Origin of the sequence: Bacillus sp. 17RED48 (assembly GCF_019837545.1) — a bacterium.
GTDB lineage: Bacteria > Bacillota > Bacilli > Bacillales > Bacillaceae_G > Bacillus_A > Bacillus_A wiedmannii.
On sequence record NZ_JADAXG010000005.1, the window covers coordinates 57,672 to 288,357 of the forward strand.

161 protein-coding genes, 31 pseudogenes and 1 riboswitch (2 of these 193 only partly in view) are annotated in these 230,686 nt (G+C 32.7%); of the genes and pseudogenes, 97 read left to right on the forward strand and 95 right to left on the reverse strand.

Features of this window, described 5'->3' with window-relative positions; translation table 11 throughout:
* The 3 genes from ILT06_RS20360 to ILT06_RS20370 all read left to right on the forward strand — a co-directional run.
* On the forward strand, positions 1–83 hold the 3' portion of the coding sequence (locus ILT06_RS20360) for a cold-shock protein (protein ID WP_000434817.1). Its footprint begins 118 nt before the window's first position; 83 of the gene's 201 nt are visible here — the last part of the coding sequence; its start codon lies off the left edge, out of view; the stop codon is at positions 81–83.
* 398 nt (positions 84–481) lie between these two features.
* Positions 482–661 (forward strand): gamma-type small acid-soluble spore protein, encoded by a 180-nt coding sequence (locus tag ILT06_RS20365; RefSeq protein ID WP_222655431.1) that lies wholly within the window; start codon positions 482–484, stop codon positions 659–661.
* Positions 662–1,310: 649 nt separating this feature from the next.
* The gene (locus ILT06_RS20370; RefSeq protein ID WP_222655432.1) at positions 1,311–1,964 is read left to right on the forward strand and encodes an exosporium leader peptide-containing protein; all 654 of its coding nucleotides are present in this window, start codon (positions 1,311–1,313) and stop codon (positions 1,962–1,964) included.
* A 70-nt stretch (positions 1,965–2,034) separates the two neighbouring features.
* Here the strand turns inward: ILT06_RS20370 and ILT06_RS20375 are convergent, their stop codons facing one another.
* The 7 genes from ILT06_RS20375 to ILT06_RS20405 all read right to left on the reverse strand — a co-directional run bounded on the left by ILT06_RS20375 (position 2,035) and on the right by ILT06_RS20405 (position 6,683).
* On the reverse strand, positions 2,035–2,544 hold the full coding sequence (locus tag ILT06_RS20375) for a hypothetical protein (RefSeq protein ID WP_222655433.1): 510 nt from the start codon (positions 2,542–2,544) through the stop codon (positions 2,035–2,037).
* A 146-nt stretch (positions 2,545–2,690) separates the two neighbouring features.
* Positions 2,691–3,209, reverse strand: a complete 519-nt coding sequence (locus tag ILT06_RS20380) for a hypothetical protein (RefSeq protein WP_000357144.1) — start codon at positions 3,207–3,209, stop codon at positions 2,691–2,693.
* Between the two features lie 9 nt (positions 3,210–3,218).
* On the reverse strand, positions 3,219–4,031 hold the full coding sequence (locus ILT06_RS20385) for an SAR2788 family putative toxin (protein WP_222655434.1): 813 nt from the start codon (positions 4,029–4,031) through the stop codon (positions 3,219–3,221).
* A gap of 101 nt (positions 4,032–4,132) precedes the next feature.
* Positions 4,133–4,933: a S8 family serine peptidase gene (locus ILT06_RS20390; RefSeq protein ID WP_308010597.1), complete on the reverse strand. Its 801-nt coding sequence runs from the start codon at positions 4,931–4,933 to the stop codon at positions 4,133–4,135.
* Between the two features lie 480 nt (positions 4,934–5,413).
* Positions 5,414–5,536 carry a hypothetical protein gene (locus tag ILT06_RS32580; RefSeq protein ID WP_255298663.1) on the reverse strand — a complete coding sequence of 41 codons (123 nt, stop codon included), beginning with the start codon at positions 5,534–5,536 and terminating at the stop codon, positions 5,414–5,416.
* A 157-nt stretch (positions 5,537–5,693) separates the two neighbouring features.
* The gene (locus ILT06_RS20400; protein WP_098102778.1) at positions 5,694–5,921 is read right to left on the reverse strand and encodes a hypothetical protein; all 228 of its coding nucleotides are present in this window, start codon (positions 5,919–5,921) and stop codon (positions 5,694–5,696) included.
* A 162-nt stretch (positions 5,922–6,083) separates the two neighbouring features.
* Positions 6,084–6,683, reverse strand: a complete 600-nt coding sequence (locus ILT06_RS20405; protein WP_179866088.1) for a hypothetical protein — start codon at positions 6,681–6,683, stop codon at positions 6,084–6,086.
* A 345-nt stretch (positions 6,684–7,028) separates the two neighbouring features.
* Here ILT06_RS20405 and tnpB (ILT06_RS20410) point away from each other — a divergent pair, with 345 nt between their 5' ends.
* Both tnpB (ILT06_RS20410) and ILT06_RS20415 read left to right on the forward strand, forming a co-directional pair.
* Positions 7,029–8,150: an IS200/IS605 family element RNA-guided endonuclease TnpB gene (gene tnpB / locus ILT06_RS20410; protein WP_222655435.1), complete on the forward strand. Its 1,122-nt coding sequence runs from the start codon at positions 7,029–7,031 to the stop codon at positions 8,148–8,150.
* A gap of 60 nt (positions 8,151–8,210) precedes the next feature.
* Positions 8,211–8,994, forward strand: a pseudogene (locus tag ILT06_RS20415) (MFS transporter); the annotation flags it as partial.
* A 234-nt stretch (positions 8,995–9,228) separates the two neighbouring features.
* Here the strand turns inward: ILT06_RS20415 and ILT06_RS20420 are convergent.
* Positions 9,229–9,618, reverse strand: a complete 390-nt coding sequence (locus ILT06_RS20420) for a hypothetical protein (protein ID WP_098102784.1) — start codon at positions 9,616–9,618, stop codon at positions 9,229–9,231.
* Positions 9,615–9,785, reverse strand: coding sequence for a hypothetical protein (locus tag ILT06_RS20425; protein WP_222655545.1), 171 nt, complete (start codon positions 9,783–9,785; stop codon positions 9,615–9,617). Before ILT06_RS20425 ends, ILT06_RS20420 begins: the two co-directional genes overlap by 4 nt.
* Before the next feature lie 196 nt (positions 9,786–9,981).
* Between ILT06_RS20425 and ILT06_RS20430 the strand changes: the two genes are divergently transcribed.
* Complete coding sequence (locus tag ILT06_RS20430; RefSeq protein ID WP_222655436.1) at positions 9,982–10,608, forward strand: hypothetical protein; 627 nt, start codon at positions 9,982–9,984, stop codon at positions 10,606–10,608.
* Between the two features lie 239 nt (positions 10,609–10,847).
* On the opposite strand, the gene ILT06_RS20435 is transcribed toward ILT06_RS20430, so the two are convergent.
* Entirely contained in the window at positions 10,848–18,446 is a 7,599-nt protein-coding gene (locus tag ILT06_RS20435) for a non-ribosomal peptide synthetase (protein ID WP_222655437.1), read from the reverse strand.
* Positions 18,447–18,812: 366 nt separating this feature from the next.
* On the opposite strand from ILT06_RS20435, the gene ILT06_RS20440 reads away from it, so the two are divergent.
* The 5 genes and pseudogenes from ILT06_RS20440 (at position 18,813) to ILT06_RS20465 (ending at position 23,802) form a co-directional block, all read left to right on the forward strand.
* Positions 18,813–19,739, forward strand: coding sequence for an aldo/keto reductase (locus ILT06_RS20440; RefSeq protein ID WP_222655438.1), 927 nt, complete (start codon positions 18,813–18,815; stop codon positions 19,737–19,739).
* Positions 19,740–20,074: 335 nt separating this feature from the next.
* The gene (locus tag ILT06_RS32585) at positions 20,075–20,341 is read left to right on the forward strand and encodes a hypothetical protein (protein ID WP_000404243.1); all 267 of its coding nucleotides are present in this window, start codon (positions 20,075–20,077) and stop codon (positions 20,339–20,341) included.
* Positions 20,342–22,141: 1,800 nt separating this feature from the next.
* A complete protein-coding gene (locus tag ILT06_RS20455; protein ID WP_098102788.1) occupies positions 22,142–22,375 on the forward strand; it encodes a CGEA protein in 234 nt (77 codons plus the stop codon).
* Positions 22,376–22,547: 172 nt separating this feature from the next.
* On the forward strand, positions 22,548–22,793 hold the full coding sequence (locus ILT06_RS20460) for a CGEA protein (protein WP_098102789.1): 246 nt from the start codon (positions 22,548–22,550) through the stop codon (positions 22,791–22,793).
* Positions 22,794–22,824: 31 nt separating this feature from the next.
* A pseudogene (locus tag ILT06_RS20465) lies at positions 22,825–23,802 on the forward strand (CgeB family protein).
* 240 nt (positions 23,803–24,042) lie between these two features.
* Here ILT06_RS20465 and pseI read toward each other — a convergent pair.
* Together pseI and ILT06_RS32590 are read right to left on the reverse strand one after the other, a co-directional pair.
* A complete protein-coding gene (gene pseI / locus ILT06_RS20470; protein WP_261784527.1) occupies positions 24,043–25,068 on the reverse strand; it encodes a pseudaminic acid synthase in 1,026 nt (341 codons plus the stop codon).
* Positions 25,069–25,738: 670 nt separating this feature from the next.
* Positions 25,739–25,873, reverse strand: a complete 135-nt coding sequence (locus tag ILT06_RS32590) for a hypothetical protein (RefSeq protein ID WP_261784528.1) — start codon at positions 25,871–25,873, stop codon at positions 25,739–25,741.
* A gap of 231 nt (positions 25,874–26,104) precedes the next feature.
* Between ILT06_RS32590 and ILT06_RS20475 the strand changes: the two genes are divergently transcribed.
* On the forward strand, positions 26,105–26,551 hold the full coding sequence (locus ILT06_RS20475; protein WP_098103659.1) for a hypothetical protein: 447 nt from the start codon (positions 26,105–26,107) through the stop codon (positions 26,549–26,551).
* A gap of 234 nt (positions 26,552–26,785) precedes the next feature.
* Here ILT06_RS20475 and satA read toward each other — a convergent pair whose 3' ends face one another.
* On the reverse strand, positions 26,786–27,340 hold the full coding sequence (gene satA / locus ILT06_RS20480) for a streptothricin N-acetyltransferase SatA (protein WP_222655440.1): 555 nt from the start codon (positions 27,338–27,340) through the stop codon (positions 26,786–26,788).
* A 216-nt stretch (positions 27,341–27,556) separates the two neighbouring features.
* On the reverse strand, positions 27,557–29,383 hold the full coding sequence (gene asnB / locus ILT06_RS20485) for an asparagine synthase (glutamine-hydrolyzing) (RefSeq protein ID WP_222655441.1): 1,827 nt from the start codon (positions 29,381–29,383) through the stop codon (positions 27,557–27,559).
* Between the two features lie 402 nt (positions 29,384–29,785).
* On the opposite strand from asnB, the gene ILT06_RS20490 reads away from it, so the two are divergent.
* Positions 29,786–30,355 (forward strand): TetR/AcrR family transcriptional regulator, encoded by a 570-nt coding sequence (locus ILT06_RS20490; protein ID WP_222655442.1) that lies wholly within the window; start codon positions 29,786–29,788, stop codon positions 30,353–30,355.
* Positions 30,356–31,327: 972 nt separating this feature from the next.
* Positions 31,328–31,514: pseudogene (locus ILT06_RS32595) on the forward strand (hypothetical protein).
* A gap of 314 nt (positions 31,515–31,828) precedes the next feature.
* Here ILT06_RS32595 and ILT06_RS20495 read toward each other — a convergent pair.
* Positions 31,829–32,245, reverse strand: a complete 417-nt coding sequence (locus tag ILT06_RS20495) for a hypothetical protein (protein WP_098058664.1) — start codon at positions 32,243–32,245, stop codon at positions 31,829–31,831.
* Between the two features lie 553 nt (positions 32,246–32,798).
* Here ILT06_RS20495 and ILT06_RS32600 point away from each other — a divergent pair.
* Both ILT06_RS32600 and ILT06_RS20500 read left to right on the forward strand, forming a co-directional pair.
* Positions 32,799–32,996 (forward strand): hypothetical protein, encoded by a 198-nt coding sequence (locus ILT06_RS32600; RefSeq protein WP_098102030.1) that lies wholly within the window; start codon positions 32,799–32,801, stop codon positions 32,994–32,996.
* Positions 32,997–33,014: 18 nt separating this feature from the next.
* Positions 33,015–33,230, forward strand: coding sequence for a hypothetical protein (locus ILT06_RS20500; protein ID WP_071716451.1), 216 nt, complete (start codon positions 33,015–33,017; stop codon positions 33,228–33,230).
* A 462-nt stretch (positions 33,231–33,692) separates the two neighbouring features.
* Here ILT06_RS20500 and ILT06_RS20505 read toward each other — a convergent pair.
* Positions 33,693–34,289: pseudogene (locus ILT06_RS20505) on the reverse strand (ABC transporter permease).
* Between the two features lie 732 nt (positions 34,290–35,021).
* Between ILT06_RS20505 and ILT06_RS20510 the strand changes: the two are divergent.
* From ILT06_RS20510 to ILT06_RS20520, 3 genes are all read left to right on the forward strand, one after another.
* Positions 35,022–35,228 carry a hypothetical protein gene (locus ILT06_RS20510; protein WP_098102025.1) on the forward strand — a complete coding sequence of 69 codons (207 nt, stop codon included), beginning with the start codon at positions 35,022–35,024 and terminating at the stop codon, positions 35,226–35,228.
* A 286-nt stretch (positions 35,229–35,514) separates the two neighbouring features.
* Entirely contained in the window at positions 35,515–36,123 is a 609-nt protein-coding gene (locus tag ILT06_RS20515) for a DUF998 domain-containing protein (protein ID WP_222655443.1), read from the forward strand.
* Between the two features lie 233 nt (positions 36,124–36,356).
* Positions 36,357–36,716, forward strand: a complete 360-nt coding sequence (locus ILT06_RS20520) for an FtsB family cell division protein (protein ID WP_098102022.1) — start codon at positions 36,357–36,359, stop codon at positions 36,714–36,716.
* 334 nt (positions 36,717–37,050) lie between these two features.
* Here the strand turns inward: ILT06_RS20520 and ILT06_RS20525 are convergent, their stop codons facing one another.
* The 4 genes from ILT06_RS20525 to ILT06_RS20540 all read right to left on the reverse strand — a co-directional run bounded on the left by ILT06_RS20525 (position 37,051) and on the right by ILT06_RS20540 (position 39,743).
* Positions 37,051–37,575 (reverse strand): nuclear transport factor 2 family protein, encoded by a 525-nt coding sequence (locus tag ILT06_RS20525; RefSeq protein ID WP_098102021.1) that lies wholly within the window; start codon positions 37,573–37,575, stop codon positions 37,051–37,053.
* Between the two features lie 155 nt (positions 37,576–37,730).
* Positions 37,731–38,123 carry a nuclear transport factor 2 family protein gene (locus ILT06_RS20530; protein WP_098102019.1) on the reverse strand — a complete coding sequence of 131 codons (393 nt, stop codon included), beginning with the start codon at positions 38,121–38,123 and terminating at the stop codon, positions 37,731–37,733.
* Positions 38,124–38,127: 4 nt separating this feature from the next.
* Positions 38,128–38,949 carry an MBL fold metallo-hydrolase gene (locus tag ILT06_RS20535; RefSeq protein ID WP_098102017.1) on the reverse strand — a complete coding sequence of 274 codons (822 nt, stop codon included), beginning with the start codon at positions 38,947–38,949 and terminating at the stop codon, positions 38,128–38,130.
* 173 nt (positions 38,950–39,122) lie between these two features.
* Positions 39,123–39,743, reverse strand: a complete 621-nt coding sequence (locus ILT06_RS20540; RefSeq protein WP_222655444.1) for a DsbA family protein — start codon at positions 39,741–39,743, stop codon at positions 39,123–39,125.
* Between the two features lie 760 nt (positions 39,744–40,503).
* Between ILT06_RS20540 and ILT06_RS20545 the strand changes: the two genes are divergently transcribed.
* Together ILT06_RS20545 and ILT06_RS20550 are read left to right on the forward strand one after the other, a co-directional pair.
* Positions 40,504–41,598: a response regulator aspartate phosphatase gene (locus ILT06_RS20545; RefSeq protein ID WP_222655445.1), complete on the forward strand. Its 1,095-nt coding sequence runs from the start codon at positions 40,504–40,506 to the stop codon at positions 41,596–41,598.
* The gene (locus ILT06_RS20550; protein ID WP_000721353.1) at positions 41,598–41,756 is read left to right on the forward strand and encodes a Phr family secreted Rap phosphatase inhibitor; all 159 of its coding nucleotides are present in this window, start codon (positions 41,598–41,600) and stop codon (positions 41,754–41,756) included. The genes ILT06_RS20545 and ILT06_RS20550 overlap by 1 nt, the downstream gene beginning before the upstream one ends.
* Before the next feature lie 517 nt (positions 41,757–42,273).
* Here the strand turns inward: ILT06_RS20550 and ILT06_RS20555 are convergent.
* Positions 42,274–42,567: pseudogene (locus ILT06_RS20555) on the reverse strand (ArsR/SmtB family transcription factor).
* Between the two features lie 795 nt (positions 42,568–43,362).
* Here ILT06_RS20555 and ILT06_RS20560 point away from each other — a divergent pair.
* Positions 43,363–43,764, forward strand: coding sequence for a DUF3221 domain-containing protein (locus tag ILT06_RS20560; protein WP_222655446.1), 402 nt, complete (start codon positions 43,363–43,365; stop codon positions 43,762–43,764).
* 106 nt (positions 43,765–43,870) lie between these two features.
* On the opposite strand, the gene ILT06_RS32605 is transcribed toward ILT06_RS20560, so the two are convergent.
* Positions 43,871–44,002, reverse strand: coding sequence for a hypothetical protein (locus ILT06_RS32605; protein WP_261784548.1), 132 nt, complete (start codon positions 44,000–44,002; stop codon positions 43,871–43,873).
* Positions 44,003–44,473: 471 nt separating this feature from the next.
* On the opposite strand from ILT06_RS32605, the gene ILT06_RS20565 reads away from it, so the two are divergent.
* On the forward strand, positions 44,474–44,887 hold the full coding sequence (locus tag ILT06_RS20565; protein WP_222655447.1) for a hypothetical protein: 414 nt from the start codon (positions 44,474–44,476) through the stop codon (positions 44,885–44,887).
* Between the two features lie 163 nt (positions 44,888–45,050).
* Here ILT06_RS20565 and hepT read toward each other — a convergent pair whose 3' ends face one another.
* The 3 genes from hepT to ILT06_RS20580 all read right to left on the reverse strand — a co-directional run bounded on the left by hepT (position 45,051) and on the right by ILT06_RS20580 (position 46,443).
* A complete protein-coding gene (hepT, locus tag ILT06_RS20570; protein WP_222655448.1) occupies positions 45,051–45,464 on the reverse strand; it encodes a type VII toxin-antitoxin system HepT family RNase toxin in 414 nt (137 codons plus the stop codon).
* Entirely contained in the window at positions 45,454–45,861 is a 408-nt protein-coding gene (mntA, locus tag ILT06_RS20575) for a type VII toxin-antitoxin system MntA family adenylyltransferase antitoxin (protein ID WP_199663597.1), read from the reverse strand. The genes hepT and mntA overlap by 11 nt, the downstream gene beginning before the upstream one ends.
* Before the next feature lie 234 nt (positions 45,862–46,095).
* On the reverse strand, positions 46,096–46,443 hold the full coding sequence (locus ILT06_RS20580) for a YxeA family protein (protein WP_002090450.1): 348 nt from the start codon (positions 46,441–46,443) through the stop codon (positions 46,096–46,098).
* Between the two features lie 121 nt (positions 46,444–46,564).
* Here ILT06_RS20580 and ILT06_RS20585 point away from each other — a divergent pair.
* Positions 46,565–46,756 (forward strand): annotated as a pseudogene (locus ILT06_RS20585) (TetR family transcriptional regulator C-terminal domain-containing protein); the annotation flags it as partial.
* 134 nt (positions 46,757–46,890) lie between these two features.
* Here the strand turns inward: ILT06_RS20585 and ILT06_RS20590 are convergent.
* Complete coding sequence (locus tag ILT06_RS20590; RefSeq protein ID WP_222655449.1) at positions 46,891–47,670, reverse strand: hypothetical protein; 780 nt, start codon at positions 47,668–47,670, stop codon at positions 46,891–46,893.
* Positions 47,671–47,806: 136 nt separating this feature from the next.
* Here ILT06_RS20590 and ILT06_RS20595 point away from each other — a divergent pair, with 136 nt between their 5' ends.
* The 3 genes and pseudogenes from ILT06_RS20595 to ILT06_RS32610 all read left to right on the forward strand — a co-directional run.
* On the forward strand, positions 47,807–48,334 hold the full coding sequence (locus tag ILT06_RS20595; RefSeq protein WP_222655450.1) for a matrixin family metalloprotease: 528 nt from the start codon (positions 47,807–47,809) through the stop codon (positions 48,332–48,334).
* Positions 48,335–48,357: 23 nt separating this feature from the next.
* A complete protein-coding gene (locus tag ILT06_RS20600; RefSeq protein ID WP_222655451.1) occupies positions 48,358–49,131 on the forward strand; it encodes a cardiolipin synthase in 774 nt (257 codons plus the stop codon).
* Positions 49,132–49,389: 258 nt separating this feature from the next.
* Positions 49,390–49,503: pseudogene (locus ILT06_RS32610) on the forward strand (DUF3221 domain-containing protein); the annotation flags it as partial.
* Positions 49,504–49,727: 224 nt separating this feature from the next.
* On the opposite strand, the gene ILT06_RS20605 reads toward ILT06_RS32610, so the two are convergent.
* Positions 49,728–51,377, reverse strand: a complete 1,650-nt coding sequence (locus ILT06_RS20605) for a S8 family peptidase (protein WP_222655452.1) — start codon at positions 51,375–51,377, stop codon at positions 49,728–49,730.
* A gap of 335 nt (positions 51,378–51,712) precedes the next feature.
* Between ILT06_RS20605 and ILT06_RS20610 the strand changes: the two genes are divergently transcribed.
* Positions 51,713–52,180 carry an RsfA family transcriptional regulator gene (locus ILT06_RS20610; RefSeq protein WP_222655453.1) on the forward strand — a complete coding sequence of 156 codons (468 nt, stop codon included), beginning with the start codon at positions 51,713–51,715 and terminating at the stop codon, positions 52,178–52,180.
* 171 nt (positions 52,181–52,351) lie between these two features.
* Here the strand turns inward: ILT06_RS20610 and ILT06_RS20615 are convergent, their stop codons facing one another.
* The 13 genes from ILT06_RS20615 to ILT06_RS20675 form a co-directional block, all read right to left on the reverse strand.
* Positions 52,352–53,626 (reverse strand): MDR family MFS transporter, encoded by a 1,275-nt coding sequence (locus ILT06_RS20615; RefSeq protein WP_222655454.1) that lies wholly within the window; start codon positions 53,624–53,626, stop codon positions 52,352–52,354.
* Between the two features lie 108 nt (positions 53,627–53,734).
* Positions 53,735–55,108, reverse strand: a complete 1,374-nt coding sequence (locus tag ILT06_RS20620; protein WP_222655455.1) for a M28 family peptidase — start codon at positions 55,106–55,108, stop codon at positions 53,735–53,737.
* A gap of 132 nt (positions 55,109–55,240) precedes the next feature.
* On the reverse strand, positions 55,241–56,176 hold the full coding sequence (locus tag ILT06_RS20625; protein WP_222655542.1) for a sugar phosphate isomerase/epimerase: 936 nt from the start codon (positions 56,174–56,176) through the stop codon (positions 55,241–55,243).
* An 11-nt stretch (positions 56,177–56,187) separates the two neighbouring features.
* Complete coding sequence (locus tag ILT06_RS20630) at positions 56,188–56,865, reverse strand: PIG-L deacetylase family protein (RefSeq protein WP_098103208.1); 678 nt, start codon at positions 56,863–56,865, stop codon at positions 56,188–56,190.
* A 6-nt stretch (positions 56,866–56,871) separates the two neighbouring features.
* Positions 56,872–57,561 carry a WbqC family protein gene (locus tag ILT06_RS20635; protein WP_098103207.1) on the reverse strand — a complete coding sequence of 230 codons (690 nt, stop codon included), beginning with the start codon at positions 57,559–57,561 and terminating at the stop codon, positions 56,872–56,874.
* 3 nt (positions 57,562–57,564) lie between these two features.
* The gene (locus tag ILT06_RS20640; RefSeq protein WP_222655456.1) at positions 57,565–58,446 is read right to left on the reverse strand and encodes a GNAT family N-acetyltransferase; all 882 of its coding nucleotides are present in this window, start codon (positions 58,444–58,446) and stop codon (positions 57,565–57,567) included.
* 11 nt (positions 58,447–58,457) lie between these two features.
* Positions 58,458–59,699 (reverse strand): aminotransferase class V-fold PLP-dependent enzyme, encoded by a 1,242-nt coding sequence (locus ILT06_RS20645; RefSeq protein ID WP_222655457.1) that lies wholly within the window; start codon positions 59,697–59,699, stop codon positions 58,458–58,460.
* Positions 59,674–60,597 carry an NAD-dependent epimerase/dehydratase family protein gene (locus tag ILT06_RS20650; RefSeq protein ID WP_222655458.1) on the reverse strand — a complete coding sequence of 308 codons (924 nt, stop codon included), beginning with the start codon at positions 60,595–60,597 and terminating at the stop codon, positions 59,674–59,676. Before ILT06_RS20650 ends, ILT06_RS20645 begins: the two co-directional genes overlap by 26 nt.
* A gap of 6 nt (positions 60,598–60,603) precedes the next feature.
* Positions 60,604–61,761: a DegT/DnrJ/EryC1/StrS family aminotransferase gene (locus ILT06_RS20655; RefSeq protein WP_222655459.1), complete on the reverse strand. Its 1,158-nt coding sequence runs from the start codon at positions 61,759–61,761 to the stop codon at positions 60,604–60,606.
* An 8-nt stretch (positions 61,762–61,769) separates the two neighbouring features.
* Positions 61,770–63,098, reverse strand: a complete 1,329-nt coding sequence (locus ILT06_RS20660) for a nucleotide sugar dehydrogenase (protein WP_222655460.1) — start codon at positions 63,096–63,098, stop codon at positions 61,770–61,772.
* 711 nt (positions 63,099–63,809) lie between these two features.
* Positions 63,810–64,286 carry a GNAT family N-acetyltransferase gene (locus tag ILT06_RS20665; protein ID WP_222655461.1) on the reverse strand — a complete coding sequence of 159 codons (477 nt, stop codon included), beginning with the start codon at positions 64,284–64,286 and terminating at the stop codon, positions 63,810–63,812.
* A gap of 219 nt (positions 64,287–64,505) precedes the next feature.
* Complete coding sequence (locus ILT06_RS20670; protein WP_222655462.1) at positions 64,506–65,012, reverse strand: GNAT family N-acetyltransferase; 507 nt, start codon at positions 65,010–65,012, stop codon at positions 64,506–64,508.
* Positions 65,013–65,316: 304 nt separating this feature from the next.
* Entirely contained in the window at positions 65,317–65,964 is a 648-nt protein-coding gene (locus ILT06_RS20675; protein ID WP_222655463.1) for a lysozyme family protein, read from the reverse strand.
* A gap of 207 nt (positions 65,965–66,171) precedes the next feature.
* Here ILT06_RS20675 and ILT06_RS32615 point away from each other — a divergent pair.
* Positions 66,172–66,291: pseudogene (locus ILT06_RS32615) on the forward strand (vancomycin resistance histidine kinase VanS); the annotation flags it as partial.
* Between the two features lie 78 nt (positions 66,292–66,369).
* Here ILT06_RS32615 and ILT06_RS20680 read toward each other — a convergent pair.
* Positions 66,370–66,645 carry a YxeA family protein gene (locus tag ILT06_RS20680; RefSeq protein ID WP_308010602.1) on the reverse strand — a complete coding sequence of 92 codons (276 nt, stop codon included), beginning with the start codon at positions 66,643–66,645 and terminating at the stop codon, positions 66,370–66,372.
* Here ILT06_RS20680 and ILT06_RS20685 point away from each other — a divergent pair.
* The 3 genes and pseudogenes from ILT06_RS20685 to tnpB (ILT06_RS20695) form a co-directional block, all read left to right on the forward strand.
* A pseudogene (locus tag ILT06_RS20685) lies at positions 66,597–66,770 on the forward strand (Y-family DNA polymerase); the annotation flags it as partial. The gene ILT06_RS20680 and the pseudogene ILT06_RS20685 sit on opposite strands and share 49 nt — an antisense overlap.
* Before the next feature lie 10 nt (positions 66,771–66,780).
* Positions 66,781–67,106: pseudogene (locus ILT06_RS20690) on the forward strand (YolD-like family protein).
* A 474-nt stretch (positions 67,107–67,580) separates the two neighbouring features.
* Entirely contained in the window at positions 67,581–68,702 is a 1,122-nt protein-coding gene (tnpB, locus tag ILT06_RS20695) for an IS200/IS605 family element RNA-guided endonuclease TnpB (protein ID WP_222655465.1), read from the forward strand.
* A gap of 562 nt (positions 68,703–69,264) precedes the next feature.
* Here tnpB (ILT06_RS20695) and ILT06_RS20700 read toward each other — a convergent pair.
* The gene (locus ILT06_RS20700) at positions 69,265–70,062 is read right to left on the reverse strand and encodes a LysM peptidoglycan-binding domain-containing protein (RefSeq protein ID WP_222655466.1); all 798 of its coding nucleotides are present in this window, start codon (positions 70,060–70,062) and stop codon (positions 69,265–69,267) included.
* Between the two features lie 309 nt (positions 70,063–70,371).
* Between ILT06_RS20700 and ILT06_RS20705 the strand changes: the two genes are divergently transcribed.
* Positions 70,372–70,845, forward strand: coding sequence for a CDI toxin immunity protein (locus tag ILT06_RS20705; protein ID WP_222655467.1), 474 nt, complete (start codon positions 70,372–70,374; stop codon positions 70,843–70,845).
* Positions 70,846–71,060: 215 nt separating this feature from the next.
* Here ILT06_RS20705 and ILT06_RS20710 read toward each other — a convergent pair.
* The 5 genes and pseudogenes from ILT06_RS20710 to ILT06_RS20730 all read right to left on the reverse strand — a co-directional run bounded on the left by ILT06_RS20710 (position 71,061) and on the right by ILT06_RS20730 (position 76,387).
* Positions 71,061–71,246 (reverse strand): annotated as a pseudogene (locus tag ILT06_RS20710) (hypothetical protein).
* 901 nt (positions 71,247–72,147) lie between these two features.
* Positions 72,148–73,032, reverse strand: coding sequence for an Rpn family recombination-promoting nuclease/putative transposase (locus ILT06_RS20715; RefSeq protein WP_098103478.1), 885 nt, complete (start codon positions 73,030–73,032; stop codon positions 72,148–72,150).
* Positions 73,033–73,364: 332 nt separating this feature from the next.
* On the reverse strand, positions 73,365–74,033 hold the full coding sequence (locus ILT06_RS20720) for a hypothetical protein (protein ID WP_222655468.1): 669 nt from the start codon (positions 74,031–74,033) through the stop codon (positions 73,365–73,367).
* Between the two features lie 513 nt (positions 74,034–74,546).
* A complete protein-coding gene (locus ILT06_RS20725; RefSeq protein ID WP_222655469.1) occupies positions 74,547–75,518 on the reverse strand; it encodes a hypothetical protein in 972 nt (323 codons plus the stop codon).
* Complete coding sequence (locus ILT06_RS20730; RefSeq protein WP_222655470.1) at positions 75,518–76,387, reverse strand: RNA-binding protein; 870 nt, start codon at positions 76,385–76,387, stop codon at positions 75,518–75,520. Before ILT06_RS20730 ends, ILT06_RS20725 begins: the two co-directional genes overlap by 1 nt.
* A 259-nt stretch (positions 76,388–76,646) precedes the next feature.
* Here ILT06_RS20730 and ILT06_RS20735 point away from each other — a divergent pair, with 259 nt between their 5' ends.
* Entirely contained in the window at positions 76,647–77,702 is a 1,056-nt protein-coding gene (locus ILT06_RS20735) for a hypothetical protein (RefSeq protein ID WP_222655471.1), read from the forward strand.
* Positions 77,703–77,902: 200 nt separating this feature from the next.
* Here ILT06_RS20735 and ILT06_RS20740 read toward each other — a convergent pair whose 3' ends face one another.
* The 15 genes from ILT06_RS20740 to gntR all read right to left on the reverse strand — a co-directional run bounded on the left by ILT06_RS20740 (position 77,903) and on the right by gntR (position 97,643).
* Positions 77,903–78,103 carry a helix-turn-helix transcriptional regulator gene (locus ILT06_RS20740; protein WP_062821607.1) on the reverse strand — a complete coding sequence of 67 codons (201 nt, stop codon included), beginning with the start codon at positions 78,101–78,103 and terminating at the stop codon, positions 77,903–77,905.
* Positions 78,093–78,452 carry a DUF3796 domain-containing protein gene (locus ILT06_RS20745; protein WP_000791545.1) on the reverse strand — a complete coding sequence of 120 codons (360 nt, stop codon included), beginning with the start codon at positions 78,450–78,452 and terminating at the stop codon, positions 78,093–78,095. Before ILT06_RS20745 ends, ILT06_RS20740 begins: the two co-directional genes overlap by 11 nt.
* Before the next feature lie 236 nt (positions 78,453–78,688).
* Positions 78,689–79,285: a hypothetical protein gene (locus ILT06_RS20750; protein ID WP_222655472.1), complete on the reverse strand. Its 597-nt coding sequence runs from the start codon at positions 79,283–79,285 to the stop codon at positions 78,689–78,691.
* Between the two features lie 10 nt (positions 79,286–79,295).
* The gene (locus ILT06_RS20755) at positions 79,296–80,507 is read right to left on the reverse strand and encodes a bifunctional lytic transglycosylase/C40 family peptidase (protein WP_222655473.1); all 1,212 of its coding nucleotides are present in this window, start codon (positions 80,505–80,507) and stop codon (positions 79,296–79,298) included.
* A gap of 27 nt (positions 80,508–80,534) precedes the next feature.
* On the reverse strand, positions 80,535–83,015 hold the full coding sequence (locus ILT06_RS20760) for a CD3337/EF1877 family mobilome membrane protein (RefSeq protein ID WP_222655474.1): 2,481 nt from the start codon (positions 83,013–83,015) through the stop codon (positions 80,535–80,537).
* A 32-nt stretch (positions 83,016–83,047) separates the two neighbouring features.
* Positions 83,048–83,530, reverse strand: coding sequence for a hypothetical protein (locus tag ILT06_RS20765; RefSeq protein ID WP_222655475.1), 483 nt, complete (start codon positions 83,528–83,530; stop codon positions 83,048–83,050).
* Position 83,531: 1 nt separating this feature from the next.
* A complete protein-coding gene (locus ILT06_RS20770) occupies positions 83,532–86,072 on the reverse strand; it encodes an ATP-binding protein (protein ID WP_222655476.1) in 2,541 nt (846 codons plus the stop codon).
* A gap of 59 nt (positions 86,073–86,131) precedes the next feature.
* The gene (locus ILT06_RS20775) at positions 86,132–86,536 is read right to left on the reverse strand and encodes a TcpE family conjugal transfer membrane protein (RefSeq protein WP_071717162.1); all 405 of its coding nucleotides are present in this window, start codon (positions 86,534–86,536) and stop codon (positions 86,132–86,134) included.
* A gap of 39 nt (positions 86,537–86,575) precedes the next feature.
* Positions 86,576–86,866 carry a hypothetical protein gene (locus ILT06_RS20780; protein ID WP_000421394.1) on the reverse strand — a complete coding sequence of 97 codons (291 nt, stop codon included), beginning with the start codon at positions 86,864–86,866 and terminating at the stop codon, positions 86,576–86,578.
* 2 nt (positions 86,867–86,868) lie between these two features.
* Positions 86,869–87,948, reverse strand: a complete 1,080-nt coding sequence (locus ILT06_RS20785) for a conjugal transfer protein (protein ID WP_222655477.1) — start codon at positions 87,946–87,948, stop codon at positions 86,869–86,871.
* 1,001 nt (positions 87,949–88,949) lie between these two features.
* Positions 88,950–90,659, reverse strand: a complete 1,710-nt coding sequence (locus tag ILT06_RS20790; protein ID WP_222655478.1) for a hypothetical protein — start codon at positions 90,657–90,659, stop codon at positions 88,950–88,952.
* Positions 90,660–92,268: 1,609 nt separating this feature from the next.
* Positions 92,269–93,678, reverse strand: coding sequence for an NADP-dependent phosphogluconate dehydrogenase (gndA, locus tag ILT06_RS20795; RefSeq protein ID WP_016514213.1), 1,410 nt, complete (start codon positions 93,676–93,678; stop codon positions 92,269–92,271).
* A 243-nt stretch (positions 93,679–93,921) separates the two neighbouring features.
* On the reverse strand, positions 93,922–95,268 hold the full coding sequence (gntP, locus tag ILT06_RS20800; protein ID WP_222655479.1) for a gluconate permease GntP: 1,347 nt from the start codon (positions 95,266–95,268) through the stop codon (positions 93,922–93,924).
* Positions 95,269–95,383: 115 nt separating this feature from the next.
* Positions 95,384–96,919 carry a gluconokinase gene (gntK, locus tag ILT06_RS20805; protein WP_098069353.1) on the reverse strand — a complete coding sequence of 512 codons (1,536 nt, stop codon included), beginning with the start codon at positions 96,917–96,919 and terminating at the stop codon, positions 95,384–95,386.
* Complete coding sequence (gene gntR / locus ILT06_RS20810; protein WP_222655480.1) at positions 96,912–97,643, reverse strand: gluconate operon transcriptional repressor GntR; 732 nt, start codon at positions 97,641–97,643, stop codon at positions 96,912–96,914. The genes gntK and gntR overlap by 8 nt, the downstream gene beginning before the upstream one ends.
* A 548-nt stretch (positions 97,644–98,191) precedes the next feature.
* Between gntR and ILT06_RS20815 the strand changes: the two genes are divergently transcribed.
* Positions 98,192–99,889 carry a helix-turn-helix domain-containing protein gene (locus ILT06_RS20815; protein WP_222655481.1) on the forward strand — a complete coding sequence of 566 codons (1,698 nt, stop codon included), beginning with the start codon at positions 98,192–98,194 and terminating at the stop codon, positions 99,887–99,889.
* 100 nt (positions 99,890–99,989) lie between these two features.
* Here the strand turns inward: ILT06_RS20815 and ILT06_RS20820 are convergent, their stop codons facing one another.
* Entirely contained in the window at positions 99,990–100,898 is a 909-nt protein-coding gene (locus ILT06_RS20820; protein WP_222655482.1) for an alpha/beta fold hydrolase, read from the reverse strand.
* Positions 100,899–101,322: 424 nt separating this feature from the next.
* On the opposite strand from ILT06_RS20820, the gene ILT06_RS20825 reads away from it, so the two are divergent.
* The gene (locus ILT06_RS20825) at positions 101,323–101,481 is read left to right on the forward strand and encodes a hypothetical protein (protein WP_179866052.1); all 159 of its coding nucleotides are present in this window, start codon (positions 101,323–101,325) and stop codon (positions 101,479–101,481) included.
* 472 nt (positions 101,482–101,953) lie between these two features.
* Here ILT06_RS20825 and ILT06_RS20830 read toward each other — a convergent pair whose 3' ends face one another.
* The 4 genes and pseudogenes from ILT06_RS20830 to ILT06_RS20845 form a co-directional block, all read right to left on the reverse strand.
* Entirely contained in the window at positions 101,954–102,370 is a 417-nt protein-coding gene (locus ILT06_RS20830) for a VOC family protein (protein WP_001285713.1), read from the reverse strand.
* Positions 102,371–102,619: 249 nt separating this feature from the next.
* Positions 102,620–103,210, reverse strand: a pseudogene (locus ILT06_RS20835) (hypothetical protein).
* Between the two features lie 171 nt (positions 103,211–103,381).
* Positions 103,382–106,456 (reverse strand): type IV secretory system conjugative DNA transfer family protein, encoded by a 3,075-nt coding sequence (locus ILT06_RS20840; protein ID WP_222655483.1) that lies wholly within the window; start codon positions 106,454–106,456, stop codon positions 103,382–103,384.
* Positions 106,428–107,978 carry a replication-relaxation family protein gene (locus ILT06_RS20845; RefSeq protein WP_098101872.1) on the reverse strand — a complete coding sequence of 517 codons (1,551 nt, stop codon included), beginning with the start codon at positions 107,976–107,978 and terminating at the stop codon, positions 106,428–106,430. The genes ILT06_RS20840 and ILT06_RS20845 overlap by 29 nt, the downstream gene beginning before the upstream one ends.
* A gap of 537 nt (positions 107,979–108,515) precedes the next feature.
* On the opposite strand from ILT06_RS20845, the gene ILT06_RS20850 reads away from it, so the two are divergent.
* From ILT06_RS20850 to ILT06_RS20860, 3 genes are all read left to right on the forward strand, one after another.
* A complete protein-coding gene (locus ILT06_RS20850; RefSeq protein ID WP_098101870.1) occupies positions 108,516–109,202 on the forward strand; it encodes a hypothetical protein in 687 nt (228 codons plus the stop codon).
* A gap of 576 nt (positions 109,203–109,778) precedes the next feature.
* The gene (locus ILT06_RS20855) at positions 109,779–110,213 is read left to right on the forward strand and encodes a hypothetical protein (protein WP_001006720.1); all 435 of its coding nucleotides are present in this window, start codon (positions 109,779–109,781) and stop codon (positions 110,211–110,213) included.
* Positions 110,213–111,661 carry an FtsZ/tubulin family protein gene (locus tag ILT06_RS20860; protein WP_222655484.1) on the forward strand — a complete coding sequence of 483 codons (1,449 nt, stop codon included), beginning with the start codon at positions 110,213–110,215 and terminating at the stop codon, positions 111,659–111,661. Before ILT06_RS20855 ends, ILT06_RS20860 begins: the two co-directional genes overlap by 1 nt.
* Before the next feature lie 25 nt (positions 111,662–111,686).
* On the opposite strand, the gene ILT06_RS20865 is transcribed toward ILT06_RS20860, so the two are convergent.
* Positions 111,687–112,436: a MerR family transcriptional regulator gene (locus ILT06_RS20865; protein WP_222655485.1), complete on the reverse strand. Its 750-nt coding sequence runs from the start codon at positions 112,434–112,436 to the stop codon at positions 111,687–111,689.
* Positions 112,437–115,414: 2,978 nt separating this feature from the next.
* On the opposite strand from ILT06_RS20865, the gene ILT06_RS20870 reads away from it, so the two are divergent.
* The 6 genes from ILT06_RS20870 (at position 115,415) to ILT06_RS20895 (ending at position 122,663) form a co-directional block, all read left to right on the forward strand.
* On the forward strand, positions 115,415–116,728 hold the full coding sequence (locus ILT06_RS20870; protein WP_222655486.1) for a DUF3854 domain-containing protein: 1,314 nt from the start codon (positions 115,415–115,417) through the stop codon (positions 116,726–116,728).
* 438 nt (positions 116,729–117,166) lie between these two features.
* On the forward strand, positions 117,167–117,397 hold the full coding sequence (locus ILT06_RS20875) for a hypothetical protein (protein ID WP_222655487.1): 231 nt from the start codon (positions 117,167–117,169) through the stop codon (positions 117,395–117,397).
* A gap of 22 nt (positions 117,398–117,419) precedes the next feature.
* Positions 117,420–118,391 (forward strand): sigma-70 family RNA polymerase sigma factor, encoded by a 972-nt coding sequence (locus ILT06_RS20880; protein WP_222655488.1) that lies wholly within the window; start codon positions 117,420–117,422, stop codon positions 118,389–118,391.
* 701 nt (positions 118,392–119,092) lie between these two features.
* Positions 119,093–120,616 carry a hypothetical protein gene (locus ILT06_RS20885; RefSeq protein ID WP_222655489.1) on the forward strand — a complete coding sequence of 508 codons (1,524 nt, stop codon included), beginning with the start codon at positions 119,093–119,095 and terminating at the stop codon, positions 120,614–120,616.
* Positions 120,617–120,636: 20 nt separating this feature from the next.
* Entirely contained in the window at positions 120,637–122,169 is a 1,533-nt protein-coding gene (locus ILT06_RS20890) for a DUF5011 domain-containing protein (RefSeq protein WP_222655490.1), read from the forward strand.
* The gene (locus ILT06_RS20895) at positions 122,160–122,663 is read left to right on the forward strand and encodes a thiamine biosynthesis protein ThiF (protein ID WP_222655491.1); all 504 of its coding nucleotides are present in this window, start codon (positions 122,160–122,162) and stop codon (positions 122,661–122,663) included. The genes ILT06_RS20890 and ILT06_RS20895 overlap by 10 nt, the downstream gene beginning before the upstream one ends.
* A 356-nt stretch (positions 122,664–123,019) precedes the next feature.
* Here ILT06_RS20895 and ILT06_RS20900 read toward each other — a convergent pair.
* Positions 123,020–123,949: pseudogene (locus ILT06_RS20900) on the reverse strand (hypothetical protein).
* A gap of 1,652 nt (positions 123,950–125,601) precedes the next feature.
* Between ILT06_RS20900 and ILT06_RS20905 the strand changes: the two are divergent.
* The 3 genes from ILT06_RS20905 to ILT06_RS20915 all read left to right on the forward strand — a co-directional run bounded on the left by ILT06_RS20905 (position 125,602) and on the right by ILT06_RS20915 (position 127,476).
* Positions 125,602–125,943, forward strand: a complete 342-nt coding sequence (locus ILT06_RS20905) for a DUF4257 domain-containing protein (RefSeq protein WP_000961794.1) — start codon at positions 125,602–125,604, stop codon at positions 125,941–125,943.
* Between the two features lie 93 nt (positions 125,944–126,036).
* Positions 126,037–126,231, forward strand: coding sequence for a hypothetical protein (locus tag ILT06_RS20910; RefSeq protein WP_000087398.1), 195 nt, complete (start codon positions 126,037–126,039; stop codon positions 126,229–126,231).
* Between the two features lie 819 nt (positions 126,232–127,050).
* On the forward strand, positions 127,051–127,476 hold the full coding sequence (locus tag ILT06_RS20915; protein WP_088047624.1) for a DUF4879 domain-containing protein: 426 nt from the start codon (positions 127,051–127,053) through the stop codon (positions 127,474–127,476).
* Between the two features lie 102 nt (positions 127,477–127,578).
* Here the strand turns inward: ILT06_RS20915 and ILT06_RS20920 are convergent, their stop codons facing one another.
* On the reverse strand, positions 127,579–127,689 hold the full coding sequence (locus tag ILT06_RS20920) for a YjcZ family sporulation protein (protein WP_222655492.1): 111 nt from the start codon (positions 127,687–127,689) through the stop codon (positions 127,579–127,581).
* A 293-nt stretch (positions 127,690–127,982) separates the two neighbouring features.
* Between ILT06_RS20920 and ILT06_RS20925 the strand changes: the two genes are divergently transcribed.
* Entirely contained in the window at positions 127,983–128,183 is a 201-nt protein-coding gene (locus ILT06_RS20925) for a hypothetical protein (RefSeq protein WP_222655493.1), read from the forward strand.
* A 1,027-nt stretch (positions 128,184–129,210) separates the two neighbouring features.
* On the opposite strand, the gene ILT06_RS20930 is transcribed toward ILT06_RS20925, so the two are convergent.
* The 6 genes from ILT06_RS20930 to ILT06_RS20955 all read right to left on the reverse strand — a co-directional run bounded on the left by ILT06_RS20930 (position 129,211) and on the right by ILT06_RS20955 (position 135,325).
* Complete coding sequence (locus tag ILT06_RS20930; RefSeq protein ID WP_222655494.1) at positions 129,211–129,780, reverse strand: PRK06770 family protein; 570 nt, start codon at positions 129,778–129,780, stop codon at positions 129,211–129,213.
* Positions 129,781–130,231: 451 nt separating this feature from the next.
* Positions 130,232–131,056, reverse strand: coding sequence for a sulfotransferase family 2 domain-containing protein (locus ILT06_RS20935; protein WP_222655495.1), 825 nt, complete (start codon positions 131,054–131,056; stop codon positions 130,232–130,234).
* Between the two features lie 550 nt (positions 131,057–131,606).
* Positions 131,607–132,392 carry a glycosyltransferase family protein gene (locus ILT06_RS20940; protein ID WP_222655543.1) on the reverse strand — a complete coding sequence of 262 codons (786 nt, stop codon included), beginning with the start codon at positions 132,390–132,392 and terminating at the stop codon, positions 131,607–131,609.
* 320 nt (positions 132,393–132,712) lie between these two features.
* The gene (locus ILT06_RS20945; RefSeq protein WP_261784533.1) at positions 132,713–133,102 is read right to left on the reverse strand and encodes a phosphoglycolate phosphatase; all 390 of its coding nucleotides are present in this window, start codon (positions 133,100–133,102) and stop codon (positions 132,713–132,715) included.
* 169 nt (positions 133,103–133,271) lie between these two features.
* Positions 133,272–133,520, reverse strand: a complete 249-nt coding sequence (locus tag ILT06_RS20950; protein WP_097872615.1) for a hypothetical protein — start codon at positions 133,518–133,520, stop codon at positions 133,272–133,274.
* A gap of 1,628 nt (positions 133,521–135,148) precedes the next feature.
* Positions 135,149–135,325, reverse strand: coding sequence for a hypothetical protein (locus ILT06_RS20955; RefSeq protein ID WP_179866093.1), 177 nt, complete (start codon positions 135,323–135,325; stop codon positions 135,149–135,151).
* A 315-nt stretch (positions 135,326–135,640) separates the two neighbouring features.
* Between ILT06_RS20955 and ILT06_RS20960 the strand changes: the two genes are divergently transcribed.
* From ILT06_RS20960 to ILT06_RS20980, 5 genes are all read left to right on the forward strand, one after another.
* A complete protein-coding gene (locus tag ILT06_RS20960) occupies positions 135,641–135,796 on the forward strand; it encodes a DUF7167 family protein (RefSeq protein ID WP_179866092.1) in 156 nt (51 codons plus the stop codon).
* Positions 135,797–135,798: 2 nt separating this feature from the next.
* Positions 135,799–136,428, forward strand: coding sequence for a Holliday junction resolvase RecU (locus ILT06_RS20965; protein ID WP_222655496.1), 630 nt, complete (start codon positions 135,799–135,801; stop codon positions 136,426–136,428).
* A gap of 137 nt (positions 136,429–136,565) precedes the next feature.
* Positions 136,566–136,937 carry an ArpU family phage packaging/lysis transcriptional regulator gene (locus ILT06_RS20970; protein ID WP_222655497.1) on the forward strand — a complete coding sequence of 124 codons (372 nt, stop codon included), beginning with the start codon at positions 136,566–136,568 and terminating at the stop codon, positions 136,935–136,937.
* Between the two features lie 818 nt (positions 136,938–137,755).
* Entirely contained in the window at positions 137,756–138,034 is a 279-nt protein-coding gene (locus ILT06_RS20975; RefSeq protein WP_098102970.1) for a hypothetical protein, read from the forward strand.
* Positions 138,035–138,668: 634 nt separating this feature from the next.
* Positions 138,669–138,818 carry a hypothetical protein gene (locus ILT06_RS20980; RefSeq protein WP_261784534.1) on the forward strand — a complete coding sequence of 50 codons (150 nt, stop codon included), beginning with the start codon at positions 138,669–138,671 and terminating at the stop codon, positions 138,816–138,818.
* Between the two features lie 146 nt (positions 138,819–138,964).
* On the opposite strand, the gene ILT06_RS20985 is transcribed toward ILT06_RS20980, so the two are convergent.
* Positions 138,965–139,102, reverse strand: coding sequence for a DUF3956 domain-containing protein (locus tag ILT06_RS20985; RefSeq protein ID WP_000376554.1), 138 nt, complete (start codon positions 139,100–139,102; stop codon positions 138,965–138,967).
* A gap of 285 nt (positions 139,103–139,387) precedes the next feature.
* On the opposite strand from ILT06_RS20985, the gene ILT06_RS20990 reads away from it, so the two are divergent.
* The 7 genes and pseudogenes from ILT06_RS20990 to ILT06_RS21020 all read left to right on the forward strand — a co-directional run bounded on the left by ILT06_RS20990 (position 139,388) and on the right by ILT06_RS21020 (position 145,011).
* Positions 139,388–139,711, forward strand: coding sequence for a hypothetical protein (locus ILT06_RS20990; protein ID WP_142315071.1), 324 nt, complete (start codon positions 139,388–139,390; stop codon positions 139,709–139,711).
* Positions 139,712–140,148: 437 nt separating this feature from the next.
* The gene (locus ILT06_RS20995; protein ID WP_098102969.1) at positions 140,149–140,748 is read left to right on the forward strand and encodes a hypothetical protein; all 600 of its coding nucleotides are present in this window, start codon (positions 140,149–140,151) and stop codon (positions 140,746–140,748) included.
* 310 nt (positions 140,749–141,058) lie between these two features.
* A pseudogene (locus ILT06_RS21000) lies at positions 141,059–141,253 on the forward strand (transposase); the annotation flags it as partial.
* Positions 141,251–141,634, forward strand: a pseudogene (locus ILT06_RS21005) (RNA-guided endonuclease TnpB family protein); the annotation flags it as partial. The pseudogenes ILT06_RS21000 and ILT06_RS21005, both read left to right, overlap by 3 nt.
* A gap of 500 nt (positions 141,635–142,134) precedes the next feature.
* Entirely contained in the window at positions 142,135–142,296 is a 162-nt protein-coding gene (locus tag ILT06_RS21010; RefSeq protein ID WP_025118349.1) for an aspartyl-phosphate phosphatase Spo0E family protein, read from the forward strand.
* Between the two features lie 80 nt (positions 142,297–142,376).
* Positions 142,377–143,801, forward strand: a pseudogene (locus tag ILT06_RS32930) (hypothetical protein).
* A gap of 451 nt (positions 143,802–144,252) precedes the next feature.
* Positions 144,253–145,011: a DUF975 family protein gene (locus ILT06_RS21020; RefSeq protein ID WP_222655498.1), complete on the forward strand. Its 759-nt coding sequence runs from the start codon at positions 144,253–144,255 to the stop codon at positions 145,009–145,011.
* Positions 145,012–145,815: 804 nt separating this feature from the next.
* Here the strand turns inward: ILT06_RS21020 and mmuM are convergent.
* Entirely contained in the window at positions 145,816–146,790 is a 975-nt protein-coding gene (gene mmuM / locus ILT06_RS21025) for a homocysteine S-methyltransferase (protein WP_222655499.1), read from the reverse strand.
* Positions 146,765–148,174, reverse strand: a complete 1,410-nt coding sequence (gene mmuP / locus ILT06_RS21030; RefSeq protein WP_088047588.1) for an S-methylmethionine permease — start codon at positions 148,172–148,174, stop codon at positions 146,765–146,767. Before mmuP ends, mmuM begins: the two co-directional genes overlap by 26 nt.
* An 83-nt stretch (positions 148,175–148,257) precedes the next feature.
* Positions 148,258–148,365: riboswitch (SAM riboswitch) on the reverse strand.
* A 344-nt stretch (positions 148,366–148,709) separates the two neighbouring features.
* Here mmuP and ILT06_RS21035 point away from each other — a divergent pair.
* Positions 148,710–149,231, forward strand: a pseudogene (locus ILT06_RS21035) (IS4 family transposase); the annotation flags it as partial.
* 371 nt (positions 149,232–149,602) lie between these two features.
* Here ILT06_RS21035 and ILT06_RS21040 read toward each other — a convergent pair.
* Entirely contained in the window at positions 149,603–150,835 is a 1,233-nt protein-coding gene (locus ILT06_RS21040) for a HAMP domain-containing sensor histidine kinase (RefSeq protein ID WP_222655500.1), read from the reverse strand.
* A 4-nt stretch (positions 150,836–150,839) separates the two neighbouring features.
* Entirely contained in the window at positions 150,840–151,532 is a 693-nt protein-coding gene (locus ILT06_RS21045) for a response regulator transcription factor (RefSeq protein ID WP_088047590.1), read from the reverse strand.
* 714 nt (positions 151,533–152,246) lie between these two features.
* Between ILT06_RS21045 and ILT06_RS21050 the strand changes: the two genes are divergently transcribed.
* The 3 genes from ILT06_RS21050 to ILT06_RS21060 are packed head-to-tail and all read left to right on the forward strand — an operon-like array spanning position 152,247 to position 156,247.
* Positions 152,247–153,047 (forward strand): lipoprotein BA_5634 family protein, encoded by an 801-nt coding sequence (locus tag ILT06_RS21050; RefSeq protein WP_222655501.1) that lies wholly within the window; start codon positions 152,247–152,249, stop codon positions 153,045–153,047.
* 21 nt (positions 153,048–153,068) lie between these two features.
* Positions 153,069–153,782, forward strand: a complete 714-nt coding sequence (locus tag ILT06_RS21055; protein ID WP_064474243.1) for an ABC transporter ATP-binding protein — start codon at positions 153,069–153,071, stop codon at positions 153,780–153,782.
* Positions 153,779–156,247: an ABC transporter permease gene (locus ILT06_RS21060; RefSeq protein ID WP_064474242.1), complete on the forward strand. Its 2,469-nt coding sequence runs from the start codon at positions 153,779–153,781 to the stop codon at positions 156,245–156,247. Before ILT06_RS21055 ends, ILT06_RS21060 begins: the two co-directional genes overlap by 4 nt.
* 451 nt (positions 156,248–156,698) lie before the next feature.
* Here ILT06_RS21060 and opuD read toward each other — a convergent pair whose 3' ends face one another.
* Entirely contained in the window at positions 156,699–158,249 is a 1,551-nt protein-coding gene (gene opuD, locus ILT06_RS21065; protein WP_222655502.1) for a glycine betaine transporter OpuD, read from the reverse strand.
* A gap of 412 nt (positions 158,250–158,661) precedes the next feature.
* On the opposite strand from opuD, the gene ILT06_RS21070 reads away from it, so the two are divergent.
* A complete protein-coding gene (locus ILT06_RS21070; RefSeq protein ID WP_064474240.1) occupies positions 158,662–158,940 on the forward strand; it encodes an AbrB/MazE/SpoVT family DNA-binding domain-containing protein in 279 nt (92 codons plus the stop codon).
* A gap of 569 nt (positions 158,941–159,509) precedes the next feature.
* On the opposite strand, the pseudogene ILT06_RS21075 reads toward ILT06_RS21070, so the two are convergent.
* A pseudogene (locus ILT06_RS21075) lies at positions 159,510–159,572 on the reverse strand (helix-turn-helix domain-containing protein); the annotation flags it as partial.
* Between the two features lie 699 nt (positions 159,573–160,271).
* On the opposite strand from ILT06_RS21075, the gene ILT06_RS21080 reads away from it, so the two are divergent.
* From ILT06_RS21080 to ILT06_RS21090, 3 genes are all read left to right on the forward strand, one after another.
* Positions 160,272–162,512, forward strand: a complete 2,241-nt coding sequence (locus ILT06_RS21080) for a M60 family metallopeptidase (protein ID WP_222655503.1) — start codon at positions 160,272–160,274, stop codon at positions 162,510–162,512.
* Positions 162,513–162,652: 140 nt separating this feature from the next.
* On the forward strand, positions 162,653–165,019 hold the full coding sequence (locus tag ILT06_RS21085) for a putative mucin/carbohydrate-binding domain-containing protein (RefSeq protein ID WP_222655504.1): 2,367 nt from the start codon (positions 162,653–162,655) through the stop codon (positions 165,017–165,019).
* A 104-nt stretch (positions 165,020–165,123) separates the two neighbouring features.
* Positions 165,124–167,862, forward strand: a complete 2,739-nt coding sequence (locus ILT06_RS21090; protein WP_222655505.1) for a putative mucin/carbohydrate-binding domain-containing protein — start codon at positions 165,124–165,126, stop codon at positions 167,860–167,862.
* Between the two features lie 173 nt (positions 167,863–168,035).
* On the opposite strand, the gene ILT06_RS21095 is transcribed toward ILT06_RS21090, so the two are convergent.
* Positions 168,036–168,476 carry a MarR family winged helix-turn-helix transcriptional regulator gene (locus ILT06_RS21095; RefSeq protein WP_064474305.1) on the reverse strand — a complete coding sequence of 147 codons (441 nt, stop codon included), beginning with the start codon at positions 168,474–168,476 and terminating at the stop codon, positions 168,036–168,038.
* A 143-nt stretch (positions 168,477–168,619) separates the two neighbouring features.
* Here ILT06_RS21095 and ILT06_RS21100 point away from each other — a divergent pair, with 143 nt between their 5' ends.
* Positions 168,620–169,093, forward strand: coding sequence for a GNAT family N-acetyltransferase (locus tag ILT06_RS21100; protein ID WP_088047596.1), 474 nt, complete (start codon positions 168,620–168,622; stop codon positions 169,091–169,093).
* Between the two features lie 354 nt (positions 169,094–169,447).
* Here ILT06_RS21100 and ILT06_RS21105 read toward each other — a convergent pair whose 3' ends face one another.
* Entirely contained in the window at positions 169,448–169,813 is a 366-nt protein-coding gene (locus ILT06_RS21105; RefSeq protein WP_222655506.1) for a DUF3221 domain-containing protein, read from the reverse strand.
* Positions 169,814–170,457: 644 nt separating this feature from the next.
* Between ILT06_RS21105 and ILT06_RS33290 the strand changes: the two are divergent.
* The 5 genes and pseudogenes from ILT06_RS33290 to ILT06_RS21130 form a co-directional block, all read left to right on the forward strand.
* A pseudogene (locus ILT06_RS33290) lies at positions 170,458–170,562 on the forward strand (IS6 family transposase); the annotation flags it as partial.
* Positions 170,563–171,363: 801 nt separating this feature from the next.
* A pseudogene (locus ILT06_RS21115) lies at positions 171,364–172,321 on the forward strand (putative mucin/carbohydrate-binding domain-containing protein); the annotation flags it as partial.
* 80 nt (positions 172,322–172,401) lie between these two features.
* Positions 172,402–174,648: a putative mucin/carbohydrate-binding domain-containing protein gene (locus ILT06_RS21120; protein WP_088047597.1), complete on the forward strand. Its 2,247-nt coding sequence runs from the start codon at positions 172,402–172,404 to the stop codon at positions 174,646–174,648.
* Positions 174,649–174,943: 295 nt separating this feature from the next.
* Positions 174,944–175,271, forward strand: a pseudogene (locus ILT06_RS21125) (DeoR family transcriptional regulator); the annotation flags it as partial.
* Positions 175,272–176,135: 864 nt separating this feature from the next.
* Positions 176,136–177,683 (forward strand): NPP1 family protein, encoded by a 1,548-nt coding sequence (locus ILT06_RS21130; protein ID WP_222655507.1) that lies wholly within the window; start codon positions 176,136–176,138, stop codon positions 177,681–177,683.
* Positions 177,684–178,220: 537 nt separating this feature from the next.
* Here ILT06_RS21130 and ILT06_RS21135 read toward each other — a convergent pair.
* Entirely contained in the window at positions 178,221–178,886 is a 666-nt protein-coding gene (locus ILT06_RS21135; RefSeq protein WP_261784537.1) for a helix-turn-helix domain-containing protein, read from the reverse strand.
* 424 nt (positions 178,887–179,310) lie between these two features.
* Between ILT06_RS21135 and ILT06_RS21140 the strand changes: the two genes are divergently transcribed.
* From ILT06_RS21140 to ILT06_RS32635, 17 genes and pseudogenes are all read left to right on the forward strand, one after another.
* Complete coding sequence (locus ILT06_RS21140) at positions 179,311–179,883, forward strand: tyrosine-type recombinase/integrase (RefSeq protein ID WP_222655508.1); 573 nt, start codon at positions 179,311–179,313, stop codon at positions 179,881–179,883.
* 477 nt (positions 179,884–180,360) lie between these two features.
* The gene (locus ILT06_RS21145) at positions 180,361–180,672 is read left to right on the forward strand and encodes an HNH/ENDO VII family nuclease (RefSeq protein WP_229135911.1); all 312 of its coding nucleotides are present in this window, start codon (positions 180,361–180,363) and stop codon (positions 180,670–180,672) included.
* A gap of 22 nt (positions 180,673–180,694) precedes the next feature.
* The gene (locus ILT06_RS21150) at positions 180,695–181,132 is read left to right on the forward strand and encodes an SMI1/KNR4 family protein (RefSeq protein WP_048563259.1); all 438 of its coding nucleotides are present in this window, start codon (positions 180,695–180,697) and stop codon (positions 181,130–181,132) included.
* A gap of 545 nt (positions 181,133–181,677) precedes the next feature.
* Positions 181,678–181,812: pseudogene (locus ILT06_RS21155) on the forward strand (ATP-binding protein); the annotation flags it as partial.
* A gap of 115 nt (positions 181,813–181,927) precedes the next feature.
* The gene (locus tag ILT06_RS21160) at positions 181,928–182,392 is read left to right on the forward strand and encodes a GNAT family N-acetyltransferase (protein ID WP_078205183.1); all 465 of its coding nucleotides are present in this window, start codon (positions 181,928–181,930) and stop codon (positions 182,390–182,392) included.
* A 31-nt stretch (positions 182,393–182,423) separates the two neighbouring features.
* Positions 182,424–182,507 (forward strand): annotated as a pseudogene (locus ILT06_RS33295) (ATP-binding protein); the annotation flags it as partial.
* A gap of 287 nt (positions 182,508–182,794) precedes the next feature.
* Positions 182,795–184,231, forward strand: coding sequence for an IS4 family transposase (locus ILT06_RS21165; protein ID WP_222655509.1), 1,437 nt, complete (start codon positions 182,795–182,797; stop codon positions 184,229–184,231).
* A gap of 142 nt (positions 184,232–184,373) precedes the next feature.
* Positions 184,374–184,463: pseudogene (locus tag ILT06_RS21170) on the forward strand (IS6 family transposase); the annotation flags it as partial.
* A 1,174-nt stretch (positions 184,464–185,637) separates the two neighbouring features.
* A complete protein-coding gene (locus ILT06_RS21175; protein WP_088047445.1) occupies positions 185,638–186,999 on the forward strand; it encodes a radical SAM protein in 1,362 nt (453 codons plus the stop codon).
* 19 nt (positions 187,000–187,018) lie between these two features.
* Positions 187,019–188,077: a glutathione S-transferase N-terminal domain-containing protein gene (locus tag ILT06_RS21180; RefSeq protein ID WP_154132227.1), complete on the forward strand. Its 1,059-nt coding sequence runs from the start codon at positions 187,019–187,021 to the stop codon at positions 188,075–188,077.
* Positions 188,077–189,318 (forward strand): MFS transporter, encoded by a 1,242-nt coding sequence (locus ILT06_RS21185; RefSeq protein WP_222655510.1) that lies wholly within the window; start codon positions 188,077–188,079, stop codon positions 189,316–189,318. Before ILT06_RS21180 ends, ILT06_RS21185 begins: the two co-directional genes overlap by 1 nt.
* A gap of 31 nt (positions 189,319–189,349) precedes the next feature.
* Positions 189,350–190,669 carry an LLM class flavin-dependent oxidoreductase gene (locus ILT06_RS21190; protein WP_088047448.1) on the forward strand — a complete coding sequence of 440 codons (1,320 nt, stop codon included), beginning with the start codon at positions 189,350–189,352 and terminating at the stop codon, positions 190,667–190,669.
* Between the two features lie 1,390 nt (positions 190,670–192,059).
* Positions 192,060–192,746, forward strand: coding sequence for a response regulator transcription factor (locus ILT06_RS21195; RefSeq protein WP_222655511.1), 687 nt, complete (start codon positions 192,060–192,062; stop codon positions 192,744–192,746).
* Positions 192,743–193,819 carry a HAMP domain-containing sensor histidine kinase gene (locus tag ILT06_RS21200; RefSeq protein ID WP_222655512.1) on the forward strand — a complete coding sequence of 359 codons (1,077 nt, stop codon included), beginning with the start codon at positions 192,743–192,745 and terminating at the stop codon, positions 193,817–193,819. Before ILT06_RS21195 ends, ILT06_RS21200 begins: the two co-directional genes overlap by 4 nt.
* A 284-nt stretch (positions 193,820–194,103) precedes the next feature.
* Positions 194,104–194,865, forward strand: coding sequence for an ABC transporter ATP-binding protein (locus ILT06_RS21205; RefSeq protein ID WP_098103163.1), 762 nt, complete (start codon positions 194,104–194,106; stop codon positions 194,863–194,865).
* Positions 194,866–194,881: 16 nt separating this feature from the next.
* Positions 194,882–196,744, forward strand: a pseudogene (locus ILT06_RS21210) (FtsX-like permease family protein).
* Positions 196,745–196,905: 161 nt separating this feature from the next.
* A pseudogene (locus tag ILT06_RS32635) lies at positions 196,906–196,995 on the forward strand (IS6 family transposase); the annotation flags it as partial.
* A gap of 263 nt (positions 196,996–197,258) precedes the next feature.
* Here ILT06_RS32635 and ILT06_RS32935 read toward each other — a convergent pair.
* The 8 genes and pseudogenes from ILT06_RS32935 to ILT06_RS32650 form a co-directional block, all read right to left on the reverse strand.
* The gene (locus ILT06_RS32935; protein WP_308010603.1) at positions 197,259–197,963 is read right to left on the reverse strand and encodes an RICIN domain-containing protein; all 705 of its coding nucleotides are present in this window, start codon (positions 197,961–197,963) and stop codon (positions 197,259–197,261) included.
* A 30-nt stretch (positions 197,964–197,993) separates the two neighbouring features.
* Positions 197,994–199,070, reverse strand: a pseudogene (gene nheC, locus ILT06_RS32645) (non-hemolytic enterotoxin subunit C); the annotation flags it as partial.
* 105 nt (positions 199,071–199,175) lie between these two features.
* Positions 199,176–200,378 (reverse strand): non-hemolytic enterotoxin subunit B, encoded by a 1,203-nt coding sequence (gene nheB, locus ILT06_RS21220; protein WP_050845448.1) that lies wholly within the window; start codon positions 200,376–200,378, stop codon positions 199,176–199,178.
* A gap of 54 nt (positions 200,379–200,432) precedes the next feature.
* Positions 200,433–201,593 (reverse strand): non-hemolytic enterotoxin subunit A, encoded by a 1,161-nt coding sequence (gene nheA / locus ILT06_RS21225; RefSeq protein WP_222655514.1) that lies wholly within the window; start codon positions 201,591–201,593, stop codon positions 200,433–200,435.
* Between the two features lie 1,630 nt (positions 201,594–203,223).
* Positions 203,224–203,851, reverse strand: a pseudogene (locus ILT06_RS21230) (IS6 family transposase).
* Positions 203,852–203,984: 133 nt separating this feature from the next.
* On the reverse strand, positions 203,985–205,028 hold the full coding sequence (locus ILT06_RS21235) for a Fic family protein (RefSeq protein ID WP_064474294.1): 1,044 nt from the start codon (positions 205,026–205,028) through the stop codon (positions 203,985–203,987).
* A 510-nt stretch (positions 205,029–205,538) separates the two neighbouring features.
* Positions 205,539–205,880, reverse strand: a pseudogene (locus tag ILT06_RS21240) (hypothetical protein).
* 137 nt (positions 205,881–206,017) lie between these two features.
* Positions 206,018–206,361: pseudogene (locus ILT06_RS32650) on the reverse strand (group II intron reverse transcriptase/maturase); the annotation flags it as partial.
* Positions 206,362–206,695: 334 nt separating this feature from the next.
* Between ILT06_RS32650 and ILT06_RS33145 the strand changes: the two are divergent.
* A pseudogene (locus tag ILT06_RS33145) lies at positions 206,696–206,893 on the forward strand (hypothetical protein); the annotation flags it as partial.
* Between the two features lie 396 nt (positions 206,894–207,289).
* Here the strand turns inward: ILT06_RS33145 and ILT06_RS21250 are convergent.
* Positions 207,290–207,466, reverse strand: coding sequence for a hypothetical protein (locus ILT06_RS21250; protein WP_261784538.1), 177 nt, complete (start codon positions 207,464–207,466; stop codon positions 207,290–207,292).
* Positions 207,467–208,456: 990 nt separating this feature from the next.
* On the opposite strand from ILT06_RS21250, the gene ILT06_RS21255 reads away from it, so the two are divergent.
* The 4 genes in view from ILT06_RS21255 to ILT06_RS21270 are tightly spaced (at most 14 nt apart) and all read left to right on the forward strand, a layout consistent with a single transcriptional unit that may run on beyond the window.
* Positions 208,457–209,710 carry an MFS transporter gene (locus ILT06_RS21255; protein WP_088047353.1) on the forward strand — a complete coding sequence of 418 codons (1,254 nt, stop codon included), beginning with the start codon at positions 208,457–208,459 and terminating at the stop codon, positions 209,708–209,710.
* A gap of 14 nt (positions 209,711–209,724) precedes the next feature.
* A complete protein-coding gene (locus tag ILT06_RS21260) occupies positions 209,725–214,281 on the forward strand; it encodes a non-ribosomal peptide synthetase (protein WP_222655515.1) in 4,557 nt (1,518 codons plus the stop codon).
* A 2-nt stretch (positions 214,282–214,283) separates the two neighbouring features.
* A complete protein-coding gene (locus tag ILT06_RS21265; RefSeq protein WP_222655516.1) occupies positions 214,284–220,754 on the forward strand; it encodes a non-ribosomal peptide synthetase in 6,471 nt (2,156 codons plus the stop codon).
* Positions 220,751–230,686, forward strand: partial view of a non-ribosomal peptide synthetase gene (locus ILT06_RS21270; protein ID WP_222655517.1) — the 5' portion only. It continues 4,947 nt past the right edge of the window; only the first 9,936 of its 14,883 coding nucleotides appear in the window; it begins with the start codon at positions 220,751–220,753; its stop codon lies off the right edge, out of view. The genes ILT06_RS21265 and ILT06_RS21270 overlap by 4 nt, the downstream gene beginning before the upstream one ends.

Here is a 230,686-nt window from a genome sequence, read left to right on the forward strand (position 1 = left end):
CTTTAGACGAAGGACAAAGTGTAACGTTTGAAGTAGAACAAGGACAACGTGGCCTACAAGCTACTAATGTTCAAAAAGCTTAATATTAGCTGATGAAAGACCCTCTTGTAGGGTCTTTTTTTGATTTTGTTACAATATTCCGAATACAACTTTTTTAAGGGGATTTGGGGTGCTTAACTTTTAAAAAAAGAAGATGTTAGAAATCATAATTTTAGCATTATGGGCTTTTTTTGAGTTATCTTGCAATTATATTAGGAATACCCAAAAACGGATTATATATAGTTGTAGGATTTCCAATCTTATTTGTTGGTAGACTTTTGATTGTGCATCTATTTCAAAATAAGAATGAAAATGGAAAATAACTTTGTTTGATTGTATATCTTATACACGTCTAGTTAACATAACGATCTATTATTAGCGATCTTATATTTGTTAAAAGCTTTTTGGGATAGTTACGATCCTATTGGGAACATTAATTTTTATGGAGGTGATTGTAATGAATAATAACAAACAACCAAACAAAACTTCTGTAAGAACAAATGGTGCATCTGCATCTAACAAATTTGGAACGGAATTTGCTAGTGAAACAGATGTACAAGCAGTAAAACAACAAAACGCTCAAGCAGAAGCTAAAAAGAACCAACAATCTAGCCAACAATAAACTTAACAAACAAAGGATATTTTCCATAATTGTGGGAAATATCCTTTGAGCAAACTATCCAAGGTGCGATAAGGAATTATTCATGAAACCCAATTACGTAATAGAAAAAGACTACTTCTTTTAACTGGGAAAAGGTAGTCTTTTTCTGTTTTTAAGATGTATATGGTATACAATTTTAGTCAACATAACGTCTTATTATCGGTAGCAAGGAAAAAGGCGGACCCTTACTCTCACAAGGAATCCGCCTTTTTCTTTTTCTATCATTCTATACATCTTTTTATACATTTCTATTGTGGCGCGGGTTTTCGGGTTCTCGTTTGTTACTAGATTAGCCGAAAAACTGTATAAAATCTTGTATGCTCTTAGCGTGATTTTTTTCCAAAATGCTGGCGGTACCCCATCGCTATCAAACTAACAAATGCAACAGATCCAGTGTATTTTAGCATACTTGTAACTATAGTAGTATTAATAAAATGTGGATATGAATATTGCATGTCTTTTTTTCAATTGAATATCGACAGTGAAATTATTCGCAACCATCTGCTGTATTGTTTAGAAAAAATAAAAAAGAGATCCGATAGGTTCTTTTGTCATAATTGATTCCACAATGCATATATTTAGTATGATAAGTGTTTTTTGGAGGTGACGTATGTCAGAAGAAAAAGATTTACAAGGTGCGGCAATAGACCCAAGCTTACTCGGTCCGACACTTCCACCTATTCCACCATTTACTTTGCCTACAGGACCAACGGGACCTACAGGAGTAGCCGGAATAACAGGCCCCACGGGACCAACGGGACCTACAGGAGTAACCGGAATAACAGGCCCCACAGGACCAACGGGTCCAACTGGATTAAACGTAATTGAATCTGCATTTAGAGCTTCTAAACAAGGACCACTAGAGGCACAAGCATATACCGCAGGGGATGAATTAGTTCTTACATTTAATAATGAACAATTTGATTTTGGAAATGAATTTGACGGTGTTTCAACATTCCAACCAAATCAAGACGGAGTATATTCATTAGCAGCAGGTGCAAGATTTAGCCCTAGTAGTACATTAGTTAGATATGGGTTTTCATTCAATATTTTTCTTAACAATGTTGAAGTTATAGTTGCAACTAATAATGTGGATTTTTTTGCCGACTTACTTGTGAATATTTCCACTATATATGGATTAAAAGCAGGAGACAGTGTGCAAGTTATATTTCGTGCTACTACAAATGGAAGTATTGTGGGCGATCAATTTAATCCAACATTCTTTGCGGCATCAAGATTTCCTTTTACAAGCCCGATTCCATAAACTTATTATTGTGTATGAAACAAGAGAGCCAAATTACTCTCTTGTCATATTTGGGGTATCACCACATCCATCAACTTAAGAAAAGTAAACACCTCAAAAACAAAACTTGATAATCCAGCCAAATAATAGATGGAATTTCTTTTGATAGTTGATGACCACATTGTTTCGTAGCACAAATTTTACTAATTGCATTTAAACATACAGTATCCCCAGGTTTATTTGCATCTGGTTTTCCAAATGGTGTAATTGTATGCATCCTAACAGGAGCTGTTGTTTCCTCTTTCTTGAATTCCTGATAAGCTCTAGTTTCCTCATTATTCATTTGTTTTGAATGCACTTCAACAATAAACGGGTTTCCATTAAAAGAACACTCAAATTCTGGCGTTCCAATTCCTTTTTGACATGGTACAGGTTTTACCTCTACGCCTGCCATTAATAAATAACCATATGCGCGTAATTCTCCCAATGCTGCTGAAGACGTTGTATAATCTTTAATCTCCATCATTCTACTTTTCAATGAAGATAACCATTGTTTATTAGTACCATTAAAATGACTTTCAATTAGTTGAGAACATTGCATATGTACGGATAAATAACAAGACTCAATGTAATTAAATACTTTATTATGGAAGAAAAATCAAAAAAGACCAAACCCTTATTTATTAAGGGGTTGGTCTTTTTGGAATTCTCTATAATCTGTTAATATATTCCTTTAAAATATATCAATTATTCGTAATATTTATCATATTCCACTGCATATTTAGTTTTTAATTGTTCTATTAACTTCTCATTAAATGAAATTATATCAAGTACATCCTGATTTATATACAATAAATAATTGTCATTATAAAATGAGATATATGCTGATGGATGCCCTTGAGATACATTTTGACAGTATTTATATACATCCTGATAATTTAAATTTTTTATAGATGCAAAAATTGTTGAACTTGTAAAATTATCGTTCTTTATTAATGTTTCTTTCCAATTTCTAATTTTAGTAAATTTACCTAAACCTGTTTTTTCATGAATTCTTTTACCATTTATAATATATCCACAGATAAAGGAAGAATTTATTTTTTCGTTTTGATTGAATAAATTATCCAAGATATTTTTTAATAATCGAGTGTTATTATTCACAAATAAATCCATATCGAATCTAATTCTATGATTCGAAGTTACTTGAAAAAAGGGAGTTTCTTCAGTATTTGTAAAATCTACTTTGAATTTTTTAAATTTATCCATAATTAGTTATTAATCTCCGATTCTTCTTAATTCTAAATCATAAGTTCCAGATCTAGTTTTCTTATTTCCAAGAGCTTTTACTGAATCAGCACCTTTAAAAGCTCCACCATTGTGGCCATCTTTGTCTCTAGTTATATATTTAGGTTTTCCTTTTTTGTTAAAATATACTCTTGCACCATGAGAGTAATAGTTAGTTTCTGCGTATCCTAATCTGCTTGCAACTGCTTTAGCAAGAGGTTCAGAGTTTTTCATTAGAGTTCTAATAGCAGTTGGTCCATATTTTTTTATAGCTGCTTTTAGACCGCTTTTAACTATGAATGCAACAAGAACAGGAACCAAAGGAAGAGCAGATGCAGTTATTTCTTGTGTATCAATAGAATATTGCTCACCAGTTTCTTGATCCACAAAAATGGCTTTTAAATCTTCACCTTCTACATCAGTCACAAGAATTGAAAAATTCTTCTCTATTTCATTTCCATTCTCATCATTTAGTATTGCTTTAGCACTCATTTCACTTGTTTCAATATTATATTCCAATGTACTTTCCATTTGTACTTGATCAGTATCTAATATTGATTCAAAAGTGTCTACATTATCAACAACATTTTCAGTTATTTCAATTTGTTCGGATGATTCTATCCCTAAATCTTCCTTTACATCAACTTTAACTTCGGTATCTATTTTACTAGTTTCATTGTTTTCGGTAACATTTACAATTTCTTTTAATGCAGAATCATTTTCTTGCGTTGCATATACAAACCCTGTAGGAACATATGTAATGAAAAGCGCTGTAATTATACTGAAGATAAAATATTTTTTCATTAAATTCTCCACCTTATTCTTTTATTTGTACTAATCCCATCCCAAATTTTTCTTTCGCACCTAATTTTATTGCTCCAAAGCGTAGATCCTTTTCTATGTCTTTACTCCCATTTTGAAGCAATATAGAAACAATCCCTGTTGTATATTGCATAAGAAGTCCCGCTTTGCATTTCAACCTCTCCATGTATGTTTAATACTGGTACATCTACGCCTGGTGCCACAAAATCAACCTTGCCTTGGCCGGCATAAGCATATAATTTCATATCCTTATCAATAGCAGAAATAGATAATACTTCAGGGTATTTAGCAGGGTAATCAGTAGACAAGCCAATGGTATTTCCCGTAGCAGCAATAATTATTATCCCTTTATTTGATGCATTTCTTATCGCTTCCCTTAACTTAGGGTCATCTTTAGAAAAGCCAAAACTTAAATTGATAATATCAACACCTTGTTCAACACTCCAGTTTATCCCTGATATTATATCCGCTATTTTTCCACTACCCTTTTCATTTAAAACTTGAACATCATACAATTCAACAGCAGGATTAATTCCCACCACATTATTTCTACTTTTTGTAGAAGCAATGATACTTGCAATCATAGTTCCATGATCTAATATAGCCTCTGTCTCAAAAGTATTATTAAGCGCATTATAACTTTTCTTTACCTGGCCTTTAAGTCCCTTTATGTCCTGATTAATCCCACTATCTAAAACAGCTACTTTCACAGTTTTAGAACCTGCAATTTTGATTACATGTTCAGGAAATAACGTACAAACTGCCCAATTTTTCTGGCAACTCCCCTCTGAGATAACATAATTATTAGATACTTTTTTAGTACATCCAAACATGATAAATAACACTAAAGCGCATACAAATAATAATATTTTCTTTATAAACACCACTCCTTTTTAACGATTCCTTCAAAAAACGTCCCCTTGTAATGAAGAGGATTAATCAACACAAACTTAAAGTTCATATGACCCTTTAAATATTAAAGTCAATTGAATTTAATAAAAATACTGTTTTTTACCAATATTTTCTGGTATATTCAATGGGAACAGATACCAATATTTAAATAAGTTTAATATTCGTATAATACGATAAATATATTTTATAAAGATAAAATTACTTACTAACAGAAGCAATAAGTAAAGTATAAATCAACATAAAAAAGCAATAATTTCCTGTCACGAAAATATGATAGGAGATTATTGCAGTTATTTAAAATAACTTTATTATACATAAAAAAGGTTTTTGGACAAAGGTTTATCAAAACTACAATAATTTCTCAAAACTCTCTTTCCATGCCACAAAAACCTTATCAAAATATAGTTTTTCAGCTTTTTATTACTTATCACTTCAGAAACAATAGCCTTTCCTTATTCATCTTTAATGATTTTAATGTATTCTACTTCTTGAATACCTCCTTCTTCATTAGGATTATCCAATAATATAAAACCAGATATGCCTTCTCTTATAAGGTCATCAATTGCTGCTTCCATAGAGTCTAAATAACTTGTTGTCCATTATCCCATTTTGCCCTTATAGTTAAAAAGGCTAGTTGTCCATAAGTATTTAACTTACCCCCACAAAAATCTTCCTTTTTGATTGTACTAAAACTTAATAACTATGTTTGAAACTGATGATCCTATTAAGAATTTATCTGTCACTTTTTATTTTATAAATACTGTTCTTTAGCTTAGGCTTCTTGTGTAATCGTACTTTAGTCCCATTAATATCTAAGTCAATTTTTTCTTCCTCTAAAGCCTCAATTTTCTCTTTATGTTCCTTTTCAATTCTATCTCTTTCTTCTTTTTTCTTAGTCGCCTTGGGACCAATTACGAACAGAATTAAGAATATACTCACCATGACAACAAAAGTAGTCACTAGTACCTCTCCCCCCTTTGCCAAAACTTCATACAACAGAATTCCTTTTAATGTCCAAGACTTAATTCAGAAAATTAGAGGAGAACAAGTGCTAGTATAATTACATAGAAAAATAATAGAAATTACCTGCACTATTCCCTTCTTCCCCTAGATAAACATAGATTATAAATGGCGCAGCAAGGCCGGTACTATCAATGTCATTACAAATATAAAAATTGAACTATATCTCAAACTCGAACTCCATTTCCCATATTTCGGATGTTCAAATTTCTTATAAAGCATACCTAGTGCTAGAGATATTAAAAACATTAATACAGCTGTCCCTAAAATTATTGAAGTGATTAAACCCACCATATTACTCATAAAAGTTTGAAAATCAAAAGAACTTGTTGTCAACATTAACACCGGTAGAATCCTTATTAATAGTATGAGAATGAATGACCCTACTCCAAAAGATATAGATCTTTTTTTCCACTTTATATGTTTAAACCATAAAGAAGCTCCAAAACCTAATAATGATATTAAGATTACTACAGAAAGAATAAGGAAAATAACATCAAAGAATGCAGGCACACTCGCATGGACTGCACCATCTATTTTATCTCCCCCATCTTTTATTACATCACTGCTGCCATTAAACAAAGAACCAAACCAATCTACAATCCAATCGGTCATCCAAGAAATATCAAATGGTAAATCTTCATTTTTTGTTTGTGCAGGAGCAGCTACGTTATAAACCTCCAAATTATCCTCCCCCTTAATTGAAATTAAGTCCTTTACTTTAAGTATATAAACTTAACGAACCAAAACTAAGAAAATATCAAATCCTATCTTATCTTATTAGATAGAAGAACCACACTTTCGAACTTCAATTCTGTACCTCTTTATTCACAACTAACATTTTTTTATCATTTTAGCCAAGAAGACTCCTTCCTCAAGGGACGTGAAGGGTCACAGCCCAGTGAGTAGGTGGGAGATGAATTGGCTTTGAACAAAGGATGGCAGGAAGCCATCTTAATTGTTCGACATACATAAAGTGTTACTCCATTATCTATCGAATGTACGTTCGGTAGATAATAGTCATATACCGAAATGGAGGTGAATGAAATGATGATTAATAAAGCCTATAAGTTTCGTATCTATCCAAATAAAGCACAAGCAATTCAAATCAACAAAACGATTGGTTGTTCTCGTTTTGTATTCAATCATTTCCTATCCTTATGGGATCACGCATACAAAGAGACTGAAAAAGGCTTGACCTATGGTACATGCTCTGCCAAACTACCTGCCATGAAGAAAGAGTTTATTTGGCTAAAAGAAGTGGATAGTATTGCGATTCAGTCGTCTGTTCGCAACCTTGCGGATGCCTATACACGCTTTTTCAAAAAACAAAACAGCGCCCCTCGCTTTAAATCTAAGAAAAACAACGTACAATCTTATACCACAAAACAAACAAATGAAAACATTGCTGTTATAGAAAACAAAATTAAATTGCCAAAACTAGGGCTTGTTCGATTTGCCAAAAGTCGTGAATTAAAGGGACGTATTGTAAATGCTACAGTTAGACGGAACCCTTCTGTTAGATATTTTGTGTCATTGTTAGTTGAAACAGAAGTACAAGAACTTCCGAAAACACATTCTTACATTGGAATAGATGTAGGACTAAAAGATTTCGCCATTTTGTCAGATGGAAGACCCTATAAAAATCCGAAGTTTTTCCGATCATTAGAAGCTAAGTTGGCGAAAGCACAGCGTGTTCTTTCTAGAAGAATGAAAGGATCTTCTCGCTGGAATAAGCAACGAGTAAAGGTAGCTAGAATTCATGAATACATTTCAAATGCTAGAAAAGATTACTTAGACAAAATCTCAACTGAAATCATCAAAAACCACGATGTTATCGGTATAGAGGATTTGCAAGTATCGAATATGTTAAAGAATCATAAGTTAGCAAAAGCAATTAGTGAAGTATCTTGGTCGCAATTTCGATACATGTTAGAATACAAAGCAAAATGGTACGGCAAACAAGTCATTGTCATATCGAAAACATTTGCTTCCAGCCAATTATGTTCTTGTTGTGGATATCAAAACAAAGACGTTAAAAATCTAAACCTACGTAAATGGGACTGCCCCTCTTGTCGTACACACCATGATAGGGATATTAACGCAAGTATCAATCTAAAGAATGAAGCGATAAGGCTTCTAACCGCAAGGACTGCGGGGTTAGCCTAATCAACTAGAGTTCGATAGAACTCTTTACTTAGGAATCCCCCTCTTCTAAACGAAGTGAAAGTGGGGGGAGTTCAATCTAGCTATATGGTTCCTAAAATCAGAGAAATCGCTACTTTATGAAGCGCCTTAACCTTTGTTTTCATCGGGGGATTATTCTCAATTGTTGTAAATAAAGACAGATTTAAAGCCCTAACCATAAGCACTAACAAATTAAGTGGATTACTAAAGGGCATTACCATCGCATTTGAAAATCCTAAAGTTGGTATAGGTGGTATTGTTATAATTATAAACTCGGCCGCTCAGTTTGGATTTGTTGTTTTCCTGCCCACTTATATGATGAAATATAATTTTACGATGACTGAACGGCTACAAATTTTGGGTACTCTATTCTTTGTAAATATGGTGTTTAATATTATTTTTGGTATTGTTGGAGACAAGTTTGGTTGGGTAAATACGATAAAATGGTTCCGAGGAGTCGGTTGCGGAATTGTAACTCTTGCACTCAATTATGTACCACAAATGGTAGGACATAATTATTGGGCTATATTATTTTGTTGCCTGTTGCTATGGAGCAACACTTGCTGGTTATGTACCTCTTACAGCATTAGTCCCATCTTTATCTCCTGAAAATAAAGGGGCTGCAATATCTGTCTTAAATCTAGGTTCAGGATTATCAGCTTTTGTTGGGCCATTAGTAGTAACTGCTTCCATCGGTCCATTAGGGGTAGGGGGCGTAATGTGGATCTTTGCTGGGTTGTACTTCTTTGGTGCATTTTTAACTCATTTCCTTACTATTCCAAAGGAAATGGTAACAATTTCACAGTTTATTCTCAAGTACCATTAAGCGCAAGTTTACGCTAGAGATGTTATTTGAAAAATAATGTTTTTGAAAAAAAGTAGTTGCACTTGCGACTACTTTTTTTATAGGGTCCATTGTAATAGATATTCGCGCCAATATAAATACCATCTTTCAACTTTTTCAAAAAATAAACTGTTTATTTAGATGTTATGTACAAAAAACATAGAAATATTTAATTCCTACGTTTTTTTATAGGTTAATCAATTTATTCATATACTATTACAATTCCTCAAATTCATCAATCTCAGCTTTACGCTTTAAAAATAGTTCCATATCTTTATTCTCTCTTTCAATTAAACCGAGAGCATGTGTATTATCCAAGGCCAACTCTTTATATCCCCATATATAATCTATAGTTGTATCTTTCACATGTCTGTGTTCTGAACAATACCCTTCTATAGGTTGTAACGCATCGGATATTTTAAATAATTCTGCTGGATACCAAGATGGCATATTTCCACGTTCTCCTAAAATTAAATATGTCAACTCACCACTTTGTAACTTACATATGCCATAAACAATATACTCCTTCTTAATAACTAAGTTAAATGTTTCCTCGGTTTCCTTTGTTAGATAATCTCCAATGTTGTACAAACAAGTTACTTTCATAATAAACGCCCCCTTATTAATTTTTTATCTCTAAATTTAAAATCATCAAATTCACCACTTTTTATATTTTTAAAATAATGTATTTCCACACCATTTACGCCTAGGATTTTTCTTTCCCCATTTCGCACGAAGGTTCCTTTTTGCTCTACGGTAACAATTTCATACATACACATCTTCATTTCCATTTGAATGATAAATTATTAAATCAAGATTTATTATTATGCAAAATTACATTTCAATCGTAGTTGATAATCATTCTTATTGTAACTATAATGATTACATGTTAGGTGATATACGAAAGTTATTTACGAATTAAACCTAACTGCGCATTTAACTACAACCGGAATGGAGATGTTATAAGGTATGAAAAAAATCATTTTAGCTGGTGCATTAGGAATTGCAGCTCTTGCAGGCACAAATCTACCAGGATTAGAAGTAACAAAAGCAAGTGCAGCTTCTATCGAGTCAAATTTATCAACAATTGAAGGGCGTGTAGTTGAGGTTACTGATAATGTTATCTCTGTTGAATCAAAAAAGTATTCTGAGCCTATTAGTATTTATTTAAACTCTACACCAAATGTAAAAGTTGGTGATCAAATAAAAGCTACTGGTGCAATGATGCGTAATTTTACGGACTATATGATTGCAGAGTCAATTGAAAAGGTTCAAGGTACTGATACATTACACCAGGGAAGTTATTTAAAACATGTTTTTGCATACGAATATGAAATAGGACATGTTACAAAAGTAGATAAGTTTAAATCTGGAATAGAAGAATATAATTATGTAATTGTTCAATATACTGGAAATGACGGAAGTAAACGTAATGTTACAGTTTATTTGACACACGGGCAGAAATTTAATGTAGGTGAAAAGGTTAAAGTTCATATGGCGAACGCTGAAAGAAGTAATGAGTGGTCGATAACAGATGAGATTGAAAAAGTTAATGATTCTCAAGCATTAACTGATGATCGATGGATTTGGTCTTAATATAAAATTGTATTTTTTCTCTTATTGAAAAGAATTATTTGTCTTGGTTAATTTTTTCTGTTAGTAATATGAAGAATTGAAATATTATCTAACCAACTAAATGTATAAACCTTTTAATCGAAAAGAACTTGTAGATAAAACTACAAGTTCTTTTTACTTTTCCAAATAATAAGCGAAAGTAAACAAATATTCAAAACTTCATATTTATAAACCAATCTGTTCAAAATCGATAGTATATTCTATAGCAATATTGGTTCTTTAATGGTTGGTAAAAACTCGATACTCATAGCATAATTTAATAACAAATTGATATACTCTTGATTTGGTTCTAAACAATGTACATTCTTTAAGTATCCTTGCGTGTATAAACAAGATGGTATAGCTACTGATAACTCTTCTACAGATTCTAATAAAGGCATTATGAGCTCTAAAGCTTTCTGTTCATCAGTAGTTAGATTCGTATCAAAAAACTTCTCTATATACTTTTCTTGTTTCATTAACATAATATCGTATCCAAAATCTTGTAAACTATTTATAAATTGGTCCCATTTAAGTTGATTGGGATTACAAATATGCATGGTTTTATTTACTGTATTGGCCTTATAGGATAATTCAGTAATAGCTAAACTTCCATAGTCTACAGGCGTTAAATCTACATACGTATTGATTTCAGGTGCTATGCTAGATAGGCATATCCCTTTTAATAATCTATAAAATGCATTTTCATTTATATTGTATTGAAATTTACCTGTTTTAGAATTACCCACTAAATTCCCCACACGATATATCGTGGCACGAACTCCTTTTTCCATTGCTTCTCTGACCATTTTCTCGCCTTGAAACTTACTTTCTAAGTACACATTATCTAAATTTTGCCCTCTATCAAAATTAGACTCAAAGAATTCAAATTCTTTTGGATCGCTTTCAGCCTGACCTACTACACTTAAAGTCGATATATAATGAAAACGTGCATTTGTATTCTTAGCTAATTCCAATAAGTATTTTGTAGACTGAACATTTACCTTTTGAAAATGCTCACGTTCCCCATAGTGTCTAACTTCTCCACCACAATGTATGATTGACTCTACCTTATTCTTTAAATAGTCCAATTGCTTTGAATCTAGACCTAGATTCATCAAAGATAAATCTCCTTCAATTAATTCTACTCTCTCCTCCAATTGTCGAAGAATTTCTTTACCGAAATAAAACACCATTCTTTCTTTCAACTTTGCATCAATTTCTTGATTCTCATTTTTTCTTACTAAGCAGTAAATAGTCGTAGATGGCAACTGTAATAACCGTTCTAAAATATGTGCTCCTAAATATCCTGTTACTCCTGTAAGGAAGACTACTTTTGGATAATTCACCATATCTAACTCACATTCTTCTATTTTAGTTCTTTTATAAACAGGAGTCGTTTTCGTTTCATTTCCCATACATGCTACATTCATATTTTTCTCTTTCTTGAACGACATTTCTTCCATTTCTTCAATATGAGAGGCTAATTTTTCTATTGTTTTATACTTAAAGAAATCTTGGATTTTCAAATTAGGGTATAACGGTTTTAATTTAACTAATGCCGGCATAACTTTTAAAGAATGTCCACCCAAATTAAAGAAATCATCTTTTAAACCTATAGATTTAATGTTTAGAACTTCGGACCATACTTTTGCAATGTTTTTTTGCACTTTAGTTTGAGGCTTAAGTATACACTCATCTTTTTGCTCATTATCAAACTCTATTTCTGGCAGTTTTTCGAAATCAATTTTCCCATTAGCCGTTATTGGTATTTCTAACACATGAGAGTAATATTTAGGGATCATATATTCTGGCAATACTTTTGATAAATGCAAAGCTAACTTATTTTTCTCTATTTCTAAACCGTCCACTGTTTTATAATAAGCTTGCAATAGCATTCCATCTTTCGTTTGTGTTACCACAGCCTGATTTATCCCCTTAAGTTGTAACATTGCATCTTCTATTTCCCCCAATTCAATTCTGTGTCCTCTAATTTTAACCTGCTTATCTTTTCTTCCCATAAATTCTATATTTCCATTTGGTAACCACCTTGCTAAATCACCGGTTCGATATAATCTTTTACTATTATCTGCTGAAAATAGATTCGAAATAAATGCCTGTTTTGTTTTCTCTTCCTGCTTCCAATACCCTTTGGCTAATCCTAAGCCCTCAATATATAATTCACCCATGCCACCTACCGGACAATGTTGCATATATGAATTCAATATATGAACCTTTGTGTTAGAAATTGGAATACCAATCGGTATGCTACCTAAAATGTTATTTTCGCATTCTAATTCTGGTATGAAATAGTACATCGCTGAAACAGTTGCTTCAGTAGGACCATACTCATTTACCAGTTGCACTTGGTTTTTAAAAGTATTTTGCCAACTCCTAATAGCATTTGTTGATGCAGCTTCCCCTCCCATTATCATAAATCTTAAAGAACGTATCTTCTCGCTATCCGGTTTAGTTAATGATGTCGATAATTCATTAAAAAATACTGTTGGTAAATCAGAAATAGTTGCTTGTATTTCTTGGACTGCTTGGGCATATTCGACAGTTGAATAGCGCTGTTCATCACTTAATACATACAGTTCCGCTCCATTTAACAAAGTAGAAAAAATTTCCGATACAGAAGAATCAAAACTATGAGAATAAAACTGTGTTACTTTATCATTTGGAGAAATCTGAAATACTTCATTTCTCCATTCAACTAAATTTAATACTCCTTTATGCGTTAATAATGTACCTTTTGGTTTGCCTGTTGATCCTGAAGTATAAATCACATATGCCAAATCATCTGGCTTATTAAAAATTTTCACATCATCATTTATAGTCGTACGATATATATCCTCTATTATTGAAACCGTATAATTGCTTAAATTCAAATGACTTTTGTATCTGTTACTCGTTATAATTCTACATGCCTCGCTATCACTAACTATATAATTTATTCTATCCTCAGGGTATTTTACATCGATTGGTATATAGGCAGCACCGGCTTTTAATATTCCAAGCATAGAAACGATACTATTCATACTTCTATCTAAAAATATGGCTACCTTATCACCTCTTTTTATACCTTTTCCGATTAAATGTTGAGCTACTTGATTAGAGCTTATATTTAATTGTCTATATGTTAAAGATTCCGTTTCAGTCGCTATAGCAATCCGATTTGATTGTCTTTCTACTTGCTTATAGAATTGCTCCTGTATATTTTGAAAATAAGGATATGGTCTTTCTGTCTGATTTACCTTTTTATATAGAGATTCTTCCTCCTGTGATAGGAATGAAAGATTTTCATATGCTACTGTTCGTTGATGAATAAATGCGTCCAGTATATTAAGTAAATTTTGAGTAAACCTATTAATTGACTCTTCCTTGAAAAGATTAATATTATACTCAAATGAAATCTCTACATAATCCAATCCTTCTTCAACAGCTAAAGAAATATCAAACTTACTAACATCTTGTTTATTAGGTAACAATTGAAGCTTGTACGCATCATGTTGTTGCAGAATATCTTTCTGATAACTAAACATAGTAGAAAAGATCGGGTTATTTCCAAAGCTTCTATCCGGATTTATTTGCTCAATTACTTTATCAAATGGGTATGATTGGTTTTGGAAAGAATTCAAACATTTTTCTCTCACTACTTGTAATAGCTGTTTTAAATTTTTCACATCATTTAATTGTGTTCTAATTGCTAAAGTATTTACAAAAAATCCTTGTATTTGTTCAAATTCTTGATAATTCCTTCCAACAACCGGTGTACCTACAATAATGTCTTTTTGATCCGTTAGATAATGTAACAATTGAATATATGCTGCCAAAAATAGCATATACATCGAAACATTCTCTTGTTCACATAATTGTTTCAAAGACTCTTTCATTTTATTATCTAACTTCATTTCAAATACTGTACCTCTATTTGTACTTTGACGATTCTTACTAAAATCTAAAGGAAGATTTAATATAGGAAGAGGCGCTGCAAGTTCGGCCATCCAATAAGATTTTTCGGTATCCCACCGACCTAATTTTAACTGCTCCTGTTCCCACTCAACATAATCTACATATCGATTAGAAATAGTTGGCAACTCAGGATTTCTTCGTTTAGCAAAGGCACTATATACCTTCATTAATTCATCTAATAAATTCCTTACACTCCACTCGTCAGTAATAATGTGATGTAAATTGATATATAAATAGGATTTTTTCTTATCAAAATTAAAAATTCTAATCCGGAAAAGCGGTCCATTTTCCAAATCAAATGGTGTATGATCCGTTTGCTTTATTGTTCTACGTATATATTCTTGTTGTTCCTTTTTAGCCATGTGTTCAATCTCATGGTGTATCAGGTCAATCGCTATTGATTTTAATATGACTTGTCTAGGCTCCCCACTTTTTTCAATAAACACTGTTCGGAGCATCTCGTGTCGTTCAACTAAAAATCTTATGGCGTCTTGTAAAATATCTTTTTTCAAACTCGGCTCTATATATATGTGTAGTGGTGTATCATATACTTTATTAATACCGTTAGATTTATTTAAAAACCAGATTCTTTTTTGAGCACTTGATAACTGATAACTTTCCTTATCTACAACTTTTAATATTTGCATCTTCTGTTCTTCCCTATCATGATTTACTTCCATTAATTTATCGATGTAAGCAGATAGACTAGCAATTGTTGTATGCTCAAAAATATCTCTAATTTCTATTTTCAAATGAAACTCTTTTTGAATTTGATTTAATACTTGCACAGCAATTAATGAATGTCCCCCAAGTTTAAAAAAGTCACCCTCTCTGCTGATTCTATATTTCCCTAAATTTAAAATCTCTGCCCATGTTTTTGCCAACCTTTTTTCTGTTTCATTTTTTGGTGGTACATATTGATTTTGCATGTTTTCAAGTAAAGATGGGATTTGTAATTCTAATTTTTTTCTATCAATCTTACCACTTGGTGATAATGGAAATGTTCTAAGATGAAATATATAATTTGGCATCATAAAATCTGGTAAACTTTCACTTAAGAATGTATTTAAGTCCTCTTGTTTTATCTCTGTATTGTCTTTTGATACATAAAAGCTAGCAATTTTGTCATTTTGATAAGTTACTACTACTGCATCTTTTACCTCTGGGTGTTTAAATAATGCTCTTTCTATTTCATCAAGCTCAATTCGATACCCACGTAGTTTTACTTGATTATCTTTCCTTCCGATAAATTCTAAGTTTCCATTTGGTAAAAGACGTACTAAGTCCCCAGTACGATATATTTTTTTATTGCAATTATATGATTTTCCGAAAGAATTAAATGCCTCTTCTGTTTTTTTCTTTTGATTTATATATCCTTTAGCAACCCCATCACCACCAATGAATAATTCACCTACTACTCCTGACGGACATAACGTTTTGAACGGACTGACCACGAAAACTTTACTATTAGCAATTGGTTTACCTATTGGGATATTAGAAGTTTCTTCTTTTATCTCATGATTTACTTCATAAATGGTTGTACATACAGTAGCTTCAGTAGGACCATATGCGTTAAGAATTGGAATCTTTAACCCTACTTTACTTTGCCATTTACGAACTGATTCAGCAGGTATGGTTTCCCCTCCTACAAATACACATTTTAAGGAATTTAATTTAAGCAACATTTCTTTTGACATATCAGCTATTAATTTAAAAAATGCAGTTGGTAAAAGAACAAATGTAATACCATTCTTGTTAATTACATTTATAAATTCTTCTGCAGAACGTTTTTCCATTTCAGAAATTAAATGCATTCTTCCTCCGCATAACAAAATCGGAAACATCTCCATAATGGAGGCATCAAAAATCATTGTTGCAAATTGTAAAAATACATCATTTTTGTCTAAATTAAATTGATTCATTAATGAATATGATAAATTAATTACTCCTCTATGTGGTACAACTACTCCTTTTGGTAAACCTGTTGAACCTGACGTGTAGATAATATACGCAGCATCTTCTATGGTATGTGTAGAAGCAATATTTTCTATAAAATCAGTGTAATGAAAATCCTCTAAATAAATTGTATGAATCGCAAAACTTTCAATTAATCCCCTGAATTCTTTCTTTGTAATAATCATTTGACTTTCACTATCTTTTAATATAAATTCTATTCTTTTTTCAGGAAACTTTGGATCGATTGGTACATAAACTCCACCTGATTTTAGTATACCTAGAATGCATACAATTGTATCAATCTCTCTCACCATAGTAATACTTACACGCTGTCCCTTTTTTATATCATTTTCACGTAAATAATTCGCAATTTGATTTGACCTTTGCTGCAAGTCATAATAGGTAATCGATTTATCCCCCATTGAAATCGCTATTTGATTTGGCGATTTTAATGCTTGTAGATCAATTAATTGATCTAATGTTTTTGAATTAGGATATGCAAGAGTATTTGAGTTTATATCTTTGTATAAACGATGATCCTTTTTTAAAAGTAAATCCAATGATTGAATAGGTTTGTTCACATTTTTCATTAGTTTTTGTAACAAATATATATATCTTTCAACTAAATCATTCATACTATCTGGTTTATATAATGCTGAATTATAGTCAACCTCAATTTTATTCTCTGTTTCCCCTTCATATCTCATTATTCTCCAGGTCATGTTAAAAGGATTTACTCTTTTACAATCTGTTAAAACTGTGGACTCAATATCCGGAATTTTCAATTGAGGTATCCTTACCGTATTAAATGCTGTTGAATATATCATATTATGATGTGTATTATTATTTAGATTTAAATATTTTACTATATGTGAATATGGATTATGTTTATACTTAATAGCCAAATGAACAGATTTATTCACCTTGTTAAGTATTCTCTTAAATGTATCCCCTTTTTCTATTGTTATACGTATAGGTAATGTATTAACAAAATAACCAAAAGCATTCCCTTCTTCCGTGTGTGGTCTAGTATTAATTGGAATACCTACAATAATTTCTTCAGCATTTGTCATTTGATGAAGCAAGGCACAATAAGTACTTAACATAACCCGATAGACACTTATGTTATTTCTTTTAGCAAAACATTGTATTTGATAAAATAGATCGGCATCAATATTCTTACTTATATTTTTGTTCGTATATATCGGTTCATTCATTTTATTAATAGTAGCAGGAAACTCTGTAGGAGGTAATTCACCTTGTAAATAATCTTTCCAATAGGATGATCCTTCTCTATATATTGCACTGTCAATAAAACATTCCTCAAATTCTACGAGGCTCTTATAAGGAGATTCTAATACTAAACCCGTATTTTCTTGAAGTAATTCACAATACGTATGAGACAATTGTTGGATAAAAATCCCTAAACTACATCCATCATAAATAATGTGATGAAAAATCATATGTAAAATAAATTCATCTTCACACAATTTAATGATGTGGAATTTAAACAAAGGCCCTTCTTCTAAATTAAATTTCTCATTCACTATAGAGTCTAAGAATTTTTTAAAAATAAATTTTTGTTCTGTGTTTTTAAAAGTAGTTAAATCCTTAATTGGTATATCAAAATCTATACTCTTTTGAATGAATTGTTTAATTTTTTCGTCCCTCTTAATAAATAGTGTACGTAGCGCCGGATGAGATTGCACCATTAAAGTAAGCGCTTTCTTCAAAATCTCTATTTGAAGATTTCCTTTTAGCTTTATTATGGTAGCTTCATTGTTCATTCCATTTTCTAATTCCATTTGATGAGCTATCCATAATGCTTCTTGCCCTACTGTTACATCCAATTCTTCTACAATTTCATATTGCTTTTGTATTTCCTTCATATGAATTTCTCCTTTTATAAATATTTTAAAACGGATAATATTTACAGTTACAACTATATGTACATATTCTACGATTTGTAAATGTATTTTTTTCGACTAAATCCAACATTTATTTTACTTATTGCATAGTTATTAAAATTATGAATAAAATTCATATTTATACCGTGAAAGTTCATACTTTTATTCAATTTAAGCATAAAAAATCATTTTATTAATAATTCCAATTACTTTTTATAAAGTAATCTCATATATATTTATTAAAGTATATACTCTAATTTATACCCCAAAAATAAATTCAAGAATATTCCAACTGGTCACTATATATATTTCTAATAACATAAACTGTAAAGGAGGAGTCCGTACATAATGGAATATAGATTATTAGGTAACACGGGATTAATAGTTTCAGAGATAGGATTCGGTTCTTGGGCAATTGGTGGAGATGAATGGGGCGCAGTAAAAGATAATGAATCCGTTTATGCAATTGAGAAAGCAATTGACCTAGGGGTTAATTTTATTGACACTGCTGATGTTTATGGATTAGGTCATAGTGAAACACTCGTTGCAAAAGCTATAAATAATCGCAGGCAGGATATCATTCTATCTACAAAAGGTGGATTAATTGGTCACCATTATGACCCAAATCAACCAGCCGTTTATGAAGATCCTCAAAAGATCATTGATGCATTTGATGCTAGTTTACTGCGGCTTAAAACGGATTATATAGATGTTTACTTTTGTCATATTTGGTGGGATAAACCTGAAGAAACAGAAGCCTTTTTACAAGCTTTCCAAACCTTAAAAAAATCTGGAAAAGTGAGAACAGTTGGCGTTTCTACTAATGATTTAGATTATATAAAACATTTTAATCAGAATGATGATTTAGATGTTGTACAATTCGATTATAGTATTCTGAATAAAGAACCTGAAAAAGACATCCTTCCTTATATTGAAAAACATAATTTAGGTGCTGTGATAAGAGGTCCACTTAAGATGGGGATTTTAACAGGGAAATTTAATCATGAAACCCAATTTCCAGACGATGATTTAAGAAAAGATTGGCCCAAAGAAAAATGGTTTAAAGATAGCTTAAACAAATTAGAGAAATTACGATTACTAGTACGATCAAATCGAAGTTTAGCGCAAATCGCCTTACGTTATGTTTTAAGCCATCCAGCCGTTTCAGTTGCTATTCCTGGTGCAAAAAATTCTACTCAGGTTGAAGAAAATTCTTCACACTTAACTCGTCCATTATTATTAGATAATGAAATTGAATTCATTAAAAAGCTTTAACTATACTATTATTGTTCCATAAAAATCAAATACCAATTCATCCCATATTCCCTATGTCTATCTACTCTTCATCAAAGAATCTAATATAAAATTTATAATAAAAGTAAATAACCGTTTCATATGAAGATTACTTAGGGAAAATGAGTGTAATTTACTGTATTCTCCTTTCTTCTCATTATCTTTAAGGAATTTTTTAAGTCTATTCTACTACTTTCCTATAAGATAGCATGCCACTAATAAATAACATGTTATATCACTATAGAAAAATTCTATAGAATCATTAAAGGAATCTCCTTTCCCCTATCGAATTATTGTAGAGGAAAGGAGAGGAATACATGGAAATTCTAGGATTAGACCCTCGTGCATTAGCGACTTTAGGTGCACTTGAATACACCAATCGTCGCAATAAATTAATTGAAGACTCGGAGAATAATATATACGAGTGTAAAGAAATAAAAGAAATACTTCAATCGCTACCTAAAGAGAAGCAGATTGAGGTTCTTGAGAATCAAGCTCACTTTGAAGCAGTGGCAAAGATGATTGAACAAAACAATTTAATTCTTTTAGAACAGATGAAAGCTCTACAGCTAATTCAGAAATAATAAACTTATGATTAATGAATTCTACATATGCTTCCATATATAATGTCTCTTTATCTATACTACCAGCCTCTGTTTTTACAGGGGCTTTTGTTATGCGTTAATTCATATTTTGTATTTGGATGGTTTCTTTCACATGTATGAATAGAACTTCTAGTAAACTTGGTGTAGATTCTAATTCCTGCTTTTCAATTCCCTCTGTTACAGCACTGATAAAATTCCCATAGTACTTTTGCACCTAATAGTTCTGCTAATCGTTTTTCACGCATTTCAAATGTTTTTTTATCCATATATAGTATTATTTTTCCATCTCTCCCGACTTATTTATTCTACAAAAATCATAATTAACCTCTTATATAAATAACACGAAAGCCATCACCGAAGTACAGCTTTAAAATAAAGTTTTTGTTTAGCTATCTTTCATTTCCGAATAATTTTTTAACCCTGTTGATACTATTTCTGTAACTTAAAGTTACAAATTATTTCTGTAAGCGTAGCGTTTCTTTTGTACAACGAGCACTTAATTTTATTAACTAGCTGCTTTGTTGTGCAAAATGAAGGTTTTGTCCAAGTTTTTCACCATTCGATAAAATAAACATAATAATAGTTAATGAACAGACATTTATAATCAATCTCCTAAGGAGCACTTTAATTAGGTGCTCCTTTCTACATATACAATTTAGATATCGTTGCGATAGGTAAAACTTTGAAGTTATCTCCATCTTTCCCCCCACCTAACGCCGTACATGTCGGCTTCCCATCTTATCCTTTTATTCTAAAGCAACTAGATTACAAACAATGTTGTACTCACCTATGCATTCATTCCCTTTTCTTACGAAAATCCCCATCATCTTACTCGATTCTGTGAATTACATATAGTTGATTTAGTTTTCAACGAACAAAATTAGGGACTATCCCTCCACATTTGTTACATGCTTCGTTGATACTGTGTTACCACGTTCCGATTGACTTAGCTATACATATATCCTTATGTGTTTGCTGTAAGCCTGTTATCTTTACATTCTCATCGTTAGATGTTCCGAATCTTATATCATTTACTCTTACTTTTCGGTAGATAACATTGTCATTAACGACATACACATTTCTAATGTATTAATCCTTTAGACCCGTACATTCGCAAATTCGTCAGTCCTTTATCGGACATTCTCACCATAAATATTTTGTAGCATCCCGACCTATCCATTACCATATGAGTTCTCACTTAGGTTTTGTTCAGCCAATTTCACCTAGCTTCATACAATTTGTGACTACTATCATGCCTTGCATGTAGGAGTATTAGTTAAGTAGTTTCAGCTCAACCTGACGGTTTTCATTCCTACTTTCAGTCGAACAGTTGTTATCATCAAATTGATAACCCTCCTATTTCGTGTTTGCACACTTATAAGAAAACGTGTCGCGCAAATAAGAATTTTATTTATTTTTCTAGTTACTCTGGATTTCCATAAATGCTACCAAAAACTTAAGCCTTCTATCTCATCCTAATCAAATACCGTGTAGCATAACTCCATGTACTCGTTACATCCTACCTTATAATTCCATTCATCATTTGGACCTTGGAATAGCTGATCACTAAATCACACAATATCTTCCTCATAAACCTCCTTACCATTTTTATTCTTTAAACTTGTGTATCGTAGTATTTCATAGTTATCATATTAATCATGAAGGGATAAAACCGGAAAGTGACTTCTAATAGTCCAAGCACTTCATACTACTACCCCATACAATATAAAATGTTTGGAATTTATTACATTATTAAAATTAGAGTTCGGAGGGTTTAATATGGCAGCATGTGAAGGTTTAGCTTGTGTTATATTCTCTGCATGGCCAGTGGGAACAGTTGTTACAGTTACTTCTAGATCAGGTCAAATTATTGGTCCTGCTACTTTTACACAGTTCATTCCGCAAAATTGTGCGGTGATTTTAGTTGAAGAAGATGTGCTAACCCCCTCTTCAACCAATACTATATTCATAAGTTGTGAAGATATAGAAAGCATTACATTAACCACCCCTTAAGATGATTCAAATGGTTTTAATTCGATCTATAATTTTGGCATTCATTAGAATGTCTTTTTATATTTCAATCATATTCTTTAATTTAAATTCCTCCCTTCTAAAGGTTACTTGTCTACACATCCTTCTACATACTTTCATATGATACAGTATATTGTTTAAAGGAGGGACAAATTTGTTCTTATGCAATTTATTTCGTTGTTCAGGTGGAATATGTAGTATTTTTAAAAATTTACAACCAGGCGAATTGGTTACTGTGACTGGTAAATCTGGAAATATTATTGGACCTGCTGTTTTTACAAATTTTAACCCTAATACTTGTATCGTCACATTAGAAGAGGAAAATTCGATTACTCCTCCTACTATAAGTATTACTAAGATCAGTTGTAAAGAAATAGAAAGTGTTACGTTTAGCTCATAATATATTTTATACCTAAAGCAGGGATTGAAATATGAAACTCTTATACATTACTTCTGGTTACTCAAAAATCTATCAATATCTAGATCAAAGCATACAGAAAACACTTATCAATCAAAATTTCGAATGGTTAGCAGTACAGCCGAGTGAATTAGTAGAGCAATTGGATTTCATTACTGCAACATTTCATCCTAATATTGTTTTCACCTTATTAGGTAATTATCTACCGCAAAAAGCAATTCAATATTTTTAAAAAAGGAATATTAAATTAGCTGTCTGGTTAACTGAGGACCCATTTTATATAGATATTTCTCTTCCTCTATTAAATAACTTTGATTTTATATTTACTATTGATAGCGAAGCACTTAAATATTACACAGCTTTAGGATATACCAATGTATATCATTTACCCCTAGCAACTAATATAGATGTATTTAAACCTGGTCTAAAAAATTCAAAATATAAAAGTGAAATATTGTTCATTGGATATCCTTATCCAACCCGAGTGAAATTGATACAGTTTCTTTTGGAAAAAACCCCTTATCACTTTACTGTTATTGGTCAACACTGGAGAAATAAGTTAATTAAAAAATGGAAAAATCACCGAAGAATTAAGATTATAGAAGAATGGATTCCACCTCAAGAAGTTGCATTCTATTATAATAACGCTAGTCTTATATTAAATCCTCATCGTAGTTATCTATTTCCACAGAATAAGAATAAAAATAGAGTAAAAAGTAATACCATTAATAATCGTACATTTGATATCGCAGCTTGCCAAGGCTTTCAAATTATAGAAGAAAAATCTGATCTTTCATCTTTCTTCAATAAAGATGAAATTATATCCTATAAAAGCTTTGAAGACTGTTTAAATAAATTATCTCTTCATTTAAATGATACGATTTCAAAAGGATTAATGGTCGAAAAAATTTACACAAAAGTTATTACACAACATACTTTTCATGAGAGAATCAATTTTATAACGACTATATTACAGTCACAACTTTATTGATTTATTAATTTAAAAATTTCTTTTCTTTTATAATCATTCTGAATAAATTAAAATGCCTTTTTAATTTTATGAAAAGGCATTTTAATTTATCTTTTTCCGCCAGAAGACTCCCTCCTTAATTTTCCTGAAGGTGTGATTGCACCAACAAATAAATAGGAGATGCATATCCGTTAGCACAAGCTATCTTGTTTGCTACTACATACTTGAAATGAATTCCTATTAGTATTTCAGTATACTCTATCAAAGTAAATCCCATGAAATAGGTGTTCCTTTCTCGATATCCTTACTCGCTTTCTTTCCGAGAATATTGGATAAGTGTTTTGGCAATAAACCATTACCTGGTCTAATAGCTTTAATATTTTCATTCGTGAATACTTCTCCCGCTTTTATGTCTTCTACAACATATAATGACCTTCTAAACTTTAAAGAATCTTTTTCTAAATTAGTTGGTCCATAATATACATTACCTAAAGATTCCCATGCTTTTTCAGTTTCACTTACTAATAATTTAAATTCAGCAGGCTCCATTGAAAATTCAGCGTCTACACCTCCGTCAGACCTCGAGAGGGTTAAATGTTTCTCAATTACTGTGGCCCCCAAAGCAACACTTGCTACAGATACCCCTACTCCAAGTGTATGATCAGATAAACCTATTTCACATTTAAATAACTCCTTCATATGAGGTATGGTAGCTATGTTTGTAGATTTTGGTGATGCAGGATACGTACTTGTACATTTTAATAGAATTAATTCTTTACATCCCTCTTCTCTCGCAGCCCTTACTGTTTCATCTAATTCAGCAATCGAAGCCATACCTGTCGAAATGATTATTGGTTTTCCTGTTGCAGCTACTTTACGTATGAGGGGAATATCAGTATTTTCAAAAGATGCGATTTTATAACAAGAAACATTTAATGACTCTAGAAAATCTACAGAAGTTTCATCAAATGGCGTACTAAATGGTATCATTCCTAATTCTGTACAGCGATCAAAAATTGGTTTATGCCACTCCCATGGTGTATATGCTTCTTTATATAAATGATAAAGTGATTTACCTTTCCATAAGCTGTTCGTATCCTGAATTAAAAAATCACCATTTTCTATATTTAAAGTCATTGTATCAGGTGTATATGTTTGAATTTTAAATCCTTGTGCTCCAGCCTCTGCAGCTGCTTCTACAATTTGCAATGCTCTACCTAATGATTGATTATGATTCCCTGACATTTCTGCAATAATAAATGGTGGCGAGTAAAACTCAATTGACATATGCCCCCGTATCATTACATTGCAAAGTCCACCCTAAAATAGTAACCTTTTGAATTCTTTGGCTTAGATAATACAATTCATTTAAATAATAAGATTTTACTGTATACTAGGATACCTAAAGCAATCTTGGTAATTCCTTTCAATATACTCTTATTGGATCTGCATCCAACATTCATATTACTAAAATTAAGTTGGTCCAAGTCAGAAAAAGTACACTTAAATGAATATCCTTTTTCAACAAAATTTAGGTTCAAATAACTTGTATAACTGCCCACCGCTTATAATTGCTTTTTTAATACTGCTTTTTTCCCCTTTAATATTTTTTATAATTTTCACCTTAAATGTATCACTTTTGATATCCTTTTAAATATTTGGGATTTGTAGAAATATTTATTTGATTTTTAGTAATATTTCGATTCTATTTTATCAAATAGAAATTAGAGGGTTTGGGGAAAGTATGTAATAATGCATAATAAATCAATCAGATATTATGATATACTTTCAAAGAGCTGATACAAAATTTCTTTTGATTGGAAAACTAAAGTTTTATCTACCTAATTGTGGGGACGCCTTATGGCGTCTTTTCTTTTTTATTTTAAGAAACCCCCCAAACATTCATATGCTTAAGGGTTTATCGATTGAAAGGTAGTGCCGTTTGGAATTCCTTAAATTAAGAACAAAGCGGTATTACTCCTAAACCAATTAATAAAGCTGCAGCAAACGCTGGAATTGACGCAGGAATCTCGATACCTTCTACAACTAAAAAATATTGTCCATTTACAACTTTAAAACAAACTAATTGCATGGCTAATCCTCCCTTCTGTTAGGATTAATAAATTTTATTAAATAATCTTATTATTTATATAATTAAATAGTCTGTTTTTTAGAAAATGTGTAATTTATGTATCCGAGTTTTGGTGTACTTTATATTAAATATGCATAATTACATAATTATTCTTTATATAACAATATTAAAATTTACATTTTTAACCTGTAAAATACAAGATGTTAAATAAATACCTAAGGAGTTGTTAATATGAAAAAATTTATGGGCATGTTAGCTATGTGTTTTGCACTTACACTAGCATTTTTACCAAATATTTCAAAGGCGGATTCTTCTCCATTACGAAGTGTTAGCATTAGTGCTGTAGGCGATAATGACAAAATGTATAGTGCAAGTTCTTACTTATCTATTCCTGTTCTTAAAGGCGATTATCTTTATGTGAAAGTTAGTGAAGTAGGTACACCGGATTCATATTCTGAGGCTTTAACCGTTAATGGTGTTAGATATGCAGGAAGTTCTTTAGACGAAGTCAGTTCTTATACTGGTCCATTCGGATCTGAAAAAACTTTTAGATTACGTATTAAGGATTCTTACATCTTCTCAAACACACCAAATTCAACAAACACTATAGCTTTTGAAGCTAGAGTTCCTTTCTCAATGCAAGTATTATCTAAAAGTATATCGGTTCATGTAGAATAATTTATAACATTATTATTAAATAAAAAATACATCCCTATAAAGATGTATTTTTTATTTAATTGAAGAAAAGACGATGCATACAATATCAAAATCTAATTCACATATCATTTGATTATCGGTAGCAAGATCAAAGATGCCCCCTACTCTCGGAAAGAAACCTCCTTTTTCTTTTAGTTATTTGCTTGTACCGAATGTAACAGCGAGGAATTTATATATTCAAGTTTTAGTTTACTTTCATTTGAAATGCAAATACCAATACATTGCAACTTCATCGCTTTCTTCATGTATCCCTTTATATACTAAAAAATCCAACCCACCTATTACAAACCCACATTTTTCATAGAACCTACATGCTGCTACATTATTATTTTGTGTTTCAAGCATTATACCTGGCATATTGCGTTCTTTTGCCCACTGCGTTGCTTGCTCAATTAACCTTCTACCAACTCCAAGTGAACGATATTTTTTATCCACCTTTATATCTTCTATGTAAGCATAGTGATTCCAATTCTTTTTCAATACCATTACTCCTATAATTTGATCATGTAAAATTGCTATGTAAATTACTTGTTCAGGCTTATTTATATATTCAGTGTATGCTAGTTCATCATCATATTGAACTTGTAAATAACTTTTCTCATAACTTGGAACGTCTTCTACTGTATATTCTATTTGCTTATTTACTTTTGAAAGAGAAAAAATTAACCGAGAGTTTACTATAAAACTATCATCAATCTCCGGTAAATTGTCTAAATCATCTACTTCTAATTCTCTAATTAAAAGGTTCATCGTATTCTCCTTTACGTGGGACCTCCAATTTATATTATTCCCCCTAGTTCTTTCCATGTCCCTTATTCAATTCTAATTTACTAACTGATTAGCGTTATTGCAAATCAAAATAATAAAACCGCACCTCCAATTATTAGATAACTATCTAATACATTGGAGGTGCGGTTCACTTAGGTCATTGATGTTTCAGCTATTCTCTTTATTTGAAAATTACATCTACCATACTAATTTAATATTATATTCCTGAAGCCAACTATTAACTTGAAGTAAATAATCTATTATACCTCGTGCATCATTACCTGAAATTACTTCGTCTTTTCCTTCTGCAATAGCACGAACTCTTTCTACATTAATTAATGGCAAAATAGGTGATTCAGGATTGTTTAACACATGTAGCATCCAATCACTAATACCTTGTAGATAAGAAGCATCCTTTGTGCTTGGATATGCACTTTTTTTGCGATAAAGTACATCCTCTGGAAGTACATTTTCAAAAGCTCGACGTAAAATACCTTTTTCAATATTGTCTATGCTTTTCATTTCGAATGGAACATTCCATAAGTATTCTACAAGCCGGTAATCGCAAAATGGAACTCGTACTTCAAAGCCATTCATCATACTTGTACGATCTTTTCGTTCTAGCATAAATGGCAAGAAACGTGTAATAAACATGTAAGACATTTGACGTTGCTTCATTTGCAGATCACTTTCACCCTCTAAAAAAGGAACCTCAGCAACCGCATCTTCAAATTTTTGTTTTTGATATTTTTCAGGGCTAATCTTATCTTTAAAATCCTCTGATAAAATTTCTGTACTATACCATAAATTAACACTCCAAGGGAATATTTCTGCATCTAAAAACTTCTCTTGGTGGAACCATGGATATCCTGAGAACACTTCATCTGCGGATTCGCCTGAAAGTGCAACTGTTGCGTCTTTTTTCATTTCCTTAAATAGCAAATAAAGTGATGTTTCTAGTTCTCCTACTCCAGGTAGATCACGCGCTCGCATTGGAATTAATAAATGCTCTATTAAACTATCTGATCCCAACTCTATAGAGTGATGCTTTGTTCCTACATATTCAGCCACACGTTTCACCCAAGGTTCATCACGATCAAAACGAAGGAAGTCTTGCTCAAAGTCTTTTTCATCATTGATGAAATTCAGGGAATATGTATGAAGGTGTTCCCCTTTATTCCCAAATTCGTTTCCCGCTAAACCTGTTAGACCACTTGAATCTAAACCTCCGGAAAGCATAGATACCACTGGTCTATCAGCAATTAACTGACGTTTAACCGTATCTTGTAAAATGGAGCGGATTGTCTCCACTGTCATATCAATATCATCTATATGGTTTTTACTTTCAAGTTTCCAATACTGTGTCGTATTCGAGCCATTAGAGGTAAACGTCATATAATGGCCAGCACGCACTTCGTGTATATCCTTGAAAATCGCATGACCTGGGGTACGTGTTGGTCCAAGACAAAATATCTCAGAAAGTCCTTCTTTATCTACTTCTGCATCTACAAGTGGATGCGAAAGTAAAACTTTTAACTCTGAACCAAAGAGAATTGCACTCCCTCTTCGAGCGAAAAACAAAGGCTTCACACCTAGATGATCACGACCAAGCATCAATTTTCCAAATCTTTCATCCCAAATACCAAAAGCAAAAATCCCATTTAAGTGTTGAACACAATCTTCTTGCCATTCTAAATAAGCATGTAGTAATACCTCTGTATCAGACTTTGTCTGAAATTCATGACCTTTCTCCTCAAGTTCTTTACGTAATTCTTGATAGTTATAAATTTCTCCATTGAACGTAAGACCAATCGTATCATTTCCATCTTTATACAGCATAGGTTGAAGGCCACCTTCAGGATCAATGACGATGAGACGTCGATGACCTAATGCCGCTCGTTTTGAAAACCAATGCCCCTCTGCATCAGGTCCTCTGTGAATGATAGCATCTGTCATTTTTTTTAACGTTTCTTGTTCATGAGACAGGTCTTTAGACCAGTCTATCCACCCTGCAATTCCACACATAGTGTCTACCTTCTCTCAAATAGTATAGAAACCGACTAAAATCAAATATCAGTCGGTTTTCCGTAAAAAAATCCGACTAAAACTATCTTTTAGTCATGTTTATATAATAAAATGAATTGAGTAAAAAATCAAATTATTAAATCGATGAGGAGATCGCCGTCTCCTTTCACTTGAATTCTCATCTTCCAATTAATAACCTATGATCTCATACTCTCATTTCTATTCTTAAGATGTAAAATCGTATTCTATTATGGTTATATACTAGATATAGGAATGATGTGTGTTATTCTATAAGAAGCAACTAGAGGACTTTCTATTAGGAGTTAATAAATGACAAATAGACTGATAGAGAGTGTAATGAAAGAAAACTTCGCTAAATATTTCAAGGATAGGGTGTAGACGATGATAAAACTAGAAAAAGAAAATAAAAAAATGAAAATCATTCAATCTGCCACAATACTGTTCTCTACGCGTGGTGTCCGTAACACAACGGTTGATGAAATTGCAAAGAAAGCTAAAGTTGGTAAAGGAACTATTTATTATTACTATACAGATAAAACTCAAATATTATGTGACTGCTATATGCGTCATATTCAACTTAAACGCTCACAATTATTTGATTTATATAAAGAGGAAAAGGATGTTTTACTACGAATACAAAAAATCCTTCATTATATCAGCCTAGAATATCATCAAGACCCATTTGTTTCTACACTCTTTCAAGAATATAAAGATTACCATTCACCTGAAATTATAGCTTGTTTAAAAAAATCTGAAGAAGAAGCAATTAAAATGATAAGTAATTTGCTTGAAAAAGGTTATCAGCAAGGGGCTTTTCGGAAGGTACCATTACCGCTAACAGCTTTTATGTTAGTGCGAATGATTTTTAACTATGAACAGGATTATATGAAAGATGATAAAAGTGATAAAGAATTTCTGCAGTTGCTAAAACATATGCTTCTTAAAAACTAGTTTTAATCAGATACAAAAGTAATTGTGGTACAAATATATAGAAAAGCACGAATAATGGTGTTTTTTTATGAGCTCTTTTCAGTCTGGACAAATATAAGAAATATCCAATGTTTATTTGGGAATAACTGATAAAATCCCAATCCGTATGATTGTCCATAGAGTAATAAATTTTGTAAAGGACCTTTTGATATATTATTAATTTGCTTACCTGAAGAAATTTCTTTAGTTAGGGATTTGCCAACCTTTCTTGTTTACTATCAATCAATTTAAAAAAATTCTTCGTTTAGGGGCTACTTTAAAGTCTTAAGTTGATGGGCATGTGGTGGACCCCTACTAATATTCTTGCTTTTAAATTATTTTTAGTATATTATATTCATATGTTAATATAGGAATTACGGTATACAGAAAGGGATCAAATCTATTTGTAAAATTTTATATCCTTTTCAAAGATAAAAAAATTCCACCAAAATGTCATATAACTTAGGCTTGTCTTTTTAAGATGTATCTAATAAACACACATTTTTTATCAATACAATTGTGTTTTCAATATAAATGAAAACTTTTAAATAGAGGTTTATTTACTTGCAATGATAGGAGTTAGTGTCTAAAACATAGAGAAATAAGGCACCATACATAGTACCTGACAACCTTGAGAGGTTTTGTATGTAGGTTGCTCATTACAGATAACAAAAGAGCCTTACCTATCTAGGCAAGACTCTACTAGTTTAGTTATATAATATTTACATAACAACTAAGAAACTAAAAACATATAGCACCAAGTAGCAGAACCCTAATATTCCTCCTACAGCTAATACCTGTTTAGCCCAACTTTTAATTTTCAGATTACTGTAAATCACTTGTACTCTTTCCATATTTCCTCCTATTAGGGCGAACCCTTAAAGACTCTCACCTCTGTATGGTACCATTAAAGAATAACTAATAGAGGTATAAGTTTTGTCTAAACGTATAAATATGCAATATTGCATACAAAAATGTTTTGTTATAAATGTAAGCGCTTGCTATAATGAGGTTATAAAGATTCAACACATCTTAATACAAAAACAGAGGAGAGAATCATATGGAAATCGCAATGGCAGTTTTAAAATTTATTGGTGGAGCAATCCCACTAATTCAAGAACTTCTAAAAGCATTTATGTAATTTCATTATTTAGCAATTCCTTATAAATATTATCATACAAATGATCTGTATATCAAAAATGAATTGATTTACAGATCATTTGCGTGAGTAAAGTCCCTTTAACATGATTGAGGGGATTTTTTAAATTTTTAAACACTTACGGTTACGTCACATCAAAATCAAGTTAGCAAAACAAAATAAAAATATGCCACCCATTCCTAGGAAGTAACTCGTTCATTTCTTCTTCGAATAGCTTTTTACATTGAAAAAAGACCTCGTAAATTACAAAGTCTTTTTTCTTCTATATAAATTTATAACTTTCATATTAGTATTAGTTAAATTCCCCCACCAAGCTCTGTATTAGCTGGTGCCCCTCCTGTATGCCCATCCGATCCTAACTTTGGTGCAGGGAAATGTCCATGAGTATAAGTTGGAGCTCCTCCATGATCCCCATCAGCTTCTAACTTAGGCGCTGGAGTGTCTCCTCCATTAAAAGAAGGTGTTGGATAGTCTCCATATCCATAAATTGGTGCTCCTCCTGTATGTCCATGTGCATAACTCGGAGACCATCCCTCTCCATGAGTATAAGTTGGTGCTCCGCCATGATTTCCATGTGCATATGCAGGCGCTCCTCCTCCGTCCCCTTCTGAAGCAGCTTGAACAATTCCTCCACCATTTCCATGAGTAAAACCAAAAAGTCCAAATCCTAAAACAGATAAACCTACGACTGCTGTACCGATTTTTCTTTTCATAATCGCTCTCCTCTATGTGTATTTCATGTTAATTGAAATGAACATATTATGGATATCAGTCATGATGAAAATTCGACTCATTGCATTACCATATATTTATACTTCTATGTATTTTTTTGTAAAACCTTCTTGAAATCTGAAAGAAATGGTATTTTTGTAATTTTTCAAATGTAGTAACAAATTATCCTCTTCACAATTTAGGCTTTGTCGTCTAGCCATATTCACCACTTCGCGGTAATCCCTAAATATTTATTGTTTATATTATTTTATTGTTATATAATATTACCTGTCTTTACTTATATGCGATTAAGATATATCGGAATTAGAAAAAGGGATCTTTCGGGATTCCTTTTTTCTATAAATATTGAAATTCTCTAAATCTCGATGTATTATAATTTTGTATTTTCTCATTTCCCAAACCAAGAATACATCATCACTTCTGAAAGGGCCCGAACTCCAGCGGGTTCTTTCTTTTATTCCTCTTCTTATAAATCTATTTATTTAAATGTAAAATTATAAATAAGTTCTAGCATTTTGAATCGAGGTGAAAATCATGAGAAGTTTTGGTTCATTAATAATCTCTACTGTCTGTTCAGTACTTCTTATAATTTGGAATGCCTATTCCTTCTATAACGGATTCACAATAGGGCGCACATACTACTGGATTAATGGTATCGCAGCTGTTATATTCCTTCTATTCTTTATCCTCAACATGCGCGATTTTAAAAAGAAAAACTACAGAACCTCATAACAATAGGAGTTGATACATATGTGGGAAAGATTTAAAAACTATAAATATTCCTCAAAAGAATTAAAGTTCATGCTTTGGTTATTTGGTATTACTTGTTTTGTACACTCGGTCGCTTTCTTTGGCGGACTATTTTCTTCTGAGTTTCTTTGGTTTAAAGGCCTTTGTGCGATTGCAGCATTACTAGCTTTTATGGATGTTAAGCGAAAAATCAATAAGTATAAGATAGCAATGTGAAAAGGAACCACTACAGGTTCTTTTTTTCTGTTCAAAATGAGAACGCTCTCCATATTTTCTCGTTATAAATAATGATATGATAATTCCATGTCACCAATCGACCCAGCAACATTGCCGATCTCAACAAATAACACAAAAGCCACGACACTCACGCACCATGGCTAAATATATAAATGTAATTAGCCTTTTCGTCCTTTTTGCGGATTCTTACCGTCCATGCCAGTTCTCCGGTAACGTTTTAATAAAAGGGTCTATGTTGACTGTTTATCAACGCATAGATACATTATCCCCACACTACTTTTCTTTCAAAGAACTGTATAGATATAGTGTAATATCGATTCTGTTTTGAGAAATCCCTGGAAACATCCCTTTTTTATCGAAAAAAAAGACCTGCATTTATGCAGGTCAAATATAAATTAGGGACTTTACTTAGATAAAATTACTGACAAGATTTCATACTACTTATACTTGTGGAGACGGGAATCTTGCAGCTTCAAAATGCGTACTATTTTCTACATTTGAAATAACTCCAGCTACGCTACTTTGTGCAAAAACCTCAACTATATCCCCTGCATTCAATTGAATTATCGATGAAACAGCTACAACATTAGCAAAGTTTATTGGGCCAAAAAAATCATTATCTATTGCAATTGCCGGATTTCCATTAACTCGAATTTCAACCCGCGCTCTATAATTTACGTTTAGATTATTGGGAATGAACGCAATTGTTCCAATAACAGAGTAAACACCTCTTGTCTTTGGTATAAAAATGGATGTTGCAGGGTTATATTCATTTGCTAAATCAAATTGTTCATTTTGGAATAAAACTTTAACAAATGTATTTGCTGGCAAGTTCTGATTAACTGTACTCACAGCTCTAAAAGCAGATGCTCTTACAAGATTATATCCGTTATCATCAGAACAACAATTCACTTTTACATTAAACCAAGGCTTTTCCTCATGTTTTTTATCACATTTGTCATAACTCTTACTGCTTTTATGACAATCATGATATTTCTTTTTGGAATCCTTACATTAATCATCGTAGTAATAAGACATACTAGATTCCTCCTTTAAATTTATTACTACATACTATGTAAGATAGATTAGATAAGTTTGGACGAGCTGTTACTATTTTTAATAGAATTACAAATCTCAGCATAATGGCAGAACACAACTAAAGTAAGCAACTTGAAAGCGATGCTCAGGAGTATAATAACAGTCTTTCTGACATTTTCATTATCTGTATTTTTAGCCATTATTTTGTTTGTGGGATGTGGATTAAGTTAAAAAGAAAGCCTTTAGGTACCCTTGAATAAAACTCAATATTCCGTCAATAATATAGACAACCCATTTCGAACCATATTCCATGATTGGAGCAGTTAGCTTTTACTAACTGCTCTTTTTTTGTAAAAAACGAAAACAATTAACTGCACGCACATATAATATTCAGTGTTCCTTTCTTTATAAAATAGTGTTTACAAAATGAATCTCGTCACGAGAGCACTTTATTAAGTGCTCTTTTTTGTTTTTAAACTAACACAAAATGAAATTTTTACCACATAGCTAATTGTTAAATATTTTACGCTTATACATTATAATGGAATAGTTATTGTATATTGGCATTAAGAGGAGCGTCCCGATTAAGCGCTTCTCTTTTTTATACAGTAGCGTTTTGGTTAACATTCACTTATCGCCCGTCAAATATCTACAGATTTGAAACTTTATAGAAAAAACCTTTACTTTAAATTTAATTATATTGATATATTGAATAAAGGGTGTGATAAATTAATGGAACAACTTGACTTTAGTGTTTTAGAACAACCACTATTTTTGTTAGCACTTCAATTAATTGCATTTGTATTGATCATTTGTATCGTATACGGAATCTTATACAACACCATATTAAAATTAAATATGCCTAAATGGACTGCCCATGCGGTAGCTACGGTATTTTCCCTCGGTAGTGCCTATCAATCTTTTATGAATTTCATTTAAAAACATTTTTCTTTATTTCTCTCTTTTGTAGAGGAATCTATCCTTTACCATGCAAAAACGTCAGGCAACTTAATTGGTTACCTGACGTTTTTGCCGTTATTTATTTTCAAATAACTATTTTATTAAGTTTTGCTCCATCCATTTTTTATACGTCTTTCCGCTAAGCATATTTGTCCAGAAAATCCTATATTATTGAACAGAATTATCGACTCTCAACTTACAATTTTTCACTTTCAATAATGTAACCATCTATAATAGAACTATACTTTTTCAAGGGAGGAATCTAATGTATATATCAAATAGGATTGGCTTATTAAGCTGGATTGCAACTTGCCTATACTTTTTAATTGAACCTTTCTTTATTTTCACTTCTACAGCACCTTATAACTATTTGCATCATGCAATGAGTGATCTAGGTGTAACAACCTGCGGAGAATTCACCTACGAAATAGCGCCTTATGAAATATGCTCCCCTAATCACTTTTGGATGAATTTACTCTTTATTCTTAATGGAATAACATTTTGTATTGGAGTACTATATATTTCACAACATCTAGAAAAAACAAAAATTAATAAAATAGCAACATTTTTTATACTTATAATAGGAGTCTCTACTATAGTTTCAGGATTAATTCCTGCAGATATAAACCTAATTGGACATTCTATTCTAGTTTGGATAGGTATGCTTACTGTATTTCCAGGATTATTTATTTTTGCTAAGAATCTTAAAAAAGCTGGAAAATGGACATATTTCTGTTTACTAAGCTTAATAGTAATAACAATCCTTATCTCACTTATTTTTCTTTTCCCCTTACCTGCAGGTCTACTACAAAGACTTTTTTACTTGGTTCTTTTTGTTTGGGGAGCTGTATCAACCTACAAATTAATAAAATAAAGTTTTTATACAAAAATGCACATTTATCAGGAACAAACGTAAAATAATCATGATCAACTCAAGAGGTAGTCATTGAGCGCCTTTTATGGTGCTTTTTATTTGCAACTAAATAAGGATTTTATTTAAATTTCATAAAACTTCTCTTTACACAAATAAGTTCAAAATTATCTATTTAGCATATATAATACTTTTAAGCAGTTTAAATTCTATACATAGGTAATGGAGGCATTAAAATGGGGAGTATCCCAAATTCACTACCACAACAATCAATCTCAAAAATACAAATTAATCCTAACAAGAATCCACAAACGAATAAAAAGCTAAGACGTCGTCTTTTATTAGCACTTGCTTTTATGCTACCTATGGTTATTTCCATTCAAATTTCCATTTATAAGCAAGAACAAATGATTCAAGAAAAACAAATTACACTAAATAAAGAAAAGAAAAGATTGTCTGAATTAGAAATCATAGGACGTTATTATGAAAACGATATTAAAACTTTAACAGAGAGCGAAGAAGGCATTTTAAAGTTCGCAAGGAAATTGTATGGATTCTCTAGACCTGATGAAACTATATTTCAAATAACTGAATAGCTTTTCAAGACATAAGCGATTGTCATTAATCATGAAGTGATTTAATGATAATCGCTTTTTATCATTTTAACCAATTCATCTCCCACATACTCACTGGGGTGTGACCCTTCACGCTCCTTGAGAAAGGAGTCTTCTTGGCTAAAATGATAAAAAATACATACAATAAGTACCCTATACATCATATTAGATTAAATCTTATTAAAACAAAAAGGGATGTCCTAGTAACATATCTAGGGCATCCCTTTATTTTTACTCATCTTAAAACATAACTTTTCTAAATTTCAAGATTCTATATATCTCTAACAATTAAACAATTATTAGAGATATCTTCTACCTAAAACATCGTATTATTATTAGCTGCCTCATTTGGAATCTCTTGAATTACATCCCAATGTTCAACAATCTTTCCATCCTTTATACGAAAAATATCGACTATAGCAACTCCCTTATCTTGAGAATTAGTACGAGAATGTACATGAAGGGCAACTGTATCTCCTTCAGCTACTACACGTTTAATCTCTGCAGAGGAATTTGGATTTTTTACAAAGTCCTCCTTAAAGAAATCCATGAAGGCTTTTCGTCCATCAGCAACAAAAGGGTTATGTTGCTTATACTCTTCACCTACATATTTAGGGATAATATCGATATTATGTTTGTTAAAAACTTCATTATAGAAATCAACTACCATCTTTTTATTCTTTTCATTTTCTTTTACTTCTTTTGATACAGAAACGACATTCTCGCTCTTGATTGAGTTACCTTTGTGATTACCGGTGGAAGCTTGATATACCAAAGTCGAAACTACTCCTAAAATAAATACAGAAATAATTGTTATGATTAAATTTTTCTCTAATTTCATATATACCTACCTCTTCTAAATTATATAAACTATCTTCCATAACACGTTTGAAAAAGGAGAAACCTTCCCAAAAATATGATCTGAGGGGTAATGTTAGTAAAACCTGTTTATCCTAACATTACTCCTTATACAAGATATGCTAGAAGCGATTAACTCTAACTCAATACCTCATTAACAGTTGCACTGTCCACAATTTGAATAAACTTCTTAACCTTATCGTTCTCATCAAACTCATAAAGGTGACAAAAATCTGCTATGAACGATTTCCCTGTTACTTTATATGTTCCACTATATTTTCCATACACGATAACAGTATTATTATTAAATGCATAAATTTCATCTTTAGCGCTATAGTTATCCCATTCCATGCCAAGACGTTCATGTACGTTTTTCACTACTTCATCTGGCCCTATATAAGTACCTGCATATGGAAACCCAGCAGCTTCTGTCCAAGATACATTTTCACTTAAATACGTTTTGAAAGCATCCAATTTTCCCTCGCCTGTTAACACATACGTTTCATGTAATAGTTTTTGATATTTGTTCATAGCATTAACCCCATGGCATTTCTTTTGTTACAACTTTTGCACTTAATTCTAATACACCTTTATTTGCATAGCCTGGATATGCTGCATCAAGTCTTGCTACAAAATCTTTTGAAGTTTTACTTTCCTCAGAAGCTTGAATCGCAGTTCTTAGATAATCCATCGTCGCAGTAAGTGATTGATTATTTAAGGATTTTTCAATTGATCCATGGCTAGGTACAATGATGTCAGCATGTAATGCTTGTAACACTTTCAAGTTCTCAATCCATGCCTCCATTGCCGCTTTTGAGCTAGTATCAGCTAAGAATACATGTATTTCATTAAAGACATCAATACCACCAATTAATAATTTTAGTTCTTTATTAAATAGACTAGTTCTGTAATAATCTAAGCCTACTAGTTCAAATGTTAACCCCTGAAAATCAATCGTTTTTTCTTTAAACACTTGAGGTAATACCACGTTACTTGGTGCATTTTCTCCAAGGGCGCCTTTCCAAACTTTTAATTTCCCTAAGACAGAATGAACGATATGTTCAACAGTAGACTCTGTTGCATACGCTATAGCTTCTGGGTAAGCAGCTTTAATACTTTCTAATCCAAAGTAGTAGTCTGGATCCCCATGAATAATAAAGATTTTATCTAAAGATAAGTCGTTTTTTTTCAAATACTCTACAATTTCTTTCGAATCAGACTGGGTAAATTTTGAGTTTATTAAAAATGCATGTCCCGCTTTCTCAACTAAGGTTGCAGTAACCATAAAGCTTTTTTCGTCCGAACTAAACACCGTTAATTTCACATCTTTTTGATTTATATCGATTGTTTTAAACATAGAATGTTATTCTCCTTTTGTTAAAGTTATTAACTAATTATCATATTTTTATCTTGTTCCGATAGAATCTCCCACTCCCATTCACCTGAAAGTGTAATAGCACCGGCAAATATCCCGGAGATGAATGTCAGGTGGAGTAAGATAACATGTTTGCTACTATATCCTAAATTTTCTTAGTATAAATTTTTAAAACGCGCTTCAATTTTATCTGGCGTCATTACGCCACCACCAATAGGAATAATTTGATTATCCTTTTGTAAAAGTAATGAAGGATAGCTATTAACACCAAGCTGTCGAACTTTATTGAAATCATTTTGGACATCTATTATTGTTTCTTGAGCGTTTAAACGTTCTAATACTTGTTCAGGGTCCAAACCATGCTCGATTGCAATCTTACGATATGTTTCAGGATCACTCAGACTTTGGCCCTCATAATAAAACGCTTTTTGCATAGCCGAAGTGAATTCTAACAAACGGTCTGGAGCTAATGAGCGTAAAGCTGAAAAGCCAATTGCAGCATCTTTCGAATTCATTTTAAAAGTACCTTCTTCCACCAATTTTTGATATGAAGGACCAAATTTTGCACCTGTAAGTTGATTAATTCTTTTATTTCCCTCTTCTATATATGAGAAATTTTTAATTGGTAAATTATCTAAAAATAACCCTCCACATAAAACTGTTAACGGCATTTCAGTGTGGTTTTTGTAAAACCCTTTAATACTTTCTGAAAAGCCATAGCACCATCCACAATAAGCGTCCCATACATAAATAAGGTTATCTTGTTTCGTCTCCATTTAAATCTCCTACCTTTATTTTTATTATCCAGCTCAGCTACCACTTAAAATTCTCAGCTAACTTTCTGGTTTATATAAGTACATCTTTTTTATATCTTGTTCTTTTTTGAGTTACCTTACTATATTTTTCAAAACTAACCCTTTCAAAAAAATCAGCTAAGAGTTTTAACAAAAGATAACGTTGCACATTTTCCCCCAAAAAACAGATATGAATTGTAACTAACTTGATTACACCTTTATGTAACCATAATAGTTACAACCTGTGTAGAAGTCAATTCTTTTTTTCAAAAATCATTTGAATTCTACCCTAACACTTCCAGAATTCTAGCATCAAATACTTTTCTTCTTGTTCTTAAAATTGTCATAGTCCTTAGTAAATTAACCCTAAAACTTATCATAGACCAACGCTCCCTTTTCAATATAAAAAGATATGGGTATACTTATATTTAATTTCGAGGAATTTCTTAAAACTTAATAAGTCCAATATTTTCTCAAAAAAATAGCTATATATGCTACCTCTTTTCTACCATAGTGCTACGCCACCTCTTATACGATATATTCAATAAAAAACATTTAAAAATCAAAGAATCCCTTAACGAAATTCTTACTATCTTGGCTATATTTTTTCGCATTAAAAGGAGTGGATATCTTTTTTGTTAAGAATATTCTGTCTATTAATGAAAAAAACTCATTGTTAAATTAAATGTGTCTAATTCCTGTTATTATCATAATAAGCCTTTACAGAGAAAAGGGGAATCTTATGACTGTTCAAGAAACAAGTAATAAGCAATTGATGGAATTATTACATGAATGGTATGAAGAAATTCGTTTATATCATGTAAAAGAAGCAAAACAAACATATCTAAAAGTAAAAGAAAGTTTAAAAGGACTAGAAGCAGACCAATATGTATCATTCTATTATTCCCTACTGAATTTTAGATATAAGGTCTTGGTCGATGGAATGAGTATTACAAAAGATTCTTTTAATCAAATAGAAAAACTCTCTACTATCAAAGATGAATTTTTAACTTACTATTATCATTTCTTTAAGGCAATTCATTCTACAATTTCAGCAAATTATACTGAAGCGAAAACACACTTTGAAAAAGCGGAAGAACTTTTAATTGAGATACCTGACGCAGTAGAAAAGGCCGAGTTTGAGTATAGATTTTCAACTTACTGTTATCAATCTTATCAACCATTTGAAGCGATTCAACATGTAGTACAGGCAAAAAAAATATACCAGAATCATGTAGGCTATGAAATCAATGTTGCCTTATGCGACAATGTATACGGTTTAGCTTGTATAGATTTAAGAGAGTTTGAAAGAGCTGAAGAATGTCTTAATACGGTTATTGATGTTTTTAAAAAGTATAATGAAGAACAATTATTATTAAGAGTACGTCATAATTTGGGCTGGTTATATAATATTCAAAATTTATTTCCATTGGCGATTAGACAGAGTTCTGAAATTATAAATACCCTACCGAATCATTTTAAAGCATTATTTGTCTTAGCGAGAGCATATTATAATTTAGAAGGCATTGAAACAGCTAAATCATATATCGAGCAAGGAATGCAGTATACAAATGAATCAGGAAATGAGGAATATAAGCATCGTTTCGCAGTTTTAAATGAACTAATCACAGAACTACCTAGAATTAAACTAGAAAAAGTAGTTACTGATGCAATTTCTTATTTTGAAAAAGAGGAAATGTGGGATTGTGTAAAAGAATATGCTGAGATTTTAGCAATCCAATTTTATGAGGCAGATAATCATGTTAAGGCAAGCAAATATTTCTATATTAGTAATAATGCTGATAAGAAACATTTGAGAAAAGGAGCGTTAAAATAATGAAAAAGATTAAAAAAATTGTATTAAGTATGGTAGTAGTAAGTGCATTAGCATGTAGCATAATTAGTTTAAATGTATCACAACACTCTTCATTTAATGGTGGAGATACGCCAGCACCAACAAAACTTATTGTCTCTGGTGGAGTATCTATTGATTGACGTAAAATATTTCTTTGATTAGAAATCAGAAAATTCAATTTATTAACCTTTATATAATCTTGAACCCCTAGTCCGAATCATACCTGTTTCGGACTATTCACTATTTTTTACATTCTCCCCTCCAAGCTTAGGAACACCGTATTAACTAAGAAACGACCTCTATTAAACAATTATTAAATCTCCTTTCATCCAAGTTAAAGTAACTACAAAGTTCATTTCATTCCTGCCTCATTCTCATAAATATATGCCTTTTCAACAACTATTAATTATTTTTTATTAAATACACTTATCATTTTCCATTGTTATATCTAATATTTAATATCATTTTCCGTTTAAACCCCTTTTTGTATTTTTTACTGATACATTGTGTTAAATTGTGTATGGCAAGATGAAACAAGCTAATAAATTAAATTATTGTTAGGTTAGGCAGTTTCTACGGTATGATATTATCGTGCAATTAGATACATATAAAAAGGCTTCCTGCCTTGTAACAGGAAGCTTTTTATGTATTATTAACCTACAAATCTAAAATTTCAACAATCTGACGGGCCTTAGCATTATCTATATAATAATGCATCTCTAACCCTCTTCTTTCTGATCGGAGTACGGTTCCCCTCAATTTTGATAAATGTTGTGAAACAGTGGATTATGGGAGTCTCAATATCTCCGTTAACTGTGTAACATTACATACTTTATGGTGCATTAATTCATTTACAATTTGTAATCGAACAGGATGTGCCATTACTTTTAATACATCTACGTCATCTTCGTGGATTTCAGCTAGATTTCTTTCAGATATTAATGTTATCATTTTGCATTCTCCTTTATTATTAATTTCTATTTTCCTTTTATCCTCATAATTAATACTTATAGCTAAATACCATTTGTCCTGTTGAGAAAATATATTCTCTTTTTAAAACAAAACGGACACCAATTCATTAAAACGTTTTTTTATCGCTTTAATGAATTGGTGTCCTCTAATTTTTTGACCGAAATATATCTTATTTTAAAGGATATTTTCAGTTCCTTTTTTCTCACGTCTAGTGAAATTTTGTATTTTCTTTAAAATTCATATTAAGAATATTCTTCAAACCCTGAAAGCATAAGTTTGCGGTAAACTTATGCTTTCTATCACATTCCACACCAATTAAGATAGTTAACACTATTAACATAGTGCCAACTATCTTAATTGAATATTAGTAATAGTGAATCTGCATATTATCAATTCACTTTATATTACATATATGTAAAAATAATAACATGATAAGCTTTTTCAAATTTTTCTTCTGATAAAGATTTGAAATTAGCATTTCAATACTCTCCTTACTGTTAATATGCCCAGAAAAAGAAGAGGGATATCTCCCCTCTTCACCAATAAAATCGAACATATTTGCAATTAAGGAAGGGCATACATTCATCAAGAGATGAAAGGAACAATAATAGTTCACCTAGTGAATTATAACACAAATCCAATTCTATTAATAGATAATATTAACATTTTGGGATTATTGTGACATATTTGTTAAATATCTTAATATTAAAAGGCTTTATATGTATGTAAATTGAAAGTGGATAGTGCAAGAATAAAATATAAGGAGGATATATCATGTTTAACAAAAAACAAATATTCGTAACAACGGTAACAGCTTTAACACTAGGATGTGGATTTACATTCGGATTAACACCGGCCTTTGCAGATTCTAACAAGATTTCCGCCAACAATATTCCTGTTCATTCTATTCAGAACCAAGAACAAGAACCTTTTACTGGATATGTCATTTCAGTAGAGAATAATTATTTAGTAGTTGCTGCTACGTCTACAAAAGATGAAGCCCTTGTTTATCAACATGATTGGTGGGATCTAGTTTCTCAAAATAAGATTTTAAGGGTCCCTGTTTCAGATGGCGCATATACATTAGGTGAGAAATTAAATGTATATGCAGCTGCATGGACTAAATCCCTACCACCAATAGCTGTTATGCCTACAATTGAAAAAGTATTTCAGTAGGTAATATTTTCAATAATTAAGCTATCTCATATAAAAAACGTATCCCCACCTACATTTACCTATACAAATTTAAGAAATAAATAGTTCAAAAAGAAAAATAAAAATACTACAACAAAGATGTCCATTTGTTTCTTTTTGTTGGTTTTCCAGCATGTTGTATATAAAAAAATAAGGCAATACCTGTCATGGTAATTAAAAAGATTTGATAGTAATCAATCATCTGTAATATCCCCTCCATACAAAAATAAGAAGTCTCTTTTTAAGAGACTTCTTATTTCTAATACAAACGACATACATAAGATAAATATACACAATATTATCAAGATGGTGTACTTTGTTGCTCCTTTAGCATAACACACAATATCTCATTTTTGTTTAATAATTCCAAATTATAAAACTTTATCAACATTAAAATATTTCATTTAAAGCAAACGAACAAAAATAAACTCAACGAAATATTCACTTATAAAACCAACATATGAAAAAAAATAGCTGAAATTCTATTCATAGTTTTAAAAATTTGTCCTCCTCTTCTTCTAAGAATATTCTAAATCTCAGATAGATTATCTTATATCGCCACCTTGCTTATGCAGAATTACATATCAAACCATATCGAAAACCATTCTCACTGTAACTATAATGGTTTCAAGGAGTGGTATTTTCACTTCCTTTTCAAATCTCAAAATATATTAAAGGAGGAACTAGCATTATGAAAAAAGCTATTTTAGCAGGGGCACTAGGAATTGCAGTACTATCAGGTATGAATTTACCAGGGGCATCAAAAGCGAGTGCAGCAACTACGAATTTAGAAATTCAAGAAGTTACAAAATATTACTCTATGAATTCCTATGAAGTTTCTCAAAAAGAATCATTTAATCTTAGTACAGGGGCAGAACTTACAGTTTTTGTACAAAATTCCGGCTTCCCAATTTCTTATACAGTCTTTGATACAGATAATCAAGTAATTGGCACATACAATGCTAATTCACCATATGGTCGCGTATTCAAAGCACAAAAAGACGGTAATATTTCTGTACAATTTCAAGCAGGAGTAAATTCTTCTTACATGAAGAAAATGAATTTCACAGCTAAATTTGCAGTTTCTAAACTTAAACAACAATAAAAATTTTAACGATTCTCTTTAAAAGCAAATTAAAAAGGTATATCCCTTCAATGGGATATACCTTTAACTTTAGTGAATTTTATATTGACCAGATAACTGCTCTTGCGCCATACGAACATTAGAAAAGAGCATATCAATCTCTCCTCACCTATATAGCGTCTCCCTATAATTCCAATATCCCCATAACTTCTTTTGTAAATATTTTAAAATCAGTTAAATGTTTTTCAATAATTTGCCGAACAATATCTAAATTTACACTTTGATAATCATGTACAGCGATATTTCGAAATCCAACCATCGCCTTTAACTTATTTGCCAGCTCCGCGCTAAGTAGTCCTGCTGTAACCAATAAATCAAAAACTTCTCGACTAGATTGAGGTAGTCCTAGTTTTTTTCCAGCAACAATATGCATTGCTAAATCAATACTCGCTTCACAAGCTCTTTGTATATTTAATATTATTGAATCTTGCTTTGTGTAATCCTCCAAATTTTCAGGGTCATTTCCATACACGTCTTGGATTCTTTTTAAACAACGCTCTATTGTGGAGATTTTATTTAAAATAACCTCATTCTTCATATATTGAGCCTCTTTTCTTTATATCATCGAATACTATCTTGCGTTCCTCATTCAATTTTGAATACATTTTTAAAGTTTTCATTTCAAAAATGATTTTCCGTTCTTCATTAGAACAAAATATTGTCTTTCCTGTATGTATAATCTGAGCTTGAAAAACTGTAGAAGCTTCGGATAAATCAACTAAATCAACATCTCTATGAACAACGTTAGCTAACTCCTGTGCTAATAAAAAACGTTCATAGTTCCCTAAAGTTGTGTCACTTAAATAAGCTATATCAATATCACTATCTTCCCGTTCTCTGTTCTCAGCCATTGATCCAAACACAATTATCCAATAGGGATTCACCGTCTCTTGTAATTTTTCTATAATAGCTGTTATCATGCTTTGAAAAATCATTTAATTAATCCCCCTTATTATACTTGAATTTTATTATATCATAACCATTACGAAATCCATTAAGCTACAAAAAATACATAAACAAAATTAAACCTTCTTAGTACTTAAAGCACCTCAAAATTATGTGCTTATCCCTGTAAAAGCAAAAGACTGACAATAACTGTCAGTCTTTTGCTTTTTGAAACTCTAAACAAATAGGGGCTATATTTCTCCAACAATGGCGTCTTTTATATGTTAATTCACCTTTAATTTTTCTTTTACTTTTGTAGGGAGTTCGTCTTTTTTAACCTCTTCCCAAGATTTCACACCTTTTTCCTCAGAATAGTATATAAGTAAAAATGCTTCTTTACGAAGATTTTTTAATGCTGTAAACTCCATTTCTTTTTCCTTACCGTCCTTATCAATTCCAGACAATTTATATTGGTAAGTCGTATCACCATTAACATTTTTCTCTTTTAATTGTTCGCCATCCTTAGTAATTTGAACATAATATTTATCTGTACCCAGTCGATTTAAGTTACACCCCGATAAAAACACAGTAAACATCACAAAAACACTAAACATAAGCATTATTCGTTTCATATCTTTCACCTCATATTTCTTCTCACAAAAATTATATCCTAATCTTCTTACTACCAAAATCCATTAACATTACACTAATATTATATTTTTTGTAATATAGGCTTTTCTATCAACTTGTAGCCTGGAATCTCTTATTAAAGAAGGAATCGAAAAAAATGAAATTAAAAATGATATAGATGTTATGTCACTTGCTTCTTTCTTTTCTTCTTCAATGAAAGAAGCTATTATGGCTAGTCGAGTATGAAAAAATAATATACACCATCATTATTTTATAGAACAAATAAAACATCTTCTTAATTTATATTCTGCATAAAGAATGCAAAAGAAAACTCAAAAAAAGATTAGACTCTTTTTTGAGCTCTTTTCTTTTCATAATGCAATTTATTATTTTAAATCTACGCAAATTCTATCCTTTAATGCAGGGTAGATTTATAGCCTGTGAAAATGTTATTTCATTTTTGAAGACCTCTTTACAAAATCCTTAATATCCTTTAATTTTTTCCCACTAATATTATCTTTGATGGTTGAATCTATTTCATTTTCAATATAAAAAGTTTTCTCTTTAACCTTTACCTCAAATTTATATTTATATTTATTTTTACCCCAATCTATTAAATTGCTTTTTAGTTGCGCAATATCCCTTAAATCAAACTGAATCATAAAAGGTTCTAAAGCTGGATAAAAATGTCCAAGTTTACTATTTTCCTTTAAAAAAACTATATATGTGTCACCAGATTTAGGTTTTATATACAATGGATCTTTATTTTTCACTTTTTTTGTAAACACTTTCGTAGCACCTTTCAGAATTATTCCATTGTCATCAATAACTTCATTACTTTCCTCTAATACGAGGCTTTCTGAGTATCTATGATTTATTAAAATTTTATCCTCTACAGAGTCCCCTTTTAAAATTTCTTTGACATGAAAATTAAACAGATGGCCTTCGACATCTTCACCTTGAATCTCATATGATGAATTGTTTGCCATATTCCATTTAGAGTGTAAATTGTCATATTTACCTAGTACAATTACATCTGCTTCTTCCACCATTTCACTTAAATGACTTGTAGTTTTGAATGTCTTACTTAATACTATAGTTTCAGAATTCGATGAAACATTGGACACTTCTGCTATGTCTGAATTTGACCAAATTGTTTTACCAATAATAATTAAAAAAGTAAATATTAATAAACATAGACTCCATTTTATTACTTTATATTTATACATTATAATAACGTCTCCTTAAAAGATATTTTATATCATTTTCTCAATATAAATATTCCGAATTTTTAAAAAATATTAATTCAAAACAAGATAATGATGCTATAATTCTCTTGTTAAAAATAATCTTTGGAGGGATAATATGAATTTTAGAAAAGGGATTACTGCATTTTTATTAGGTAGTGTGTTTGTCTTTTCCAGCGTTGGAGTTTCAGAAGCTTATGTAAAAGAAGGATGGAAGCTACCTTCAAAATCAGCTACATATAAGTGGGGAGACAGATTAGACGATGGCTCCAGTATCATTAAATCCGGTTGGCAAGCTGCAGATTCAGCCTGGTACACTGCTTCTCGTATTAACTTTACAGTCTCTTCTTCTTCTGTGAACAAATTAAACTCTTGGTTTGAAAGTTCCTCTACTTATTATGGAAGAATGAACACAACTTATAATACATCCACTAAAAAAGTAACGAAATTCGCTGGTGATATTAATGCAGGGAATACAAATATTACAAAATCTAATGTTGCTAAAAGTACAGGAGTACATGAGTTTGGTCATGCAATAGGAATAGGTCACAACAGTGGTACTTCAATTATGAACAGTAATCGTAATCGTACTACTATGCATGTTCCTCAAACTGACGATAAGAATGGTATAAATGCAATCTATTAACAGAAAAAGGAGATGATTTCTTAATGTTAAGTAAAAAAGCAAAAACTTTAGTAATTGCAATTCCTTTAGCTGCAGTGATTGGTTTTGGAGGTTATTCAGCATATCATAGTCATTTCTCCAATGTTGCTGGCGAAGATAAGAATGCTGAAACTGTCATTCTCAGTAAAGATTTCCCTGCTACAAGTGATTTAAATCAAATGATTAATGAAGCCGATCTAGTTGTAATTGGTGAATATGGAGGTCTTGACTCTAAGTGGAATATGGCACGTAATCCAAATAATCCATCGGAAGAGGATACAGAAAATTATGTTGAAGGACATCTATATAATTTCAATATTTCCGAAACAATTAAAGGTGTTAATGAAAATAAACAAATAAAAATCAATCATCGTTTTGCAGAAACTGTTAACCTTGAAGATTCTAATGCAGTTGTTGCACCAGACGGCACAGTTACAAAACAAGCTACTAAGGTAACTACTAAAGAAGTTCAAAATAAGGATCCTTTATATATCGAACCTAAAGTTAATAAAAAATATATGATGTTTTTAAAGAAAGATCAATTATTTGGAAACTACTACGGAGCAATTGAACCATTTGCAATTACTTTTGATGAAAATAACAAAGCTGACCTACAAACAAACATAGAAACTATTAATGAAAGTAAGATGTCTTCCAAGGCAGAAATTGCAGGTAAAACAATTGTATTGAAAAATGAAATACATGAAACTATTACTGACAATATTAGCGGTAAGACACTTAATGAATTAAAAGATCAAGTAAAACAAAATGTTAAGTAATAACCATAACTTATAATAATTTATCCTAATTCATACGATAGTAAAAATTAATTTATTAAAGTTGTCAAAAATTAAATATAAATTATCTTGAACTCCTCCTACTTCCACATCGTTTAGAATTTTGGGTTGAATGTCATGAAATAATAAAAAAGAAAGGGCTTATCTTTAAGTAATCCTTAACATAAGCCCCTCCTTCTATCTAATTATTTAAACACATTCATTTCCATCACTCTATACTGCAATTTCTATAACAATGGATTACCTATTTCAAATAGTGAAAACTACAAATTAGTTGAAAAATTAAACGTTTATGCAGTTGGTTGGACTTTACTATTACCACCAATTGCCGTTATGCATATAATTGAAAAATAGTTCATTTCTAAATTTATTATGAGTCTACACTGAATATTATATAAATGTAGATATAAGACACTTCACTACACTAAAAATATATCCAGAAGTACTTTCCTCCTCATATGATTAAAAGTACAACAGATAGGCTCTTATGCGATTACACATAAGAGCCTATCTGACTAGTATTATAAACAACTATTTATATAAAATTCTTTCATACTAAATAAAAGATATCTCTACAATTATTCTGGGAAAATGAAGCTAGCGTTCCCTTCACTATTAGCTGAATCCTCTTTTGGGAACGTAATAGTAGATCCTTCATTTCCCTTATTTCCATTATTTATTTCTTGTTCCTCAGGAAATACAATGAAAGAATCGTTATTTAAGTTTGGTGAAAAACCAAGTTTAGATAAAATGGCTTTTAAGTCAGGTAACACACCAATTTTATCGGAAGTTGGATCATTAGATTTCGTTCCAGTACTAGAATCACTTAAAATATCCCTTAGCTGGCTTGGTGTATATACTTTCCCCTGATTATTTTTTGCAATTCCTTGAATTGATGCAGCAGCACCCGCAATAATAGGTGATGCACTAGACGTTCCGCTAAAGCTAGATGTATATAGATTTGTCATAAATTCACTTGGTTTTGCATCTGTTGTGTCTACTGCATTTCCCCATCCATAAACATCTAGTCTACTACCGTAATTAGAGAAATATGAACGTTTATGAGGGACCCTTGCAGAAGCTGCCCCAACCATAATTGCCCCTGAATCTTTAAAATCAGGACTATTACGATTTAAAACTTGTTTACCATTACGGTCTCTAAATTGATCCAAATCATTTCCGCCGTTTGCACCTGCTTCAATGATAATAATCCCCTTATTTGCTCCTATACGAATTGCATCAAATATATCTGGTTTTACTTCTACAGGAAGATAGTTCTTATCTCCATATCCATCGTATGTTGCTTGGGCTTCTAATAAAAGGATATCTCCAGCTTGCATATTGTTAACTGCACTTAATATAGCATCCGCTGTATTATATCTACCGTTATCTCTAATCTGGGATACAACTTTCACCTTAGCTTTTGGTGCAATCCCAATTCCGCCTATGTTATTATCTTCTGCCGAAACAATCCCTAAGACTGAGGTACCATGATCATGATGTTCACTCTTATTCTGTCCTGATATCAATTCGATTTTCTGATTCACTAAATCTTCATGAGTAAATAACCAGCCATACTCCATATCTACAAAAGTGGTTCCTTTTCCATCTCCACCTTTTATACTCCAGGCATAAGGTGCATTGATTCCTAATGGTGCTGGTTCAAGGTAACCTTGCCTTGTAAGTCTAGGCTCATCATATGGATTAACAGATAAATTCGGTAAACGCTCTTCTGGTGGTGCTTCTTCTTCCTGTAGATATGCCGTTTCAACAAGAGATGATTTTTCAAATTTTACAAGTAATGCTTGTACATCAACATCAACTTGGGTTTCTACAATATAATAGTTTAGCAAATTAGAAGAAATATGATCAGAGTCTTTTATTTCTTCACCTAAATTTTTAATTTCTGTAGGGTTTAAAGAACTAAAAAGTCGATTTATAGTTATATTTGGGTATTCGGCTAAAATTTTAATTAATTCAGGGTCTTGTTTTTCTTCTTTAATGAAATTTTCTATCCCATCCTGATATGGTAAATTTGCTTCATTTTTAAATTTCAAAATTAATTGTTTAGTAACTTGCTTATGTACAGTAGAATTTAATTGCTTATTTGAATAATTGTAAGTAGCTGCGTAGGCAACTTCTGATTTTTCACTTGGAAGTATACCACCTACCCCATTAAATGCTGTTAACGCAATTGAAGAAACTATAATTCCCTTAAAAATTTTCAAAATGTGCACCTCTTTTAATTTATATATGATTATAAAATGCTTTATATGGCCTTAATTCTTTTTTTATATAAGCTTCTTATATTTCCAACTCCGTCCATTTTTTAATATTTGCTTGAACATCATTAATACAGCTACTTCATATCATTAACCCTATTAATTTAGCTGCATAGATGTAATCATTATAGTTACAACGATAACGAATAGTCAATCTAATTTTTTATGCAATTTCGCATTTTAAATAATACATACTCCTAATTATTTTAAGATAAGTTAAACTTCTATCATTTTAAGTAATTGCATATATGTAATATAAAGCATGTAAAGGAGGTCAAAACGTGGTAATCTCAAGGCAAGATTCCTGGACTAACGATAACGATTTACTTCTCGCATCAACAGTACTCCAGAATATTCGTAACGGTGGAACACAGTTAGCTGCATTCAAAGAAGTAGCAAAACTACTAAATAGGACACCTGCAGCTTGTGGATTTCGTTGGAATTCATACGTGAGAAAACAATACCAAGAGGAAATACAACAAGCAAAACAAAATCGAAAAGTGGGAAACACTATTTCTCTCTCTCAACAAAAAAAAGAAACAAATTCTTTATCTATGACATTAGATGATATTATTCTCTTTCTAAAAAATTATAAAAAAACAAATGAATTTACAAACTTACAAAACCAAATAAAAAATTTAGAGGCAGAAAATCAGTCCCTTCTACAACGTGTAACTATGTACGAAGAAGAGTATCGTATGTTACTTAATCATATTGATAGGTCAAGAAGTTTAGTTGTAATTGATTAAAAGAAGCAGTAAATTACTTTTATATACTTAGGTTGTAACCTAAAAGATTACTATATATGAATTAATTTTAAATACTAATAAATAAAGTGCACGTTTACTATTAATAAACATGCACTTTACTTAATTCTTAAAACATAAAATTTAATTTTCAACTCATTAACAATATTAAAATTAAGATGTTTGTTTTATAGGTATTTCCTTACTTCTATTCTCAATAAGTCTATCTAATAGTAGATAAACAAATCCAGAAATAATACAACCCACACCTAAGATTGTAAATAACATATGCCCTAAAAGCTGATCCAGTAATAAACCACCTAGAAGAGGTCCAAATACATTACCTGTAATCCATTGCAAATTAGCCGCTCCCATATAAGTCCCCCTCAAATGTTCTGGAGCTATATTAGCAACAAATGTCATTTGGACAGGTGACATAATCATTTCCCCTACTGTATAAACTGCATAAGCTATTAATAATGAGCTTAGGACCCCTAAATCATTTGCGTCTATTACATGAAACCACTTTGGTAACCACCCTATAGCTAAAAGACCAACACCAAAAAGAATGGCACCATATAGCATTGATTTACCAATTGATTTGTGAGTTAACCACTTTGAGATAGGAAATTGAAAACATACAACCAATAAGCCATTTAAAGTCATTAAATATGGAAATGGATTACTATTTCCAAAAATCATTGTATCCTCATTACTAAAATGAAGTGGTAACATACCTTCCGATTGTGAGAATCCCATAAATATAATGATTCCTGTCACTATATAGAATAGAAATATTCTATCTCTTATAACAACTCTTAACGTAAATCTTATTGACTGTTTATGTGTTTCCTCATGTATCATTATATTTTTAGGTTTTGTTTCCTTTAGAAACAATAACATTAATATTGTATAAAACAGCATGGTTCCAGAAGTAATCAAAAATATGACATCTTTTGATACAATCACAACTGCTGCACCAATTATAGGACCTATCGCTGCTCCTATATTATGAGCCATTCTAAGTAATCCATATGCCTCAGTTCTTTTTTCAGGTTCTGTTACATCGGTAACCATTGCAGATGCCGCTGGTTCAAAGAAAGAATTACATAGCCCTAAACCAATAGATAAAATGGCATACCCTATAAAACTATCAATAACCAAAAAAACAAGCATTAGTAGCCCATTACTGGCCATAGAGAGTACCATAGTTGGTTTCCGTCCATAAGTATCCGCTATATGCCCTCCAATTAATGAACCAAAACTTGCCGCAATTGGGGATAAAGCTATAATTATACCTACCTCAAGTAGAGAATCCACTTTATCCTTCAAATATAATGCAAAAAATGGCATTAACATCATCATTGCAATACCATTTAAGGCTTCTCCGATAAAGCGGATCCAGACATTAAGATCCATCCCCTTTAATTCTTTCCATGTACTCCTCATATAGTTACCTCGCCTATGCTCAAAGTATATTTTTATCCCAACAAAAGTTTTACTATATTATTATTAAAATCTAAATTTAGTCGGCTATGCTGAAACCTCCGAAAAAACCTATCTTTTGATAAAGTAATACAAACTTGTCCCTATAATTTCTAGCGCCTCCTGCATACGCTGAGGAGAAATATTTTTTAAAACGGTGTCTTGGGGGGTATGGAATACCTTTTCAACATGATAAATTAAGGGATTCCAACTTTCTACATCCATCCAAATAAATAGTGCCGAGGAAATTCCAGCTTCGTTAAATGGTACATGATCACTAGAATCAAACTTTCCAGTTAATACAACCGATTTCCCTAATGCTTTACTAGTAGCTACCGCAGTATTTGTTACTTCATTTTGAGAACCATCTAGTGTCATTGCATATAAATCCTTAGCCTGTTGGTAACTAGTCGCTATCATATCTGCATTAAAAACCCCTAGAATATGTTTCTTATCTGTTGTAGATAACTGATTAACATAATAGTAAGCACCTAAAGATTCATTTTCTTCTGCTCCAAAGGCTATGAACTGAATTTCTTTATTAGTCTCTATATCTTTAAAATTGTATGCTAACTCTAATAAAAGTCCTACGCCGGAAGCATTGTCATTTGCTCCAGGTGCTCCGATAACACTATCATAATGAGCACTCATTATTGCTACATCCTCATTGTCTGTCTTGTATTTGGGCTTTTTTTTCGCAATAACATTTAATGAACTCAAATTCATTTCGTGTTTTGCCTTTAAACTAACTATATTTTTATTATGCACTATCTTATCTTTCATTCTAATTCCCTGATTATAAGCAAGCCCAAATACAGGTATTGATTGTTTCTTTTTTAGAACTGGGTTAAAGGCTTCTCCATAGTTGCCTCTATCCCCAATCGTACTATATAACAATACAGCTTTTGCTCCCTTTTCTGCTGCATACTCAACTTGCTCATTATATTTCTCATACGTATCAGCTTGTTCTAATAATACTATTTTCCCATGAATTGGCTCAGGTGAATTTTTAATATCATTCTCTTTTCCAATAGAAACTACCTGTCCCACGACAGGATCTTTAGGTATAGATGCATTAGACGCTGCTCCAACTTGCCATTCTTTTTCTCCATACATACTAAAAGAGATACTCCCAATATATTGATCTGGTACAGGAAATGCCTGATACTCAACTTCATACCCTAATTTTTTCAATGTATCTCCAATGTATGTAGCTGCTTTATGTTCTTCCTTAGTCCCACTTGGACGTGGACCAATTTTCTCAGACAGAAAACGTATATGTTCAATAGCTCGACTAGCACGAACCTTATCTGACATGAGAGAATGCTGATCATTCTTAGTCATAGCATATACTGGTATTGCTTTTCCAGATAAATTACTAAAGAGGAAAAGCAATACAACCCCAAAAGTTACAATAAACTTCTTTGTCAGAATTAGTTTCTTCATTTGTCCTCCCTATAATTAAAAAAGTTTAATAGTAAAACCTTCCCTCCTAACACACTCACTTAGAAGAAAAGGTTCATTAAAATAATCTCTAACTCAAATTACATGTAAAAATAAATAAACCGATATTGTTTTTTATATCTCCAAAAAATTCATTTTTGTTTGCATACCAGCAATATTCTTTTGAAACCAATTAAGAGTTTCCCATGACCTCTTTCTATTCGTATAATCAGTTTCCTGAACCTCAAATACAATTCCTATCTTTTGATCCAAAGTATTGTTCTTCACTTTTAATAAAGTTTCATGTAATAAATTTTCATCAATAGATCCATTAACCGGATTCTCTCCCTCAAAGCAACGTACCTCACTATAAGGAATTGTTAAATGCTTAAAAGAACTAAAATGAAAATGTTTAATATGATCCATTAAGCTTAAATACTTATGAAAATCCTTATATTCAATTTCCTTTTGCCTTAATAATTTAGAAATACCTAAACGTGTAAGATAGGTTATAGACCAATGACATATATCCCATGTTATTCCAACGTTAGATAACTCCAAATTAACCAAATCAGTAAAATCTTCGGGATATATAAATATAGGATCAAAATCATCGCCCAAGTTTCCAATAATGGGTAGGTTTTCAACGCCAATCCATATATCAGTTCCTTTTATTTCTTCATCTAGCATGTTAAAGAACTCTATAATCCTTTTTCTATTATCAAGAAGATTATAGCTCTGAAATTCCGCGACATTCATGAATTGATTAGCATGCACCGTTATACCAGATGCATTATACTTTATAGCAAGATTAATAAATTCATATAGTTGTTTTTTAATAAATTCATCATTGAGGTAGTCTGTATTATCAGTAGGAAAATGCAACGTTAACAGGGATGGATTAAGAGTTTGAACAAAAGAAAGGACTTCTGAAAACCTTTTTATATATGAGTTATCAAATAAAGATTTCCCATCAAAAATATTTGCTTCTAATCCATAGCCTTTTTCAACCCATTTTAAGTCAATCTGTTTACTATCTAAACCAAAGAACGGGACCTGTGGTATTAACATATTCTCTTCACCTACCATGTCCCCCTTACTAACATAAATGCCTCAGCCGCTTGGTATCCAGATTTGGCACCCCATACCAATGCGTTATGTCTCATTGCTTCTATAGATCGTGGATGAGGAAATTCCCTTAACTCAGATTCATAATGTCTCATCGCACTTAATTTCTCCTCCAAATGATCTTCAATATTCACAAAATAATTAGGAAGGAACTTATCTTTTTCATTATAATTCCACTCTGTAGAAGATAAGGTTTCATATGCAAATACCCATTTGATATTAGTATCTGGCAGAGGGCGTGTCGCTGTCATTACTGCTCTGTAAACAACAGTATGATCAATATTTATATCTCCACCATATTGAGTATAAATAATTGTAGGATTTATTTTTTTAATGTGATGTTCAATCTCTTTGACTACATCAAGTAAAGGTAATGTATCAAGACGATTATCAGGGAAATCTAGTCTTGCAAAACTTTTTACACCAAGTGTAGTACATGCCCCCTCTGTTTCTTTATAAGATAAGTTCTTAATCTCTAAATCTAGCTCTTTATATTCTTTAGCTCTAGAAGATTTTCCCTCTGCAAGTATTACAACATGTACATCATCACCTTGTTTCACGTGTTTCGCTATTGTTCCACCAACACCAATTATTTCATCATCCGGATGAGCGGCAAATACAAGTACATTCATAGAATTTTAGACTCCTTTAATTAATTTTTCTGTTTCCTTTGGCCCACAATTTAGTAAAATATCTAAAATAGATAAATGTGGTATAAATTCCCCAAATAATTGCTTGTACGAATAATCTCTTATTCTTTGGTAGATAATTTCTATATTCTCATTCTCAAAGTCGTTTTCGTTTAAATAATCTTGCCCTAAACTTCCAGAATAATAAGTACTGGCATTAAATTTCTGACACAACTCTAATACAAAATCACTTTTCTTACCTGTAATCCCTTCTAACTCTGATACATAATATAGCTCCGTATCAATGTTTAATTCACGGATAATAAAATGAATAAAATTCATGTTCATATCATTTAAATTAAGCCAATCTTCTGAATAAAAACTTTCTAAATAATCCTTATATACATTAAAGTAAGGTGCATTAGAATAATTAATTCTTATCGCTTTCCAATGCTTCCGTTCCCAATCTTGAGTATTGTCTATCTTTAACTTATTAAATGGAATTTCTTTATAATTCTTCATTTGTATTGGAACCGTTAACCATGATGCCCCTTGTGAAGTTTTAATACGGTTCCTATTTAAAAAACCTTTTTTTTCAAATTGTGCTATATCATGAAATACAAACACATCTGATTTATGAATTTTTTCAAAAAAACCATACCAAGGTAAATAACTTGGTTGGTGGCCACTAATAATCATAGCTTAAGTCCTTTCTTTTAAACAAAAACATTTTTTCAAAGCTGCTCCCCAGTATATCTTAGGTCTAGCAATCCCTTTATTATGTGAATATCCTAAATCCGCATACTTTAATTTATTATGAATTGCTAATTCAAACGCATCATTTAGTAGTAAATATGAAGATTGTGAATTTTTCCCTTTGGTATTATTAATATTAATCCAATAATATAAAACCTGTTTATCCATTATAAAAATGCTGGAACTAATTAGTTCTTCTTCTAAGAATGCCCCTAAGAAAAGGATTTTTTCTTGTAAATTAAGAACTAAATGATAAAAAAACTCTCTACTAAATGAATAACTCGCTCCTATACTGTTATTATGTTCTTGATATAATTGGTAAAACTCATCTAATTCCGCTACAGTTATAGGACGAATTTCAACATTCTGTTTACGTGCATACCTAACACTTGTCCTAGCTTTCCCGGAACACGATGTCCATAAATCCTCAAAGCTATTTGGTAGATCTAACATATAAGTTTCTTTATAATCCCATTTTTCCTTACTATAACTTTGAAAAGGATTTATCGTTATAGGTAATAAAAGCTTTTGAATTTTATTTTCAAACTTCTTATTTATTATGGATTCATAAACTGAAAAATCTAATTTATCTTGGCCAATTATTATTGGGCCTCCATAACCAATTAAACTTCCCAATAGCCTACCATCCTGCACATACATAGGAGATAAAACTACTGTATCTCGTGTTTCTATTAGTACTGGGAAAAATTGAACACCAGGTAATAATTCCATTAATTTACCCCATTCGTAACTATGAAATACAGAACCATTGTATTCTTCCATACAGGCATCCCAATATTGGGCGTCAGTACATATTTCGATTTCCATATAATCACCTTTTAATTCTTATTCTCTAAATATTTTAGAATTTGACTACATATATACTTAAGGTCCTTGTTCTCTAAAGGATGTTTAAAAGGTATTGATAATACCCTTGGCCATAAATAATCTATATTTTCTGACTCAGTTGCGTACTTTGAAAAAATAGGGATCTCACTCAGGGGTAAATAATTCCAACAAGTTTGTATACCTTTTTCCGCTAAATGTACAGAACACTCATATCTATCAGATGGTTCTTTGAATATAATGGTAAAATAGTTCAAATAAACATTCTGAGCTGAAAATATAATCTTAACGCCATACTTTTCTTCAATTTCCTGCAGCATTGTATAACACAGACTAGCATTACATATATTTATGTCTAAAATCCTCTTTGTTTTCTGTAGGTGTTTATCAATTAACAATGAACGTACTATAGACATTCTTTTTGGATTTATAACGTCCGCTTTCTCCGGTAAAGAATCTAATTTACTATTATTATAGAAGGGCAGAATCTCTAATTCCCTCCAATAATTAGTAAATAAACTCAGTACTCTACTCTTTTTTATTCTTATAGCCAATTGTGTTTTTAAATGATTCTTATAATCTAAAATTACTTCTTCTTTCTTTTCTTCATCCATGTCACACAATTCACTTATTGTACGATTAAGAAGTAACGCCCCTCCCCCTATACTCGGGATTGGTTTAGTTCCCCCAAAACTTAAAATACCAATGTCGCCTAAACTACCAACTGGCTTTCCATTTTGATAAGAAAACATTGCTTGTGCAGCATCATCGATGATATAAATATTATTTTCTCTAGCCCAGTCAATAATTTCTAAATCGTCATGACATCCATACAAGTGTGTAAGAATAATTGCCTTTGTATTAGCATTCAAATGTTTTTTTATTTTATTAAGAGAAATTGAATGATTCGTGTTTAAATCAATTAATACAGGTTTTGCTCCCACTGTTAATATTGCTTCTATCACATTCGGACAATTAAAGTTTGATAGAATCACTTCATCTCCCTTTACTACTTTTAGGTACTTTAAACCAACAACTAATGCAGATGTACCACTATTAGTTAATATAATTTCTGCATCCGGATAAAAAGCTTGAAGGCTTTTTTTTAGGTTAGAATTATTAGGTCTATATACACTTTTCAAAAAAAACACATGATCAGATATACTCCAAAGAGAAGAATATATGGGATACTTAATTTTCTTTGGATTCTTAGGATATAGATACTGTGTTTCCATACTTCTCCCCTATTATTATCTCTAGTCCTTTATCTAATGAAATAATTGGTTGATAGTTTAAAAATAATTTAGCTTTCTCTATTGAAGGGATTCTTCTAAATATTTCAATACTAGAATTTCTGACTCCCTCTTCACCTAAATTAAGAAATTTAATTTTACTTTTATTTCCCATTAATTCATTAATTTTTATTGCTAGTTCTTCCATAGATATAGGTTTGTTATTGCCAATATTAAAATCTGCAAAGTTCTCTCCTTCATATTCAAAGGCTAGTATAGTTCCGTTAACAATGTCACTTATATAACTAAAACATCTAATTTGCTGTCCATCTCCATAAATAGTAATATCTTCGCCACTATGAGCTTGTTTTAAAAACTTAGAAATTACAAAGTTATCATTTTGTTGTGAACCGTATACATTAAAATAACGTACCACTCTGATTTTCAAACTATTACTAGCATATTCTTTCAAATAATCTTCGGACATTAATTTAGCTTTTCCATAAGCTGATTTTGGAATTTTAATATCATTTTCTTTAAACGGAACACTCAAGCCATCCCCATATACCTCTGAACTGGAAGAAAATAACAATTTTTCTATACCATTTTCGCTACAAACCTGTACAATATTTTTCGTACCTTCAAAGTTCACCATCACTACATCTTCTTCATTTAAACGGCAATTATCAACACCCACTAAGGCAGCTAAATGGATTATCCCATCGACATTAATAAAATTTTCTCTTAATGTTGCAATATCTAAAATATCAATTTCCTTAAAGGGAACATCAATACTTGGTTTAAATTTATCAAATATCACTACTTCATAACCCCTTGCTAATAACTCCTTTGTAACATGCTTACCGATAAATCCGCTGCCACCAATAACCCCGATTTTCATAAATATTTACCTCCCTATTTTTAATTGATATAGACTTTTTAAAGACGTTATAATATGTTCAACTTCATTGTCTGTAAGAGCACTATATAGTGGTAATGAAATAATTTGATTAAATATTTCTTCCGTTTTAGGTAAATATACGTTAAATCTCTCTTCATAATACGGATGCATATGAACAGGAATAAAGTGAACACTAAGCCCAATATTTTTCTTTTTCATTTCTTGAATTACCTGATCTCTACTAATAGGAGAATTAGAATTAATTTTTATAACAAATAAATGCCATGCGTGTTTTACACTTGGATCGTTAGTATAATTAGGTAACGTTATATACTCTTGAACCTCTTTTAATTCCTCTTGGTACCTTTCAGCTATTCTCTTGCGTTTTTCAATCATTTCATCAGCTCTTTTTAACTGACTAATACCCAAACTAGCTTGTAGATCCATCATGTTATATTTAAACCCAGGTAATAGAACATCATAACGCCAGCTTCCTTCTTCACCATAACGATTCCATGCATTTTTCGTGATACCATGCCAACCATATAATCTAGCTTTTTCAGCAATCGATTCATTTTTAGTGACTAACGCTCCCCCTTCACCTGTTGTTATATTTTTTGTGGCATAAAAACTGAAACAAGTAACATCTCCATGTGTACCAATTAAAGTATTATCATATTTTGTTCCTAATGCATGCGCTGCATCCTCTATCAAAAACAGTCCGTATTCTTTACATAATTTTTGAAGTTCTTTTAATTTAGCCGGGTATCCAGCAAAATGTACTGCAATAATTGCTTTCGTTTTTTTAGTGATTTTTCTTTTAACATCCTGAAGATCAAGACATAAATTCTCTTCATCTATGTCTACAAATACTGGTTTTGCACCTACATGCATAATAACGTTTACACTAGAACAAAAAGTAAAACTTGGAACTATTACCTCATCTTCTAATCCAACTCCCAGAGACAATAATGCTAAATGTAATGCGGCAGTCCCTGAATTACAACTTACTACATGTTCAGTATTCAGATATTCTTTTAAATTCTCTTCAAACTCTATCACTTTTGGCCCCTTTGAAAGCCATCCAGATTTAAGGGCAGAAACTACCCTATCTATATCTTCATCATTGATTTCCGGTCGATAAAAAGGAATAAACTCTACCATGTAATCACCTACAAACTTATAATATTTTTTTTATATACTGATTCATCTTTAAATATGTTTCTTGTGTCTAAAATTAAGCAATTTACCTCATTAAGCAATTTAAAATTAATGCAATCATGATCCGTATGAACAATAATTAAAGCGTATTTGTCTAATTGACTTAGGTTTAAATCTATAGATTTTTTCAATGTGTTATTGCCCACAATGAGTTCCTCTATAAACGGATCGTAATAATCCACGTTATAGTCTTCTATCATTAAATTATTCATAATATCCAAAGCTGGCGATTCCCTAGCATCATTAACATTCTTTTTATATGCTACCCCAACCATAAGAATATTCTTACCATCTTTATCATGTAGTAACTGTAGTGCTCTATTAAGAACATACTTAGGCATGTTTTCATTAATTTCTCTTGCCACATCAATCATTTTTGTTGCTAAATCCTTATTATTTGCAATCCACTTAAAATAAATAGGATCAATCGGAATACAGTGTCCTCCTACGCCAGGACCAGGATAGAATTTTTGAAATCCAAATGGCTTAGTTCCTGAGGCATCAATTACTTCCCAAATATTTATATTTAACTCATTACAAATTTGTGTCATTTCATTAATAAAAGCGATATTTATAAAACGATACGTATTTTCTAATAACTTAGCTGTCTCTGCTACTTCTGGACTGCTTACCTTATGAATATCCTTAATTAAATTACTATAGAAGGCTGCTGCACAATCGGTACAATTAGATGTAACTCCACCTACGATTTTTATAATATCTTGAATTGAAAACGATTGATTTGCAGGATCAATTCGCTCTGGAGAGTATGCTACAAATATATCTACTCCAATTTTAAAATTAGTTTTCTGTTCTAATTTGTATAAAACTTCTTCCCTTGTAGTACCTGGATAAGTAGTACTTTCTAAGATAATTAATGTACCTTTTTTAATGTATTTAACTATTTCATCAACTGCTGAATGAATATATGTTAAATCTGGTTGTTTACTAGTTCTTTCTAATGGTGTAGGAACACATATAACTACAACATCACATTCGTTTATATAATTCATTTCTGCACTAACAAAAAATCTATTTGTATGTAAAGCATCTTGGATTTCAGTATCTTGAATATCACTGATATAACTTATTCCACGTTCTAGTTTTCTTATTTTTGCTGAGTTTTTATCAAAACCTCTTACCGCATAACCTACTTCTAAACATTTAAGAGCCGATGGTAGTCCAACATAACCTAGGCCTACATATCCAATACACGCATTTTTATTTGCAATTTTTTCAAATAATAAACTTTTAGTTTCATTATTTAATACTGTGACCATTACTTATCACTTCCCCAAAAGATTTGATATTAAAATGCTTACTAGCAAATAATAACTGTGCGTTCTAAAATCCCATGGATGCATATAAAATACTGAATTAGCAACAAACTACATTTTTAGCACTATCAATCCTCCTAATTTAATAAACATCTAAATTTGTAGAAAACTCATCTGAAATATCAAGGTGTTATTTATATCTATAATATTCACACGTTATTTTTTGGAATTCAATTGATATTTTTCTAATTTTTTACTTTCTCAATATATAATAATATTTATAATTCAGAAAATTCTTTTTTGAATTATAAATATTATTATATTATTAAAACAACATAATAGTTGTTATATCTACATTTAGTACGATTTTCATCCATAAATAAAGAAAAAATTTCAATTATAATTATCCAATAAATTCCATTATTTAGTTGTTTAAATGAACATTTAATTATAACTAAAATGGATGAGTTTCATGTTTTTTACTTTTCATTAAAATTAATGGAAAAAGATCTATCTGAATTATAAAAAACAATTTGAAATATATTCAAATTGTTGACATAACAGATGAATTTATTAATACTTGTTGATTTTGTAATAATTCTCAAATACATATACTCCCTAATGCTACCCACAACTCATAATGCCGCATTACATCAAAAAAATCGCAACCCTCTACATTTAATGGATGTTGCGATTTTTATGTACAAATAATTTTTATAAATTTTGCGTTAACCTAATCATATCCATACATTGAATACCATTTTCATATATTTCTTCATTATAATTTCGTAAGAAAAAGTCCTTATCCACACTAGTTATTCTAAAACCACATTTTTGATAAAGGCCTAATTGCATTAAACTAGAATTTCCTGTGCCTATTTCTATAGTTTTATATTCTTCTTTTTTAGCATAGTCTATAGCGAATCCAAGCAAATATTTCCCATATCCTTTTCCTTGCTCTTTTTCAGAAACTGCTATATTTATAATCTCAATTGTTTCAGTTCGGGTAGGAATTAAAATCATAATACCTACAGTAACAGCATCTTTTTTTAATACAAAACAATCTCCCTTTTTAAGATACCCATTAACTACTTCTGTTGAGGGATCAGCAAGCAATAATAAATCCATTTCCTCCATGTTAATACTTGTACTTTTTTCTATACTAATTCTATCCCCATTATTTAATTCCATTTCTAACATCCTCCCAATTAATATTTTCAATTAATATCTTAAATGAATTCCTTCTTATAAGACAATATCAACAACAATAGTAATTTACATAATGCCAATTCCATCGTCTTACGCTATGATTGGCTGACCGTTTCCATCAAATTGTTTCCATTCATATTCTAGCTACTGCTTTTACAACTTCAGGAGGAACATTTTCTTTTAATGATGCGTTATGAGGCCTTACTCCTCTTCTAAAATAGCGTAATAATATTCGTCCCACCATTCATTCCCATGTGGTATACACTTCCTGAAATAGCCTTCTCTTCTCATTCCAATCTTCTCCATCACTCGATATGATGGTATATTCTGTGGCTGACATGTAGCTATAATTCTATGTAACTTCAATTCCTTAAACCCATATTCCAATGTAGCTTGTGCTGCTTCAGAAGCATATCCTTTATTGAAATACTTAGGATTGAACACCCAACCAATCTCATATGTATGCTCACCAAAATATTTATGAAAAACAATATGACCAATTAGGATATTTTCATCTATTAATACCACAGGAAAGTTCTTAGCGTTTTCACCAATGTTTTCATTCACAAAGTTTCTTGTATCTTCTTCAGTAAAAAAAACTTCAGGTATGTATTTCATAACATTGATATCTGATGTATACTCATGAACTGCTTGCCAATCTTTGAACTCAAATTTTCGTATTAATAATCTTTCTGTTTTTATAAACATTTACTTTTCCCCCTCAAAAAATTGCAACTATATTTTAAATCCACTTTTAACCCTTAAAACAAAAAGAACTTGTAGGAATCTCTACAAGTTCTTTTTGTTTTAAGGTGAAAATACGGGCCAAACAAACTATCTTACAGCTTGACTGTAGAAACTTTAGGGGTAATGCTTTGACAAATATATTATATAACAAATATTAACATCTAAGGGATTTATTTTTGAAAATTATGTGAATTAAGAAAGAAAGTAGTTTTTTTCTTAGATATTATTATTAATAACTGGGTATCATTATATTTCATTCTGCAACTTATTTAGAAGAGCTATGTACATTTCGAAGAAGTTCTTCAATATGTTTTGTTTTTTCATTTACCTTTGTGGCATATGTGAAATCACCATAACAATATGGATACCTAAAATTATTTTTATTTCCACCACAAGTATACATCGCTGGATTTTGATCAACTTTCATCTTAGAAAACTTTTTGGCTGAATCCTCCGAGTGTTGTTTAACTTCTTGACTAGCAATAAAATCAATATACCCTGGCCCCATATTATAGCTTTGAATAATTGTATCCATGCTGACATCCTTGTCCGTTCCATATTTGTACATTTTAGCAAAGTGCTTTACCCCTTGTTCAATGCTCAAGCTTGTCTCTTGAATTTCATTTGGCTTTAATCCAATTGATTCAGAAGACTGCATAGGATCGTTTCCCTCACCTCTACTCTCTTGATACATAATTCCTAATAAAACTGCTGTTTTTTCTCCTAAATTATATTTTTCTAATTCTTTTTTCAAGGTAGACTCATATTGCAATACACGCTTTTCTGTGGCTAGCGCTTTATTTTGTTGAATATTGGTTTTATGATTAAAATATAGCATTCCAAGTATTGTTCCTAAACCTAAAATACAAATAAGTAACACTTTTATAATTTGGTTTTTACTTATATCCTTCATAATATTACTCCTCGTATAAGAAATTCAATTTTCCAAAGATAATTGGTTATTTACAAACTATGTAATGAACATCTATCTCCCGCACTTTTTTAGACTCAAACATCAATACTTTAAGGTTTTAAGTTTAATATAAAAATTTAAAGATAAGGTAAAGATAAGATAAAGGGCATTTTTTAGCGTACTTTAAAAGATATTGGTACAAAGTGATATGTGGGACAACTTGTTGATATGAATGGATTTAGTGATAATTGAGAGGTTATCGTACAAGTTATTAATTTTGGAGATATCATTCCAGAAGATTTACCCTATCTTTTCAATATGCTTTATATAAAAAACTAAAACATAACATATAATAAAAAACGGCGAACCCTCTACGTAGGAGAATCCACCATCACAAATAACTGATTATTTCACACCTAGTATTTCTTTTGCTTTCTTAGGGAGCTCGTCTTCCTGCACTTCCTCCCAAGCTGTTACACCTTTTTTCTCTGAGTGATATACACGTAGGAATGCTTCTTTACGAAGTTTCTTTTGTGCCATAAATTCTAACTCTTTTTCTTTACCTTCCTTATCAAAACCCGATAATGTATATTCATACTCCTTTCCCATCACTTTACCATCCATAGATTTTGAAACTTCCTCTTTTTGACAATGTAATACAACGAGAAAAAGAAATGAAATTAACGAAGGTAATGGATGAAATACGCACTAAGTTTGGTAAGAACAGCATATTAAGAGGAATTTCTTATACAAATAGTGCTACAGCAAGATACAGAAACACATTGTTAGGAGGACACAAATCATGACAACGCTAATATGCCAAAGGGAAGAGGAATGGTGAAATGGACGCCATTTGCTGCAATGACAGAACAATTTGATGGTATACGTGAGATTATTAAGGAAAAGAATAAAGTAGCACGTCCAATCTTAACTTCTGAAAAAAAGAACTTATCGAGAACATGTTATTATGCTCATTACTATCTGAAGAAGAGGTGTTGATTACATATTACGAAGATGGCTATTTGCTTACTAACTATATGACCGTAACTGATATTGATCCATTGAATTGTTCTATACTATGTACAGATGCTTTTTATAACAGAATTAATCTTAAATTCATGGATATTATTGATGTAAAATAAAAGAATTCCATGCTAAGTATAAATGTTAAATGTGATGATTGCGCTCCCCCCTTGAAATAAATGAATTCGAAGCTAAGGATATGAAACTATATTTTAAAGATATAATAAATGAAACTTGAGTCAAAAATATCTTATAGTAAAAGAGACTCCATTATAGAGTCTCTTTTGCTAGTATACTCATATGGAAGTATCTACTGTAGAATAAAAATAAAGTTGTTTAATTTTTGATAAAAAATATTTCACCAAACGAAAAAATAACAATAAAGTCGTTTGAAAATCTAAGTTTTATCATTTTAGCCAAGAAGACTCCTTCCTCAAGGAACGCGAAGTGAGTAGGTGGGAGATGAATTGGCTTCGGACAAGAGATGGCAGGAAGCCATCTTAATTGTTCGACATACATAAACTGTTACTTTACCATCTATCGAATATATGTTTGTTGTATGATAGACATATGCAGAACTGGAGGTAAAATCAATGATGATTAATAAAGCATATAAATTTCGTATCTATCCAAATAAAACACAAGCAACCCTAATTAATAAAACAATTGGCTGTTCTCGTTTTGTATTCAATTATTTCCTATCTCTATGGGATAACGCATACAAAGAGACGGGGAAAGGTTTGACATATGGTACATGCTCTGCCAAACTTCCTGCCATGAAGAAAGAGTTTGTTTGGCTAAAAGAAGTGGATAGTATTGCGATTCAGTCGTCTGTTCGCAACCTTGCGGATGCTTATACACGCTTTTTCAAAAAACAAAACAGTGCCCCGCATTTCAAATCTAAGAAGAACAACGTACAATCTTATACCACAAAACAAACAAATGAAAACATTTCTGTTGTAGGAAACAAGATAAAGTTGCCGAAACTAGGCCTTGTTCGATTTGCCAAAAGTCGCGAAGTAGAGGGGCGTATTGTAAATGCTACAGTTAGACGGAACCCTTCTGGCAGATACTTTGTATCATTGTTAGTCGAAACAGAAGTGCAAGAACTTCCGAAAACACATTCTTACATTGGAATGGATGTGGGACTAAAAGATTTCGCCATTTTGTCAGATGGAACAACCTATAAAAATCCGAAGTTTTTTCGATCATTAGAAGAGAAGTTGGCAAAAGCACAGCGTATTCTTTCTAGAAGAATGAAAGGATCTTCTCGATGGAATAAACAACGAGTAAAAGTAGCTAGAATTCATGAATACATGACGAATGCTAGAAAAGATTACTTGGACAAAATCTCGACTGAAATCATCAAAAACCACGATGTTATCGGTATAGAGGATTTGCAAGTATCGGATATGTTAAAGAATCATAAGTTAGCAAAAGCAATTAGTGAGGTATCATGGTCACAGTTTCGAATCATGTTGGAATACAAAGCAAAATGGTACGGCAAACAAGTCATTGTCGTATCGAAAACATTTGCCTCCAGCCAATTATGTTCTTGTTGTGGATATCAAAACAAAGACGTTAAAAATCTAAACCTACGTAAATGGGACTGCCCCTTTTATCGTACACACCATGATAGGGATATTAACGCAAGTATCAATCTAAAGAATGAAGCGATAAGGCTTCTAACCGCAAGGACTGTGGAGATAGCCTAATAAATTAGAGTTAGATAGAACTCTTTACTTAGGAATCCCCCTCTTCTAAACGAAGTGAAAGTGGGGGAGTTCAAAGAAAACTAACTGTACAATACGCAAAAGAATCCAATCCAAACGCATTTAAAATTCTTTGATTAAAGAGATAAAACATCGCAACTTTGTTCAAAGCTTCGCGTCTTTCTTACAAACATCGTGGATTTATTTCAAACCCACAGAAAGAACATTATCAGAGCGGTTTTGATATAGATGTAAAACTACTATATTTCCAAAGAACGTGTATAAACTGTGACAAACAAAAGATATAGTGTTAATAGCAATAATATTAATACACAAGTAAAATACACGATAGAAATACGCTTTCTATTCTCTTTCCAATTACGTATGCTGGAAATTATAAAACTTACTATCACCATGCAACAAATTCCTACCAAAAACACCAATACATACTCGTGAATAATAACACCACAAATTAAAAATACAACTGCTAATATTGCTAATAGTGAATGTATTACACGCAAAAATAACCTCTCCTTATCTCATTGGAAACTCCGCTAATATATTATTATTTAGCAAACAGATGGTTTCCAATTTGTGCAACGGTTTGACGTGTTGTAATCCATTTGTCAGTCGATGTTTGAGGATTATAGAAATAAAGCCAATCAGAATTTGTTCCTTTTGAAGTGAGAGCCTCTTCTACTGCCATTCTTGCTTCCTGTGTAGCAGGCTGATTAATTCTACCGTCTGTAACAGGAGTAAATGCATAACCATTTTTAATCGGTTCGTAAATTACGCCTGTAATTGTATTTGAAAAACCATTTGCGTTAGCACGATTTAATACTACCTTTGCAACTGCAACCTTTCCTGCATGCGGCTCTCCCCCTGCTTCTGCATTTACTAATCGAGCCATTAAATCCACTTCTTGTAATGAAATACCAGTATCAATCTTTAAGTGCTGACCGACAAAAATATGGTTTTCGTCTACGTTATTGTTTTGTTTTATTGACTGTATTGAAACCTTATATTGTTGTGATATAGAACTTAATGTATCCCCACTTTTCACTTGGTAAATTGCTTGATATGTATTAGTTGAAACTGGTGAATTATTTTTTTGAACATATTTGTTTGCAGTTGACGATACCGGAATTGTTAAACGTTCTCCAATATAAATTTGATCATTTGCTTTATTATTTTCTTGTTTAAGTGATTGTACTGATACCTCATATTGTTTACTTATTGCTTCTAGGGTATCATTTTTTTGAACCGTATAAACCGTTGAAGCCGCAGTCCCTACTGGATTTGATACTACTGTAATCATTGCAGCAGATAATGGTAACCAGGTTTTCGCCTTACATAAATTCATTCAAAAAAGCCTCCTAAAAATTATTATGTACTCTTAATATGTTTAAGTTAAAAACAAATCAAGCTATTTATAGCGTAACAAAACATTGAATTCAAGTCATTGAATTTGTATTTCTATATAATAATTGGGTTGCTTATGATATTGAAATTGAATTATTATAGTTATGTTTCAAAAGAATCGGACAATCTAATTCTTAAACTAAATATGGTGAAAGTAGAGGCTTATTTCAATTGCCTAATAGTTTCTTTACTAAGAACTGTTACTATATGCTATACTGACTCCTAATTAATTGTAGAAGGAATGATAAAAATGAGTGATAGATCCTCAAGACGATGGAAAATGCAACAAAAGTTACGGGCACTGAAAACAAAAAATAGCAATGATACAAACCCTTTGTTTAATGAATGTATTGAATCTCTCGGAGAGGAAACTCTCATTTTCTCTCAAAATAAAAGCCAACAAATTGCAAATACTTTAATAAATTCATTTCCTATAACTGTCTCTGGAAGAATAGATTGGGAACAGATAGACAATCAATTAATAGCTTTAAATAAAGAGCAACTAATTTCCCTTATTAAAGAAAACAAACCAGGTTTTGATGAACAAATTTTTATACTATGGGATAACTATGAAATCCCTGTAATAAGCACAAATCTTGATAAAGTATTCCAATCACTAGTTGATATTGATGCAGTCAGTTTTTATTTCTGGTTATTGGATAAAGAATATAAATTTATAATTGAAATAAAAAATGAAGAAATGATTATGGTTGGATTTCGCTAATAATCCATTCCACTTTCCTCATTCTCTTTTTCTATAAATGAGCTTTTTCCTAGTAGGTTATAGCAAACGACAAGAATATTATTTTTTTCTTCTAATTTCGTGCTTATATTCGTTTATTTTGTTATATTTCCTTAACAACAAACAAGACGCCACCCAGATTACAGAAGCGCCTACAATACTTGCTATAAACTTAACAAAACTTATTTACCTTCACGTCATTTATTTCTTTGTTTCCATACCCCATTTTCTTTACGATAAGTATTCTTTCCATTCATGAATCCCGCTGTATTACCAGGAATTCAATATTTCTTATTCTTAGCTTTCTTCTTCATCCTCTTTTCTTCTTGAACAGTTTGCAGATCCACCTTCCATTGTTTCAGCAAATCCTCTTTACGTCGCATCGAATTTGTACCCCTTATATTGAAATATTAATTCAATAATCACATTATATACATTTAAATATTTTTTCAATAAAAAGATAGCACCCTCGCTACTGGTGCTATCAGTGTGAATTGGGGTTATCCTGAGCATTGAATAGGACACGAAGAACTCGTCCTATTACATAATATGCTTGTCCCTATTATAATGTGCATTAAAAAAGCAGCCTCGCACAGGTGCCAAATGATACATATAATTTGAGGTAACTAGCATGTTCGAAAAGACCCTTCCATGTATGATTCGATTATCTTTATACCTAAATGACTCCTTAAATATGTTTAATGTGTAATTTCTATATAACTAAAAAAAAGCAACCGCATCATATAACTTTCTATCTTTCTTTAGCTATTCGCTTTACGTTTAGTGGTTGAGAGAAGACTAAGAATCTTCTCATTTATACTCCATAAGTCCAATCATTACTTCTGTTGTCTCATCGCCTTCGCTAACCGATTATGGTTACACAACATGATACCCATAAAACATTTACATCTATATATATAGTTGTAAAAATAAATAGTTAAGCGTTAAAATAGCATAGGTTCTCTTTAGGGAGTTCTCATCTAAATTAGCAAGAGTTTAAAAATTCTCGAATCTTAGCCCCTTGGAGCGCCCTCCAAGGGGCTGAACTAATTAACATATAGATTTTATGTACCTTTATTATTTTTTAACAACCTTATTAATCGTGAATACATTTCACGTTCTTCTTTCAACTTTTCTATATAATTGTGAGCAGCATGAAAAACATCAAAAAATTGATTAAGAAAAAGCACTGCCAAAATCTTCAGCAATGCTTTCCCATTAAACATACTATGATAATGAACGTCTAATTTTTTCTACTCATGAGTTCTGTATACCCATATATATTTATTTTAGATTTAAGATACGTTCTATTTCCTTCACACTCAACTTACTTGCTTTTGCAATAGTTTCAAGTGGTACACCAATTTCATGCATTCCTCGAATCATCTGCATCTTACCTTGCTCAATGCCTTTTTCCATGCCTTCTTGTTCTGCATGAGCTAACTTAGCTTGTTCATCTAGAAGTAATTTCTCCCGAGCTTCGTATGCTGTTCGGAAAGAAGAATCATGGCTCATATTTTCCCATTTATTTATTGCCTTTTGTAAAATTGGATCTTGATTCATCGCAATCTCCTCCAATGTTTGAGTTAAATGTTCATCTTCATGTGCTGGTAATAGTAACATCCAACGAACAAATGTATTTTCCCACGGGTTTACTTTTTCTTCACGCCATTGTTTTACCAATTTCGGTATCTCTACAAAATGGATTTCAATGTCGTCACTTAATAGTTGCTGCATTTTAGTATTCCATAATTGTCCGGTGGTATGAAATGCATCATCCTGAGAAAATAAAATAAAGTCTAGTAAGTTAATGGTAATCGTTTTCCGAAGTGAACGATATGGCATTCCTTCTTGCATTTGGGATGTATAAAGTTTACTCCAGTAATATAAAGATCGCTTTACCATATCATGTGTATTTCGAAGCTGAATTTCGATATTTACTTGCGTTCCATTATCTAGTGTTGCTAATAGGTCTAAAATCGATAACTTATCATCTTCATAAGATTTATGGAGATGTGGATCATCTAATTGTAGCGATGTAATAGGTGCATCTAAAGATTCCTCTAAAATTGCATTTAAGAAACCCGTTAAAATTTCCTCATTTCCTTTCGTTCCAAATAACTGTTTAAAAGCAAAATCAATGCGTAAATTTACTAATTTAGTGGACATGGATTTCCTCTCCCTGCCTATATTATCTCTTATCCTTATTGTACATAAAAAAAGGTAGAACTTGCAAACAGGCTCTTATGTTATCAAGTTGTCTAAACCTATAAAAACTTGTGATTCCGACAAAATGGTATTTTTGATTCCACATGCACCTCTATTTCTATATCTAATTCCTCATTTTTAACAGCCTTATATAAATTCTTTAAATGCTCAATTTTTTCCAAGGCGCTTTGTTTTAAATATTCTTCGGCTCCTACTATTTTTAAATTAATATCCCCCTCATACAACACTTTATCTTTATAATATTTCCTATAATATTACACTTTAAAGAGAAACTAAAAACTCATTTCATCATTTTTCTTTTCTGAATTCCTACTTAATATTACTAGTTTTAGTTGTTCATAGATTTTCTGTGTATCTGGTGTACTTTCAGCTTGTCTACGCTTACGTTTTACCGTCGTACCATTTTCCACTATTACATCATCTTTAGTTTCTGCGACCATTTCCAGGTGTTCAAGTACCGCAATAAGTTCTAATCCTTCCATTCCTTCTGACTCTTTAACTTCATCTGCATCATCAATTATTTCTAGCTTTTCTGTTTTTATAATTTTCTCTTTTTCTATGTTAACTTCAGAAGCTTCAATGACCTCTAAAGGTTTATTTTTAACATTTACTTTTTTATTTGCTTTTGATATAGCATTTTTCACTTTCATCGCTCTTAAAGAAGAGGATATTTGATTTAGTATTCTTCCTAACCCATAGAAACGAATTGCTTCAACTATGACACCCATTACAATTCCAAAAATCCATGAATTCGAAAAATAACCAACTAAGCCAAACGTTATAACTCCTGGTAAATATAAGCTGGCATAGGCTATTAAGTTAGGTATAGCTTTTTCTACTGTTAATTTGAAGCTATATTTAATTATTATATATATAGTACTTAACCCCACTATTAAACCAGCCAGACCTATTAGCAAATTTTTAAAAGTTTCACCTACCATTATAATTTCCTCCCTTAATGCTTTAATTTTAATAACTCGTAGTGTTTTCACATTACAAATTAACAAATCATCGCACTTTCTTTATAGAAAACCTCTAAATAATGGGACCAGCTTAATTGTTTTTAAATATAAAAACCCTTTCAGGTATATGAATAATTGCAAGCAGTTTTGCTCTACAAAATCATAGCCCCAAAAGGGTTATATTAGTAATTGATTATGAAAAGTAAGAAAAAAAGAAAGTCTTATCTATATAATACCTTTAATTATCTTAATTTTCAATATATAATAGTTAGTTCTTCTAATCGATAAAAACAAAAAAATTAGCAAAAACAGGCCTTCTTTCTCGCAATGGTGTATTATAAATTATTAATCAATATATACATATAATTCATTCCCTGAAATCTATAAAAAATAAAAGTAGATATATTTCAAACAAAAGTTGAGTTGTGAATATCAATTCATCGTTAGAACAACAGAGAGCCGCTTCAGCATATTTACCTGAAGCAGCTCTTGTTATCTCAAAAATGGTAATGTTGCTTGTTGAATTCCGTTTTGTGTTGAGATATAAAAAGATTTTGCGAATCCCTCACTGTGAATACCTTCGTCTATTAAAAGCATTATAGGAATCTTTCGTAAGTCTAACATTAGCTCCTTTCTAACATGTTCTGCTAAAGCAAGATTAGATATAGATAATATAAAAATTCCTGGTAAACTCTTCGTGTTTTCGAAATTCAATAAATTATTTGGTCCATTTTGAATTTGATCTTCCCAAATTCTCAATCTCGATTTCAAATGTTGTGCATATCGCTGACCTTGTTGTACCCTTTCAAATATGAAGTTTTGATTTCCAATTGGAGTTTTAATTTCTCCAACAGCAATGGGATTATATCCATTACCAGTACCTTTTAGCTTCGGATACCAGCACCAGTTTGTTAATAACTGTTGGCCTATTGCAAACTCATATTTTATTTGATTCATAGTGACAAATCTTTGTACCCCCGCTACTCCAAGTTTTAACCACTGTTCTGGCTTCAAAGAATAGTTTGTATTACGGTTATGATAAGCCCACATCATCAAATAACCAGCAGTATTTAGAGTAATTGGAGCAGAGGTTTTAGGCTGATCCGGAAATAGCCCCGATTTTATCTCCCATCTACTAACAAATCCATACAGTGCCAGTTTTTTCAGCGATTCTGAAACCTGAGACCTACTAATTTTGGATTCCACAAAATTTTTAATTTGAGCTTCAGTAATCGCTAATGAATCCCAAATAAGCTTTAGTATTAAATTATCTTTTTCATTTATAAAACCTGAATTAATTCTGTCATAAATACTACGTAAATCTGTGAGTGGTTTGAATTTATCTGGAAGAATTGGTCCCCCCTGTAAAGAGGGGTCATCCCAAAGTGATAAAGATTGGTCCCTATTAAGCCAATATTGAACCGCCTTTCCATTCTCTTGTACGGAAACCTGCGGCGCACTCATTAGTTATATAAAAACGCCGTTGGATCGTTAACTTTTTTGCGTCCAAATGGAAACTTAAAGATAACCCCCGACCCTCTCTCTTTTTCCACATCCACACTTACAATTCTCATACTTACTAGGTCATCCAATACTGGCTGTTCGATTGTTTTAGGGACAATTCCTTTAATTGTGCAGCCTTGGTCCAATTCAACAAAAACTCCAAAACGCGGGTCAACATTTACAACCCTTCCTACAATTGTATCCCCTTCAGCTAATTCAGATAATAACTGATAAGGATTTTCCACGGCTGCTTTTCTAGAAACGTGGATTAGTCGCTGTTCTGGATTAAATTGTAGAACCTTAACTGGAATGCGTTCACCAATAGGCGCATAGCGATCCCCAGCGTTTTTATATACTCTTCCATAGTTTAGTTCATGTAATTTCATGAAGCATTCCGCACCATTAATGCGTAAAAATATAGTAGGAACCTGAGCATTCATGTTATACCCAGTTACCTCTGCTTCGTATGTTGGTTCTTGCAATTTTTCATCCTGCTCCAATTCTATTAATTCACGAATTAAAGCGTCTGCCGATCTCCTACTTGCTTCTTTTACTGATACCTGAACTTTATTTACATCCAGTTCATCAGACATTTGAGTAATTACTACATTAAAAATATTACCTGTGAATTGAGTAATACTTCTAAAAGAATAATCAGAGAAGTCTTCTTTTTTACAAATACCTATAATCTTACCGTTTTCAAGGGCAAACTCAGCGTATTCAGTATCTGGATCTTCTTTATCATGTCTTTTAACCGTTCTCAATACTGCTTGAATTGGCTCTTTATATCTACGTAGTGCCTGTAGCTTTTCATAAGTTTTTGAATCCATAAAAATATCTCCTCTCCCTCGCTCAATATTTATAAAATTCGAAAATAATACTTCTACTTGGATTATTGATACTTTTAACTGGGAAACTAAGTGTTTTAGAAATATTTTCTAAAATTTTTAAAACTAGCTCTGATCCTTATCTTATTTGTAAAAGTTAATGTTAAAATAGTTGTATATTTAATCAATTAAATTTTTATCAAAAACTAATCCAATATGAACTATTCTTTTATTTTCAATTTTGATTGCGAGGGGAAAAAGAATGCGTAAACTGTTTAATGAAAAAAGGATATTAGAAAAAGAAACCGAGGAAGGTTCGCTTTATTTCATATTACCTACAGAGGCATTTCAGAAATACGTAGGACTTTGGGGGTATCTAATACGACCTAGAGAATTTCATAAACCTGTGAAGTGGGTAAATACATATAAAATGCACTCTTTGGATTCCTACGTATTACTAAATGAATTTAACCCTAACGAATATGAATACATGATTTTTGAAGAGTTTGGTTTAGCCAAACAGCTAAATCAAATATTGACTTCTCATGGAATAAATATAAACAATAGCTTTGAAGAATTTTTGAATATAGCAGAAATACCAGCAGCTGCTGTAGAAGAAATAAGAGATTGTTTAATTAAAAATGAGTGTATGAACGTTTATCCAGAAGATTTCCCTATTGTAGATGGGTATGAATATGCATTTGCAGGAGAAAAGAAAAAATTCATTGTTGAAACTGAAGATCATTATGATAATGTTACTTTGTATGATCAAACCCATTACTTTTCCGATCATTACATTGTGGAATCATACAAAAAAACAATTAACGAGCAACATACATTCTTATACAAAACACATTACGATGAGTGGTATCAACTTTATTCTTTAGATACAAGTGATAAGTGCTGGGTTTTTAAAGAAGTCTTGGAAGATGAATTGGATAACCTACCACTCTCCTCATATGAAAAAATGATAACTGAAAAAAGAGAGATTCCACAAGAAGAGATAAATTATCAATTAAATTTAAAGAAATTACATGACCCTAATACTGAATGTGATTTTTATTATTCTGACAAGATGTTTGCTTTAGGCTTCTTAAATAATGGGGGAAGAATTAATGTAGTAAACATTGATGGAGAATTAAAAAGGTATAGCGAGATGGTTTTTAAAGGGGAACAGCCATTCTCAAAATGGGACGATTTAGTATATGTAGGTACAGCAGCGCAAAAGGAAATACAAGAAGATATTCTAACAGAGCAAGAAATGATGCAATTTGCTGTTTATATGAGAGAAAAAAAGGAAAAGTCTTCATTACATTAATTTGTTAGATGTTGGTTTGAAATAAAGTTTAATCAAAAAAACTCCACAAATCTATATTAGATGATAAATAAGAAGACTCCATTTTGAAAAAAGATTAATCAAAATGGAGTCTTTTGTTAGAAATCCAAATCTAGTTTTTATAAAAAAGATTAATCAAAACTCATAGACATATTTATTACAACAATTTACCTATACCTAACCTATTCTTCAAACCAAAACAGAACTTCAATAGGTGCGTTCAAAACCTTCGCAATATCATAAGTAAGCTTGAATGAAGGATTATATTTTCCATTTTCGAGATTGCCAATTGTTTCTCTTCTGACACCAACTTCATTGGCTAAATCTTCTTGAGACATACTTAGCTTTACCCTATATTCTTTCATTCGAGTTTTAAGTGGCATCTTGCATCCCTTTCTTTTCTCTACGCTCAAATATTTCTAAATTAATTATGAATGTACCTAAAGGTATGAAAAACGAAAATATAACAAAGAACCGAATTACATGTAGATTTTCAAAAATAAAAACACTTAAGAGTAGTATACTACCTAATACTAGTGCTATGAAAAAGGCTCTTGTAGCTGCGAGGCGAACATGTAGCATAAAAAGCTCATCTGGTACGACTTTTGCATATGCAAAGAAGAAAAAGAAACCGAAAAAATAAGATGCCCATGAAATATTACCTAAAAATGAGAACGGACCTAAAAAACCCAAAAAACCGAGAAATCCTAAATAAGCTAATTTATTTTTCATATAAACCTCCTGTGTGATATATTTCGCTCTTTATGATATAAATATATCACATTTACTTAGGGAAAAATAGGATTTAAAACAGTACGACTTTTTTATAAGCAGTTAATCTTTTTTCAAAACGGTTAAACTTTATTTCAAACCTACATTAGGTATCAAAAATAACTACTAAAAGCAAAAGGGCCCTCTCTACTCAAGAAAAATAGAAAAGGCCCTTTTATTATTAATATTTTCTTAGCTTATGGCATTTGATCTCGTAAATCTGCTAATGGGATAACCTTGTCAACGAGCCATAATTTCTTATTTCCATCATAAATTAAATTGATTTGCATTAATGACATGTTTTCTGATGATACACCATTGATAATCATTTTACTTTTAACTTTAGCAAGTACGTTTGCTTTGGTGGTATCCATGAAAGCATAGTACAATTCGCCACCAATGTACTCTGATTTAAAAGCTAACTTTTTCTTATCTTTTTCTTCTGCAGTACTTGAAGCTGGTGGGTTTGGTGCACCAGGAGGCGTCAATTCCTTCTTCGCATTTGGAGTTATATACGCTTCAACATTTATAAGATATGATTCTCCTTTGCCAGTATCATATGTTCGGAATGCCTTCAAAAACCTCTCAGCTGCTTCCTTTACCTGTTGTTGATTATTACTCTTTAAAGCTAGTAATTCCTTCTCAGTATCCTTATATCGTGATTCTATTTTTAGTATTTTCTTAGACAACTTTTCCTTTTCATCTTTGATTTGGGCATTATCTGCGTTTATTTTAAAATTTAATCCTATGCTAACTATAAGCAATACGATTAATAAAATTGTTGTTTTTTTCACTTCACCCCTCCTATCTTTCCACCCTACCATAACCCGCAAAATGCTGTTGCCAATACGGTGTATTTAAATCTGCATAACCTATTGGATCTCCTGCATGGAACATACGATTGTTACCAACATAAATTCCAATATGTGAAATGCCTGGTTTATACGTACCTTGGAAAAATATTAAATCCCCTGGTTGTGGATCATTGGTTCGCTGTGTCATTTTAAATTGTGTTTCTGCAGTACCAACTAAATTAATACCTGCTTGCCCATATACCCACTGAATGAGTCCACTACAATCAAATGATGATTGTGGTGTTCTTCCTCCCCAAACGTAAGGCCACCCCTGATATTTAATGGCTTCATCCATTACCTTTTTAAATAATTCATCTCCACCGGCTACTGGTCCACCACCACTACCACCTTGATAATATCTTAGTACATGCGGAACATAGTCTGGATCACCATAGCACCAATTATTAGCTACTGCCTCTGCACTTCGCCAAGAACCACATTTATAACCAGTTTTCGCTGTCTGTTCTGCAGAAAACGCTCTTGCATTCGCGTGAGAATATCCTCCATTAGAAAGTGCGTAGTTTGCATAACCAGTTCCATAGTTGTAGCACTGTAATGTAATATTTGGATCGCCGTTGGATTTTTCATGACAATCTGCAAAATGCATTAAACCATATTTAATACTTTCTTCTGGATCTGTAAAATAACCAGGAGGATGATTTTGTGATTCGGAACTTTGCATAACGTCCAACTGGGTTCCAGAACTTTCTTGCTGAATAAGAGCTAATATTAATGGGGTCATCGCTTCTATACCGTGTTGAGCTGCATATTTCCTTACTAACGGCTCCCATCTCATTACTTCAGGACTAACACTTGCAGTACCTGGTGTAAAAGGACCACCAATTCCTCCAGAACTGACTTCATCTTCACTCATATTAGCAGTTAATAAAAATATCACTATACCTAAACCTGCAACAACAGCCAAAATAACACCGGCTACTATTAATAATGGCTTTGCAACAGCTACTGTAGCTGCCTTCTGTGCTACTTTAACTGCTACTTTCTTACCTACTTGTGCAACTGCTTTACCCGCTACTTTTGTACCTTTACCAGCCGCCTTCCCTAAAGAATGGCCTGCCTTTTTCAAGGCAGGCTTAGCATTCCCTAGTTCAGCTTCAGGATGATGTTCATTTTCAAAGTCGCGATTTGGTTCCGCACTCAATGTATAAACCCTCCCTCACAAGCTGAATTATTTTGGTTTTATAGTTTCTTTCGCTTTTACATTTTTTAAAGCTTCTTGTTGTGTTTGTGCTTTCGTTTCAACTTTTTTAATTGCTGCCCCTTCTTTTACCTGTTGTTGATTATTTACTTTAGGAACATTTTTAGTTGGTTGTGAATTAACCGGTTTTACCTCTACTTGCTTTTGCGGTGTACTTACATGTGAAGTAGTGACTGGTTTACTCTCAATCGGGTTCGGTTTTGATGGTGTCATCCCCGACTGCGGTGCTGTAATTGGTTTACTCTCAATCGGATTCGATTGTAATGGTGTTGTTCCTGACTGTGGTGTTGTGATTGGTTTACTCTCAATCGGATTCGATTGCAATGGTGTTGTTCCTGACTGTGGTGTTGTGATTGGCTTACTTTCCATCGGATTCGATTGCAATGGTGTTGTTCCTAACTGTGGTGTTGTGATTGGCTTACTTTCCATCGGATTCGATTGTAATGGCGTTGTTCCTGACTGTGGTGTTGTGATTGGCTTACTTTCCATCGGATTCGATTGTAATGGTGTTGTTCCTGACTGTGGTGTTGTGATTGGCTTACTTTCCATCGGATTCGATTGTAATGGCGTTGTTCCTGACTGTGGTGTTGTGATTGGCTTTGTTTGACCTGTTGGTGTTTTAATTGTTGCTGCTGGTTTTGCTTCTGCTTTTACATCTTCTTCTTTATTATTTAGTTCCTCATTTGATTGCGCTACTGGTTTAACGTCCGCTTTTACATCCTCTTCTTTACCTTTTAGTTCTGCCTGTTGCATTTCAGGATCATTACCTTCATGATTCCCTCGTACTGCTAATTCTGGATTCTCTTTAGTTGCGGCTACTTCTTCCTTAACTCTTTCTTGCTCCTGATTTCCTTTTCTATCGCGAACACCTAAATTTTCTTCTTTTTTCATTTGATTTATATTTTTTTCTTTTTCTGCTTGCATTTGTTCTTTTTCCTTGCGTTTACCATCTGCTACCTTTTCTTTTCTATCTGCATAGTTTTCTTTCAACTGTTTAAACTTACTGTAGCCTGATTTACCCACTTTTCCTGCCACCGCAGCACTTGCAAGACCCGCGGCGCCAGCTACCGCTACACCTCTTCCAACTGTCTTAGATCCACGTCTAACATCACGATATTTCTGCCTAATATTACTCATAGCATCTGAAGCTCTTGCTGCTCCTGCACTTGCCGGTACTGTAGTAATTGCATCGAAAATTGTTTTACGGTATAACCAAACACCTAAGAATGAAAGTACTTGTAATGCAGCTACAACTAAATATCCATATTTATCAGTAGCGCTAAATAGGATTGACGATACCCAAAACATTAAAGTTACCAGAAAGCCAATTGCTACTTTCATTAAAAGTGTTCTAAATAATTCAGCTAAGAACCTTTTAGCTGTTCCAGTCCAGGCTGGAACTAATGCCATTAATAACATTACAGGTGACATTAAAGCTACAATAATAAACATTAATTGATAGAATAACATCGCCATACTGCATAATCCAAGAACAATCCATAAAGGTAGATTTATTGCTCCAAGTAATAATACAAGTGCTCCTCTTTCAAAAGTAGCATCTAACGAGAGTGTTTGGTTTTTCTGAACCTCAACTTCATCCTTTAAAAGAGCTTTTCTTTCATCAGGATCTGTCGTTGTTAACATTTTCTTAATTCTCTCATCACCAATTTTTTTCATATCTGTTGTACCAAACTGTAATAACGTATAAGGTTGTTTGATTAATAGAGTATGCGTTAAATCAGTGATAGAATCGACACCACTTGAATATCCTTCACTTGCTCCACTAATACTTTGAGTTGAATCAAGAACAGTTTTATTTACTTGTTCAGAGAAAGTGTTCAGTCCTTTGATAATATAGCTAGAATTTGCGAAAAAAGCTAAAGTGAAAACTAAAATACCTAATGCTTTTAACAATCCTCCTAGCATCTCTGACTGGCGTCGTTGTACAAAGCCTACCCAGATAACCCAGCAAGCTAATAAAGCTAACATGAGTCCAATTAATTCACTATATATTCCATTACCCCAAGAACCATTGAAGCCTGCCGCTTTAGAGATTACATCACCTAACTTATCTCCAACATCAGCTACTATATTTAAACTCATTGATTGGCCTACCATACTAGTCACAAAACTACTAATTGCAAGGTTTACTGACCATCCAATACTAATTAATATAAAAATAGTTGCTACAATTTGTTCTTTAATATTGTCTTTCCATTTCCAAAATTTAAGAGATTCTCCAAACCCACCTTCTGGGGTATAAACATCAATTCCATAACTACTTGGTGGGTATTCCTCATATTTTAATTTCTCTTTATTTTTAGGAATAATGTCGTCTATAAGTGAAGGCCTTGGCTCTTCATCTGCATAGACTGGTGCAGCTTTAAAAAGTAAATTAAAGGCTAAAAGAAATGTACAAACCAATAACAATAGGGTAATAAACTTTTTCATTACATGTTACTCCCCCTTTTATGGGAAAACCATTAGTCTTTGGAACTAAACTCATTTGTCGGTTTAGTATTTGCTAATTCATCAATTTCATTTCGTTCAGGGCCGGTATAACTTCGAACTTTGAACCCATCTTCTGTACGAACTACTCTTACCCATTTCACTGCTTTATCGATATTCTTAGGGGGCTTCTTTGAAATAAAGTTATACATAATTGTGTCCTTATCTACCACATATTCTTTTACTGTATAATCTTTGTAAGATAAATTATTTTGAGGTCCTTTATTAGGGTCCAATATTTTATTTTTCTCCCCATCGACAACTAATTTACGTATTGTTTTATAATCATGTTGTAAGTCGGCCTTTACAAAGTCCAACATCATTTCTCTAGGAGTGTGCCCCTGTTTATCTTTTTCTTCTCCTACATTTGTTTCACTATTTCCACATGCTGCGCTCAAAATTAGAGCGCCAGCACATAGGCTAGATAGCATTAATTTTTTTAGTTTAGTTTTTACCATGTTAACTCACTCCTACATTTATTTTTTCTCCCCCTTCTTCGACAAAGGTTGCATTAACTTCCTGCTTTTCATCATCATTTGACTTTCTATAATTCTTTCTTGCATTTGGTCTTGTATCGAATGCATCGTATAAATCCTTAAACACTACATCCATTGTGACAACACCTGTTCTTCCTTGGATATCTTGGAATAAACATTGTCCTGTTTCTAAATTAGTAATAATCGCATGATTTTCTTCATTATCAGGTAATCCAAAGAAATCTAAGATCGAAGAAATCTCTATACTGTCGGTATTACGGAATGAGAACTTCATACCGATATTATTCTTAAATGTCTCATCTCCAAGGTCACTCGCACTTTGAGTAGCAAAGTATACTGCTGAGTTTAAGGCACGACCTTCACGAACTAGCTTACGAGCTAACTCTCGCCCTTGAGAAGTTCCCATGATTGCCCATGCTTCATCTAATAGAACAATTTTGAATTTAGTAGGATCCTTTTGAAAGAATTTTCTTGCAAATGAAGATAGAGACATCAGCATACTAACTGATAAATTTTCTTGTAAGGTATAATCTTTCGGATCTTTTTGAATATCTGGCATGTCAAGATGTTGAATTTGTATGATATTTACTGCTGTATCAAGTTCAATATCTCTATTTGTTCCATCACCAAAGATTAAGTGTGCAAATGATAAATTCTCAAATGCTTGAATATGAGCGGCCAATTGCTGATCCACTTTATCGTCACTATCTTCAAGGTATTGAGACACAGCTGTTAAGCACGGCTCTTCCATTCCTGCTACGAATTCTACGGCTGAAGCTAAGCGTGGGAATTTCTCCGAGTTATCTGGTTTAATACCTGTAATGAAAGTAAGAATTGTCATCGCTAACTCAATTGCATCTTTTCGGCTATGTTTATGAATGATAAATGGGTCTAATTTTCCTTCATCTCGCCTATCAGTCCCCAGTGTAATTACGTTTACCTTACCTTCTAATCCGTGTAAATCTTCTGTCCAGTTTCCCCTCTCACCTTTCGGATCGACTATCAGTGTTTGAGCTCCTCCTAGCACCGCTAGGTAAACAATTAAGTTCGTTCCAAATGATTTACCAGAACCAGTACTTCCTGTTACTGCAACTGAAAGTGCGCTCGTTTTTTGATTTGCAACGGTATTTGTCGCTGCGAGAGAAGGTGTCATATAAACTGCTTTGTTTAAAATACCAGTTGTTCCTATATAAAACCCGATATTATCTCCTAAATCTTGTGTTGCACCAAACATTCCGGCCGCCAGAACTCCAGGCTCCATAAAGTGTATATAATCATTTACATATCTTCTAGAACCAGGGATAAATTCATTAAACAGCAGGAACTGATCTCCATATGGTCTTACTAGTTCAATCATCATCTCTCTATAAATAGAAATGAGTGAATTGGTATTTCGACGCATTGTATCCAAATCTTCAGCACATATACAGAAAGATACTGATGTCTTAACTAGTGGCATACGTGTCTTTTGTATAAGGGCTTGTAATTCAGTAGCTTCTTGAACACCCTCATACACGTTTAGTCCAACAGTTTGTGAATTTTCCCTTGCATGTGCCTCTTGATCTTCTAAATCTTTTTTCTTTTTATTTAGTTTAGATAGTGCTTTACGATGGTTAATATTTTCTGTGCGTACACTCAGTTCAATTGGAAAATCGATATTTTGAATCATGTACATCCACTCTTGGTCTGGAAACTCCATTGTATATGGAATCTTGGATGCTGATAAGAAACTCATATATGCTGGATAATCTAATCCATCAGAACCAATTTGGTTCATTTCTATATGTCTTCCTTTAACCTCTACTTCTGATTCCGTTAAACGTAGTAAACTCTCTTGATTCGGAAAGATTGCAGAATCGTCATCAACCACTGGAGGTGTCCATCCTGCTGTAACTGGTGCGTCTAATGTACGATAGAAGTTTCGTAATACAATCCATTGTGTTTCATTTGTTTCTAAACTTCTTACAGCTAAATGTTTTCTTATTTTGTTTCTAAATGCGCTAGCTTCTCGTTTAAACATCGCCAAATCAGTTTTTAGTATTTTGGTATCACCAAGCAATCCAAACTGCTCTGCAGTGTTTTTAAAGGTATGAAATGCAGTGTAAAGCATTTCCTTAAGTCCCTCTTGTACATGACGTACTTTTAATTTCACACCAATAAAGTAACGATACTCTACAGCGTTTTTACCAAATTTTCTTTCTAACTCATGGACAACGTCATCAGTATGATCGATTGCCAGTTCTTTTAATTCTCCACTGATTGTTTCTTTAAACTCATCGGCTTTCTCTTTAAAATTCTGATAAACAGGTATCATTAAGAGGTGTTTTTCTTCTTCATAATTCCAAAATAATCCGAGTTGGCGCATAAACAACGTATTTTTATCATCGTCTCCTTTAAATTCATAAGGAATCCCGTATGCCTCATAATACGCCCAGCAAGAACCGTCTTGGTTAAAAATCAAATTTTCATCAAAGTATTTGACTGGAAATTCAACCTGATTCATTTGTGCCTCCTTAGAGAAGAATATGAGACTAAACTAATTCTTCCGTATAGATTAATTAATTACTTTTTCTTAATTGAATCATCCTTAAATCGAACTACTGTTTTATATTGATAGCTTCCAATATTTCCAGTTGTATCTTTATAACGACCCAACTTCTTTTTTTCAAATGTAAATACAAAGAATCGATATATAAATTTGTGTGGGCTTTTTCCATCCAATTCTACATTTCCAAAGAAGTACGCTATACCACCAGGTAATATTAGATATTTAAAAAAGACGTTGTTTCCTAATGGTAAAATCTGTTCTAAGAATATTATTATTAATAGTGTTCCAACAAAAATCCCCAACTGTCTGTAAGGTACAGGGAAAGGGAGTGTTATATCCCTTATCCCATATAAACTCTTAGGAATATCCCATATAGAGTTGTAAGTCCTTACTTCTTTGCGAGTCGGTTTCTGAGTCACCTATACCAACTCCTTAAAATTTCTATTTTTTACAAATGATTATTTAAATAATAAATTATATAATTTTGTTCCAAGGTCTTTGAATACATCTGGAGTGAATACAAACACAGATACAATCGCACAAAGTACTAACCAACCAATTAGACCAGCCATTTGTCTTTTTACAAGTAAAACTATTACACCGATGATTGCTACAACTAAAAAAATGGGACCTAACTGAGCTACTAACCAGTTTTTTGCATTCACTCCAAAATTAATGTTGCCTAAGACCGCTGCATCCGTAATAGCAGGTAATTGCTGAGCAACCATATCTAATCCCAAAAGCTCCATAATTATTTACCCTCCACTTTCTCTAATGTGTTTTCAAATTTCTTCATAGAGCTAATTGAAAACTTGTTATCTTTATTTACAAGATTTAAGTCATATGTGTATGTGTACTCTAAGCTGCTATCATTGTCTTTTAACTTAGCATCAACTAAGACCCTGTATCCTTTATCCTTATCTTCATAAATTCGTAGGTTTTCTAATTTGCTAAATGTCATAATACCTTTTAATCCATTTGTTATATTACTTTTTTCAAAGTAGTAAGCTATTTCTTCTGGTGTTCCTTCTGTATACACTTTAAATACAGATTGTAAAAATTGTTCTACTTTTTTAATTTTTGCATTTGTATTAATTTCTCGTCCTTCTGATTTAAAAGTGGCTATTTTATAAGGTGCCTTTTCTCTCTCTCCATGAACGATTGTAGGATTGTTAGGGACTACCATCTTCCCTTTCTCCATTAAAATTGGTATAGAGAAGTACCTTGTAACTTCTTTTGGTTCCTTTGGTGTGTCTGGAGCTTGTGTCGTTCCAGGAGTAGGGTTATTTACAGGTTCTAGTTTCTGAATGATTTTCAATGTAACTTCTGCTTCATTTCCTTTTTGCCGGACTTCTACTGCTTCCGATTTAACTAAAGTGCTAGAAGCATTTTTTAAAGTATCTCTATTTAATCCGCCTTGCTCATCGGATCCTTCAACTAGAAATTTCTCTAATCGTTTTCTTCGTTCTTCAGCTACATTCATATCAACTTTCCAATTAAAATAATTTGCTGCAAAATTATTCGCATATGCAATTAATTCTGCTTCTGACATTTTAATTTTTACTGGTTCCTCTTTCTTTTCCTGAACAGCTACTGCTCTAGGAGGACCGGCAAGTTGGATAAATGAAAGGGAGCTTCCTGCAATCATGAATCCCATCACACACCAAAATGTAACCTTACCTACTTTTCTTCCTGTTATTGCTGGAACTTTCTCCCTTGTTTTACGTTTCTTCTTTTCTTTAAGTGCTTCTGAATTTTCTTGTTGCATATCTAATATTTCAGTTGTTTTATTCTTTGCTTTTTTAAAGAATGTAAATTTCTTTTTTACCATGTCTTCACCTCTCTTTTTAAATGGTTAGGAGATTACAAAGTTCATTGTAATTTCCACTAATCAACTATCTACTTTAAGTATGATTTACTTTTTTCGGAAATCTAAGAGAAATAAAAAAAATAATGTTTTATATCAAAATTTTTTTAGAATGATTAAAACTAAATATAATGTTTATTAAAGTACATAAAAAAACCAATTCCATTAAGAAATGAAATTGGTTTTACACAGGATATATTCTCTATAGTAAGTATTACACAATATAAAAACCTAATATAATATATATCTTTAATATATATAAAGAAAAAAGATAAAACTTTTATACAGAGAAAAAATCGTCTTAAAACATTGCTGTGCTAAGGGTTCATCATTAATCTAGCCGTAAAAAATCATAAAAAGTAAATACTGGGAATGTACTTAATGAGCTGGATGATGATTAAAAACTACAAAATATCGTAAAGTAGGTATATAAAAACTACATATAATCATCGTTAATTTGATGCGAGTGAATGAATAAATAATAAATGCAAATTTTGCTGATTTATGAACAAGCTTTCCACATTTCTTAAAAACTACACACAATTTATTAACAAATAGGTCAAAGTTAGGAACAGAATCCACTTTTTAAACATAACTAACAGAAGTTTTTCTGATTTTAAGTAGATTTAGAGATAGAACGTGATAAGAAAAGTACTTAAGGCTTTATGTTATACACATCAGGTTAAAATTATTAAGATATCAACAGAATTATAAAAAATATTTCTGCTTTTTTGTAGATGAAACGACACAAAATGATTAAAAATTCAGATTTAATAACTCGGAAATTGTGAATATCTCATTTTGTTTCACATGCACTGTATGTAATTGCATAAAAAATAGAGAGTTGTGATCATTAAATTTGAAAACTGACTCTCTACTTTGCTTGAAGTAATACACTCCACAAGTTATCTCCAACACGAATAGCCCTCCACTTTTGTTTTTTTCAAAAGTAGAGAGCTGTATCATTACATTGCTGGAAGCAGCTGATCAACCGTATGTGGTACTTCACTTGTTGAACGGAAATATGCTTCTAAGGACTGTAGAAACTGAATTAAATTAAAGTCTTCAGGGACCTCAATTACACGAATCTTTTCCTTCGGCAATTTATCAATTTTTTCAATGAACAGTTCACGAATTTCACTAGGGATTTGATTTCCCTTATGCCCACTAGACTTTAAGAGTTCGCGTATTTCAATTTCTAACGCTGTATATGCGTTAATATTTACTCCTTGCTCATAAGCATATTTTCTAAATAATGATTCCTCTTGATACTGCATATAATTACGATGGTAAGCATCTATAGTAACAGGTACAGCGTATTTCGTATGAAGCAGGTCATGCGAAATACGGAATAGCTTTTGAACATTGCGTAAAGAGTATATAGCAAAATGAGTACCAAATTTAAAAATGGCCTCTTCTTGTTCATGTTTAGGTACATTGTGTGTAATTAAAGGATAAATACCAGTTTTAGCAGCTGTATCTAATACACGGTATTGAGAAGATTGCTTTAATAATTTACTTAGTGTATAAACAAGCTTTTTCGGATACCCTTCTTGTCGATCAATCATTTCTCGTAAGCCACGAACTACTTGGCGAATTTGACGATGACAAGAGTGTTTTAAAACGTTAATGAATTGGTTCATATCCTTTGCAAATTCAGCAATATTCATTTCAACTAACAAGTTTTCTATGAATTTAGCTTTACGCTTATATGTATCTCGTGGTGTAAATGGATCACGGTATTCTGCTCCTTCTTCTTTCGCGCATAAGAAATCAGGATGTACTGATAAATGCAATGTTGTGTATTGCTTTTTGTTCTTCTTCCCTTTTTCTAACTTGCAAATTTTAAATAAAGGAGATCCGGTAGCAGATAGTTTTGTTTCTAGTTCCTCAAGTACAGCACGAATCTGATGTGGGTATTTCTTATGTAAGTAACGATACATACCACCAAAGTGTGTTGAGTTTCCTTGTTCGTCAACTTTGAATAAAGAACGTTTCAGGGTAGTTTCGCGTTTCTGCTGCATTGCTACATCCATGAATAGTTTCTTAGCTGCAATGGATAACTCAAAGAATTCTTTGGTAAATACTATCGGGCTAATAAATGTATATGCATTTGCTTTATTTGTTTCTTTATTCATGAAATCAGTTAAGGTGATTTTATATTTACCACTGTACTCATTTTCAATTGTAATGATGTTATGGAAACGTAACTTCTTCAAAGCCACATAAAATTGTGAGTGATGAATATGTGCAAATGCTTCTTTATAATTTTTATAATCTTCCCAAAGCATGTGGATCGATACATGTGAAAGCTCACCATATGTATTACATTTTTTATGAAGAAATAGAAATACTTCTAAATCAGCATTTGTAATTCCATATAGCTTATGTTTTCTGCCTTCGTTCTTATCAAATTCACTTACTTTATCTACAATCTTTTTCATTTTCAGTGAAAAAGATGGCTTTGCTTTAGCAACAAATCCCTCTTCATCTGCAATTCGTTCTTCATAGGACATTGACTTCACAATGTCTTCTAGATAAGTATCTTTAAAACTGTAATACTTACCTTCTAAAGCATCTACTAACCTTTGCCATGATTTAATTGTTACAATTACCGGTGTTGTTGTTTCACCATTCAAACTACGTTTGTTCTTTATAACGAAAGGTTTTGCCATCTTTTTCACCTCCTTTTATTTTAAGTTGCAGTTTTCTCCACAATTAGATATAGAATTTCATTTTTGATTATATCAAATCGAATACTGGTGAAATCTGTCCCTTTAAGAGGAAAAATAAAAAAATGAAACGTGCCTAAATCCCTTGGGAGACAAGGGATTTGACGTTTCATAAAAAAAAGTTTGTTGCCACCATAGGGCTATGAAGTTTTTTGAATATGAAACGTAGTATGCAGTGGGATAAATCTTTCTAAACCATTGATCTTATAGGGTTTTACGCTAACCTCGTTTTAAAGTTGTAGCCACCATATAGCTATAACGTTTCATGCTTTTGATTGACTGAGAAATTTCTGTAGATTCCGTATAAACACTGATATATAGGGAGTTATAACTGTTTTTAAATGAAAAGTTGTAGCCATCATACCGCTATAAACGTTTCATTTCGTTTCATGTTTCCTGCCGTCATATAGCTATAACGTTTCATGTTTTTAAAACAAGTTATATTTTAATGAAAACTGCTGTAACCCTTGGTATATATAGATTTGTTTGAATTTTTAAAGTGAAAGTTGTAGCCATCATATAGCTATAATGATTTTAGCGTGTTTTCTTTCATATTAAATGAAATGGCTTTATATCAACGTTTATTACTAAATTACATAGAATAAAAATTTTTTTAGTCGAATGATTTTCAGGATATTCTCGTTTCATTTTTTTAAAGTTGTAGCCATCATATAGCTATAACGTTTCATAAATTACGAAATTGTAACCACAATATAGCTATTCATTATTAAAAGTGAGCAGTAATAGCCACGATAAGGCTATATAGTTTCAAATAAGAGCTTATAGCCATGATAAAGCTATGCAGTTTCAAATAAGAGTTTATAGCCATGATTATGTAGTTCCAAATAGAAGTAATAGCCATGATAAGGCTATATAGTTTCAAATAAGAGCCTATAGCCATGATAAAGCTATATAGTTTCAAATAAGAGCCTATAGCCATGATAAAGCTATGCAGTTTCAAATAAGAAGTAATAGCCATGATAAGGCTATGTGGTTTCAAGTAAGAGTTTATAGCCATGATAAGGCTATGTGGTTTCAAGTAAGAGTTTATAGCCATGATAAGGCTATGTAGTTTCAAATAAGAAGTAATAGCCATGATAAGGCTATGTGGTTTCAAGTAAGAGTTTATAGCCATGATAAGGCTATGTAGTTTCAAATAAGAAGCAGCTGGGGTATTTAAGTTGTGACTTAAAGTAACAAGTTTTCTAGGCTTTAAGTAAAAAATTAGTGTGTTTAACTAATTTACTTTTTAAAATTGAAATTGTATTGTAAAGTAGTGATTTTACAAATAGAAGCAGTTTTATATAATTAAAGACAAGTAAAGAGGATTTAAATGATCCACAATAAAACGAATAAAAACCAACAATTGTGCGGATTATTCAGATAACATTTCAACTTAAAGGTTATGTGGTTTTTCATCTAAATGGGAAAAATAAACGCATTTTGATTCAGTCATTCGTTTAAAGTGAACTTCCATCAGTGGGAGTCTTATAGCCTGCGAATTGTGTTATGAAAAATGGACTAAGAATTTAATCTTAGTCCATTTCTTATTTTATATCCATTTTGTATGGAATGTACCTTCTTTATCTACTCGTTTATACGTATGCGCTCCAAAATAATCGCGCTGCGCTTGTAACAAGTTTGCAGGTAGTTTGGCAGTACGATAGCTGTCATAATAAGAAATTGCTGCTGAAAATGCAGGTATCGGAATGCCCTGTTGTACCGCCATTGAGATAATTTGGCGTAATCCGCCTTGATATGACTCTACAATTTCTTTAAAGTATGGATCAAGTAAAAGGTTCGGTAGGTCAGTGTTTGTCTCATAGGCCTCTTTAATGTTCTGTAAAAAGGCAGCACGGATAATGCATCCGCCTCTCCAAAGCATAGAAATGCTGCCAAAATCAAGGTTCCAATCATATTCCTCAGAAGCTGCCTTCAATTGCGTGAATCCTTGTGCATAAGAACAAATTTTACTCATATATAAAGCTTGGCGCACCGCTTCAATTAATTCAGCTTTTTCAACTCCAATCGCTGTTTTATCTTTAGGGCCAGATAAAACTTTGCTTGCGTTCACGCGCTCTTCTTTTAAAGCAGAAATGCAACGTGCAAATACAGATTCCGTGATAATAGGGAGAGAGATACCTAAATCAAGTGCGCTTTGGCTTGTCCATTTCCCTGTACCCTTTTGTCCTGCAGTATCAAGAATAACATCCACTAATGGCTTACCAGTTTCTTCATCTTTCTTCTTGAAGATATCGGCTGTAATCTCAATTAGATAGCTGTTCAGTTCACCTTTATTCCATTCAGCAAATATTTCATGGAACTCTTCTGCTGTCAAATCAAGTGTTTGTTTCAAGAAGAAATATGCTTCACAAATTAATTGCATATCTCCATACTCAATACCGTTGTGAACCATCTTTACATAGTGGCCTGCCCCATTAGGTCCGATATAAGAACAGCAAGGCTCGTTATTCACTTTTGCAGAGATGTTTTCAAGCATATCCTTTACTTTTTCGTATGCATCCTTCTGTCCGCCTGGCATAATAGATGGTCCCTTCAATGCCCCCTCTTCGCCGCCTGACACACCTGCACCTATGAAATTGATTCCTTCTTCGGCAAGACGTTTGTTTCGGCGAATTGTATCGACAAAGTATGTATTACCACCGTCAATTAAAATATCACCTTTATCGAGGTAAGGGACTAGAGAATCAATCGCCTTATCTGTAATTTCCCCTGCATTAACCATTAATAAAATCTTTCTAGGTGATTCAAGTGAGTTAACAAACTCTTCAACTATATGAGTACCTACTAAGTTTTTACCACGGTTTTCCTCAATGATTTCATCAACTTTTTCCTTTGAAATATCATATAGGGCAACAGAATACCCTTTGCTCTCAAAGTTAAGTGCGAGGCTTTTTCCCATAACGCCCACACCAACAACTCCAATTTGTAACTTTGCCATATTCCATCGTTCCTTTCCATGTATGTTACTCTGTATTATAGTATATATACCTAAAATAACACTTTAATCAAATAATCAATCTTTTTCATTTCAATAGGCTCCGCCAGTATTCGTGCGAAAGGTTATAGGGACACGGCACATCACTATCAAGTTAAAAAATAAAGAGAAATTTTCATCCTTATTAATCAATCATGAAAAATTACATTAAACAGCTTCCGTATCCCTTGTATTGTTTAGAAAGATCTATACAAATAAACTTAATAATAAAGTAAATCCTAATCCGGCTACAGAAACGATAGTCTCAAGTAAAGTCCATGTTGCAAATGTTTCTTTCATGCTTAAACCAAAGTACTCTTTAAACATCCAGAAACCAGCATCGTTTACGTGTGAAGCAATTAAACTACCAGCCCCTGTTGCAAGGACAACTAAAGCAAGGTTAACATCAGATTGACCTAACATCGGAATCACTAAACCGACAGTTGTTAATGCGGCAACCGTAGCAGACCCCAATGAAATACGTAAGATGGCAGCGATAATCCATGCGAGCAAGATCGGTGATAATGAAGTTCCTTTGAATAATTCGGCTACATAGTTACCAACGCCGCCATCAATTAATACTTGTTTGAAAGCTCCGCCTCCACCAATAATTAAGAGCATCATCCCAATATTTGAAATCGCTGTTGTACAAGATTCCATCACGCTTTTGATTGGAATATTTCTTGCCAATCCCATTGTATAGATCGCAACTAGTAAGGATATCAACATGGCTGTATCCGCATTCCCAATAAACTCGATTGCTGCTAGTAAACTATTATCTGTAAATCCCATTGTTTTTTGCAGCAAAATAATAATTGTAGCGATTGCCATTAAAAGAACAGGCAGTAAAGCGGTAAAAACGCTGATTCCAAAGCCAGGAGTTTCTTCAAGTTTAAATACTTTCTGCTCACCTAAAGATTTGATATTACCGGTTTTTGTGAATGCCTCAGGTACTAGTTTTTTTGCAAGTTTAGTAAATACAGGTCCAGCTAACACAACTGTTGGAACCGCTATCATAAAACCGTAAAGTAATACTTCACCGATGTTTGCATGCAATTCACCTGCGATAGCAGTTGGCCCTGGGTGTGGCGGTAAAAATCCGTGTGTTACAGATAAAGCTGCTGCCATCGAGATACCGAGATATAAGATAGAAACTTTTAATTCTCTTGAAATCGCAAATACAATCGGAATTAATAATACTAATCCTACTTCAAAAAATAATGCAATACCGATAATAAATGAGGCAGTCACAACAGCCCATTGAATGTTCTTTTCACCGAATTTTTTCACAAGGGTCATGGCAATGCGTTGTGCGCCCCCAGAATCTGAAAGCAACTTACCTAACATCGCACCAAGTCCAAAAACGAGTGCTAAATGCCCAAGTGTTCCGCCTAATCCTGCTTCAATGGTTTTAAAAATTTTTTCTGGTGGCATTCCAAGTGATAAAGCAACCCCGACCGATACAATGATTAATGAAATAAAGGTATTTAATTTAAAGCGCATAATCAGTAAAAGTAATGCTAAAATCCCAATTGCTACAATGACTAATGGCATCGTAGTTCCCCCCTAATCTTAGCTGTATTTGTATTTCTCCCGCTATTCGTGGGCAGTAAGGCCCCCACCTCGAGATTTAGATAGAATCGAGGCGTGGGGATCACTGATGAAAGTTTTACTTTATTAAATTTCTTTGATAATTTGCAATTCGTGTATAATCATCTTCTAGCGCCCTTGATAGGTTAATAAATATCGGCAGTAATTGTCTGTATTCTTTTGTTGCTTCTTCTTTCGGTGTATGTTTGTAGGTACTGCCAACCATTTCGGAAACGATTTCAAAAGAATCAATTTTTCCTGTGGCATAGAGACCTAAAATACATGCACCTAGACAAGAGCTTTCGTAACTCTTTGGAACAACGACTTCAGATGCGAAAATATCGGACATCATCTGTCGCCAAACGTCAGACCTTGCGAAGCCGCCTGTTGCTTGAATACGGGTTACAGGACCATCCATGCATTCGGTTAACGCTAAGAATACAGTGTACAAATTATATATAACGCCTTCTAAAGCTGCACGAATCATATGTTCCTTCTTATGTGACATCGTTAAACCGAAGAAGGAGCCACGTACATCTGGATTCCATAATGGTGCACGTTCACCTGCGAGGTATGGATGGAATAATAATCCGTCTGCACCAGGTCTCACGCGTTCAGCTATTTTAGTTAATACATCGTATGGATCAATTCCTAGTCTTTTCGCAGTTTCTACTTCTGATGAAGCAAGTTCATCACGAATCCAACGAAGGACCATTCCGCCATTGTTTACCGGTCCACCAATTACCCAATGCTTTTCAGTTAAGGCATAACAAAATATTCTTCCTTTTTTATCTGTTTGTGGCTTGTCAATGATGGTCCGAATAGCACCACTTGTCCCAATTGTGACAGCAATCTCACCTTTTCGAATTGCATTCACACCTAGATTAGAAAGCACCCCATCACTGGCACCAATGACAAACGGTGTTTGTGAATCGATACCAATCTTTTGGGCTAAATCTGGATTGCAGTTGCCAAATATTTGGGTGGTTGGTACGAGTTCAGATAATTGAGCTGGTGTTATACCAGCAATTTTTAAAGCTTCCTCATCCCAATCTAGTGTTTTTAAGTTCATCATACCCATGCACGAGGCGATGGAATGATCAACAACATATTGATCAAAGAATTGTTTGAAGATATATTCTTTGATTCCAATATATTTTTTCGTTCTAATAGCAATTTCCGGATGATCATTCACAATCCATGTAATTTTACTTAATGGTGACATTGGGTGAATAGGTGTTCCTGTTCGTCTATAAACTTCATGGCCATTCAGTTCATCTTTGATTTTATGTGCCCATGCCTCACTACGATTATCTGCCCAAGTGATACAAGGTGTCAGCGGATGATCATTTTCATCCATAGCAATGACACTATGCATAGCACTGCTAAATGAAATAAACGATGGTTTTTTATCTGAATGCTGTTTCGTTATATTTGATATCGCTTGTAAAACAGCTTGGAAAATCTCTTCTGGATCTTGTTCCGCTGTGGATATATCTGGTGTGCGAAGTGGGTAACCAATATTCTCGGTTTGGATGACTTCGCCTTTTTCAGTAAATAAAACTGCTTTCGTACTTGTTGTACCGATATCCATACCTAACATATAGCTACTCATGTCCTTGCTCTACTCCTTTAGATAACATTTGTTGTGACATCCAGAGATCTTCAACTTTCCCTTGAACATCATCAAAGTTTTGATGTAAGGCCTCAATCATGAGGGCCCGATCTTTTGATTCGATTGCTTTTATATAAAGCTCATGATTTTTAATAACCCGTTCAAAGTCTTCGTACTTTTCCTTGAAACGATTACGCATTGATAAAAGGATTAAGCTTTCCATAACAGGCTTTAAATTATTCCAAATCATCAGGATGTAGGAATGCTCAATGGTTCGAATAATCGTTTCATGGAATAAGAGATCTTGATAAGAAAACTCATCAGCATCATTATACTTAATGGCGATTTTCATCATTTCCATTATTTTATTTAGTTCTCTTACTAAATCATTTGTGTCCATCTTTACAAGTCGCTCAAAGATAAACGTTTCTATAAGTAAACGAACATCATATATTTCTTCGATTTCTTTCTCGGTTAAACCAATGACAACTGCGCCCATTCTTTCTAAGCGAATAATATTTTCAGAAGCTAGTACTTTTAATGCTTCACGAACGGGTGACCGACTTACAGAAAAATCGGCAGCTAATTTATTTTCCGATATGATGGTACCGCTTTCAATTTCACCTGCAATTATGCGCATTCTCAGTTCGCTCGCAACACGATCACCTGTAGAAGCTTTTGAAAGCCATTTTTCAGGATAAAGAAATTCCATTGATTTCGTCATAAATTCACCTCGTGTTAATAAAGTATACTTGTATACAAGTATTATAACTCGGATTTTTAATTATGCAAGCGCTTTTATTGTTTACTTTGGTTCTTTTAGAGGAAAGCCCCATAATTATCAAGCTAACAAATCGAGTCGCCCCAAAAACTACTATTGTTGATGAAGAAGATTTAGGGAATGGAAAACTGAAGAATACGATATCCAAGGACTTACATCAACATATTTAGCACTCGGGTTTACAACTTTTTGAATCAAAAATATAGATGTAAAAATGTAACAGTAACTGAATTTGAGCATTAAAAGCTTTTAAAAATTGAAATTGTATTGTAAAGTAATGATTTTACAAATAGAAGCAGTTTTATATAATTAAAGACAAGTAAAGAGAATTTAAATGATCCACAATAGAACGAGTAAAAATCAACAATTATGCGGATTATTCAGATAACATTTCAACTTAAAGGTTATGTAGCCATCTTATAGCTATGACGTTTCATAGTGTTAGGATTTAAATTATATTGGTTATTAACATTGTTAGGAGGTACTTAAATATGGAGAAAGTATTAGTATTGTTCAGTGACGCCCTCCTACTTGCTGCTCCAATCTATGAAGAAAATAAGCAGTTATGGGCCAAATGGAAAAAATATTATAACGAAGTACAAGAGAATCACGATAAATTAGTAACATCAGCTAATATATCCCCTTCATTCTCAAAACTTGTTTCTTGGTTGGGTCAGAAACAAGAACAAGGCATATCGTTGTTGAACATTTATGCGAATCTAGATAAATATAAAATTGAGATTCAAAATGTATTAGATAAAATCATTGAACAAGAGTTTGGAGAAAAGTTTGAAGCAGTTGAACCAACTCAAATTTCAAATCCTGAACATGTTCATATAAAAGAACATATAGCAGATATACCTGACGACTATTATCCTGTATCTAATGACGCAATGTACTATCAATTACGTGATGGAATAGCAAAAAATCAGTTTGAAGAAGATGAAGCAGTTGCAAAACATGTACTGCCATTAGAAACAAAGAATTCAAGCGGAGTTGCACAACTATCTTCACATAAGGATGAGGATTTGAGATTAGTGAATACAAACGAAGCAGAAAGATGGTCTATATTGGTTGATGGAGTAATAAGTAATATGGATGATCTTACAGCAGATTGCTTGGATACAATTACAATACAATGGTTGAATCAAGCTAAATCTCCAGATGAATTCATAGATTTTAGTTATGAGAATGTATTGGAATTATGTAATATGCCAAAAGCATCAGCAAACGGTGTAGAGTATTATCGTGCAGAAGATAAGATAAAGGTAGCACAACGTATTGCAGCGTTAGCAAGCATCTTTATTTATTTGAATGATGATAATGAAGTTGTAGTATTGAACGATCAAGCTGAAACTGGGGAACAATTTGAGGTAAAACGTGAAGTAATCAAAAGACTATTCGTACTGGACTCTGTAGTGTTATGGAGAGATAAGAATACTAATGAATATATGGGGATAGAATCCTGTAAGATTAAACCAGGTAGTTTCTTATCAGGCTATTTGTATGGATCTAATAGCACAACTGCTTTATTATCGAAAAAAGCATTAGAGTATAATAGCTATAGACACAAGTTTCATAAACGTTTAATACGTTATTTATCCTGGCAGTGGCGAATCCGTCAACAATACAGTACTTTAAAAAGACCATACTCCATTGGTGGAGAAAAAGGGCTACTATCTGTAATGGGTATTACAACCACAAAGGGTCGCCCAACTCGAATTCGTGAACAACTAGAAAGTGTTTTAATTGATTTAGAAAAAGAAAAAGTAATTTCACATTGGGCGTATGCAGAGGAATTGGATGAAACAAAGATAGGAGAACGTAATTGGTTTAAGAATTACTATTCCAAATTAGGAATCATTATCTTACCACCAAAAGAATTGATGAATAATATAGATAGTATGGTAAAGAAAAAAGTAATAGGTATGCAAGAGAAGCAGGAGGACCATTATATTGCAGAGACAGTAAAACAAACTCCTGAAGGATCAGAAGATGTGATACGAGAAAAAATTATGTATCAGCATATGCATCAAAATAAAACAATGCGTGAGATAGCAGATGAAATAGGCTTATCCCCTGCTACACTATCAAGATTCTGTAATAACAAAATGAAGCGTATTTCAAAAAGTGTTAATGAAAAGCTAAACAAGTGGTATGAAAGACAAATGATTATAGAGTCTATGTAAAAAGAAGCAGCTACCTTTAACTGGAGAGGTACCTGCTTCTTTTTAGTTTGTTCATATTCTGCTTTTGCTTTGAAATAAACTTTGTTCACAATATGTTTCACTAATTATTCTTAAGAACGTCGTGTAACCTCTCAGCAAACTCTTTATAATGCACTGTGTTGTATCCCGTATGGTGTCCGGGAAACTCAGCAAACTCTGTTCCGAGTTGTTTTGCTAAGTTGACTGCGCAATGGTAAGGAAAAAATTCTTGTGAAACACTTCCGCCGGCTGGAAGTACTTGTATCAATACAGATTTTAATGGAGTCTTTAATGCATCGATATTTAAAGTATAGTTGAGAATTCCTGGGATTTCATACTCAGTGAAATACGTCGAATTATCGAGTAGCCGCTTTGTTAGTACATCTTTCGATAATCTGAAATTGGTATCATCAATATTTGACAATAACTTCATAACCTCACTTCGATGATTTTTCTTAAGGTCTTCCATGAATTTTATAGCTTGATTCAACTCATTTTCAGTTAAAAGTTGTAATAAAACTGGTTCGTGTGAGATTAGTAACTGTATCTGCTCAGGATGGCGTATGCACAGATCAAGTCCGATGACAGCGCCAGAACTACTTCCGAATACATAAGCTGGTTTATCGGTCAGATTGGCTAGCAGTCGGTGAGCGTCTTCACTATGTGTGTTCACATGATAATCCTCAGTCTTATTCGCGAGATTGCTACGGGAATGACCACGACGATCGTAAGTAACAACTGTATACCAATTAGCAAGATGGTCGGCGATACTATGGAACTTGCCGGCATCACCACCCCCACCATGGATCAAAAGAAGGATTGGACCTGAGCCACGCACCTCATAGTAGATGCTCGCTCCATGTACTTGCAATTTTCCGGTTTTTACTATACCCATTTGTACATTCTTCCTTTCTTCTGTCATCTCCCTTAACATTACATGATTGGCGAATGACATAAAATGCAGGAAATGACTAAGAAACAAATTCGCCATATGAAAAAGTAATTAGCATCATTTCACCGATGCTTCCTTTTTATTTAAAGTAGACAATTTTTGGTCGTTTCAATGGAGAGGTGATTTCATCAGCTATTTAATTAATAGTTCTACAGTTTTTAGATTCTACTTTAATAGAAACGTTGCTTTCATCAATCAGCTTTCTTGTTCTAGAGCGTGTACCCGTCTCTGATGAAAGGTTTAGGAATACATATTGTTTATCCTTTTCGCTATAAAAACACCTATTTAGATAGAACCATATCCTATGGAATAATACGGTATAACTGTATTCAAAACGGTACGACTTTATTTTAATTCCATATCTGCCTGTATTAATTCATAAACGTGCTAGTTTGCTCGGTGGATATCATGTGTACTTTTGCACATAATAAGATTGGCAAATGTTAAAGTCAGGAGGGTTTGTATGCAACATAATAAAAAAGATATAGAAAAGTCTGATTCTATTATGAAACCAAATTTTGCAGAAACTGATCCGCAAAAAGTGAAACAAGAAATTCAAAATGATGTAAGAATAGGCCAAGGAGCAATGACTTCCCGAGAAGCAGGTGCGATGCGGGATTAAGAAACCACTCCTTACTGTTTTTTATTTAGTGAAAGTTTTAAACAGTAAGGAGATAATCCCTTATCTGCTTTTGTTTCTTAATAAATCGTTTTTACTTTCATATAAAGTGTAAAATGACAATAACGTTATTTAATTTTAATATCTAAAACACGTATAACCCCTTTCTGACTTTAAGAAGGGGTTAAAATAAAGTCTTTTAATTTTTGATGTGAAATACTTTACTACACTTAAAAATACAACAATAAAGTTGTTTAAATCTAAGTGTTATTGTACAAACGTGCTCTATTCTAAAATAGTCCTTTACTATTACCTCGTGAAACCCTTTTCACTTTTCTTGTTCTTTTCGTCTCCAGAGTAGTAGCAGAATTTCGAACAGTTGGGGTAAGCATAACATAATTCGAGATAGCTGCCACTGCATAAATAATCGCTATCCTCCACATTGCAACTTACCAAGCCTCGGTGAACTGTGAAGTTACGTTTTTCTAGTCGAACCCAGAACATCTAAATAATGCTGATTATACATAATCCCTAAGATGTTCCCAAAGGGATCGACCACGGAAGCAGTAATAAACCCCTCGCCGCGCTCTGTGGGTGCCTCGTATTCTTTCGCTCCCATAGACAGCAGATTCTTGAAAGTTGCTGTTACATTATCGACGTGCCAGTACACTACAGCACCGGCCGGTCCGGTCGCTGAACCATCGGGCGCATAGCGGCTATCAATCAGCCCCAGCTCGTGCTGGTAATCGCCAAGGCGAAACTCGGTATATCCTGGACGTTCGAAGTAAGGTTCGATGCCCAACAGCTCGGCGTACCACTTCTTTGCCGCTGCTAGGTCATCCGTCCAAAAACTGACTGTGGTTAATCCTCGTAATGTCTGTGTGTCACTCATAATCGATTTCCTCCTTAATGTTGAGTAGTACGTCCCGATGCTATACTACATAACAGCTTTTGAATTAACTTCGATTTACTTATGAATAGTCCTTTCTATTATTCAAGAAAATGACCCTTTAACCGAATAAAATGACTGACATTTTTGAACACCTTTATTGTAGATGTAACAATTTTATTTGTAATTAAACAATTGTATTATTATTTAACATAAAGTTTATTTCACGTAAGTATCCCCATTAGAAATAATCTATATTTTGTTTGACTTTTTTAAAAAGAAGTTTAACTTGCCGTGATATAAGGAATTCCAAGATTGTCTATTGTAGTTATCATTATTAATTAATATGTTATTATCAAGCTCCACTAATTTGTTCTTCAAATCATGAAAAGTGTTTATTAGATCACAATATTTGTAGTACTCCTGCTCTATTAGTTGAACCAAATACTTTTTAAAATAATTGAAGCAGCAATACATTTTCTCTATAGAAGAATTGACAAAATATCTTTCTACTCTTTCCGTAATTTCATGTTCTAGCTCATATATTTCTCCTGTAGGCTGTTAGATAGTAATTAGATTACCTGAGTCCATATTGCTACCAATAACAAGGTATCGTTTAAACTTCTTTAAACTTGCTAAAAACGCTTCTGTATATTCTTTATCCAATATCGATAAAGAAAAATCATTTTGTTTTGTCCATTCCACTACATCTAAAAGAAAACCATTTGAATATGTGTAAAATTCTACATTGAAACATTCGAATTCATTTCCTTTAATTTGATGATTAAGTAAAAAGTCCATACTATCCATGGGCAAATTTAATTTGGCTATTTCCAATGTCATTCCTCCAACCCTTAATATTTAATCCATTTTCTGCTTCTACACAAACTCAATTAAATTCTAGCATAAAGAAATGGTCTCCTTGGGGAAAGTTACATATGAAATAATAAAAAGGTATGAGTTTACGACCCACACCTTTTTACCAGTAGAAATATTCGTTATATGCTTAATGTATCAATCATGATCAATGTCACCCTCTATATATTGACTGAGTTTATTCTTAATTGCCGCACTTTCTGGAGTTACTTCTGCTACTTTACGATTGTGAAGACGAGAGCCACCTTCCATTTCATCTAAAGGTAATGTATTTTCATCATCTTGAGGAACAGTAGCAGCCATTTGTTGTAACCATTGCATTGTTAAGTTAGATGTTGTATTTTTACCATTGATTTCTGCAGTTCGTTGAATTTCCTGTTCCTGCTGATTATGGGTTACAGTCGATGTGTAAGCAGGTTCTCTATATTGTGGTGTATGCTTCGCCCTTGGCACTTCTATTGGAGTTTCAGTAATAACTGGTGCTTTGTTGTTAAGTTCAATAGGTTCTCTATGTTTACTTGTATCTGGTACATTTTCTTTTTGAACATTGATTACTTCATTAATTTTTGCGGATTTTGTTGTATTAGAAGTAGCAATTGATACTGTAGTGCTTTCCTTTTCTAGCTTAGGAACAGAATTTCTTGAGTAATCTTGTACAGATTGACTATTTGTTAACTCACCTTCATTGTCAGTATCATCTTCATTAGTATAAAAATCGTAAGTATCAGGATTTAACGTTTGTAACCAGCCTTCTATTGCAGTAGGTGCTGTTTTAGGTATACTCAATTCCTCAATTACAGTTTCTTCACTATCAACATCTGTATCTGTGACATAATCATCATATTTAATTTCCGTATTCAATGACTCTTCACGAATTTTTAACCAATAAGCAGCTGCTTCTGCATCAACTTGAATCTTAGCTGTTTTAAACTCAGAGGCAGGAACAAAGTTAGCATTTACTTGTATTCCTCCTTGAGGAGCATTATCTTTTACGATTTTAGCAGCGCACTGGAAGGCTTTTTGAATTAAGATATCATTTTCAGAAAGGATGGGTACCTCTAGTTTCGAATAAGAGTAGGATGTTCTACGTGTACTTTGTGTTTTCGTTTCAGCTGTTACCATATCAATTTCTTGATCACCTTCACGTGCTTCATAAATTGTTTTCGTACCCATTAGCTTACTAAACAATTTAGCATCTTCATTAGTAACATCACCATAAACAAGCTTATTACGAAATGTCCCTAATAGGATATCCATAAACCTTGGTCCATGTTCAATTGCTAATTGGCTAATTGTTTGTGCAATAACAATTAAAGGTGCTTTATATTTACGTGATTGAGCAGGAAAACTTTTAAATGCTTTATAAATGTAATCCGCAAACTCATCGACTAAAACCGGATGGTAAGGAGATACGTTAGGCTTACGACGGAAAACAGCGTTCTGTACGGCATATAAACACAATTTACCGAATACATCAGATAGATCAGAAAGTTCCCCTTTCGCTGTATTGACTAACAGAATACCTCCAAATTCCAAATGCTTCTCAAAATCGAAATCCGATGGACCACATAAAACACGACGGAGCAGAGGTTGAGCAGAAATATCATTTAATGTGTTTCGTAAACCGCGAACAAAGGTTTCTTGTTTATCAATAATCTTTGGTTGACCATAGTATTTCCCTTCAGTATGATAAACAACTTCCCCTCCCCCACGGCCACCAGAAATTTCAGGAACATAATTTAAATCAAACCATTCATCTACTTGTTTCATTATGCGGAAATGGTTTCGTTCATCCCTATCTGGAATAGATTCAATATCATTCGGAAGTCGTTCTTTTAATTTGAGATGCATCTCAAACACGAGATTAGCATCATTATACATATCAATTAAATGCTCAAATCTAGCTTCAAAGTTAGAATCATGGAGTTTTAACAAATAAATATGTTGTTTAAGATGAGAACGCTCAGATTGAATAAAGAACGGATTCCCTGCTCCATTATCAGAGAGACCCGTTAATACTGAACATAACATCTCAGCAACTTTATCGACTGGACCACGTACAAAATTTATTGAAGGGGTATCAGGATTTGTTGGGTCTAAATAGAAAATAACACTTTCGGGAATCTTGTGTGCCAATACCAAGTTATATACCTTTTCACAGAAGTCATTAGATGGCTCGATAACTGTAAGACCATTTATCTGTGTTCCTTTTACATCCTCTGAATGATAATCTTTTCTTGCATATAAGGTTTTAAAGTTATTAATCATTGAAGCCATATAGTCAAGAATTTGATTAGCAATTGGTAAACCAAGGGCAGCCGATTTACCTGTACCAATGTTACCGATGATCATTATATTAAGTGTTAAAGACTTGCCCTGTATTACTGCCATTTCCCGTGTAGCACTGTTAGGACCAAGAAAGATATCGGGTTCTGGCAATTTTGATGGATTTTTTTCAGTGAAAAATTTGTGTAATGAAGTAGCAAGTTTTCGTTGACGATCATCATTCAAAAAGGAAAGCATCCAACCAGGTATTTTAAATACGTATTCCCATTTTCCGAATTCATCTAAAAGCTCTTTTTTATGTTCATAAAAAATCTTAAAGAGCCATAAGAGTACGAGAGTAATAATAATTACAGGTATAGCAAATACAAGGTGCATGATATTACTAAAATTTGAAAGTATAGTATCCTCTAATCCTTTGTCATTTAGTGAAACTTCTCCAGCTTTCGAATGTAAGAATGGAATAAATATCTTAGCTAATGGAACACTAAACGCCCATAAGTACTGGGCAACTATACCAATTAACATCATCGAAAAAATAAACCATCTACGCTTTATCTCCTGATAGGTCTTAACCTTGGTTGATAGTTGCCAAGTATAAATTAAAATCCAAAAGCTAAAAAAGGTTTCAATGTAATAATTAGTTTCAAACGGATTACCGAAGATACTCAAAGTAGGTAATGGAGCCCCCATTTGTATTGACCAGAAAGAAGCGTATTTATAAATTCCTCTAAAAGCAAAATACCAAGCTAGCAGAAGTAGTAATGTCACAACATAGTAAGATGAGCGGGCTGCTAAACGATATTTCCAGCTTTTTGTAATGTCGATTGTAACTGTATATGAATTTTTTATGCTCTTTCCGGTTTTTGGATCCTCCCCATTACCTGGTGCATTATTGAGTTCAGCATTCTTTTGAACTGCATTCTCCAAATTCTTGTTTCACCCTCTCTTTTAACGAATAAAAAGCAGCGGTGAAATTAAGCAATTCAGCAGAAGTAGCCAATAATATATTCTCTGGCGCTATGGAATTGTGATACAGATCAGTAAAAATGGCTTGCTGCCCATGCTCTAATTCATCCGCTTCATATATCCCCAAAATTTTAATTGGGTTTAGTGTTCGGTGTTGATTTTGCATGGCCAACAATCCTGATAATTGCTGTAATTTTAAGTGTGTGTTAACCTCCCCTACCTTAAGTATTGTTAATATACACAATATTTCTAAGTAATCTAAAGATTTTTTTTCTTCATTAGGTGCTTTTTTTCGTAATACCAAAATGTCTTCTGTTAGCTCAAGTAGTTTAGAATGCTGAATCCCTTTCGTTTGCATTTCGTTTTTATTAGATATCCACTCTACCGAATAAGGGAAAGAAGAATTTATGTTCAAACGTTCAGTGATTTTTTTGAACAGATGACTTTTGCTTAAACTATTAATTTCGCGAATTTCTTGAAGAATATTGTTTATTACAAGTTCTGATCCACCCATATTGCATACGTAAACATGTAGGTTATTCACTACCCTTAAACGTGGTATATTGCTGAAAGCCTTTTTTAAATTTGTTACACGTGTAGTTCTTTTTTTGTAAGTAGAAATTGTGTGATAGGAATCATCGATTACTGAAAATAACACGTAAAACCGTTTAGACGGATTAGAAGCAGCGATATCAAGATATTTTTTTAGTTTGTTTTCTAGAAATGGAATGTTTTCTGTTCCTGTATCAACTTCAATATTGATAATAAAATCGTTACATGTAAGAACCCAATCAGGAATGATTAATGGGTTGCCCTTTGAGTCTGGATAAAACTCTTTAGATGGACGAAATGAATAAACGAGTTGAGGTAAATCTTGTTGGAAGGAAACGAGTTGAAGTTCTGGCTGAAACATTTCGCGAAACTCTTCATCTTCGTATAAGAAGTAAACATCATTTGAATCGGAATACATTAGGTTGGGTAAATGTAAGTTTTGCTTCACAATTGAGTTTAATGGAAAAAGATAATCGCCATTACCACCTACAATTGCACCGGTATGTTCATTTTGGGATTCTGCCTCAAGTAGATTTAGCACAAATTGTGTAATAGCTATATTGTGTTCATATTGCCTTTTGGTAACAAACGAGGTATTGCAATCAGTAATTAATTTTAAACGATGTAATATTTCCGCTCCCTTTGAAGCTATAGAAACGAAATCCAATGTAAAACCGCGCTTTTTTCTCACACTTATATTTTCTTTTTTTATTAATTTCATTTTTGCCCACTTTGTTAACTTGGATGAAAATGTAGTTCGACTTATAGGCTCTCCACTTATCAATTCATAAAATTTTCGTAATTGAATTTGAGATACTGTTCGTTGTTCATATAAAAATAAGACTGTAAAAATGTCAGAACGATTAAAATAAACTCCACGATCATTCTCTCCGACGATATATTTAACGGCATGATCAAATGATTTTTTCAATTTTAAACACTCCCTTGATATGGAAATAATATACGTAAATCTGCATAAAATCGGGTGTAATTGTCATGAAATGAAAGTATTTATGTTGGATAAATTAAGCAGTTCAGTACATAAAAATGATTAGTGTATATTTTAACTGAAATTTGCAAAAAAGTAACCCGTTATCCCCTATGAACTCTTGGTTTAAAAATACGTATTATTTCGTCAGGTGTGAGTAATAAAATACAATGTTATCAAGTGAGAATTTGCTATCAGAGTTCGTCATATGTATTTCGACAGTAATAAGAGGACATATGACGAACTCTAATGATAAAAAATGGGTTCGTCATATGTATTCCGTCATATATGTTTAGAGTATCAAAAATAGATAAAATGTACAGTGAATATACTTTTGCATAGATGAAACTATGTATTAAATAGACTTGCATTTATTTCTGTAGAGGTATTTGTTTATCAGAAGGGAAATTTACATCATAAAAGAAATAAGTAAATAAACATAATAAAGTAAATGAAAATTGTGTATATTTCATATTTTGCATGTTAAAATCTGATTTAAGGGGTGAAAAAATGCGGAATTGGAACACAGAATATGGGTTAATAACAAAGATAATACAAAGTGAATTTGAAACAGACTTTCTTTATACTAAAGTAATCAACACATTAAATAACGAGTATGAGATAATTCCATTACAGTTTGCTGCTCTAGATCCTTATAAAATCTACAATACCTCACAAGTTAGTAGAATATTGAGACTAAAACCTAATAAATTAAGGTATTTAATTAACAGATACGGTGAATACATCCAATTAATAAAAAAAGGAACTAAATATATTATTTCATTTAAAGCTGTATACAAGATTTATTTAGTACATCTATGTTTAACAAAGAAATTAATTAGTTTATCTGAGTTTAATCGCTTTATGGCTTTACATGTGAGTTATAGTGATTATATTGATATGAAATTGACAAGTTATACTGACAAGTTTGTAGAACTTAATTTCAGAGAAAAAGAAATGAATGAAAATGAATCACAATTTTATGCGTTATTTCTGCAAATCTCAGAAATAACTACGGAATTAATAAAAGAAATAACGAAATATAACATGACATTGACATCCCCTTTCCTTTCTGTAGACAAACAACAGAAAAATGAGTTATTAAAAAAGAAGCAGGATCATAAAAATTTGTTTAATAAACTAAGTGTTTTATATAAAACTATATAGTTAAAAGAGTAATACTTAAGAAGTATTACTCTTTTTTTATAGGGTTATATACACGTTTTATTTATAAGTCTTTCATATAAGACTTATAAATAAAACGTGTAATAATTCATGGTAATATTCTATTGACATGAAATTAATATAAAAGCATATAAACCTTTAATAATAAGTATTTGTCCATACGTCTTGCATGTAGTTCATATATATAAGACGTATAAATCGAAGGATTATGATAATAGTACGTTATTTTAGGAGTATTATATATTGGAATTATAATTCTAGATAAAAATATACATAAATACTGCACTCATATTTATTGTTTAATAGTTATTGTTAGTTATATGAAACCTGATATTAACATGTTTTATTTACTGCTTATATGAACGACTTTCATGTACGTCTTATATATTTGACGTTGATATATGGGACGTTGTTTCGATTTTACATTTTGTAAATGTTATATAAGTCTTGTATATAACAACTTAATATAAGACTTATATATAATGACTTGATATACGTCTTACAATGATGTAATATGTTTTTAGGAATAATTAACCAACGTTTTAAGGGGGGGACAACTTGAACGAGGTATTAAGTGAAAAATATAAACAAAACAAATTCACTGAAGAAGTTGTGGAAATGTTTGCAGACATTATTGAAGAAGACGAAATACTCTACAATGTATTTCATTACATAGGATCTCAAGTAAACAAACAATACCAAGAGACAAAGTATATGAGAGGAATCTCAATAAATGAAATAGTAGAAAGTGTTGTTATTGATAGGAGAGTAAAGAAACCTAAGGGTAAATCCTATTCATTAGAACTTGAAAGAACTAACATTTCAAGAAGATCGGCAGAAGGTAGTGTTGCTACTTTAGCTTCAATGTCATTAATAACAGAAAAAATTATGCATCCGTATAAGTTTTTAATTTCAACTATTAGGGGACAACAAGTATTAGTTGAATTAGGAAAACGTAAAAAAAGTAATGAGAATAAGGGAGAGATAAAATAATGGCAAAAAAATTTCTGAAAAACGAAGTAGCTGTGAAAATGACTATGGTTGGTTTTGGTCAAGCTGGAACTAGAATGGTAGATAAGTTTGCTGAGTATAAGCATACAGACGGTACAGCAGTTTATAATTGCCTAGCATTGAATAGTAATGATGGGGATTTAGCTGAACTGAAAAATGTGCCGAAAAGTAACCAAGTTTCACTAAAATTAGGTGGTTTAGGTAAGAATCCTGAGCGTGCTGTAAAGGTTTTAGAATCTAATGAAGAAGCTAAAGATAAATTAAAAGAATTTATAACGGAACGTGTTAGACCAACTGATGAATTAGTACTATTTTTTGCAGGTTTAGGCGGTGGTACAGGTACATCTACAATTATTCAAGCAATTGAAGAATTCTCCGCTTTTCATAATAAACCTGTAATTGCTGAAGAACTTAAAAGTATGGCAATGAAAATTCCTAGAGAAGAATTAATAAAAAATCAACAAAAGTATGCAAGAATTGCTTTCAATAATGCTATTGAGCGTAAAGATTTCATTAAAATGGGTATTGTAGTTACACTTCCAGTTAGAGCTGATGGGCCTGATGTACTAAGACAGGTGAATAAATTTTCACAAGAAATTTGGAAGTTAGCTAATGATCCAGCGAAAGGCGTTGCATTTGTTGTATTTGCAGATAACCAACACTTCTATGATGAGTTTAAGGGATTAAACGAAAATGAGAAAAAAGGCATTGGAAACTCACGAGACTATGCAAACCAACGCATTGGAGATATTATTCATGAGTTAAATACAGCTGCAAATGGTTCAGGAACATCAGTAATTCTAGATTCTCAGGACTTTAAACGAATTTTACTAGAAAGAACAGGCTGTTTAGTAATTAATAAGGTTTCACGTAATATGAATCAAATTGAAAACAGTGAAGAAATTGTAGATATGTTCTCAGAATCATTGAAAGGAAGCTCATTCCATCACCCTATTGACCTGATGAAGACAAATGAAAATGGAGATTTAGAGGCATCGAAGGTACATCATTTTGGTATGTTAGCAATTTTAGATGAACAGAAGAACATTGATGATTCATTTATGGATGATGCAAAAGTAGAAGTGACAAATAAACTACCAATCAATGGAACTGTTTTTAATGGTTATTTAGTGAGTAAAAATGACTTTATGGGCAGCGTGTATACTTTCTATAAGACAGATGCACTACCATCACGTTTATCTAAAGGATTAGTTGAAGAATATAACGAATTTAAGGAAAAACAGAGTCAAATTCAATATACAAAGTCACAAATTAATACTATTGAAGCGCAAGACTCGGACGATGACTTCAATATTAACTTTGGTGATTACTTTGAATTAGAACCAGTTAAAGATGAAGAACCACAAACGCAAAATGATGAAGAATTAGCTGCATTTATGGATCCCGATAAGATGTTCGGAACAAAATAAAAAATAAGCCTGGAATTTTCCAGGCTTATTTTTCTGTTTTCATTACATTTTTCATGTATTCAATCATGTTCTCATCAATATAGTTTTCTATGAAAAGTTGTTTTCTCGCAAGATCTTCCTCTTTTTTAAACCAACCAACTTTTTTTATACGAGTTTCTTCCGGCTGTGTATTCCACTCGTTTTCAGCTTGTTTTCTTAACTCTGTACGCGCTCTGTGTTGAATAATTATATTATCTAGTCTTTCTTGTCTTTGGCGCTCTTTTAACTTTTCAGGGTCTTCTGGTTCAGGTAGCACTGTACGTATAGCCTCTTCAAACTTTCCTTGATACTCTAATTCAATGTTTTGTAAATGCATTTGAATCTTTTGTTCTACTATTTTTTCAATAGTCGCTGCAGCTTCCTGCATGTTTAATTGGGTTGAGACTTCACTGGTTTGATTTTCTGGAGAAACTGGTCTTAGTTCAAATTGATGTGGTAAAAGCTCAATAATTGCATCTAGCGACCACTTTTCATCCCTCTTTAGCTTGATAAATAAAGCTATGTCTAAATCCAGTGTATTATATAGCTTTTCATTTGTATTATTGGTTCTTAATGTTCCGTGTAACCCCTTTTCCTCTAGGATATTGAACCAATTGTATACAGTGTTATGATGTCGGCCTACTAGTTTTGAAAACTCTGTTATTCGCCAAGCTTTTTCAAAAGTATCTTCATGACTAGAGTTTGTATTGTTGGACTCCATATGTTCATTTGTATTTTTGTTATCTTGTTCAATCATCGTTATACCTCCTTGAAATATAATGGCTATAGCAAAATGTAATTAACATATAAAGTGAGATTAACATGTTAAGTGTCTTTCGACGATATAAACCCCAATACCTTTATCGATTGACATTCACATGAAATGTGTCATTGATATATAAAGTATCACTTGTTAACATGAAGTTGATAAATCAGGCTTTTGAATTAACTATTGTTAATGTCCTATTAATAATCCGTTAGTTATTAATGATTATTGTTGTTATGAAATTAACAAATTAGTCTACAATATACTAATGATAAGAAAATATTAGTGATTTGTAAATAAATTATGAGGATATAACATTAAACTTAAAGACTTAAAAGCTAAAAAGTATGTATAAATCTAATGAGAAAAGCCCATACTAATAGTAAATAAAGGCCTATATTTATTATAATTTATGATACCCGATAGTAGAAAACCAAGAACTGTATAGCTAATTGGTTTCAGTAGGTCTTTAGAATGTACGTAAAGGCTATTATAGGTTATTGAAGTACGTTTATGTGGTTTAATATAAACCTACTTTTTTAAGGGGTATCACCCATTACAAGTGATCTCTATATAATCAAAATTGATTTATACAATTGCTATTTTTAAATCAAAAGTAATAAAAAGCGATTCATTATTTTTTATTACTATTAAAATGTTTTCAAGAATGATATCTTTCGCAGTTTATGCAGTGAATTTTACTATAGAAAAAAGTTCTTTAATAGATGTAGAATCTAAAACTCTATCTGTATGTATATTCTCAACTTTAGAATCAACAATTGTTAATGTTATGTCAATATTAATTGACGATAGTTGATATGAAACTACCATTAATTAATAACTAGCCCTATTAACATGTTAATCTCAGGTTATATATCAATGATAAATAAAGAGAAAACTGTTAATTTCCGTGTGTTATTAATAAGAAACGATCAATTGTAGGGATCTCTTGTTAATGTCTATCCACAATTATAGTTCTTTTAGGGTGTTTTCCTTTTTGTTTTTCAATATAAATCTGTTGTAGTAGATAAAATTTTTAACTAATGTGGATTTTAAAATACCGAAAGCTGCTTCTATGTGCATTTCTACTATTTAATTGTCAATGTCATATTAAATAGTAGAAATGCCAATTTTTGATATAACATTAATAATTAAATAGCATGTCTCTTTACGTTTTGCTTTTAGACTATATGTCATTGCGATTAAATTTTAACTATGTTTTGATAGTGTGAAAACATCTTTTAGGATAGATCATCACTAAATTTGCTTCGAGTAAACCTCCACAGAAGAAAATTTTCACCGATATAGATTTTGAAATCTCGAAATCCATAAACGCTTTCGCTTTTTGACACCTTATTGTTAATGTCTTATCAACATCAATTATAATAATATCGACAACAAAAGAAAATGAGTACTTAACATGTTAACCTCAAGTTACATATCAATGATAAATGAAAAGAAAACTGTTATTTTTTTGATGTCACTAATAAGAAACCATCAATTGTATGGATTTCTTGTTAACTTCTAACCACAATTATAGTTCTTTTAAAGTGTTTTTGGTTTTTCGATAGAAATCTGTTGTGGTAGATAAATTTATAACTAATACAAATCTCGAAGACCTAAGATCTGTATTTATGCGTATTTTAACTACTCAATTGTTAATGTCATATTAATGTTAAACGCAAATTGTTGATATGAGATTAACAATATAAACAGTATTCCTTTCTATGTGTTGTTTTTAGACTATATGTCAATGATAAATAAAGGGTAAAATGCTGTCATCATTTATTATCCCGATTAAATTTTCAACTATGTTTTAATGGTGTCGAGACATTTTCTAGGATAGATCGTCACTAGATTCACTTCAAGAAAAATGCCGCAGAAGAAAAAATTCAACTGATATAGATTTTGAAATCTTGAAATCTATAAACGATTCTTCTTTTTTGAAACCTTATTGTCAATGTTATGTCAATCTTATTCAAAATGATATTGATAACAAAAGAAAATAATCAATTAACATGTTAATCTCAGTTAACATGTTAATAACAAATAAGAGATTGAAAACCAGTTATCTTTTCATCGGTATCAACATGAGATTGATAGTTTCATGGTGTTTCTTTTTTAGGTCGTACTAGCATTGAGACATTTCCAAAGGTAGTTTATTAATTAACTTATTACCGTACAATCAGTTGGAATGGACTAATGTTCAACTAATATAGATCTTAAAGTTTAGATAGGTACAAACGTTTTTGATAAGTAGCTGCTTGTTAATGTTATGTTAATATTAACCGGTGGATATTAGTGATGAAGTTAGTGCGCTTCTTTTGACATGTTAATCTCAGCTGATATGTCAATGTCAAATGCAGGTGAGATGTGTTGATTTTCTGTTGGTATCAACATGAGATTAATAATTATATTACTGTTTTATAGTCCTTATTCTAAAGTGTCTTTGAGTAGGATTAATTAATTTTGAACAAAATATAATCTTATGATGATTATTTACAATAAATGAATTATGGTCAACAATGATGCGCTTAATAGCGCAATTAATTGGTTAGTAGAGAGTATACTGTACCAAAAAAAGTTAGCAGAAAAACATTAGTGGACGGTTAATAAGGAGGATCCTTATAGCTTAGTAAATATAGATTGCTAAAATAGTATCTAATTCCGAAGAAGTTCTCGCTTCAAAAGGTCCAAAAGGGGTTAAGCAGTAAGATGCCCATGTATAATTATAGTGTGGAGTTTAATAATATTATAAGATTATTTGATTAAATAAAGAATATTATAATTAACCTCTAGATTAAATAAAGAATTTTTAGTATATTCTTATTATAACTTATTAATTTTTTTATTTTCTAATGATTACATAAAGCCCTTCGGGTTACGGATTAAATTACACATTTGTGTGGCATTTAACCTCCGTATTCCAAAGGGCTTTTTTATTTGATCAAGGGAAAAGGAGATATGTGATGTCAATTGAAAAGTTAGCAGCAAGTAGAATATTAAGGCCAGTGAGAAGCATGAATAAGGGGAGTAATGAGAGGTGGTTTGAATATTATAGAACAACGTGCCCTATATGTGGCAAGCAAGGATGGTGCATGGTTAATGATTCTGAAACTAAAATAATATGTGGACGAATTTCATCTGAAACAGTATTCGGGGAAGCAGGCTATTTACATATAATAGCTGAAGATCAAAAAAGGGGATATGACTTTTCTCAAAATCAGATGATTAAGGAACATAGGAAGAAAAATGATTACAACCTTGATATTATTTACACTTTATTCCTAGAATTTTTAGACGTGCGAGATGAACATATTAAAATGTTAATGGGATCAAAACGTAGGATTACAAGAGAAGTAATAAATGTTAGAAATTACAAAAGTTTTCCTATTAAACCTTGGGATACTACGAAAGAGCTAATAAAAAAAGTAGGGGGGAAAACAAGCTATATTGTTGGAATTCCAGGATTTTATGCAAAAGAAACAAAGGATGGAAGATATTTTACGTTTGCAGGAAGGAGAGATTCTTTATTAATACCACAGAGAAATATATATAATCAGATATGCGGTTTTCAATGTAGAATTGATAATCCTGAATATATGACAGTTGTAAAAAATCATAAACCAAGCTTTAATGCAGAAGTTATTGAGCAACCCAATGTTATAGAGGTGACCTATAAAATCAATGGGAAGATAGAGTCTATATTTAAAGGTAAAATCGATGCTAAAGAATGGTATGAAATTAATTATGAAGGTGAAAAATTAGGTGAAGTACAATTAAAGTTAGAAAGTAAATATATTTGGATCAGCTCAGGTGGGAAATTCCATGGAACAGGAGCTGGGAACCCATTGCCAATACATGTAGCAGTACCTAGTCGAGAGTTGAAAAGTTTGGAACGTGGAGAACTAATAAAAAAGGATAATGTATGGATTTCAGAAGGGAGTCTAAAGTCTGATATTTCTGCTGAAAACTTAGAGGAGCTTCTAACAAATGAGGAAAAAGTAATGCATGGTACCACAGTTGTATCAATACCTGGGGTTAAAGTATGGAGAATATTAATTGAACCATTAAAAAGAATGGGAGTTAAACAGGCGACGTTCGCTTTAGATATGGATATGATTACAAATTCAGATGTTCAGCGGTCGTTATTAGAATGTGCGCAAGCGCTTTATCAAGAAGGGATAAGTATTAATTATGCAAGTTGGGATATTAATCTTGGAAAGGGTCTAGATGATTTACTGTTAAACGATTATATTCCAGCAATAGAGAAAGTGAGATAAACGCTATTTTAATTGAAATAAATTAAGAGATATATTAATAAGGGGTAGAAATGATTAAGTACTTTTCTATACCATAACTAGAATGAGTGGGTTTTATAAAATCGAAGGATGTATTGTATAGAAGAATACAATACATCCATTGTTTTATACGTGTTTTTGATAGTCATCAGGGTTTAAATTGTATATATAAACCTCGATGATTATCAAGATTTATATAAATATAATTAGTTTAATCATAAGGAAATGATGGATATTTTAATATCCCAGTAATTTTTTAAATTTTTAGAATAATTTATTTTACATTTTGTTATAATCCTATATCATATACATACAGGAGAAATTTGGAAGAGTTTTGAAGGCGAAGTTTCGTATCTATGTAATACCGATAGTAGTTTTTAATTACTAAATAATACTATTCATGTATACGAGGTGAAACAAATGGGGAGACGAGTAAGGGAGAAGAAAACAAAAGAGCAGTTTTTATATGAAAGAAGAAGACAATTAGAAATAATGGAAGGTATTAGTAGCATCTGCAAAGGATGCGATATTTATATAGAATTGAGAAAAACGAAAGCGCATAAAGAAGTTGCCAATACATGCGCAAGGAACTGTAAGTTGATTAGTAACGTACAAAAGGAGACAAAAATGTTTTTAGAAACAATTCGTTAAAAATGAGAAGGGAGGAATAGGTATGAACGAATCATATAGCAGCTTGAATCGCGATGAGTCATTAAATAAAACTATAACACAAGGTTCTACTGCAAGAAGTATTAAGCCAATGGCAAATCTAGAAGAGAACACTTTTGAAATTAAGGAAATTGGGAATTTTAAGGTACTATCAAAACAAGAAAGTTTAAAATTATTTCAGCGGTACAAACATGGTGAAAAGGATCTACGTGATTATTTGTTTCATGTGAATGTAGGACTAGTATTATCTATTGCAAGAAAGTACAAAAACAAGCACCCTGATATAGAGTTTGATGATCTGATTCAAGAGGGTAATGAAGGAATGTTACGGGCAATGGAAGACTTTAATCCGGCTTTAGGTTATTGCTTTTCCACGTACGCTTTTTGGTGGATACAAAAAAGTATGTTAGGAATTATATGTAAAAAAAAGTCTGGACCTTTTAAAATCCCTAATTATGTGAATCAATTTAATTTAAGATATGTCGAGTTAGAAGATAAATATCTACAAATGTACAACAGAACCCCTTCAGTGGAAGAAGTAGCAAAAGAGTTAAATGTAACTAGCGAAACAGTCATTAAGCACAACGTATATTATAAGCGAGCTACTACTATGACTTTGGATGTAGATACAATAAATGAAGATATAGGTATACTAAATCCATTCTATGATGATAGTTCAGCAATTCCGTCAACAAATGAAATGGTAATTGAGGACTTAAATTACGAGATATGGTTAATATTTAATGAAGTATTAAACCCAAAGCAAAAGATGGTACTAAATCTATGTTTTGGTCTTCTAGATGGTAAAGTGTATTTGCATAAAGAAATTGCAAAAGCACTTATGATAACAACGGAAAGAGTGTCACAAATAAAGGATGAAGCAATTAAAAAATTGAAGAAATGTGACTATAAAGATGAAATTTTTAATCTACTACATGAAAAGTTGAAAGTAATGGATGAACTTAATATGGCGTAAAAATATATATTTGTATTTATCGTAATATACAGTATAAAGAGCGTATTGTATCTTTTTCTATCTAAAAGTTGGAAACAAATTGATGTATAAAGGGTATAACATGTACTTCGAACTACTCACCACTTAACGTCCTTACGGACTGTTTGAAGTGGGAGGTTCATGCGAACACCGATGTATCCACCGGTTATCTTAGCATGCTCTGCCCGTAGTCCTACGGTGAAAACATAAGTATCTTGTACGTTGACTCACCACGCTTCCTACTTTAGCTTGGTTTTCGCTACTTCGGCAAACGTGGGGTGCAAGAACGTTGAAGATATAAGGTTGGTTGCAACATTTTTTCGCAACCAACCTTATATCTTCAGTTTTCAAAGAGTAATCTGTACAAGTATATGGTAGTAAACATGTTGGCTTATGCCAAGCGACATTCATCTCCCGCCTAAAATTGGTGTTTCATACTTTCACATTTTAAGGAAGGAGTTTTCTGTTGGAAAACGATAAACTCAATAGATGATAAATAAAAAAAAGGATAAATGGGTGCTACCTATTTATCCTTTTTTTATTTATCATGCTTAAAAAAATAATATTATCTCTAATTTTCCTTAGTTTTTCTGTAGAAATATCTCATGATTAATTATGAAGGATAAATAATTTAATTACTCTCATTAATGAGGTACTGATAGAAAGGAGGCCATTGTTGTTATATGCAAAATAATAGAAAAAGAAACGTAATTAAGGAAAGGATTAGACAAGAAAAAGAACGACGAGAACGATTGTTAGCTGAGGAAGAAGAACAATATGGGGATACCCATGAGAATCAAGTAAGTGAGAAATTCCAACAAGAGCATTCAGATCAAACGTTGAAACAAAGTGAAAATAGAGAAAAAAGTGTAGTTTTAAATACACCTAAAAATGAAGCTTCAAATAGTAATCCGGCTCTTGATTGGATTACAACAATTCAAAAACAGTCAAGCACTTCTGAAAGCGATTTTAATATAGAACAACCAGAAGCACGTAGAGAAGCAGAGGAAGAAGCAAGAGAACGTGAAGAAGCAAGGAAACGTAAAGAAGCGGAAGCGCGTAGAAAGGCGGAAGAAGCACGTAGAGAAGCGGAGGAAGAAGCAAGAGAACGTAAAGAAGGGGAAGCGCGTAGAAAAGCAGAGGAAGAAGCGAGGAAACGTGAAGAAGCGGAAGCACGTAGAAAAGCAGAGGAAGAAGCGAGGAAACGTAAAGAAGGGGAAGCGCGTAGAAAGGCGGAAGAAGAAGCAAGAGAACGTAAAGAAGGGGAAGCACGTAGAAAGGCAGAGGAAGAAGCGAGGAAACGTGAAGAAGCGGAAGCACGTAGAAAAGTAGAGGAAGAAGCAAGGGAACAGGTAAAAGAACGACGGAAAGAAGAAGAGAAAAAACTTGAAGAAGTAAGAAAAAGAAGGTTAGAGGAAGAAAAGAAAATAGAAGAAGCTCAAAAGAGACAAAAAATAGTTGTGGCTAAAAGGGAACCAGAAAGGGATGAAATTAATTTAAATAAGGAAAGAAATCTACCAAATGAAACTAAATTTGAACAAGAAGAGAAAGTAGTAATCAATAAAAAAGGAATCTTAAATAATATGAAAAAATATAAGTACGCTATTATAGGAGTCGCATTAATTGTTTTATTAGTAGTAGCAGGTTTTGCATTTAGCAATATGAAAAATTCACAGGCTGCATCTGCAAATAATATAAATAGTTTAGAAGTTAATGCAAATTTAATAAATGGATTAAGGTTATCTGCAGTTCAAAAATATCAAGATGCTGCCTTGGAATTTGATAAAGTCGATTATAAAAAGTTAGGAAAAGAAGATAAAAAGGCAGTTTTATTTACGTATCTATTAAGTGGTAAAGGACAAAAGGCAATTGACTTAGAACAAGATTTTGCAGAATCAGTAGTTTCATATTATATAGCTGTAGATAATTTGAAAAAAGTAAAAGAATTAAAAACAAAAAATCCACTAATTAATTTCGAAATTGCAGCATTAGATAACAAACATGAAGAAGTTATCAAATTAAGAGATCAAGTGCCGCTAGATGGGAGAAGAGAAGGAATTATTGTTAATAGTTATTTGAAATTAAATAAATCTGAGGAAGCTAAAAAGTTTGCTCAAAAGGTTGGAAATAAAGATTTACTCGAAAAAATTAATAATTCTACACCTAATAGTTCTGCTACTTCTGTAGCAACTATAAGTGCAGATTAGGTAATAGGGAGGAATTGATTGTGCCTTTAGATTATTCGAAAATTTTAAAGAAAGTGTTACTTACGACTACTGTAACTACCTTAAGTGTTGGGTTAGTTACAGGCTGCTCACTGTTTTCTTCTGAAAAAAAGAGCACTAAAACAGCATCAGTATCTAAAAAGAAAAAAGATAGTGAAAAAGAAAAGAAAAAAGATGATAGTAAGAAAGAACCGAATGAAAATCTAAATACTAATGATTTTGATGAAATCATTGATAATGCAAAACGTAGCTCTGATCAAAATTTAGCCGGTATCATTGAAAATAACAAAACCAAAAAGAAATTTGATGACTTAACAGATTCAATTGCAACCGCAGCTATAAACTCAGATCGAAACTTAGCATCAGTTATTGACGGTGATAAATCAAATAATCGTTTTTCTGATTTAAATACTTCAATAGCATCAGCAACAAACAATCCCTCTGTCTCGGATAATAAGGATTGTAAGAACTTTGTATTTGGTGGCGATCTAAATATTAATGATGGTGTGGCTATTGCAGATAACTCAATACCTCCAATTAATAATGATAAAAAGCCACCAACTTCTGGTGACACAAGTGGCGGGGAAGTGAAAACGCCAACAGGTGGTGAAGGTAATAATGGAGGCGGTATAAAACCACCAACAGGCGGAGATGGTAACGATGGTGGAGGTGGCGCAAAACCACCAACGGGCGGAGATGGTAATGATGGTGGTACAACAAAACCAGAAAAGGATACAGTGGCACCAGTAATTACAGCAAAGCAAGGCGTAACTGTACATATAGGAGATAGTTTAAACGCAGGTGATTTAGTAGAAGTAAAAGATAATAAAGATCCAAACCCAGTAGTAACAGTGAGAGGGTACGATACAAGTAAGGTAGGGGAAATTCAAGTAACAGTAACGGCAACAGATGCATCAGGAAATAGCTCAAGTACAACAGTAACCGTTAAAGTAGTAGAAAAAGAAGAGGAAAAGGATACAGAAGCACCAGTAATTACAGTAAAACAAGATGTAACCGTACATGTAGGAGATAAATTAAGTCCAGAAAGTTTAGTGAGTGTAAAAGACAATAGAGATTCAAATCCAGTAGTAACAGTGGGAGCATATGATACAAGTAGACCAGGTACTTTATCAGTTCAAGTAACGGCAACAGATAATGCGGGTAACAGCTCAACTGCAACGGTAACAGTAAAAGTAGTAGAAAAGGAAGAAGAGAAGGATACGGAAGCACCAGTAATAACAGCGAAACAAGGTGTAACCGTACATGTGGGAGATAAATTGAGTCCTGGAAGTTTAGTGAGTGTAAAAGATAATAAAGATTCAAATCCAGTAGTAACAGTAGGAGCATATGATACAAGTAAGCCAGGTGCAATATCAGTTCAAGTAACGGCAACCGATAAGGCAGGAAACAGCTCAACTGCAACAGTAAATGTGGTAGTTCTTGAGAAAGAAAAGCCAGAGGAGAAACCAGAACAAAAGCTAGAACAGAAAACAGCAGAAACAAAATCTAAAGAGCAGGGGAAAAGATGGAGATAATTTCAAAGTTTTACCTATCGCTATTTTCAAGACAACAATTCCATCAATTTTTCAATGAACAAGAAAATATTATTTATATAGACACAGGTAATGATGCAGTGGATTTAATAAAAGGAAATCCAAGTGAGGAAATAATTAAACAACAAGAAGAGAGCGGTTATACAGGGCAAACAGTAACAGGGTTAAGAGTGAAAGGTGAAACAATTTTAGCACCTGTTGCTAAATTGTATCCAGATGTTTTAACAGATGAGGATACAATTGCACCTAGCGATATTTCTTGTGATCGAGTAGTAGAATCACAGCCGCAAAGACGTATTACAAATCAATATTCTGCTTTGGCAGTTAATAATATGTTAAATTTTATTATCAATCAATATTTAATTGTAAATCATTATATAGTATTTCATGCGAAAAAAGGATATAGTAGGGCATTTCCTGTAACTGAGGAACAAAGGCAGCTGTTTAATCTAAAAAATAAGAGTGGTAAAGAATAATTGTTTGAAATATGTAATTGGATTTTGAATCTTAATAAAAGGGGAATGAAAAATGAATAAATGTACATTTTGCGGAAGAGAATCAGATTTTCATGATACTAAAATTGTAGGCAGTTATTAAATATTAACATGTTGCACAGATTGTGAAGAAGAAATACCTCAAGATCAAAAGGATTTTTAGAAGGAATTTAATTTCGAGAGAGATAACACAAATGTAGAAGTGAATGGACCACCTGGTTCATTCACTTCTACATTTGTGTACCCATATACTACTTAGAGTTAGTGTTTCTAATTGAGCTTATAGATGTTGCTAACTAGGTTAATAATATGAAAGGTCTTCTACGGTACTAATTTTATCATTTCAATCTTTCCTCAATTTTAAGTACTGGGAAGTAATCACCAACCTCATTTGTTTCCTTTTCGTTACGAGTCATACTAATACTTCCTATGTTAGCATATGTAACAGTTAGTGTTTACCAACCTTCATGTTTTAGTAATTCATCTGCTAATTGACTGTAACTATTAACTGCCATATCCTTAGCTGGAAATAGATTGTTAGATGCTAATACAATATTTGCTTTTATTTCCCCATTTTCAACAGTTAGGTTATTTAATTTGTCATTTTCTCCAATAGAATAATACTCAATTATTTCTTTTACTTTATCAACTTTAAGTTGCTGTGGTGATTGTTCTACCGCTGATTCCGTGTCCTCAGTGGATAATTCCGGTTCGGCTTTTTGTTCTATCGGCTGTGTTTGAGTATCTTTAGTAGCTAAGTCTACATCATGATTAGACGGCTGCGTTTGGGTAGTTTCAGTTTCTACTTCTGTATCTTCATCTTGAGGTATTTGTCCAATACTTTTTTCTGTGGTACCTTCTTTATTTCCGTATTGTATATCCACAATATTCCCAGCTGCAATAACATACATATTTGTCGCTTTATTGAACTGATTAATACCAACTTTCCACTCGGTACCTTCTGTATCAGACATTCCTGTTAATAGTTTTGATGTAGACAATTCATATTCTTCCATTGCTTTTATTAGGTTCTTGTGTTGAGTTTCATACTTTTTGTCAGGAACCAAGTCTTTAAATTCTTTAGTTACGTTTCTAAATTCCATAACCGCTTCTTTATACTCTTCTTGTGACGAAGATAGCGAATGGTCTCTCTCTTGTATTTCAGTCATTTTATTGGATGCCTTCCTCATAGCTCCAGTTCCTTTTAAAAACCCCTTTTCATAATTTGTCTCATCTTCCATGTTTCCGCAACCTCCAACAAATAGCATAAGTGGAAGTAAAAAATATACGAGCCTAAGCCTTAACCTTAACATGTTGTAAACACCTTACTTTCTAATTTTTGTTTTTAATCGTTATATATTAAACCACTACACTCTTTTTAGGGCTTCTAAAATTAAAGTGTAGTAAACTCAGATTTTAAAATGTATGTATGTGATACAAATCTTAATATAACACTTTAATAATATTATGTTTGAATAATATTGTAATTGTAACATCTAAAGTGAAAGCAGGACTATAAAAATTAAAGAAATCATTTCTTGTTTGGAAATACAATTTAATAAAAAACACACCATAAACCAACAATATACAATATAATTTAGACTTTTGTATTATTTCTAGTTTAAGAATTGGATATTATTGGTTATAGATATGGTATAATAAGTATATAATCTTTTTTCTTTTTCCTTTCTGTAATTAAAGCAACCTATCGGGTTGAAGAGTACGCATTTTTAATGTGTTATGTCTTCTCCTTTTAGGTTGCTTTTTTATTTTGCTTAAAAAAGGAGTGATAATTCGAATCATTTATTGAGACTTTCAGAAACAATACATCCTGTTACCTTAAATGCTTATCGATGGAAAATAACTAAAGGGAAACTAATTAACAAAAGATTAATTAGAATTGAAAATATCGATTTAAGAATTGATACAGAACTCGAAGGTGTCAGAGTAGGTGATACGGTTTATATTCATATAGGTGATGTTATCTCGTAAATCACAGCCGCTGAATGGGATCAGTATCAAAAAGAATAACATGTAATTGAAGATAGTTACAATAAGATGGTAACTAGTAACATTCGTAATAGATCTATATTTTAATAAAAACGATAAAAAGAGGAGTGTATATTGATGAATATGTCTATTTATAATCGCGAAAATAAAGAATGGAAAGAGAGAAAAGAAACAAAAAACAACAGTTTTAAAGAAGTACTGAAGACATTGTAAATTCTTGAAAAAATTTAAGAGGGAATACCTGTATTGCACCGTCAGAAATAGATTTGGGAATTTATCCAGAGTTGATAAAGATGGAAAATATAATACGAAATAAGTTAATAGGATATCAAGAAGACTTTTATTTCTTTGATAAATATTATTATTTCTTATTTAAGCGAAAGGTATTGTGGTTAGTACGAGAGACAGGAACGAGAATAATAAATTTATGCAATTATGAAAACGTTGAAGAAAAACAGGTAGTATTTGAAATACTGGAATTCTATATTTATCAAAATTGTTGTGTAATCTATAGCATAATCGATGGGAGATTGAAAAAATTAAATAACAATCAGGCTTTAGAATTATTAGAAAGTGTAAAGATATCAAAGAATTTGATTTGTTAACTTGAGAAAGTTAAATAACGAAAAATTTTCTGAATTTAAAGATAAAACAAATTTCAATGTGATATAATTTAGTTGCATTTTTTTCTTTTTCTTTTTTATATCACTAATTACTTATAACCTTTCGGGTTAATGAAATTACACAAAAAGGAACTTTATGTTACTTTATTTCATTGTGTAAACAATTCATTTTCCTGGAAGGTTATTTGTTTTTGCCTGAAAGGGGTGATGCTATGTCATAGCAACTAATTATTAAATAGGAACTGCTGCTGCAATGTCAAAAGTTTTTTCGAAAAGGGGTGTATATTATGTTGGTTACAGTAATTGTTTCAGTTGTGGCTGGTATGGTCTCAGGATTGGCTAGTCATTACATCACAAACAAAAAGTTTTTGTTGCCTCGTAAGAGCAAGCTTGCATTTCACCCGGGTTTCTTGGGAGAGATGTTTGTAGGAAGTATTGCTTCACTCGTTGGTGTTGCAATGTTTAACCCTGAAACAATGATGGATATTCTTAAAGTGAGTATTCTTGCTGGGATTTCAGGGCAAGCTTTCCTGCTGCACAATCGCTTGGCAACGGAACAAGTAAAAACCGACGAGATTCAGTCGATTTCAAAGAAATTGAACGAACTCGAAAAAAAGAATAAGGAATAATAGAGGAGTAATCTGGTATAAATAGAAATAGAGAGATGAGGAGATTTGGTTATGTAACGGCCAAATAAAGTGAGTTGAGTTGAGGTGAGCCCGATGTCTCGAAAGGAAGTTTTTGATTATCTAGATGATCAAGAAAAGGAAGATTTAGCAGAATGGACAGAAGAGCTTAAGAATGCTCAATCTACGAAAGCAGTTAAACTTTATTCAGATAAGATAAAGGAACTGCTAGGAAAGATTGAACAGCGAATGATTAGTTCAGGAGAGGAAGCAGCGACGGTTAGCTTCTAATTGAATAGCAAGATAAAAAGAGGCTGGTGGAGAATTAATCCATCAACCTCTTTTTATCTTATAAATATAAAAACATCTTCTCTTTATAAAACGAAAGGTTAAATAAGTGAGATTGCTGATGAATTTTCATTATTAATATCTATAGCAGGTTGTCCAAAGGGGTAAAAGGCAATGCGTATACCTTCATTTTGAAAGAATATTATAAATGTCTTTGATTCTGTTTTATTGTGTTGTTATCATATAAAAAAGAAGACATCTTAATCGATGTCTTCTTTTCCTTGTACAATTGGTGTTAAGAAGGTATTTTATTACTTAAAAACCATAACAAAATATAACAATCATCGAGTAAGCTTATTATAGCTTCAATAAATAGGGTTTTTATATGTAATATTACATATATATAGATTTATTTATGTTTTATCTATATAGTTTAATTGTCTGTTATTTGTTTTAATTCATTTACTTATATTATTTTTTGAGCGCTCCAGCAATGGAGCCTTTTTTTATGCAATAAAACATTTTCTTTACATTATTTAGTCGATCTATATTAGCTTTTCCTTCTTAAAAGATACTTATATGTTACCAAACTATTGTATAGACGACCAGTCTTTTAATGAGAATTTAGTGAGTTAATAGTATTAAATTTGAAAAAAGTTTTTATAAGGAAAGTAGTGGATGGATTATTTTGTATGTCAATCGATATGCTAAATTGCATATCGAAAAAAGTAGAATTTGTTAACGTTTTCAATATAAGGAATATTCTTATAAATTTCTGTTAATATCAAACTTGTACTTATTATAAAACAAGGGGATGTTTATATGTTTAAAAAAGTTACATTAGGGATATCATCATTAGCGGTGGCAGCGGTAGTTGGGTTAGGAATGGCATCGGAGGCATCAGCAGGACCAGCAGCACCTCTAACTTCTTTAAGTGTAGTAAAAGTGGAATCACAATTGGGTGGAGTTGAATACATTACTCCTAATAGTTTTAGTACAACTAAAGATCATGGAGGAAGTTACTTATATGTTTACACAAAAGAAATAGGATATGGCCAGTTTCCTTTTGCCAAAATGAATGGATTTGATGTAAAAAGTATTGGCTCACAAATAATTGGTGGTAATCCTATTGTAGGTTGGGAATATAAATGGGACGCATCAAAGCATCAAGAAGGGACTTTTGAATATCAAAAGACTTCAATAAATTATCCAAGAGATACGTGGCGGACGTCGTTATATATTAAATAATCAGTTTTATATATTCGTAGCATGAAAATCCCTGCACTTTGTGTAGGGATTTTTCCATAAGGAAAAGACACCCATATAAGAGCGTCTTTTCCGATAGTTTTTTTAGCAGAAGCAAGCAGCTCCAACGATGATTAATAATATAAACAATACAACTAATAAAGCAAATCCTCCAGCAAAGCCACAGTCGCCGCCGCAATTACCACCAAATCCCATAATGGTTCCTCCTTTAAATCGGAGGTTAAAACAAGGGTTCACTCATGTATTTTAACGGATTCAATTTACTGTATGTTTTTAGGCATTAATTGAGCAGGTCCTTTTGAAAATAAAAAAAAGACACCCAAAGGCGCCTTCCTCCGTCTTAGACTATCCTGTATTAATGTCGTACCGATTAATAAATTAAATTATAAAAATAATTTGTTATATTTCCATGTAACCTAGTTGATATAATGTATAAGGAAATTATTGGTTAATTAATGGTTCACATATATTAGGGAGGTACATAAGTCATGGAGTTAATAATTTCTTCATTTGTATTAGTGGTAATATTCTTTATTCTTTCGATATCTTTAAGTGGTAGAGGTCAGCGAATAGCAAAAGAAGTTTTAAAAGAGCTTATTAATGGTCCTGAGGGGAAAATGTTGGTAGGTGCTGCTATGGGACTTGTAATTTCTGTGATAATTTTTGGTTGTTTTTTTATGAATCTATAGATGTTCAATCAAGAAGAAAGTATTAGAGAAAACAAGATACTGAATAATATACATAAGAACCTCATCATTGGATGGTTGTTTTTTTAATACATAAAGAAAAGACACCCTAAGGTGCCTTCCTCCGACATGAACCACTTTAATTTTATATAAATATACACGTATTGCCCCTTTGTTATACGTGTAAACACATCCTATAAAACAGAATCGTCTATATACACCAGATTGTTAGTTCACAAAATATCAAGAGATTTGAGATCAATATGTTACGCCTTTCAAAAGAATCTGCTTTATAGAATATATCCACAATTTATATCTTACTACATGTAATATTTATTTAGTGTAATTTTTACAAATATGTATAATTACATAAAGTTTATGAGAAAAAGAGAGTATACTTTGATATTGTGTAATAAAGATAAGGCCCATCTACGGAAATAGGTGGTTTTTTTGGGGCAATACTATCTCATTGCATAAAAGGGAATTTGTATTAAAATAATAGCATATTCTTAGAGTTCTTATATTGAGAAATAAAGAAAAGACACCCTAAGGTGACGCCAAAGTTTTTAAGCTAATTCTAGAGTATCTCCATGTAGAGTACAGATTAAGTTTGTATAATACATATGTATTATATAGAAAAAACAGATACATGTTGTTAACAACTTACATGAACTATTCAATGTTTATATTTTCTTTTACTTACAAGTAGACCTATTGAGCAATGGGGGGATTTTTAGTGTTAAATATGGTATGTATATGCTTAATTATAGCAGCTCCTATAGCTGGGATATGTATTGGGGTTACATCGATGATTTTTCCACAAATAGAGAAAAGGGTTCCTAAAGATTAGTTATAATTACTCTTGTAGTAGCAATAATCCATCTTAAAACAAGTGGATTGTTTTTGCCCATAAAGAAAAGACACCCAAAGGTGCCTTCCTCCGACTTGAGAATCACATCTATGTATTGAAGAAATTTAGAAAAGGTAAATATTAAAAGGAAAGCTTCTAACTATAATTTATAGATGTTTATTATTCCCCAACGTACTGAAAATCTCCTGATTTATGTAATGCGGCTGTTACTTCATCACCGAAATTATTTAAAGAGAATGTTTGCTCTTCTATTGGATCCATTTCTGTAGCTTCACCTATCTTGCCGTCTTGAAGTTCCCAGAAATAGTTATGTTCTTCTACGATTTTACTAAAATCTCTATTTACCCATCTTTCAGTGATTGCTAATAGCTCTTCTTTGTTCTTAAAATCATTTTGGTTTAGAATGCTTCTTACTTTTTCTGCATTTTTTTTAGACATAGGAGTTGCTCCCCGTCCGTCATTTACTTTTACTTTTTGATGAGTCATGCTATGCATTGCTGAAATAACTTCTTCTTCAGTAGAACTTTTAGTGATGTGAAGTTGTGCATTTGAACCTTCAATTTCTGCTTCATTCGATGGTGGTGCTTCTTTATAATCAGACTCTGCAAAAGCATGCTTCTCACTATCCATTGGTACTTCAGCAAACTGTAACATGCCATAAGTCATACCAGCTGCAAGTACTATTATCCCTATAATAGATCCTAGCCAATACGTTAGCTTCTTGTCCATATTCACTTCCCCTATCTATATTTTAACATTTCATATAAATAATATTATATCAAATTACCTCTTTATGGATATATTATTTTACCATGTTAAGTTATATTGTTCATTAAGAAATACAAGCATAAAAAAGACACCCAAAGGTGCCTTCTTCCGACTTGAACCACGTTCATTTAGTATAAACCTATCCGTATTATCCCCTTGTTATACGTGTAAACACATCCTATAAAACAGAATCGTCTATATACACCAGATTGTTAGTTCGCAAAATTCAAGAGATTTGAGATCAATATGTTACGTCTTTCAAAAGAATCTGCTTTATAGAACGTGTCCACGGTTTATATTTTACTACATGTAATATTTATTTAGTGTAATTTTTACAAATATGTATAATTACATAAAGTTTATGAGAAAAAGAGAGTATACTTTGATATTGTGTAATAAAGATAAAGCCCACCTACGGAAATAGGTGGGCTTTTTTATTGGGTATTACTACCTCAGTGCACAAAAGGGAATTTAAGGGGTATTTGTACGTACTGAAATCTTTATTAAAAATATCTTGTACTAATTGGATAGTTTCTTGATCATAAAAACTATCGTATGTTGGGAGGCGTGGGAATAAAGGATCGGTAATATCAGCATCTGCAAAAGCACCTTTAAAAATCGCCCTGCCCTTCTGATGATGCCATGATTTGGTTAGTATGTGTAAAGGAGAAGTTTTTAATTGATATGTTTGTTCTAGACGTACAATTTCGGTAGAGAAATTTTCAAGGTAGATATAATTTGTAACAAATGCTTCCTCACCGGGCACATACTGCGGTGTAAAATGTGGATCTACTTGTTCTAAATCTGTCATTTGTGATTTTAAGTAATAGAGAAAGATTTTAAATGAAATAGGTTTACTACAAATGCTGTTGCCATAATAAAAACCCCGAATGGGCTCCCATGCTGGGTTTTCTATATATGGAGGAGCGATTAATGAGAAGAATGAACTTACAGCTCTTGTATACGGGTTTCTTACTATCTTATAGGTATCTTTTTCTTTTGAATATAAAGTTGCAGCTAATTCAATAAAGTAGTCTGAGGAGTTTTTGTATATTTCATTTTCGTAATTATGGATGAAAGAATTGTATTTTATCGCTTGCTTAAATAAATTAATTTGATAAAAAAACCAATGTGCAAGAGAAGTACAACCACTTTTCTGGCTCCAAAATAAAATTAAAGGGAAGTTAGGATTGGAGTGGGGAACGCGCCTGTACTTAATAATATTTACAAAAGACATAGTTAGCCTCCGTTCAGTTATGTCAATTTTGTTTAGTGTATGAATAAAGAACTTGGCATATGAACAAGAGAAGGGAAGTAGAATAGATAATTTAAAACAATATAATTTTGAAATAAAATCGTTAATTGAAAACAAAAAAAAGGGCGTACAGATGAGTAGGCCCTTAGAAAGATAGGTTTTATAAGTATTGAACTGTCATATACTTTATGTTTCTTTTGCGTAATCATGTAATTAAAATTGACTAAAAAGAGCACATGTTTAAATGTGCTCCTTAAAAAGGTGATAGCTCACAAGGCCTAATTTGTAAGCTGAATACTTGTGCAGCCGATATTAATATATGTATTTTCTCATGAAGGGTGAAAAGAGAGCACCTTTTCAAGGTGCTCTTTGTAAGGAGATTCCTATAAGTGAAAAGCTTCCTTATAAATAATAAATGCTTATCCAATTAAAAGGTGAAAAGTTTTTAACAAAAACGCTATTTTAATAATGAATGGCTCTTACTTAAAAGTAAAGAACGTATGGAAAGTTTCAAAATGTTTTTGATGGATTACTAGTTAGGAAAACATAAATCTGGAAATATAGCTTGATATTCTGGGAGTAATCGAAGATCGATAGTTGAGGTTGCAAAGGATATATAATTTCTTTCTAATTCTTCTAGTGTTACTAGGTGATGAGTACCTAAACCATGCTGGATGCTATGTTTAGAAAGAGTAGGCCCAATTTGTAATTTTCGATTTTTCATGGCTGTATTCCATGGGCTGTAAAAGAATTTTAAAATGAAAGCAGGATACATGTAAACCATAAATGGATGATTTGACCAATGCCTTCCGGCTGTATAGTTACCATGCAAATAATTGTGGATCAATCTACCTCCGTAATAAGGTGCAGGAGGAGTATGTGGGTGCATCATTCCATGAAAACGCTGTTTGACAAGGGGAATACTGTATCTCGGATTGGTATAACTGTGAGTAGGTTCATCCACCATCAGAATAGTTCTAATGGAATACATGTTTTTCCCTAAAGTAGCAAGAGAAGAGAAAAAGGCTTCCGTATCAAAACAGCAAAGAAATTCAGTGGTATTTAAAACCATTTTCCACCCCTTAGTTTCTTTTTCTATTTCCATTACTTCTTGATCAACTAATAAGGCATCAAACTCTAATACTTTTGAATCTCGGATTTCCCAATGAGGTGCAAGTATTCTACATAGTTCTACTGAACGATCAGTAGAACCTCGATTAATAAGAATACCATGATCAAATAGTTTCGTGTGATGTATTAACCACCATGGTAGTAAATACTCTTCATTGTAAAAATGTGAAATTAAAGTTGTACTAATTAGAAACACCTCTGTTTAATAATGGATAAAATCTTTTTTGTTTTATTATAATATGGTGCTTATCCTAATAATTCTTAGGTATTAAATTAAATGAGTTTAAAACCCAAAAGATATGTAAAAAAATTGTGTAAACACATTTTAATAGAAATTTCATTTTGTATGTATTTGAAATACGAAAAGAGCACTTAATAAAGTGCTCTCGTGACGAGATCATCCGCTTGTAAAGACTAACTTATTTTATATAGAAAGGAACACAGAATATTATATGTGTTTCTTGTTAATTGAGTGCATTTTTACAAACCAAGAGCAGCTAGCGAAAGCTAACTGCTCTTGGATTTCAATTCGTATTCAGAAATGACTTCAACCGAATAGTACTTACTAAAATTTACAACAGCATAAACTTTTTGTAGTTCGTTATCAGTGACATGTCCGTATAGGAAGATTTCATGCGTTCTATATTCTTCTGATGGACTAATTTTATCAATTACAATTTCAAGATTTTTTTCTTTTTTAAAGTAAACGATAGTTACTAGTTCAGCTGTTCTTTTAACTTCTGGCCATTCTTTACCGTATTCTTTGGGAATGGATTGAGACGATACCAAAAGTATAAATATCATTGGGATAGTGAGAAAAGCTATACTCATTATTCCGTAGCGTAATAATTTTCTTTCCATCAAGTGGCACCTTTCATTGATGTTTTGTTTAGTCATTCTGTATGTTAAGCCAAGATTAACCAATTAACTATCCATTTTGGTGACAGTAATATTACAAATTTGTAAGGTTTATAAGAAAAATAGAACAATGAAATTTAATAAAATAGTTATTTGAAACTATTCATGAAAAAAGAGCACTAACGAAAGTGCTCTTAGAAAATACATTTTATATTCTGTTTTGAGCTACGATTTTAATATTCTCTGGTGGAATGATATCTTGAATCTTTTCTTTTAAATCTACTTGGACCATTTCTTCAAGATGTTCAAGTGAAACTTCAAAGTTTATACACTCCGCAGTTGCGATGTTTAATAAAGAATAATTTTCATTCTTTTTAACAACAAGATATTGCGATTGATCTGTAATTACAATACATCCTTGTTGAATTCCTAATTGACGATTATCTTCAAAGGTCATAAATAAATCTCCTAACATTTTTCTGATAGGAATTGTACTACATAAAAATGTTAGTGTCTAGTCGGTCTTAAGTAAGAACTGGAGTCACACAAAATCCTTATTTAAAAACAAAAAGCCCTAGAGTTAGGGCTCTAGGGCTTCTTGTTTTGGTATTCTCACATGGTTCTTCAAAAAGAATAGAACATACTGAAGATAACATACGAATGTTTCATAAATGTATCGAAAAAGTGAACAAAATTGCTATTGCAGAAGATGCAGAAATGAAGTTTCTAATACGTAAGTACGTGAAAGGTATTATTTCCAATGGATAAAATGCGCATGGGACACTTAATCATTATTTTATTGGAGGAAAAGAATATGTTATGAACTCGGTTGAATGAAAAAATGAAAATTTTACTTTAAGCGAAGTTAATGAAATATATTTTGGGGGTTAAATCAATGATTGTTATCTCGATGGACACTTTAACTTTATAAAAGTCCTAGAAGAAAAACACAACTATGAGGAATAGTAAGCTATAAAAGTGAACAAAATTGTTATTTAAATAAAAGAAACCCCGATTGTCTGCGGGGCTTCTAAGGGTAATCGTCAAGTAATGACGTACTCGACTAAATAACCATATCATGAATTTTTTGGTAAAAATACTGGTAAATGTGTCCAAATTAGAAAGGGCATCATTTTGAAAAAAACGCTATTTAAATAAAAAAAGAGCTTGCAAGGAAACAAGCTCTAACGTAATTGAGATGCCTATATATTACCATTCATTTCATTATAATTCCATACGTTGTGGTTGAGAAATAAAGTATAAGCAATTTAATAAAAATTTCATTTTGTAGAAATAAAAAAGACGATCGTCGTCGAATCGCCTTTTAATAAAACAGAGCACTTTCAAACATAATTTATTCGATGTTTAATGTTATGTGCAAATAAAAGAGCAGCTAGCAAAAGCTAACTGCTCAATACAAGGAGATACAGAGAAAATTAAATGGATTTTGGCATACAGCCTATTAACATTATGGACATAATATTGATTTATATTCGAAGGATTTCATGGTTTATAAATCAGATTATGATAGTCGATATTCTCCATATTGACCAGAAAAGAACCAAGAATTCTAGGGAAATTCCAATTGTTCTTTTCCTCGTTTTTTGAAATTCTTTTACTAGATATCCAACAGCACAAATTGCTAGAAGAATGAAAAGAATAAGTTCTAGTGTAACTGGCATTTGATCTACTCCTAATACATTGATTAATTTAATATATAACAATTATAAGATGTTTTTGTGGTTAATGGTGAAAAATTAAACAAAACTATCTCTATATGAAAAAAGGCCCCGTTGTCTCCAACAGGACCTTTCCTAAAATGGCAAAGAGTAACTCTTACCTTACTCTTTGTTTATATACTACAAGATTGTTAACGAAAATCCAAGGCTCTTTATATTGAGAAATAAAGAAGAATCACTATAAAGAGTTTTATCTTTTTTTCATAAATAAAAGAGCAGCTAGCAAAAACTAACTGCTCGGCTGGTTCTCCAAGGGGGAAAGGAGAAAGGCTAGGGACTTCATTAAATGAGTTCTGGCTATCGCCTATCTATATTATTGACGGAATATTGAGTTTTATTCAGGCGATTAGGTTAAATGTTTGACGATATAGTCTTTTATTAGTAAAAAAGCTGCAAGGAGAAACATTACGTCAATTGAGAACCAAAACATATCTTTTTGAGGTTTCCTAAACTCTGATATTATGGAAAACATTAAAAATAAGGCAACGGCTATTACAATACAAAGTTTAATTAAATCAGACATTTATAATACTCCTAACATTTAATCTTTTTTATTATATAGCTATTTCCAATGTTGAGGGATTTAAAAAGTGTGTTATGAGAATTTAAACAAAATAATCCTTTTACGAGAAAAGGCCCCGTTGTCTCCAACAGGACCTTTCCTAAAATGACAAAGAGTAACTCTTACCTTACTCTTCCGCTATATAATACACCATATTTGACTATTTGTGTAGAAAGATGTCGAAATATGCAACATTTCATGTCGACTATAAGCACATGAAGAAGTGAGACCGATAATTAAATAAAAACGCTATTGTAATTGAAAGGGAGATTACAAATGGCTAAATTTATGTTTTCAGTTAGTACAGGTTATGTAAAGAGCGTTATTGAGGAAGAAATCGAAATAGATGATAGCGTTTTTAATGGAGTGAAGGAAAACTCTTTGGAATACTACAAAATAATTGATAAGTATTATATAGAAAGTGAGGAATAACAATGGGACAAGGTAATCGCGGAATGGCTTTTGAAAAGCTTATTAATCTATCGAATGAAATGTATCAAAGAGAAGGAGTGGCGCTTATAAACAAGCGCCCGACTCCTGTGAAGGTGTTAAAAAGTGCAGGTGGACGAGTATTAAATGGATTCTATGAATCTAAAAGTATAGTAGACTATGACGGCGTGTATAAAGGACGAGCTATAGCATTTGAAGCGAAATCTACAGAGAATCCTGGAAGATTTGATTTAAAGAACATTGCGCAGCACCAATTAGATTACCTGGAGAAAGCGGAGCAGATGGGAGCAATTTGTTTCTTCCTTATTGAATTTAGCAAGGACAAGTCAGTGTTCGTAGTACCTCTATTAGTGATTCAATCTTACGTGAGGATGTCACAACAGCCAAAAGGTAAGAAGTCGATACCAAGAGCAGACTTTGATATTTATGGGTACTTAGTAGAACAGACAGAACGAGCGCCAGTGGATTACTTACAATATGTAGATGAAGCAGTAGCTCCAGTTATGTTTGATGGAATGATTCAATTTGATAAGGATCATAAAAAGGTAGCAAATAACATTGAAGCAGCGAAAGAGAAGATGGCCAACAAGAAACGTAAATTATTAAAGGCTTAATGAATAACGGAACCATGCAGAGTGGATGGTGGGGGCTACTCGCTATGCATGTTTCCCTTATTCAACAAAGAGATAGTAAAATTTCACGTACCTGATGTGAATATAAAAACCAAAATTCGAAATAGGGGGATTCCTTCATGGAGAGACAATTAACTTTATTACCTGCTATTGATGATAAGAAAGTGCAAAAGGAAGTAGTAAGCATTTTAAAAGAATACAGAGCACTTAAGATGCGATTCAGTAATGATGTGGAGCAGGAAGGAATCAGTTTATTCCCTGAGTTACGTGATTCAAGGAATACGAGTAAATGGAAGGTGCAGCAGGTAGAGAAGGCACTTAATAATTTATTAGATGAGGATGAGCGTAAAATCGTTGAGCGTAAGTTCCTGACAAACGAGAGAGTAAAAGATTCAGATGTTTATAATGATCTACTACTCAAGAAGACCTATTTCTATGAGAAGAAGCAAAGTGCGGTTAAATTGATTGCTACAGCACTTGGAATCATCTAAAAATAGCGAACAAAACGCGGTCAAAATGCTAACTTTTGGGGGGACTAAATAAAATGACAAAAATTATAAATTATATGTACAAGCTCTTTGAAAACCGCATATCGAAGAGGGTTAGTACTCCTTAACGTATACCGCGGCAGGGCGGGTATGGGGGGAAAGAATCTCGCCGTAAGGGTGGTAAGATTCCCTTAAATGATTAATCATGACATATTCCAGTGTGGCGGGTGTGATATAACTCGCATTCGTCATACTGTTTCTAATTTGTATTTATCAATTAGCTCGGAACGCTGATAATAAATATAAGTCTATTACTCTCTAATATGTCGGTTCTTGAAAATGGAGTGGGGGTGGTTGCTTATGATTGAGTGACACTTGCATTCTAAAAATCTAAAACAGTATACGTGATCTCGTACATTAGTAATTACTCACAATTCTTATTAATGACCAAAACGAAGGCAAAGAGTTCCACTCTTTATTTGAGCCAATACAGCGGAAACATTGCCCTTCCGTCCCCTTAGTGTATTGGTTCAAACAAGGCGCCGGAAGAAACATATACGTCTTGGAGATAATCACGTTATCAAACAATATTGGCCAGCTAAGGCGAAAATGATATTAATTAGCCTAAGTATTGAGTCAGCTCTACGGAGTATAAACGAGAAGAGGTACTTCTTCTTTTGTTTTTATTTCTCTCTATTAAGTTAGGTTAAATATGGTCGAATTTATAAAACATATTTTTTGAATTATTTAATAAAAATATATATAATTATATCGATATTAACATATTAACATATTAACTAGTTAAAAATGGGGAAAGAAAAATGAAGATTAAATTTGATGTGGTTAAAGATGAAAATTTTGATTTTACTTTATTAGAAACAAAATTGCTGAAAACTTTTAAAGAAGTGGATAATGTAGCAATAGTTGAAAAGGTTGAAGAAAAAATTTTTGAAAAAGGTGATGTACCAACCCATTTGGCGGAGATTACTATTAATGTTACAGGAAACAATATAGGATATAGATCAGTTTCAGCTAGTATATTTATTGTTCTAGAAAGTTTATCAATGAAGTTATTCAATATTAGTATTAGTATACATTAAGCTTCCACCACGGCTTTTTTCTTTGGTATATAGAAATTACACATTAAATATTAGGGAGACATAGAAATGATATGATACAACCCTAGGTATTTGTTGCGTTTTAGTTTTACCCCTGTGTTCATAAAAGACTTGTATAAGGTGTCTTTTTTATGATGAACCATTTTAATATAGAAATCATATAGTGTAGTGTAGGATAAGCGAACGGCTTATATCCTATTCAATGCTCATTGGGGAATTTCCCTTCGCATATTTTAGCATCTACTGACGTGGATGCTCTTCTTTATTGAACAAGATGGGCACATTTGTTTAATTTCCATTACACTGTAAAGAATAACGCTAGAGCAATGAATCCATATAAAAACAAAAAGAATCCTAAGATGAGTAGTATTGTACGAAAGTTGAACATGATAGACCTCCTAAGGGTATATAAGGAATTTTAATATATTGTTGGTCTATTTAGAAGGATAACCACAAATTGGTAAAGGTTAAACGAAAATGTGAATAAAACGGATATTTGGATTAAAGGATATCTATATAAATAGGTAGAATCTAATTAGTTGGTTCACATTTTAATCCAAGGGGTACAAATTCGATGCGGCGTGAAAAGGATTTGTTGAAATAATCGAAGGCGGATTTGCAAGCTATTCAAGAAGAGAAAAAGCTGAAGAAGAAGGCTAAGAAAAAGAATAAGAAATACAGCATTCCTGGTAAGATAGCTGACTTCATGGATGGCAAGAATACTTATCGTAAAAAGAATGGTGTATGGAAGCAAAGAAATCAATAATGTGAGGATAAATAAGTTTGATTAAATCAATAGCGATTATCGTAGGCGCTGCCGTGATTTGGGCGGTGTCTTTTTTGTTGTTAAGGAAAGATAAGGGGGAAATAAAAAAAGAGAGCTAGTGCCCTCTTTTTCTTTTGATAAGGTAATTAATCGCAGATTGGTATTCCAAGCACTCTTAGAGCTAATGCTACTTGAAGAGAAATCTCCAATCTAGCAATTTCAATACCAGCTACTGAAAGAACTAAAAAAGGTTGTCCATTTACAAACACAACGCAACTATCCATGGTTACGCCTCCTTTCTAGCAATCTACTATAGTATATGAATGAAACGATAATATGTAATAGTTGAATTAATGGATTTGATAGAATTGATAGATTAACCTATTAATGAATTGATTAAATTAATAGATCAATTGGAGTATTCTCATGAAGGCGCTTTGAAAATGAAGAAGGCAAGAGAAAAAAATTTAAAGTAGCGAATCCGCTGCTTTTTTATTTTATAAAATAAATTATTTTGAGTAGAAAAGAAAATAGGTGTTTGCCGTAACCACTTAATTATAATCGAGAATATGAGTATAGAAATAGGTCGGATTTTTGTAATGACGGAGGGGATTATTGTGGACATAACTCAAAGTGTGGCAAGAATAGCAGTTAATGGGAAAGACCTTCCGTTTACTTCAGTTCAAACCTCTGCATGGAATCATGGACCTGTAAATGATTTAATTGTTTCAACGAATCAGAGGGTGAATGAGTTTTATCAATTCATGTGGTCACAGGTACCAGTTACGCTCCAAATGTATTTTCTTCAGGGAATGGACTTAATGAGATTCGCTAGGATTGCTGGAATTAATGAAAGTATAACGGGAGAATATATATATCATTTTATTTGGTGATAAGAAAAACTTTAAGTAGCGTAACCGCTGCTTTTTTATTTTGCATAGAAAAAAGGAAACCTTAAAACTCATTCATTCTCTCCTTTCTAGACAATACAAAAAGCCCTTCAAGGACACTGGATAGTAAGAACCAATGCATTTAGCATTACATTCTTCTTTCAAGTAACCCGAAGGGCTTATGTGTATTGAGATTGATTTAAAAAATAAAAAAGGTGTATATAATAAATAATATCTCAAATTTCTGAAAATGTAAATTGATTATAAAGAATTCGTTTTAGAGTTTGATAAATATAATTTATAAGAAGTAAATATGAAAAAGTTAAAGAATTATCTTAGTTATTAAATAGATTCTGCCTATACTTTAAGTAGAGGCCAATTTATTAAATTTAAATAGTTAATATGTTCATATATAGAATTTTGAAGGGGGTATATTGTAAATGATTCCAACGTCAACATACGTGGCTAAATGGGTATTAGATGACTTAACACTTGCATCAAGACCAAATCAGGGGATCAAACTAAGTACATTTAAAAAATTAGAGAAACTTTATGTAGAATACAGAGAAATGATTGAGGGGGATACTAGCTTTGAAATCACACATTATTTGCTAGAGTTTATCAATCCGCATAATCTCTTTGTAGTAAGAGAGGGTTACTATATATTTGATAATAAAACGATGAAATTTATTAAAGTATCGGATGACATCCATTTTTCAAATCAAAGCTTAGCGTACTGTAATAATGGAGTTGCAGTGGATTTAATAAACGGAAAAATGCATTTTTTAGAAGGCCATTATTATAAAGTTAAGACCTCATATGTTGATTTATTAAAAGGAGAAACTATACCTGTAATGGTATTAAGTCATCTAGATAATAATGTTGGAGTATCAGTTCCTTTGACAATGTTTAATGAGGAGAGAACTTTTAAAATTTCAGAGAGTTATATAGTAGATCTTACCGCCAAAAATTGTAACAATGTGAGTGAATTTAGTGAAAAGGGAAACGTAGTACGATTTCTAAAACCATCTATTGTGTAGTTAAGTATATATGTTAATTAAATTCATAATGAATTTAAGAAGGTGATAAATTTGTCTTTTGAAATGTATACAGCCTTTCGAGGTAAAGTAATTATAAAGGATGAATATAAGAATTGGTGGAATTAATAAATACAGGAAGCTGGGAAGAAGAGAATGACTACTATACAAATTTGAAAGGTAATGAATGGTCATTTATAGCTAATCTAAAGAATTGCAGCCCTTCCTGAACGAGAAAGCGGCATGGGATGAAAGTGAGGTTGGATAAGGAGTGCTACTAAAAACCGCAAAGTTGGTGGCACTCTAAGTATCCAAAATGTTGGTTCAAGAAATATGCGGAGAATTGGATGTTTCTATAGTTGCGATGGAATTCGACAAAGACCATGTTCAATTGTTCTTAAATACACCAACACTTAGTCCTGCTGATACAATGGCAAAAATTAAAGGAGTGACATCAAAACGTTTGAGAGAAGAGTTTCCACATCTTCAACACTTGCTGATCCTATGGATGCAAGACCAAGACCACAAAGTAAGTCGTGTAATCGTTGATTTTGCAACGGATAATAATATTTCTGTCATTCGATTAGAGCAACTAACGAACATTAGACAGACGGCACGAACAAGCCGTAAAAACGGAAAAAATCTACACACTTGGTCATTCCATCGTTTAGCACAATTCATCGAGTACAAAGCGACATTAGTTGGCATAAAGATCGAATATGTGAACCCTTCTTATACAAGTCAAACATGTCCGAAATGTTCTGAAAAGAACAAGGCGCAAGACAGAAAATACAAGTGCCAATGTGGATTTGAGAAACATCGTGATATCGTTGGGGCGATGAATATTCGCTACGCAACTGTGGTTGGTGGTAATAGTCAATCAGCCTAAGAACCTATATGGTCTGTCTTAGGAGGGGTGATGGCACACCCTCATCTTGAAGGCTGTTCAAAACAGAAATGGACTGCGAATGCTTAGTCATTCAAGAATCCCATCCGTTACACCGTAAGGTTTAGGACTTGCGGCTTTAGCCGTGGGAGTGTCAAAGAGATACAGAATATAATGTGAACCCTATTTTATTATTTATGAATTTGATATTAAAAGAAGTAGCAGAACATATTAAAAAGCTGGAAGCTTGATATGGTGAAGCTGATGAACCAAAAGAATATGTTTTTATAAATAATGGATTTATAAAGAAGTTGTAGCAGTAATGAATTATTGTTGCTTTTTTATTTCTAAATACACTAAATTTATTGTTGTTGGTTTTATGTATATTCATTTATAATAAAATATGGAAAATTTTACATCGAAATAATAAAGATTTTTATTATACAAGCGCTGGGAGCAGCTCTTTTTATTTTGCTTAGGAGGAGTGTGAAAGAAAAAAGTTTATGTTAGTGGCGAAGTTAAATGACCTAATAGAAAATAAAAAGTTACAATTAGTAGAACTGGTAAATAAACATGGTTTTAGTCATACGAAAGTCCTCCATTTAAGTCAGGAAATTGATAAATTAATTAATAAATATATGATTATAAAAAAAGGAACCCTATAATAGTAGGGTTCAAAAGGAACAGATACATAAAATAAATAAAGAGAATAATTTAATTATATAAGAAATTTGATACTGTAATATTGAGAAAGTGTAAAACCTTAATTAAATATTTTCGTTTAAAAAGTGATGTGATTACTATTTTAAAATTAAGAACAGATTTAATAGAGAAAGCAGTAAACTAACTCATATCAAAGAAGACACCAATGTTAGTAAAGAGGAAGTCAATATTGCATTAAATTTTTATGAAAAATTACAAAAAATAGATGAACCTAAGAAATTTAAATTATATCCTTATAATGAAAAGTAAGCCAGTGAATTCTCAATATCTGATTTCTCGAAAGACGCTAAAAAAATTACCCGTTTAAGAAACTGGGTTTTAGAAGTGCTGCCTATTATTGAATTATATAAGAAGGCGGGAAAGTTACCCCTTACTAGGGAGAATGATGACTTTATAGAGTATCTTGAAGATTGTTTTATTACTTATATCTCAGGGGTAGAGAGCATTTGTAGTACAACATTAGAAACAGTGATTACCAAAAAGGATTTGGAGCTTGTAAAGGATTTGTGTAATGGGATTATTAATTCTTTAAAAGAATATTATAAAGGTTATCCGTCAAAGGCTTTTAAAGAATTTCATAAAGTTTTAATAAATAACGTGTCTATACCAAATCATTTCAATGATATAAAAACACTTCAAAACTTTGACAATGAATTCCTCTATAAAATTTGAGTCGGTACCGATCATGTATTTACAGGTGAAGAAATATTTCATATTCCGTTAGAACTTCGGGGAATAGTCAGCACAAATTGATACAGTATTCATGGGTTACTATGTATCTATTTAGGAAGCTCACCTTTAACCAGCTGGTAAGAACTTAATAAACCTGACTTAAATACGGTTCAGACTTCAGTATTTAAATCAGATGATATAAGTTATATGGATTTATCTACACCACCTGTTGTTTTTATAGATAAGATAATTAAGAAATTCTACGATATCGGTACAATTATGAAAAAACGTTTTGGCGGATAGATTAAATGAACCAAATGAAGTAATTTCTTATCTAATTATTTGGCCTTTAATGGCAGCATGTTCTGTACGTGTAAAAATACGAATGACACATTCAAACCAGAATATATTATCCCACAACTATTATTGCAGTTTATAAGATATGATGGATTTTTTGATGGCGTAAGCTACTTCTCAACTAAAGTGGATAACTACTCTGCAGCAACAGCCGTACTTTATATAAACTTCGCTTTTCCTGTTCAGGATGGAGCAACTAAAGGTCTTTGTCCAAAACTACTAAGTAAATTTAAGGTTTCCGATGCAGTACCGTGGAATATGTTTCAGTTATATAAAGATTCACAACATTGTCTCCCCCATGAGGGAGAGAAACGAGTTGAACATGAATTTATTATTTTCTTCTACAGATTTTAGTAAGCTTGAAACTTTTTTACAGAATAAATCTTTATTAAAAAGTTCTAATGGACGTTTGTCTTAAATATGGTGTTTCGACCTAGTTATAGATTCAAATGTTTAGGAGACTAGATAAATTTATGATATATTTTTAAAGTAGTGCACAAGTGCAAAATCACAAAAAAGATCACCTATGAAATTTTGTAGGTGGTCTTTTCATGTTCGTTAAATAAACTTTTGTTCCAATTAGTCCAGATGTTTTTTTACGTATTTTCAATAGATAAAACTACATGAAAAAATAAGTAAAAAAGTGGAGGATTATTTGTCTAAATATATAGAATTTTTAACAAAAATTCATAATTATGTTATATAATGATGTTAACAAACCATATTTTAGGCATTACCCCCGATTGTGCAGAATAAATATTTATTTGATGAGCTAAAGTATTTGGCTAAAAGAACTTGTAGCGGGGCCTGCTACAAGTTCTTTTATTTTTTCAGTATAGGAAAATAAGAAAAAAGGAGGGAATACAAGTATGACAAGAAATTTAAAGAAAGCAGCTCTTAATTCGTTAGATGGTAAATGGGGGGGAGGTATAGGAGTATCAGCGTTAAACTATTTTGTACCTACTCTTAGTGCATCAGCAATCGCGACATTCATGTATTTAATAGTTGGCCTGTTTATTGGGGTAATTGGTTTGGATGTAATTTTTGTTTATTCAATTAGTGGGCAACCCCAAGTAGACCCTACTGCACTAGTTTTAATTATTCTAAGTTATATATTTTTAGGACTTATTTGTTTCTTAATTTACAGTTCCATACAAGGTATCTTTAACTATGGATATTCTGCTTTCACCTTACATTTAGGGAAAAATGAAGACGCTAAAGTGGACGATGTATTTCTAGGATTTAAAAAAAGAAATTTGTTTAGATCAATAAAATTGGGCCTGTTGCAAGCTATTTTTCTTTTTTTATGGAGTCTCTTATTAATTGTTCCAGGTATTATTAAATATTTTTCTTATTCCATGTCGTATTACATATTAGTAGAGAATCCTGATTATACAGCAAGTGAAGCATTGAGAGAAAGTAAAAGAATAATGAAAGGACAAAAGCTAAAGTTATTTGTTCTTTGGTTATCATTTATTGGTTGGTTTTTATTAGCCGCATTTATCGGAATGTTTACATTTAATCTATTATTTATTTTCATTTCTCCTTATTACAACACAACTGTCACACATTTTTACTTAGATTTAATTAAAAAACAGGATGTTGGAGAAGCGAAGGTAAGTATATAAATAGGAAGAAAGTATGTATAAGGGAAGTGTATACTATCTTGATAGTGGATATGCAATTAAGCATATCCATTTTTAAGTATTATATTAAAAGAGTTAAGCTGCTAGATATATGATATTTATTATGATTTGAGCAAGGATACCGCAAACATGTTGCGAGTTGGAGGAAATAGCAATGTGGCGACACCCCATACCCATCAACTTAAGAATGGAAACAAAGTGTACTTTCATTTTATGGAGTAAAGCATTCCTAAAATAGAAGCATACTTTTAATAATACGCATACCAAATAAACCCTTTCGTTTTATTAAAAGTCAAGGCAATAGTAATGAAATCCTATATTTATACGATTGAATATAATATCACACATTTTATAAGGTAAAAAGGAAAGGATAGATGAACAGGGGAGTATACCTGTTTACATCTATCCTTTTTTACAACAATATGACCACATTTACTACTACAACAAATTTTCATATAGTTATTGAACTATTTTTTGAATAACTAAATTAACCTCTTCGTTAACTTTAATTACGAATAAATGGTCCCCTTCACCTTCAATTGGATCAATTATATCTTCATTAAAAGATTTAGCATGTTGTCTACCATATCTATTAAACTAGCGGTTTTTATTTTCCCTGATTCCTTTCCATACCTAAGGTACCCAAAAGTCCACTGGATTCCCGAGGCTACCATCCATATTTGTGTCTCTGAAAAGACATTTTGTACCACTAGACGTAACTGTAGATTCCTGAACAAGCCAAATCATGAAAATACACACAAAGATAGATTATCATCCATTACATTACTATTTTGCTTCGTTCGAATAGAAAAACTTGGAAGAACGCCACTTGTTCGATATCTCCTCAATGTGATAAGGGGTCGTTTTGCAGCATCCACCTATTAAACGTGCACCTGCTTGGTACCATTTTTCAGATTGAATATCCAACGCGTTACATTGTTCATGACCATGCCATGTTTTTGTTTCTGGATTATAAGTTTCACCAGAGTTTGGATAAATAATAATCGGTTTTTTGGTGTTTTCCCTCAACGCTTGGATTGCACCAGTCACAACGGTTACTGGCGCACAATTGATGCCTATCGCTACAATTTGTTCACTTTTCTCAAAAGCTCGTGCACACTCCACGAGTTTCATACCTTCACTAATCTCTTTCTCATTTTTTACCGAAAAGGAAAGCCACGCATATGTTTCTGGAAACTCACGCAATAATCTATCTAATACTCTTGCTTCTTGCAGGGAAGGGATTGTTTCAAATGCCAATAGATCTGCACCTGCTTCGATTAACGCTGACATTCTCGAACGGTGAAAGTCTGCTAATGTTTTATCTGTCACACCATAGTTGCCTACATACTCTGAACCATCTGCAAGGTAAGCCCCGTACGGCCCAACTGATGCAACAACCAATGGTTTAGGCCTATTCGTTTGCGTATTTTCCTTCCAAAAATCATCTCTTGCCCTTCTTGCAAGTAACACCGTTTTCTTAATTAATTCCAAAGCTTCCTGTTCTTGTATTCCACGCGCGGAAAAACCACTAATAGTAGCTTGATAGCTTGCTGTTATGGCACAGTCCGCTCCAGCACGAAAATAGTCCGAATGAACCTGATAAATTAGTTCCGGATTTTCTAGTAACACACGTGCCGACCAAAGGGGATCGTCCAAATTACATCCATGCGCCTCCAATTCTGTAGCTAATGCTCCGTCAAGAAGCATAATGGAATGTTGGGATAAAATAGCATCAATTGGGTTGATTTTGTTCGACATAATTTACGTCCCTCTTTTTTAGATTTTTTGTTAGATAATAACTTCCATAGCAAAACAAAATAAACGGTATGCCGCAATATAAGGCAATTCTCTGTGTTGGATCGAATGCAATTCCAATACACGATGCCAGACAAAGGATAAAAGAAGCAATTGGTACTAATGGATATAGTGGTGTGCGATAAATCAAGTCCTTTTCAGAATTTCCTTCTTTCAAAAATTGTCTGCGAAATAGGAACTGGGAAGCACTAATACTCATCCAAACTACAACTACTGCTAGACCAGAAATGGAAACAAGTACGATATAGACAGTATCTGGTGCCACAATACTTGAGAGCAAAGCCAAAGCTCCACCCACCATGCTGAAAATGACGGCGTTGATTGGAACACCTTGCTTTGTCATTTTTCCAAAAATCGGGGATATCGTATTCTTATTAGCAAGCGACCAAAGCATTCTAGAAGAGGCATAAAGGCCTGAGTTTGCTGCAGATAAAATGGCTGTTAAGATAACGAAATTCATTATGTCAGCTGAATATGGCACCCCAATTCGTTCTAGAACTGCAACAAAAGGGCTCTCTAATACCCCTGCATCGGAAATAGGCAATAACGCAGATAAAACAACAATCGTTCCTACAAAAAAGATGATCAATCTCCACAGAGTAATTCGAATGGCCTTCGGTATCATTTTTTCCGGGTTCGCTGTTTCTCCAGCTGCAATGCCTATTAATTCTGTTCCCGAAAAAGCAAAATTAACCGCAAGCATGGTCATTATAATGGCGGTAGCACCATGAGGAAATAAACCTCCACTTGTAAAATTAGAAAAGAATGGTGCTGCTTTTGAATGAGTCATCGGAAGAAAACCTAGCATTGCCGCTACTCCTAAAACAATAAAAATCACAATAGCTATAACCTTTATCGATGAAAACCAAAATTCGGATTCGGCGAAAAATTTAACAGTCAGGACATTTAATACAAAGATCAAAATGGCAAAAAGAGCACTCCATACCCAAACATTAACCGATGGAAACCATCGCTTCATAAGTAATCCTGCGGCTGTAAATTCAGAACCTAAAGCAACAGTCCAAGTTAGCCAATACAACCAGGCTACTGTATACCCTGTACCTGGTCCAATGTATTTAACTGCATAACTATGAAATGCGCCCGTTTCAGGCATATGTACGGATAGCTCTCCTAAACATAGCATAACTAGATAAACCACTAGCGCACCAATCAGATAGGATAGAATTGTTCCAAACGGGCCAGCTTGTTGAATAGTGTAACCCGAGCTTAAGAATAAGCCCGTTCCAATCACCCCACCAAGTGATAGCATGACTAAATGACGTGCTTGCATTTTCCTTTGAAATTCTTGTCCATTTTTGTTCTCCATTTCTACTCTCCTTTAGTTACTATCCAGAAAAAACAAAAACGCACTCTAAAAAAGAGGGCGCTACTGACAAATAAAAACGGAAGCTCTCATCTATCAGGATTATCACCCGCTGGAATTAGCACAGTGTCTACTTAAGCAGACCTGTTGCTGAGGTTTCATAAGGCCAGTCCCTCCACCTCTCTGGATAAGAAATATTTTTTTATAACCTTATCAATCCATTCAATAATTGTCAAGATAATTCTGTTTTTTTAAAAAAATTATCTATTATAAAAATACAAAAAATAGAGTATTACTATAACTGCAACCCACTCCTTCTTGGGTATTATTTAAAAATAGAACATATAAAACCTTATTTATTTATGATACGGTTCACAAGCACTTCCTCAAAATTTGATGCACTTCTAAATATCTTCTTATTTCTTTGGCTATGGGGTCACCATATATAACCAGCAACTCAGGAGATTTTAATACCCTCAAATATTAAAAAACGTTATCTTTTCTAAACAAGCTAAATTAGTAAGGATGATGTTTTCTTATGAATCTCTCGATTCAAGATGAATTATTACCATTTGCAGAAGAATTACAACGATATGTTAAACCTGTATTCTTAGAAGAACTTGCAAGAGAAATAGGGTTTATAAAGCGAAAACGTAAGTTTTCTGGATCAGACTTAGCTGCTATTTGCATTTGGATTAGTCAACGGGTGGCAGTGATTCCTTGGTTCGATTATGTAGTAGGCTTCATGCAGCGACAGGCACTTTACTTAGCCCTGAGGGCTTAAATATACGTTTAAATGCTAAAGCAGTTTTGTTTTTAAAACATATTTTTTTTACTGTTAGAACAAAAGATATGTGAACAAACACAAATTTCTAACCACCTTTTCTCTTATTTTCAACGAGTCCGTATCCTAGATGCCACCGTATTTCAAGTGCCAAATGCTTTAGAGAATGTATATCTAGGCTCAGGAGGGTGTGCCCAAACAGCTGGAACCAAAATACAATTAGAATATGATCTGCACAGTGGAGAATTTCTTAATTTTCAAGTTGGACCAGGGAAAAAAATAAAAGAGCCTACATCTCCAATTACTTAGTAATTGGAGATGTAGGCTTTATTTTTCAATGTCTATTTATAGTTATTTATATTTAACGTTCCGGGTAAAGTTATGGTTTAAATTGTGGCAGATGTATGCTACAAATCACATTTATAGAAAGACGTGAAAATAGTAATTAATTTTATAGTGTTAGGGGTCTTGTCACACATCCTTAAGTTGATGGATATGTGACAAGACCCCATGACCATCAAGATAAGTTCCTATAATACCCTAAAAACGAAAAACTTATCTCTCCACAGTCATTCTTCTTTTTTCAACGCTAATTAATTTTTGAAAATTATACTTAAAAGTGTGGATGTTAAAAAATTTAATGACTATTAATACTTCATAAAAGTAATTGTAAATTTTGTAAATGAATGTTTTTGGCTTTCTACTTTAATAAATCCGTGATGAGCTTCGATAATTGATTTTGCTAGTGCTAAGCCAATTCCAATAGATCCTTCTTTTTTAGAATTTTTTGCTTTGTAAAATCTATCGAATATATATGGCAAATCTTCTGATGCAATACCTTCACCAAAATCTTGAATTATAATTTCAGTATGAATAGGAGAGTTTGTGACTTCAATATAAATAGAACTATTATCATTTGAATGTTCAATGGAATTCTTTAAAATATTTAATAAAGCTTCTTGCATCCAAATACTGTCATGGAAAAGTGATATTTTTTCATTGGTTTTTAAATGTATGTTCATATTTTTTTTATTTAATTTACTGTGCAAACTAGCAATGACCTCATAAATTGTATCAATAATATCAGAATTTTCTTTTTCAAATAGTATTGCCCTAGCATCTATTTTTGAAACTTTTAATAAATTATGTATTAAAAAGCTGATTCTTGAAATTTGAACTTCATTATTGTGTAAAAAATGATATTGCTGTTCATTTAATTTACCTTGTAATAAGATATCGTTGTTCACTGTTAGTGTTGAGAGTGGTGTTTTTAGTTGATGAGAAATATCTTGTAAAGTTTGAATTAAAAATTGTTTCTCTTCCAATAAATTATGCATACTTTTTCTAATAATATTTTTCAGTTTATGAAAAGAATTAGCGAGTTTTGCTAGATCTCCTTCTCTATTTTCCTTTATATCAATGGTGTAATCACCTTCAATAATTTTATTCGCTGCAGCTGTTACATTTCTAATTTTTAAGAAAAAAGATTTATATTGTAAGTAATTTAGAAAAATTAGGATTAAACTGAACCCTATTGCTCCAAGGAACATGTATATATTGTTTTGGGATATATGTTTATTTAAATAAGGAAAAAGTCTTGAATCCAATTCAGCAGATAGACCATATTGATTTAATAGCATTTCTCCATCACTGGAATAATCTTTTTTATTCGCTGTATCATTTGTAAGTGCTTGTATTATTTCGTATTCATTTTCTGGGTTTTGTGTAATTAGTTTTCCGGTAATTTCACTCCAAATAGTAATATAATCATTTTTTAAATGGTCATATAGAATATGAACTGTGATAACTTGATATATAATAAATAAAAAAGAGATTAATGCTAATGTAAGTATATTAATTTTTATTTCTCTATTTATCATTAAATTACTCCTTACTGACGTCTTTATTCCAGAAATATCCGACACCTCTTTTTGTAATTATACAGTTAGGATTTTGTGGAGTATCCTCAATTTTACTTCTTAATCTTTTTACATAAACAGAAAGAGTATTTTCATCGAAAAACACTTCACTTTCATCTACTATTTTTTTCAATATCTCATTTCTTTGTAACACTTTATGAGGATTTAGCATTAGCGTTAATAAAAGTTTGTATTCTAAATGTGTTAAATTTATACTTTTCTCATGCTTAAAAGCTCTGGCCGCCTCAACTTCAAGCTGTATATTTCCAGACCTCAATATAGTATTAGAAGCTGTTTTAATTTTTTTTCTTAATTGTACCTTTACTCTAGATAATAGCTCTTTTACCCTGAAGGGTTTTGTTATATAATCATCTCCACCAATTTCAAGGCCCATTACTACATTTGCCTCCTCATCTAGTGCTGTGAGAAAAATAATAGGTATATCACCTTTTCTTTTAAGATAGGTACATAAATCATACCCATTTCCATCTGGGAGTCCAACATCTAATATGGCTAAGTCAAATTTATTATTTTCGTATTGGTCTTTTGCATCTTGTACAGTAGAAACTCTTATAACCTCAAGTCCTTCTCCTTTTAGAGTAAACTCAATAGCCATTCCTAGATCGTTATCGTCTTCAACGAATAATACTCTATCCACAGTATCTCTCCTCATTTGTCTTTGATTATGGCAGTATTTTAGATTATGACAGTTATTTTACACGTTGATTGGCTAATTTAAAATAGTTTAGTATGGAAATGGACTTTTAGAGGCTTTTCTGAGTATAAGCATAATACCCAAATCGCCTTTCAGCTTTTCAACACATAATGAGATACAACAATTATTTAAAGCAGAATATTCACGTAATTCATACGTGTTCTTGCTTATATTTTGAAAAACCTTGTAATAGAATCTTGTTGAAATTGTCCGTTTTTATAAAATCAGTAATGTTTTATTTAAGTTAACTTAACTTATACAAAAATGTTAAATGAAAATTGGATTCGCATTAATTATGTAAATGAATTAAAAAAACAGCTCATTGAGAATAAGAGCTGAATGGGAGCGGATTTTCGAGAATTTGAAAAGTATGTGTGTACTTAAATAAGTGTATAAAAGCCATTTAAGTGTACAATTTTAAAATATATCTTGAGCAGAGTTACGAGTATATAAAAAGTTAGATTTAGTAATCTTACTAAACTGTAAGATTAAAGTATATATAGTAAGACAAGAGTTATTCAATTAGCAATTAAAGACGTCTATACTGGAGGTAATCATTCTTTATTAAGACTTGTAGCATTTTAGTCACTGTTTTATTTAAAGAAGAAAACCACTGTTCTAATCCCAGATTAAACATAGTATATGAGGAGGAAGAAAATGAAAAAGGTAATAGGATTTCTAGCAGTAACAGCAATTTTTATAGGTATAGGGTTTGCTGTAAATCGTTATATAAATGGTCCCTCACAACCGGTAAACGGTATCATGGTATCTGGAACGAAAGAAAATATATCTGCTGTTAAAAATCTGTATAAAGATCAAAACGTACGAACAGCAGATTATAGTTATAAATTGGTCAAAGAAATAATAAAACAAGAACTCACTACCGAACAGAAAGAAGATATTAAGAAAGAATGGAAAGAAAAAGGGGAAAATATGACTGAAGAAGAGATGGACAAAGAACTTGATAAATCATCTGTTAGAAAGAAACAATACGCGGTTATTACAAAATCTACAGCAGAAAAATTCTTGAAAAAAGGAATTGTAAGAACACCCTTATCTAAAGAAGATAGTTCAATAACTTCAACCCCGGTAAAAGAAATAAAAGAATTAGCGAGTGAAAAAAATTTATTTTATAGAAAAAAAGCGGAAGATGAGGAAGTTAAGGATGGAAATTTAAATTTAAATGGACAAATGATACCTGTTCAACATATTGAACAAAATAATTGGATTGGCTATTTTTCATCACCGATAGTAATTGTTAATGAGGACACATATAAACAATTAAAAGAAAAAGAAGTAAACCTTTCGTTAATTCAGTTTGCAAAAGAAAATTTTGATTATAAAAATAAAAACAAGGTAAATAAGGTGATCGAAAACATTTCAAAAGTGTATGAAGTGAAAGACAAGAATAGTGAATACGATAGGGATAAAATCTATTTTGTAGAGATTCAAAATTAATCTGTGAAAAGGATGAGTTGTATGGAGGTTGTTAGATTAGAAAATGTAGAAAAAACATATGGAGAGGGAGAAACGCGAGTACAGGCGTTAATAGGAATTAATCTTTCCATTCATAGGGGAGAATTCGTAACCATAGTTGGAGCGTCAGGTTCTGGTAAAAGTACATTATTACATATTTTAGGAGGGTTGGATCGTCCGAGTTCAGGAAATGTGTTTATAGGTGGTGAAAATATCTATAATTATAAAGATAATGAACTTTCTATTTTTCGCCGAAGAAAAGTTGGCTTTATATTTCAGTTTTTTAATTTGATACCTGTCTTGAATGTACAAGAAAATATTGCTTTGCCAGCTCTACTGGACGAGGAACAGGTAGATGATCATTACCTGGATGAAATTATACGAACTCTAGGGTTAAATGAAAGACGAGATCATTTGCCTTCTGAATTATCGGGTGGTCAACAACAAAGGGTATCTATTGGTAGATCTCTTATAAATAAACCCGATATCATCTTAGCAGATGAACCAACCGGAAATCTAGATACAAAAAATACAAAAGAAGTTCTGAATTTATTAAAAGTAACAGCTAAAAAATATAATCAGACGGTGATTTTAATTACCCATGACCCTGCTATCGCATCAAACTCTGATCGAATTATAACCATTGCAGATGGCATGATTATTTCAGATGAACAATTATTGCAAAATCAAGCAAAATGTGGAGGGGAGGAGTATTGATTCGTAGTTACAAACAGTTAAGTCAAAAATATCTCAGAAGTAATATAAAACGTACTCTGCTAACATTAACAGGCATTATTTTAGCATTGGCGCTAATAACAACGATTGGATTGTTTTTTAATAGCGGATACACTTCGGGAATTGAAAATGCCAAAAAAGGTTCTATGGGTTCCGCAAATATTTCAGTTGAAAATTATAATCAAAAGCTTTTCAATATGATAAAAAGTAATCCGAATATATCTTCTTATGGCATCATAACTCCAGGAGAGACGCTCAATGTTGATGAAATAGCTGTCTCTTATATGTATGCAGACCAACAAGCATTAAAGCTGTTAAATTCTAGTATGCCAGTACAAGGTAAGCTACCTTCAAATGAAAACGAGGCTGTTTTGGAAAAATGGATGCTACCTTACTTCGGGCCCAATCTTAAATTAGGCGGTATGTTTACTATTCATGATAAAAAATATAAACTTGTTGGTTTGCTAAATAAGTCTAATAGTACTCAGGAAAATAAAACAGGTCAATTATTGACATATAAAAATAAGTTTAAAGTTGGAGAAGGTAGCGTATTGATTGAATTGCATAAGTACGCAAACTTTGATGAAGTTGAAAATCAATTTAAATTATTAACGAATAAAGAAAATATAAGAGTGAATGACGGATTAAAGAGAGCCTTAAAGCCTAGTGTTGAGATAATGATGGCAGCCGCTATTAGTATTGGGATTGTTGTGATTTCTACGATTGTTATTATTTACAATGCATTTCAAATTAGTATAGTAGAGCGAATGAAACAGTTTGGGCTATTGAGGAGTATAGGAGCTACAAAAAAACAAATCAGAAAAATTGTGATAAGGGAAGCAACAATTCTTTCAATTATTGCTATCTTTTTTGGGATTATGTGCAGTATATTAGTAGTCTTTTTACTTAATCAAGTACTGATAAACGTACTTAAAAACTCTATGGGATATACAATTAAATTAGATTGGTTAATTATATGTGTAAGTTCTCTAATTACATTGATAACTGTCTATATTTCAAGCTATTTTCCTGCTTTTTTTGCAGGTAGAATTTCACCGTTACTGGCCGTAAGTAGCCGATTAGCTATAAAAAAAGAAAAAATAAAGAAAAAAAAGAGAACAAAGTTAAAGAAACCACTATCTTTTCCCTTAAGTATGGCATTAAAAAATATCCAAAGGAATCCCAATAGATATACAGTTACAATCTTGTCTATTATTATAAGTAGTGTACTGTATATTACGTTTACGTTTCTCATAGATACTGTCATTCAGCGTAAACAACCGGAAATTCAAGCTCTAAAATCGGACATATCAGTTACGCTTAATTCAAATTTAGACAAGCCTAGCATAGATCGTATGAGTCGAAATATTTATAAAGTCAATAATGTAGAGAAGCTGTACAAGCAATATCAGGCAAATGATTTTTATACGAAAGTACCAAAAAATAAACAAATTAAAGAATTACAAGGAAATGAATCGCTGTATCAAAAAGTAAAATATAATAATCAAACTGTAGAAATTATGAAAACACAAATAAAAGCATACGATGAGAATAGTTTAAAGAAACTAGCTGAAAATGTAACTAGTGGAAGAATTGATATTTCAAAATTAAATCGTGAAAAAGAGGTTATTTTAGTAAAACAAGCTGCAACGAATGATATGAATACAAGTAAAAAATATATAGGTTCTCTAAGCACTTTTCAGGTAGGGGATGAAATCCAAATAACAAGTCAGCAGGAAAGAAAATCTACAGAGGAAATCTCCTACAATGAAGAAAAACTGGAAACTTTAAAAATAGCTGCAATTGTAGAATTGGATATTTTTAATATGAGCAGAGTGATGGATACCATAACTTTTATTACTAGTGAACAAATAGCTGAATATATTACACCATCTCCACAAAAATTATCAGGTTTTGAAATTGATTTAGAGAATCAATCTCAGGCTGATGCTACAATTTTAGATATACAAAAGAAACTGGGTGGAGATGCATCTATAGATGTACAAAATAATATTGTTCAAAGTAATTTTCATACAGACAATGTACTTTATATAAAAATATTAGGGTACGGATTTATAGCTGTTATTACACTGATTGGTTGTGTGAATATTTTAAATACCATTACAGTCAGCATCATTATGAGAAGAAAAGAACTAGCTGCTTTAAAATCGATTGGTATGTCGCAAAAGAATTTAAAAAAGATGATTACTTATGAAGGGCTCCTGTACGGTCTCTTTGGAAGTATACAAGGAATCTTTTTCGGCTGTATGCTTTCATATATTCTTTATATAGCGCTTTCGAATATGGTGTCTTTTGAATTGATTATTCCTTATCAATCTATCTTTACCACATTTATAACTGCACTGTTGATTAGTTATGTAGCGGTACTAATACCACTTCGGAAAATTCAAAAGGATAATGTTATAGATGTAATTAGAGAAGAATAACAGTAGTCATAACAATATATTTTTCGTGAAATACAATGCCTGTAATTTTTAGAGTGGAATATAAAGGGTTTGTAAAAGAAGGTTAGACAAAGTTAAAGCTTTATCAAGGGAAGGTAATTTCTTCTCTTGGTAAGCTTTTTTGAGATAAGGGATAGTTTTAAAATGTATAAAATAGAAAAAGCTTCAGAAAAAGATAAAGAATAGTTAAATGAAATCAAAAGAATTAGAACTAAATGAAAGGTGAAAGTGGACACATTGTTAATGTTAGTTCATAAAAGGGTATCACCACATGTTTATCAAGCAAATATTTTAAAGAGTCTCCGAAATAAAAAATTTCTTCGTTTTGAGGAACTATCAAATTCTTAAGTTGATAGATGTGTGGCGGTACCCCCATACAGTAAGGTTAAATAATAGAAAAGCACCTCTCTAGCAAAGAAGAGGTGCTTTTCTATTATATAACTTTTTTAATTTTTTGCGGTGATTGTTTCGTTTGAGTAATGATATTCTCTTGTCGTAATTCTTTAAAGAGCGACGTGACCATAAGAACGACTACAATAGAGAATGGTAAAGCTGCTATGATCGCTGCAATTTGCAGTGCATTTAACCCACCTGCTTGCAAGAGAATGGCTGCAATAGCTGCAATTGTTAAACCCCAAATAAGCTTCAAACTGTTTTTCGGTGATAAGTTACCATTGCTTGTTTGCATAGCAACAACAAATGTTGCGGAGTCAGCAGAGGTAACGAAGAATGTTGCGACTAAAGTTAGTCCAATAATGGTCAAAAATGTTGAGAATGGTAAATGCGAAATGACAGTGAATAAACCAATTTCGGTACCATTTTTCGCAATTTCATCAGCAATTCCAAGTGATTGGAACATTTCCATATGAATAGCTGTACCACCAAAAACAGCGAACCAAAATGTACAAATGAATGTTGGGATTAATACGACGCCGATAATAAATTCACGAATTGTACGCCCGCGAGAAACACGGGCAATGAATGTACCGACGAATGGAGACCAAGAAATCCACCAACCCCAGTAAAAAATAGTCCAATTTTCAATCCAAGAAGAAGATTCTTTGCTAAAAGCACCTAAATTTAATCCCATGCTTGGTAATGCTCCAATATAAGAGCCCAGTGTGGAAGTAAAATACTTCATGATAAAGACAGTTGGCCCTAAAATTAAAAAGGAAACGAGTAATATTCCAGCGAGTGAGAAGTTTAAGTTACTCAAATATTTAATCCCACGATCTAAGCCAGTTTGTGCACTTGTTAAATAGAGTACAGTGAAAATGGCAATAAGTACGAGTTGTGTACCAATTGTGTTATTAATAGAAGGGAATAAATAGCTTAATCCTCCAGCGATTTGTTGTGCACCGATGCCTACGGATGGTACGATTCCAAATACAGTTGCTAAAACAGCCAAAATATCTACTGTTTTTCCAATAGGAGAATGTTTCGATCGATTAAATAATGGAGTAACTGTAGCGCCAATTGTGCTACCTTTTTGTTTTCGGAATGTAAAATATGCAATTGTTAGAGCGACCATTGCATAAAGTGACCAAGGGAAAAGACCCCAGTGGAAAAATGAATATTGCATAGCAAGTTTTGCGCTTTCCTCAGATCCAGGTTCACCGGTAAGCGGTGCTCCAAAGTGTGAAATGGGTTCAGTAATTCCATAAAAGAGAAGTCCGATGCCCATTCCTGCTCCAAATAACATGGAAAGCCAAGAGAGGTAACTATATTGCGGTTTTTCATCATCTTTACCAAGACGAATGGAGCCATACTTTGAAGATGCTAAATAACCAGCTAAAATAATCATTGTGGTCATAAGTAGAGAGTAAAACCATCCAAATTTATTGAGAATAAATGCGTTTAAAGAAGAGGTAACACTTTGTAAATCATAGCTTTGTATCCAACTTGCTGGAATTATACCCCATATAATAAATAAGGTTGTAAGCAAGATGGAGATATAGAATACACTGTTTTCTTTTTTTATCATAGAATCCCACCTTTTATTTAATAAAGTTAAAAATTATATTAATAATAACAATGATAGGATTAATTGTCAAAAAATTCTTTTTTTATAGGTGATATAGGGTACAGCCAACGTACTAACATAAAACCCGCATTAAGAATTGTTTGCACCGTAAAAATACTGTACATTTTTGTAATAATGCTTTGCTTGAATCGCCTACTGCGATAGCACCACATGCCCATTAAGCTAATATTTTAAGGTACACTCTAAATAGAAAAAATTTTTATAGCACAAAATTTCATTTTTGGCTTTTTTGGGGTAACCTGTTCTGTTAGGTTTATAGTAATGTGGTAATACCTCTTTATGGCGAAAGCCTGTTACAATAGTTAATAATAACTTAGGTACAAATTGATAATGAAATGGGGAAAGAGACTAGATGAAAGCAACCGGAGTAACTAGAAAAGTAGATGAATTAGGGCGTGTAGTAATTCCAAAGGAACTTAGAAATACGCTTGGTATTAAAGAAAAATCACCATTAGAGATTTTTGTAGAAGGGGAAGACATTGTTTTACAGAAGTATCAGCCTGGTGGTGTTTGTGCATTAACAGGAGAAGTGTTAAATCATAACATAGCATTAGCAAATGGTAAGATAACATTAAGTCCAGAAGGTGCAGAATTATTACTAAAAGAAATAGAACAGTATCTTGTAAAATAAATGCTCCTTTCAAGGGGCTTTTTTTTTATAGGGGAAATATAAAATTTCACGTATCATAATGTTTAATAAAAAACTAAATACCTAATTAATAGTCTACATATAATCTTATGTTGAATTAATCCGCTAAATAGATACTGTATTGTTTGTTTTGAGAAGATTAGCAAATAATTTAGTACGAGATACTGAATTATAGGGTAAAAAAGAAAAAGGACGCTTAGCTTTAAAGGTCTAAACGCCAAAATGAATAGATAAAATATAAGTACATAGAGGGGAGAGTGATTCCCCGACTCATTATGAGTATATCATGGAATCAGGTTATAAAGAAAAACAAATAATAATTAGGCTTGTTAAGTGGTGGGGGAATTTTGAAGAAACTTACAAATGAAAAAATTTTACTGTTAAAGGTAAATATAGGGGTACTGCCAAGATACATGTAATTTTGAGTTATAGGCTTACTTTTATTTTGAAACATAATCAAATCGGGGTTTTTTCTATAATTTTTAAACTTATTATCATACACCCTAATCATACAATTGAAACAAAGTATTTTCAGTAGCTAACTAATGAATGATTAAGGTTGCTTGTGCTTTATTTGGATAGATACGAAATTTATATGCTTTATTGATCATCATTCCTTTCACACCCATTTTGATATGTACCTATTATACAACAAACGTACATTCGAATGATATTGAAGTAACAATGTAAGTATGTCGAACAATTAAGATGACTTCCTGCCATCCCTTGTCCGAAGCCAATTCATCTCCCACCTACTCATTTCACGTTCCTTGAGGAAGGAGTCTTCTTGGCTAAAATGATAAAAACTACGATACCTTTTCTGTGGAATCCTAGGAAAAGATGACGCTTTTATCTCCCAATAACTTAAAAACTTAAGCTATAAGAGAAAAAAGAATGAAGTATTCTGATGGTAGTAACTGACTTAGCGGTGTCAATGTATATATGACAAATCCGCCTATAGCTATTTACTTTCTTGAATTTTACATAATATTAATTTTTTGTGAATTATTACTCTTTAATTAATTAGATTTAATGTATTATTCACACGAAATGACTACCTTTGTGTAATTTATTTGATTTGTAAGACAGTTAGGAATACTAGATTAAAACATAAATACACGTTTTTGATAGATATTTTATAAAGTTGTATTTATATGTGTCATAAAATAACATCTAAATATAATTATAAACAGAGTAAAGGGAGGGCTATGTAAAAAGTAATAAATACAAGTTCATGAACTGTTTTTGCACGTAAACACATGCTAAAGAAATGAAAACTTTTAAATTTATCAAGGAAATGAGAGGGAGATACTATGGGGAATAAATCAAAGCATAAAACCAAAAGAATACTTGTAGCTACTGCAACATTAACTATACTTGCTTCTGGAATGGCTTCTTCACCAGATGTCTTTGCAGAGGAAATGCAGCAACCAAAAAAATTATCAGCATCACTGCAAGGCGAGAATTCAGTTAAATCAGAAAATAGAGCGTATACAGTCCCAGGGAAAGGTGATGTCGAGGTACTAAAACAACAGGAAAGAAAAAGTATGGCATTTAGCCCATATGAACCCACTGGTTTATATGCAAAACCAAATGAACAAATAACGATTAATGTAGAAGGTAATCAAGATATTCAGGTATATATTGGAACGTATTCGTATGATGCTTCTTGGAGAGAAGATTCTAAAATAAAATCATTTACATTAAAACCTGGTATAAACACAATTCAATCTCCAAATGGGGGGATGATTTATTTTTATAATAAACAACAAGGTGGCACCATTCGAACAACAGTCACAACAGGTGGAACGACTACGCCTTTCTTTGAATTAGGAAAGCATACGAAACAAGATCTAATAAACATGCTGGACCAATATCCTAATGCACATGCAGTGGAGTTAAAAGGAGAACGTGTATTAATTACAGCCAGCCCTGCACGTGTTAAGAAATATTTGTTGGGTTCTAATACAGATCCTGTACAACTCTTAAAAAAGATGGATGAAGCTACTCGAATTCAAGACAAAGTAGCTGGATTATCCGAAGAACAAGTAGATAAACATTATGTTCATTACGTAGAGGAAAATCATTCTCCTGATTATTATATGTATGCAACTTCTTATCGAACTGCATATGTAGGAGATGCAATTCAATACGTGTTAGATATTGATAAATTTGTAAAAGATGGCTGGGGGCCATGGCACGAGGCAGGACATTTGAGACAACAATCGCCCTGGAAGTTTTATAATATGACAGAAGTACAAAATAATATATACAGCCTTTCTGTAGAAAAAGCATTTAATCAACCATCCAATTTAGAGAAAAGTGGAATTTATCCAAAAGCGTTTCAATATCTAGAACAAACGAATAAAAATTATGATGAAATTAGTGATGTTTTTGTTAAGCTTGTTATGCTTTGGCAACTACAGTTAGCATATGGAGAGGATTTCTATCCTAAATTGCATCAATTGTATAGAGACATGCCTTCAAATGAAATTCCACAAACTGATGAAAATAAAAAACAATTATTTATGATTTCAGCATCAAAAGTAGCCAAACAAAATTTGATTCCTTTCTTTGAGAAGTGGGGATTACGTCCAAATAACGATACCATCCAAAAAGTGGCTGCATTAGGATATCCAATTTTAACAACAGAAATTTGGAAGGGTACGGATTCTAATCCAATTAAACCAGATATGCCTAATGGAAATAATATTTTAGAAGGAAAACAGTTTGCATGGTCACTAAAAGGAATTAGCGATTTTGAGTTTGCTAAAGTCAATTTCAATAAGTCGACAGAAGAAATGCAAATCGACTTAAAAGAAGGCATACCGCATCATTATTTTAATGAAACATATGCGAGTATTAAAGTACAAAATGCATCAGGAAAAGTAGTATATAAGAAAGACATTTATGGAAACAAACAACAAAATGCTGAACTGCAAAAAGTTCCAGTCAAAGTAGGAGATTATATTGAGTTAACACATCTAGAAGGTGTGCATAGAGCAACTTTCATGAATGTCGATAATAGTAAACAAGAGAGCTTTGGAAAAAAAGCCATATACGAAGTTACAAAGGATGGCCTGAAAACAGTAAATCAAATTGTTAATCCGAAACCAGATACAGAAGCTCCCACACAGCCACAAGGATTATATGCAAGCAACCTTACTTCTAACAGTATAGAGCTAAAATGGAATCCTTCTACAGATAATGTAGGTGTAAAAGAATATCAGGTATTACGTGATGGACAATTGATTCAAACGGTAAAAGGAACGACGTTTACTGATCAAAACTTAACAGTTAATAAGGAATATAAATATGCAGTGAAGGCCGTAGATGCAGCTGGAAATACATCAATTCAAAGTAACATTCTTCCGGTAAAAACAAAAGATCAAAATACATCTTATGAGAAATGGGATCCAAAGAAGGCGTATACAAAGGGAGATAAAGTAGAACATCAAGGGAAAGTGTATGAAGCTGTTCAAAATCATCAAGGAAATGGTGACCCGAATTGGATATTTGCAGTATCGTTATGGAAACCACTTACAATCAAGTAATATGTAAGAATCAGATGTGAAGATAGAAAAACATAAATTGGGGCAGTATTTTAAAGAATTACTGGATGTTGCTTGAATTTTGATAGATTTCTCTATTAAGTTATTATTCAAAAATTAAAATTAGAAAAGGAAGAAGATTAGTGATTATTCAGAAAGAAAAGAAAAGATTTAATAAAGTTATTATAATTACCGCAGCATGTAGCATGTTTTCTATGTTTGGAACGTCTATTTCGCACACTAAAGCTGCAACACATTCAGCTGCTCCAGCAGTTTATGTCAGTCCCCAAAATATACCTGCCTCAGATATTATTAGTATAGACTGGTCACCAGTTCAGACTCCGCCTTATACGTACTGGGCTGTACACAACTGGAATGCAGGTGGTGAAGCTGGAGGATATGCTGGTTTTCAACAACAAAGTGGGTTTGATGAAAATGGAAAACGTACTTTACATTTTGCTTTATGGGATCCAATTTCCTCTAAAGAAGCAATAAAGGCCGAATACTTATCTCCGAATTCGCAAGCTGGACCCTTTGGAGGAGAAGGAACAGGAATGAAGGTTCAAACAACTTATGGTTGGAAAGACTACAATTGGTACAGAATGACAATGCGTTCATGGCAAGAAAATGGTCATACTAAATTTGGACAATGGCTGAAAGATGTAACAAATAATAAATGGCATCAAATTGCAATTATGGATTTTCCTGTTGCTAATGTTGCATTTAATCATGGATTAGGAATGTTTCAAGAAGACTGGGCTGATAGTGGACAGAATGTTCGAGAAGCGCGCCTGAAAAATGGTTATAGCCGAAAGTTAGTAGATAAACAATGGAATTCATGGAATAATCAAAATATTTCAGGGACGCATGATAATGCTTATCAATATGATGGAGGAGCCACTTCAGAATATGTATGGGTCAAAGCAGGAGGTAATACGCAGTCTACCATTGGATCAGGAAAAATATTCACGCTAAATCAACCTACTCAACCTGAAATAGGAAAACTAGATTTTGATATCCAATCTATATATTATGAAAATGAAAAATTAAATGTATCTTGGAAACTAAAAGAAAATAGTACACCGCAATTTAAGGGGAAAATTGAAATTTATAACAATGAAAATATGACGGGCCAACCTATTAACGTAATTGATGATATTAAATCTTATCAAAATGGGATCAGTCAATCTATATCATTATCAACAAATGCTTATGCAAAAATTGTATTAACGGATTTATTTGATCAAACTGTTGAGAAAAAGGTACAAATCAAAAATGAATCTCCAAACATTTTTGAAGGTAACGAATTTGCATGGTCGCTGAAAGGGATTGGAGACTTTGAATTTGCGAAAGTAAATTTAAATAAATCAACAGAAGAAATGCAAATTGATCTAAAAGCAGGTGTACCACATGACTACTTTAATAGTACATATGCAAGTATTAAAGTGCAAAATACATCAGGTAAAGTGATCTATAACAAAGAGATTTATGGAAACAAACAGCAAAATGCTGAATCACAAAAGGTACCAGTCAAAGTAGGAGATTATATCGAGTTAACACATTTAGAAGGTGTGCATAGAGCTACTTTCACAAATGTCGATAATAGTAAGCAAGAGAGCTTTGGAAAAAAAGCCATATACGAAGTTACAAAAGAAGGTCTCAAGAAAGTAGAAAAAATGCCAGAAGCAACAATTTTAGATGGAAATCAATTTGCATGGTCATTAAAAGGATATAGTGATAGAGAAATTGCAAAAGTAGATTACGATAAAACGGCAGAAGAGATGAAGATAAAACTAGAAGCAGGTGTACCACATTCCTACTTTGCTAGTACGTATGCGAGTATTAAGGTCCAGAATTCTTCTGGAAATGTTCTGTACAATAAAGAAATCGTGGGAAATAAACAACAAAATGCTGAAAGCCAAACTGTGCCCGTCAAGGTAGGGGATTACATTGAATTTACCCATATAGAAGGAGAAGCAACAAAGGAGAAAACGCGAGCAACTTTAACTAACCTTAAAAATAAAAAAAATGAAACCATTGGAAAGACAGCAAGGTATCAAGTTACAAAAGAAGGCCTGAAGAAAGTAGAGAAAATGCCAGAAACAACAGTTTTAGATGGAAATCAATTTGCATGGTCTTTAAAGGGATATAATGATCGAGAAATCGCAAAAGTAGATTATAACAAAGCAACAGAAAAAATGCAGATTAAATTAGAAGCGGGAGTACCCCATTCCTATTTTACTGATACGTATGCAAGCATTAAAGTTCAAAACTCATCGGGCAATATTTTGTACAATAAAGCAATTGAAGGAAATAGACAACAAGCTGCTGAAAGCCAAACCGTTCCAGTCAAAGTAGGGGATTATATTGAGTTTACTCATATAGAGGGAGAAGCACAAAAGGAAAAGACACGCGCCACACTTACTAATCTTGAGAATAGTAAACAGGAATATATAGGAAAGAAAAGAATATATCAGGTTACCTCTATGGGATTATTAATAAAGTCATAGATTTCACTACAAAACTTAAATTATTGATTTATATAATATATATAAATCTTAACTATTATACGCATTAAAAAATGCTCAAGAGAAAATAGATTGGCGGGTATAGTATGAACATATTTAAAGGGTTTCTAATTTCATCAATTGCAATGACAACATTTGTAGGAACAGATCTAATACTACAAAATGATAGAATTCATAATAAAGTTTACGCGGAATCTTATAATGTCACATACAAAGAAACAGATTCTAATAAAAGAGATTCACAGGAAGAACAATTAATTGTAAAGTTTAAAAATGAAATTGACTTACCTTATGAAGATGGTATTGAGAAACGAATAAAAAATGGGAATTATGATAACAATTTAAAGAAGTTATTTTCCGAAAATACGGAACTTACTTTAAATCGCCTGTTCTCATCTGTAAATCCGATAGAGATTGAAAAGTTATCATTACACTCTAAATCATTTGCTAATCAATCAGCTAACAATCTATTAAATTATTATATTGTACAAGCTCCTAATAACATAGAAATAGAATTATTACTGAAAAAATTTGAAACATCACCTCTTGTAGAGGAAGCTTATATACAAGAAAAACAAATTTTGACACCCCCTGAAATACAACAGTTACCAGATTTATCTGTTAATCCGTACGATGATCCTAGATTTAAAAATCAAGGATATCTTGAAGCAGCACCAAAGGGAATTAATGCCTCGCATGCTTGGAGCATTAAAGGTGGTGACGGAAAGGGTACTACTTTTGTGGATATGGAATATGGATGGTTATTGAACCATGAGGATTTAGTCAATAAAAATATAAAGCTTATGTCTGGACAAAATATAAGTCAGCATAGAGCTCATGGTACTTCTGTATTAGGAATTGTTTCATCCGAAGATAATCAAATTGGAAATATTGGAATTGCACCAAGAGCAAATGTAAAAGTAATATCCCAAATCAGGGATAATGGAATTTATAATACAGCGGATGCCATTTTAAGTGCTGTACATAATTTACAAGCAGGGGATATTCTTTTATTAGAGGCACAAGCTTCGTATGATGGGTATGGGGAGAAATATTTACCTGTAGAAGTACATCCAGATATTTTTGATGCGATTCGTGTTGGTACAGATAAAGGGATTATTATTATAGAAGCTGGCGCAAATGGTTCAAACGACTTAGATAATTTTAAAGATCGTAATGGAAAAAAAATCTTAAATCGAAATAGTCCAGACTTTAAGGATTCAGGTGCTATTATGGTTGGGGCGGGATCATCAACTGTTCCACATAAACGTTTATGGTTTTCAAATTATGGAAGCCGATTAGATGTATATGGATGGGGAGAAAATGTTGATACAACATCTGCAAATCCAAGTCAAAATAATACAAATTTATATACATCAACATTTAGTGGAACATCAAGTGCTTCACCAATTATTGCTGGGGCAGCAACTTCGATTCAAGGTATTGCTAAAGAACACCGAGGTTCTCCTTATACACCAGCCGAATTAAGAAATATCTTAAGTAATCCAAATACAGGAACAAAATCTCAAGATCCATGGAATGATAGAATAGGTGTTTTACCTGATCTAAAATCTATATTAGATAACTTAGGTTTTAATCCAGATATACCGAACTCTTCTAATATTTTAGAAGGAAAGCAGTTTGTATGGTCACTAAAAGGAATTAGCGATTTCGAGTTTGCTAAAATCAATCTCAATAAGTCGACAGAAGAAGTGCAAGTTGATTTAAAGGCAGGCATACCACATCATTATTTTAATGAAACATACGCGAGTATTAAAGTACAAAATGCATCAGGGAAAGTAGTATACAATAAAGACATTTATGGAAACAAACAACAAAATGCTGAATCGCAAAAGGTTCCAGTCAAAGTAGGAGATTATATCGAGTTAACACATCTAGAAGGTGTGCATAGAGCTACTCTCACAAATGTTGATAATAGTAAACAAGAGAGCTTTGGAAAAAAAGCCATATACGAAATTACAAAAGAAGGTTTGAAGAAAGTAGAAAAAATGCCAGAAGCAACAATTTTGGATGGAAATCAATTTGCATGGTCGCTAAAAGGAATCAGTGATTTCGAGTTTGCTAAAATCAATTTCAATAAGTCCAAAGAAGAAATGCAAATCGACTTAAAAGCAGGCATACCGCATCATTATTTTAATGAAACATACGCGAGTATTAAAGTACAAAATGCATCGGGGAAAGTAGTATACAATAAAGACATTTATGGAAACAAACAGCAAAATGCTGAATCACAAAAGGTACCAGTCAAAGTAGGAGATTATATCGAGTTAACACATTTAGAAGGTGTGCATAGAGCTACTTTCACAAATGTCGATAATAGTAAGCAAGAGAGCTTTGGAAAAAAAGCCATATACGAAGTTACAAAAGAAGGTCTGAAGAAAGTAGAAAAAATGCCAGAAGCAACAGTTTTAGATGGAAATCAATTTGCATGGTCTTTAAAGGGATATAATGATCGAGAAATCGCAAAAGTAGAGTATAACAAAGCAACAGAAAAAATGCAGATCAAATTAGAAGCCGGTATACCACACTCCTATTTTACTAGTACGTATGCAAGCATTAAAGTTCAAAACTCATCGGGCAATATTTTGTACAATAAAGAAATTGTAGGAAATAGACAACAAGCCGCTGAAATTCAAACTGTTCCAGTAAAAATAGGAGACTATATAGAATTTACCCATATAGAAGGAGAAGCACAAAAGGAAAAGACAAGAGCTTTACTAATTAATCTTGAGAATAGTAAACAGGAATTTATGGGTAAGAAAAGAACATATCAAGTTACTTCTACGGGATTATTAATAAAATAGATTAAAAAGATGTCTAAAAAATATAATTTTTTTTGGACATCTTTTTTATTATTAAAAAAGAGTTAACTATTGATAATGATGTATGATGAATTCTATAGGCACATTAGATATTTTATATATTTATACCTATTCAAAAAAACAAGTTATAGCTAATGTTCTAAGGATTGACACATCTATTTTTGTTTAATATTTTTATCCAATTTTTCTTTTATTATCATCATGGAAATACGAATTTCATTAATCTCACTATCACTTAGTCCGTTAAACAATTGATTTATTTGTTCATCTGACTGAATATGAATTATATCTAGTAGTTCCTCTCCTTTTTTTGTCAAAAAGAGAAAGTTTTTTCTGCTGTCTTTTATTGAGCTTCTTTTCTCTATTAATCCTTCCTTCTCAAATCTACGTAAAATTCTGCTCATATAGCTTCTATCAATATTAAGTTCTTGCACAAGATTATTCGCAATACACTCTGTTCTTTCGCTTATTTCAAATAGTATTCGTGTTTCGGTTAATGAATAATCTGTATCTAGAATCTGGTTATTAAATAGACCAAGTACCTTTGTATAAAAACGGTTGAATTGTCTGATGTCATAAGTAATTTTTTTATCCATAGATCCTCCTTTAGTTGACTAAGTCCACGTTTAATATTAATATAACTGTACCCTTAAAATGTGGATTTAGTCAATGTTTTAAGGATGCCATTTTCAAAAATCTGTCGCAATCTTTATTAAAACCTAATTGAAGGAGATCGTATATGATTATTCGAAAAATGAAAAAAGAAGACAATGCAAAAGTAAAAGAAATTATACAAGACTCATTAAAATCACTTGGATTAGCGCTTCCTGGAACAGCTTATTTTGACCCTCAACTTAATGACCTACATCAATATTATAATAATCTAAAACATGCGAACTATTGGGTAGTAGAAATGGAAGGAGAAGTTGTTGGTGGAATTGGTATAGCACCGTTTAACGAATATGATAAAGTTTGCGAATTACAAAAGCTATACTTAAGTCCAAAAGCACAAGGTCTAGGGTTTTCCAAGAAACTAATGGAAACAGCTTTGTCATTTGCCTCTAAACATTATGAAAAGTGCTATTTAGAAACAATGCATGAATTAAAAACTGCATGTCTATTATATGAAAAATTTGGATTTATACTTTTAAATGCCCCCCTACCAGGTTCTGAACACTCCACTATGAATGCATGGTATATAAAATCTTTTTAAAATTAGGTGTATTAAACGCATCTATAAAAAGGAAGTATTGAAGGAGCTTTATTTTGACACAAATACAAACATGAATTTCAACTAAGCAATCAATTGCCTCTCTTAAACTGGCTATTTAAAAGTGATGAAAAAAACTCAAATGTAGCGATAAAAGTTTTGATAAATCTACAAAATGTAGTGATAAAACGAAGGAAAAACCATGAAAAATAGGCGTATCATGCAAAGTGTTGATACGCCTTAAAACTACATTGTTAAACAACATGTGTCGTCGTGTAGTAATAATGATGTTTATTTAATTATCTTAGTTTCAGTATTACAAATAATGGCTATCTTCTTTTATAAAAAATATATAATTTATTCAATTATTTTTTCGATAACAGGCATAGCAGCAATTGGTGGAATAGAGTGAGTCCATCCTACGGAAAATATGTTTAGTTTTTCACCTACGCTGTAGTTATCTTTGCTAGTAATAGGGACACGTAAGATTTTATTTTGAGAGGCTAATTCCCACCAATTATTTTGATAAGAGAGTGCCTCCACTTTTGTGTTAGTGTCAGCTACAACTAAATAATTATCATCTGCTGAAATAACATATCCAGTGAAAGGTATCTGTATTCGTATTTGTTCTTCGTTAATAGGAGTAGGGTTACTTATAGAATCTGCCGAAATAGGAGTTAATCCAAAAGCTAATCCACATCCTAGTGTTAAAGTGGCTACCATTGTTACTAAATTTTGTTTTTTGAAAACATAATATAAATCCCCCTTATATTTTATCCGTACACGATCACCTTTCTATTTATATATAGAATGTATTCTGATATTCCTAAATCTAACAATTATGTCACAATTGATCCATTGTTTTTTCAACTGGGTATTATTTAAAGATAATATATGTTATAATTCACCAAATTAACTATTAATTGTACCTTCAAAAATAATATATTTCTTCTCATAAACTACGTAAAATCGAGTTAAAATTAATAAATATATACCATTTTTGTAAGTTGGGAATTAACGGTAAATCATAAGTAATATAAATGTACACAAAAGTGTCGATTCTAATAATCTAGTTTGGCTAAAAAACTTATATCTTAAATAGAAGACTAGATACATTTTGACTAAATATAGATAATTTTTTGTATTTTTTAGTAGTATAATGAGATTATTTAAAAATGTAATATTATGTATATATGGAAATATTTATCTATTTTTGGGTTATTAGGGATTTATTTTATCTATAAAAGAAAATTAAATATTGATGTATAATTAAAAGTTCTGGTGCGAAAAATTTTATGGGAATTGCAAAAAATCTCTACATCTTGGACATACTGATGCTATTACTCTAAAAAAAGTATGTGATCGGTATGAAAAAGGAAAAAATTTTCATATGCAAGCACTATCAACCTACTATTATCTTATTAACGGTAAGATGGTACCCACGGTACAACCTAAATTTTCGTTATTTGTTGATGCGGATATTCTAGAAAAAGATGGGACAATCCATGACCAAAAAAAATAGAATATTTAAAATCACATATTATAAATTTTTAGAGGAAGCATCCGTAGCGGATGCTTTTTTCTTTGCTATATAAGATTTATATAATAAATGAGAAATTAACTAAGCAGACAATTGAACCCCGCAACTCAAACAACCATACTCATATCTCACAAATTGATCCATAACTAAAATAATTAAACAAACATTTGTTTAATTTTACATAAATGATTTCTTCATTTATAAATTTCTTAGCGTACAAATTCATCAAAATGATATGGTGATCCCAATTAGGATGACGTTCTTTTTAAAGTACTGTTATATCTGAGTTTAGGTGATTAGTTATAACTGTCTAGAAGTTTTTTTATGAGAACATAGTGTGTTAATATTTCGACATTTTTATATATTTTATGTTTTTTTAAAAATAAATGTATTAAAATCTGTTTTTTCTCATACATTCATTTGATTATTCTTCTTTTTAATTGAATTGAAATGTATCCATTTTCTTATATAAATGAGTATATTTATGTTAAATTGTGTAAATATGTGTAAATAGATAATATGAATATGTAAGTAATATTTATTACTTATATATTCATATTTTAAGTATCTAGAAATATAGCGGAGGGATATTATGAAAAGGTGACAGAAACGAAAAATACAAAATTTAGTGATGGTAACCGCCACATTATCTATGTTTACTATTGGAATAACGCCCTCATTAGAAATCTTTGCGGAAGAACAAGCGCAGCAACAAAAAGTATCCGTGTTAAAAAATGATACAATCCAAAAAATAGCGGCACTAGGGTATCCAAATTTAATGGCTGAAATTTGAAAAAGTACAGATTCTAATCCGATTAAACCAGATACACCGAATTCTTCGAATATTTTAGAAGGAAGCCAGTTTGCATGGTCGCTGAAAGGGATTGGAGATTTTGAATTTGCGAAAGTAAATTTAAATAAATCAACAGAAGAAATGCAAATTGATTTAAAAGCAGGTGTACCACATAACTACTTTGATAGTACATATGCAAGTATTAAAGTGCAAAATACATCAGGTAAAGTGGTATATAACAAAGAAATTTATGGAAATAAGCAACATAATGCTGAGCAAGCAAAAATTCCGGTAAAAGTAGGCGATTTTATTGAGTTCACACATTTTGAAGGTGCGAATAGAGCCACTATTACAAATATGAAAAAAAAACATTCATGAAAGTTTTGGGAATAAAGCGGTGTATGAGATTACAAAAGAGGGATTGAAGAAAGTAAATCAAATTGTTAATCCGAAACTAGATACAGAAGCTCCCACACAGCCACAAGGACTATATGCAAGCAACGTTACTTCTAACAGTGTAGAGCTAAAATGGAATCCTCCTACAGATAATGTAGGTATAAAAGAATATCAGGTATTACGTGATGGACAATGGATTCAAACGGTACAAGGAACAACATTTACTGATCAGAACTTAACAGCTAGTAAGGAATATAAATATACAGTGAAGGCTGTAGATGCAGCTGGAAATACATCAATTCAAAGTAACATTCTTCCGGTAAAAACAAAAGATCAAAATGTATCTTATAAAAAATGGGATCCGAAGAAGGCATATACAAAGGGAGATAAAGTAGAACATCAAGGGAAAGTGTATGAAGCTGTTCAAAATCATCAAGGAAATGGTGACCCAAATTGGATATTTGCTTTATCGTTATGGAGCCCGCTTATTTTGAATTTTTAAGTTGATGGCATGGGAATTATTTTATATAAATGAGAATCATGCAACAGTCAAAAGTCAAAAACAAAAAAGGAGAAATTATTTTGAAAAGGATTTCATCTTTATTATTAACTATGCCTATTATTTTAGGAAGTATTGCTACGATTCCGCATACAAAGGTTTCAGCTGAAACAATGTCATTCAATCAAGAAACATTCACTTTAGAAACATTGAATCAACAGACAGATCAAGCCATTGCAAATGGTAATTTTGAAGCCCATTTGAAAAATCTCACAGCATATTTAAATGGAAATGTTGGGGGTATGACTGAAGAAAACTTGAAAAAGAAGCTTGCAGACCCAGTATTTGCAGCAGCTTTGGCTCAGTGGCAATTCATATCACAAACAGGTGGTGCAACAATGGATGCATTTGCCAAAAAAGATGCTGACCATCAGAAATTTCTTAGCTGGGCTATGAAAAATACAAGCGTGATGAATACCTATCTTGAAGGTGGTAGTCCAACGGGAAAAAATCCTGTAAATGCACTTGAGATATGGAATACAATCTGGAATGCGGATGCAGATTCTCACGAAGGGTTGTATTTGAAATTAGCGGTAGCTACATCGTTAGCTCATGCTGAACCTATAAAATATTGGACAAACAATCAACCTATTAATCCATTAACAAGGTACCAACATTATAAATCAGCAGATCAAAATAATGAGTTACTTCCTTGCTTTAGAACATATGATGTTTGGCATTTAAGATTAGTAGTGAATACTTGGTCACCAGAAGAAGATTTAACTTGGGCAAGAAATATGATTAATACGGAACATCCAGAACTTAAAAACCAAGATAAGGTAGGGGAAAGTGCATATTTGATTGATTATGTAACCCATAACAAAGATGGAGTTAGTATTCAAGCTGGAAATGATGCATTCTACGGTTTAGGTTGGAATCTTTCTTCCATTTATAGATTTGGCGGGGTATGCGGTAATATTTCGAAGTTTGGTACGCAAGTAAGCCAAGCATTTGGAGTGGCAGCTATGCCTGTTGGACAACCTGGACATTGTGCACTTATATGGAATAACAAGCCATCTTCTTGGAATTTAGGATATGATATATCTGGATGGGGTCAGTCGAGCCGTCATGATGCAACTGTTATTCCTTGGTCAGATAATAGCCCGACAAATCAAGTGCCGTATATGCTACTATTTGAAAATGCTGAACGTGACCCAGTAAAACTAGATCAATCAGAGCGATTACGCTGGTTAGCGAAAGCGATGACTTCAACAGATAATAAAATTGCAATTTATAAAATATCCACCAATATTTTACCAATCAATTTTTTAGTATGGAATGATTACGTTTCCCTTATGTTACAAAATCCAAATGTAACAGATGCTGAGTGGAAAGAATTAAATAACAGTATCATTTCCGTCTTTGCGAATGAACCGCGACCGATGATGGATCTTATTACTCAAATAAAAGACCATGTACCAATTAGAGATGGTATCTTAGAAGGAGACCAATTTGCATGGTCACTGAAAGGGATTGGCGATTTTGAATTTGCGAAAGTAAATTTAAATAAATCAACAGAAGAAATGCAAATTGATCTAAAAGCAGGTGTACCACATAACTACTTTGATAGTACATATGCAAGTATTAAAGTGCAAAACACATCAGGTAAAGTGGTATATAACAAAGAGGTTTATGGGAATAAACAGCAAAATGCTGAAACACAAAAAGTTCCAGTAAAGATCGGCGATTTTATTGAACTTACACATCTAGAAGGCAGAGAGAGGGCAACATTAATAAATTTAGAGAATAATAAACGTGAAAACTTTGATAAAAAAGCAATTTATGAAGTTACAAAGGATGGATTGAAGAAAGTAAATCAAATTGTTAATCCGAAACCAGATACGGAAGCTCCCACACAGCCACAAGGATTATATGCAAGCAACCTTACTTCTAACAGTATAGAGCTAAAATGGAATCCTTCTACAGATAATGTAGGTGTAAAAGAATATCAGGTATTACGTGATGGACAATTGATTCAAACGGTAAAAGGAACGACGTTTACTGATCAAAACTTAACAGTTAATAAGGAATATAAATATGCAGTGAAGGCCGTAGATGCAGCTGGAAATACATCAATTCAAAGTAACATTCTTCCGGTAAAAACAAAAGATCAAAATACATCTTATGAGAAATGGGATCCAAAGAAGGCGTATACAAAGGGAGATAAAGTAGAACATCAAGGGAAAGTGTATGAAGCTATTCAAAATCATCAAGGAAATGGTGACCCAAATTGGATATTCGCTTTGGCATTATGGAATCCACTGACATAGGGGGCTGATGGCATTCCCCAAAACTTAAGAATGGAGACAATATAAATTGATGGACATGTATGGCAACCCAACTTAGCGTATTTAATGAATCGATGGTTTTTTAAAAATGTATTATTGTAACAATTACACCATCTAAAATTAAAATACAAGTTTATGCCATAATTCACGAATAAACAAATTTCAGATGCCTAAGAAATTACATTTTCTCAATACCTATTTTTTCTATTAGTTAAATATTTTAGTTAGGTTACGGTAGTAATCTAACTAAAATATATTAAGCAAAGGGGACTGTAATATGGAAACAAAAGCACAACAATTAGTAGCAACTGTATTATCTCAACCCAAGCCTTTAGATGGACAAAAAAAACCGCTCAAGTGGGAACTTTAGTACGGAGAGCTTTCCTTCAGGTACAAAATATTTAAAGTGGGAAATTGAGGGTGGAGGAGATCCAGATTTTATTAGTTTTAATGTTATGAAAGATGTATCTGCTGGTACAGATCACATTGTTTTTCACGATGTATTAAGCGGTAATAGAACAAGTGTAATATCCGCGAGATCATTGTATATTGCGAATCCTAAAAATGCATCTGAACCATTTAAGGCAAGTGTATACGCCATTTTTTTATGCAAAAAGGAAGAGGCTCTTTATCAATCTCTTTCCTTTTTATTTATCGCGAGGGGGTTATTTTCAACTGAAAATAACTGATAGACATAAAATATGGCCTTTGACCCATTTTTGCATGTATCTTGTTTCTAGCGGGCATACCAATCTCTTCAAGGCCTGACACGATTAAAAAAAGAAAATTGTACGGTAAGATAGAAAGCCTTATGTCAATAGGATTAACTTTATTAGTACTTTACTTTAAATAAGAATTGTAAATGTAGCAAAATATTTTTCGGTGTAAATCCGCATTTTCGGAGGATGGGCAAAAGCACCCTATTAATAATCATTGAAAGAAGGGCTGAAAAATGGAAGACAAATTACAAATTGTTGAGAGCCTGTTACAATAGAATGAAGTCAAAAGTCTAAATACCCTTAGGTAGCTCTCATAGGTGTAAGATCTAGGGGGGCTTTTTTAATAAGGGAAATACAAAATTTCACGTACCGTAATGTTTAATAAAAAATAAAATACTTAAACAATAGTCTACATTTAATTTTTTGCCTAAATAATCCGCTTAATGGATACTGCATTGTTTGGGATGTTGCAGAATCCTTATAATAAGGATTCTTTTTTATTATATATAAGCAAAAGAGAACTCTTAAATAAAAATTAGAATAATAGAAGGCCTTCGAAATAGTGCTTTATCTATTTCTGAATATAACACTGATTTGAATTGTATTTCTCAATAAAAAAGAAATGCAAATGGGATAAAATAAACTTTATGATATATATTTAGGGGTCACCACGCTATTTTGAGGATTTTTACGTTTAGACACAGGTTGACCTTTACGATGTATGTTATTTATATAACTAGGAGGGGGAACATGAAATTAATATCAAAAATAGTAATGACTGCGTTAATAGTATTGAGTACATTTGCATTCAACTTAGGTGGAGAATTTGATAAGAGTTTTCTTTCTACCCCAAAAGCATATGGGGATGTAATCAAGGCACTTCCACAAAATGCGTCAAAGATAGAGTTAGATTATGCTCCTGTGTATGACTACGACACAGACGGGTGTTATGCGACTGCAGCAATTTCTCCAGATGGCACGACTAACCCTGGCCTAAGTTTGGGCGGTTCCCCGGAAAGTGTCTGTAGAGATGTTAACCGACTGGAAAATTCAAACACTTATTCTCGGGCCAAATCAAATAATGGTTGGACTGCCATTATGTATGCGAGTTACTTTGAGAAAGATCAATCAACTTCGGGCCCTGGTGCGCTTGGACATCGACATGACTGGGAACACACAATAGTTTGGGTTAAAGATAGTCAGGTTCAATATGTAACTTATTCAGCACATGGTAATTGGTACACTAACCCTCGCTCAAACGTTAGATTCGATGGAAACCACCCGAAAATTGTATACCATAAGGACGGCGGCTCGACACATGCTTTTCGCCTGGCTAATAGCAATGACGAGCCGCCAGAAAACTATTATCACCAGTGGCTCCAACTACCAATGGTTGGTTGGAATGGCTATCCAAGCCCAAATATTCGTGAAAAACTAATGACTACGAACTTTGGAGATGCAACACTTGAGATCAAAGGTGGAAGATTTGAAAAAGCCCTTGCTAACGCAAAGCCACCCATTAACTTTGACCCTTATGCACCGGAACTGGAAGATGGTGGTACTTATCAAATAGTTTCTATTTTAAATAATAGTAGTGTCGTTGACTTAAATCAAGCAGATGGAAATGTTCAATTGTGGCAAAATGGCAACGCTAATAATCAAAAATGGAAGCTAGTATATGATTCAAATAAATCAGCATACCAAATTAAAAATATAGCAAATCAAAATTTAGTATTAGCTTGGAATGATCTTAATGGTTCTAATAATGTAGTTGCTACATCTAATCAAAATAAGGAAGAGCAATATTGGATACCAACAGAAGCAGGAAATGGATATTATTATGTAAGGAATAAGAAGGATCAAAACAAAGTGTTAGATGTAAGTGGTTATGGTACTGCAAATGGAACAAATGTTACAGTATATAATTTCCATGGTGGTAATAATCAAACATTCCAATTGTCTAATGTAACAGGGACTTTAACAAGAGAAGTGGAGTCACTCTATAAGGCACAGCCTGGTCAAAGCAGTAGATCAAGTAATAATTTTTCACTTGAACATCTCGCGGCAGGTACCAAAGTACGAGTTGTTTTAGAAGGAGCAGGTGCTACCTCTTTGTCATTTAAAATCTCAAGAGATAAATCAGGTACAGACCCTATAATTTGGTCAAATGTTAGAGATGGTTCTATTCTAACGATCCCTTCAGGAGATGATAGAAAGAATTTGTATATCTCAGGTCCTCCTAGTGGATATACTTCTAACGGTACATTTAAAGTAAAATTCTACGCTCTTTCAAACTAAAAAATATTATAACGTTTCTATTCCTTTTATATTAATCTAATTAGAAAATGAGTATGCATACTTCAAAATTTTTTTTCGGCTTGCTCGATTGGATTAACTATATTAATAGGAAATATAGTGTTTTGTTGCAAAGTTCTTTAAATGAAGCGTATAAAATGGGGTCGAAAGTCTAAATACCCTTAGGTAGCTCTCATAGGTGTAAAATATATGGGGGCTTTTTAATACAGCTTATAATAATTTCACGTACCGTAATTAAAAACAAAACAAAGAAATCCTCAACAAGTGGATTTCTTTGTTTTGATAGTATTGTTATAAGAAATTGTTGTTTATATAAATGCATGGAGAACAACAACTGATTTACAAAACAGCTATAACCACAATTGCTATATGAAAAATAGTCATTTTATGAAAATTGTAACTGAACATTTTTATGAGATGATATGATATTTAAACTTTTAACTATCCTTATACAAGAGATGCCTTTTTGGTAATATAAACAAGCTTTTTCAAATTGATTTTCCTTTTGATAACAGGTTGCTAAGTCAATATAAGATATGGATAATTGTTTAGTATCTTTTTCATTTTTGAAAAAAGGAATGGCTTTTTTTTAAGAAAATTTTTAAAATTCGTTTGGTCAAAATATAAATGATTTTGATAGGAAAATAAACAATATAGTTTAGGGTATTTATTTTTTGTAGTTCGTAACCCTCGATTTAACATCTTTTTAGCATCATTCATTTTTTCCTTATCAAAAAATGAAATCATAGTATCATATAACTTTTCTAATTCAAGTATTTCTAAATCTACTGTTAATGTATTGTTTTTGATTTCTTCTAATCTCTTATATAACAATTTTTTGATATTCCAACTTGGAACAAGTTTCTTATTTTCAATTTTACTTAAATAAGATACCGTACATATGCCATAACACAAAGTTTCTTGTTTTATTCCATGTTTTAATCGTTCATTAAAAAAGAAATTTCCTATATTTTCATTCGAAACCGTATCATTCTTAATTTCAGGATTAGACTTAAATTCCTCTATTCGCTCTAAAAGTAATTGTTTTACTTCGGGTTTTGCTTCTACTTTATTATTTTCTATAAAACTTAAATGGGATACTGGGCATATTCCTTTACATAGCTCTTTTCGAGTTAGGTTATATGTCTTTCTAAATTCACGAATTTCTTTACCGATTGTATTCATTATTATGCCCTCCCTAGAATCTCTTATAATGAAGGATATTCCTTTTTTTAGAAAAATTCAAATAAAAAAACAAAATCAAACTTCAGTCCAGTTGGAATTTATAAATAAAAAAGATAAGATCGGGGAATACGATCTTATCTTTAGCGTAAGGGAAAAACAAATAACAGAAACCATCTTAATTTTTATAATATTATATTTTTTGTTGATTTTCTATATAAGAACCATATATAACAAATATATCTATATTGAGAAATTTATTACAAAACGAACTATAAATGATGAAAAAACCGAAAGTAAACTTTTACTCAAAAGTTTACTTTCGTTTCCGCTTAAACATTGACTTCCATCTAATTTCATTGATATTATAAAAATAGACAAAAAAGTATACATTCAAATCATTGAAAATAAAGGGATTGAAAAACAGATGGATAAAAAGCAACATTTAATTGATGTACAACCAATTCGAAGCAAAGAACAGCTCGAAGATATGAAATGGTCTCTTAAACGTCATTGTTCAGATCGTGATTACTTATTATTTCTAATTGGTATTAATACAGGGTTACGTGTAAGTGATTTACTTAAAATGGAAACAAGTGAAATTTTAAAACTAAAGCGAAAAAAACGGAAAGAATTTAAAGTGAAAGAGGGAAAGACAAAAAAGGAGCGTATCATAAATATTACATCCATTTTTGAGGAAGTATTGCCATACGCTGAGGATCTAAAAAGTACCTGGTTATTTCCTTCTCGAAAAGGTGATAAACCTATTAGTAAAATACAAGCCTATCGACAGTTACAAAAAGCCGGTGATTTTGCCGGAGTCGAATCTTTAGGTACCCATACCATGCGTAAAACATTCGGATATTGGTTTTACAAGCAAACAAAAGATATTGCTATGTTACAAGAAATATTGAATCAAAGTACACCACAAATTACGCTAAGATACATTGGCATTAATAAAGAAGAAAAAGATAATGTACTTGATACATTTCGCATCTAATTTATTGTTCAGTATTAATAAATAGTTCCTCCAATAACATATGAATAGGTTTTGTTTTTATTTAAGTACTATAATTAAAAGAGGGGAAACTTATTTTCCCTCTATATGGGGTAGCATCCCGAAAATGCGGATTTACAACGTTAAGCTGTTTGCAGCGTTAAAAACGAAAAATTTAACAACGATAAGACTTTTGAGACAAGTCATACGAGACACTAGAAAGCTTTATTTGACGTGAAATCAATTAAGTCTCAATAGATTAAACTCTATTGAGACAAGGTTTTCTACCTTAACGTTGTAAATCCGCAAAATCCTGACGCTACCCCTATAAGTAAAGTTACTAAGCGCCAAAAACTAACTACCACAAAGGTAGATCTATCATGGCTAGAAAGATTTGGTGATAAATACCAAGCGGTTGAAGTTACTGGAACAGCAAAGGTACTGAAACAAACTAGTATTTTAGATAGACGTGTATATCAGATGAAAGATATTGATTGGAATTATGTATCATCAAACCCGCAAGCGAAAGGTTTATCAAATTTAGAACTGGCGAAAAAAGGGAGGAACCCTTTTTACAAGGATGATACACAAATTCAACTGCACCATACGACCCAGCGAGAACCAGGAAGCATGGTTGAATTACCGGCTAGTAAACATCGGAAATACACAAAACAGCTTCATGGCACAATTGAGGATGGAGAGAGTTTTAGAAATGATCCAGTTTTAACAGCTCAGTATGAGAGATTTCGTGATTATTACTGGAAACAAAGAGCACAAGATTATCAAAAATAAAATGAAAGAAGGAGTAATATAAATGAAGGAATGGATTGCTAACATTTTTTCCGAACGGGAGGAAAAAGGAGATTTTTTTGGAGGAGTTGAAGATGAATTTATTAACCAACTTGAAAAAAGCTTAGATTGTAAATTTCCAGATAGCTATCGCTGGTTTTTAAAGCATTACGGTGGCGGAGGTATACTCGGAATAGATTTAACATGTGCAGGTTACAGAGATAATTCACCAATACTTTCAGAAACTGGAGTGTATCGTGAAATGGGACTTCCTAACAGCTATGTTGTGATATGGGATGTAGGTGAATACGTATATTGCCTAGATACATCAAGTCTTGTAAATAGTGAATGTCCAGTGGTAACGTGGGATTTTGTAAGTAAGAAGACCGTGCTTGAAGCTAAAGATTTCTATGAGTTCTTATCTAGGAAATTGAAAAGCGCACTTGAAGATTATGAGGATTAATAGGTCATAGCTATTAAAGAATTTATCATAGCATTAATGATATTGAATATTAAAGTATAAAGTACATTTTTAAAATCGAATAAAATACAAGTTATCCAAAAGAGATTGGAGTAGAAAATTTTTTCTACTCCTTTTATATTTTAATAAAATTCAAGACTTTTCTTCATTACCCTACTTACTTAGAGTGGATTTCCTTAAAGATTATTGACCAAATTAATATGAGCTGATTTAAATTATCTGGATATGTTTTCTACCTACAATACTATATAACTCTTACACGTCTAGAAAACTGACTTTTTTTTTATGAAATTTTGCTTAGCGTACGAAATTCGCGTTTTGTTGGTGCTACCCCATGCCCATCAACTTAAGGGGGAAATAAACGAACCTTCATTCAGCCAGGTTAAAACATTCTTAAAATCTTCTACTTTAATAATTATTAATTCTTAATAACCTACATTCTAGCTCTATATTTACCTTTAACAGTGCAATTTTTTTGTTTGGGGGATACTTCAAAATGTTAAGTTGATGGGCATGTATGGTGATCCCTATTTGGTGATAACCGGCTTACTTCTGCATTGGTGGACCGTTTGGTCCATCATGCTCATATCATTGCATTCACAGGTGAAAATTATCGTTTGCGAAATGCTTTATCTTCTGGAAATACCAAAATTAACATTTAAAAAAATAGCTGCGCGCCTCTAGAATTTTTTCTGCATTTTTCAGGGATTGTTGCTTGCACGCCTCAGATTAAAAATTTAAAATAAAGAATAATTAACATAGCGGGAGGGGAAATACGTGATTACACTAAAGCCTATGGCCGAAGAGGCGTTTCAGCGTTATTATGAGAATGAGATTGAAGATTATGCGAAAGAGAAGGTTGCTGCTGGAAATTGGAGTGAAGATGAAGCTGTTAACTTGTCCAAAATAGAATTTGATCAGCTGTTACCAAAAGGTGAAAAAACGGAGTACAATTATTTATACTCTATCTTTCATGATCAAAATCTAGTTGGAATGATTTGGATTGCGCAAAAATCGCCTACAAGTAATGAGGAAGGTTTTATTTATGACTTTATTATTTTTGAGCAATATCAAGGGTTAGGATATGGTAAAAAGGCAATGAAAGAAATTGAAGTGATTGCTAAAGAATTAGGAATGAAAAAAATTGGACTTCATGTTTTTGGTCATAACAAAGTTGCTCGTGGATTATATGAAAAGTTAGGCTATGAAATTACAAATATAGATATGATGAAATCCATTTAAGAAAGCTATTTATAAGTATTAAAAGGGGACCTATGCTCATATCATTGCATTCACAGGTGAAAGTTATCATTTGCGAAATGCTTTATCTTCTGGAAATACCAAAATTAACATTTAAAAAAATAGCTGCGCGCCTCTGGAATTTTTTCTGCATTTTTCAGGGATTGTTGCTTGCACAAAACAGCGGTACCCGATCACTATCAAGCTAAGATGAATTTTTATCCATATGATGGGTGTTTTTATCAAATGGAAAAAAAGTAAGAGTAGAAATGATGAGGAACCAGGATTATCCTACCATTATGCTAGAAATATATATGTTATATTTTCTTTTCCACTACCTTTGCACCAAAATCAAAAAATACGCTATTCTTTCTATAGAATCATAGGAAAGGATGGCGTTTTTGTATGTATCTATCAATTTCTGACGAATTACAATTATTTGCTGAAGAATTATATGAACATCTTACCCCTTCATTTTTGGAAAATCTCGCTAGAGAGCTAGGTTTTGTAAAACGAAAACGTAAATTTTCAGGGTATGATTTAGCTACTATATGTGTCTGGATTAGTCAACGAGTAGCGAGTGATTCATTAGTCCGATTGTGTAGTCAGCTACATGCATCAACAGGAACTCTTATGAGTCCTGAAGGACTAAATAAGCGCTTTAATAAAAAGGCAGTGTTCTTTTTGAAACATATTTTCTCCACATTATTAAAAAATAAAGTTTGTGGAAAGTCAGCAATTCCAAGTGCTTCACTTACCTATTTTCAGCGAATTCGTATTTTAGATGCAACCATTTTTCACGTACCAAAACACTTGGCCAATGTATATCCTGGATCAGGTGGTTATGCACAAACAGCGGGTATAAAAATCCAGTTAGAATATGATTTACATAGTGGTCAGTTTTTAAATTTCCAAGTGGAACCAGGGAAAAATAATGATAAAACCTTTGGAACAGAGTGTTTATCAACATTACGCCCTGGTGACCTATGTATTCGGGATTTAGGCTATTATTCACTGGATGATTTAGATCAAATGGATCAACGTGGTGTGTACTATATATCGCGACTCAAATTAAACAATAGGGTATATGTCAAAAATGAATTTCCTGAATACTTTCGAAACGGAACAATAAAAAAACAATCTCAGTACATCAAAGTTGATTTAGAGCACATCATGGATACCTTAAAACCAGGACAGTCCTATGAAATAAAAGAAGCTTATATTGGAAAGGATAAAAAACTATTTACTCGGGTGTTTATGTATCGATTAACAGAAAAACAACTTCGTGAGCGTATGAAAAAACAAGTGTACACAGAAAGTAAAAAAGGGATTACATATTCGGAAAAAAGCAAACGATTAGCTGGCATGAACCTATATGTTACCAATACACCTTGGGAGATTGCTCCGATGGAACAAATCCATAATTTTTACTCTCTCCGCTGGCAAATTGAAATCATTTTTAAAACTTGGAAATCCTTATTTCAAATTCATCATTGGCAACATATTAAACAAGAGCGATTAGAATGCCATGTTTATGGAAAACTCATTGCCATTTTTCTATGTTCTTCTACTATGTTTAAGATGCGACAATTAATTTTACAAAAGAAGAAACAAGAATTAAGTGAATATAAAGCAATTGGAATGATTCAAGATCACTTATCGAGTTTGTATCAAGCCATACAACAAAACATCCAAGAAATAACAAAGATCCTAATCAGCCTGTTCCACCTCCTACAGAAGAACGGAAGAAAATCTCATCGATATGAGAAGAAGACTGTTTTTGATATTATGGGTGTTGTTTATGAGTATAATGGGTTGAAAAAACAAAAGAAAGTTGCATAATTTAAAAAAGGAAACCCGTTAGGGTTTATTTGGTATGCATATTATTAAGAGTATGCTTCTATTTTAGGAATGCTTTACCTCCACAAAATGAAAGTACACTTTGTTTTCATTTTTAAGTTGATGGGCATGTATGGTGACCCCTATGATAAAAAAAGAACAGATTGCTTTACGGAACCAGTCTGTCCAAAATCAAAAAGAATTCATCCATCAATTGTTTGGACTTGTAATATAAGATACGATCCCGTTAGGAATATATGTGCTTTATTCTCTTTTGTTTTATTTTTGCACCAGAACCTTATGCAAAAGTAATCAATGGCTAACCAGCTGATACCAAAGATTCTCTACAGAAAAGAGGTTGGTTATTATCTTTTTTATACAGATATGATAGTCTACTTTGGAAAAGATGGGATTATTGGTTTGATATTATTCACGGTGAATTATATCCTCTGATAATAAATAATTAAAATGAGAAATATTATCATTTATATATGAATATAATACTTTCAAGACTTTTTAATGTAATTTTTTTCAAAAACACTTTACTTAGTTAAAGATAAAGTGTATATTAATTACTGTGAATTATCAGTCTATTTAGATTTGACAGTTTTTTGTTCGTGGTGAATTATATTCTCTGATTATAAATGATTCGGATGAGAAATATTATCATTTATATATGAATATAATACTTTCAAGACTTTTTAATGTAATTTTTTTCAAAAACACTTTACTTAGTTAAAGATAAGGTGTATATTAATCACTGTAAATTGTCAGCCTATTTAGATTTAACAGTTTTTTATGGTGAATTATATTCTCTGATTATAAATGATCAGAGTGAGAAATATTATCATTTGTATATGGATATAATATTTTCAAAACTTTTTAATGTAATTTTTTTCAAAAACACTTTACTTAGTTAAAGATAAAGTGTATATTAATTACTGTAAATTGTCAGTCTATTTAGATTTAATAGTTTTTTATCCGTAGTGAATTATATTCTCTGATTATAAATAACTAACCTGAGAATTATTATCATTTATATATGGATATAATACTTTTAAGACTATTAATGTAATTTTTTATCTTTAAAGTAATTTTTTTCAAAAACACTTTACTTAGTTAAAGATAAGATGTATATTAACCACAGATTAATTTTCAGTCTATTTAGACTTCACAGTTTTTTATCTTTTTACTTTCTGTTTATAAATGATGCGGATGAAAATCCTTATCATTTATATATATACATAAAATGAAAAAAGGAGGGGAAAATAATGGCTAAAAAAGAATACAAACGTCCAACTGTAAAATCTGGTAAAGCACCATCTTTACAATGTAACTAATTAAAAACAAAAGGAGGGCAGGGGAACTTGCTCTCTTTTTAATGAATACAAATTTGAGGGGGAACCATTATGAATATAAGTTCCAATGAATTAAATTCATTTATAGATAAAATTAAAAATTTAAAATTCAGAGAAGATGTAGGTATGTTATTTGATAGTAAAACTGGTGTTATACATAGGATTGATAATGATCTAGGGATTTTAGTCGTATCTCTAATAAAGCAAAATCACGATATTAACTACATTAAAAATTATATTTTACAAGAATATGACGTCACTGAAAATGAATTAATAAATGATTTAAAAGAATTTTTATATAGTATTAATACAAATCAAGAAAATATTTGGGAATGGGACATTGAAAAAAAACATGAACAGTTACTTGAATTTCCTTTGCGTATAGAAATAGAAGTAACATCTCTATGTAATTGGAACTGTGGTTTCTGCTATAACGTATGGAAAATTGATCCTAATCTGACTGATGATGATGTCCGAAAACAAATTAAATCATTACAACAAAAACATCTTCCAAAGGAAAAGATTTTTAAAATTTTAGATGAATGCCATGATAATGGATGTTTTACAGTTCGATATAGTGGTGGTGAAACATTATTACATCCTGATATTGAAGAAATTCTAGCATATGGGGGAAAACTTGGTCTATATCAAGCTGTCTTTACCAATGGTCATTTTTTAGATATTAAACTAGCTAAACGCTTTAAAGAATATAACGTAGGAACAGTTTTAATTTCTCTACATGGTGATAAAACTGTTCATAATGCATTAACAGGCCACAAAATGGCTTATCAAAAAGCAATCACAGCTATCGAAACACTAGCAAAGGAAAATATCGAAGTTGTAGTTGAATTAACTTTAGTAAAAAGTAATTTTAATGGGGCAATTGAGGTAATGAAAGATGCATATAAAAATGGAGCAAAACATTTTAGTGTAATGAGATATGTCCCGACTGGAAAAAATGATGACGCCTACGGTGTTCCAATAGAAAATATGCTTCCATTAATGCAAAAAATTGATGATTTACAAAAACAATATTTAGATTTAATTGTTGCATGGCCATGTGGTCAAAAGATGTGTACTTCAAATGAAGATATGCCGCTAAACATTGATGATCCTACATTACCATTAAGAAAAAGACAACTATCTGGCCATTGTGAAGCCGGATTAACTTGGGGGAGTGTATCCTTTACTGGTCAATTAAGACATTGTCCACATAGTAATGTCTTCTTTGGTGATGCTGTTACCGATGGTATTAAAAACATATGGGGTGCAATGACTAAAAAAGTATCAGATGTTCTTAATCCACGACAAACATGTATTGGCTGTAGCCAATTAGAAAGTTGTCGAGGTGGATGTCATTTACCACACTTTTTTGAATCTAAACCAGAAAAAACATCAGGATGTTCCGCATAAAATATAGAGGAGGATAAACATGTTAACATTAATTATTGGAGATAAACAATTTTCATCATGGTCAATGCGTGCTTCAATTATTTTAAAAGAAAAAAAAGTACCTTATCAAGAAATTATAGCGGGATTAGATTGGCCTATTAAATTCACTGATAGTGGATTAATACCCATAAACGCTAAAGACGATTACGATTTACCAAAAGAACCAGCATCAGGTTGTGGATGCCAGCTTACCCAGTTATTAAAAATTGATAACACACAACTATTAAAAGGAAGTATAGTGGAACATTTGCCAAGGGTTCCTATTTTAATAGATGATGAAACAAATGTAGTAATATGTGACAGTCTTGCTATATCAGAATATTTAGAGGAAAACTTTAATGAATTTCCTACTTTATTAAGTGATGATATAGTAAAAAGAAATGACATACGTGTGTTTAGTAATCACATTCATGCAGACTTATTACCATTAATGAGTGGAATGTCCTATTCAAATTCATTTAGAGGTGTTGATAAACAAGAAATACCAGAAGATGCATTAGAACAATTAGAAGAAACTTTACAATTACTTAAACAGACTTTAGAACGTAAAAAGAAAAAAAATTGGCTTGGACAATTCTTATTCGGAGATTTTTCTTTAGCTGATGCAATGTTTTCCCCAATAGCACAACAGATTAAAGGCTGGAATATAGAAATACAAAATAAAGAAGTAGCAGATTATATAAACTCATTACTTAATAGAGAAACAATAAAATCATATTTAAATCAAGCTAAAGAACCTTATGAGTTATTAAAACAAGCTGAAAAGAATTCTCCTGCATGGATTGCGCGACATTATAGATTTTGGGGAGAAATTAACATGCTCCACAATTCAAAAAAAGATGTATATCATATTTTAGATGATATAGGAGTACTCTTCTTCACTCTTGCATTTAAGGGGCATTCAAAAGAGGAGATAGTAAATACTACTTTGAAAAAATTCAATATTGAAAAAGATATAGCTTTAAAAGATATTGAAGATTTCTTTTCTAAAATACATCCTGAAAATATTATAGAAAATAATTTGGAATTAGCATTCTAATGCAAAATAAAATTAAAAACATTCAAATTGGAACCGAAGAAACAATAAGATATATTTCTACTGAAATATTAATGATTTTAATTCCTATAATTGGAATTAAGGTATTAGCATTAAATAATTCTTCTATAGCAATTGCTGCTTCATTAGCATCAATGGGTTATTTATTATTCGGTTATATTTCTGGATTAATTGCAGATAAATGGAATAGACAGTATATAATTACTACTACCCTACTAATCAATTCACTAGTATTTGGGTTATTTTCATATTTAACTTTATCTGCAAACTTAACAAAAGAAAGCTACTTTATAATAATACTATTACTTAGTTTATGTTTAGTAGTAATTGAAACTACAATGACAACATGGATACCAGATATATATACAAATAAAGAATTATCAAGCATAAATGGATTAATACAATTTGCTAGATCAAGTGCAAACTTAATTGGACCAGCATTAGGTGGAATTTGTATAGGGATATTAGGAGAGACATATACACTTCTCTGCATTTCCATATGCCTAATTGTCTCTTCTATAACCATAATAACTATAAAAAGTCCTAAAGAAAAACAAAACAAAAATATCCAAGAGAAGAAAGTTGTAAATAAAAAAAGTACACGTATAGAAAATTTAAAATATATTTTTAAAAATACTATTCTCAGAACATTAGTATTTACAACTGGGACTATAAATTTTGCTATCTCTATGTATACAGCAATTGTAGTAATTTTCTTAGTAAAAGATCTAAATCTCAGTACATCCCTAACAGGAATATTAATGTCACTAAGTGGTATTGGTGCAATAATTGGATCTTTTCTCGCACCAAAGTTAATTAATAAATTGGGTGTAATAAAAGTTATGGTCTTCGCTCCAATAATACCAAGTTGCGGATTACTTTTAGCAAGTTTTGCTAAAGGGGAACCTGGAATTATCATATTTGTAATGGGAACTATTTTATTCTTCATCTCAAGAAGTATCGGAAGTATTGCACGTGTTACAATTCAGCAAATAGTCTTACCTTCACACATAAGAGGAGAAATTAGTGGCAGCATGATGATGATGACTTGGGGAACAATTCCATTAGGAGCTTTATTTTCTGGTATATTGAGTGATATCATTGGTGTTCAAAGTGTATTAACAGTAGCTGGTATTTTATTAATAGTCTCAAATCTTTGGATGTTAAATAAAAAAATTATAAGTTTAAAAGATGAACAACTTGAAAACAAAATAGTTTCTTAAATAGAATTTTCACATCAAGGGGATTATTAAAATGAAGAAAAAAATCTATTTGAATGCATTTGAAATGAATTGTGTAGGACATATTTCTCACGGGCTTTGGGCTCATCCAGATAACCAAAGACATCGTTACACTGATTTAAAATATTGGACAGAACTCGCTCAATTACTAGAAAAAGGGATGTTTGATTCTCTTTTTCTAGCTGATGTAGTTGGTGTATATGATACATATCGACAGAATAAAGATACTGCAGTTCGTGAAGCTGTTCAAATTCCAGCTAACGATCCATTGATGATTATATCAGCTATGGCAAATGTAACAAAACATTTAGGGTTCGCTGTAACTTTTTCAACTTCTTACGAGCATCCATATGGATATGCTAGGCGCATGTCAACACTAGATCACTTAACAAAAGGTCGAATGGCTTGGAACATTGTTACTTCACATTTATCTAGTGCAGAAAAAAACTTTGGCATAGAAACTAAACTTAATCACGATGAAAAATATGATTTAGCTGATGAGTTTCTAGAAGTTTGTTATAAATTATGGGAAATTAGTTGGGAAGATGATGCAGTTATTCGTGATAGAGAAAATAAAATATATACAGATCCCAATAAAGTGCATCAAATTAATCATATTGGGAAATATTTCAATGTACCTGGACCACATTTAAGCGAACCTTCTCCACAACGTACACCTGTTCTTTATCAAGCTGGAATGTCAGAAAGGGGAAGAGAATTTGCTTCTAAGCATGCAGAAGGCATATTTTTAGGCGGAAAAGATGTGGAAACATTAAAATATGTTGTAAAAGACATTAGGGAAAAAGCTGAAAAATACGGTCGAAATCCTAACAATATTAAACTTTTCGCAGGAATATGTGTAATTGTTGGAAAAACATATGAAGAAGCAATCAGAAAATTCAATTCTTTCCAAGAAAATTGGAGCCTAGAAGGAAATATGGCTCACTATGCTGGTGGAAGTGGATATGATTTATCTCAATACAATATTAATGATCACATAGGTACATTAAGTGTCAAAGAAATTATTGGGAATTTGAGTAAAATAGATGGGAAATGGTTTAAGTTACTTATAGGTACACCCAAAGAAATAGCTAATGAAATGCAATATCTAATTGAAGAAACAGACATTGATGGTTTTAATTTGGTACAATATATATCCCCAGGTACCTTTCAAGATTTTATTGACTTAGTAGTTCCTGAATTACAAAAACGCGGTCTCTATAAAACACACTATACAGAAGGTACCTATCGAGAAAAACTATTTGGCAAAGGTAGTAGTAAATTGCCCAATGATCATTTTATTAATGAATATCGTAATACATTTGTAAAATAATAAAAAACGTTTCTTCTTTTGAAGGACGTTTTTTATTATTCAAAAATATCCTTAGCATTTTAATCAAAACTTACATTATGTTATAAAGTATCAATTCTCTAAAATGATATCCTCCTCAGATAATTTCCCCTTTTGAAATCCTTCTTAACTGGAGTAGCACCACATGAAGAAAAAAGCGTTAAGAAGAAATTGTATTAATAAATGAGAAATTAACTACGCGGACAATTGAATACTGTAAATCATCCTACCTCAAACATTGATTCACAGCTGAAATATTATAAACAAACATTTGTTTAATTTTCCTATACCTAATTTCTTCAGCACATAAATAAAAAAGATAAGAAAACCCCATTTACATATATTTAAGAATCATATTTAGTTACAATATGAAAGTCATTTTCTTATAGTTAATTATTCCTAAATATAAATATATTCCTTTCTGGAAGAATGCGCCATTCTTCTCTATTTACCTATACCTATATTTTTTATAACTTATTATGGGATAGATATTGATTTAAAGCGTTTTGTACGAAATGAACAATTGGTGTTTTTAGGAATTGACAGCCAATTGCAATATCTTATTTCCTTAATTCACATAATTTTCAAATATAAAAAGTGCATATGTTAATATTTGGTATACAATAAAATTAACCCGTGGTTATAGTGTTTACTCCGATTCAAATTATGAGATAGTTTGTTTTAACTTTTTTACATTATCTAAAAAAGAACTTGTAGGAATTCCTACAAGTTCTTTTTGTTCTTCGGATTGACGAATAGTAAGTGTTATTGGGGATACCGCTAACATTTCAAGAGTCGTCATATATTCTTATGAAAAAATGCTGTAGAAAGCTTAAGAATTCTTAAGAACTTTTGCCCCTTTTTCTTAAGGTTTGGACTCTAGAGTATGATTATGAGTTCAAACCTGTGGGATGATTAGGTATGAAAACAATTCGCTTTCTTATTTCTGTATATAATGCACTAAAAATCAATTGGTGCAGCCATTCCAAGTTCAAGGTTTCTTGGAGACAAAATAATTGAAGGAATTGATTTGAAGAAAGTAAATTACATTGTCAAATATGGACTGAGTACAGGTGTATTCACAGAAAAATTAATTAAAAACAGAAATCTCAAGACAATTATTTTATTAGTGGAAAATAATAAGGCATTCTATTTTTTTACTAAAAGCAAAATTTAAAGAAAAAGGGAACTTATTAATTATATATGGTTCAGCAGTAAATATTGAACAATATATTAGGGGAACGATATTACTTATATCTATTATGTTATTTCTTTTCTCCAGTTTGCAAGTTTACAATAAAGAGAAGATAAAAATGTCTCACCTGCTTATGTCTTTAGCTGTTTAATACGAGACAAAATATGGAGGAATCATATGGAGTCAAAAATTCTTATTGTCGATGATGATAAAGAGATTAGAAATCTTATCTCTGTTTATTTGGAAAATGAAGGTCTGAAAACTCAAAAGGCAGAAGATGCTATGGAAGCTTTAAAACTGTTAGCAGAAAAGGAGTTTGATTTGATTATTTTAGATATTATGATGCCAAATATAGATGGTATTGAAGCGTGTATGAAGATTAGGGAAGACCGCAATATACCTATCATCATGCTATCTGCAAAATCTGAGGATATAGACAAAATTCAGGGTCTAGCCTCTGGTGCAGACGATTATTTATCAAAACCGTTTAACCCATTGGAATTAATCGCTAGGGTAAAATCGCAATTAAGAAGGTTTAAAAAATACAATACGTCAATAGATCATAATAAAAGCATCCTAGAAATTGGTGATTTAACCGTGAATACAGATACACGTCAAGTATGGGTAAGGGGAAAGGAAACAAGGCTAACTCCAAAAGAGTTTGATATCCTCGAACTACTTGCCCGTAACAAAGGGATTGTCTTGAGTGTAGCAAAAATATATGAATCAGTTTGGAAAGAGTTTTTTTATAAATCAGATAATACCGTCATGGTGCATATTACAAAAATAAGAGACAAAATTGAAGAAGATTCTAAACATCCCATTTATATTAAAACTGTTTGGGGAATTGGGTATAAAATATGAAGAATGTTAGTTTCAGAAATAAGATCATTATAAAACTTCTTGGTGCTGTTGCAGTTAGTTTTTTTATTTCATTTGGTTTAACAATCCTCATTTTGGTATACGTCATAGATCCATTTTTTGTAAAACACGAAGAATTTGGTATGTTTGAATTCAATTTGGCATTGTTGTTCTTATTCGCGTTCGCAATCTTTAACTTTATAATAATTTTTTTGATATTGGTTCGAAAGAAAATAGTATATTTGAAGCTCATTTCGGATAATGTAAATGATATTGCAAATGGAAAACTGGGTTTGACAATTGGGATTAAGGGGAAGGACGAATTGACCCAACTTGCTCAAAATATCAACTATATGTCCAAGGAATTGGAAAATACATTTGAACAAGAAAGACGATTAGAACGTACAAAAAATGAACTTATAACCAATGTATCTCATGACTTACGCACACCGTTAACATCTATTATTGGCTATATAGATTTATTAAAAAGAGGGCAATACAACAGTAAAACACAATTACAGGAATACCTTGAAACCACTTATTCAAAGTCACAGAGACTGAAATATTTAATTGATGAGCTGTTTGAATATACTCGTTTATCAGGCATAGATGCTAAGTTAAATCTTAATGAAGTTGATTTATCAGGTTTGTTGGAGCAAATAGTTGGAGAATACATTCCTATATTTGAAAAGGAAAGTTTAAGTGTTCAAAAATCAATAACGGAAGAAACAATACCTATTTTCATGGATGTAGAAAAAATGGTACGTGTATATGAAAATCTGTTTATGAATGCGATAAAGTACAGCATGAAACCTTCCGAATTATCCGTATGTCTTGAATTAATGGATAACAAAGCAATTTTGAAAGTATCAAATAAAGTCGAGAAGCCGCCTGTTAGCGACCCTAATAAATTTTTCGAAAGATTTTTCAGGGGTGATAAGGCAAGAAAAAATGATCAAGGAAATGGACTGGGACTTGCTATCTCAAAAAGAATTGTTGAACTTCATCATGGTAATATACATGCAGAATATAAAGAAGGTTGGATATCCTTTATTGTTGAACATCCAATCAAATAGATTAGCTTATGGAATTACAGGTTCCATAAGCTTTTTTTTATAAAACTTAAGAATTCTTAAGGATTTTACAGGGTGTTTCCTAATTTTCATAGTTTATCATGTATGTATTCAAAGTAATGAGGTGAGTGGAGAAATTAAAAATAAAATTTTTTTTACAGCTTTCAATTGGATACATCGTGACAGCCTTATGGAAAAGGTAGATGCAACATGACTATTTTGTTAGTAGCAAATATGAATAGCAACTTATTTTAAAGAAATGAAAAAACAAACGTAGGAGGATATATATGACGAAACCAGTTGTAGACGTGAAAAACGTCCAAAAAGTGTACGGTAAAAAAGGTGAGAACCAATCACACGCGTTAAAAGGTGTTTCATTCTCAATTCAAGAGGGTGAGTTTGTCGGAATTATGGGACCATCTGGTTCTGGTAAAACGACATTATTAAATGTAATTTCAACGTTAGATAAAGCAACGGGCGGCGTTGTTGAAATTGCAGGAACAGATATTACGAAAATGAAACAAGGTGAACTTTCTGATTTCCGTTCACAAAAGTTAGGATTCATTTTCCAAGACTTTAACTTATTGGAGAACTTATCTATTTACGAAAACATCGCTCTTCCACTTTCCCTTCAAGGTGTTTCATCACGAAATATTGGACAGAAAGTAGAAAAAGTAGCTGATATGTTAGGCATTTCAGCAATACTTCAAAAGTATCCATCTGAAGTATCTGGTGGACAGAAGCAACGTTCAGCAGCAGCGCGCGCGTTAGTTCATGAACCAGCAATTATTTTAGGGGACGAGCCAACAGGAGCTCTTGATTCTAAAAATGCAACGAGTTTACTTGATGCCATGACAAGCTTAAACAAAGTGCAAGGTGTATCAATTATGATGGTTACGCATGATCCTTACAGCGCAAGTTACTGTCAGCGTATTTTATTCATTCAAGATGGTGAGTTATATAAAGAAATTCATCGTGGTGGTACCCGTGAAGAATTCTATAAAGAAATTTTAGACGTGCTTGCAAACTTAGGCACACAAAAAGCGTAAGGAAGGAAGTTCAATCATGTTATTTAAGCTTTCTATGTCAGGCCTAAAAAGTAAGTTGCAAGATTACATTGTTTTACTTGTTGGTCTTATTGTCTCTATTTCAACTTTTTAAATGTTTCAAACGTTATCACTAAATAAAGCGTTCCTTGAATCCAATCCACATGCTGATACGGTTGCAAGTGCATTCCAAATCGGTTCCTTTTTATTAGCGATTGTAACGTTTTTCTATATTTTATATGCAAATTCTTTCTTATTATCTCTTCGCCAAAAAGAATTTGGTATGTACATGATGTTAGGGGCAAAAAAGCATAAAGTTACCTCACTTATGTTTATCGAAACAATCGTAATAGGTGCCGCATCTCTTGCAATCGGAATCGCAGTTGGTGTAGGGCTTGCAGAAGGTATTGGTCAGTTATTAATGAAGCAGTTGGAATTCTCTGGTGAAGATTATAAAGCATTTTATATTCCATCTATGACTGTTACTTGCCTCTTTTTCTTTGCACTATTTATAGTATCAGCAATCATGAATAGTATGAAATTATCTCGTATTTCTGTATTACAACTTGTACATGCAGATGCAAAAACAGAGCGTATCGCTGTAAAAGGAAAAATGACAGGTGTAGTTGCATTCCTTGGTCTGATTTTGCTAGGTATTGGGTATGCATCACTGATCCATATAGCACATTTACAGGAAAAAGAGCTATTAACCGTACCTAAATTCATGGGTATTGGATTAATCACAGCAACAGTCGGTACTTACATGTTATTTGGATCACTTCTCCCAGTTATGCTTAACAAGATAAAGAGTAATAAAAAATGTCGTGAAAAAGGGCTGAATGCTTTTACTTTTGCACAATTGAATTTCCGAATTAATAGCCTAACACGGGTGCTTGCAACGGTAGCAATCCTAGTGGCTCTTGGCGCTGGTGGAATTGCGTGTGGTATGGCATTTAAAAATAACGTTCTAAAGACGACTGATAAAGAAAAAGTTTACGATTCAGTCGTTCATAATCCAACAGCGGAAGAAAAGAAAATTTTGAGTGGCATCTTATTTCAAGAGAAGTTTGAATATCGCTACAAAGTAGATGATCAGTATGTGTATTATATAAAAGAAGATGTAGAGAAAAATCGTCCTTTAGCACAAGATAGTGAAAATAGGAAGAAGATGAAAGTTTCAGAGGAATTTCCTAAGGATGCATTTACATTGCCAAAACAACTGTATAAACTGTATAACGATGATACGAAAACAAAACAATGGAAAGAAGCTTTCTTCACAATCCAGCCAACTTATATGTATCCTGATCATGAAATAAAAATTATAGACCCAAACATATACGATAGTATGAAGGATAAAGAAAATACTGTGTTTATTGGGAAAACAGATGATTTTGGAGCGCATTTAAAAGAATGGAAAAAACTTGATGAACTACAGGTAGCGAAATATAAAAATGTGAAAGCAGAAAAATTAGGTAGTACGTATCAAATGTATAATCAGAGTCATGGTATGGCCAGTGGATTCATGTTTATGGGCTTCTTCGTTGGAATTGCGTTCTTAGCAATGATGGCAAGTTGCCTAATGTTTAAAATTCTATCTGGCGCATCGAAAGACAGAAAACGTTATCAAATGCTTCGTAAAATCGGTGTCCGCCGGGGGTTATTAACACAATCGATTTATAAAGAGTTATTCTTCATATTCTTAGTACCGGCAATTGTGGGTATTGCTCATATATTAGTTGGTATGAACATGTTCGGTCCGCTTTTGATTGATCCGTATTTCCGAATTTGGTTGCCACTTGTCATTTTCGTAGTGATTTACTTAATTTACTACTTGATTACAGTTCAATTGTATAAAAGAATTGTACTTCCAAAAGAAAAATAGTTTTACAAAACATACAAAATGTTAAACTGGGGTACAGAAACGATTCAAAGAATAACCCGCCACATCTGAAAATTTCCAATTTGGGCGGGTATTTTTTATTATGTTTTGTCTTGTAGTATTCTATATAAAGCAGATCTTGAAACATTGGTAATTTCACAAATATGGTCAAAAAAGGACAAACTCTCCAAGGGGAGAAGTCTGTCCAAAGGCAGATATATCTTATCAATGAACTTTTTGGTTTAACAGCATAACGTTCAATACCGCTAGGAATCTTTTACCCTTCTTTCATATCCCACTATTTTTGCAACAGAACCTAAAAAACGACACCCTTTCTCATTTATATTATTAAGAAAGAATAACGCCTTTTTTAAAAATTCTTAAGTTGATGGGCATGCGGCTGTACCCCAACATTCGTTAGAATAGAAAAGAGGCATCTTTCCGAAGCGGGAGAGATGCCCGATTTTACAACAATTGAAATTCAAGATGAAATTTTTTTCTACCAGAATCTTATAATTTAATTTAGTCTCTGTAATTTAAATTTTTGATTATTACTAGCTGTAAATGGATATACTATAACATTTGTTCCATCTCTAGTACCAGAACCAGTTACATCTAAATACCTAGAGTTTTTCTTATTTTTTAAATAAAAATATCCATTTCCTGCATCTTCAACTATCCAATAATGCTCTTCATAGTATTGGTTAGGTGTAGCAAAAACATTGCTAGAACCTTGATAGTCATTCCAAGCTAATATTAAATTTCCATTTGTTACACTTTTAATTTGATAGGCCTTTTTATTTGAATCATATACTAACTTCCATTTTTGATGATTACCGCCGTTATTGCTCCATAAGGTAACATTATTCGTTGATCGATCCATATCTATAACGCTACTATTATTTAACGCAGAAAATAGTTGATAGGTACCATTCAAATTAGCTCCAGGAATGTTTTCTCCTACTTCTTTATATATGACATAATCCATTCCATTGACCGTTGCTATTACTGCATATTGGTCTTTTAAGTTTAATGGAAGCTGGTCAATCCACATGCTTGCATTTGGTCCTCCGCTCCACATATTATGAGTAGTCCGTTTTGTTAAATTCATAACTTTATAGGACGCATTTGGTGCATTTGCTCCCGTTTTTATTTCAAATGTATAGGCATTGTGTATCGGTTTGTAGAAATATTGAACACTTGACGGACGAAGTCGATCCATAAGATCCTGCTCTTCTTTCTCCGCAATTTTCACCGATTCATATAATTTATCAGCATAATTCTTAAGATCTTGCCAGCTATCTTTTGCTGTATTAAGATCTGCTTTTATAAAAGCAAATTCTTCTGGGGTAATGAATGTGATATTTTTTACTAAATTATTATATTTTGCTGCTACAGTATCCCAACTATTAGACATTTTCTGTATAGAAGTAATAGCTGTGTCAATTGTTTCCGCCATATTCGTAGTCTTATTTTTTGCATCAGTTATAATAGCTATTTCTGCTTGTGCCCCAGAAATTTGTGCTTTTAAAATTTCTATTTCTCGCTCAGCAGATGCAATATTACTTTTTGCTGTTGCGATCAGCGGTCCACCAATGATACACGTTATTAACGTCGCGCAAAGTACTGAACCTGCAATAATTTGATCATTGCTTTTTTTGATAGACTCATTATACCCATTAATTCGCTGTTCTAAATACGGAATACCTGCAGTTGTACTAGCTAAAATAGTCGTTAATTGATTTGTATCTTGTTTAAAGTTTTGCGTATCTGCTGTCATTTTATTTCGGAATGTTTTCAGCTGTTCCAATAGCTCGTTAACTTCACTTTTATTAGTCAATATACTTTGATACAATTTTTCGAGCTCAGTTTTCAATTTTTCAGTATCTTTTTGATCTATTGCATCTAGTAAAATACTATAGTGTGTTTGAAATGTATCATTATAATTTACAATGTTTTGATTCGTATTCATAATACGTGGTTTAAGATTATCTAACCAATAGGTCGCGTTTTTTTTTGCATCGTCCTGGTGCTTCAACATGTTTGCTCGTAAATAACTATTAAGAGAACTTATACCACTAAGGTCTGTCTCTTGTTGATTGCGTATTGTTTTGGCATATGAATCCATAACAAGTACATTAGACATTGCTGGTGCTAGTACATCTTGAAAGCCCTCAGGACCAAGTGAATAATTATGAATGGTTTCTTGCGATATAGTTGTATGGACTTTTTGTTCTGCCGCGAAAGTATGAAGTGGTACTATATTACTTGTTACCATTCCAGCAATCATCATTGATAATAGGAATTTCTTGTACAATTTCTTATTCATATTATCCCACCTACGCTTTTTAAGAATTCGTATCTTTTAGTGAGCAGTGAGGAAGTTCCCTGCTCAAGTTTGAACAGGAAACCCTTATCACATAAAATCAATTGATTATTTTGTATCTACTAATTTAATATCGGTTTCATAAAGATTTGCAGCAGTATCTCTAACTTCTTTCCAACTATCTTTAGCCACATCGAGATCCTCTTTTATGAAAAATAGATCGTTAGGGTCCATAACTGCAATATTTTTAAGTAAAGATTTATATTTTGATCCAACTACATCCCATTTGGTTGAAAGATTTTGTAGTGCAGTAATTGCTATATCAATAGTCTCTGTTAAGGATTCAGTTTGCTCTTTTAGATTGGTTAAACCAGCTACTTCTAATTGAGCCTGGGTTATTTGTCCTGTTATATTCTTAATCTCTTCCTGAGCCTTATCCATCTCTTGCTTTGCTATAACAATTCCCGCTATACCACCTGCTGTTGCTCCTAAACCACCTACAATGAACACCACTCCTAGTTTAGCTCCTAAACCAGTACCAATTAGAACTGCTCCGCCTATAATAGCAAGTGGGCCTAAAGCCGTTGCAACTGCTGAGGCAATAAGCAGTTTATTATATTCAGCAATTGTAGCATGATACGTTGTGAGTTGATTTTGCAACAGCGGAATTCCAGCATCTTGACTTGCTAAAATAGACGTTATTTGAGTTGCATCTTGTTTAAAGTTTTGCGTATCTGTTGCCATTTTCTTTCGGAATTCTCGCAGTTCTCCTAATAATTCGTCCACTTCCGCCTTATTTGCTACAACATCATTATTTAGCCTTGTAAGTCCATTTGATAATGTTTCCTTGTCCTTATTGTTTACAGCTGTTATTAACGTATCATAGTAATTTTGAAATTTAGTATTATAATTAATAATATTTTGATTCGTTGAAATCATTTGCGGTTTAAGTTTATCTAACCATTGCCCTGCATTTATTCTGGCAATATTTTGATCATTAATTATTTTCGTTCGTAAAGATGTATCAATTGAATTGAGCCCATTGAAATCAGCATTTGCTTGTTTAATGATTGTTAAAGCATAAAGGTCCATTACTAAAGCATTTGACCCTGTATTTGTTATTGCCTCTTTAAGACCCTCTGGTCCTAATGAATAATCCGGGTAATCGCCCGTTGTACCTGTTTTAGCGTGAATAGGAGTTGATTTTGCCGTGCTTTCCGCTGCAGAAGCATATGTTGGCATGATACTACCTGCTGCCATTACCGTTATTAATGCGGATAAAGCCATTACTTTATAAGGCTTTTTTGTCATTTTTTTCTTCTCCTTTAACTTTCAGTATAATCATATTTCACTCTTTGCTTAAACTTAATTTATTGTTACATTTGAAATGAAATTTTCAAACTTTTTTGTTTGCAAATACAGTTCATCACTGAATTCTTTGAGCTGAATTAATTGATTTTGCAATCCAAGACTATCCATGTGTGCCCCTGCACTCAGATTGAGTTGGATTTGGATCATTGTATCATTTAGCGCTTTCCAATCATTCATCAAATATTCAAAAGTAGTAATTTGCCTCTTAATCATCTCAGTAAACCCATTCATTTGATCCTCAATAAAAGTCATTTCAGTCACTTGAATTTGGGTTTCTGCTAACTGCTGAATTAGTGGTAGTAATTCTTTTTGTTTCTGCTCAATAATCCTAGCAGAAGCAGCTGTTTGGCTGTCGAAAAGATCTAAAATTCCACCACCAAGAGATGAAATAGAGATAAAATCTATAGTTTGAGTCTGAGCTGCTCCGCCCGCAATCGTAAAGACTTGCTTCCCAATATTTATAACGCCGTTACGAATTTCATTTGGTCTATTTAAAATTTTTGCGAGTTCTACCAGTATCTCTTCTTGAAGTCTTTTAATATCAGCTCTTAGCTGTGTAACAGTTCCATCTGACCCCTCTAAGGATTGAATTGCTATTTTTGCTTTTTCAGAAAACCCTTTGTTATCTTGAAGCAATAAATCATTAAAACGATTTAGCTGCAATAAGGTTTGGTTCATACTATCTTGGATAGTTTGTACGTCCTGTTGTAGTCTATTAAAAGCATTTACAAAACTCACTTTTGTTTCCGCATCTGTATTTACCGTTCCCGCTAAATCATATAATGTACCATAATAACCATTGAATCTTGTACTAAAACGCTGCATATCTTGATTTAAATCAACTAACTTAGGATTATATTCATCTAACCATTCGCGAACATGATTTTTTACAAATTCTTGGTGATTCGTTAAACTGCTCATACCAGTCCCTTTAATGGTTGGTTGCTGTAAAATAATTAATCCATATGCTTGTGCTAAAGGTGATTGTGAACCTAACGTTCTAATCGAATGTGATAATGTATTCGCATTTTTGACATTTTGTACATATGTTGACTCTGATTTAGACTGCACCTTCTCCGCGTAAACACTTACATAGTTGGAAGGACTTGCTAATATTGCTGTAACCATTAATCCTGTAACTAAAGTTTTTTTCACTTGAACTCCTCCTTTTCTTATTTTTTAAAGAGAGATTCTAGATTAAGTCTGTTACAATTACTATTTTTATAAAGGAAATAGCAATAGATATTGACTAGATTCTTTCTTATTCTCCTTTATCGGGGGATGGAAAAAGATACCCCCTATTAGAATATATAAACGTCAGAAAATACGCAATTTTATGATTAATCACCCACTATAAGATAATAGTGACTAGTTTTTTTATGTTTTGTTATATATATGCCATTTGAAATATATATTTTTTTTTTGGTAATGTCATATTTATAATAAAAAGATATATATGAATTAAGAAATCCATCGTTAATTGTCATAAATTCTATAATGATTTTGAATGTGCTTATCTTTCCAAAATGTAAAAATAAATACTCTTAAATTATGTTGGGGAATAAAATTTAACCTTTGACCGATTTTTACTCGTATCTAAGCTTGTACCCCATGCCATATTGGGAAAATTGTACACTTGGACACATTTTAAGCGTTTTCTGTACATTAAGAGATATCTGTCCAGAAAATCCATGTTTATGGACAGGCGATAAAACTCAATAATATCAACGTTTTTTAGCTATAATCGTGTTCATAAAGTATGTATATAAATCAGTGTTCAATTAAACTTAGTATTTTATCTTTATGAACATATACTCATCTAAAAAAAACACTGTAATGATAAAGGTTTGTAATCCTTAGCGTACAATTTTCCCGAAATGGTATGGTGAGGTCTAAAAGTAAAATAAAATTGTCAAAAGATGATACCAATTTGATACTATCTAATATTGATATCGAGAATGAAAATAATTTAAGAAGCTAAAAAAACAATACGCAGAAATTTTTATCAATTTGTAAATAAACAACAAAAATAATAGAGAATAAGGCGTATATAATCCTAATGGAATTGTTGCATTAGAAATGGATAAAACCGTTTCTTCATCATCTTTACCAAATTGTGAGAATTGGGATTGTATCGTTAACAAAATATTATCAGCTGATAATGCATATATTTGAATGCGCGTTTCTTTTCCAGACCAATCAAATATCTTTTTTTGAGTAATAGTGTCAGTATGTTGAAGTTTTAGAGATTACTTACACATCTATTAAAATTTTTGCACCAGAACCATACAATGTAATTGAAGCAATCCAGGAAACGAAAGATGGGGGATAAAATAGTCAATATTCAGTAAATGGTCTGCTTTTGTATGGAAGAAGAACCTAAATTGGATTCTTCTTTTTTATCGTTTTCCGACAGAAGACTCCTTCCTCAAAAATGTGAAGGTGTGAAACACCAATTTTAGGTGGGAGATGAATGTCGGTTGGCATAAGCCAACATGTTTGCTATCATTTACTTGTACAGATTGCTCTTCGAAAACTGAAGATATGAGGTTGATTGCAGAAAAACGTTGCAACCGTAAAATCTTCAACGTTCTATCGCCCCATGCTTGCCGAAGTTGCGAAAACCAAGCTAAAGTAGGGAGTGTGGTGCGTTAACGTACAAGATACTTATGTTCTCACCGTAGGGACTACGGGTAGAGCCTGCTAAGATAACCGGTGGATACATCGGTGTTCGCAGGAATCTCCCACTTCAAAAAGTCCGTAAGGACGTTAAGTGGTGAGTAGTTCAAACAATCGTTAGTAATTGATATAGTTCATTATACGTCGAAAAAAACGAAGTTTGGTTGTTGCAAACTTCGTTTTCGTGTATATAGAGTATGAACGGTTTCAACGTCTTTTTACATGTCTATAGTCTTGTTCGGCGAGATTGTTCAAATGTTTGACTGTACAATGAGTTGTTTATAAAAACCTTGTACTTTTAATTTGTTAAATGCGCAAAGTAGTGCTGGGGCCTTGTCTGTTTTGAGAACCGTTGACTCTCCAAAAGCCTTCACCAATCTTTTCATAAAGGCATAGGCTGTCTGATGATCTCTAGTTTTTTGAAGTTGAATATCCAATGTACATCCATTATTAAAGATTTTACGATATAAATAACAACATTTTCCTTTCACTTTTATATAAATCGCATCTAATTTCTAGAATGATTGAACCTTTCTATTTTTCTTCTTCCAGATTTGATAGATCAAATTACCATATTCATGGACCCAACGTATAATCGTTTTTGGATGAATATGAAATCTTCAGATTCTTTGAGGACCTCAGATACACCTCGATAACTAAAAAAACAAAAGTAATAGCCAACGGCTATCACAAAATTATCTTTCTTGAATTGTATTACCTTTCAAATATCCTATCTGTGATTTTTCTCATTTTCTTTTCTGAAAGTGATCTATTACTCAGGATTTAAGCCTCCTTTGACCTATATGGTCATAAATGAATTACATTTTTCTTTGGCCGATAAATTTTTGATAATCGTAAAAAAAGGAATTAAACCCGTGTCCATTGAGCATTTCTTCCTCGTGAAGCTAGCTTTATAAGACCAAGAGACTGGAAGGAAGCTAATGCTTTACTGATTGTACTTTCGGCAATATCTGGATAAACGTCACGAATATTTTCTTTAGTAAAAGGTTTTTTTTGCCTAATTATATAATTTTTAATTCGCTCAATTTTAGTATCCCTACATATAGAATCCTGAACTGTTAGATGCAAATCCTGATATGCTTCTAATATAATTGTTAAGAATATTTTTATCCAAAAACTGATATTGTGCCCACGACAGTACCAATTAACTGAAGATTTAAAGATTGAATCATAGTATTTTGATTCATGTTTCTTTATATATTTATCTAAACATACATACTTTATAAATGTATGTTCAGTCTTCATTAATAGTAATTGTATCAATATGAATGCGAGTCTTCGATTTCCCTGGTCAAAAGGGAGAATACAATAAAAATTCAATATAAATTGAGCTATTAATATAAGTGAATGAAAATCCTTATTCTTCACTAATGTATTATATTGCTCACATAATTGTTTTACAGATTGGGGGATAAGTTCCCGAGCTACTGGACGATAGCTACTGGAATGCATCCCATATTCAGGAACACCTGGGACAATAAATTGTTTTTTACGCCACATTGCACAGTCAGAAGTAATATAATGGATTAATTGAAAATGTAATTCTTGTATTGTCTCTGAGTTAACGGGTAGATTATGGAACTTTTTTTGCACAAGAGACATTGCTTGATAATAACAATATACGGCATCTTCTTCTATTGTTTTGGGTAACATTTCGTTCAAAATCAGTTCTTTTAACCTTTTATTCGGAACGTTTACATCCATAAAAACAGTATTAAAGTTTTTTATGTAATGAAGGGGGATAGTTTTCTCCAAATTATTGAATATATCAGGGTTTCTGTCTTGATAAGCGGATATTTTTCCTTTGTATTCACTAATTTCACTTATTAAACTTACCAGTTCTCTTTGTAGCTCTATATCTAAGTATTTATCCTCAAAAAAATCTCTCATTTAATACCTCCATTGATCATTAAGTGTTGCTACATAAATTAATCTACTCTAAAAATATTTTACAATAATTTTTTACGATATTACTACTGAGGGTGTTGCAAAACTCATAAATATCCAATCTTTTTATATAGATAGGCTCTCATACAAGAAAAGCATGCGAGCCTATCTATAATCGGGAACTACCTTTCATTATTATAAAGAAAAAATCCATATAAAACCAATAAGTTTTTCTATATTAAAACGCTACATTTTCTATATTTTATGGTAAAATTAGTGATTGAGGGTATAATTTTTCAAGAGAAAAAGGCAAACAATATAAATACTTTCTGAAAGTGATCAATTCAAGTTCAACAAAAAGCATTTGTTATTCTATAGCAAATGCTTTTTGACAAATTACACACTTTTTTATAACATAAAAAAGGAATTGAGTGGCTAGACTCAATTCCTTTGGTGAAGCTATTTGTCAACGAACACCAGGTAAAAGAATCCTTCGTTAAACGTTGGATTCTTTTACTTTGTCTGTAACATGAATTTTAATACTGGATATGCCATTTTTCTTGTTGAACATCCTCGTTTGAGCGCTAATTGTTGTAAGAGTTTTTGTTGAAATGGTGATATTTCAATTTTTACAAAATGCTGAAAAGCATGAGATTACATTACAGGTATACCCTCTTTATAGATATAGTCTAAGCCCTCTATTACTAACTCCGATGCGGTTTGATTTAGATTTTCGTTATACAATGCGAACTCTTCCAGTCTTTCAAAAAAATGTGGTTCTAATGAAATAAATAACTTTTTATATTCTTTTCGAAACTTCTGTTTTTGACCTTTCCAGTAATTTTGCTCTTGCATAACTGCATGATTGTCGATAGGTAAGTCTTTGAGATTATTTCTAACTTTTCCCCCGATCCGCACAGTACGTGCCACTTTCATAGCATACCGCGCTTCATCTATATTGTAGTTTTCTTCTCACCCAATAATGATAAGTTCTAAGTAAACAACACTAGTTTTTTGTTATTTGTTTCCACTTCAGTTTGTGATTTCATACAGATTTCCTCGTTTTTAACTAGTTTTCGCAATTTGTTGAGTTTGTTTAACTGTTCCTCGTTAAGTTGTAGCTCAAAGAGTAGTTGGTTAATGATTTCAACTTTGGTTGCCTGAATTAGTCTGTAAATACTCGATTTAACAATTGTAAGGTTTTTGTAGCTATTGTCCTTTGTTTCATTCCATAATTGCTTGTGACAACAATGGATGTCCCACAGGGTAGAAGTTTCTCCCCAGTTACACTACATCTGCCTTTTTGAGCGACGTATAGGGAGATTCGAGGTACATTTAATTTCTTAAGTTGATAACGATGTGGTGGAATCCCCATTATGGTCTTAACTTAAAAAAGATTTTAATAATATGTCCTTGCCTAAGCACCGAGAAACCACTTATTTTTCTCTACATAATCTCCAGATACAGTCCATATCAACTATAGATTCTTGTTTTATGCTAAATGCATACTCAAACAAAACAAGGAGGTAATGAAAAAAACATTATTAGCAGCAACACTTTTAAGTACAGGATTATTTGCGGGTGGTGTAGTAGGTACAGAAGATGTAAAAACGGATGAAAAAATAAAAGTTACTGTTGCAGATAAAGATGGAAATATAACGTATAAAGAAATTGATGGAAGTGAAATTTCAAAAAACGCAGTACCAGCAACTCCTAAAGGTGATGTAAAAGAAGATGCAAGAATGGATAACCTAAAGTCAAATGAAGGTAATTCAATTTCAATGAGTGCAGATGGAACAACTTCTTTCTCACAAGACTTTAATGCACCTAAAGATGCAGTACCAGCAACCTCTAAAGAGGATGTAAAATAAGATAATTAAATTGAGAAATCAAAATCAAAAAGAACTGGGCATAAATAGCCCGGTTCTTTTTGATTCCTACAGTTTTTTTAAAAGAGAGCTTTGCCCACATGTCCATCAAGCTAGTAAAAATAAATACCCCAAAAATAGTAAAATTGACATCCCCAGAGTAAAAATGTAAAAAATTATTGATTAGGGGGCAGCATAAAACCTTAGCTTGATAAAGATGTGGTGCTACTCCATTAGTAAAACAAAGAATTTAATTAGCTCACTAAAAAAGTGACTTTAAGTAAGAGGTATATATACGGAATACCATTAGCATTTCTCTCATTTTCCACTTTAATGTATAGAATGAATTATTTGACGCAAATAACTTCTTCTAACTAAACCTGTAAATGAATGGAATTATAAGAAAATAATTGTAAATATAAATAATACAACTCCTACTAGTACACTAAGAATAGATAGTATCGCATTCACTTGTTTACTTTCTAACCATTTTAATAACGGGGAATCAAATATAAAAGGTCGATATGCGTTTGTATAATCATTTGGAATTATCTTTGTAAGTTTTTTAGCCACATTTTTATAAGCACAACGAGTTAGCGGCCCGTTAGCGTATGAACAGAGTGTAGCAAGCGGCGAGTCATAGTCGATAGTGAACTTCTGTCATATTTATAAAGAATAATAAAATTTGAGTGGGATCCTGCTGGATTAATAGCTATGTCATAAAAATCATGACATTTTGACACTACCGTATGTGACAGAAAAACACTTAGTATCAAAGAGCAGTTTTTAACACATTAACAATAAATGAGGAGGGGGAGATTTTCATTGCGTATGATAAAAAATTTAAAGAGGCATGGAAGGAGAAATAGGTATGACCTATTTATGAAAAATAAACCAGTAACGAGAGTTTTTTAAGGAAAAGAAGCAATTTCTATGATTAACATACATGTGGAAAAAGAGGAATTTACCATTTGTTAGAACTCAATAGCTTTTGTGAAAATAATATTGAGTAAGATAATTGCAAATTTACCTTGTTTTTATCTGAATTTTCCAATTTGATTATTTCAACTTTATGAAGATAGTAGCTAGAAAATTTGTGTGATAGTATTTTAAATAGAAAAAAAAGACAATTCTGAAAAGAGGGTGTAATTTGGATGGTTTAACTATTGTTAATTTTAGGGTTAGATAGCTATTAATGGATTATTTTCATTGAGTAGAGTTTTAGCTTGTAGAATATGAAAATCAAAGAAAGTTTTTCAGATAAATTAATGAAATATTATCTTTTTTTACTGTGGTTGTAATGACGATATAACTAGAAATCATTTAATTTGTCCACGTTTATAGGTGAAAAAGATTATTTAGAGTCAGAAGTGAATGTATAAAAACTGAAAATAAATATATTTGAATGCATAAATTATACCAAAGATATTGAATTTTATAGTTATTGAAGTTTGAATACTATTAAATTTCGGATGGATATATGTAGAGTTATAAATTATATGCAAAAAAGAGGTATTGTGTACACGAAAACATCCGTTTTAGTAAATTTAAGGAGCACATTTTATGAAAACTACCGATTCACAAGGCCTATTAGGAAATAGGGTTTATTTACAAGTTTTTTCTGCCTATTCATTGCTTATGCTTGGTGTTTTTATTGATATGTTAGCGATTATGACTATAGTTGGGTTTGAATGGGAAGTAGATCCTACTATGATTGGATTGATCCCTGTTGCATATGCACTTCCTGGAATTATTTTTGGCTCATGGGCAGGTGTTATTGCGGATCGTTTTCGAAAAATTCCAATTATGATGTTCTGTAATTTGATGGTTGGTTTAATAACAATTGCTCTTTTATTTGTACAAAATATCCACTGGCTCTTAGTGGCATTAATGATTCGTTCCATTTTTATTGTTTTCTATTATCCTGCACAACAAACACTAACAAGACAAATTGTATCCCCAGATTTGCTTACTAAAGCAGTAAGTATCAACGGAATAGTAGAGCAGGGTACCAAGATAGTAGGCCCACTTATAGGGGGCATGTTGCTGAGCTGGTTTCAGCCAGAGTTCTGCCTAATTATAAGAGCTATAAGTTGTTTATTAGCTACTTTAGTTCTGATACCCACAATAAAATTCAAAGAAACTATATCAAAAGAACTTGTTGAAAAGCAAAAGCAAAGCACTTGGGCTGCTTGGGTACAAGGGTGGGGCTATGTGTTATCTAATCGGATAATATTATCAACTATGATTTTCGTTACAATAGCCATGGCAGTATTACAATTAGTAGACTCACAATTCCCGACTTTATTTAAGAGCTTATTCCCACATGATAAAAGTAAAATGGGATATATCATTTCTATTATTGGTCTTGGCGGAATACTTGGTGCATTACTAACTCAGAAATTAAAACAATTTCAATATGGTTGGGTAGTATGTGGAGGCATGGTTTTAATGGGAATTGGTTTTGGAGGGATTGGTTTGATAACGCCCGGTACGGTCTTCGTTTTGGCCTATCTGATTAGTTTTATCGCTGGTATTGGAAGTGGGCTGATGCTTGTATCTAATCAAGTCATTTTACAAATAGAATCTGATCAAGATCAAGTAGGAAGAGTATTTGGTATTCAAAGCAGTTTAACAAACGCAGTTCTAATTATTTCTCCTGCTATGAGTGGCCCATTAGTGCATTTGTTTGGAGTAACTCAACTCTATGTTTATGGCGGGATTGGGCTTGTTGTCATTGGAGTAATTGGAGTTTCACTGCAGAAATATTTATGGGCTAAACATAAACACGAACCTATAAGAGCAAATAATTTTTGAAGGGAAGATTTTTTATGACCAATGAGGAAAGTTATCCATTAAGTCACCCGCAGCGAAGAATATGGTATACAGAAGTTATTCATTCTGATAAAGGGATATGTAATTTAAGATTTTTATTTAAACTTCATCGAAAAATGAATTATTCAAAATTAAACCAAGTTGTGAATCGTGTTATCAGTGAAAATGACGGTCTGTGCATTAGATTAAAAGAAAATGGGCATCAGGAACCTAAACAATATTTTATTAAACATGAAGAACAAGAATTTGAGTTTTTCGATTTCAGTAATGTGGAGAATTCAGATTTACTTGAGGAATGGATTGAGCAGAAAACAAAAGAAACGTTTACATTATTTAATTCGAATTTATACTATTTCGCCTTAATAAAATTAAACGATAATGAATGTGCAGTCTTTGGAAATGTTCATCATATTATCATGGATGGTTTATCAATTCAAATATTTACTGAGCAGATTGCAAAATATTATTATGAAATGCATAACGAGACTGAGGAAGGCGAAATTAAAAATTCATATATTCAATTTCTGGCTAATGAACAAACATACTTGAATAGTAGTCGCTTTCAAAAAGATCAAAAATTCTGGTTAGAGGAATTTAAAACACTTCCATCTGTGACCGGATTGAAGACCTATAATACGTACCAAGTTAGTACCAAAGCATCACGCGAAACGTTTATATTATCGGAGCATTTGAAGAGAAAAATAGGATTATTTTCCGAAAATTACAAATTTAGTTTATATACTCTTTTTGTCGCTGCTTTCTCGTTGTCCATGTATCGGTGGACTTCATCGTTTGATATTGCATTAGGAATGGCTTACGGCAACCGTATGACTAAAATGGAACGAAAATTGATTGGAATGATGGTGAGTACAGTTCCTTTAAGAATGAATATTGATCCAGAAGAAGAAGTGCTTTCATTTATTGGTAGGGTGTCCAGAAAACAAAGTAAATCATTAAGACATCAGAAATATCCATTTGATTTATTATTAAAGCAGATTAATAAAGAGAATAACAGCAATGTGAGACTTTTCGGAACTACGATTGATTATAGGGATCGTGATGAAAGTGGTGACTCACTATGGATTGCAAACCGTGAAGAAGTACAAGATTTTGCAGTGCATATTGAAAATCTAATTGATATAGACTCTTTGCATGTACATATTGATTATCGTGAGGAGCTATTTTCTAAGGAAGAGATAAAACGCTTTTTTAACGTTATGTTAGCGATAATGGAAAACACTTTTGAAAACCCAAAGCAGAAGGTAGCTGAAATCGAAATTATTTCTGATGAAGATAAAAGAAAAAGTTTAGTTGAGTTCAACAATCCTAAGCTGGATTTCCCACCTCGGGAAACTCTTCATGAATTGTTCGAACGACAAGCAATGATTTATCCAAACGCTATTGCAGTTACGTATGAAAAAGAAAAAGTTACTTATAGGCAACTTAATGAACGTGCAAATCAGTTAGCTCATTATCTGCAGAAAAAGGGAATAGGACCTGATACTTTAGTTGGACTGTGTGTTGAACGTTCTCTCGAAATGATTGTAGGTATTTTAGGGATTTTGAAGGCTGGTGGGGCTTATGTTCCACTTGATCCAACATATCCTGAGCAGCGACTTCAATATATTTTAGAGGATGCTAGCATTCAGATATTCGTAACGCAAGAAAGTTTAAAAGAATTGAAATGGTTACCAGAAAATGTTGAATCGATTTGCCTGAATCGTGATCAAGAAGAGATTGGGAAAGAAAGTAAGACCTTGCCGGTTTCTGATGTGAATTCCCAAAATCTAGCTTACGTAATCTATACTTCGGGATCAACAGGGAATCCAAAGGGCGTTATGATAGAGCATCACAATGTCATTCGGTTATTTAAATCGACGGATTGTTGGTATCAGTTTAATGAAAAAGATACTTGGACGCTTTTTCATTCTTATGCATTTGATTTCTCAGTATGGGAAATTTGGGGAGCATTATTATATGGTGGAAAATTAGTTGTTGTTCCGTACTGGATTAGTCGATCGCCAAAAGATTTTTATCAATTATTGGTGGAGGAAGAAGTCACAGTTCTAAATCAGACACCTTCCGCATTTCGACAATTAATACGAGTGTGTGAACACGAAGATAAGAATAAAAACTTGCAGCTGCGTTATGTGATATTTGGCGGAGAAGCGTTAGAACCCATCAGCTTGTTACCGTGGTTTCAAAGATATGGGGATAAAGAACCACAGCTAATTAACATGTATGGAATTACAGAAACTACAGTTCATGTTACATATTATCCAATTACTCTAGATGATGTACATCATGCTTCGAGAAGTAATATCGGAAAACGGATTCCAGATTTAGAAGTGTATATATTAGATGCTTATCAACAACCTGTTCCTATAGGTGTAGATGGTGAGCTTTATATTGGCGGGGCAGGGCTTGCACGTGGGTATTTAAATAGACCTGAATTAACAGCAGAGCGCTTTATATCTCATCCATTTAGTAGTGATCCGAAAGCAAGATTATACCGGACAGGAGACTTAGCGAGGTATTTGCCAGATGGGAATCTGGATTATCGTGGAAGAATTGATCATCAGGTTAAAATACGTGGTTTCCGAATTGAGATTGGGGAGATTGAGTCTACTTTAAATGCATATGCATCTATAAAAGAGGCAGTTGTAATTGTAAGAGAAGATCAACCGGGTGATAAACGATTAGTAGCTTATGTTGTAGGAGATGGAAATGTAGGTGCGTGGAGAGAGTATCTTAAAGCGAAACTACCGAGCTATATGGTACCTTCGGGATATGTGACGATGGAAGCCATTCCACTTACAGCTAACGGCAAAGTTGATCGTGAGGCATTACCTATGCCAGAGGAAAAGCAGATTAATAGTGAATGTGTTGGCCCTCGGAATAGTAATGAACAGATACTGGCTACCATTTGGAAGCAAGTATTAGGTATTAAAAAGGTGGGAATCTATGATAATTTCTTTGAAATTGGTGGCGACTCGATTCTCAGTATTCAAATCATATCTCAAGCAAGTCAATTAGGGTTAAAACTTACTCCAAAGCAAATGTTTGAATGCCCAACTATTGCCGAGCTGGCAGAAGTGGCTATAGAAACGCAGGGAGTACAAGCGGAGCAGGGGATTGTGACAGGAGATGTGCCTCTTACTCCAATTCAGTACTGGTTCTTCGAGCAAGAACATCCACATCCAGAGCATTGGAATCAATCAATGCTTTTAAGAGTAAAAGAAAGATTGGATGTGAAGTTACTAGAGGGAGCAATATTAAATTTACTCAAACATCATGATGCTTTACGTTTCCGGTACGAGCAGTTACCAAACGGAACATGGAGGCAGAGAAATGAAGGGACTGATGAGCTGTCAGTACTCCATGTTGTAAAACGGAATAAAGTTAATGAAAAAGAGTGGAATAAAATAATACAAGAAGAGATGGACATTAATCAAGCTAGTTTCAATTTAGTTACTGGTCCGTTAATGAGAGTAGTTTACTTTGAGGATAACTTGACTGGAAATGATCGAATATTCTGGGTGATTCATCATTTAGTAGTAGATGGAGTATCATGGAGAATTCTATTGGAAGATTTACAGGTGGTATATAACCAGATGAAACAAGGTCAAGGAATTCGCTTACCTGCGAAAAGTACATCTTTTAAAGAATGGTCTGAACGACTCCAGATATACAGTGATTCGGGTATTTCAAAAGAAGTACAGGATTATTGGAATGAACAAGTAGAAAAAGAAACGATGACAATTCCAATGGACTATCCAATACAAGAAACAACAGAAGAATCGATTGATCAAGTGACGAGGACTTTAGGAGTAGAAGAAACACAAGCATTGTTACACGAAGTTCCAGTCACTCATAAGACAAGGATTAATGAGGTACTATTGGCGGCATTAGGACAAGCTATCGTCGATTTTACAAATCAGCAAACGGTTTCTATTCATCTAGAAGGACACGGGAGAGAAGAGATGATTGAAGGTATCGATTTATCACGGACAGTGGGTTGGTTCACGAGTATTTATCCTGTTCATCTGAATTTTCAAGGAACTAAAACACCAATTGAAGGCTTAAAGGCTGTCAAAGAACAATCGCGTCGAATTCCGAATCACGGAGTAGACTATGGTATTTTACGTTACTTGAATAAAGAAATACTTCCGTTTTATGAGCAAAAGCCTTCAATAAGCTTTAACTATTTGGGTCAATTTGATCAGGTGTTTTCAAAGGAATCTTTGTTTATGCAAGAGGCAGGGTTTACATTTTTAGATCATGCTCCAGATTCCAAGCCATCTCATCTAATTGATGTTATCGGAATGGTGAAAGATGAAAAGTTACATTTTATTTGGATGTATAGTAGAGAACAGTTTTCTAAATTAAAAATTCAAGTGATAGCAGATGGTATGTTGAGGCATCTTCACCAACTTATAAATAAACCAACAACAGAGTCTGCTTTTACGGTATCAGATTTTGCTGATGCAGAGAATCTTACGGAAGAAAGCTTGAGCAAAGTATTACTTAAATTAACAAAGAAGAGGGTGTAAAAATGGGAGACGTTATTGATATATATGGTTTATCACCTTTGCAAAAAGGAATACTGTTTCATACTTTATACGATCAAGATGATGAATATTCTTTTTCCTATATTGTACAAGTAGGTTTCTTGCTCGGGGGGCAATTGGATGTTGATACTTTTGAAAAAGCTTGGGAATATGTTATTCAACGACATGAGGTACTGCGCTCAGTATTTGTTTGGGAGGAAGTAGAAAAACCTCTACAAGCAGTTTATGAACGTCTTCCTTTTACTATTCATCAAGAGGATTGGAGTACCCATTCGCATGAGGAGAAGGAGAAGAAATTACACCAGTTTTTGACTGCAGATCGTAGGAAAGGATTTTTATTGGATGAAGCACCATTGATGAGAGTCACTGCGATTAAAGAAGCAGAAGGGGAGACGAGAATTATTTGGACACATCATCATATTTTGCTAGATGGTTGGAGTGTTTCATTGGTCTTTAGTGAAGTGATGGAAGTTTATCTCAAGATGATAAAGGGAGAATTGTTGAATCTTCCTAAATCTCTTCCTTATAAAAAATATATCCAGTGGATAAATAAACAAGATCAAAGTCAAGCAGAGGAATTTTGGAAAGAAGAATTAAAAGGGTTCTATGCACCTACGCCATTAGCGATGGAAAGAAAGGATCAAGGGCAGGAGAAGGGCTATGGAGAGTGTGTTTATCAGGTATCTGAGGAATTCACTGAGAATTTACAAGAGTGGGTACGAAATAGTCGATTAACATTGAATACATTAGTCCAAGGAGCATGGGCCTATTTGATGGGTAGGTATAGCGGTGAAAGTGACATCGTATTTGGCGTAACTAGCTCTGGACGTCCTACTGATTTGATAGGAGCAGAGAATATGGTAGGCCTATTTATTAACACATTACCTACTAGAATTCGATTAACGGATAATACATCTGTAGTAGATTGGCTTCATAAAATACAGATGAAAGAAATGGAACGAAGACAATATGAGTATAATTCATTGATAGATATTCAAGGGTGGAGTGAGGTTCCGCGAAATAGCTCCTTATTTCATACCTTGTATGTGTTTGAAAATTATCCAATTCAAGGTGAGAGAAATGATGATTTAAGATTACTAGATGTTAAAAGCGCGGAACAAACAAATTATCCTTTAACACTCATTGTAATGCCTGGTAAGAAAATTACTTTAAAGTTGATGTATGATCGAAGCTATTTTAATGAAGAAACAATAAATTGGATTCAGAATCACTTATTGCAAATATTAATTCAGATGACGAAGAGCCTAGATTCAAAACTCTTTGAAATTACTCATTTAACAGCGGAAGAACAGATACAGTTATTAGAGGAATGGAATCATACTCAAGTAAATTATTCGGCTGAAGGCATGATTCATACGATGTTTGAGGAGCAAGTTAAAAAAACGCCGGAAGCAATCGCGGCTATTTACGAAAATGAACAAATTACCTATAAAGAGTTGGAGGAGCGTGCGAATCAGCTAGCTCATTATTTACAAAAGCGTGGTGTAGGCTCAGAGTCTCTGGTTGGGGTATATATAGAACGTTCATTACAAATGATGATAGCGTTATTAGGTATTCTAAAATCAGGAGCAGCGTATGTTCCACTTGATCCTACTTATCCAGAGAGTCGGCTTCGATATATATTAGAGGATGCTGGAATCGAAGTACTAGTGACGGAAGAGAATTCTAAAAATTTGTTTGTATCTGAAAATGTTGAAACGATTTGTATGAATAAAGATTATACTGCAATTGAAAAAGAAGAAACAACCCCATGTATAAGTGGTGTAACAGGAAGAAGTTTAGCGTATGTTATGTATACTTCAGGATCTACAGGGAATCCAAAGGGAGTAATGATTGAGCATCATTCAGTAATCAATTATCTAGAATGGATGCAACATAAATATCCACTTTCTGAAAAGGATGTGGTCTTGCAGAAAACGCCATTCTCATTTGATGTCTCTGTTTGGGAGTTGTTTTGGGGTATTCACGTTGGTGCAAGTGTATCTTTCCTGCCTCCAGGTGGAGAAAAAGATCCTTCTATTATAGCTGAAGTGATTAAAAAACATCAGGTTACTATAGTTCAATTTGTACCTTCGATGTTATCTGTTTTCTTAGATCACTTCAATCATATTGAATTGAACATGAATTGTTCGTCCGTACGCCATGTATTTTCTGGTGGGGAAGAACTAAGTTCAGGGTTGGTTAGACGATTTCAACAGAAATGGAATCATAGTGGACAAGTGAAATTAACCAACTTTTATGGACCAACTGAAGCCACTATTTATGTGAATGCATTTGATATTCAGCCAAATCAAGAATTTGTTTCTATTGGGCAGCCGATACAGAACACGCAATTATATGTATTAGACCAAAATCAACGCTTGCAATCAATAGGAATTGAGGGTGAGTTATATATTGGTGGTGCTGGTTTAGCACGTGGATACTTAAATCGTCCGAATCTTACTGCTGAAAAATTCGTTTCGCATCCATATCGATTCGGGGAACGACTATATCGAACAGGAGATTCAGTAAGATATCTAACTGATGGAAATTTAGAATTTATAGGTAGAATGGACCATCAAGTCAAAATGCGTGGTTTTAGGATTGAATTAGGAGAAATTGAAGCGACTTTAGAAAAATGTTCGTTTATTAAAGAGGCTGTCGTATTAGTTAGAGAAGATCGTCCAGGTGATCAACGATTGGTTGCATATGTAATGAGCGATGGAAATACCCAAGAGTGGAGAGAGTATTTACAAAACCAATTACCGAATCATATGATTCCAGCGCACCTTGTAGAGTTAGAACACTTCCCGCTTACTCCGAATGGGAAAATTGACCGAAAGGCCTTGCCAGTACCTGATGAGCAAACTATTGGAGGTTTAAATGTTCTACCTCGGACGCCATCGGAGGAGCTTATTGCCTCGGTTTGGAGTCAAGTGTTAGGAACTGAAAATATCGGTATTCAGGATTCCTTCTTTGAACGGGGTGGGCACTCACTACTCGCTACTCAAATTGTTTCTCGATTACAAGAATTGTTCCAAATCAAAATCCCATTACGTGAACTTTTCAAGCACGATACAGTGGAGGCATTGGCGAAACGAGTAGATCAGTTACGAAAAGAAGATAAAAAACGAGAGGCTGCCCCCCTTGTACCTATGAAACGAGAAGAAGCTATTCCGCTTTCCTATGCGCAGAAACGTCTATGGTTTATTGATCAATTAATGTCAAATAGTGCTATGTACAATATTCATGCAGCGTGTCGCTTAACAGGTAAATGGTCAATTGAAGCGTTGGAGGTCGGATGGAATCAGTTGTTGGAGCGTCATGAATCATTACGGACGATAATTCTAGAACAAGAGGGTGAACCTTTCCAACAGGTTCAATCTCATGTATTCAGACATATCCCTCAATCGAATCTAACAGATCTCTCTTTTGAAGATAGGGAAAGAGAAATGAAACGGCTCATTCAAAACGAAGCGGAGGAACCATTTCATTTTGGACAAGGTCCTCTGATTCGAACACGAATATTGAAAGTGGACAGGGAAGAATGGGTTCTCATTTGTACGATGCATCATATTATTTCAGATGGATGGTCAATGGGGATTTTACTTGAAGAATGGATGGCTTTTTATGAAGGAGCACTAAGCGGAAAACCGGCGGAATTGAAGGAGTTATCTATCCAATATGCAGACTTTGTTATGTGGCAGAAGGAATGGCAAAAAGAAGAGAATTTGGATCAGCACCTTCGATATTGGAAGGAAGAATTGGCTGGGGAGTTACCGGTTTTACAATTACCGATGGATCGTCCTCGACCTGCGGTTCAAACCCATCGTGGTGCAAGTCAGTCCTTAATGGTGGCGAATTCCCTACAGGAAAAACTCAAAGATTTAAGTCTGCAAGAAGGATGCACTTTATTTATGACATTGATGGCAGCGTATCAAAGCTTCCTTTCTCGTTATACAGGACAGGATGACATCTTGGTTGGAAGCCCAATCGCTAATCGAAATGTTAAAGAGATTGAGGGATTAATAGGTTTCTTTGCAAATACGTTGGTTTATCGAGCTGATTTCAGTGAAAATCCGACGTTCCAAGAACTTTTGTCGCAGGTAAGAAAAAAAGCACTAAAAGCATACGAGTATCAGGACATCCCATTTGAGAAAGTGGTAGAATCCGTAAAGCCGGAACGGAATACAAGTCATTCACCAATATTTCAAACCATGTTTACTTTACAGAATACGAAGCAAGAATTTCCTCAGCTATCTGAAAGGCAAATGGAACTCATGGAAAGCCATGCTTCTGTAGCGAAATTTGATTTGAGTTTATTTGTTACTGAGACGGAAGAAGGATTATCACTAACCTTTGAATACAATACTGATTTGTTTGATGATACAACCATTGAACGTCTGGCAAGTCATTTTGAGCATTGGTTAAATCAAATTGTCTCTCATCCAAAATGTTTATTATCAGAATTGAATATGTTATCGAAAGTAGAATATAAGCAATTACTAGAAGAATGGAATGAATCAGCTGTTATAGATATAGAAGAATGCGCGATTCATACATTGTTTGAAGAACAAGTAGAAAAAACACCAGAAGCAATTGCAGTGGTATGCGAAGATGAAGAACTAACATATCGAGAGTTGGACGAACGCTCGAATCAGCTGGCACATTATTTACAGAAAAATGGTGTAGGTTGCGAATCATTGGTTGGGATTTGTGTTACACGTTCATCTGAGATGATTGTAGGCCTCTTAGGAATTATGAAGGCAGGAGGAGCATATGTCCCAATAGATCCAGCGTATCCGGAAAGTCGGCTGCAATACATTTTAGAGGATGCTCAAATAAAGGTACTAGTAACACAGGAAAAATTACAACAAAAAATGGTTATACCTAGATCCGTTGACGTGATTTGTATTGATCGTGATCGAGTAGAAATAGAACAAGAAGTAACTACGGTGTGTACGAGTGAAGTGACGGGCGATAACTTAGCCTATATTATCTATACTTCAGGTTCCACTGGAAATCCAAAGGGAGTAATGATTGAGCATAGGAGTACAGTAACAATGATTCGTTGGGCGCATCACACATATTCCCGAAAGGATTTAGCGGGAGTGTTGGCCTCCACTTCGCTATCCTTTGATCTATCTGTTTTTGAAGTGTTTGTTCCCCTAACGATGGGTGGTAAGGTGATTGTCGCTGAAAATGCTCTACATCTAGACAAGTTGTCTACCAAGGATGTGACTTTAGTCAATACTGTGCCATCGGCAGCGAAGGAACTGGTTCGAGCAAAAACACTTCCTTCTTCGGTAAAGGTGGTGAATTTGGCTGGAGAACCATTGTCATATTCACTTGTTCAAGATTTATATGAGAGAAGTACGGTTGAGAAGGTGTACAACCTATATGGACCGTCCGAAGATACTACTTATTCCACTTATATGGAATTAGAAAAAGGTGTCGTCCATAGGGTACCTCCAATTGGTAAACCAATCTTCAATACAGAAGTATATGTACTAAGTATTGAACAAAAAATGGTTCCAATTGGTGTAGTTGGTGAGCTGTACATTGGTGGATCGGGATTAGCACGTGGATACTTAAACCGCCCTGACTTAACGGAAGATCGTTTTATACCACATCCATTTAAAGAAGGGGAGCGAGTATACCGGACTGGAGATCTAGTAAGGTATTTGCCGGATGGAAATTTGGAGTATCTTGGCCGAATCGATCATCAGGTAAAAATTCGTGGGTTCCGGATTGAACTAGGAGAAATTGAAGCGACATTACAAAAGCATACATTAGTTAACGAAGCTATTGTGACGGTGAGGGAAGATTATCCTGGTGATCTACGTTTGATTGCTTATGTTGTAGGAGATGGGGATGCTCAAAAGTGGCGTGATTATCTCAAGGACCAGCTACCAAATTATATGATTCCAGCCTATTTTGTCGGATTGAATGCATTTCCACTCACTCCAAATGGAAAAATTGATAGGAAGGCCTTACCAGCACCAGAGAAACAGGAGATAGCAAGTGGTTATATTGCTCCTCGTACGCCTACGGAAAAAACAATCGTTTCAATATGGAATGAAGTTTTAGGTATGGAAAACATCGGAATTCAGGATTCGTTTTTTGAAATAGGTGGTCACTCATTACTTGCTACGCAAGCTGTTTCCAGTCTTAAAGAGGCTTTTGGAATTGAGATACCATTGCATGATTTATTTATGTTTCATACGGTGCAGCAATTGGCAGAACAGATTGATCAATTGCTCTATAACAAAAATCAAGAAATTCAGAATGATAGTAAGGAGAATGTAAGTCTTCAAGACTATATTCAAAAAGAAGCAGAAGTCAGTAATGATGAAGAATTACTAGAACTGCTTAAGCAATTAGAAGAGCTATCAGAGGAAGAAGCACAAGGGATATTCGAGAGTAATTTGATTCAGGAAGGGGTAAAAAAATGAAAAGTGATTTACTTGCAAAGCTGAGTTCACTTTCTCCTGAGAAGAGAGCATGGCTTCAGAAGCAAATGCAAAAAAAGGAGAATAAAGAAGCACTCCCGTTGTCTTATGCACAAAAACGTTTGTGGTTTATGGACAGATTTAACCCAAACAGTTCTTTATATAATATTCCAACAGTATGGCATCTAAAAGGAAATTGGATACCTGAAGCATTAGAGAAGGGATTCAATCGACTCATTGAACGTCATGAATCATTACGAACTGTTTTTAAAGAAATAGGAGAACAGCCTGTGCAACAAATTGTCGAATTCCTTCCTAGAGCATTACCTGTAAGAGATTACTCTCAACTTCCTCTAGAAGTAAAAGAAAAAGAGGTAGATAGTTTAATTGCGAGAGAAGCGCAAGAACCATTTGATTTAATGAATGGTCCTTTAATTCGTAATCAGCTTGTTCAATTAGAGAAGGATGAATGGTTATTACTGTGTACGATGCATCATATTATTTCTGATGCTTGGTCCATTGGTATATTCATGAATGAATTCCTTGCTTTCTATGAAGAAGAAACGGGCGGAAATCCTGCTAAATTAAGTTCATTATCCATTCAATATGCAGACTTTGCGAAGTGGCAAAAGGAGTGGTTGCAAGGTGATGTGCTAAATCGTCAGCTTACGTATTGGCAGGAAGAATTGTCTGGTGAGCTTCCTATCTTACAACTGCCAGTGGATCGACCTCGACCGGTTAAGCAGACTTACTCTGGGGCTGCGTATCATGTGATTTTTCCTTATAAATTGCTCAGTCAATTGAAGGATATAAGTCGACAAGAAGGATCTACTTTATTTATGACTTTAATGGCCGCATACCAGAGCTTTCTTGCTCGTTATACGGGACAAAAAGATATTCTAGTTGGTAGTCCGATTGCAAATCGGAACCATAAGGGAGTAGAAGGATTAATTGGTTTCTTTGTTAATACGTTGGTTTATCGATCAGATTTGAGTGGCACCCCTACTTTTCGAGAGATTTTGAACAAAACAAAGAAAAAGGCGTTAAAAGCTTACGAATATCAAGATATACCATTTGAAAAAGTGGTAGAAGCTGTGCAACCTGAACGAAGCATGAGTCATTCCCCTATATTTCAGACCATGTTTACGCTACAGAATATAAAACAAGAACGACTAGATTTGACTGATAGAAGTATTGAAATGGTAGAAAGTAATATGTCTATTGCTAAATTTGATTTGAGCTTAACTGCCTATGAAGTGGAAGAAGGTCTATTTGTCTCATTTGAATACAACACGGATTTATTTGATAGTAGTACCATTGCACGTATGGCAGGACATTTTGAGAACTGGCTAAATGAAATCACGTATCATCCAGATGAATCATATACAAAGCTGTCAATGTTATCGGATACTGAGCAAAAACAACTCCTAGAAGAATGGAATGATACGGACGTAGTTTATGGTCATGATTGTATGATTCATGAGCTATTTGAGCAGCAAGTTGCACGGACACCTGATGCAGTGGCGGTAGTTTATGAGGGTGGAAAGCTAACGTATCAAGAACTTAATGAAAAATCGAATCAATTGGCGCATTTTTTACAAAAACGAGGTATCGGACCTGAATCATTGGTCGGTATATGTATTGAACGTTCTCCTGATATGATTATCGGTCTCTTTGGGATTTTGAAGGCAGGTGGGGCTTATGTTCCACTGGACCCAAGTTATCCCGAAAACCGCCTGAGATATATTTTGGAGAATTCACAAATTCAAGTGCTGTTAACAAAAGAAACACTACAGGACTGGTTACCTAAAGATATCCAAGCAATTTGTTTAGACCGGGATCAAGCGATGATTTCTAAAGAGAGTAATTTAGCCCCGGTAAGTGGAGTAACAGCAAATAACTTAGCCTATATTATATACACTTCGGGTTCGACGGGAAATCCAAAGGGGGTAATGATTGAACATCATTCCGTTATCAATCGCCTACAGTGGATGCAGAAAAAATATCCATTGGCCGAGGAGGATACAATCCTACAAAAGACACCGTTTTCGTTCGATGTTTCTGTCTGGGAATTATTTTGGTGGTCATTTGTAGGAGCACGTGTTTGTTTACTTCCACCTGGAGGAGAGAAAGATCCTGCGGTGATTGAGGAGTATATTGAGCGATATCGTGTGTCCACCATGCATTTTGTTCCGTCGATGTTATCTACTTTCTTAGATTATATGGAACTATATAATTCGAAAAGGGATGTCTCGTCTTTAATTCAAGTTTTTACTAGTGGAGAAGCGTTAAACACTGAGCAGGTTCGCCGGTTTAAGGGGATCTTTTACAATGTTCAGCAAACAAAGTTAATTAACTTGTATGGTCCTACTGAAGCGACTGTGGATGTGACTTATTATGATTGTGATTTAGAAAAAGAAGCAATGCTTATTCCGATTGGTCGTCCGATTGATAATACAGAGTTGTATGTGTTAGATCAATATCAACAAGTGGTCCCGATTGGTGTGGCAGGGGAACTTTACCTTGGAGGAGTAGGATTGGCACGTGGCTACTTCAATCGACCAGATTTAACTACTGAACGTTTTATTCCGCATCCCTTTAAGGACGGAGAACGATTATATCGAACGGGTGACTTGGTGAGATATATGAATGATCGTAACTTGGAATATATTGGAAGGATAGATAACCAAGTTAAAATTAGAGGATTCCGAATTGAATTGGGAGAAATTGAAGCAGCTTTACATGATTACTCATCTGTAAAAGAGGCAGTCGTGTTGGTGAAGGAAGATCGACCAGGAGATAAGCAGTTAGTAGCTTATGTAGTGGGTGAAGGGGATACTGGGGAGTGGCGTGAATATCTCAAGAAGCAACTGCCACATTATATGGTTCCGGCATACTTTTTCAAAATTGAAGGTATGCCACTCACTCCAAATGGTAAGGTGAATCGGAAAGCCTTACTGGAATTAGAAGAACAGTTCATAAGTGAAGATATTACTTCATCAAGAACACCAGTGGAGGAGCTTATCGTTTCCGTTTGGAGCCAAGTGTTAGGAATAAAAAACATTAGTGTTCAGGATTCCTTTTTTGAAATCGGTGGTCATTCACTACTAGCTACTCAAGTAGTGTCACGTTTACAGGGAATTTTTCAAATCGACTTACCAGTACGTGAACTATTTGAATATACAACGGTGGAGTCACTGGCAAAGCGATTAGATCAGTTACGTAAAGGAAATAAAAAACGAGAGATTCCGCCGCTAATACCAATGAAACGAGGAGAAGCTATTCCACTATCTTATGCCCAACAACGCTTATGGTTTATTGATCAATTTACACCTAATAGTGCCCTTTACAATATGCCAATGGTATGCCGCCTTACAGGGAATTGGCTACTTGAAGCATTGGAAACGGGATGGAATCAACTAATAGAACGTCATGAATCACTGCGGACGGTCTTTCACGAAGTGAACGGTCAACCCGTACAGCAAATTGAACCGTATGCTTTTCAATCAATTCCGAAAACGGATTTAACTATGCTTTCTTCTGAAGATCAAGAAGAAGAAGTTAAACGTTTAATTCAACAAGAAACAGAAGTGCCATTTGATTTAACAGAGGGTCCATTAATCAGGACAAGTATTTTGCACGTGGGAGAGGAAGAATGGATACTCCTTTGTACTCTACATCATATCATTTCAGATGGATGGTCAATGGGAATCCTACTTGAAGAATGGATGGCATTTTATGAGAAAGCAACGGATGGAAAGGTAGCGGAACTTGAACCATTACCGGTTCAATATGCCGACTTTGCTCAGTGGCAAAAAGGATGGCTAAAGGAGGAGGTGCTGGATCAACAACTCCAATATTGGAGGGAAGAATTGTCTGGGGAGCTTCCTGTACTCCAACTTCCTATCGATCGCCCGCGTCCCGCAATACAAACTCATCACGGGTCGATATACACTCTGGTTCTGCCAAGCACGCTACATGATAAATTGAATGAACTTAGTCGAAAAGAAGGGGCTACACTCTTCATGACGCTTTTAGCTGCATATCAAAGTTTTCTATCTCGTTATACGGGACAAGAAGATATTCTGGTCGGAAGCCCAATTGCGAATCGGAATTATAGAGAAATTGAAGGACTAATTGGTTTCTTCGTTAACACGCTGGTTTATCGAGCTAATTTGAGTGGTAGACCGACATTTCAAGATGTACTGTATCAGGTTCGTCAAAAGGCATTGAAGGCGTATGAATATCAAGATATTCCATTTGAAAAAATTGTAGAAGTTGTGCAACCGGAGCGAAGTACAAGTCATTCGCCAATCTTCCAGACTATGTTCATTTTGCAAAATATGAAACAAGAGTTTCCGGTGTTATCTAGTAGAAGTATTGAAATGATAGAAAGCCATAGCCCAATTGCAAAGTTTGATTTAAGTGTAATGGCAGCTGAGACGGAAGAGGGTTTACTTTTTACTTTTGAGTACAATAAGGATTTATTCAATGCTACTACTATTGAACGGATGGCAGGACACTTTGAGAAATGGCTACATGAAGTTTCTCATCGCCCACAAAATCCGTTGCATGACCTGAGCATGCTATCAGAACCCGAGCGTACTTTGTTATTAGAAACATGGAAGGACACTGTAATGGAAATGTCTCATCAGGGTCTTGTTTGCGACAGATTTGAGGAGCAAGTAACAAGGCGTCCTGATGCGATTGCGGTAGTTGATCAAACAAAACAGTGGACTTATGGTGAACTGGATACACAAGCAAATCAGTTGGCAAATGTTTTACAGCGAAAGGGAGTAGCCCCAGAGTCAGTGGTAGGAGTTTATCTTCCGAGGTCAGCTGAGCTGATGGCAAGTTTACTAGGCATTTTAAAAGCTGGTGGAGCTTATGTCGTTTTAGATCCGTTGTATCCAAAATCAAGGTTAGAATACATGATTGAAGATGCAGGAATTCAATTTGTAGTGACGGCGGAAGGACAAGAAGGACATTTCGCACACGTCGAAATGGTGAGGTTAGAAGAATTAACGGTGGAAAGCGTAATCGCACCTACACGTCAAATAAATCCAGAGAACTTAGCCTATATTGTCTATACCTCTGGTTCTACAGGAAAACCGAAGGGTGTCATGGTTGAATATCGCTCATTAATGAATATGGTTTCTTGGCATCAGGAAGTTTATCATATTTCAGCAGAGGATCGTGCGACTCAGATTGCAGGGGTTGCTTTTGATTCGGCTGTCCAGGAGATTTGGCCGTATCTAACTGCTGGCGCAACACTCTACTTGTCAACAGAGGAACTGAGAATTAATCCAGAAGCACTAAGGGACTGGCTCATTGATTCACGAATAACAGCTAGCTTTGCACCTACGCCTATTCTGGAAAGGCTCTTGAAATTATCTTGGCCAGATAAAACGGATCTTCGTTTTATCATTACTGGTGGGGATCAATTAACGCAGTACCCATCTAACGATATTCCTTTTGCGGTAATTAATCAGTATGGTCCATCGGAAAATACCGTTGTTACCACAGATTGTTATGTACCTGTAGGAGTGACAACAGGTACGCCATCGATTGGTCGACCGATTGCGAATACAGAAGTTTATGTGTTAGATTCTCATCTTCAGCTAGTACCAATTGGTGTAATTGGAGATCTCTATATTGGAGGGAAGAGTCTTGCACGTGGATATGCTAATCGTCCGGATCTTACAAAGGAAAAATTTATTCCACATCCTTTCAAGTCAGGAGAACGTCTCTATTATACAGGAGACAAAGCAAGTTATCTTTCTGATGGTAATCTCCAGTTCCATGGACGTATAGATGACCAAGTGAAAATTCGTGGTTTCCGGATTGAATTGGGAGAAATAGAAGCTGTTTTGCAGGCACATTCTTCTGTGAAAGAAGCAGTTGTATTGGTACGAGAGGATAATCAAGGTGACAAGAGATTAGTAGCTTATGTAGTTGGTGAAGGAAGTGTACATGAATGGCGAGAACATCTACAAACACATTTACCAAATTACATGGTTCCAACAAACTTTATTGAGATGGAATTTTTACCACTTACACCGAATGGAAAACTTGATTTGAAGGCATTGCCTATACTTAGTGAACAATCCGCCGAAAATACTGTATACCCACGAACTACGCTGGAAGAACTTATCGCTTCAGTGTGGAGTCAAGTGCTAGGAATAAAAGAAATTGGTGTTCAGGATTCTTTCTTTGAGCTTGGTGGTCACTCTCTACTTGCTACACAAGTGGTCTCACGCTTACAGGAAGTCTTTCAAATCAAATTACCGGTACGTGAACTGTTCGAATATTCAACGGTCGAGGCATTATCGAAACGAATAGATCAGTTACGTAAGGGGAGTGAAAAACGAGAAATTCCACCATTGGTGCCGATGGAACGCGGAAATAATATTCCACTATCTTATGCCCAACAGCGCTTATGGTTTATTGATCAATTTGCACCTAATAGTGCACTTTATAATATGCCAATGGCATGCCGCCTTACAGGGAATTGGTTACCTGAGGGATTGGAGTTGGGATGGAATCAGTTGATAGAGCGTCATGAATCTTTGCGGACTGTATTTTATGAAGAGGATGGCCATCCTGTGCAGCAGATTCAACCGTACGTTTTCCGTCCGCTTCTCCAAATGGACTTAACTAAGCTTTCATTAGAGGAGCGAGAAAGAAAGTTGGAGCAATGGATTCAAACTGAAGTCGAATCTCCATTTGATTTAGAACAAGGGCCATTGTTCCGTGGGAAACTCATAAGAATTTCAGAAGAAGAATGGGTTCTTCTGTGTAATATGCATCATATTATCTCAGATGGATGGTCGATGGAAATCTTACTTCAAGAATGGATGGCATTTTATGAGAATGCGATTGGTGAAAAACAAGCAGATCTGGAACCACTACCAGTTCAATATGCCGATTTTGCTCAGTGGCAAAGAGAATGGTTGAAAGATGAAGTACTATATCAACAACTTGCATATTGGAAGGAAGAATTATCTGGTGAGTTACCAGTCTTAATGTTGCCAGTGGATCGTCCGCGTCCGCCAGTGCAAACCCACCATGGATTAACTCATAATGTTTTGTTATCGCGCCCATTACTGGATAAATTAAACGAACTAAGTCGTCAAGAAGGGGCCACACTTTTCATGACCTTATTGGCATCGTATCAAAGTTTCCTTGCTCGTTATACGGGACAAACGGATATTATTGTTGGCAGCCCAATTGCAAATCGAAATTATCGAGAAATTGAAGGACTGATTGGTTTCTTTGTCAATACATTGGTTTATCGAGCTGATTTAAGTAATGCACCGGCATTTCAAGAGTTGTTGTCTCAAGTGCGGATAAAAGCATTGAAGGCATATGAGTATCAAGATGTTCCGTTTGAGAAAATTGTAGAGGTTATCCAACCTGAACGAAATACAAGCCATTCTCCGATTTTCCAAACCATGTTTACTTTGCAAAATACGGGACAGAAGCTACCAGAACTACATGGAAGAAATATAGAAGTAATGGAAAGTAATGCTCCAATCGCTAAGTTTGATTTAAGTTTAACAGCTGCAGAAGTGGAAGAGGGTTTATTACTTACTTTTGTTTATAGAACTGATTTATTTGACAGCTTAACTATTGAATCCATGGCTGAACATTTTGGGAACTGGTTGAATGTAATCGTGGAGAATCCTGATAAATCATTAGCTAAGTTGCCTATATTATCAGGATTACAGCAAAAACAGTTGGAAGAGTGGAATAATAATGCTGTAGCATATCTACGGGAAAGTACGATTCATCAGCTGTTTGAAGAGCAAGTAAATCGTACACCTGATGCGGTAGCAGTGGTAGATGAAAAACAGCAGTTAACATATCGAGAGCTTAATGAAAAAGCTAATCAATTGGCCCACTATCTTCAGCAATGTGGGATTGGGACTGAATCATTAGTTGGACTTTGCTTTGAGCGTTCAGTTGAGATGATTGTTGGTATTATGGGGATCTGGAAGGCTGGAGCAGCATATGTTCCATTGGACCCATCATATCCAGAAAGTCGCATACGATATATTTTGGAGGACACTGAAATTCAAGTATTAGTTACGAATGAGTCATTAGGAGGTTGGATACCCAAAGAAGTCAAGGCAGTTTGTCTAGATAGGGATCAGGCAATGATTTCAAAAGAAAGCATTCTTTCACCAAAATGTGAAGTAACAGGAGAAAACCTAGCGTATGTTATCTATACTTCTGGATCGACGGGGAATCCAAAGGGTGTCTTGATACAGCATCATTCTGTAATAAACTTGTCGCATGGTTTACAAAAAGAGGTTTTCGAACATGAGATACCATCTAACATGCATGTCGGTTTAAATGCGTCAATTGCCTTTGATGCATCTATTCAGCAATTACAAATGCTGTTGTATGGTTCAAGTTTGTATATTATTCCGAATGAAGTACGAAGTGATCCGGAACAGTTTGTAGCTTATATTAGGGAGAACAAGTTAGCAATCTTTGATATAACACCTTCAATACTTCAATTACTTATAGATGCCGGACTGTTAGAAACGTACGATGGTGTTCATGTTCCAAGTAAGGTATTGGTTGGCGGCGAAGCGATTATGCCGTCATTATGGGAACAGCTAGTAGAGACTGTTAAAATTGAGTTTTATAATGTATATGGTCCTACAGAATGTACGGTTGATGCAACATGCTATCATATCAAAAAAGATAGTGAAAGAGTAACGATTGGGCGTCCGTTGCCTAACGTTCAAACTTATGTATTGGATAGAAATGGGTTGCCAGTTCCAGTTGGTGTGATGGGTGAACTTTATATCGGAGGAGCGGGTCTAGCGAGGGGATACTTAAATCGTCCAGAGTTAACATCCGAACGATTTATTTCTCATCCATTCAAAGAAGGCGAGAGATTATATAGAACAGGCGATCTTGTGAGATATCTTTCTGATGGTAATATAGACTATTTAGGAAGAATGGATAATCAAGTGAAGATTAGAGGATTTCGAATCGAACTTGGGGAGATTGAGTCGACTTTACAGGAGCATGACTTGATAAAAGAGGCAGTTGTAATAGTTAGGGAAAATCAGTCGGGAGATAAGAGGTTAGTAGCTTATATAGTGGGCGAAGGCAGTTTAGAAGAATGGCGTGAGTATCTTAAAATAAAACTACCAATCCATATGATACCTTCCTACTTTGTCGAAATGAAAGAATTACCGCTAACCATAAATGGAAAGGTTGATCGGAAATCGTTACCTATACCAGATTATCAAGGAACACAAGAAGGGTACGTGGCCCCAAGAAATGAACGTGAACATAAGCTTTCTATCATTTGGGAAAGTGTGCTAGGTTCAAAACGTATTGGTATTTATGATAACTTTTTTGAAATTGGTGGAGATTCAATTCTTAGCATTCAGATTGTCTCTCGTGCGAAGCAAGCTGGTTTACAGTTGACACCAAAACAACTATTTGAACACCAAACGATTGCTGAGTTGGCGCTAGTAGTCAAAGAAGAACAAGGTGTACAAGCTGAACAAGGAATTATAACTGGAGAGACGATACTTACACCTATTCAGCAAAGGTTTTTTGCACAAAATCATCCTAACCCACATCATTGGAATCAATCCATGTTCTTTAGAACGAAAGAAAAATTGGACATAGGATCACTGGAAAAGGCAGCGCGTAACCTTCTACTTCATCATGATGCCCTGCGTTTAAGATATGAACGTTTACCTAATGGGGCTTGGAAACAGTGGAATGAAGGAATTGAAGAACAATTGATGCTGACTGTCATTTCATTAGACGAAGTGCCGGAAGCGGATTGGCATGAAGTTATTCAAAAAGAGATTAATGTTGCACAAGAAAGATTGAATTTACATGATGGTCCGTTAATGAGAATGGTGTATTTTGATGAAGGTGAGAAGACTGGCCGATTA

What these genes read in the sequence shown, in the direction of transcription:
- ILT06_RS20365 (WP_222655431.1), top strand. Translation starts at nt 482, where the DNA reads ATGGAGGTGATTGTAATGAATAATAACAAACAACCAAACAAAACTTCT.
- ILT06_RS20370 (WP_222655432.1), top strand. Translation starts at nt 1,311, where the DNA reads ATGTCAGAAGAAAAAGATTTACAAGGTGCGGCAATAGACCCAAGCTTA.
- ILT06_RS20375 (WP_222655433.1), bottom strand. Translation starts at nt 2,544, where the DNA reads ATGCAATGTTCTCAACTAATTGAAAGTCATTTTAATGGTACTAATAAA.
- ILT06_RS20380 (WP_000357144.1), bottom strand. Translation starts at nt 3,209, where the DNA reads ATGGATAAATTTAAAAAATTCAAAGTAGATTTTACAAATACTGAAGAA.
- ILT06_RS20385 (WP_222655434.1), bottom strand. Translation starts at nt 4,031, where the DNA reads ATGAAAAAATATTTTATCTTCAGTATAATTACAGCGCTTTTCATTACA.
- ILT06_RS32580 (WP_255298663.1), bottom strand. Translation starts at nt 5,536, where the DNA reads ATGGAAGCAGCAATTGATGACCTTATAAGAGAAGGCATATCTGGTTTT.
- tnpB (WP_222655435.1), top strand. Translation starts at nt 7,029, where the DNA reads ATGATGATTAATAAAGCCTATAAGTTTCGTATCTATCCAAATAAAGCA.
- ILT06_RS20420 (WP_098102784.1), bottom strand. Translation starts at nt 9,618, where the DNA reads ATGAAAGTAACTTGTTTGTACAACATTGGAGATTATCTAACAAAGGAA.
- ILT06_RS20425 (WP_222655545.1), bottom strand. Translation starts at nt 9,785, where the DNA reads ATGTATGAAATTGTTACCGTAGAGCAAAAAGGAACCTTCGTGCGAAAT.
- ILT06_RS20430 (WP_222655436.1), top strand. Translation starts at nt 9,982, where the DNA reads ATGAAAAAAATCATTTTAGCTGGTGCATTAGGAATTGCAGCTCTTGCA.
- ILT06_RS20435 (WP_222655437.1), bottom strand. Translation starts at nt 18,446, where the DNA reads ATGAAGGAAATACAAAAGCAATATGAAATTGTAGAAGAATTGGATGTA.
- ILT06_RS20440 (WP_222655438.1), top strand. Translation starts at nt 18,813, where the DNA reads ATGGAATATAGATTATTAGGTAACACGGGATTAATAGTTTCAGAGATA.
- ILT06_RS32585 (WP_000404243.1), top strand. Translation starts at nt 20,075, where the DNA reads ATGGAAATTCTAGGATTAGACCCTCGTGCATTAGCGACTTTAGGTGCA.
- ILT06_RS20455 (WP_098102788.1), top strand. Translation starts at nt 22,142, where the DNA reads ATGGCAGCATGTGAAGGTTTAGCTTGTGTTATATTCTCTGCATGGCCA.
- pseI (WP_261784527.1), bottom strand. Translation starts at nt 25,068, where the DNA reads ATGTCAATTGAGTTTTACTCGCCACCATTTATTATTGCAGAAATGTCA.
- ILT06_RS32590 (WP_261784528.1), bottom strand. Translation starts at nt 25,873, where the DNA reads ATGCAATTAGTTTGTTTTAAAGTTGTAAATGGACAATATTTTTTAGTT.
- ILT06_RS20475 (WP_098103659.1), top strand. Translation starts at nt 26,105, where the DNA reads ATGAAAAAATTTATGGGCATGTTAGCTATGTGTTTTGCACTTACACTA.
- satA (WP_222655440.1), bottom strand. Translation starts at nt 27,340, where the DNA reads ATGAACCTTTTAATTAGAGAATTAGAAGTAGATGATTTAGACAATTTA.
- asnB (WP_222655441.1), bottom strand. Translation starts at nt 29,383, where the DNA reads ATGTGTGGAATTGCAGGGTGGATAGACTGGTCTAAAGACCTGTCTCAT.
- ILT06_RS20490 (WP_222655442.1), top strand. Translation starts at nt 29,786, where the DNA reads ATGATAAAACTAGAAAAAGAAAATAAAAAAATGAAAATCATTCAATCT.
- ILT06_RS20495 (WP_098058664.1), bottom strand. Translation starts at nt 32,245, where the DNA reads ATGAAAAGAAAAATCGGTACAGCAGTCGTAGGTTTATCTGTTTTAGGA.
- ILT06_RS32600 (WP_098102030.1), top strand. Translation starts at nt 32,799, where the DNA reads ATGAGAAGTTTTGGTTCATTAATAATCTCTACTGTCTGTTCAGTACTT.
- ILT06_RS20500 (WP_071716451.1), top strand. Translation starts at nt 33,015, where the DNA reads ATGTGGGAAAGATTTAAAAACTATAAATATTCCTCAAAAGAATTAAAG.
- ILT06_RS20510 (WP_098102025.1), top strand. Translation starts at nt 35,022, where the DNA reads ATGGAACAACTTGACTTTAGTGTTTTAGAACAACCACTATTTTTGTTA.
- ILT06_RS20515 (WP_222655443.1), top strand. Translation starts at nt 35,515, where the DNA reads ATGTATATATCAAATAGGATTGGCTTATTAAGCTGGATTGCAACTTGC.
- ILT06_RS20520 (WP_098102022.1), top strand. Translation starts at nt 36,357, where the DNA reads ATGGGGAGTATCCCAAATTCACTACCACAACAATCAATCTCAAAAATA.
- ILT06_RS20525 (WP_098102021.1), bottom strand. Translation starts at nt 37,575, where the DNA reads ATGAAATTAGAGAAAAATTTAATCATAACAATTATTTCTGTATTTATT.
- ILT06_RS20530 (WP_098102019.1), bottom strand. Translation starts at nt 38,123, where the DNA reads ATGAACAAATATCAAAAACTATTACATGAAACGTATGTGTTAACAGGC.
- ILT06_RS20535 (WP_098102017.1), bottom strand. Translation starts at nt 38,949, where the DNA reads ATGTTTAAAACAATCGATATAAATCAAAAAGATGTGAAATTAACGGTG.
- ILT06_RS20540 (WP_222655444.1), bottom strand. Translation starts at nt 39,743, where the DNA reads ATGGAGACGAAACAAGATAACCTTATTTATGTATGGGACGCTTATTGT.
- ILT06_RS20545 (WP_222655445.1), top strand. Translation starts at nt 40,504, where the DNA reads ATGACTGTTCAAGAAACAAGTAATAAGCAATTGATGGAATTATTACAT.
- ILT06_RS20550 (WP_000721353.1), top strand. Translation starts at nt 41,598, where the DNA reads ATGAAAAAGATTAAAAAAATTGTATTAAGTATGGTAGTAGTAAGTGCA.
- ILT06_RS20560 (WP_222655446.1), top strand. Translation starts at nt 43,363, where the DNA reads ATGTTTAACAAAAAACAAATATTCGTAACAACGGTAACAGCTTTAACA.
- ILT06_RS32605 (WP_261784548.1), bottom strand. Translation starts at nt 44,002, where the DNA reads ATGGAGGGGATATTACAGATGATTGATTACTATCAAATCTTTTTAATT.
- ILT06_RS20565 (WP_222655447.1), top strand. Translation starts at nt 44,474, where the DNA reads ATGAAAAAAGCTATTTTAGCAGGGGCACTAGGAATTGCAGTACTATCA.
- hepT (WP_222655448.1), bottom strand. Translation starts at nt 45,464, where the DNA reads ATGAAGAATGAGGTTATTTTAAATAAAATCTCCACAATAGAGCGTTGT.
- mntA (WP_199663597.1), bottom strand. Translation starts at nt 45,861, where the DNA reads ATGATTTTTCAAAGCATGATAACAGCTATTATAGAAAAATTACAAGAG.
- ILT06_RS20580 (WP_002090450.1), bottom strand. Translation starts at nt 46,443, where the DNA reads ATGAAACGAATAATGCTTATGTTTAGTGTTTTTGTGATGTTTACTGTG.
- ILT06_RS20590 (WP_222655449.1), bottom strand. Translation starts at nt 47,670, where the DNA reads ATGTATAAATATAAAGTAATAAAATGGAGTCTATGTTTATTAATATTT.
- ILT06_RS20595 (WP_222655450.1), top strand. Translation starts at nt 47,807, where the DNA reads ATGAATTTTAGAAAAGGGATTACTGCATTTTTATTAGGTAGTGTGTTT.
- ILT06_RS20600 (WP_222655451.1), top strand. Translation starts at nt 48,358, where the DNA reads ATGTTAAGTAAAAAAGCAAAAACTTTAGTAATTGCAATTCCTTTAGCT.
- ILT06_RS20615 (WP_222655454.1), bottom strand. Translation starts at nt 53,626, where the DNA reads ATGAGGAGTACATGGAAAGAATTAAAGGGGATGGATCTTAATGTCTGG.
- ILT06_RS20620 (WP_222655455.1), bottom strand. Translation starts at nt 55,108, where the DNA reads ATGAAGAAACTAATTCTGACAAAGAAGTTTATTGTAACTTTTGGGGTT.
- ILT06_RS20625 (WP_222655542.1), bottom strand. Translation starts at nt 56,176, where the DNA reads ATGTTAATACCACAGGTCCCGTTCTTTGGTTTAGATAGTAAACAGATT.
- ILT06_RS20630 (WP_098103208.1), bottom strand. Translation starts at nt 56,865, where the DNA reads ATGAATGTACTTGTATTTGCCGCTCATCCGGATGATGAAATAATTGGT.
- ILT06_RS20635 (WP_098103207.1), bottom strand. Translation starts at nt 57,561, where the DNA reads ATGATTATTAGTGGCCACCAACCAAGTTATTTACCTTGGTATGGTTTT.
- ILT06_RS20640 (WP_222655456.1), bottom strand. Translation starts at nt 58,446, where the DNA reads ATGGAAATCGAAATATGTACTGACGCCCAATATTGGGATGCCTGTATG.
- ILT06_RS20645 (WP_222655457.1), bottom strand. Translation starts at nt 59,699, where the DNA reads ATGGAAACACAGTATCTATATCCTAAGAATCCAAAGAAAATTAAGTAT.
- ILT06_RS20650 (WP_222655458.1), bottom strand. Translation starts at nt 60,597, where the DNA reads ATGAAAATCGGGGTTATTGGTGGCAGCGGATTTATCGGTAAGCATGTT.
- ILT06_RS20655 (WP_222655459.1), bottom strand. Translation starts at nt 61,761, where the DNA reads ATGGTAGAGTTTATTCCTTTTTATCGACCGGAAATCAATGATGAAGAT.
- ILT06_RS20660 (WP_222655460.1), bottom strand. Translation starts at nt 63,098, where the DNA reads ATGGTCACAGTATTAAATAATGAAACTAAAAGTTTATTATTTGAAAAA.
- ILT06_RS20665 (WP_222655461.1), bottom strand. Translation starts at nt 64,286, where the DNA reads ATGGAATTAAATAATGGGGATAGAATTAGTATAGAAAAAAGTACAAGT.
- ILT06_RS20670 (WP_222655462.1), bottom strand. Translation starts at nt 65,012, where the DNA reads ATGTTTATAAAAACAGAAAGATTATTAATACGAAAATTTGAGTTCAAA.
- ILT06_RS20675 (WP_222655463.1), bottom strand. Translation starts at nt 65,964, where the DNA reads ATGAAGGATATAAGTAAAAACCAAATTATAAAAGTGTTACTTATTTGT.
- tnpB (WP_222655465.1), top strand. Translation starts at nt 67,581, where the DNA reads ATGATGATTAATAAAGCATATAAATTTCGTATCTATCCAAATAAAACA.
- ILT06_RS20700 (WP_222655466.1), bottom strand. Translation starts at nt 70,062, where the DNA reads ATGAATTTATGTAAGGCGAAAACCTGGTTACCATTATCTGCTGCAATG.
- ILT06_RS20705 (WP_222655467.1), top strand. Translation starts at nt 70,372, where the DNA reads ATGAGTGATAGATCCTCAAGACGATGGAAAATGCAACAAAAGTTACGG.
- ILT06_RS20715 (WP_098103478.1), bottom strand. Translation starts at nt 73,032, where the DNA reads ATGTCCACTAAATTAGTAAATTTACGCATTGATTTTGCTTTTAAACAG.
- ILT06_RS20720 (WP_222655468.1), bottom strand. Translation starts at nt 74,033, where the DNA reads ATGGTAGGTGAAACTTTTAAAAATTTGCTAATAGGTCTGGCTGGTTTA.
- ILT06_RS20725 (WP_222655469.1), bottom strand. Translation starts at nt 75,518, where the DNA reads ATGAGTGCGCCGCAGGTTTCCGTACAAGAGAATGGAAAGGCGGTTCAA.
- ILT06_RS20730 (WP_222655470.1), bottom strand. Translation starts at nt 76,387, where the DNA reads ATGGATTCAAAAACTTATGAAAAGCTACAGGCACTACGTAGATATAAA.
- ILT06_RS20735 (WP_222655471.1), top strand. Translation starts at nt 76,647, where the DNA reads ATGCGTAAACTGTTTAATGAAAAAAGGATATTAGAAAAAGAAACCGAG.
- ILT06_RS20740 (WP_062821607.1), bottom strand. Translation starts at nt 78,103, where the DNA reads ATGCCACTTAAAACTCGAATGAAAGAATATAGGGTAAAGCTAAGTATG.
- ILT06_RS20745 (WP_000791545.1), bottom strand. Translation starts at nt 78,452, where the DNA reads ATGAAAAATAAATTAGCTTATTTAGGATTTCTCGGTTTTTTGGGTTTT.
- ILT06_RS20760 (WP_222655474.1), bottom strand. Translation starts at nt 83,015, where the DNA reads ATGAAAAAGTTTATTACCCTATTGTTATTGGTTTGTACATTTCTTTTA.
- ILT06_RS20765 (WP_222655475.1), bottom strand. Translation starts at nt 83,530, where the DNA reads ATGGTAAAAACTAAACTAAAAAAATTAATGCTATCTAGCCTATGTGCT.
- ILT06_RS20770 (WP_222655476.1), bottom strand. Translation starts at nt 86,072, where the DNA reads ATGAATCAGGTTGAATTTCCAGTCAAATACTTTGATGAAAATTTGATT.
- ILT06_RS20780 (WP_000421394.1), bottom strand. Translation starts at nt 86,866, where the DNA reads ATGGAGCTTTTGGGATTAGATATGGTTGCTCAGCAATTACCTGCTATT.
- ILT06_RS20785 (WP_222655477.1), bottom strand. Translation starts at nt 87,948, where the DNA reads ATGGTAAAAAAGAAATTTACATTCTTTAAAAAAGCAAAGAATAAAACA.
- ILT06_RS20790 (WP_222655478.1), bottom strand. Translation starts at nt 90,659, where the DNA reads ATGGCAAAACCTTTCGTTATAAAGAACAAACGTAGTTTGAATGGTGAA.
- gndA (WP_016514213.1), bottom strand. Translation starts at nt 93,678, where the DNA reads ATGGCAAAGTTACAAATTGGAGTTGTTGGTGTGGGCGTTATGGGAAAA.
- gntP (WP_222655479.1), bottom strand. Translation starts at nt 95,268, where the DNA reads ATGCCATTAGTCATTGTAGCAATTGGGATTTTAGCATTACTTTTACTG.
- gntK (WP_098069353.1), bottom strand. Translation starts at nt 96,919, where the DNA reads ATGAGTAGCTATATGTTAGGTATGGATATCGGTACAACAAGTACGAAA.
- gntR (WP_222655480.1), bottom strand. Translation starts at nt 97,643, where the DNA reads ATGACGAAATCAATGGAATTTCTTTATCCTGAAAAATGGCTTTCAAAA.
- ILT06_RS20815 (WP_222655481.1), top strand. Translation starts at nt 98,192, where the DNA reads ATGGAGAAAGTATTAGTATTGTTCAGTGACGCCCTCCTACTTGCTGCT.
- ILT06_RS20820 (WP_222655482.1), bottom strand. Translation starts at nt 100,898, where the DNA reads ATGGCGAATTTGTTTCTTAGTCATTTCCTGCATTTTATGTCATTCGCC.
- ILT06_RS20825 (WP_179866052.1), top strand. Translation starts at nt 101,323, where the DNA reads ATGCAACATAATAAAAAAGATATAGAAAAGTCTGATTCTATTATGAAA.
- ILT06_RS20830 (WP_001285713.1), bottom strand. Translation starts at nt 102,370, where the DNA reads ATGAGTGACACACAGACATTACGAGGATTAACCACAGTCAGTTTTTGG.
- ILT06_RS20850 (WP_098101870.1), top strand. Translation starts at nt 108,516, where the DNA reads ATGTTAAAATCTGATTTAAGGGGTGAAAAAATGCGGAATTGGAACACA.
- ILT06_RS20860 (WP_222655484.1), top strand. Translation starts at nt 110,213, where the DNA reads ATGGCAAAAAAATTTCTGAAAAACGAAGTAGCTGTGAAAATGACTATG.
- ILT06_RS20865 (WP_222655485.1), bottom strand. Translation starts at nt 112,436, where the DNA reads ATGATTGAACAAGATAACAAAAATACAAATGAACATATGGAGTCCAAC.
- ILT06_RS20870 (WP_222655486.1), top strand. Translation starts at nt 115,415, where the DNA reads ATGTCAATTGAAAAGTTAGCAGCAAGTAGAATATTAAGGCCAGTGAGA.
- ILT06_RS20875 (WP_222655487.1), top strand. Translation starts at nt 117,167, where the DNA reads ATGGGGAGACGAGTAAGGGAGAAGAAAACAAAAGAGCAGTTTTTATAT.
- ILT06_RS20880 (WP_222655488.1), top strand. Translation starts at nt 117,420, where the DNA reads ATGAACGAATCATATAGCAGCTTGAATCGCGATGAGTCATTAAATAAA.
- ILT06_RS20885 (WP_222655489.1), top strand. Translation starts at nt 119,093, where the DNA reads ATGCAAAATAATAGAAAAAGAAACGTAATTAAGGAAAGGATTAGACAA.
- ILT06_RS20895 (WP_222655491.1), top strand. Translation starts at nt 122,160, where the DNA reads ATGGAGATAATTTCAAAGTTTTACCTATCGCTATTTTCAAGACAACAA.
- ILT06_RS20905 (WP_000961794.1), top strand. Translation starts at nt 125,602, where the DNA reads ATGTTGGTTACAGTAATTGTTTCAGTTGTGGCTGGTATGGTCTCAGGA.
- ILT06_RS20910 (WP_000087398.1), top strand. Translation starts at nt 126,037, where the DNA reads ATGTCTCGAAAGGAAGTTTTTGATTATCTAGATGATCAAGAAAAGGAA.
- ILT06_RS20915 (WP_088047624.1), top strand. Translation starts at nt 127,051, where the DNA reads ATGTTTAAAAAAGTTACATTAGGGATATCATCATTAGCGGTGGCAGCG.
- ILT06_RS20920 (WP_222655492.1), bottom strand. Translation starts at nt 127,689, where the DNA reads ATGGGATTTGGTGGTAATTGCGGCGGCGACTGTGGCTTTGCTGGAGGA.
- ILT06_RS20925 (WP_222655493.1), top strand. Translation starts at nt 127,983, where the DNA reads ATGGAGTTAATAATTTCTTCATTTGTATTAGTGGTAATATTCTTTATT.
- ILT06_RS20930 (WP_222655494.1), bottom strand. Translation starts at nt 129,780, where the DNA reads ATGGACAAGAAGCTAACGTATTGGCTAGGATCTATTATAGGGATAATA.
- ILT06_RS20935 (WP_222655495.1), bottom strand. Translation starts at nt 131,056, where the DNA reads ATGTCTTTTGTAAATATTATTAAGTACAGGCGCGTTCCCCACTCCAAT.
- ILT06_RS20945 (WP_261784533.1), bottom strand. Translation starts at nt 133,102, where the DNA reads ATGACTAAACAAAACATCAATGAAAGGTGCCACTTGATGGAAAGAAAA.
- ILT06_RS20950 (WP_097872615.1), bottom strand. Translation starts at nt 133,520, where the DNA reads ATGACCTTTGAAGATAATCGTCAATTAGGAATTCAACAAGGATGTATT.
- ILT06_RS20955 (WP_179866093.1), bottom strand. Translation starts at nt 135,325, where the DNA reads ATGTCTGATTTAATTAAACTTTGTATTGTAATAGCCGTTGCCTTATTT.
- ILT06_RS20960 (WP_179866092.1), top strand. Translation starts at nt 135,641, where the DNA reads ATGGCTAAATTTATGTTTTCAGTTAGTACAGGTTATGTAAAGAGCGTT.
- ILT06_RS20965 (WP_222655496.1), top strand. Translation starts at nt 135,799, where the DNA reads ATGGGACAAGGTAATCGCGGAATGGCTTTTGAAAAGCTTATTAATCTA.
- ILT06_RS20970 (WP_222655497.1), top strand. Translation starts at nt 136,566, where the DNA reads ATGGAGAGACAATTAACTTTATTACCTGCTATTGATGATAAGAAAGTG.
- ILT06_RS20975 (WP_098102970.1), top strand. Translation starts at nt 137,756, where the DNA reads ATGAAGATTAAATTTGATGTGGTTAAAGATGAAAATTTTGATTTTACT.
- ILT06_RS20985 (WP_000376554.1), bottom strand. Translation starts at nt 139,102, where the DNA reads ATGGATAGTTGCGTTGTGTTTGTAAATGGACAACCTTTTTTAGTTCTT.
- ILT06_RS20990 (WP_142315071.1), top strand. Translation starts at nt 139,388, where the DNA reads ATGAGTATAGAAATAGGTCGGATTTTTGTAATGACGGAGGGGATTATT.
- ILT06_RS20995 (WP_098102969.1), top strand. Translation starts at nt 140,149, where the DNA reads ATGATTCCAACGTCAACATACGTGGCTAAATGGGTATTAGATGACTTA.
- ILT06_RS21010 (WP_025118349.1), top strand. Translation starts at nt 142,135, where the DNA reads ATGTTAGTGGCGAAGTTAAATGACCTAATAGAAAATAAAAAGTTACAA.
- ILT06_RS21020 (WP_222655498.1), top strand. Translation starts at nt 144,253, where the DNA reads ATGACAAGAAATTTAAAGAAAGCAGCTCTTAATTCGTTAGATGGTAAA.
- mmuM (WP_222655499.1), bottom strand. Translation starts at nt 146,790, where the DNA reads ATGTCGAACAAAATCAACCCAATTGATGCTATTTTATCCCAACATTCC.
- mmuP (WP_088047588.1), bottom strand. Translation starts at nt 148,174, where the DNA reads ATGGAGAACAAAAATGGACAAGAATTTCAAAGGAAAATGCAAGCACGT.
- ILT06_RS21040 (WP_222655500.1), bottom strand. Translation starts at nt 150,835, where the DNA reads ATGATAAATAGAGAAATAAAAATTAATATACTTACATTAGCATTAATC.
- ILT06_RS21050 (WP_222655501.1), top strand. Translation starts at nt 152,247, where the DNA reads ATGAAAAAGGTAATAGGATTTCTAGCAGTAACAGCAATTTTTATAGGT.
- ILT06_RS21055 (WP_064474243.1), top strand. Translation starts at nt 153,069, where the DNA reads ATGGAGGTTGTTAGATTAGAAAATGTAGAAAAAACATATGGAGAGGGA.
- opuD (WP_222655502.1), bottom strand. Translation starts at nt 158,249, where the DNA reads ATGATAAAAAAAGAAAACAGTGTATTCTATATCTCCATCTTGCTTACA.
- ILT06_RS21070 (WP_064474240.1), top strand. Translation starts at nt 158,662, where the DNA reads ATGAAAGCAACCGGAGTAACTAGAAAAGTAGATGAATTAGGGCGTGTA.
- ILT06_RS21080 (WP_222655503.1), top strand. Translation starts at nt 160,272, where the DNA reads ATGGGGAATAAATCAAAGCATAAAACCAAAAGAATACTTGTAGCTACT.
- ILT06_RS21090 (WP_222655505.1), top strand. Translation starts at nt 165,124, where the DNA reads ATGAACATATTTAAAGGGTTTCTAATTTCATCAATTGCAATGACAACA.
- ILT06_RS21095 (WP_064474305.1), bottom strand. Translation starts at nt 168,476, where the DNA reads ATGGATAAAAAAATTACTTATGACATCAGACAATTCAACCGTTTTTAT.
- ILT06_RS21100 (WP_088047596.1), top strand. Translation starts at nt 168,620, where the DNA reads ATGATTATTCGAAAAATGAAAAAAGAAGACAATGCAAAAGTAAAAGAA.
- ILT06_RS21105 (WP_222655506.1), bottom strand. Translation starts at nt 169,813, where the DNA reads ATGGTAGCCACTTTAACACTAGGATGTGGATTAGCTTTTGGATTAACT.
- ILT06_RS21130 (WP_222655507.1), top strand. Translation starts at nt 176,136, where the DNA reads ATGAAATTAATATCAAAAATAGTAATGACTGCGTTAATAGTATTGAGT.
- ILT06_RS21135 (WP_261784537.1), bottom strand. Translation starts at nt 178,886, where the DNA reads ATGAATACAATCGGTAAAGAAATTCGTGAATTTAGAAAGACATATAAC.
- ILT06_RS21140 (WP_222655508.1), top strand. Translation starts at nt 179,311, where the DNA reads ATGGATAAAAAGCAACATTTAATTGATGTACAACCAATTCGAAGCAAA.
- ILT06_RS21145 (WP_229135911.1), top strand. Translation starts at nt 180,361, where the DNA reads ATGAAAGATATTGATTGGAATTATGTATCATCAAACCCGCAAGCGAAA.
- ILT06_RS21150 (WP_048563259.1), top strand. Translation starts at nt 180,695, where the DNA reads ATGAAGGAATGGATTGCTAACATTTTTTCCGAACGGGAGGAAAAAGGA.
- ILT06_RS21165 (WP_222655509.1), top strand. Translation starts at nt 182,795, where the DNA reads ATGTATCTATCAATTTCTGACGAATTACAATTATTTGCTGAAGAATTA.
- ILT06_RS21175 (WP_088047445.1), top strand. Translation starts at nt 185,638, where the DNA reads ATGAATATAAGTTCCAATGAATTAAATTCATTTATAGATAAAATTAAA.
- ILT06_RS21180 (WP_154132227.1), top strand. Translation starts at nt 187,019, where the DNA reads ATGTTAACATTAATTATTGGAGATAAACAATTTTCATCATGGTCAATG.
- ILT06_RS21185 (WP_222655510.1), top strand. Translation starts at nt 188,077, where the DNA reads ATGCAAAATAAAATTAAAAACATTCAAATTGGAACCGAAGAAACAATA.
- ILT06_RS21190 (WP_088047448.1), top strand. Translation starts at nt 189,350, where the DNA reads ATGAAGAAAAAAATCTATTTGAATGCATTTGAAATGAATTGTGTAGGA.
- ILT06_RS21195 (WP_222655511.1), top strand. Translation starts at nt 192,060, where the DNA reads ATGGAGTCAAAAATTCTTATTGTCGATGATGATAAAGAGATTAGAAAT.
- ILT06_RS21200 (WP_222655512.1), top strand. Translation starts at nt 192,743, where the DNA reads ATGAAGAATGTTAGTTTCAGAAATAAGATCATTATAAAACTTCTTGGT.
- ILT06_RS21205 (WP_098103163.1), top strand. Translation starts at nt 194,104, where the DNA reads ATGACGAAACCAGTTGTAGACGTGAAAAACGTCCAAAAAGTGTACGGT.
- ILT06_RS32935 (WP_308010603.1), bottom strand. Translation starts at nt 197,963, where the DNA reads ATGGATCGACTTCGTCCGTCAAGTGTTCAATATTTCTACAAACCGATA.
- nheB (WP_050845448.1), bottom strand. Translation starts at nt 200,378, where the DNA reads ATGACAAAAAAGCCTTATAAAGTAATGGCTTTATCCGCATTAATAACG.
- ILT06_RS21235 (WP_064474294.1), bottom strand. Translation starts at nt 205,028, where the DNA reads ATGAGAGATTTTTTTGAGGATAAATACTTAGATATAGAGCTACAAAGA.
- ILT06_RS21255 (WP_088047353.1), top strand. Translation starts at nt 208,457, where the DNA reads ATGAAAACTACCGATTCACAAGGCCTATTAGGAAATAGGGTTTATTTA.
- ILT06_RS21260 (WP_222655515.1), top strand. Translation starts at nt 209,725, where the DNA reads ATGACCAATGAGGAAAGTTATCCATTAAGTCACCCGCAGCGAAGAATA.
- ILT06_RS21265 (WP_222655516.1), top strand. Translation starts at nt 214,284, where the DNA reads ATGGGAGACGTTATTGATATATATGGTTTATCACCTTTGCAAAAAGGA.